The sequence below is a fragment of the Novosphingobium sp. EMRT-2 genome, assembly GCF_005145025.1.
GTDB lineage: Bacteria > Pseudomonadota > Alphaproteobacteria > Sphingomonadales > Sphingomonadaceae > Novosphingobium.
Map to the genome: position 1 here is coordinate 3,173,675 of NZ_CP039695.1, position 226,608 is coordinate 3,400,282.

At 66.5% G+C, this 226,608-nt stretch carries 207 protein-coding genes, 2 tRNA genes and 1 pseudogene (2 of these 210 only partly in view); 121 read left to right on the forward strand and 89 right to left on the reverse strand.

Going from position 1 to position 226,608, the window contains the following annotated elements:
• Positions 1-758: the 3' portion of an ABC transporter substrate-binding protein gene (locus FA702_RS15525; RefSeq protein ID WP_136956820.1), read on the forward strand. The gene continues 235 nt to the left of window position 1, outside the view; 758 of the gene's 993 nt are visible here — the last part of the coding sequence; its start codon lies off the left edge, out of view; it ends in the stop codon at positions 756-758.
• A 169-nt stretch (positions 759-927) separates the two neighbouring features.
• A complete protein-coding gene (gene leuC / locus FA702_RS15530) occupies positions 928-2,340 on the forward strand; it encodes a 3-isopropylmalate dehydratase large subunit (RefSeq protein WP_136956821.1) in 1,413 nt (470 codons plus the stop codon).
• Positions 2,341-2,356: 16 nt separating this feature from the next.
• Here the strand turns inward: leuC and leuD are convergent, their stop codons facing one another.
• Positions 2,357-2,941: a 3-isopropylmalate dehydratase small subunit gene (gene leuD / locus FA702_RS15535; RefSeq protein WP_136956822.1), complete on the reverse strand. Its 585-nt coding sequence runs from the start codon at positions 2,939-2,941 to the stop codon at positions 2,357-2,359.
• Between the two features lie 175 nt (positions 2,942-3,116).
• On the opposite strand from leuD, the gene FA702_RS15540 reads away from it, so the two are divergent.
• Positions 3,117-3,623, forward strand: coding sequence for a MarR family winged helix-turn-helix transcriptional regulator (locus FA702_RS15540; protein WP_124807862.1), 507 nt, complete (start codon positions 3,117-3,119; stop codon positions 3,621-3,623).
• Positions 3,624-3,635: 12 nt separating this feature from the next.
• Here the strand turns inward: FA702_RS15540 and FA702_RS15545 are convergent, their stop codons facing one another.
• Positions 3,636-4,070 (reverse strand): MarR family winged helix-turn-helix transcriptional regulator, encoded by a 435-nt coding sequence (locus FA702_RS15545; protein ID WP_136956823.1) that lies wholly within the window; start codon positions 4,068-4,070, stop codon positions 3,636-3,638.
• A gap of 178 nt (positions 4,071-4,248) precedes the next feature.
• On the opposite strand from FA702_RS15545, the gene FA702_RS15550 reads away from it, so the two are divergent.
• The 7 genes from FA702_RS15550 to FA702_RS15580 are packed head-to-tail and all read left to right on the forward strand — an operon-like array spanning position 4,249 to position 12,545.
• On the forward strand, positions 4,249-5,883 hold the full coding sequence (locus FA702_RS15550; RefSeq protein ID WP_136956824.1) for a long-chain-fatty-acid--CoA ligase: 1,635 nt from the start codon (positions 4,249-4,251) through the stop codon (positions 5,881-5,883).
• Positions 5,884-5,919: 36 nt separating this feature from the next.
• Complete coding sequence (locus FA702_RS15555) at positions 5,920-7,047, forward strand: alpha/beta hydrolase (RefSeq protein WP_136956825.1); 1,128 nt, start codon at positions 5,920-5,922, stop codon at positions 7,045-7,047.
• Positions 7,047-8,033, forward strand: coding sequence for a phosphotransferase family protein (locus FA702_RS15560; protein ID WP_136956826.1), 987 nt, complete (start codon positions 7,047-7,049; stop codon positions 8,031-8,033). The genes FA702_RS15555 and FA702_RS15560 overlap by 1 nt, the downstream gene beginning before the upstream one ends.
• Complete coding sequence (gene eno / locus FA702_RS15565; RefSeq protein WP_136956827.1) at positions 8,030-9,328, forward strand: phosphopyruvate hydratase; 1,299 nt, start codon at positions 8,030-8,032, stop codon at positions 9,326-9,328. Before FA702_RS15560 ends, eno begins: the two co-directional genes overlap by 4 nt.
• Positions 9,325-10,245, forward strand: coding sequence for an NAD(P)-dependent oxidoreductase (locus FA702_RS15570; protein ID WP_136956828.1), 921 nt, complete (start codon positions 9,325-9,327; stop codon positions 10,243-10,245). Before eno ends, FA702_RS15570 begins: the two co-directional genes overlap by 4 nt.
• A complete protein-coding gene (locus FA702_RS15575; RefSeq protein WP_136956829.1) occupies positions 10,245-10,946 on the forward strand; it encodes an alpha/beta fold hydrolase in 702 nt (233 codons plus the stop codon). Before FA702_RS15570 ends, FA702_RS15575 begins: the two co-directional genes overlap by 1 nt.
• 33 nt (positions 10,947-10,979) lie before the next feature.
• Positions 10,980-12,545, forward strand: a complete 1,566-nt coding sequence (locus FA702_RS15580; protein ID WP_136956830.1) for a long-chain-fatty-acid--CoA ligase — start codon at positions 10,980-10,982, stop codon at positions 12,543-12,545.
• Between the two features lie 135 nt (positions 12,546-12,680).
• Here the strand turns inward: FA702_RS15580 and FA702_RS15585 are convergent, their stop codons facing one another.
• Genes FA702_RS15585 through FA702_RS15615 form a run of 7 tightly spaced genes read right to left on the reverse strand, consistent with a single transcriptional unit; the run spans position 12,681 to position 18,132 of the window.
• Positions 12,681-13,277 carry a VOC family protein gene (locus FA702_RS15585; RefSeq protein WP_210417555.1) on the reverse strand — a complete coding sequence of 199 codons (597 nt, stop codon included), beginning with the start codon at positions 13,275-13,277 and terminating at the stop codon, positions 12,681-12,683.
• Positions 13,278-13,294: 17 nt separating this feature from the next.
• A complete protein-coding gene (locus FA702_RS15590; RefSeq protein WP_136956831.1) occupies positions 13,295-13,912 on the reverse strand; it encodes a glutathione S-transferase family protein in 618 nt (205 codons plus the stop codon).
• A 47-nt stretch (positions 13,913-13,959) separates the two neighbouring features.
• Positions 13,960-14,883: an SMP-30/gluconolactonase/LRE family protein gene (locus FA702_RS15595; protein ID WP_136956832.1), complete on the reverse strand. Its 924-nt coding sequence runs from the start codon at positions 14,881-14,883 to the stop codon at positions 13,960-13,962.
• Positions 14,880-15,527: a carboxymuconolactone decarboxylase family protein gene (locus FA702_RS15600; protein ID WP_136956833.1), complete on the reverse strand. Its 648-nt coding sequence runs from the start codon at positions 15,525-15,527 to the stop codon at positions 14,880-14,882. The genes FA702_RS15595 and FA702_RS15600 overlap by 4 nt, the downstream gene beginning before the upstream one ends.
• 13 nt (positions 15,528-15,540) lie before the next feature.
• On the reverse strand, positions 15,541-15,936 hold the full coding sequence (locus FA702_RS15605; RefSeq protein ID WP_136956834.1) for a nuclear transport factor 2 family protein: 396 nt from the start codon (positions 15,934-15,936) through the stop codon (positions 15,541-15,543).
• The gene (locus FA702_RS15610) at positions 15,929-16,834 is read right to left on the reverse strand and encodes an SDR family oxidoreductase (RefSeq protein WP_136956835.1); all 906 of its coding nucleotides are present in this window, start codon (positions 16,832-16,834) and stop codon (positions 15,929-15,931) included. The genes FA702_RS15605 and FA702_RS15610 overlap by 8 nt, the downstream gene beginning before the upstream one ends.
• Complete coding sequence (locus tag FA702_RS15615; protein ID WP_136956836.1) at positions 16,831-18,132, reverse strand: MFS transporter; 1,302 nt, start codon at positions 18,130-18,132, stop codon at positions 16,831-16,833. Before FA702_RS15615 ends, FA702_RS15610 begins: the two co-directional genes overlap by 4 nt.
• Positions 18,133-18,239: 107 nt before the next feature.
• Between FA702_RS15615 and FA702_RS15620 the strand changes: the two genes are divergently transcribed.
• Positions 18,240-19,007 (forward strand): SDR family NAD(P)-dependent oxidoreductase, encoded by a 768-nt coding sequence (locus FA702_RS15620; RefSeq protein WP_136956837.1) that lies wholly within the window; start codon positions 18,240-18,242, stop codon positions 19,005-19,007.
• 26 nt (positions 19,008-19,033) lie between these two features.
• Here FA702_RS15620 and FA702_RS15625 read toward each other — a convergent pair whose 3' ends face one another.
• Both FA702_RS15625 and FA702_RS15630 read right to left on the reverse strand, forming a co-directional pair.
• Complete coding sequence (locus FA702_RS15625) at positions 19,034-19,744, reverse strand: glutathione S-transferase N-terminal domain-containing protein (RefSeq protein ID WP_136956838.1); 711 nt, start codon at positions 19,742-19,744, stop codon at positions 19,034-19,036.
• 82 nt (positions 19,745-19,826) lie between these two features.
• Positions 19,827-22,058 carry a TonB-dependent receptor gene (locus FA702_RS15630; protein WP_136956839.1) on the reverse strand — a complete coding sequence of 744 codons (2,232 nt, stop codon included), beginning with the start codon at positions 22,056-22,058 and terminating at the stop codon, positions 19,827-19,829.
• A gap of 121 nt (positions 22,059-22,179) precedes the next feature.
• Here FA702_RS15630 and FA702_RS15635 point away from each other — a divergent pair, with 121 nt between their 5' ends.
• On the forward strand, positions 22,180-22,686 hold the full coding sequence (locus FA702_RS15635; protein WP_168196080.1) for a DUF3237 domain-containing protein: 507 nt from the start codon (positions 22,180-22,182) through the stop codon (positions 22,684-22,686).
• Between the two features lie 17 nt (positions 22,687-22,703).
• Here FA702_RS15635 and FA702_RS15640 read toward each other — a convergent pair whose 3' ends face one another.
• The 4 genes from FA702_RS15640 to FA702_RS15655 all read right to left on the reverse strand — a co-directional run bounded on the left by FA702_RS15640 (position 22,704) and on the right by FA702_RS15655 (position 27,603).
• On the reverse strand, positions 22,704-23,861 hold the full coding sequence (locus tag FA702_RS15640; protein ID WP_136956841.1) for a CaiB/BaiF CoA-transferase family protein: 1,158 nt from the start codon (positions 23,859-23,861) through the stop codon (positions 22,704-22,706).
• A gap of 288 nt (positions 23,862-24,149) precedes the next feature.
• Positions 24,150-25,067 (reverse strand): hydroxymethylglutaryl-CoA lyase, encoded by a 918-nt coding sequence (locus FA702_RS15645; RefSeq protein ID WP_136956842.1) that lies wholly within the window; start codon positions 25,065-25,067, stop codon positions 24,150-24,152.
• Positions 25,068-25,249: 182 nt separating this feature from the next.
• Entirely contained in the window at positions 25,250-27,079 is a 1,830-nt protein-coding gene (locus FA702_RS15650) for a hybrid sensor histidine kinase/response regulator (protein WP_136956843.1), read from the reverse strand.
• Complete coding sequence (locus FA702_RS15655) at positions 27,076-27,603, reverse strand: response regulator transcription factor (RefSeq protein ID WP_168196081.1); 528 nt, start codon at positions 27,601-27,603, stop codon at positions 27,076-27,078. Before FA702_RS15655 ends, FA702_RS15650 begins: the two co-directional genes overlap by 4 nt.
• 358 nt (positions 27,604-27,961) lie before the next feature.
• On the opposite strand from FA702_RS15655, the gene FA702_RS15660 reads away from it, so the two are divergent.
• Both FA702_RS15660 and FA702_RS15665 read left to right on the forward strand, forming a co-directional pair.
• On the forward strand, positions 27,962-29,701 hold the full coding sequence (locus FA702_RS15660; RefSeq protein WP_168196082.1) for a ShlB/FhaC/HecB family hemolysin secretion/activation protein: 1,740 nt from the start codon (positions 27,962-27,964) through the stop codon (positions 29,699-29,701).
• Positions 29,702-29,711: 10 nt separating this feature from the next.
• The gene (locus FA702_RS15665) at positions 29,712-42,116 is read left to right on the forward strand and encodes a hemagglutinin repeat-containing protein (RefSeq protein ID WP_168196083.1); all 12,405 of its coding nucleotides are present in this window, start codon (positions 29,712-29,714) and stop codon (positions 42,114-42,116) included.
• 60 nt (positions 42,117-42,176) lie between these two features.
• Here FA702_RS15665 and FA702_RS15670 read toward each other — a convergent pair whose 3' ends face one another.
• The 3 genes from FA702_RS15670 to FA702_RS15680 are packed head-to-tail and all read right to left on the reverse strand — an operon-like array spanning position 42,177 to position 46,635.
• Positions 42,177-43,484 carry an AAA-associated domain-containing protein gene (locus FA702_RS15670; RefSeq protein WP_136956847.1) on the reverse strand — a complete coding sequence of 436 codons (1,308 nt, stop codon included), beginning with the start codon at positions 43,482-43,484 and terminating at the stop codon, positions 42,177-42,179.
• A gap of 50 nt (positions 43,485-43,534) precedes the next feature.
• A complete protein-coding gene (locus tag FA702_RS15675) occupies positions 43,535-45,280 on the reverse strand; it encodes an ABC transporter permease subunit (RefSeq protein ID WP_136956848.1) in 1,746 nt (581 codons plus the stop codon).
• 23 nt (positions 45,281-45,303) lie between these two features.
• Positions 45,304-46,635 (reverse strand): carbohydrate porin, encoded by a 1,332-nt coding sequence (locus FA702_RS15680; RefSeq protein ID WP_136956849.1) that lies wholly within the window; start codon positions 46,633-46,635, stop codon positions 45,304-45,306.
• 387 nt (positions 46,636-47,022) lie between these two features.
• Here FA702_RS15680 and FA702_RS15685 point away from each other — a divergent pair, with 387 nt between their 5' ends.
• Entirely contained in the window at positions 47,023-47,301 is a 279-nt protein-coding gene (locus FA702_RS15685) for a metal/formaldehyde-sensitive transcriptional repressor (protein WP_136956850.1), read from the forward strand.
• Positions 47,302-47,400: 99 nt separating this feature from the next.
• Here the strand turns inward: FA702_RS15685 and FA702_RS15690 are convergent, their stop codons facing one another.
• The 6 genes from FA702_RS15690 to FA702_RS15715 all read right to left on the reverse strand — a co-directional run bounded on the left by FA702_RS15690 (position 47,401) and on the right by FA702_RS15715 (position 51,517).
• On the reverse strand, positions 47,401-47,919 hold the full coding sequence (locus FA702_RS15690; RefSeq protein ID WP_136956851.1) for a hypothetical protein: 519 nt from the start codon (positions 47,917-47,919) through the stop codon (positions 47,401-47,403).
• Positions 47,916-48,341 (reverse strand): cytochrome c, encoded by a 426-nt coding sequence (locus tag FA702_RS15695; RefSeq protein WP_255504601.1) that lies wholly within the window; start codon positions 48,339-48,341, stop codon positions 47,916-47,918. The genes FA702_RS15690 and FA702_RS15695 overlap by 4 nt, the downstream gene beginning before the upstream one ends.
• Positions 48,338-49,894, reverse strand: a complete 1,557-nt coding sequence (locus FA702_RS15700) for an FAD-binding oxidoreductase (protein WP_136956852.1) — start codon at positions 49,892-49,894, stop codon at positions 48,338-48,340. The genes FA702_RS15695 and FA702_RS15700 overlap by 4 nt, the downstream gene beginning before the upstream one ends.
• 165 nt (positions 49,895-50,059) lie before the next feature.
• Positions 50,060-50,569, reverse strand: coding sequence for a nuclear transport factor 2 family protein (locus FA702_RS15705; protein WP_255504602.1), 510 nt, complete (start codon positions 50,567-50,569; stop codon positions 50,060-50,062).
• A complete protein-coding gene (locus FA702_RS15710; protein WP_124810249.1) occupies positions 50,566-50,982 on the reverse strand; it encodes a nuclear transport factor 2 family protein in 417 nt (138 codons plus the stop codon). Before FA702_RS15710 ends, FA702_RS15705 begins: the two co-directional genes overlap by 4 nt.
• Positions 50,983-50,989: 7 nt before the next feature.
• Positions 50,990-51,517 (reverse strand): DUF3237 domain-containing protein, encoded by a 528-nt coding sequence (locus FA702_RS15715; protein WP_136956854.1) that lies wholly within the window; start codon positions 51,515-51,517, stop codon positions 50,990-50,992.
• Between the two features lie 403 nt (positions 51,518-51,920).
• Between FA702_RS15715 and FA702_RS15720 the strand changes: the two genes are divergently transcribed.
• Positions 51,921-52,409 (forward strand): MarR family winged helix-turn-helix transcriptional regulator, encoded by a 489-nt coding sequence (locus FA702_RS15720; protein WP_255504603.1) that lies wholly within the window; start codon positions 51,921-51,923, stop codon positions 52,407-52,409.
• A 107-nt stretch (positions 52,410-52,516) separates the two neighbouring features.
• Here the strand turns inward: FA702_RS15720 and FA702_RS15725 are convergent, their stop codons facing one another.
• Positions 52,517-52,945, reverse strand: coding sequence for a nuclear transport factor 2 family protein (locus FA702_RS15725; protein ID WP_124810252.1), 429 nt, complete (start codon positions 52,943-52,945; stop codon positions 52,517-52,519).
• A gap of 377 nt (positions 52,946-53,322) precedes the next feature.
• Here FA702_RS15725 and FA702_RS15730 point away from each other — a divergent pair, with 377 nt between their 5' ends.
• The 3 genes from FA702_RS15730 to FA702_RS15740 all read left to right on the forward strand — a co-directional run bounded on the left by FA702_RS15730 (position 53,323) and on the right by FA702_RS15740 (position 57,822).
• Positions 53,323-55,686 carry a TonB-dependent receptor gene (locus FA702_RS15730; protein ID WP_255504604.1) on the forward strand — a complete coding sequence of 788 codons (2,364 nt, stop codon included), beginning with the start codon at positions 53,323-53,325 and terminating at the stop codon, positions 55,684-55,686.
• Between the two features lie 72 nt (positions 55,687-55,758).
• On the forward strand, positions 55,759-56,325 hold the full coding sequence (locus FA702_RS15735; protein WP_136956856.1) for a nuclear transport factor 2 family protein: 567 nt from the start codon (positions 55,759-55,761) through the stop codon (positions 56,323-56,325).
• 81 nt (positions 56,326-56,406) lie between these two features.
• On the forward strand, positions 56,407-57,822 hold the full coding sequence (locus tag FA702_RS15740) for an aldehyde dehydrogenase family protein (protein ID WP_136956857.1): 1,416 nt from the start codon (positions 56,407-56,409) through the stop codon (positions 57,820-57,822).
• Between the two features lie 100 nt (positions 57,823-57,922).
• Here FA702_RS15740 and FA702_RS15745 read toward each other — a convergent pair whose 3' ends face one another.
• Complete coding sequence (locus tag FA702_RS15745) at positions 57,923-59,392, reverse strand: aldehyde dehydrogenase (protein WP_136956858.1); 1,470 nt, start codon at positions 59,390-59,392, stop codon at positions 57,923-57,925.
• A gap of 115 nt (positions 59,393-59,507) precedes the next feature.
• Here FA702_RS15745 and FA702_RS15750 point away from each other — a divergent pair, with 115 nt between their 5' ends.
• The 4 genes from FA702_RS15750 to FA702_RS15765 are packed head-to-tail and all read left to right on the forward strand — an operon-like array spanning position 59,508 to position 63,059.
• Entirely contained in the window at positions 59,508-60,146 is a 639-nt protein-coding gene (locus FA702_RS15750) for a nuclear transport factor 2 family protein (RefSeq protein ID WP_136956859.1), read from the forward strand.
• The gene (locus FA702_RS15755) at positions 60,140-61,021 is read left to right on the forward strand and encodes a hypothetical protein (protein WP_136956860.1); all 882 of its coding nucleotides are present in this window, start codon (positions 60,140-60,142) and stop codon (positions 61,019-61,021) included. Before FA702_RS15750 ends, FA702_RS15755 begins: the two co-directional genes overlap by 7 nt.
• Positions 61,018-61,812: an SDR family NAD(P)-dependent oxidoreductase gene (locus FA702_RS15760; RefSeq protein WP_168196084.1), complete on the forward strand. Its 795-nt coding sequence runs from the start codon at positions 61,018-61,020 to the stop codon at positions 61,810-61,812. The genes FA702_RS15755 and FA702_RS15760 overlap by 4 nt, the downstream gene beginning before the upstream one ends.
• Positions 61,809-63,059, forward strand: a complete 1,251-nt coding sequence (locus tag FA702_RS15765) for an MFS transporter (RefSeq protein WP_136956862.1) — start codon at positions 61,809-61,811, stop codon at positions 63,057-63,059. Before FA702_RS15760 ends, FA702_RS15765 begins: the two co-directional genes overlap by 4 nt.
• 111 nt (positions 63,060-63,170) lie before the next feature.
• Here FA702_RS15765 and FA702_RS15770 read toward each other — a convergent pair whose 3' ends face one another.
• Both FA702_RS15770 and FA702_RS15775 read right to left on the reverse strand, forming a co-directional pair.
• Positions 63,171-64,649: a carotenoid oxygenase family protein gene (locus FA702_RS15770; protein WP_136956863.1), complete on the reverse strand. Its 1,479-nt coding sequence runs from the start codon at positions 64,647-64,649 to the stop codon at positions 63,171-63,173.
• A gap of 33 nt (positions 64,650-64,682) precedes the next feature.
• On the reverse strand, positions 64,683-66,398 hold the full coding sequence (locus FA702_RS15775) for a GMC family oxidoreductase (protein WP_255504605.1): 1,716 nt from the start codon (positions 66,396-66,398) through the stop codon (positions 64,683-64,685).
• A 105-nt stretch (positions 66,399-66,503) separates the two neighbouring features.
• Between FA702_RS15775 and FA702_RS15780 the strand changes: the two genes are divergently transcribed.
• Entirely contained in the window at positions 66,504-66,998 is a 495-nt protein-coding gene (locus FA702_RS15780; protein ID WP_136956864.1) for a nuclear transport factor 2 family protein, read from the forward strand.
• 84 nt (positions 66,999-67,082) lie between these two features.
• Here the strand turns inward: FA702_RS15780 and FA702_RS15785 are convergent, their stop codons facing one another.
• The 3 genes from FA702_RS15785 to FA702_RS15795 form a co-directional block, all read right to left on the reverse strand.
• Positions 67,083-67,325, reverse strand: coding sequence for a hypothetical protein (locus tag FA702_RS15785; RefSeq protein ID WP_136956865.1), 243 nt, complete (start codon positions 67,323-67,325; stop codon positions 67,083-67,085).
• 31 nt (positions 67,326-67,356) lie between these two features.
• Positions 67,357-68,394 carry a DNA topoisomerase IB gene (locus tag FA702_RS15790; protein WP_255504606.1) on the reverse strand — a complete coding sequence of 346 codons (1,038 nt, stop codon included), beginning with the start codon at positions 68,392-68,394 and terminating at the stop codon, positions 67,357-67,359.
• A gap of 354 nt (positions 68,395-68,748) precedes the next feature.
• Complete coding sequence (locus tag FA702_RS15795; protein WP_168196085.1) at positions 68,749-69,120, reverse strand: response regulator; 372 nt, start codon at positions 69,118-69,120, stop codon at positions 68,749-68,751.
• Positions 69,121-69,474: 354 nt separating this feature from the next.
• Between FA702_RS15795 and FA702_RS15800 the strand changes: the two genes are divergently transcribed.
• Positions 69,475-70,638 (forward strand): pyridoxal phosphate-dependent aminotransferase, encoded by a 1,164-nt coding sequence (locus FA702_RS15800; protein ID WP_168196086.1) that lies wholly within the window; start codon positions 69,475-69,477, stop codon positions 70,636-70,638.
• On the opposite strand, the gene FA702_RS15805 is transcribed toward FA702_RS15800, so the two are convergent.
• The 4 genes from FA702_RS15805 to FA702_RS15820 form a co-directional block, all read right to left on the reverse strand.
• Positions 70,628-71,875 (reverse strand): MFS transporter, encoded by a 1,248-nt coding sequence (locus FA702_RS15805; protein ID WP_255504607.1) that lies wholly within the window; start codon positions 71,873-71,875, stop codon positions 70,628-70,630. The two genes, FA702_RS15800 and FA702_RS15805, sit on opposite strands and share 11 nt — an antisense overlap.
• Positions 71,872-73,149 (reverse strand): ergothioneine biosynthesis protein EgtB, encoded by a 1,278-nt coding sequence (egtB, locus tag FA702_RS15810; RefSeq protein WP_136956869.1) that lies wholly within the window; start codon positions 73,147-73,149, stop codon positions 71,872-71,874. The genes FA702_RS15805 and egtB overlap by 4 nt, the downstream gene beginning before the upstream one ends.
• A 43-nt stretch (positions 73,150-73,192) precedes the next feature.
• Positions 73,193-74,209 (reverse strand): L-histidine N(alpha)-methyltransferase, encoded by a 1,017-nt coding sequence (gene egtD / locus FA702_RS15815; RefSeq protein ID WP_210417556.1) that lies wholly within the window; start codon positions 74,207-74,209, stop codon positions 73,193-73,195.
• Positions 74,210-74,366: 157 nt separating this feature from the next.
• Positions 74,367-74,708 (reverse strand): hypothetical protein, encoded by a 342-nt coding sequence (locus FA702_RS15820; RefSeq protein WP_136956871.1) that lies wholly within the window; start codon positions 74,706-74,708, stop codon positions 74,367-74,369.
• A 351-nt stretch (positions 74,709-75,059) separates the two neighbouring features.
• Between FA702_RS15820 and FA702_RS15825 the strand changes: the two genes are divergently transcribed.
• The 3 genes from FA702_RS15825 to FA702_RS15835 are packed head-to-tail and all read left to right on the forward strand — an operon-like array spanning position 75,060 to position 79,284.
• Positions 75,060-75,761, forward strand: a complete 702-nt coding sequence (locus FA702_RS15825) for a response regulator transcription factor (RefSeq protein WP_255504608.1) — start codon at positions 75,060-75,062, stop codon at positions 75,759-75,761.
• Entirely contained in the window at positions 75,748-77,100 is a 1,353-nt protein-coding gene (locus FA702_RS15830; RefSeq protein WP_168196087.1) for a FecR domain-containing protein, read from the forward strand. The genes FA702_RS15825 and FA702_RS15830 overlap by 14 nt, the downstream gene beginning before the upstream one ends.
• Before the next feature lie 12 nt (positions 77,101-77,112).
• A complete protein-coding gene (locus FA702_RS15835; protein WP_136956873.1) occupies positions 77,113-79,284 on the forward strand; it encodes a CHASE2 domain-containing protein in 2,172 nt (723 codons plus the stop codon).
• 7 nt (positions 79,285-79,291) lie between these two features.
• Here the strand turns inward: FA702_RS15835 and FA702_RS15840 are convergent, their stop codons facing one another.
• Positions 79,292-79,849 carry a hypothetical protein gene (locus tag FA702_RS15840; RefSeq protein ID WP_136956874.1) on the reverse strand — a complete coding sequence of 186 codons (558 nt, stop codon included), beginning with the start codon at positions 79,847-79,849 and terminating at the stop codon, positions 79,292-79,294.
• Positions 79,850-80,165: 316 nt separating this feature from the next.
• Between FA702_RS15840 and FA702_RS15845 the strand changes: the two genes are divergently transcribed.
• From FA702_RS15845 to FA702_RS15855, 3 genes are all read left to right on the forward strand, one after another.
• Entirely contained in the window at positions 80,166-80,666 is a 501-nt protein-coding gene (locus tag FA702_RS15845) for a MarR family transcriptional regulator (RefSeq protein WP_136956875.1), read from the forward strand.
• A gap of 121 nt (positions 80,667-80,787) precedes the next feature.
• Complete coding sequence (locus FA702_RS15850) at positions 80,788-83,568, forward strand: EAL domain-containing protein (protein WP_136956876.1); 2,781 nt, start codon at positions 80,788-80,790, stop codon at positions 83,566-83,568.
• A 180-nt stretch (positions 83,569-83,748) separates the two neighbouring features.
• Positions 83,749-83,822, forward strand: a tRNA-Gly gene (locus tag FA702_RS15855).
• Positions 83,823-83,832: 10 nt separating this feature from the next.
• Here the strand turns inward: FA702_RS15855 and FA702_RS15860 are convergent.
• On the reverse strand, positions 83,833-84,201 hold the full coding sequence (locus tag FA702_RS15860; protein WP_136956877.1) for a hypothetical protein: 369 nt from the start codon (positions 84,199-84,201) through the stop codon (positions 83,833-83,835).
• Between the two features lie 224 nt (positions 84,202-84,425).
• Here FA702_RS15860 and FA702_RS15865 point away from each other — a divergent pair, with 224 nt between their 5' ends.
• Positions 84,426-84,890 carry a DUF983 domain-containing protein gene (locus tag FA702_RS15865; RefSeq protein ID WP_370385479.1) on the forward strand — a complete coding sequence of 155 codons (465 nt, stop codon included), beginning with the start codon at positions 84,426-84,428 and terminating at the stop codon, positions 84,888-84,890.
• Positions 84,891-84,970: 80 nt separating this feature from the next.
• Here the strand turns inward: FA702_RS15865 and FA702_RS15870 are convergent, their stop codons facing one another.
• The 4 genes from FA702_RS15870 to FA702_RS23270 all read right to left on the reverse strand — a co-directional run bounded on the left by FA702_RS15870 (position 84,971) and on the right by FA702_RS23270 (position 87,091).
• A complete protein-coding gene (locus FA702_RS15870) occupies positions 84,971-85,624 on the reverse strand; it encodes a Crp/Fnr family transcriptional regulator (RefSeq protein ID WP_136956878.1) in 654 nt (217 codons plus the stop codon).
• A 136-nt stretch (positions 85,625-85,760) separates the two neighbouring features.
• Entirely contained in the window at positions 85,761-86,456 is a 696-nt protein-coding gene (locus tag FA702_RS15875) for a Crp/Fnr family transcriptional regulator (protein WP_168196088.1), read from the reverse strand.
• A 199-nt stretch (positions 86,457-86,655) separates the two neighbouring features.
• A complete protein-coding gene (locus tag FA702_RS23265; protein ID WP_255504609.1) occupies positions 86,656-86,799 on the reverse strand; it encodes a hypothetical protein in 144 nt (47 codons plus the stop codon).
• 43 nt (positions 86,800-86,842) lie between these two features.
• A complete protein-coding gene (locus tag FA702_RS23270; RefSeq protein ID WP_255504610.1) occupies positions 86,843-87,091 on the reverse strand; it encodes a hypothetical protein in 249 nt (82 codons plus the stop codon).
• Between FA702_RS23270 and FA702_RS15885 the strand changes: the two genes are divergently transcribed.
• On the forward strand, positions 87,083-89,203 hold the full coding sequence (locus FA702_RS15885; protein WP_255504611.1) for a glycosyltransferase family 4 protein: 2,121 nt from the start codon (positions 87,083-87,085) through the stop codon (positions 89,201-89,203). The two genes, FA702_RS23270 and FA702_RS15885, sit on opposite strands and share 9 nt — an antisense overlap.
• Positions 89,157-90,473, forward strand: coding sequence for a glycoside hydrolase family 130 protein (locus FA702_RS15890; protein ID WP_136956882.1), 1,317 nt, complete (start codon positions 89,157-89,159; stop codon positions 90,471-90,473). The genes FA702_RS15885 and FA702_RS15890 overlap by 47 nt, the downstream gene beginning before the upstream one ends.
• A 42-nt stretch (positions 90,474-90,515) precedes the next feature.
• Here the strand turns inward: FA702_RS15890 and FA702_RS15895 are convergent, their stop codons facing one another.
• The gene (locus FA702_RS15895) at positions 90,516-90,785 is read right to left on the reverse strand and encodes a hypothetical protein (protein ID WP_255504612.1); all 270 of its coding nucleotides are present in this window, start codon (positions 90,783-90,785) and stop codon (positions 90,516-90,518) included.
• A gap of 228 nt (positions 90,786-91,013) precedes the next feature.
• On the opposite strand from FA702_RS15895, the gene FA702_RS15900 reads away from it, so the two are divergent.
• From FA702_RS15900 to FA702_RS15915, 4 genes and pseudogenes are all read left to right on the forward strand, one after another.
• Positions 91,014-91,592, forward strand: coding sequence for a PRC-barrel domain-containing protein (locus FA702_RS15900; RefSeq protein WP_168196089.1), 579 nt, complete (start codon positions 91,014-91,016; stop codon positions 91,590-91,592).
• Positions 91,589-91,999, forward strand: coding sequence for a low affinity iron permease family protein (locus tag FA702_RS15905; RefSeq protein WP_136956884.1), 411 nt, complete (start codon positions 91,589-91,591; stop codon positions 91,997-91,999). Before FA702_RS15900 ends, FA702_RS15905 begins: the two co-directional genes overlap by 4 nt.
• 280 nt (positions 92,000-92,279) lie before the next feature.
• The gene (locus tag FA702_RS15910) at positions 92,280-92,849 is read left to right on the forward strand and encodes a DUF4142 domain-containing protein (RefSeq protein WP_136956885.1); all 570 of its coding nucleotides are present in this window, start codon (positions 92,280-92,282) and stop codon (positions 92,847-92,849) included.
• 39 nt (positions 92,850-92,888) lie between these two features.
• Positions 92,889-93,068: pseudogene (locus FA702_RS15915) on the forward strand (plasmid stabilization protein); the annotation flags it as partial.
• A gap of 776 nt (positions 93,069-93,844) precedes the next feature.
• Here FA702_RS15915 and FA702_RS15920 read toward each other — a convergent pair.
• A complete protein-coding gene (locus FA702_RS15920) occupies positions 93,845-94,933 on the reverse strand; it encodes an IS5 family transposase (RefSeq protein WP_136957250.1) in 1,089 nt (362 codons plus the stop codon).
• Between the two features lie 242 nt (positions 94,934-95,175).
• Between FA702_RS15920 and FA702_RS15925 the strand changes: the two genes are divergently transcribed.
• A complete protein-coding gene (locus FA702_RS15925; RefSeq protein WP_136956887.1) occupies positions 95,176-95,544 on the forward strand; it encodes a PRC-barrel domain-containing protein in 369 nt (122 codons plus the stop codon).
• Positions 95,545-95,719: 175 nt separating this feature from the next.
• Here FA702_RS15925 and FA702_RS15930 read toward each other — a convergent pair.
• Positions 95,720-95,812: transfer RNA gene (locus FA702_RS15930), tRNA-Ser, on the reverse strand.
• Positions 95,813-96,063: 251 nt separating this feature from the next.
• Between FA702_RS15930 and FA702_RS15935 the strand changes: the two genes are divergently transcribed.
• The 6 genes from FA702_RS15935 (at position 96,064) to FA702_RS15960 (ending at position 102,999) form a co-directional block, all read left to right on the forward strand.
• Complete coding sequence (locus FA702_RS15935) at positions 96,064-96,876, forward strand: DUF1134 domain-containing protein (RefSeq protein WP_136956888.1); 813 nt, start codon at positions 96,064-96,066, stop codon at positions 96,874-96,876.
• A gap of 158 nt (positions 96,877-97,034) precedes the next feature.
• Complete coding sequence (locus tag FA702_RS15940; protein ID WP_136956889.1) at positions 97,035-98,207, forward strand: amino acid aminotransferase; 1,173 nt, start codon at positions 97,035-97,037, stop codon at positions 98,205-98,207.
• Positions 98,194-98,763 carry a GNAT family N-acetyltransferase gene (locus FA702_RS15945; protein WP_136956890.1) on the forward strand — a complete coding sequence of 190 codons (570 nt, stop codon included), beginning with the start codon at positions 98,194-98,196 and terminating at the stop codon, positions 98,761-98,763. The genes FA702_RS15940 and FA702_RS15945 overlap by 14 nt, the downstream gene beginning before the upstream one ends.
• Positions 98,764-98,796: 33 nt before the next feature.
• Positions 98,797-99,858: a glycoside hydrolase family 76 protein gene (locus FA702_RS15950; RefSeq protein WP_255504613.1), complete on the forward strand. Its 1,062-nt coding sequence runs from the start codon at positions 98,797-98,799 to the stop codon at positions 99,856-99,858.
• A 95-nt stretch (positions 99,859-99,953) separates the two neighbouring features.
• Positions 99,954-100,439 carry a MarR family winged helix-turn-helix transcriptional regulator gene (locus FA702_RS15955; protein ID WP_136956892.1) on the forward strand — a complete coding sequence of 162 codons (486 nt, stop codon included), beginning with the start codon at positions 99,954-99,956 and terminating at the stop codon, positions 100,437-100,439.
• A 160-nt stretch (positions 100,440-100,599) separates the two neighbouring features.
• Positions 100,600-102,999 carry a TonB-dependent receptor gene (locus tag FA702_RS15960; protein WP_136956893.1) on the forward strand — a complete coding sequence of 800 codons (2,400 nt, stop codon included), beginning with the start codon at positions 100,600-100,602 and terminating at the stop codon, positions 102,997-102,999.
• 46 nt (positions 103,000-103,045) lie between these two features.
• On the opposite strand, the gene FA702_RS15965 is transcribed toward FA702_RS15960, so the two are convergent.
• The 5 genes from FA702_RS15965 to FA702_RS15985 are packed head-to-tail and all read right to left on the reverse strand — an operon-like array spanning position 103,046 to position 109,058.
• Positions 103,046-103,567 carry a hypothetical protein gene (locus FA702_RS15965; protein WP_136956894.1) on the reverse strand — a complete coding sequence of 174 codons (522 nt, stop codon included), beginning with the start codon at positions 103,565-103,567 and terminating at the stop codon, positions 103,046-103,048.
• The gene (locus tag FA702_RS15970; RefSeq protein WP_136956895.1) at positions 103,560-106,376 is read right to left on the reverse strand and encodes a 2Fe-2S iron-sulfur cluster-binding protein; all 2,817 of its coding nucleotides are present in this window, start codon (positions 106,374-106,376) and stop codon (positions 103,560-103,562) included. Before FA702_RS15970 ends, FA702_RS15965 begins: the two co-directional genes overlap by 8 nt.
• Positions 106,373-106,654, reverse strand: a complete 282-nt coding sequence (locus FA702_RS15975) for a sarcosine oxidase subunit delta (protein ID WP_136956896.1) — start codon at positions 106,652-106,654, stop codon at positions 106,373-106,375. The genes FA702_RS15970 and FA702_RS15975 overlap by 4 nt, the downstream gene beginning before the upstream one ends.
• On the reverse strand, positions 106,654-107,913 hold the full coding sequence (locus FA702_RS15980) for a sarcosine oxidase subunit beta family protein (protein ID WP_136956897.1): 1,260 nt from the start codon (positions 107,911-107,913) through the stop codon (positions 106,654-106,656). Before FA702_RS15980 ends, FA702_RS15975 begins: the two co-directional genes overlap by 1 nt.
• Positions 107,910-109,058: an aromatic ring-hydroxylating dioxygenase subunit alpha gene (locus FA702_RS15985; protein WP_210417557.1), complete on the reverse strand. Its 1,149-nt coding sequence runs from the start codon at positions 109,056-109,058 to the stop codon at positions 107,910-107,912. The genes FA702_RS15980 and FA702_RS15985 overlap by 4 nt, the downstream gene beginning before the upstream one ends.
• 121 nt (positions 109,059-109,179) lie before the next feature.
• Between FA702_RS15985 and FA702_RS15990 the strand changes: the two genes are divergently transcribed.
• The 5 genes from FA702_RS15990 to FA702_RS16010 all read left to right on the forward strand — a co-directional run bounded on the left by FA702_RS15990 (position 109,180) and on the right by FA702_RS16010 (position 116,564).
• Positions 109,180-110,793: an NAD(P)/FAD-dependent oxidoreductase gene (locus FA702_RS15990; RefSeq protein WP_210417558.1), complete on the forward strand. Its 1,614-nt coding sequence runs from the start codon at positions 109,180-109,182 to the stop codon at positions 110,791-110,793.
• The gene (locus FA702_RS15995; protein WP_136956899.1) at positions 110,793-112,229 is read left to right on the forward strand and encodes an APC family permease; all 1,437 of its coding nucleotides are present in this window, start codon (positions 110,793-110,795) and stop codon (positions 112,227-112,229) included. Before FA702_RS15990 ends, FA702_RS15995 begins: the two co-directional genes overlap by 1 nt.
• A 46-nt stretch (positions 112,230-112,275) precedes the next feature.
• Entirely contained in the window at positions 112,276-112,911 is a 636-nt protein-coding gene (locus tag FA702_RS16000) for a TetR family transcriptional regulator C-terminal domain-containing protein (protein WP_168196090.1), read from the forward strand.
• A gap of 139 nt (positions 112,912-113,050) precedes the next feature.
• The gene (locus tag FA702_RS16005; RefSeq protein WP_136956901.1) at positions 113,051-114,661 is read left to right on the forward strand and encodes an NAD(P)/FAD-dependent oxidoreductase; all 1,611 of its coding nucleotides are present in this window, start codon (positions 113,051-113,053) and stop codon (positions 114,659-114,661) included.
• A gap of 13 nt (positions 114,662-114,674) precedes the next feature.
• On the forward strand, positions 114,675-116,564 hold the full coding sequence (locus FA702_RS16010) for a tetratricopeptide repeat-containing sulfotransferase family protein (protein WP_136956902.1): 1,890 nt from the start codon (positions 114,675-114,677) through the stop codon (positions 116,562-116,564).
• Positions 116,565-116,569: 5 nt separating this feature from the next.
• Here FA702_RS16010 and FA702_RS16015 read toward each other — a convergent pair whose 3' ends face one another.
• Positions 116,570-117,508 (reverse strand): alpha/beta fold hydrolase, encoded by a 939-nt coding sequence (locus tag FA702_RS16015; protein ID WP_136956903.1) that lies wholly within the window; start codon positions 117,506-117,508, stop codon positions 116,570-116,572.
• 184 nt (positions 117,509-117,692) lie between these two features.
• Here FA702_RS16015 and FA702_RS16020 point away from each other — a divergent pair, with 184 nt between their 5' ends.
• The 8 genes from FA702_RS16020 (at position 117,693) to fghA (ending at position 125,429) form a co-directional block, all read left to right on the forward strand.
• On the forward strand, positions 117,693-117,968 hold the full coding sequence (locus FA702_RS16020; protein ID WP_136956904.1) for a hypothetical protein: 276 nt from the start codon (positions 117,693-117,695) through the stop codon (positions 117,966-117,968).
• 146 nt (positions 117,969-118,114) lie between these two features.
• Entirely contained in the window at positions 118,115-118,828 is a 714-nt protein-coding gene (locus tag FA702_RS16025; RefSeq protein WP_136956905.1) for a response regulator transcription factor, read from the forward strand.
• A complete protein-coding gene (locus FA702_RS16030) occupies positions 118,825-120,159 on the forward strand; it encodes an ATP-binding protein (RefSeq protein WP_255504614.1) in 1,335 nt (444 codons plus the stop codon). Before FA702_RS16025 ends, FA702_RS16030 begins: the two co-directional genes overlap by 4 nt.
• A gap of 125 nt (positions 120,160-120,284) precedes the next feature.
• Positions 120,285-120,980, forward strand: a complete 696-nt coding sequence (locus FA702_RS16035; RefSeq protein ID WP_136956906.1) for a carbonic anhydrase — start codon at positions 120,285-120,287, stop codon at positions 120,978-120,980.
• Positions 120,977-122,512, forward strand: a complete 1,536-nt coding sequence (locus FA702_RS16040; RefSeq protein WP_168196091.1) for a SulP family inorganic anion transporter — start codon at positions 120,977-120,979, stop codon at positions 122,510-122,512. The genes FA702_RS16035 and FA702_RS16040 overlap by 4 nt, the downstream gene beginning before the upstream one ends.
• A gap of 147 nt (positions 122,513-122,659) precedes the next feature.
• Positions 122,660-124,111, forward strand: coding sequence for a D-alanyl-D-alanine carboxypeptidase/D-alanyl-D-alanine-endopeptidase (dacB, locus tag FA702_RS16045; protein ID WP_136956907.1), 1,452 nt, complete (start codon positions 122,660-122,662; stop codon positions 124,109-124,111).
• Positions 124,112-124,201: 90 nt separating this feature from the next.
• Positions 124,202-124,573 (forward strand): VOC family protein, encoded by a 372-nt coding sequence (locus tag FA702_RS16050; RefSeq protein WP_124808397.1) that lies wholly within the window; start codon positions 124,202-124,204, stop codon positions 124,571-124,573.
• 4 nt (positions 124,574-124,577) lie between these two features.
• Positions 124,578-125,429: an S-formylglutathione hydrolase gene (gene fghA, locus FA702_RS16055; RefSeq protein WP_136956908.1), complete on the forward strand. Its 852-nt coding sequence runs from the start codon at positions 124,578-124,580 to the stop codon at positions 125,427-125,429.
• A gap of 54 nt (positions 125,430-125,483) precedes the next feature.
• On the opposite strand, the gene FA702_RS16060 is transcribed toward fghA, so the two are convergent.
• From FA702_RS16060 to hisG, 4 genes are all read right to left on the reverse strand, one after another.
• Positions 125,484-125,735 (reverse strand): PsiF family protein, encoded by a 252-nt coding sequence (locus tag FA702_RS16060; RefSeq protein ID WP_136956909.1) that lies wholly within the window; start codon positions 125,733-125,735, stop codon positions 125,484-125,486.
• A gap of 116 nt (positions 125,736-125,851) precedes the next feature.
• Positions 125,852-126,313, reverse strand: a complete 462-nt coding sequence (gene nusB / locus FA702_RS16065) for a transcription antitermination factor NusB (protein ID WP_136956910.1) — start codon at positions 126,311-126,313, stop codon at positions 125,852-125,854.
• Entirely contained in the window at positions 126,310-127,599 is a 1,290-nt protein-coding gene (hisD, locus tag FA702_RS16070; RefSeq protein ID WP_136956911.1) for a histidinol dehydrogenase, read from the reverse strand. Before hisD ends, nusB begins: the two co-directional genes overlap by 4 nt.
• Positions 127,599-128,282, reverse strand: a complete 684-nt coding sequence (gene hisG / locus FA702_RS16075; RefSeq protein WP_136956912.1) for an ATP phosphoribosyltransferase — start codon at positions 128,280-128,282, stop codon at positions 127,599-127,601. Before hisG ends, hisD begins: the two co-directional genes overlap by 1 nt.
• 50 nt (positions 128,283-128,332) lie before the next feature.
• Here hisG and FA702_RS16080 point away from each other — a divergent pair, with 50 nt between their 5' ends.
• Positions 128,333-129,415 (forward strand): DUF2332 domain-containing protein, encoded by a 1,083-nt coding sequence (locus FA702_RS16080; RefSeq protein ID WP_136956913.1) that lies wholly within the window; start codon positions 128,333-128,335, stop codon positions 129,413-129,415.
• Between the two features lie 27 nt (positions 129,416-129,442).
• On the opposite strand, the gene FA702_RS16085 is transcribed toward FA702_RS16080, so the two are convergent.
• The 5 genes from FA702_RS16085 to FA702_RS16105 are packed head-to-tail and all read right to left on the reverse strand — an operon-like array spanning position 129,443 to position 133,194.
• On the reverse strand, positions 129,443-130,666 hold the full coding sequence (locus FA702_RS16085) for a low temperature requirement protein A (protein ID WP_136956914.1): 1,224 nt from the start codon (positions 130,664-130,666) through the stop codon (positions 129,443-129,445).
• On the reverse strand, positions 130,659-131,570 hold the full coding sequence (locus FA702_RS16090; protein ID WP_136956915.1) for an alpha/beta fold hydrolase: 912 nt from the start codon (positions 131,568-131,570) through the stop codon (positions 130,659-130,661). Before FA702_RS16090 ends, FA702_RS16085 begins: the two co-directional genes overlap by 8 nt.
• Before the next feature lie 5 nt (positions 131,571-131,575).
• Complete coding sequence (locus FA702_RS16095; protein ID WP_136956916.1) at positions 131,576-132,400, reverse strand: SDR family NAD(P)-dependent oxidoreductase; 825 nt, start codon at positions 132,398-132,400, stop codon at positions 131,576-131,578.
• Between the two features lie 54 nt (positions 132,401-132,454).
• Positions 132,455-132,925, reverse strand: coding sequence for an NUDIX hydrolase (locus FA702_RS16100; protein ID WP_136956917.1), 471 nt, complete (start codon positions 132,923-132,925; stop codon positions 132,455-132,457).
• Complete coding sequence (locus FA702_RS16105) at positions 132,922-133,194, reverse strand: BolA family transcriptional regulator (protein WP_136956918.1); 273 nt, start codon at positions 133,192-133,194, stop codon at positions 132,922-132,924. Before FA702_RS16105 ends, FA702_RS16100 begins: the two co-directional genes overlap by 4 nt.
• A gap of 40 nt (positions 133,195-133,234) precedes the next feature.
• Between FA702_RS16105 and FA702_RS16110 the strand changes: the two genes are divergently transcribed.
• Entirely contained in the window at positions 133,235-133,825 is a 591-nt protein-coding gene (locus tag FA702_RS16110) for a J domain-containing protein (protein WP_136956919.1), read from the forward strand.
• A 6-nt stretch (positions 133,826-133,831) separates the two neighbouring features.
• On the opposite strand, the gene FA702_RS16115 is transcribed toward FA702_RS16110, so the two are convergent.
• The 3 genes from FA702_RS16115 to FA702_RS16125 all read right to left on the reverse strand — a co-directional run bounded on the left by FA702_RS16115 (position 133,832) and on the right by FA702_RS16125 (position 137,144).
• Positions 133,832-134,851, reverse strand: a complete 1,020-nt coding sequence (locus FA702_RS16115) for a VacJ family lipoprotein (RefSeq protein WP_168196092.1) — start codon at positions 134,849-134,851, stop codon at positions 133,832-133,834.
• Between the two features lie 147 nt (positions 134,852-134,998).
• Entirely contained in the window at positions 134,999-135,445 is a 447-nt protein-coding gene (locus FA702_RS16120) for a hypothetical protein (protein ID WP_136956921.1), read from the reverse strand.
• Positions 135,446-135,527: 82 nt separating this feature from the next.
• Complete coding sequence (locus tag FA702_RS16125; RefSeq protein ID WP_255504615.1) at positions 135,528-137,144, reverse strand: phosphoenolpyruvate carboxykinase; 1,617 nt, start codon at positions 137,142-137,144, stop codon at positions 135,528-135,530.
• A 292-nt stretch (positions 137,145-137,436) separates the two neighbouring features.
• Here FA702_RS16125 and FA702_RS16130 point away from each other — a divergent pair, with 292 nt between their 5' ends.
• From FA702_RS16130 to FA702_RS16165, 8 genes are all read left to right on the forward strand, one after another.
• Positions 137,437-138,180: a response regulator transcription factor gene (locus FA702_RS16130; RefSeq protein ID WP_136956922.1), complete on the forward strand. Its 744-nt coding sequence runs from the start codon at positions 137,437-137,439 to the stop codon at positions 138,178-138,180.
• Complete coding sequence (locus FA702_RS16135; protein ID WP_255504616.1) at positions 138,173-139,771, forward strand: ATP-binding protein; 1,599 nt, start codon at positions 138,173-138,175, stop codon at positions 139,769-139,771. Before FA702_RS16130 ends, FA702_RS16135 begins: the two co-directional genes overlap by 8 nt.
• Positions 139,768-140,208 carry an HPr kinase/phosphorylase gene (locus FA702_RS16140; protein ID WP_210417559.1) on the forward strand — a complete coding sequence of 147 codons (441 nt, stop codon included), beginning with the start codon at positions 139,768-139,770 and terminating at the stop codon, positions 140,206-140,208. The genes FA702_RS16135 and FA702_RS16140 overlap by 4 nt, the downstream gene beginning before the upstream one ends.
• 73 nt (positions 140,209-140,281) lie before the next feature.
• The gene (gene rapZ, locus FA702_RS16145; RefSeq protein WP_124808414.1) at positions 140,282-141,214 is read left to right on the forward strand and encodes an RNase adapter RapZ; all 933 of its coding nucleotides are present in this window, start codon (positions 140,282-140,284) and stop codon (positions 141,212-141,214) included.
• Positions 141,215-141,337: 123 nt separating this feature from the next.
• Positions 141,338-141,742: a PTS sugar transporter subunit IIA gene (locus FA702_RS16150; RefSeq protein WP_136956924.1), complete on the forward strand. Its 405-nt coding sequence runs from the start codon at positions 141,338-141,340 to the stop codon at positions 141,740-141,742.
• Between the two features lie 3 nt (positions 141,743-141,745).
• Complete coding sequence (locus FA702_RS16155) at positions 141,746-142,042, forward strand: HPr family phosphocarrier protein (protein ID WP_136956925.1); 297 nt, start codon at positions 141,746-141,748, stop codon at positions 142,040-142,042.
• 7 nt (positions 142,043-142,049) lie between these two features.
• On the forward strand, positions 142,050-142,850 hold the full coding sequence (locus FA702_RS16160; protein WP_136956926.1) for an RNA methyltransferase: 801 nt from the start codon (positions 142,050-142,052) through the stop codon (positions 142,848-142,850).
• 56 nt (positions 142,851-142,906) lie between these two features.
• Positions 142,907-143,338 carry an META domain-containing protein gene (locus FA702_RS16165; protein ID WP_136956927.1) on the forward strand — a complete coding sequence of 144 codons (432 nt, stop codon included), beginning with the start codon at positions 142,907-142,909 and terminating at the stop codon, positions 143,336-143,338.
• Here the strand turns inward: FA702_RS16165 and FA702_RS16170 are convergent.
• The 4 genes from FA702_RS16170 to recR all read right to left on the reverse strand — a co-directional run bounded on the left by FA702_RS16170 (position 143,335) and on the right by recR (position 147,436).
• The gene (locus FA702_RS16170) at positions 143,335-144,111 is read right to left on the reverse strand and encodes a hypothetical protein (RefSeq protein ID WP_136956928.1); all 777 of its coding nucleotides are present in this window, start codon (positions 144,109-144,111) and stop codon (positions 143,335-143,337) included. The genes FA702_RS16165 and FA702_RS16170 overlap by 4 nt on opposite strands.
• Before the next feature lies 1 nt (position 144,112).
• Positions 144,113-145,660: a DNA recombination protein RmuC gene (gene rmuC / locus FA702_RS16175; RefSeq protein ID WP_136956929.1), complete on the reverse strand. Its 1,548-nt coding sequence runs from the start codon at positions 145,658-145,660 to the stop codon at positions 144,113-144,115.
• A 501-nt stretch (positions 145,661-146,161) separates the two neighbouring features.
• The gene (gene def, locus FA702_RS16180; RefSeq protein WP_136956930.1) at positions 146,162-146,731 is read right to left on the reverse strand and encodes a peptide deformylase; all 570 of its coding nucleotides are present in this window, start codon (positions 146,729-146,731) and stop codon (positions 146,162-146,164) included.
• A gap of 108 nt (positions 146,732-146,839) precedes the next feature.
• Complete coding sequence (gene recR, locus FA702_RS16185) at positions 146,840-147,436, reverse strand: recombination mediator RecR (RefSeq protein ID WP_136956931.1); 597 nt, start codon at positions 147,434-147,436, stop codon at positions 146,840-146,842.
• Positions 147,437-147,486: 50 nt separating this feature from the next.
• On the opposite strand from recR, the gene fmt reads away from it, so the two are divergent.
• Genes fmt through FA702_RS16200 form a run of 3 tightly spaced genes read left to right on the forward strand, consistent with a single transcriptional unit; the run spans position 147,487 to position 150,297 of the window.
• Positions 147,487-148,392, forward strand: a complete 906-nt coding sequence (gene fmt, locus FA702_RS16190; protein ID WP_136956932.1) for a methionyl-tRNA formyltransferase — start codon at positions 147,487-147,489, stop codon at positions 148,390-148,392.
• Between the two features lie 34 nt (positions 148,393-148,426).
• A complete protein-coding gene (gene truA, locus FA702_RS16195; RefSeq protein ID WP_136956933.1) occupies positions 148,427-149,179 on the forward strand; it encodes a tRNA pseudouridine(38-40) synthase TruA in 753 nt (250 codons plus the stop codon).
• 2 nt (positions 149,180-149,181) lie between these two features.
• Positions 149,182-150,297 (forward strand): zinc-binding dehydrogenase, encoded by a 1,116-nt coding sequence (locus FA702_RS16200; protein ID WP_136956934.1) that lies wholly within the window; start codon positions 149,182-149,184, stop codon positions 150,295-150,297.
• A 196-nt stretch (positions 150,298-150,493) separates the two neighbouring features.
• On the opposite strand, the gene cobS is transcribed toward FA702_RS16200, so the two are convergent.
• Complete coding sequence (gene cobS / locus FA702_RS16205) at positions 150,494-151,486, reverse strand: cobaltochelatase subunit CobS (RefSeq protein WP_136956935.1); 993 nt, start codon at positions 151,484-151,486, stop codon at positions 150,494-150,496.
• A gap of 138 nt (positions 151,487-151,624) precedes the next feature.
• Between cobS and FA702_RS16210 the strand changes: the two genes are divergently transcribed.
• The 9 genes from FA702_RS16210 to FA702_RS16250 all read left to right on the forward strand — a co-directional run bounded on the left by FA702_RS16210 (position 151,625) and on the right by FA702_RS16250 (position 158,268).
• Positions 151,625-152,272 carry a TetR/AcrR family transcriptional regulator gene (locus FA702_RS16210; RefSeq protein WP_136956936.1) on the forward strand — a complete coding sequence of 216 codons (648 nt, stop codon included), beginning with the start codon at positions 151,625-151,627 and terminating at the stop codon, positions 152,270-152,272.
• Positions 152,269-152,688, forward strand: a complete 420-nt coding sequence (locus FA702_RS16215) for a VOC family protein (RefSeq protein ID WP_136956937.1) — start codon at positions 152,269-152,271, stop codon at positions 152,686-152,688. The genes FA702_RS16210 and FA702_RS16215 overlap by 4 nt, the downstream gene beginning before the upstream one ends.
• Before the next feature lie 695 nt (positions 152,689-153,383).
• On the forward strand, positions 153,384-154,913 hold the full coding sequence (gene ltrA / locus FA702_RS16220; RefSeq protein ID WP_210417560.1) for a group II intron reverse transcriptase/maturase: 1,530 nt from the start codon (positions 153,384-153,386) through the stop codon (positions 154,911-154,913).
• A gap of 85 nt (positions 154,914-154,998) precedes the next feature.
• The gene (locus FA702_RS16225) at positions 154,999-155,346 is read left to right on the forward strand and encodes a DUF1428 domain-containing protein (RefSeq protein WP_136956938.1); all 348 of its coding nucleotides are present in this window, start codon (positions 154,999-155,001) and stop codon (positions 155,344-155,346) included.
• A 2-nt stretch (positions 155,347-155,348) separates the two neighbouring features.
• A complete protein-coding gene (locus FA702_RS16230) occupies positions 155,349-156,137 on the forward strand; it encodes a VOC family protein (protein WP_370385480.1) in 789 nt (262 codons plus the stop codon).
• A 2-nt stretch (positions 156,138-156,139) separates the two neighbouring features.
• Complete coding sequence (locus FA702_RS16235) at positions 156,140-156,616, forward strand: VOC family protein (protein WP_136956940.1); 477 nt, start codon at positions 156,140-156,142, stop codon at positions 156,614-156,616.
• Position 156,617: 1 nt separating this feature from the next.
• Positions 156,618-157,280: a glutathione S-transferase family protein gene (locus tag FA702_RS16240; protein WP_136956941.1), complete on the forward strand. Its 663-nt coding sequence runs from the start codon at positions 156,618-156,620 to the stop codon at positions 157,278-157,280.
• 11 nt (positions 157,281-157,291) lie between these two features.
• Positions 157,292-157,732 carry an SRPBCC family protein gene (locus FA702_RS16245; protein ID WP_124808434.1) on the forward strand — a complete coding sequence of 147 codons (441 nt, stop codon included), beginning with the start codon at positions 157,292-157,294 and terminating at the stop codon, positions 157,730-157,732.
• 53 nt (positions 157,733-157,785) lie between these two features.
• A complete protein-coding gene (locus tag FA702_RS16250; protein ID WP_124808435.1) occupies positions 157,786-158,268 on the forward strand; it encodes a GFA family protein in 483 nt (160 codons plus the stop codon).
• A gap of 37 nt (positions 158,269-158,305) precedes the next feature.
• Here FA702_RS16250 and FA702_RS16255 read toward each other — a convergent pair whose 3' ends face one another.
• Entirely contained in the window at positions 158,306-160,141 is a 1,836-nt protein-coding gene (locus FA702_RS16255; RefSeq protein ID WP_136956942.1) for a DUF885 family protein, read from the reverse strand.
• A 166-nt stretch (positions 160,142-160,307) separates the two neighbouring features.
• Between FA702_RS16255 and FA702_RS16260 the strand changes: the two genes are divergently transcribed.
• Both FA702_RS16260 and FA702_RS16265 read left to right on the forward strand, forming a co-directional pair.
• Positions 160,308-160,667 carry a hypothetical protein gene (locus FA702_RS16260; protein WP_136956943.1) on the forward strand — a complete coding sequence of 120 codons (360 nt, stop codon included), beginning with the start codon at positions 160,308-160,310 and terminating at the stop codon, positions 160,665-160,667.
• A 9-nt stretch (positions 160,668-160,676) separates the two neighbouring features.
• A complete protein-coding gene (locus tag FA702_RS16265) occupies positions 160,677-160,877 on the forward strand; it encodes a hypothetical protein (RefSeq protein WP_136956944.1) in 201 nt (66 codons plus the stop codon).
• 53 nt (positions 160,878-160,930) lie between these two features.
• On the opposite strand, the gene FA702_RS16270 is transcribed toward FA702_RS16265, so the two are convergent.
• A complete protein-coding gene (locus tag FA702_RS16270) occupies positions 160,931-161,587 on the reverse strand; it encodes an alpha/beta hydrolase (RefSeq protein ID WP_136956945.1) in 657 nt (218 codons plus the stop codon).
• A 138-nt stretch (positions 161,588-161,725) separates the two neighbouring features.
• Between FA702_RS16270 and FA702_RS16275 the strand changes: the two genes are divergently transcribed.
• The 5 genes from FA702_RS16275 to FA702_RS16295 all read left to right on the forward strand — a co-directional run bounded on the left by FA702_RS16275 (position 161,726) and on the right by FA702_RS16295 (position 167,453).
• Positions 161,726-162,793 (forward strand): cysteine desulfurase family protein, encoded by a 1,068-nt coding sequence (locus FA702_RS16275; RefSeq protein ID WP_136956946.1) that lies wholly within the window; start codon positions 161,726-161,728, stop codon positions 162,791-162,793.
• A complete protein-coding gene (locus FA702_RS16280; protein ID WP_136956947.1) occupies positions 162,790-163,896 on the forward strand; it encodes a cysteine desulfurase family protein in 1,107 nt (368 codons plus the stop codon). Before FA702_RS16275 ends, FA702_RS16280 begins: the two co-directional genes overlap by 4 nt.
• The gene (locus tag FA702_RS16285; protein ID WP_124808442.1) at positions 163,875-164,207 is read left to right on the forward strand and encodes a 2Fe-2S iron-sulfur cluster-binding protein; all 333 of its coding nucleotides are present in this window, start codon (positions 163,875-163,877) and stop codon (positions 164,205-164,207) included. Before FA702_RS16280 ends, FA702_RS16285 begins: the two co-directional genes overlap by 22 nt.
• Before the next feature lie 73 nt (positions 164,208-164,280).
• Positions 164,281-166,575, forward strand: coding sequence for a DNA topoisomerase IV subunit A (gene parC / locus FA702_RS16290; protein ID WP_136956948.1), 2,295 nt, complete (start codon positions 164,281-164,283; stop codon positions 166,573-166,575).
• 104 nt (positions 166,576-166,679) lie between these two features.
• A complete protein-coding gene (locus FA702_RS16295) occupies positions 166,680-167,453 on the forward strand; it encodes an SDR family NAD(P)-dependent oxidoreductase (RefSeq protein ID WP_136956949.1) in 774 nt (257 codons plus the stop codon).
• A 38-nt stretch (positions 167,454-167,491) separates the two neighbouring features.
• On the opposite strand, the gene FA702_RS16300 is transcribed toward FA702_RS16295, so the two are convergent.
• A complete protein-coding gene (locus tag FA702_RS16300; RefSeq protein WP_136956950.1) occupies positions 167,492-167,830 on the reverse strand; it encodes a hypothetical protein in 339 nt (112 codons plus the stop codon).
• Between the two features lie 66 nt (positions 167,831-167,896).
• Positions 167,897-169,972, reverse strand: a complete 2,076-nt coding sequence (locus tag FA702_RS16305; RefSeq protein WP_136956951.1) for a protein-disulfide reductase DsbD — start codon at positions 169,970-169,972, stop codon at positions 167,897-167,899.
• Between the two features lie 133 nt (positions 169,973-170,105).
• Here FA702_RS16305 and FA702_RS16310 point away from each other — a divergent pair, with 133 nt between their 5' ends.
• Both FA702_RS16310 and FA702_RS16315 read left to right on the forward strand, forming a co-directional pair.
• Positions 170,106-171,803, forward strand: a complete 1,698-nt coding sequence (locus tag FA702_RS16310; protein ID WP_136957477.1) for an alkaline phosphatase family protein — start codon at positions 170,106-170,108, stop codon at positions 171,801-171,803.
• Between the two features lie 41 nt (positions 171,804-171,844).
• A complete protein-coding gene (locus tag FA702_RS16315; RefSeq protein WP_136957478.1) occupies positions 171,845-173,062 on the forward strand; it encodes a UbiH/UbiF/VisC/COQ6 family ubiquinone biosynthesis hydroxylase in 1,218 nt (405 codons plus the stop codon).
• Positions 173,063-173,065: 3 nt separating this feature from the next.
• Here FA702_RS16315 and FA702_RS16320 read toward each other — a convergent pair whose 3' ends face one another.
• Genes FA702_RS16320 through hemC form a run of 3 tightly spaced genes read right to left on the reverse strand, consistent with a single transcriptional unit; the run spans position 173,066 to position 175,614 of the window.
• A complete protein-coding gene (locus tag FA702_RS16320; protein ID WP_136956952.1) occupies positions 173,066-173,998 on the reverse strand; it encodes a hypothetical protein in 933 nt (310 codons plus the stop codon).
• 31 nt (positions 173,999-174,029) lie between these two features.
• On the reverse strand, positions 174,030-174,713 hold the full coding sequence (locus FA702_RS16325) for a uroporphyrinogen-III synthase (protein ID WP_136956953.1): 684 nt from the start codon (positions 174,711-174,713) through the stop codon (positions 174,030-174,032).
• Positions 174,714-174,729: 16 nt separating this feature from the next.
• On the reverse strand, positions 174,730-175,614 hold the full coding sequence (gene hemC, locus FA702_RS16330) for a hydroxymethylbilane synthase (protein WP_255504824.1): 885 nt from the start codon (positions 175,612-175,614) through the stop codon (positions 174,730-174,732).
• A 129-nt stretch (positions 175,615-175,743) separates the two neighbouring features.
• Between hemC and tsaD the strand changes: the two genes are divergently transcribed.
• The 5 genes from tsaD (at position 175,744) to FA702_RS16355 (ending at position 181,759) form a co-directional block, all read left to right on the forward strand.
• Positions 175,744-176,808: a tRNA (adenosine(37)-N6)-threonylcarbamoyltransferase complex transferase subunit TsaD gene (gene tsaD, locus FA702_RS16335; RefSeq protein ID WP_136956955.1), complete on the forward strand. Its 1,065-nt coding sequence runs from the start codon at positions 175,744-175,746 to the stop codon at positions 176,806-176,808.
• On the forward strand, positions 176,805-177,824 hold the full coding sequence (locus tag FA702_RS16340; RefSeq protein WP_136956956.1) for an NAD(P)H-dependent glycerol-3-phosphate dehydrogenase: 1,020 nt from the start codon (positions 176,805-176,807) through the stop codon (positions 177,822-177,824). Before tsaD ends, FA702_RS16340 begins: the two co-directional genes overlap by 4 nt.
• Entirely contained in the window at positions 177,817-179,307 is a 1,491-nt protein-coding gene (locus FA702_RS16345; RefSeq protein WP_255504618.1) for a lipopolysaccharide biosynthesis protein, read from the forward strand. The genes FA702_RS16340 and FA702_RS16345 overlap by 8 nt, the downstream gene beginning before the upstream one ends.
• Positions 179,308-179,411: 104 nt before the next feature.
• Positions 179,412-181,106 (forward strand): VWA domain-containing protein, encoded by a 1,695-nt coding sequence (locus FA702_RS16350; protein WP_255504619.1) that lies wholly within the window; start codon positions 179,412-179,414, stop codon positions 181,104-181,106.
• 110 nt (positions 181,107-181,216) lie between these two features.
• Positions 181,217-181,759 carry a helix-hairpin-helix domain-containing protein gene (locus FA702_RS16355; protein WP_136956957.1) on the forward strand — a complete coding sequence of 181 codons (543 nt, stop codon included), beginning with the start codon at positions 181,217-181,219 and terminating at the stop codon, positions 181,757-181,759.
• Positions 181,760-181,766: 7 nt separating this feature from the next.
• On the opposite strand, the gene FA702_RS16360 is transcribed toward FA702_RS16355, so the two are convergent.
• The 4 genes from FA702_RS16360 to FA702_RS16375 are packed head-to-tail and all read right to left on the reverse strand — an operon-like array spanning position 181,767 to position 185,206.
• The gene (locus FA702_RS16360) at positions 181,767-182,387 is read right to left on the reverse strand and encodes a DUF2238 domain-containing protein (RefSeq protein WP_136956958.1); all 621 of its coding nucleotides are present in this window, start codon (positions 182,385-182,387) and stop codon (positions 181,767-181,769) included.
• A 4-nt stretch (positions 182,388-182,391) separates the two neighbouring features.
• On the reverse strand, positions 182,392-183,516 hold the full coding sequence (locus tag FA702_RS16365; RefSeq protein WP_136956959.1) for a glycosyltransferase family 2 protein: 1,125 nt from the start codon (positions 183,514-183,516) through the stop codon (positions 182,392-182,394).
• A gap of 12 nt (positions 183,517-183,528) precedes the next feature.
• Positions 183,529-184,587, reverse strand: coding sequence for a 3-isopropylmalate dehydrogenase (gene leuB, locus FA702_RS16370; RefSeq protein ID WP_136956960.1), 1,059 nt, complete (start codon positions 184,585-184,587; stop codon positions 183,529-183,531).
• A 13-nt stretch (positions 184,588-184,600) separates the two neighbouring features.
• On the reverse strand, positions 184,601-185,206 hold the full coding sequence (locus tag FA702_RS16375) for a DNA repair protein RecO (protein WP_136956961.1): 606 nt from the start codon (positions 185,204-185,206) through the stop codon (positions 184,601-184,603).
• 91 nt (positions 185,207-185,297) lie between these two features.
• On the opposite strand from FA702_RS16375, the gene apaG reads away from it, so the two are divergent.
• On the forward strand, positions 185,298-185,696 hold the full coding sequence (gene apaG, locus FA702_RS16380) for a Co2+/Mg2+ efflux protein ApaG (protein WP_124808459.1): 399 nt from the start codon (positions 185,298-185,300) through the stop codon (positions 185,694-185,696).
• Between the two features lie 19 nt (positions 185,697-185,715).
• Complete coding sequence (locus FA702_RS16385) at positions 185,716-186,522, forward strand: LysR family transcriptional regulator (protein ID WP_136956962.1); 807 nt, start codon at positions 185,716-185,718, stop codon at positions 186,520-186,522.
• 29 nt (positions 186,523-186,551) lie between these two features.
• Here the strand turns inward: FA702_RS16385 and FA702_RS16390 are convergent, their stop codons facing one another.
• The gene (locus tag FA702_RS16390) at positions 186,552-187,820 is read right to left on the reverse strand and encodes a multidrug effflux MFS transporter (RefSeq protein ID WP_136956963.1); all 1,269 of its coding nucleotides are present in this window, start codon (positions 187,818-187,820) and stop codon (positions 186,552-186,554) included.
• Positions 187,821-187,897: 77 nt separating this feature from the next.
• On the opposite strand from FA702_RS16390, the gene dinB reads away from it, so the two are divergent.
• Positions 187,898-189,040, forward strand: a complete 1,143-nt coding sequence (gene dinB / locus FA702_RS16395; RefSeq protein ID WP_136956964.1) for a DNA polymerase IV — start codon at positions 187,898-187,900, stop codon at positions 189,038-189,040.
• Between the two features lie 100 nt (positions 189,041-189,140).
• Here the strand turns inward: dinB and FA702_RS16400 are convergent, their stop codons facing one another.
• From FA702_RS16400 to FA702_RS16430, 8 genes are all read right to left on the reverse strand, one after another.
• A complete protein-coding gene (locus FA702_RS16400; RefSeq protein ID WP_255504620.1) occupies positions 189,141-190,088 on the reverse strand; it encodes a copper resistance protein B in 948 nt (315 codons plus the stop codon).
• Positions 190,089-190,090: 2 nt separating this feature from the next.
• Positions 190,091-191,821, reverse strand: a complete 1,731-nt coding sequence (locus tag FA702_RS16405) for a copper resistance system multicopper oxidase (RefSeq protein WP_136956965.1) — start codon at positions 191,819-191,821, stop codon at positions 190,091-190,093.
• A 73-nt stretch (positions 191,822-191,894) separates the two neighbouring features.
• Positions 191,895-193,067 (reverse strand): aminotransferase, encoded by a 1,173-nt coding sequence (locus FA702_RS16410; protein WP_136956966.1) that lies wholly within the window; start codon positions 193,065-193,067, stop codon positions 191,895-191,897.
• Between the two features lie 46 nt (positions 193,068-193,113).
• Positions 193,114-196,335 carry an error-prone DNA polymerase gene (locus tag FA702_RS16415; RefSeq protein ID WP_136956967.1) on the reverse strand — a complete coding sequence of 1,074 codons (3,222 nt, stop codon included), beginning with the start codon at positions 196,333-196,335 and terminating at the stop codon, positions 193,114-193,116.
• A complete protein-coding gene (locus FA702_RS16420) occupies positions 196,332-197,729 on the reverse strand; it encodes a DNA polymerase Y family protein (protein WP_370385517.1) in 1,398 nt (465 codons plus the stop codon). Before FA702_RS16420 ends, FA702_RS16415 begins: the two co-directional genes overlap by 4 nt.
• 49 nt (positions 197,730-197,778) lie before the next feature.
• Entirely contained in the window at positions 197,779-198,552 is a 774-nt protein-coding gene (locus FA702_RS23275; RefSeq protein ID WP_255504622.1) for an ImuA family protein, read from the reverse strand.
• A gap of 84 nt (positions 198,553-198,636) precedes the next feature.
• Entirely contained in the window at positions 198,637-199,878 is a 1,242-nt protein-coding gene (locus FA702_RS16425) for a DUF4010 domain-containing protein (RefSeq protein ID WP_136956969.1), read from the reverse strand.
• A gap of 7 nt (positions 199,879-199,885) precedes the next feature.
• Positions 199,886-200,578 (reverse strand): VIT family protein, encoded by a 693-nt coding sequence (locus FA702_RS16430; protein ID WP_210417655.1) that lies wholly within the window; start codon positions 200,576-200,578, stop codon positions 199,886-199,888.
• A 177-nt stretch (positions 200,579-200,755) separates the two neighbouring features.
• On the opposite strand from FA702_RS16430, the gene dgcN reads away from it, so the two are divergent.
• From dgcN to FA702_RS16490, 12 genes are all read left to right on the forward strand, one after another.
• Positions 200,756-201,766: an N-acetyltransferase DgcN gene (gene dgcN, locus FA702_RS16435; RefSeq protein WP_136956970.1), complete on the forward strand. Its 1,011-nt coding sequence runs from the start codon at positions 200,756-200,758 to the stop codon at positions 201,764-201,766.
• The gene (locus FA702_RS16440; protein ID WP_136956971.1) at positions 201,751-202,743 is read left to right on the forward strand and encodes an enolase C-terminal domain-like protein; all 993 of its coding nucleotides are present in this window, start codon (positions 201,751-201,753) and stop codon (positions 202,741-202,743) included. Before dgcN ends, FA702_RS16440 begins: the two co-directional genes overlap by 16 nt.
• 43 nt (positions 202,744-202,786) lie before the next feature.
• Positions 202,787-203,671, forward strand: a complete 885-nt coding sequence (locus tag FA702_RS16445; protein WP_136956972.1) for a LysR family transcriptional regulator — start codon at positions 202,787-202,789, stop codon at positions 203,669-203,671.
• 116 nt (positions 203,672-203,787) lie between these two features.
• The gene (locus FA702_RS16450) at positions 203,788-204,894 is read left to right on the forward strand and encodes an acyl-CoA dehydrogenase family protein (RefSeq protein WP_136956973.1); all 1,107 of its coding nucleotides are present in this window, start codon (positions 203,788-203,790) and stop codon (positions 204,892-204,894) included.
• Positions 204,891-206,096 carry an acyl-CoA dehydrogenase family protein gene (locus FA702_RS16455; RefSeq protein WP_136956974.1) on the forward strand — a complete coding sequence of 402 codons (1,206 nt, stop codon included), beginning with the start codon at positions 204,891-204,893 and terminating at the stop codon, positions 206,094-206,096. Before FA702_RS16450 ends, FA702_RS16455 begins: the two co-directional genes overlap by 4 nt.
• A 16-nt stretch (positions 206,097-206,112) precedes the next feature.
• On the forward strand, positions 206,113-207,270 hold the full coding sequence (locus FA702_RS16460; protein ID WP_136956975.1) for an acyl-CoA dehydrogenase family protein: 1,158 nt from the start codon (positions 206,113-206,115) through the stop codon (positions 207,268-207,270).
• Positions 207,271-207,299: 29 nt separating this feature from the next.
• A complete protein-coding gene (locus FA702_RS16465) occupies positions 207,300-208,280 on the forward strand; it encodes a nitronate monooxygenase family protein (protein WP_136956976.1) in 981 nt (326 codons plus the stop codon).
• 153 nt (positions 208,281-208,433) lie between these two features.
• On the forward strand, positions 208,434-209,627 hold the full coding sequence (locus FA702_RS16470; RefSeq protein WP_255504825.1) for a glycosyltransferase family 4 protein: 1,194 nt from the start codon (positions 208,434-208,436) through the stop codon (positions 209,625-209,627).
• 74 nt (positions 209,628-209,701) lie between these two features.
• Positions 209,702-210,628 carry a CmcJ/NvfI family oxidoreductase gene (locus FA702_RS16475; RefSeq protein ID WP_255504623.1) on the forward strand — a complete coding sequence of 309 codons (927 nt, stop codon included), beginning with the start codon at positions 209,702-209,704 and terminating at the stop codon, positions 210,626-210,628.
• Between the two features lie 108 nt (positions 210,629-210,736).
• On the forward strand, positions 210,737-211,018 hold the full coding sequence (locus tag FA702_RS16480; RefSeq protein ID WP_124808477.1) for a DUF2061 domain-containing protein: 282 nt from the start codon (positions 210,737-210,739) through the stop codon (positions 211,016-211,018).
• Between the two features lie 36 nt (positions 211,019-211,054).
• Positions 211,055-211,543, forward strand: coding sequence for a flavin reductase family protein (locus tag FA702_RS16485; RefSeq protein ID WP_136956978.1), 489 nt, complete (start codon positions 211,055-211,057; stop codon positions 211,541-211,543).
• A 362-nt stretch (positions 211,544-211,905) separates the two neighbouring features.
• A complete protein-coding gene (locus tag FA702_RS16490) occupies positions 211,906-212,601 on the forward strand; it encodes a Crp/Fnr family transcriptional regulator (protein WP_136956979.1) in 696 nt (231 codons plus the stop codon).
• Positions 212,602-212,761: 160 nt separating this feature from the next.
• On the opposite strand, the gene FA702_RS16495 is transcribed toward FA702_RS16490, so the two are convergent.
• Positions 212,762-213,445, reverse strand: coding sequence for an OmpW family protein (locus FA702_RS16495; protein WP_136956980.1), 684 nt, complete (start codon positions 213,443-213,445; stop codon positions 212,762-212,764).
• A gap of 236 nt (positions 213,446-213,681) precedes the next feature.
• Between FA702_RS16495 and ccoN the strand changes: the two genes are divergently transcribed.
• The 10 genes from ccoN (at position 213,682) to hemN (ending at position 223,079) form a co-directional block, all read left to right on the forward strand.
• Positions 213,682-215,343: a cytochrome-c oxidase, cbb3-type subunit I gene (gene ccoN / locus FA702_RS16500; RefSeq protein ID WP_124808481.1), complete on the forward strand. Its 1,662-nt coding sequence runs from the start codon at positions 213,682-213,684 to the stop codon at positions 215,341-215,343.
• A 25-nt stretch (positions 215,344-215,368) separates the two neighbouring features.
• Positions 215,369-216,121: a cytochrome-c oxidase, cbb3-type subunit II gene (ccoO, locus tag FA702_RS16505; protein WP_136956981.1), complete on the forward strand. Its 753-nt coding sequence runs from the start codon at positions 215,369-215,371 to the stop codon at positions 216,119-216,121.
• A complete protein-coding gene (locus FA702_RS16510; RefSeq protein ID WP_124808483.1) occupies positions 216,118-216,294 on the forward strand; it encodes a cbb3-type cytochrome c oxidase subunit 3 in 177 nt (58 codons plus the stop codon). The genes ccoO and FA702_RS16510 overlap by 4 nt, the downstream gene beginning before the upstream one ends.
• Positions 216,284-217,219, forward strand: a complete 936-nt coding sequence (gene ccoP / locus FA702_RS16515) for a cytochrome-c oxidase, cbb3-type subunit III (RefSeq protein ID WP_136956982.1) — start codon at positions 216,284-216,286, stop codon at positions 217,217-217,219. The genes FA702_RS16510 and ccoP overlap by 11 nt, the downstream gene beginning before the upstream one ends.
• A 5-nt stretch (positions 217,220-217,224) precedes the next feature.
• A complete protein-coding gene (gene ccoG / locus FA702_RS16520) occupies positions 217,225-218,697 on the forward strand; it encodes a cytochrome c oxidase accessory protein CcoG (protein WP_136956983.1) in 1,473 nt (490 codons plus the stop codon).
• Positions 218,694-219,176 carry a FixH family protein gene (locus FA702_RS16525; protein WP_370385481.1) on the forward strand — a complete coding sequence of 161 codons (483 nt, stop codon included), beginning with the start codon at positions 218,694-218,696 and terminating at the stop codon, positions 219,174-219,176. Before ccoG ends, FA702_RS16525 begins: the two co-directional genes overlap by 4 nt.
• An 89-nt stretch (positions 219,177-219,265) precedes the next feature.
• Complete coding sequence (locus FA702_RS16530; protein WP_255504826.1) at positions 219,266-221,320, forward strand: heavy metal translocating P-type ATPase; 2,055 nt, start codon at positions 219,266-219,268, stop codon at positions 221,318-221,320.
• Complete coding sequence (gene ccoS / locus FA702_RS16535; protein ID WP_124808487.1) at positions 221,317-221,466, forward strand: cbb3-type cytochrome oxidase assembly protein CcoS; 150 nt, start codon at positions 221,317-221,319, stop codon at positions 221,464-221,466. The genes FA702_RS16530 and ccoS overlap by 4 nt, the downstream gene beginning before the upstream one ends.
• 1 nt (position 221,467) lies before the next feature.
• Positions 221,468-221,740 (forward strand): hypothetical protein, encoded by a 273-nt coding sequence (locus tag FA702_RS16540; protein ID WP_136956985.1) that lies wholly within the window; start codon positions 221,468-221,470, stop codon positions 221,738-221,740.
• Positions 221,730-223,079 carry an oxygen-independent coproporphyrinogen III oxidase gene (gene hemN / locus FA702_RS16545; RefSeq protein WP_136956986.1) on the forward strand — a complete coding sequence of 450 codons (1,350 nt, stop codon included), beginning with the start codon at positions 221,730-221,732 and terminating at the stop codon, positions 223,077-223,079. Before FA702_RS16540 ends, hemN begins: the two co-directional genes overlap by 11 nt.
• Here hemN and FA702_RS16550 read toward each other — a convergent pair.
• Positions 223,063-224,310, reverse strand: a complete 1,248-nt coding sequence (locus tag FA702_RS16550; RefSeq protein WP_136956987.1) for a diguanylate cyclase — start codon at positions 224,308-224,310, stop codon at positions 223,063-223,065. The genes hemN and FA702_RS16550 overlap by 17 nt on opposite strands.
• Before the next feature lie 320 nt (positions 224,311-224,630).
• Here FA702_RS16550 and eda point away from each other — a divergent pair, with 320 nt between their 5' ends.
• Both eda and FA702_RS16560 read left to right on the forward strand, forming a co-directional pair.
• Positions 224,631-225,245 carry a bifunctional 4-hydroxy-2-oxoglutarate aldolase/2-dehydro-3-deoxy-phosphogluconate aldolase gene (eda, locus tag FA702_RS16555; protein ID WP_136956988.1) on the forward strand — a complete coding sequence of 205 codons (615 nt, stop codon included), beginning with the start codon at positions 224,631-224,633 and terminating at the stop codon, positions 225,243-225,245.
• Positions 225,246-225,288: 43 nt separating this feature from the next.
• A protein-coding gene (locus FA702_RS16560) for a phosphoenolpyruvate carboxylase (protein ID WP_136956989.1) crosses the window boundary here: on the forward strand, positions 225,289-226,608 show its 5' portion. Its footprint extends 1,464 nt past the window's final position; the window shows 1,320 of its 2,784 coding nt (coding positions 1-1,320); the start codon lies at positions 225,289-225,291; its stop codon lies beyond the right edge, outside the window.

Genomic DNA, 226,608 nt, shown 5'->3' on the forward strand with positions numbered 1-226,608 from the left:
CGTCGCGCCTGTTCCGGCACAGTTGCATCTTCGTCTCGACGAAAAGCGGGATCGAGCGCCCGGAAGATCTGGTCGGCAAGCGCATCGGCGTGCCGGAATACCAGATGACCGCGCCGGTCTGGATTCGCGGCATCCTGGCGGACGAGTACGGCGTCGATCCGGCCAGCGTGACCTACTACACCGGGGGCGAGGAGCAGCCGGGGCGCGACGAGAAGCTGAAGCTCGATCTGCCCGAGCGCTTTCAGTTGCAGCCGATCGGTCCCGATCAGACGCTGTCGCGGATGCTGGCGGATGGCGAGATCGACGCGCTGCACACCGCGCGCACGCCGAGCACGTTCTACAGCGAACACCACAAGGTCCGCCGCCTGTTTCCTGATTTCGTGCCGCTGGAGCAGGACTATTTTCGCCGAACCGGCATTTTCCCGATCATGCATGTCATCGCGATCCGGCGGGACGTGTACGAAAAGAACCGCTGGATCGCCCGGTCGTTGCAAACGGCGTTCGAGGCGGCACAGGCGAAAGTCTATGAGGAACTGCTGGTCACCGCCTCGCTCAAGACGATGCTGCCCTGGCAGATCGCGGCGGTCGAGGAAGCGGTGGCCCTGCTGGGGCGCGACTGGTGGCCTTATGGCTTCAATGCCAACCGTGCCGTGATCGACACGTTCCTGCGCTATCACTACGAACAAGGCCTTTCGCCGCGCCGGCTGCAGCCGGAGGAATTGTTTGCCGAGGAATGCTTCGAGGCCTTCCGGATTTGAAGGCTGGAGCCAGCGTCCGGCGTCCCGGCCGAAACGGACTTGTCCCGGTTCGCCGGCGCCCCTATAAAGTTAGTAATCAAAGTATTTTGACCGTTTCGATGCGGACGTTTCGGGGGAGCTTGCGTTTGCGTATTGGAAACAGGGGTGTGCGATCGACGGGTAGCACCCGATGACCGCCGCGCGCACGCTGTATGACAAGATCTGGGATGCGCATGCGATCGTAACGGATGATGGCGATACGCTGCTCTACGTCGATCTGCATCTTCTTCACGAAGTCACGTCGCCGCAGGCCTTTGCCGGATTGCGCCGGGAAGGGCGCGCGGTGCGCCGGCCGGAGCGCGCGCTCGCCCTGTCCGATCACAACGTGCCGACCGAAGGGCAAACCGCCGGAATTGCCGCCGTCACCGACAAGCAGGCGCGCGCGCAGCTTGCGGCGCTGGCGGAAAACGCGGCACGGCATGGCATCGAGCAGTTCCCGATGGGCGATCCGCGCAATGGCATCGTCCATGTGGTTGCCCCCGAACAGGGCCGCTCGCAGCCCGGCATGACAATCGTCTGCGGAGACAGCCATACCTCTACCCACGGCGCGTTCGGCGCGCTGGCGTTCGGCATCGGGACGTCCGAGGTCGAGCACGTGCTGGCGACCCAGACCGTGCGCCAGCGCCGTTCGCACAACATGCGGATCACCATCGATGGCCTGCTGGCCCCGGATGTCCAGGCAAAGGACATGGTGCTGTTCCTGCTTTCCAGGCTGGGCGTGGACGCGGCGACCGGCCATGTCATCGAATATGCCGGGCCGGCCGTGCGCGCGCTGTCGATGGAAGGGCGCATGACGCTGTGCAATCTCAGCATAGAGATGGGCGCCCGCGCCGGTCTTGTCGCGCCCGACGAGACGACGTTCGCCTATCTGCACGGGCGGCCGTCTGCCCCGACAGGTGCCACTTGGGACGCGGCGCTGGCGCGCTGGCGCGCCCTGGCGAGTGACGCGGAAGCGCGGTTCGATCGCGAGATACGATTCGATGCGGCAGAGATCAGGCCCATGGTCAGCTGGGGCACCAATCCCGCGCAGACCGTGGCGGTCGATGGGCACGTGCCCGATCCGGCGGGAATGGGCTCGCCGGCGGACGCGGCGGCGGCTGCCCGCGCGCTGGCCTATATGGACCTCGCGCCGGGCCAGCCGATCCGGAGTCTGCGCCTGGACCGCGTGTTCATCGGCAGCTGCACCAACAGCCGGATCGAGGACTTGCGTATGGTCGCCGCGATCGTGCGCGGCCGCAAGGTTGCTCCGCATGTGCGAGCGATGGTCGTTCCCGGCTCCGGGCTGGTCAAGCGGCAGGCCGAGGGCGAAGGGCTGGACGCGATCCTGCGCGAAGCCGGCTTCGACTGGCGCGAACCTGGCTGCTCGATGTGCGTGGGCATGAACGCGGACCGGTTGCAGGCCGGCGAGCGGTGCGGCGCCACCTCGAACCGCAATTTCGAGAACCGGCAGGGCAGGGGCGGCCGCACCCACCTGATGAGCCCGGCCACCGCCGCCGCCAGTGCCATTGCCGGCTGCATCACCGATCCCGCAAGCCTGTCGTAGCAGTGGGGGGGCGGGGTCAGGCGCCCGCTTCGAACTTGGTGATCGCGCGTTCGTGCCGCAGCGTGCGGGCAATGTCGTCCAGCCCTTCCAGCAAGGTGCGGCGGTCGTCCGGATCGACGTCGAAGGGGATTGTCTCGCCCGAAGCCAGCGTGATCCGCTGTTCGCCAAGATCGACGGTGACCGGCGCAAGTTGCGACAGCGCGATCTCTTCGCGCAGGCGTTCGCAGGTGCTTTCCGGCAGGCGGATCAGCAGCAGCCCGTTCTTGCGCGCGTTGCCGGCGAAGATATCGCCGAAGCTGGGAGCGATCACGCAGCGGATGCCGAAATCGGTAAGCGCCCAGACGGCATGTTCGCGTGAGGAGCCGCAGCCGAAGTTGCTGCCGCCGACGATGATGCGCGCCTTGCGCCCTTCGCCGCGGTTAAGGATGAAGTCCGGCCGCTCGGCACCGTCGGGGCTGTAGCGCAGCTCGCGGAACAGATGGGTGCCTAGCCCGGCCCGGTCGAGCGCCTTCATGTAGCGCGCCGGGATGATCATGTCGGTATCGAGGTTGGCGAGAGGCAGCGGGATGGCAACGGCGGTCAGCCGGTCGAACTTTTCCATGGAGCCTTCCAGATAATTAGTATGCTAATTATAAGGCGAGGCGCGCATTGTCCATGGATAATGCGGCAGTGAAGCATTGCGGCGGGATTCCTGCCCCCTTAAGGACAGGCGTTCGCCGGAGTGCGTGCAACCCTGCAGGCTTGGGCTTTCGGGTTTGGCGAAGAGGAAGACGGCATTGGCCAGGAAGAACCAGACCTATCGGTATCCCGCGGAACATTACACCGTGCCGGAAAACAGCATCGGCTATCTGGCGCGCATCGTGTTCCGTTCGTTTTCGCGCCTGCTCGAGCGCAAGACGTTGATGCACGATGTTTCGGCAGGTCAGTGGCGGTTCCTGCGCCAGCTGTGGCGTGAGGACGGCATCACCCAGCGCGAGTTGAGCGAGCGCGTGGGCATGCGTGAGCCGACTACGGTGGTGGCCTTGAAGGGGTTGGAGAAAGCCGGGTTCATCACCCGCAAGAAGACCGCAGACGATCGCCGCAAGACCTTCATCCACCTGACGCCGCACGCCAAGGAACTGGAACTGATCCTCGCGCCGATGAACGCGGAAGTGCATGACGTGGCGACGCGCGGGATGACCGACGAGGAAGTGGAAACGCTGCGCGCGCTGATGCGCCGGGTGATCGACAATCTGGCCGAGGAAACCTCCAAGCTTTCGGTCCTGACCGACGTCAAGGCCTGACTCGCGCTACGATCAGCCCCCGTTTGCGACGTTGCTTCCCCAATCGGCCTCGAGCGCGGCCAGCATGTTCTCGAACCGGTCCTGGCCCAGCGCGCCAGCGATCTGTTCGGACAGCGCGCCCATGGCCTGTTGCGCATCCTGCCGCATACGCTTGCCGGTTTCGGTGAGCGACACGACCATGTGGCGGCGATCGTCGGGATCGGGCTCCAGCGTGACGATGCCTAGATCGATCATCTGGCTCAGCGTGCGGTGAATCGCCTGGCGCGAAATGCCCAGGTTGCGGGCTATGTCGGAAGGGCGCACGATCCCGCTGACGATATTGGTCATGACCATCGATTGCGGGCGATTGACGTCTGGCCAGCCGCGTTCGTGAAGGCGCGCCTGAAGACCTTCGTCGAGCCAGCAGAAGCGCTGAAACAGGGCGATGATAAGCTGGTTCGTGAGCATGGAGAGTGCTGGAAATCCCGAAAATTCGCCGCTTTGGCAGCGGCCGCACGCTAGAAGAACGATCCTGCGCAGGCAAGGCAAGGTGCTGTTGCATTTGCAATGTACTTAGGATACTAACTTTCTTGCGAAACAGCCCCGCTAGCATGGCGGGAACGATCGAGGGAGAGGCGGAGCCGGCATGGACGGGTTGATGCAGAACGTACCGTTGACGGTCGATCGTATCATCGATCACGCAGCGGCTTGGCACGGCGCGCGCGAGGTGGTGTCGCGCGATGCCGCTGGGCACGTCAGCCGATCCACCTATGCCGCCATCCATGCCGATGCCCGCCGCGTGTCGAACGCGCTGGCGGCGGCCGGGATCGCGCCGGGTGATCGCATCGCGACGATGGGCTGGAATAGCAGCCGCCATCTTGCGGCGTGGTATGGCGCTGCGGGGATGGGGGTGGTCCTGCATACGCTCAATCCCCGGCTGTTCCTCGAACAGATCACCTATATCGTCAACCATGCGGGAGACCGGCTGCTGATCGCCGATCCGTCCACCGCCGATCTGGTGGCGCAACTGCTGCCGCAGGTGCCGTCGATCGAGCGGGTGATATTCTTCTGCGATCGCGCCACCCTGCCGCACACCGACTATCCGGCCATCGCCTTCGATGACTGGATCGCGGACAAGCCGGCTGAATTCGCGTGGGGCGGGTTCGACGAAAACGCGGCCTGCGGCCTGTGCTACACCTCGGGAACCACCGGGAACCCGAAGGGCGTGCTCTATTCGCACCGGTCGAACTACCTTCACGCCCTGATGACGCTGCAGCGCGACGCGCTGGCGCTGTCCGCGCGCGATACCGTGTTGCTGGTGGTGCCGATGTACCACGCCAATGCCTGGGGCGTGGTCTATTCCGCCCCGGCCGTGGGGGCGAAGCTGGTCCTGCCCGGGCAGCGGATGGACGGCGAATCCATCTATAACCTGATCGAGCAGGAGGGCGTGACCTATTCCGCCGCCGTGCCCACCGTGTGGCAGATGCTGCTGCAATACGTGCAGGAGAACGGCAAGCGCTTCTCCACGCTGCAACGCGTGACGATCGGCGGTTCGGCTTGCCCGGAATCGATCATCCGCACCTTCCGCGACGATTACGGTGTCGATGTGATCCAGGGCTGGGGCATGACCGAAACGTCACCGCTCGGCACGGTTTCGGTGCCCAATGCCTCGGTCGCGGCGAAGCCGGCGGACGAACAGATGGCCTACAAGCTCAAGCAGGGCCGGCTGTTGTGCGGGCTGGAGATGAAGCTGGTGGACGATGCCGGCGCCCGCCTGCCGCACGACGGGCGCACGCCGGGCCGGCTGATGGTGAAGGGGCCGACGATCGCGTCCGGGTACTTCGGGGGCGATGGTGGGGACGTGCTGGACGCGGAGGGCTTCTTCGACACCGGCGACGTCGCCACGATCGACGGCGAAGGCTACATGCACATCACCGACCGCGCCAAGGATGTGGTGAAATCCGGCGGCGAATGGATCAGCTCGATCGAGATCGAGAACATCGCCATGGGGCATCCGTCGGTCGCCAACGCGGCGGTGGTGGGCATCGCCCATCCCAAGTGGGACGAACGGCCCATCCTGCTGTGCCAGCTTCTGCCCGGTGCCCGGGCCGACGGCGATGATCTGCGCGCCTGGCTCGACGGGCGCATCGCGCGCTGGTGGATGCCGGACGATGTGCTGTTCGTGGACGAGATACCGCTCGGCCCCACTGGCAAGATCGACAAGAAGGCGATCCGCGCCGGCCTGACTGGCTATACCCTGCCGTTCGAGGTCACACGCTGAACGCGCTGCACAACAAGACAACCGGGAGAGAACACGATGGACCCCAACGGGATCGAGGGACTGGACGCTCACTTCATCGGCCTTACATCGCCGACCGCGCCGCGCATCCAGGCGGGCGGGCATCCCTGCCAGGGCATCTACTGGACCGAGGCGGGCAAGCGGCCGAAGGTGGCGATCATCGCCACGCACTACAACGTGGATTTCTCCGAGCACTACATCGCGCCCTATTTCGCACGGATGGGGTTCGGCTTTCTCGGCTGGAACACGCGGTATCGCGGGTTCGAGGATCAGTTCCTGCTGGAACACGCGGTGCTCGACATCGGCGTGGGGATGCGCTGGCTGAAGGAGGAAGCCGGGGTCGAGGCGATCGTCATCCTCGGCAATTCGGGTGGTGGCTCGCTGATGGGGGCCTATCAGGCCGAAGCCATCGCCCCGACGCTGACCGACCGGCTGCCCGCCGTGGGACAGGATGCGCTGGCGCAATTGGTGAAGGGCGATCTCTACATCTCGTTCAACGCGCATCAGGGGCGCCCCGAAGTGCTGACCGACTGGATGGATGCCTCGGTGATCGACGAGAACGATCCTGTCGCCACCGATCCGGAACTCGATCCGTTCAATCCCGATAATGGACCACCCTATTCCGAGGAGTTCGTCGCGAAGTACCGGGCGGGCCAGCGCGCGCGCAACCAGCGGATCACGGACTGGGCCAAGGCGGAACTGGCGCGGCTCAACGCCGCCGGCATTCCTGATCGCATCTTTCCGCTGTTCCGCTGCTGGGGCGATATCCGCTGTGTCGATCCCGCGCTCGATCCTTCCGAGCGCAAGCCCAACTGGTGTTACCGGGGCGATCCGGCCGTGGCCAACCGCACGCCCAGCATCGGCCGCGCGAACACGCTCAAGACATGGCTCAACATGTGGAGCTTGGAAACCTCGCCCTGCCAGGGCGCACCGCACCTTGCCAAGCACGATACCCCCGCGCTGGTGGTGCAGGGACTGGCCGATACCGGGGTGTTCCCCAGCGACGCCCGCAAGATCTTCGATTTCCTGGGAAGTCGGGACAAGACGATCGAACTCATCACCGGCGCCCACTATTTCGAGGATTCCATCGCCGAGCGGCAGAACGCGGCCGATCTCGTCGGCGCATGGATTCGCGAAAAGCTGTGATGGAACCGGCGGTTGCGAACATCGTCGACGGGTTGCGGGCCGCCGGGTTGATCGGAGGCGCGGAGACGCCGGTGTTCCAGCCGCTCACCGGTGGCGTCTCGTGTGATGTGTGGAAGGTCGATACGCGGGACGGGCCGATCGTGGTCAAACGGCCGCTGCCGCAATTGCGCGTGGCGGCCGAATGGCTTGCCCCGGTCGAACGCGGAACAAGCGAGGTGCGCTGGTTGAAGCGGGCGGCCTTGGTCGATCCCCGGATCGTTCCGGAGGTTCTGGCGGAAATGCCTGCCGATCACGCCTTCGCCATGCGGTTCCTGCCGGATTGCCCGGTGTGGAAGGACGAGCTTGTTGCCGGCCGCGTGGATGCCGGGTTTGCGGCGGCGGTGGGGCGAAGCATCGCCGCCGTCCATGCCGCGACCGCTGGCAGCGAGGCCGATCGCGCCATGTTCGCCACCGACGCCATGTTCCGGGCGCTCCGGATTGATCCCTTCCTGCTGCATGTCGCGGCGAAGGAGCCGGCACTGGCCGGGGCGCTGGAAGCCATGGCCGCCGATCTTGCGGCTTGCCAGGTGGCGCTGGTCCATGGCGACGTCAGTCCCAAGAACATCCTGGTCGGGCCGGATGGACCGGTGTTCCTCGACGCCGAATGTGCCGTGTTCGGTGATCCCGCGTTCGACCTGGCGTTCTGCGTCACGCACCTGTTGCTCAAGACCGTCTGGCGGGACGACGAGCGGATGCGGCAGGCGGCGGACGCACTGGTCGATGCCTATTGCGCCGGCGTGGTGTGGGAAGACCCCACCGGTCTTGCGGAACGCGCCGGGCGGCTGACGGCGGCGCTTTTGCTGGCGCGAGTCGAGGGCAAGTCGCCCGCCGCCTATCTCACGGACTCCAAACATATTGCCGCCGTGCGCGATCAGGCGAGGGCGCTGGTTGCCGTGCCCCGGCCCGTGGGCGCGCTGGTGACCGACTGGAAAAGGATTGCTTCATGACTTCGCGTATCGTCTCCGTTAGCGGCCGCCAGCTTTGGGATTCGCGCGGTCGCCCCACCGTAGAGGCGGAAGTCGTGCTCGCCTCGGGCGCGGTCGGCCGGGCGATTGCGCCCGCCGGGGCTTCGCGCGGGGCGCACGAGGCGATCGACCTGCGTGATGGCGGCAGCGCGTTCGGCGGCTTTGGCGTGGATCGCGCGGTCGCCGGGATCGGGAAGGAAATCGCGGGTGCGATCGCGGGCATGGACGCGCGCGACCAGGCGGCGTTGGACCGCGCTCTGTGCGAACTCGACGGCACCTCCGGCAAAGCGCGGCTCGGCGCCAATGCGATCGTCGCCGTCTCGATGGCGGTGCTCCACGCCGCCGCGGCCGATGCGCGTGCGCCGCTTTGGCGCTATCTGGCGGATGGCGGCAAGGTGCGCGTGCCTCTGCCCGAAATCCAGATCTTCGGCGGCGGCGCTCATGCCGGGCGGCGGACCGACGTGCAGGACTTCATGATCATGTGCCCCCGGGCCGGATCGTTCCGCCGGGCGCTGGAAATCACGGATGAGGTCTATCGCGCGGCAGGGCGGCTGATGGAGGCGAAAGGTCCGCTGACGGGCGTGGCGGACGAGGGCGGCTGGTGGCCGAACTTCGCCTCGAACGAGGACGCGCTGGACATCCTGACGAAGGCGATCGAGGCCAGCGGCCATCGCGCGGGCGAGGACGTGTTCATCTCGCTCGACATTGCCGCGAATGAACTGGGCGATGCTTCCGGCTATACTCTGGCGCTCGACGACCGGCGGCTTTCGGGTGAGGAAATGGGCGCGCGTATCGTCGAATGGGTCGGGCGCTATCCGATCCTTTCGGTGGAGGACCCGGCCGGACAGGACGATTGGGCGACGATGGCCGCCGTGACGGCCGCGATCGGAAGCAGGGTGCAAGTGATCGGCGACGACGTGCTGGTGACCAACGCCGATCGCGTCGCGCGCGCGGGCGAGTCGGGCGTGTGCAACGCGGCGCTGATCAAGGTGAACCAGGTGGGCACCGTGACGGAGGCGAAAGCGGCGCTGGACGCGGCACAGGCGCGGGGCTGGGGGGCGCTCGTCTCCGCGCGGTCGGGCGAGACCGAGGACGTGACGATCGCGCACCTTGCGACGGGGTGGAACGCCGGGCAGCTCAAGGTCGGCAGCTTCACCCGGTCCGAACGCATGGCCAAGTGGAACGAGATGCTGCGGATCGAGGAGGCGATGGGCGGCGACGCGGTCTTCGCTGGCGCGTCCGCCTTCGCCGCACCGATCGCGGCGGCGCTCGCATGATCGTCCTGCACGCCCGGCCCAGCCCCGGCTTCCGCGCGGCGGTGGATGCGGTGTTCGGCCCCGGCGTGGTTGTGCACGTCGACGAGGTCGAGGCGCTCGATGGCGTGGCGGACGATGTCACCGTGCTGCTGCACGTGCTGACGCCGGTGACGCCCGGGTTCATCGCCTCCGCGCCGAAGCTGCGGCTGATCCAAAAGCTTGGCGTGGGCGTGAACACCATCGCGCTCGATGCGGCGCGGGAGTGCGGCGTGGCGGTGTGCAACATGCCCGGCACCAACAGCCAGGCCGTGGCCGAAATGGCGCTGTCGCTGATGCTGGCGGTGCTGCGCCGGACCTGCTTCTTTGACGCGCGTACTCGTGCGGGGGAAGGGTGGACGGCCGATCCGGCGGAACTCGACAGCGTGGGCGAGATCGCCGGGCGCAGGGTGGGCCTGGCCGGTTTCGGCCATTCGGCGCAGCGGTTGGCACCGGTGCTGGCGGCGCTGGGGGCGGAGGTGGTTTATGCCGCGCGCACCCCGCGCGATGTGCCCTATGCCTTCTGGCCGCTGGAGCGGGTGATCGCCGAGTGCGACATCGTGTCGCTACATATGCCGCTCACCGAGGAGACGCGCGGTGCGATCGATCCGCTGGCGATGAAGGCGGGGGCGGTGCTGGTGAACACCGCGCGCGGCGAACTGGTGGACGAGGCGCGGCTGGTGGAGGCGCTGCGTTCGGGCCATCTGCGCGGCGCGGGGCTCGACGTGTTCGCGCAGGAGCCGGTCGCGCCCGACAGCCCGCTGCTGGCGCTGCCGAACGTGGTGCTGGCGCCGCACATTGCCTGGCTGACGCCGGAAACGCTCGTGCGCTGCCTGGAAGTCGCCCGGGAAAACTGCCGTCGGCTCGCCACCGGCGAGGCCCTGCTGCACAAGGTGGCGTGATGCCGGTTCCCGTCGTCCTCATTACCGGCCAGTTGCTGACCGAGGCGGTCTGGCAACCTCTGCTGGAAGCGTGGCCCGATCGAGCGGTGATCGTCGCCGACAACCGTAGCGACGATACGATCGAAGGCTTCGCGCAGCGCCTGCTTGATACCGCGCCGCTGCGTTTCGCGCTGGTCGCGCACGCGATGGGCGGCTTCGTCGCCTTCGAGGTCATGCGCCGCGCGCCGGAGCGGGTGGAGCGGTTGGCGCTGCTCGCTACGCTGGCTTCGGCCGATGGCCCCGCGCAGACCGCACGGCGGCAGGGCTACATCGACCTCGTGGAAAGCGGCCGCTTTGCCGACGTGGTCGAGGAACGCATCCCGATCCTCTTCCCTGAAGGCCGTCGCGACGATGCGCGGCTGCTGGGCATCGCCCGGCGGATGGCGGCCGAAACCGGCGCGGAAACGTTCCTGCGCCAGCAGCGCGCGATCATGGCGCGGATCGACAGCCGCCCGCGCCTGCACGAGATCGCGGTGCCGACGCTGCTCGTTTGGGGCGATGGCGATGGCATCGTCAGCCGGGCGCAACAGGACGAGATGCTGGCGGCGATCCCGGGAGCAAGGCTGGCGGTTGTATCTGGCGCGGGGCACCTCGCCACGATCGAGGCGCCGGAAGTGGTGGTGCCGCTGCTGACCGGCTTTCTTGACGGCAGGGCGGGTTGACGCAGACCGGATGCGACACATGGGGAGAGCGGAATGATCGATCTGGAAGCGATCCGGACGCTGGCGGATATTCCTGCGGCGCAGGCGCGCAAGCGTGGTAACGCCATCGCGGTGAAGTTCGGCGAGCGCGAGACGAGCTACGCCGCCCTCGATGCCCGATCCAACCGCGTCGCCAATGCCCTGATCGCGTCGGGCGTTCGACCGGGAGACCGGGTGGCGGTCCTGACCCGGAACCACGATTCATGGTATCCCCTGTTCTTCGGCGCGGCCAAGGCGCGGGCCTGCCTCGTGCCGGTCAACTGCCGTTTGGCGGCGGCGGAGATTGCCTTCATCCTGGAGGACGCCGCGCCCCGCATCCTGTTCGTGGGCGAGGATTTCCACGACACCGCGCGGGCAGCTATCGGCGATCTGGATTGTGCGCCCGCTCTGGTGGCGCTTTACGGCGAAGGCGCCGGTTTGGTCACGCTCGATGAGTGGCTGGGCAGAGCCGTGGAAAGCCCGCCTGGCGATGCACCGCAGCTCGACGACGATGTGCTCCAGCTATACACCAGCGGCACCACCGGACGGCCCAAGGGCGTTGTGCTGGGCAACCGGAACTATCGCAGCTTCCTGGAGATGGCGACGGAGGTCGATGGCTTCGCTTATGGCGAGGACGAGACGGTGATGATCGTCATGCCGCTGTTCCACGTCGCCGGCACCAACATCGGGTTTTCCGGGCTGGCGCAGGGCGCGCGGCTGGTGCTAGTGCGCGATTTCGACGCCGGCGGGATCATCGGCCTGATGCAGCAGGAACGGGTGGCCCATGCTTTCCTGGCCCCGGCGATGATCCTGATGATGCTGCAGCGGCCGGAGGTGGCGGCAGCGGACTATGCGGCGTTGCGCACCATTGCCTATGGCGCGTCTCCGATCGCCGAGGACGTGTTGCGCCGTGCGCGCGCCACGTTCGGATGCGGCTTCGTGCAGTTCTATGGCTCGACCGAATCGACCGGCGCCGGTTCCTGCCTCTCCCCGTCCGCGCACGATTTGCCGGGGAAGCTTACCTCGTGCGGGCGGCCATGGCCCGGCATCGAGATGGCCATTCTCGACGCGGAAGGCCGGGCGCTGGCGGACGGTGAGATCGGCGAGATCGCGATCCGGGGCGGTATCGTGATGCAGCGTTACTGGAAGCGCGAAAGCGCTTCGGCGGAAACGCTGGCGGGCGGCTGGCTGCATACGGGCGATGCCGGCTTCCGCGATGCCGATGGCTTCTATTTCGTGCACGACCGGATCAAGGACATGATCGTTTCGGGCGGGGAGAACGTCTATCCCGCCGAAGTGGAAAGCGCGATCATGGGTTGCCCCGGCGTGGCCGATGTGGCGGTGATCGGCGTGCCCGACGACAAGTGGGGCGAGGCGGTGAAAGCGCTGGTGGTTCCGGCGCCGGGTGCCGAGCCAGACCCCGCCGCGATCGTCGCCTGGGTGCGCGATCGCATCGCCGCCTACAAGGCGCCCAAGAGCATCGATTTCATCGCGGCGCTGCCGCGCAACCCTTCGGGCAAGGTGCTGCGGCGCGAGTTGCGCCAACCGTTCTGGGAAGGCCGCGCCCGCGCAGTCGGATAGGGAAGGGCGATCGACTTGAAAACTTGAGCGCGTGGCAAGCCCACCCCGCTGCGACTAACGCCACCTTCGGCGACGCAAGTCTCGCTCCCCTCCCGTGAGCGGGAGGGGTTGGGGGTGGGGGTGGGCTTCCTGTGCTCAGTTCACCGGCGCCGGCGTCCGCCCCACGATCATGCCTTCGCGCTTAGTGCCATCGGCTTGCACCGGATCGTGCGCCACGTCGCTTTCGTCCAGTTGCTTGGTCCAAGCCGCGAATTCGAGGCAGACGCCGTCGGGGTCGAAGAAATAGACCGAGCGGACGAAGACATCGTCGTGCATTTCGGCCGAAGCCTGCATCGGCGAATTGTCGTGGTTGAGGATCGGCGTCACTTCCACGCCCTTCGCGATCAGACGCTGGTAGTATTCGTCGAACTTTTCTGCGCGCACGTTGAACGCGATGTGGTTCATCGATCCGTGCGCGGAAACGAAGCTGCCGCGCGTGGGTAGAGCGGCCGGCGCGGAAACGCCGGGCGCGGCTTCGGGCGCATCGGGGAACCAGAAGAAGGCCAGGCTATCGCCATTGCCGATATCGAAGAAGAAGTGCTGGCCCCGGCCCATCGGCAGGTCGATGGTCTTGGTAAGCGGCATCCCCAGCACGTCGCGGTAGAATTCCACCGTTCGCGCCATGTCCTTGCACACCAGGGCAAGGTGGTTGACGCCCATGAAATCGAATTCCGAATTGGTCGAGACCATCATCCTTCTCCTTTGGTTTTCTAGCCGGCACTGGCGCTGGGGCGGGCCTTCACCCGGTCGTACCAGCGCTGGATATTGGCGTTGGCGGGATCGAGCGGCTGCCCCACCGACACGCCGAAATCGAGGAATGCGAACAGCAGGATATCGGCCAGCGTGAGCGTGTCGCCGGCGATGAAATCGCGGTCGGCTATCAGCGCGTCGAGCCACTTGAGGCCGTCCTGCGCAAGGGCCTTCAGGCCGGCGGCGGCTTCGGGCAGCACGCGCATGCGGGGTTCGAAGAACGCCAGGCCCTCGGCATAGCGGAAGCCGTTGGTCAGCGGTTCGCAAATCTTGAGGTCGACCCGGCGCGTCCACATGCGGGTATTCGCGCGCTCTTCCGCCGTGGCGCCGATCAGCACGGGATCGGGGAAGCGTTCTTCCAGATATTCGCAGATCGCGGTGATTTCGGCGATGGTCGCGCCGTTGTCGAGTTCCAGTGCGGGCGTCTGCCCTGCCGGATTGACGTCCGCGTTATAGGGTGCGCGCCTATTCTCGCCCCCACGCAGGTCCACCGTGACCGTGGGAATCGCGACGCCCTTTTCCGCCATGAACATCGTCACGACGCGGGGGTTGGGGCCAATGGAATTGTAGAACTTCATGGGCTTCCTCTCGTCCGAATATAAGCAATTAGCATTCTAAATGTCAACTATGTTGACGAATATACCAGCCTCAGTCCCGGTCGCGGCCAGCGGACGCGGATGAGCGTTCCACTGGTCGAGGCCGTGATGAAGGCGTCGCGCAAGTCGGCGCCTCCAAAGGCGATGTTGGTTATGCCCACATCCGGCAAAGGGAGGAACTCGGAACCGCCGTGCGTTCCAAATATGGTGATGCCGCCTTCGATCATCGTGCCCACGCAGATGCGGCCATCCTGCTCGATCGCCATGCTGTCGAGCAGGCGGAAAGCGGCAGGCGTTCCGACGAAGCGGCCCGGCGCCCATGGCGGCGGCGGCGCGAGCACACCGGGGGTGATGACGTCCATCGCCCATACGCGCGCCGTCATCGTTTCGCTGACGTAAAGCGTGCGGCCATCCGGAGACAGGCCGATCCCGTTCGGCCCCATCATCTCGGCGCGCTGGCGGGTGATCCGCGATCCATCGGCAAGCGCATGATAGATCGCGCCGTGTTCGCGGCCTGTAGCGCGCACATGCCCGTGGTCGGTAAACCAGAAACCGCCATGCCCATCGAAAACGATGTCGTTGGGTGCTTTCAGGGGTTCGCCATCGAAACAGTCGTAAAGCGTGGTGACTTGCCCGGTGGCAAGGTCAACTTTCTGGATCGAACCGCAGCTCTGCGCATGGGCGGCGTGGCCGGGGAACAGCAGCGGCCCGGCCTCCGTCCAGCCGAAACCGCCGTTGTTGCAGACATAGGCGGCGCCGTCCGGTCCGATGGCAAGGCCGTTGGGGCCACCACCCAAATCCGCGACCACGGCGACGCTGCCGTCCTGCGCGATCCTCGTCAGCGTGCCGCGCGCTATCTCGACCAGCAGCACCGAACCATCGGGCATGGCCACCGGGCCTTCCGGAAAGCGAAGGCCGGTGGCGACGGTTTCAGGTTCGCCGAATGCGCTCATCCCCCGTTCGGACGCGGCGCGCTGAGGAAGTCCGCCGCGCTGAAGCCTTCGGGCGCGGCCACTTCCACGATCGGGTCTTCGCGCGCGTCAAATTCCATGCGCAGCGCACGCGTGATCACCGCGTGCATGTCGTAGAGGCACGTAATGTAGGTGAACTCGAAGATCTGCTCGTCGTCCCAGAAGGTCTTGAGTTTGGCGAACACTTCCAGCGGCACGCGCCCGCCCGCCTGGCTGAGGCAATCGGCATAGGCGAGCACGGCGCGCTCCTGCTCGTCGTAGCAGTCCGCGACCGTCCAGAAGGCGATGGAGGCGATCTTCTCCTCGCTCACGCCCAGGCCGCGCAGCGATTTGCAATGTTGTGAGAACACGAACTGGCTGCCCTTCACCCATCCCGCGCGCGTCTGCCCCAGTTCGCGCAGCACCGGATCGATCCGGCGCGAAGGGTGGCGATAGACGGCAAAGCCATCCACCGCGTGCTTGAAGATGTCCGGCGCCAGGGCATAGACCGTCCACCAGTCGCCCGGCGTGCCGGTGGCGGTGCCGGGTTCCGCAACGGGATCGCGATCGCCGAACAGGCGGTTGTAATAGGCGATGACGGTTTCGTCGGTCACTTCGGACCGGGGAACCTGGCGCAGCACGGGCATCGGACTTCTCTCCTCAGGCGTTCGCGAATTTGCGGAAGGCGGCGACGTGGGCGGAATCGAAATATTCGTCCAGCCGGGTGATCTTGCCGTTTTCGACCTTGCACACGATGGCGCAGGGCAGGCGGACTTCGCCATCGTCATGCGTGCGGCGGCCCTTCAGGACATGCTGCTGGACGAAGCCGCCGGGAAAGGTCGTCAGCCGCCGTTCGGCATATTCGCGATCCTTGATCCGCGCGACCATGCCGGTCAGCGTCTGCGCGGTCTGGTCGCGCGTGACGATCAGTTCGTCGGTATTGTGCCAGATTTCGGCGTCCGGCGTGAAGCTGTCGCGCATGGTTTCAATGTCGCCCGCCTCGATCGCGTCGAAGAAGCGCTGCGCCATGGCGCGGATGTCGTCCTGTTCAACCATCGTTCTCTCCTGGGTTTCCGGCGCCGAACATGCGGCCGCCGTTCGCGGCGATCAGGCCGTCTATGTCGTCGCCCTTGTAAGCGGGATCGGCGGATTCGCCGAAGGCGGACAGCATGTCGCGCGTGACGAGTTCGGCCATCGTCTTCCATTCGGGATGCGTGAAGATCCAGAACTCGCCGGCCTCCACGGCGCGGGCTACCCGCTCCCCGATGCGGTCGGGCGCCATGCCGCCGGCCAGCACGCCTTGCATCGCCTGGCTGGTCGCTGCGGCCTTGCCCACCTCGTCCGCTGCCGGGCGCAGATCGCGCGTGGTCTCGACGATGCGCGTGGCCGCCATGCCGGGCATCAGCACCGAGATGTCGACGCAACTCGCGGCCAGTTCGTTGCGCAGCGCCATGGCGATGCCCAGCGTGGCATATTTGGAACTGATGTAGGCGACCGAGATCGGCGGTGGCACGATCGCCACCATCGACGCGGTGATGACGAGATGAGATGCCTCGCCCGAGGCCTTCATCTCGCCCAGGAACGTCCGGCACGCATAAAGATGCGCGTGCGCGTTGACGGCATAGTTCCAGCGCCAGACATCGGTATCGTATTGCTCGAACGGACCCGATCCGCCGCCCACGCCGGCATTGCTGAACAGGATACGCACCGGGCCGAAGGCACGCGCCTTGTGGCCGGCTTCGGCCCAGCTTGCCTCGTCGGTCACGTCGAGTTGCAGGCCCAGGGCGCGGGCGCCCTCCAGCGATAGCGCTTCGGCTGCGGCGGTCACGCGATCGGCGTCGATGTCGGCCAGCACCACCGAGGCGCCCTTTGCCGCCAGCGCGCGGGCGGTCGCGAGGCCCAGACCGCTTGCGCCACCGGTGATAAAGGCCGTCTTGCCAGTAATGCTGGTCATGCGCGGAAATCCCGTTCGAGGTGGCGGGTCATCGCCAGTTGGGCGAAGCCGGCGGCAAGCGCGAAGGGCAGCAGCGCCATGAGCGCCCAGCGCAAGCTGTCCGCGCCATGGAGCGTTTTCAGCTCGTCGCTGACGATGCCGACGAACAGCGGGCCAAGGCCGAGTCCGACGATGTTGAACATCAGCATCAGCACGGCGGCCGCCGTCGCGCGGGCGCGGGGCGGGGCAAGGTTTTGCACCAGCGCCAGCGCGGGCGCGACATAGGCGGTGCAGGCGGCCATGGGCAGCAGCAGCAGCGCCAGCGAAACCTGCCAGCTTCCCGCCAGCAATGCGGCGGCGAAGCTGGGCACGGTGACAAGACTCGCCAGTGCGGGGACCCAGCCATAGGCACGGGGCGAACGGCGTGCGGCCTGGCTGACAAGCCATCCGCCGCCGAGAATGCCGATGGCGAAGGTCACGCCGGCGGCCGGGGCGAACCATGTGGCCATGGCGGCAAGGGGCATGCCCTGCGTGCGCATCAGGAACGCGGGAATCCAGTTGAGCATGCCATAGCTGACGAAGGCCGCGAGACCGCTGCCGATCATCACCATCCGCAGCGATCGCCGGTGGACGAACAGCGCCAGCGTCTGGCGGACGGGCAGGGCGGTATCGGGCATGTCGCCCTCCGCTCCATCCATCCTGCCGCGTGCGGGTTCGGGGACGGTCCAGATCAGCAGCGGCGCCACCACGATGCCAACCAGGCCGATAAGCAGGAAGGCGTTGCGCCAGCCGATATGCGCCGCCGCCCAGGCGCCGAACGCCGCGCCCACGAACACGCCGAACGGCCCGTTGCAGGTGAACAGACCGATGGCGAGGGGCCGTCTGTCGGGCGGGTAGAGATCGGCGATGACGGACAGCGACGGCGCGGTTCCGCCAGCCTCGCCCGATCCCACGCCGAACCGCATCAGCGCCAGCTGCCAGAAGTTCCCGACCAGGCCGCAGGCCGCGGTGAACGCGCTCCATACCACGCAGGCGATGCCGATCAGTTTCACGCGCTGCCAGCGGTCCGCGATCATCGCCACGGGAACGCCCATCGCGGCATAGAACAGGGCAAAGGCAAGCCCGGTCAGCAGGCCGAATTGCGTGTCGGTGAAATGGAGATCTGCCCGGATCGGTTCGACCAGCACCGACAGCAGCTGCCGGTCGACGAAGTTCACCGTGCCGATCAGGAACAGCATGGCGAGCGCCGTGTTCCGGCGCAGGGCGGAAGGCTGCCCCAGCGGCGCGGCGCGCGCATCGAGGACGGCGGCTTTCGTCAATGGCTCTCCCCAACGTGCCGAGATTCTTCTCTTGCCAAAATGCTTAGATATGTAAGTTTATCTGTCAATACGCTTTACGGTAAGTGGAGCCACTTGGGAGAAAAGGCATGGAGATCAGGGGTAAGTCCGCCATTGTGACGGGTGCTGCCAGCGGCATCGGCCGGGCGACGGCGGTGCTGCTGGCGACGCACGACGTGGCGCGCATCGCGCTGGTCGATGTCAACACGGCCGGGCTGGAGGAAACCGCGCGGCAGGTGCGCGCGCTGGGTTCGCAGGCCGAAAGCCACCGGCTTGATCTGGCCGACATTGCCGCCATGGAGGCCTGGTTCCGGAACCATGGCGATGTCGATATCCTCCACAACAACGCCGGCGTGGTTTCGGGCGAGCCGCAGTTTCCGGACGTGGGCGTGGATCGGCTGCGCTGGATCATCGACGTAAACCTGACCTCGCTGGTCACGGCCACCCAGATCGTTGCGCAGACCATGCGCGGGCGCGGTGGCGGGGTCATCGTCAACACGGTGTCCACCGTCGCGCTGGGCACGGGCTTCCACGATGTGATGTATGCGACGACCAAGGCGGGCGTGCTGATGTTCACGACGGCTTGCGCCATGCTCAAGGATACGTGGAACGTGCGTGTGGCGGGCGTGCTGCCGGGGCTGACCGAGACGCCAATTCACGACACCACCGGGGCGCACGGGAAATCGGACTGGATGAAGGCGGTGCTAGCCAGCAACGAGAGCTGCCGGCCGGAAGATATTGCCGACGCGGTGGTCGATCTGATCGCCGACGATAGCCTGCCCGGCGGGGATTGGGTGGCCGTGCGCCGGATCGATGGCAGGATCGAACGCGAATGGGCGCACGCCCGGCCGGCCTGACCGGCTTGCCGGACCGGCCTGTCGCTTCAGCGCGTGGGCGCGTTCAGCATGTTGCGGCCGAACAGGTTGGACCACTGCTCCTCGTTCAGGACCGGTCGCGCGCTGGAAAGGTTGGCGGGGTTCTGCACGCTGGTTCCGGCGATAACGCCGGGCCGGGCGGCGATCCGGTCGAACCAGTCCTGCGCCGCCGGATAATCGCCCAGCGAAAGCCCGATCGCCTGGATCGCACGCGCCCAGGGCCAGGTGGCGATGTCGGCCACGGAATATTCGCCAGCGAGGTATTCGGCTTCGGCCAACCGCCCGTTAAGCACATGGAGCAGCCGGATCGTTTCGTTGCGATAGCGTTCGACCGGATAGGTCTGCCCTTCGGGCGCATAGCGGATGAAATGGTGCGCCTGCCCCTGCATCGGGCCGAAGCTGGCCATCTGCCACATCAGCCATTGCTGCGCCTGGCTGCGTCGGCGCGGGTCGGCGGGCAGCAGTTGGCCGCTCTTTTCGGCGAGGTAGAGCAGGATGGCGCCGGATTCGAACACGGGCAGCGGCGCGCCTCCGCCAATGGGATCATGATCGACGATAGCGGGCAACCGGCCGTTCGGGTTGATGCGGCGGAACTCGGGCGTCAGGTGATCGCCCTCCAGCACGTTCATGCGGAGCAGTTCATGCGGCAGGCCCGTTTCCGCCAGCATGATCGATACCTTGTGGCCGTTGGGCGTGGGGGTGAAATAGACCTCGATCATCGGAATGCCCTTTCGTCATTCGACAAGGGCCGCCGCGGTCCCAGGAGAAACGCGACGGCCCCGTGCCGGCTGTGCCGGATCGTCAGAACTTGATGCCGGCTTCGACCGCGATGTTCCGCGGCGGTTCGAGGTACAGGATTGCGCGCGGTACGGCGGTGATCGGCGCCGGCAGGTTGAACGCGCTGCCCGTGGTCAGCTGGTTGGTGAGGTTCTTGCCGACGAAGGCGATGTGCCAGCGGCTTTCCTGATCGGCCAGTTGCACGCGCAGGTCGAGCTTGGCGTAACCCTTTTGCACGCCGAAGATCGGGCTCTGGTTGTCGGAGTCGAAGTATTTGGAACGGCCCGCAACCACGCCGGTCACGTCGAGCCGGAGCGCATCGGACAGGTCGAAGCGGGCATGGGCGGTGACGCTGCCGGTGAACTTCGAGGAATAGGCCACCGGATAGCCCTTGAGGTTGTTGGTGGCGGGGGTGCAGGTCGTCGGCTGCGATGCCAGGCAGGCCGCGCCCGGATAGTCATCGTACTTGATGTCCTGATAGGCGGCCGACGCGTTGATATCGAAGTTGTCGACCGGGTAGAACGTGAACGATCCTTCCACGCCCTTCGATGTGGCGCTGGCGGCGTTGCCGGTCAGGTAGCTCGAAGTGGCCGGCTGATACACCGAGACCTGCAGGTTCTTGAACTGCGTGTGATAGAGCGAGACGTTCGCCACGACCTTGCCGTCCAGCATCGTCGATTTCACGCCGGCTTCGAAGTTTTCCGAACGTTCCGGCTTGAACTGGAAGGTGGCGTTGGTGGTGCCCAGCGTGTTCGAGACGAACCCGCCGGACTTCGAGCCCCGGCCCCAGGTGCCATAGACCATGACGTGCGGCGCGACATCGTACTGGACGGTGATCGACGGATCGACGTTGCCTTCGCTGCGCTTTCCGGCCGCGCTGGAGATCGGGCGGATGGCGAACGGACCATAGACGAGCCTGGCCGCGAAATCGGCGTCCTTGCTGACATGGGTATAGCGCAGGCTGCCGATCACGCGCAGCGCCTTGGTCACGTTCACCGTGCCCTGGCCGAAGATCGAGAACGAATCCGCCTTCTGGTTGAAGCGGCTATCGATCCGGCCGAAGTAGGGGCTGCCGAACAGGTTGGCGATGTTGAAGCCCTGCAACTGGTCCAGCCGGTACGTCGAGTGATCGTAATAGGCGCCGACGATGAAATCGAGGAAGCGCCCGGTGGGCGAAAGCAGGCGGACTTCCTGCGAGACCTGATCGAAGCGTTCGGGGAAGCTGTTGTACACCGAATTGTTGGTGAACGCGCCGCCGCTGTTCGGGATCGTCTGGTCGAAGCCGTTGACGATGTTGGCCTTGAACCAGCTGTAGCCGGTGACCGAGGTCAGGGTGTAATCGCCGAGCTTGAGGTTGCCGGTGCCCGAGATCATGACCGACTTGGTTTTGGTGCCTTCATCGCCCAGCGCCGAGCGATCGAGGTAGCGCGTGAGGCGTGGCGCCTGTGCGCTTGTCAGCGGGCTGGAAACGGTGATCCCCCCGATCACGTCGCGGTTGGCGTACTCGGCCTTCACCGTGTAGTCGAAATTGCTGCTCGGTTCCCACTTCAGCGTCAGGCGCGCGACCTGCTGCTTGATCTGCGGATCGTCGTGGTTCGTCGCCAGGTTGCGGATGTAGCCGTCCTGGTTGATGAACTTGTAGGCAAGGCGCGCGCTCAGCGTGCTGGTGATCGGCCCGGAAACATAGCCGGAAACGTCCGGCCCCTTGAAATCGAAGTTGTAGCTGGCGGTCAGGCTCGTTTCGAAGTGGTCGGTCGGTCCGGCGGAAACCACGCTCACCGCGCCGGCGGCGGTGTTCTTGCCGAACAGCGCGCCCTGCGGGCCACGCAGCACTTCGACGCGGGCCAGGTCGAAGAACGGGGCCTGCGCCTGCCGCGAACGGCCGGCATAGACGCCGTCGACATAGAGCGAGACGGACTGGTCGAACGCGAAGTTGGCCGGCGGCGAACCGAAGCCGCGAATGTAGATCACGTCGTTGCCGGCCGTGGACTGGACGAACACGTTCGGCGTGTAGTTCATCACCGACTTGATGTCGTTGGAGTTGAAGTCGGCGAGGCGCTGGCCGCTGACCACTTCCATGGAAATCGGCACGTCCTGCAGGTTCTGGGCGCGTTTCTGCGCCGTGACGATGATTTCCTTGCTGTCGGTCACGTCACCCGAGGTGGTTCCCTCCGCGTCCGCCATCGCGGGCGTGGCGGCAGCGAGCATCGCCATCATGGCGACCCCTGAAAACAGGAACTGTTTTTGAGCCTTCATGTTCACCCTCTCCCATTGAGTGTGTTCCGGTCCGTATGGTCTGGACCGTGAATCTGATTGACCCTTAGCATACTAATGTTTTTATCAGTGTCCACCATATTTGAAAGAGAGGATTCGCGGCGTGGGGCAGGAAACACAGACAGATGTTCGCGGGATTCTGGGCAGCAAACCGCTCTGCACGGCGGAGTTCGAGGTCGCTGGCGGGTTGATTGCCATCGGTGCATCGCCGTTCGGCGATCAACGCATGGGCTATGTCACCGGGGGCCGCTTCTTCGGCCCGCGAATCGCGGGGACGATCCTGCCGGGCGGTGGCAACTGGTCGCGCGGCGGGCGGCTGGGCGAAGACGCTTCCGTCGGCACGTTCGATGCGCGCGCGGTGTGGCGCACGGAACAAGGTGAGTTGATCTACCTGACCTACACCGGGCGCAGCGTCATTCCCGATCCGGTGCGCGCCGCCTTCGCCGATCCTGCCGCGCCCGATGTCGATCCGGCGGGCTACTACCTGCGCATCGCCATGGTGTTCGAAACGGCGAGCAAGCGCCTGGACTGGTTGAACGGCGTGCTCGCGGTCGGCATTGGAGAACGCACCGCCTTTGGCGTGCGGCACGTCATTCACGAAATCGGGTAGAGGGAGCCAACGCCGCGTCAGGCCTCGCGGCCAAGCCAGCGCCGCAGGACGTCGGCGGTATCCTGGCCGACGGTGAGCGGGGCGGGACGGCGAATGCTGCCGGGCGTGTCGGACAGCTTGGGGAATACGCCCTGCATGGTGACTTCGCCGAACTCGGCATCGTCCACTGTCACCAGCGCATCGCGCGCGGCGAAATGCGGGTCCGCCATCATGTCCTCGGCGTCGTAAACGCGACCGGCCGGGACGCCGGCCTCGATCATTCTGGTTTCCAGTTCGGCAATGGTCAGCGTTTTCGTCCATTCGCCGATCAGGGCATCGAGTTCTTCCTGCCGCGCGCCGCGCGCCCGGTGCGTGGCATAGCGCTCGTCGCTGGCCAGTTCCGGGCGACCCATGGCGTCGGCCAGCCGGGCGAACACACCATCCTGATTGGCGCCGATCAGATATTCCCCGTCGCTGCAGGAATAGACATTAGAAGGTGCGATCCCAGGCAGCGCCGATCCGGTGCGCTGCCGTTTGGTGCCGCTGACCGAGTAGTCGGACACCGTCGATTCCATCACTTGCAGCACGGCCTCGTACAGCGCGGAATCGACGATTTGCCCCTGGCCGGTCTTGTTGCGGTGGTGCAGCGCGGCCAGCGCGCCCAGGCAGCCATAGGTGGCGGCCAGCGTATCGCCGATCGACACGCCCATGCGCGCGGGTGCGCGATCCGGATAGCCGACGATCCCGCGCCAGCCGCCCATCGCCTCACCGATCCCGCCGAAGCCGGCGCGCGTCGAATAGGGGCCGGTCTGACCATAGCCCGAGACACGCACGACGATCAGGCCCGGATTCGCCGCGCGCAGATCCGCAGGGGCGAGGTTCCATTTTTCAAGCGTTCCCGGCCGGAAGTTCTCGATCAGGATGTCGGCGCGCGCAATCAGGTCGCGGGCCAGAGCCTGTCCCTCAGCCGATCGCAGGTCGACGCCCACGGAATACTTGTTGCGGGCGATCACGCGCCACCAGCTCGGCTTGTCCCCCTGGCCCCAATGGCGCATCTGGTCACCGGTTTCGGGCGGTTCCAGCTTGACGATTTCTGCGCCCATATCGCCCAGCAACTGCCCGCAGAACGGCCCGGCGATGAGCTGGCCCATTTCGACCACCCGGATTCCCTCCAATGCGCCACCGCCGATCACCATGCTTACTCAACCCTTCCGTCCGATCCGACTGGTACTGCAACCCGACCTGCGCCCGATATACTTAGAATACTATGTATATATCAACCTCCTTTTTGAAGGCGGTCCCGTCCGTCCCGTTCGGACAGGTGAAAGCGATTCCCCGCCATGATTGTTGCGGGGATGCGCTGTTCCTGGTGCAGGATGCATTGCTGGCGCGGTCGGGCGTCCAAATGGCGAACATATCGGGCCGAACAGCTGCTCGCGCAACGCGCCGCGACCACTGAAGGGCGGGGAAGCACGCTGGCTCCTTCAGCCTTCGGCACATATCCCGGGAAAGGCCGGCGCCTGCGCGACCATGCCAGGCAGCTTGCGCCCCATCACCGTGGTAAGCCACGCGTTGGCCTCGACCATCTTCGCCAAATCCATCCCGGTGCGGATGCCGGCGCGCTCGAGCATGTAAATGACATCCTCGCTGGCCACGTTGCCCGCCGCGCCCGGCGCGAATGGGCAGCCACCCAGGCCGCCCAGCGCGGCATCGACCACGCTGGCGCCTGCCTCGATCGCCGCCCATACGTTGGCAAGCCCGGTCCCGCGCGTGTTGTGAAAATGCACGCGGACCGGCAAGGGCGCGATCGCCGCCGCGACCCGGCGGACGAGCCGGGCGACATGGGCCGGATCCGCCACGCCAATCGTATCGGCCAGTGCCACCTCTGCGGGGAGGGCTTCGGCCAGTGTGGCGGCCATGGCGACAACGTGGTCCTCGGCGACCTCGCCTTCGAACGGACAACCGAAGGAGGCGGCGATCGTAACCTGCCCCTTAAGACCCGCCGCCTGCGCCATGGCGACGATCGCGCGGGCAGAGTCCAGCGTTTCCGCGCTGGTCTGCCCCTGGTTGGCGACGGCGAAACGATCCGACGCGACGCAAACCGCGCCGAGTTCGTGCAGCCGTCCGGTTGCGATCGCGCGCTCTGCCCCGCGCGCGTTGAGGACAAGGCCGATGTAGCTGGCGCCATCCACCTGGGGCAGACCGGCGCAGACCTCTTCGGCGTCGGCCATCTGTGGTACCCGCTTGGGATTGACGAAACTGGTCACTTCTATCCGGCGCGCTCCGGCATGCAGGCTGCGGCGGATCAGTTCGAGCTTGTTCGCCGTGGTGACGAGCGTCTTTTCGTTCTGCAGGCCGTCGCGCGGACCGACTTCGACAAAATCAATCGCTGCGGTTGTCACGCCTTTCTCCCAACTTGCCTCGGCAAGCCCGTCTTCCTGGCCTGCGCAATTGTCAAGGCGTCGGACTCCTCGTTGTCAAGCGCGCGGCGGCGAGGCCGCTTTCCGGCCCCCGCCGCGTTCGTTCAGCGGGGCGATGGGTGTTCCTCGCGCCGAATTCATCAGGAATTAGAGCGCATCCGGAGCTATCCGTCTTCGGCTGCCGCATGCTCTGCAAGAGGAACCGTCATTGAATTGCCGATCGCTTTGAGCAGCAAATCGGCGGGCACCGGCTTGTGCAGCACGGTCAAATCAGCGCGTGCCGCCTCGGCGAGACGCGTGGGGTGGGTGTCGCCGGTAATCAATAGAACCGGGAGTTCCTGGCCCGCTAGAGCGCGGAGCCGGCGCGCGGCCTCTATCCCGTTTTCGCCATTACGCAGCCGGAAATCGCAGATAGCAAGATCGGGCGCTTCTCGCCGCGCTGCCGCACAGGCTTCCGCAATGGTTTCACAGCCCACCGCATCGAAGCCGGCATCGGCAAGCAGGGCGCACAAGCCTTGGCGCACTGCCTCGTCATCCTCCAGAATCAACACGCGGTCACCCGAGCGCTTGAACGCAGGCACTACTGCCGGCTGGGGCTGCGTTTCGAGAGGGGGCGTCGCCACACTCGCCGGAAGCTCGAGTCCGAACACGCTTCCCTGACCAGGCTTCGAGCTGAGCGTAATCCGTGCACCGATCAGGTCTGCGAGCCGGCGCGCGATGGCAAGGCCCAATCCGAGACCTTTGCGACGATCACGCTCCGGGTTCGACAATTGCAGAAAGTCAGCAAAAATGGCCTCGTGGTGATCCTTGGGAATGCCGATGCCGGTGTCCCACACCTCAACGCGCACCACCGTGCCGCGCCGGCGGCAACCGACGAGCAGGCCTCCGGTGACCGTGTAGCGGATCGCGTTGGTCACGAAATTTTGCAGGATCAGTTTGACCAGGGTCGGGTCGGACCGGACCCACAGATCGCTGTCGCGCGTCCGGTAAAACAACTGCCGATCGTCCGCCGTGCTGCCCGTCTCCTCCTCGATTTGGCGCAGGATCGGGCCGATGGCAAAGGACTGCCATTGCGGGACAATCACGCCCGCTTCGGCGCGCGAGAAATCGAGCAAGGCGTCGAGCATCTCGGATGACGCGCGCAGGGCGGCAAGAGCCTGATTCATCGTGTCGCGTTGCACGTCGTCAAGCCTGCTGCGATCGAGCAAGGCGAGGAACAGGCCGAGCGCGTGAATCGGCTGGCGCAGGTCATGGCTGGCGGAAGCCAGGAAGGTCGATTTGGCCGCATTGGCTTCGTCCGCCTCGGCCTGCGCACGCCGGGCACGCTCCACCTCGCGCTCGAGGCTGCGGGCAAGTTCCGCGTTGCGGAAACTCAGTTCGATGGTGCGCTGGTAGGTTTGCCCCGCCACCGTGGTATTGGAATAAGTGCCAAGGCAATAGATGATCATCAGCAGCGGCATGTAGGTAAAGTAAGGATTGCTGCCCGCCGTCAGCCACAGAGCCACGAACGACACCAGTTCGACCACGATGAACGTGCAGATGTAGGCCAGGTGCACGCGCGGCAGCGGGCTGTACGAGGTGATGCCGCCGCTCAGCACTCCACCGATCGCCATGACCACGAATATGAACTGGTCGGGCTGCGCCTCGGCCGCGGCAATCCACAGCAGCGCACCCCATCCCGCGGCGTGGAGAGACTGGGTCACCATCAGCCGCCGCACCATTCGCTCGGGATGCGCGGTGATCGCCTCGTCACGAATGAACCAGCGAATCTCGATCTGCTCGCTTAGCTTGAGCAGCGTCTGCGCGACCAGCCAGATCGCGATCGGCGTTCCCAGCTGGCGCAGCACCCAGGCGACGAACAGCGATAGCGCCAAGGTGGACCATGACGAGCGGCCGAGCACGCCGTAGATCAGGCGCACCTGTTCGACGAGCACCGCACGTTGCGGGGAAGCCGTCAGGTCCCGGTCCGAAGCTGCAGCGGTGCCTGGCGTCACAACAAGCCCACCTCACGCGCGCGGAACACCGCGGCAGTGCGGTTGGTTACGCCAAGCGATTTCAGGATCAGTTGGACATGCCCGCGCACGGTGAATTCGGAAAGGCCCAGGGTCCGGCCGATCGCCTTGTTCGACTGGCCTTCGCTCAGCAGTTTCAGCACTTCGACCTGGCGCGGGCTGAAGTCCGGCGAGCCGGTGGGCTCGTGCTGGATCCCAGGCAGCTGCCGCCGCAGGACCGAGACAAGGCGTTCGGGCGATTCGGATTTGGCGACCAGTGCCTCGACGCCGCTGGCCATGGCGCGCGCCAGCACCGTCTGGTCCTGCTCAGAGGTGACGAACACGATGCGGCAGCCGGGCCACCGCAGTCGCAGCATAGGGACGGCTTCGATGCCGCTTATGCCTTGCAGATTGATATCAAGCAGTACGACGTCGGGAATCGCCCCATTCCATTCCAGCGCCGTCCCGAGAGCCGCGAACGAAGCGAACCGCGCGCCGGGAAAGCTTTGCCGGATGATCAGTTCCACGCCCGAACTGAACAAGCCGTGGTCATCAATCAACAGGAAGTTGGGACTGGACAACACTCGCCCCCGCTTGAACGGTAACCCCGATAGCCCCCTCGCCATCGATGCGACCTCATCATCGAAAATCCGTTTCGCGACAAGCCTTCGAATTTGGCTGCCGCGAGGCCGGACAATCAAAACGCATTGACCGGTTCTCCGCGTGGTCTGCGGTGAGTGTCGATGGCCCTGAGCGCTTCCCCTGCGAGCACTGTCCCGCGCCGGGAATCGCACCATACATTTTGACTAGTCTCCGCGCCCAGGCAGTCAAAATGTCGTGATTTCCTGCACTTCCCAAGGTGTGTATCCGAAACGGATGCGGGGGATGAAGATCGGGAATTGCGGGCCGTTGGGTTCGCTCGGGCTGGCTCTGGCGTTGCACGCGGGCCTTGGTGCGGAACCAGCGGCGGCCCAAGCGGCGCCGCCGTCGCCGCCTGTGGATGCGACAAGGCAGGGCGAGGTCCTTCAGCGCCAGCAGCAGGAACAGATCCAGCAGGATGTTACCCGCATCCTGACCAGCCCGCAGCCGCAGACCGTGATCGAGGTGCCGACCCACGAAAAGGCGGTCGCCAGCCAAGGCTCCTGCCGCGAGATCACGGCGATCGAATTCGAACATAGTCCGCTGCTGGACGAAGGCCGCCGCCGCGAACTCACCGCGCCCTATATCGGCCGCTGTCTCGGGCTTGGCGACGTCGAGAACCTGCTGTCCGACATCACCCGCTTCTACATCGAGAAGAGCCGGCCGACGACGCGGGTCTACATCAAGCCGCAAAGCCTGCAGCAGGGCGTGCTTGTGCTCGACGTGGTGGAGGGCAAGGTCGAGAAGGTCGTGCTGGACGACAAGGCCAAGGGCACGATCAATATGTCCGGCGCCTTCGGAAACGTGGCCAACAAGGCCTTCAACCTGCGCGTGTTCGAACAGGGGCTCGACCAGATCAACCGCCTCGCCTCGAACCATGCGACGCTCGACATCCTGCCGGGATCCCAGCCCGGCTACAGCGTGGTGCGCATATCCAACCGCGTGGGATCGCGACTCCACGTCAGCGGATCCTACGACAACACCGGACAGCCTTCCACCGGCCGCAACCAGGCTACCGGGACGGTCATCCTGGACAATGTGCTCGGGATCAACGACCTGATCAGCTATTCACGCCGGCAGACCGTGTTCCCGGGTGGACCGAACCGCGATTCCCGCTCGAACAGCGTGCTGTTCTCGGTGCCGCGCAACGCCCTGACGCTGAGCGGGGGCTACAACGATTCGGACTATACCTCGCAGACGGTGACCGGCGGGGGCACGGTGTTCGTGCTGACCGGGCACAACGCCACCGCCTTCGGCCGCGCCGACCTCCAGATATACCGTGACAGCCACAACAAGGTGGAACTGTCCGCGCAAATCACCAACAAGCGCAACCGCAACTACATAAACGGCATCTATCTGCCGGTCAGCTCGCGCGTGCTCACCGTGCTCGAATTCGATGCCAACTGGTCTATCCTGATGGGACGCGGCTCGCTGAAGCTCGGCCTGGGCGCGGTCAAAGGGCTGAAGGCGCTTGGCGCGCTGGATGACGCCGTTGCGCAGACCGGGCCGGGAGGCCCGCGTGCGCAGTTCACCAAGCTGACCGCGCATGCCTACTACTCGTCCGCGCTTTCCGCGGGCCGCACCACCCTGATCTTCTCGAGCGAGGTGGAAGCGCAATACGCGTTCGATCCGCTCTACAGCAGCGAGCAGATGGTGATCGGATCACCGTTCACGGTCCGCGGCTTTCTCGTCGGCAGTCTCGTGGCCGATCGCGGCGCCTTCCTGCAAAATGACCTGACGGCGCTGCTGCCCGTGCAGATCGGCCCGCTGCATGGGCAGATCCGTCCGCACCTGGGGCTCGATGGTGGCTTTGTTGGCTCGGCGTCGCCGGGCGGACCGAGTGGCACCATCGCCGGCGTCTCCGGCGGGGTCGGCGTCAGCGCCGGGCCGGTCAATCTCGATTTCACCGCGTCGCGCGCGATCGCTCGCGGCCCGCTTCCCGACGAAGGCACGCTGGCTTTCGTCAGGGCCTCACTCTCGTTCTAGGATGCGAACCATGCGCGCGTCGACGGCAACCCGCAGTCCCTCCCGCCGCCTGCTTTCGGCAAGCTCGGTCTCCACGCTGGCGCTGGCAGCCATGCTGGTCTCGGCCCCCGGCGGCCAGCTGCTGGCGCAAGTGGCGCCCAACAGCGCCGCCACCCAGGTCCGCAATGCCGATAACGGCGTGCCGGTGGTGCAGATCGCCAATCCCAATGCGGCGGGGATCTCGGTCAACACCTACGACGCGTTCAACGTTTCCACCCGGGGCGTCGTCCTCAACAACGCCACCGCCGCCGACGCCAATGCCGAAGGCCGGGTGACAACCCAGCTGGCCGGGCTGGTCGACATCAACCGCAACCTCACCGCGCCGGCCCGGGCGATCCTCAACGAGGTGACCTCGACCAACCCCACCGTGCTCGCCGGCTACCTGGAGGTGGCTGGGCAGAAGGCGGACGTGATCGTTGCCAATCCCAACGGGATTTCCTGTGGCGGGTGCGGCGTTATCAACACGGCCGCGTTCACGCTCACTACCGGACGTTCGCGGATCGACGGCACAGGACAATTGCTCGGCTTCGACGTGACCGGGGGGACGATTGCGTTAACCGGAGCAGGGCTCGATGCCCAGACCACAGATTATGCCGCGCTGCTGGGCCGCAAGATCGCGCTGGGCGGGCCGGCTTACGGGAAGGTGCTCGATGTCGTCGGCGGTGCCCACCGCTGGGACTACCAGGCACGAACCGCCTACGCGCTGGCCGGTGTTGGCGCGGCGCCCGACTACGCCATCGATTCGACCGCGGTCGGCGGAATCTACGCCAACCGAATCCGCCTGATCGCGACCGAGGCCGGGGTCGGCGTGCGGCTGCTGGGCGATGCGGCCGCAGTGGCAGACGATTTAACGATCACTGCCGCGGGCGATCTCGAATTGCGTGCCAGTATCTCCGCCGCGCGCGACCTTGCCATCGCTGCCGGTTCTGCTGGCGCCGGTGACCTGACGGCGAGCGATGCCAGCCTCACGTCAGGGCGCGACCTGGCGCTGGCCGCTGCGGGCAAGACAACCCTGACCGGTGGCGCGATCGTTGCGTCTGGCAACCTGTCGCTGACGTCTGCGGCGTTGGCCGATACGACGTCTGCCACCGCGCTGGCCAACGCCAACCAGCGCTATGCCGGCGGCGCAATGTCCTTCGACATCGCCGGTGCCGCGACGCTGGGCGGTACCAGCTTTGGTGCGGCCGGTTCGCTGACCGGACTCGTCGGCAGCCTGGCTACCACCGGCAGCGGGTTCGTCTATAGCAACGGCGGCGCCCTTGCGCTGACTGCGCGCTCGAGCAATCTCGATCTTGGCAGCTACGCGGTAACCAGCCCGGGTGCGCTGACGCTCGATGCCGCCGGTTTGGTCAGCAGCGCGGGCAATGGCACGGTGGTCAGCGACAACGGCGCGGTGACGGTTCGCGCCGGGGCTGGCCTCAACAATGCGGGCACGATTGCTGCCAATGCCGGAGGAATCGCGCTCCAGCTCGGCGGCACATCCGCCAACAGCGGCACAATCGTTGCGCAAGGCGATCTGACGTTGGCCGATCGCAGCGGCGGCGGCGGTGAGGCGTTCGCCAACGCTGCTGGCGGGCGCTTGCTCACCGCCGGTACGCTTTCGATGAAGGCGGCGGGACTGCGCAATGACGGGACCGTCCAGGCGGCCCGAACCATCGTGACCGCCGACACTCTGGCCAACACCGGACTGTTCATAGCCGCGACCGATCCCGCCGCTGATGCTGCGATCACCGTGGGTAGTCTGACCAACGCCGGCACGCTCCAGGCCTCTCGCGATCTGGCGCTGCACCTGGCGACCAGCTTCGCCAACAGCGGCACGGCCAGCGCCGTGCGCGGACTGACGATCGACGGTGGCGCCGTGGCAACCAATGCCGCGGGCGCGGCCATCTCGGGCGCAACGGTCAACGCGGTGCTGGCTAGCCTCGACAACGCGGGCACGGTCGTTGGCGGCAGTGCGTTGACGCTGGCGGCCACGGGTACGCTCACCAACCGCGCCACCATCGGCACCAACGGCGCGCTGCTTGTGACCGCGGGTTCGCTGAGCAACACTGCCACGGGTACGCTGCAATCGGGCATGGGCGGCAGCGTGTCCGCCACCGGCGCGCTGGTCAACGCAGGCGCGATCTATCTCGCCAACGCCAGCGGCAGCGGCACGGTCAGCGCAGGCACGCTCGACAACCAGGCCGGCGGGCAGATCGTCTCGCAGGCCGATCTCGCGCTGCGGATCGGCGGCGCCACGCTGATGAACGAGGGCAACCTGCTCGCGCAGGGCAGCCTGGCGATCACTGGGACCGGCTCCGCGCTGGCGGTGACCAATGCCGGAGGAGCGTTCATCCAGGCGGGGTCCGCTGCAGGCAAGTCCGTGACCATCGGCGGCAATGCGGTCAGCTTGACCACCGCGGCCAATTCGGTGCTGACCGGCAACGGCATCGCGCTCACCCTTGCGTCGCTCGACAATGCCGGCGCGCTCAACGCCAATGGCGCGCTGGCGTTCACCGCCACCGGCGCGGCCAGCAATTCGGGTGTGCTGATCGCGGGAACCACGCTGACCGGCACGGCGGCGAGCGTTGCGAACAGCGCCTCGGGCGGCATCCAGGGTGGCACCGGCGTGACTCTTTCGGCGAGCGGCACGCTGGCGAACGCGGGCACGATCCTGACCACGAGGGGCAACGGCGGCGCCATCACGCTCGGCGGCGCGCTCGACAATGCCGCCGGCGCGATTGTGCAGGCCGATGGCCTGCTTTCGCTCACCCCTGCAGGGGCTGGTTCTCGCAACGCTGGCACGCTGCTCGGCGTCGGGGGCGTGGCGCTTCACGGTGGCGCCAACGCGGTGACTTTCACCAACGCGGCAACAGGCGTGATCGCGGCACAGGCGGCCACGGGCGCGGCGCCGGTCACGTTGACGAGCGATGGTGCGCTCTCGCTGGTAAACATCGCCGGTGGCGTGCTCACCGCCGATCGCCTGGCGCTTGGGCTTGCGTCACTCGACAACGCGGGCGCGATCGGCGCGACAGCGGGATCGAACACGATCAACGTGGCGGGCACGCTCGTCAACAGCGGCAACCTCGTGCTCTCTGCCGACACCGCGGGCAGCGGCACGGTCACGGCCGCTTCGCTTACCAACAGCGGCAGCGTCGCCTCGAACGGGGCGCTCACTGTCAATTTCAGCACGGCGCTGGCCAACAGCGGCGCTTTGCAGGCGGTGGGCAACCTTTCGCTGATCGCGGGCAGCAATGCCACTACGTTGACCAATTCCGCTGCCGGACGCATTGCATCTGGCAGCGCGTTGTCCATCAGCGGCGCCAACACCGCTTTCTCCGACCAGTCAGGCCAAGTGACCGGGCAGACGGTGGCCGTCACGCTCGCCAGCCTGGCCAACACTGGCTCGGTCGTGGCGAACGGCAATCTCGGGCTGACCGTTTCGGGCGCGCTGGCGAATAGCGGAACGATCGGCGCCAATGCCACGCTGACACTGGCCGCGGGCAACCTGGACAATGCCTCGGCAGGGCAGATCCAGTCGGAAACCGGCGGCGCAATCACTGTCGCGGGTCTGTTGGACGATGCCGGTCGGATTTTCCTGGCCAACTCCAGCGGCAATGCCGCGCTCACCCTTGGGTCGCTCAAGGTGCAGCAGAGCGCGCGGCTGGTTTCGCTGGGCAAGCTGGCGCTGACCTTTACCGGCAGCGCACCCGCGCTCGACAACGCCGGCCTGATCTCGGCGCAAGACGACATCACGCTTTCCGGCGCGGGCCTCGCGCTTACCAATCGCCTCACCGGCACGATCCAGACGGCGCCCGCCAGCCCCACTACCACGGGGCGGATCACGCTGGATGGCAGCGGCACCGTGCTCATCAATCAGGGCCTCGTGCTCGGCAACGGGCTCGACTGGAGCTTCGCCTCGCTCGACAACCCGGGCACGATCCAGAGCCGCGGCGACCTGGCGCTGGCTTACAGCGGCGCGGGGCAGAACGCGGGCACGATCTACGCGCAAGGCGGGACCGCCGCGATCACCGCCGCTGGGTTCACCAACCTGGCCGGCAGCGTGTTCCAGGCCGACAAGGGCGCAACATTCACGCTCGCAGGGGATCTGAACAATGCCGGCACGCTGATCGGATCGACCGACGGTGCGGGCACGCTGCTGGTCAACGCGGCGAATTTGGCCAACAGCTCGACGATCCAGTCCGGCAAGGACGCCACCTTCAATCTTTCGGGTAGCGGCTTCGTCAACAGTGGCACGGTGATCGCTGCGGGCGACCTCGCGATTCACGGCACCGGCACGGCCCTGGCCGTGTCTGCGACCGGTAGCGGCGTGATCGCCGCACAGGCCGCCGCAGGAGCACCGTCGGCCCGCCTTACGATCGATGGGCCTGCCACCGTGCTGACGACCGATGCGGGGGCGGCAATCGCCGCCGATGCCGCCAGCCTGACACTCGGCTCGTTCTTCAACGCGGGCCGCTTCGTCACCGGTAGCGGCGCGACAGACCTGACGATCGCTGGCACGCTGACCAATACCGGAAAGGTCTTCACCGGCGGCACGCTGGGTTTGACGGCGGCTTCGCTCGACAACCGGCTCGGCGCGGTCTTCGCGCCCGACAACGGCACGATAACGCTCGGCACCGACCTGACCAACGCCGGCACGGTTTATGTCGCCGGCAACCTGGCGCTGCGCGCGATCAACGGCGACAACCGCGCGATCGCCTTCGACAACCGCTTCACTGCCGGGCCGGGCGGATCGACCGGGACAGACGGATTGTTCCAGGTGGTCGGGACGCTCGATGCAAAAGCGGGCGGATTGGCGCTCGGCATCGATGCGGGCTCGACGCTGCTGGCGGGGCGGCTCGACCTCGGCATCGCGTCGATCAGCAATGCGGGAACGATCCAGGGCGATGTGGGGTCGTCGATCGGGCTTTCGGGCGCGTTGCTCAACCAGGGCGCGATCTACTTCGTTCCAGCAACGAGCGGGATATTCCCTGCCGTTACCATCAGCGCGGACACGATCACCAACGGCGGCACCGGGGATATCGAGGCAGCGACGGGGCTAGCTCTCAACGGCGCCAACGGCATCAGCAATGCGCAGGGCGGCAAGATCGTCGCCAATGACGCGCTGACCCTCGCCACACCGGGCAACGGCGCGCAGGTGGTCAACGCGGGCCTGCTGTCCGCCGACACGATCCTCGCCAACCAGGTCCGCCAGTTCGTGTTCCAGCCCACTGGGCGCAGCACATCACGGCAGTTCACGATGCGGCCCAACGATTCCGGCCTGACCGGAACGCTGCTGCAGCTGGCGGACGGTGCGCAGATCTCGGCATCGGATTCGTTCCTGATCGGCGTTGACAGCCTTTCCATGCAGGGCGCGGGTTCGAGACTGGTGGGCGGCAGCGGGGTGTCAGGCCTCACCACCTTCGGCCCGCTGACCGTCAACGGGCTGATTTACGGCGACGGCGGCCTCAATCTGGAGGTGCGCAGCGACCAGCCTCTGGTTGTGTCCAGCACGGGGGCAATCGCGTCGGGTGGCGTGACCTCGATCATCGCGCGTCCGGCCTTTGTCAGCCAGGCTGGACAGGTCATCAACTCGGGTGAAATCTACGGCGCCACCGCGGTCAACATCACGGCTGGCGGCGCGATCATCAACAAGGGTTCCAGCGACGTCGCCTCTGCCTCGGCAGGCTTTGCCGGATCGATCGATTCGGGTGGCACGATCACGCTGACGACCAGCATCCCCACGTATGGTTTTGTCGGTACGATCGCCAACTACAGCCAGATCAACGCTTCCGGCGACATCACGATCAACACCACGAACTTTACAAACTCGACCCCGGGCGACTGGACCCGGACCTCGTCTTCCCAGACCACCTCCGATCCTTCGGTCTTGGTCAGCGTGGGGGCGAGAAGCTGCACCAACGCAACACCCTCGGTCTGCACCGACGAGCAAATCTTCCGGCGTCAGATGCACCGCTTCGATGTCGAGTCGTTCGCCAACGGGCTGTCGGGGCCGTCTTATTCGCCGCAGGTCGTTTCGGGCGGCTCGCTGTCGATCAACGGGTTCAACCGGGTGGAAAACGTCGGCGGGACGCTGTCCGCCGTCACCATCAACCTCAACGGTGCTAACGCCTCGTCCACTTTCCCCCCGGATTCGCTGGGCCTGGAGACGAAGGAGACCCGGTTCTACTTCCTCGATGTCGTCAGGCACACGATCACCTTCGCCAACCCGAGCAGCACCACCGTGCTGTCCGATGTTACCACCACGGCGACGAAGACGTGTTTCAGCGTTGCCGACGATCCCGCCTGCGGCCAGAATTTCGGTGAGATCAACACGCTCTTCTCCATCCGTGCGGCAGCCACCAATCCGGGCATTTTTGCAGTAACGCTCAACGGCAACAATTTCGGGCTGACCAACGTCCGTTCGGTCCGAACCGTCAATGCCAACACGATGACCGCAACGGCCACCGCCCCCGGAGCATCGTCGGGCACGGCCACCGGCACCGCCGCCCCGACCGCGGGCGGCGTGGGCACCACCGGCGCGACCGGCGCCACCGCCGCGACCGGAACAGGCGCGGGCAACGGCGCCGCGCTGGCGGCCGGCACCGCCACGATGATCGCCGGGGTGAGCGGGGCGATGACGGGCGCGACCGCGGTAACCGGCACCGGCCCGACCGCGATTGCCAATCCGGTCAGCGTCACCACGGTGGGCGGGAAACCCGCGGTTTCGTTCGGCGGCACCACGGTCACGCTGCCGACTAATCCCAATGGGCGCTTCGTGACGGTGCCGGGATCGTCGGGGCAGTTCCTGGTCGAATCGAACCCGCTGTTCACCACGCCGCTCGCCAGCCTCAGTTCGGACCTGCTTGCGCAGAAGCTCGGGATCGGGCCAGATGCGCTGGGCAAGCGGCTGGGCGATGCCGATTACGAAGCGTACCTGATCAGCCAGCAACTGCTCGGCGCCACCGGGCGCACGCTGCTGTCCAGCTATGCCAGCCTCGATGACCAGCTTTCCGCGCTTTATGACAACGCCGCGAAGTACGCGCAGGCCAACGGCCTTACCATCGGCCAGCCGCTGACCGAGGCGCAGGCCGCCGCGCTGCCCGGTGACATCATCTGGCTGGTGCGCACAACCGTGGGTGGCGAAAGCGTGCTGGCGCCGGTCGTCTATCTCTCGCCCGCAACCAAGGCTGCGCTGGTGACCGGCAGCGGCATCATCGCAGACAACGTCAACCTCCAGCTGACCTCGCTCACCAACGACGGCGGCAACATCACCGGCACGAAGACCAACGTCATCCGCGTCACGGGCAACATCATCAACACCAACGGCGCGCAGATCACCGGCGGCCAGGTCTATCTCAAGTCCGCCACCGGGACCGTTTCTAACCTGGCGAGCACGATCCAGGGCACGCAATCGGTGGCGATCGTGGCGGCTGGCGACGTGACCAACACCGGAGGAACGATCTCGGCGGACAGGGTCGCGCTGCGGTCCGACAACACGGCGGTCGATCTCAAGGGCGGCACTATCACCGCGGGCACGGCGCTTTCGGTCGATCAGTACCAGGGTATCAAGATCGACGGGACCAACAACCTTTACGGCAAGAACCTGGCGTTGACGACGCGCGGCGGCAGCATCGAGGTCGCCACCCAGACGCAGACCGTGCAGAACGGAACGACTGTGGCCACCCAGGTCGGTCCACGCGCCGCGATCGTGGCGAGCGAGAGCCTGACACTGAACGCGGCGAAGGACATCAACGTCAAAGGCGGCACGGTCAGCGCCGGGAAGGACCTGGTGCTCAACGCGGGCAATGCCATCGACATCGGCACTATTACCACCACCGAAGCAAGCGCATCGAAATCCAAGCAGGGCCGCACCACCACCACAAGCGCATCCACAAGCACCACCAACATCGGCTCCAACCTGAGCGCAGGCGGCAATCTGGTTCTCAAGAGCGGGGGATCGACGACGATCACCGGCAGCAACATCAACGCTGCGGGCGATGCCGCGATCGTGGCGGGCGGGGTGGTAACCATTGCCGCGGCCACCGACACGAGCAGTTCGAAGACGACCGAGAAATACAGTGGCGTCTTCCAGAAGCGGACCACCACCACAACCGTCGACACCGCGACGAACGTGGGATCGAACGTCACCACCGGCGGTTCGCTCTACGTCAAGTCGGGCGGCGACACGAACATCACCGGGGGCAGCCAGATCAAGGCCGGCGGCGATGTCGTTGTCGATACCTCGGGCAACAACCTCAACATCCTGGCGGGCAACGACAAGACCACGACCGTGGTCGATTCGAAGAAATCGGGCTTCGGCGTGGGCGGCGGGCTTTACGGCTCCGAGTCCGTCCGCACGACCGACAAGGAGACGCGCAACGTTTCGTCGGGGATCGCCGCCGGCGGCCAGCTCGCTCTGGTCAACAACAAGAACGTGACGATCCAGGGTTCGAACGTCAGCGCGGACAAGGGCGGGCTGATCCAGGCCACCAACGATGTCAACATCCTGGCCGGCGCCGACACGAGCGAGGTGACCAGCCACAAGGAAACCAGTTGCATCCTGTGCGTCACCAGCAGCAGCAGCGGCTCGACGTCAGCGGGCGCGAGCGCCTTCGCGAAGAAGACAGGCACTGGCGGCGAGGTTTCTGCCCAGGCCCAGGCATCGGCGGAGGGCAAGAATTCCTCCTCGCTCAACTTCTACAGCAAGACGGTGACCGACAGCCAGGCGAAGAAGTCCGACAGCGTCGCCTCCAACGTGACGTTCGGCGACAAGGGCGCAATCGTGGCGGGCAACACCCTGACCATCCAGGGCTCGAACGTGGCGACCACCGTCGGTGATCTCGTGCTCAAGGGCAAGGACGTGAATATCCTGTCCGGCGAGAACACCGAGACGAGCACGACGACGAGCAAGACCACATCGGTCGGCATCTTCGTCGATTCGCAAGGCAAGGCGAGCGCGGAGGCCAAGGCCGGCGCGATCGGCGCGGTCGCGGCCAAGGGCGGCAACGCCGCGTTGGCGGCGGGCGGTAATGCCAGCGCCAAGGCTTCGGCTGAAGGATCGAGCACGGTGACGATTGGCGCGCGCGTCACCAGCTCGAAGGACACCACCGACAAGCTGACCAACGTGGGCAGCCAGATCAGTTCGGGCGGCAACCTGGTGATCGTGGCGGACAACGATATCACCACGCGCGGCGCGAACCTTTCGGCGGCGGGCAAGCTGGTCGAATCCGCCACCAACATCAACAACCTGGCGGCGACCGATCACGACATCACCACGTCGAGCAGCAGCCAGACGACTGCCGGACTTTACCTCAAGGCCGGAGGCAAGGCCGAGGCCGAGGCGGGGGTCGAAGGTTCGGTGCAGCTTTCGCCAGACAAGATCGCCGCACAAGCCGGCGGCGCGGGCAGCCCGGCCAAGTTCGGGGCCACTGCCGGGGTCAAGGTCCAGGTCGATGCGAGCGCGGGGTTCCGCGTGGCGAACGAGGCCACCAATTCGGTCGAGGGCAGCACGCACGCGGTCACCACCACGCTGTCAGCCGGCACGGACGTCGTCCGCGTGGCGAAGAATGCGATTAACGATCAGGGCACGCAGATCGCGGCAGGCGGAGACATCCTGCAAAGCGCGACGACGCTGACCGATCGCGCCGCTGCGGACACGAAGTTCTCCTCTACCTCCAGCCGCAGCGATGTCTTCGAGATCGGGGTGACCGCCAATGCCGGCGTGTCGCAGGGGCTGACCACCGACGCGCAGCTTGGCGCGGGGGTGAAGCAGGGCTTTAGCCATAACCAGTCCGCAGAAAGCGAGAGCTCGAGCAAGGCCGTTACGTCCAGCTACAGCGCGGGTGGCCGCGTGGTTTCCGTCACCAGCGGCAAGACCTCGCTCGAAGGCACGCAGATCAAGGGCGATCAGGGCGTTGCGATCCAGGCTGGATCGTTCGATTACCAGGCCGCGCAGAACACCGAGAACAAGTCCGGCAAGGAGATCGGCGTCGACCAGAAACTGAGCGTCGACATCATCGGCAAGACCGTGGCCGGGGGCGTCGAGGCCGAATACGGCAAGAGTTCGAGCGCCAGCAGCGAAGCTGTGGTCGGCAAGATCGAATCCGGTTCGGGCAAGGTCAGCGTGAGCACTACGAATGGCGATCTGCGGCTCGTCGGCACCGAAATCAGCGGCGCGAAGGGCGTCGACGTCGGCGCCACTGGGGGCAACGTCTTGTTGGAGGCTGCGCGTTCCACCTCGACCAGCACGGCGGAAACCGCCAATGCCGGCGTGGACTTCACCGTAGGCAAGGAAAAGAAGGCAAGCAACGGCGGCACGCCGGGTGACGTCAATGGCAACAGCCTGGAAGTGAAGGGCGGTTACCAGGTGGACCGCACCAACACGGTGAAGAACGAGGTGGTCAAGCTATCCTCCAGCCAGGGCACCGTTAATGTCGTGGGCGACAGCGTCACGCTGCAGGGCACCCGGATCGACGCCGCTACCGGCGCCAACGTGGTTGCGACCAAGGGCACGGTAACCAACCAGGCGGTGGTCGATATCAACCAGAGCCAGGGCGGCGGGTTCAACGTGGCCATCGGCCTGGAACAGTCACCCAAGGACGCCAAGCCGGGGACCGGCGGCAAGGATCCGGCGGCATCCGCCAATGCGCCGTCCAACGCGAACACGGGCGGCATCTCCGGAAACCGTCCCCGTGCGAACGCCAACGCCGCACAGAATACAGTCCTGCCGACGCCATCAGGGGGCCGAGCGCGGGCCGATGCGAACGCCGCGCAGAATCCGGTGATTCCGTCGCCGAACCCGGGCCTGGGGCAGACCGATGGGGGCACTCCTCCCGCAAAGCCCAAGCTTGAAACCGAGGGCAGCGGTTCGGGCGGATTCAATGTCTATAACCAGACCGACAAAAAGACGATCGACACCCGCATCACCACCCAATCGGGTCCGGCGTTTGTCGGCAGCGGCGTTTCGCCGATCGCGCAGCAGGCGATCACTGGCCCCGCTGCCCCGCAAGTGGCAATCGGTCCCGGTATCGCTGCGGGCGTGGTGACCACACGAAACCAGGCCGACAGTCTCTCGCCCGAAGCTCCGCAGACGGGCGGCGCTAGCGCCGTGTCTACCGGCGGCACCGCGCTTCGACAAGGGGCGGGTGTTCCAGGCGCGCAAACGGCCGTGGGTCGGGCCACCGGGATTTCGGGCGTGCCCTCCAGCGCTATCACGGTTGCGCCGATAACGGCCAATCCGGGCGTGCGGGAGCAGGCGGTGTCTCCGGCAGCCGGACTAAGCAACGCGGCGACACCCGCCGCCATCGCGCCGGTCGGTGCGGCCATTCAAGCCGCAACCCCGCTTGCGGCCCCCGAGGCGCGCGCCGTTTCGCGCGCCGGCGGCCTGCCCGCGGTGAGTCAGGCGGTCGTTCCGGTTCCGGCCAGCCCCATCCAATCGGCCGCGCCCGTCGCGATCGTGGCAACGCCCAAGATCACCTACACTCCGCCCGTGCAGCCAGGCAGCAACCAGACCGGCGGTATGACCACCGTCACGCAGCCGCCGCGCGAGCAGCAAGGCGGCAGCACCATCACGCCCGAACCGCAGCGCGACAAGCCGGGCGGTGGCACGCCCATCACGCCCGTGCCGCAGCGCGACAGGCCGGGCGGTGGCACGCCCATCACGCCCGAGCCGCAGCGCGACAAGCCGGGCGGCGGCACGCCCATCACGCCCGAACCGCAGCGCGACAAGCCGGGCGGCGGCACGCCCATCACGCCCGAGCCGCAGCGCGACAAGCCTGGCGGCGGCACTATCCCCACCACGCCCGCGCCACAGCGCGAGAGGCAGGGCGGAGGCACCACCACGGCGCCCGAACCGCAGCGCGACAAGCAAGGCGGTGGCACCACCGTGACCGAAGTGCGGCAAGGCGATCGGACAGGAACGAACGATACTGAACGATCGACGGGGAGGTCGAGCGACACGACACCCTCCCGTCCCGTAAATCAGTTCGCGGAGCCTGCGTCACCGAGCGGGCATGACGCGAACGTCAAACCGACTCACGAAGATTCGGTCCCTGCACAAATGGACCCCAATCGCGAGGTTTTGCGCCCGCAGATCGCGCCCGCACCGAAGGGCCAGATGATAACAGCCATGACCGAAAACGGCGGGGATTTGCCCTGCTGGATCACGATCGACCCGAGAACGGGGGCGATCAAGGGTAGTCCATCGAACGGAACTGCCGCTGCGAACGTCCCCGTCATCGTCGTCGAATTGGTGCCCCAAGCCGATGGCACAACGCGGCGCGTCTCCATCGAGGTCAAACCCAATCAGTTCGGCGCCGGCGGCACCGAGTGCAACACGGTCCGCACCATTCCCACAGCGACGTCGGGGCAAGCGAAGCGAATGCAGGGACAATAGCCAATATGGCTCCGCATAGGGGCGAGCGTCACCAACCCGGTGGTGGTGGGGGCGTGCGCATCATTGCGGGTCATCAAGGCTGAACTGATCGTCGTCCTCGTGATAGGTGAAGATTTCTGCGTAACGCCCCCAGTTGGTCACGGTCTTGAGCGTCTCCCGGGCAAAATCCTCGCTCATGTGGTCTTCCAACTCGTCGCGGAAACGGCGCGCGGGAGCTTTGTGGCTGGCGCGCTCGTCAAGGATGCGGCGGATGTGCTGGGCCAGCGGGACATGGGCGAGCAGCGCTTCGCCAAACAGCGCCTTGCGATGGTCAACATCGGCGCCCGCGTAGCGACGGGCCACCGGCGTGAGCAGCAATTCGGCTCCCCGCAACTCGGCGAAGCGCAAGAGCTGGAGCGTTTCGGCCATCGGGAACAGGTCGTCGATCTCGAAATTGAGTGAATCCGCCAGTTCGGCCATGCTTGCACGGCCGTTGAAGGGCGTGCCATCCACTTCCTCGATCAAGCCGGCGAGGGTGTTGGTGGAAACACACGGCAGCACCATGGCGATGCCGGTGCCCGGGAACACGCCGTCGCGGGTGGGGTGGGATTGCGCTGGCCTTGCCGTCATGCGCGCGTAGATATCGTCCACTAGCGCACGGAAGGGCGGATCGAGCCGGTCGCGTGGGCGGGGGATGTCCACCTTTATCTCGGCGACCACGCGGCCGGGATTGGATGAAAAGACCAGAATGCGGTCGCACATCTGCACTGCTTCCTCGATATTGTGCGTGACGATCAGGATCGATTTGATCGGCATCCGCCCTTCGGACCACAAGTCGAGCAGATCGGTGCGCAAGGTTTCGGCGGTCAGGACATCGAGCGCCGAAAAGGGCTCGTCCATCAGCAACAACGAGGGATTGACCACCAGGGCACGCGCCAGCCCCACGCGCTGGCGCATCCCGCCCGACAGTTCCTTGGGATAGGCATTTTCGAAGCCATCAAGGCCGATGAGGTCGATCGCCGCCAGCGCGCGGCTTCGGCGCTCGTCGGCGGGAACCTTTTGCGCTTCCAGCCCCAGTTCCACATTCTGCTGAACCGTCAGCCACGGAAACAGCGCAAAGGTCTGGAACACCATCGCCACCGACGGATCGGGGCAATCGGCGGTGGCGATCCGCTCCACCCGGCCCTCGCGCGGATGGATCAACCCGGCGATAGAGCGCAGCAAGGTGGATTTGCCCGACCCCGAACGCCCGAGCAGGCCGACCACTTCGTCCTGGTAGAGCGTGAGATCGACGTCTTGCAGAACCAGATGCCCACCGGGCGGCGGGCCGTAATAGTGGTTCAACCCCTTGACCTCGATCAGCGGATGAACAGGAGCGATGGTCACCATGGGAGTTACTCCGGGTAAAGATGTCAGACTAAGGTGCCAGCGCGCTGCCGCTAGGACAGGCGCAGACGGCGTTCGCCAAATGCATAGAGCGGTCGCCAGACCATGCGGTTGAAGCTCAGCACGAAAAGGCTCATCACGCCGATGCCCAGCGCTACGCGCGGGTAATCGCCTGCGGTGGTGGCGTCCGCGATGTAGGCGCCGAGGCCATGGGCCGCCAGGCGATGGTTGCCCCACGTCACCACTTCGGCGACAATCGAGGCGTTCCACGATCCGCCCGAAGCGGTCAGCGCGCCGGTTATATAGTAGGGGAAGATGCCGGGGAGCGCGACCTGCCGCCACCATTGCCAGCCCTTCACCCCGAACATGCCCGCCGCCTCGCGCAGATCGTTGGGGATCGAACTGGCTCCCGCGATGACATTGAACAGGATGTACCATTGCGTCCCCAGGATCATCAGCGGGGATAGCCAGACATCGGGTGTCAGGTCGAAGCGCACGATGGCGATCACCGCAAAGGGAAACAGGACGTTGGCCGGAAAGGCTGCGAGAAACTGGGCGATGGGCTGCACGCGCTCGGCAAGGGGCGGGCGCAGGCCGATCATCACGCCCAGCGGCACCCACACCAGGCTGGCCAGCACGATCAACACGATCACCCGGAGCATGGTGACGATCGCATCGGCGAAGGCCGTGCCGATGTCGGCAAGGCTGAGCGAGGTCAGCACATAATGCGCGATCCAGCCCAGCGCGCCTGCCACCCCCATCCATACCAGCGCCCGCCACAGCCGTTCGGCCCACGGACCGGCCGGTCCGGCCACAGCATCAGCCCGGGGGCGACGGCGCGGTTCCATCGCCAGCAACAGGCGCCCGATAGCCGCGAAAGGCGCAAAGATTTTCGGCAGCACCCGTGTGCTGCGCAGCAGGTCGTAGGCCCAGCTTCGGGGCACGTCGGCGCTTGCGGTCTGTTCGAACCGGAAGCGATCGGCCCAGGCGACGATGGGGCGGAAAAAGAGCTGGTCATAGGCGATGATCACCAGAGCCATCATGCCCACCGCCCAGCCGACGCTATGGAAATCCTGCCGCTGGATCGCGAGCGCCAGATAGGAGCCGATCCCCGGCAGCGTGACGGTGGTGTTGCCGACGGTGATCGCTTCGGAAGCCACCACGAAGAACCAGCCACCGGACATCGACATCATCGCGTTCCACACCAGCGCCGGCGTGGCGAATGGCAGATCGAGCCGCAGAAACCGCCGCAGCGGCGAAAGGGTGAAACCTTCGCAGACCTCTTCCAGATCGTCAGGCAAGCTGCGCAGCGACTGGTAGAAGCTGAACGCCATGTTCCATGCCTGCGAGGTGAAGATGGCAAAGATGCTGGCCAGTTCCACCCCCAGCACATTGCCGGGAAACAGGTTCATGAAGAAGGTGACGGTGAAGGTCAGGAAGCCGAGGATTGGCACCGACTGCAATATGTCGAGTGCCGGCACGATGATCCGCCCGGCATGCTTGCTGCGCGCCGCCAGCGTCGCCACGACAAGGGTGAAGAGCGTGGACGCGAACAGCGCCGCAAACATCCGCAGGATGGTCCGCAACGCGTAATAGGGCAGATGCGCCGGGTTGAGCGTAACCGGTTCAAGGTGCAGGCTCGACAGCGGCTCCACCGCGCCTTCGGCGCCGCGAAACACCAGCAGGGCAATGCCCGACAGGATCACAAAGGCAATCGCGTCCTCGCGATTGGGGCGCGTCAGGCGCAGCATCCGCGAGAAGGATGGCAGGATGGGGATCGGGTTCTTGTCCGGGCTCATGACTCAGCCCTCCACATGGGTTGTCAAAAGCCGGCGTGAATCCGCAGGGCAAAGATATTGGCCGGACCGCGATCCCGGTTGTATCCGGGGTTGGCGATGTGCTGATAGTCGAAGGTCAGCGCGCCCCAGTCGACCGGGCGGAAGGCATAGTAGGCCTCGATGATCTGTTCATCGCCCGGATGGGGCAAAGCGCCATCACCCACCAGCACGCCAAGGCCACCAGCCGCCAGCCAGCGCTTGTGCGCATCGGAAATGCCGTTGACCACGCCCGCGATGGCCAGTGTGTCCTGCGGCCGCCCCCACGCCTTGCCTTTCAGCGCCCCGCCAAGGGCAAAACTGCGGTCGATATCAGTGAAGTCATACGTCTCGATCGCGCCATCGCTGGTTCCGGCGCGCAGAAACACGCCCAGAGCGTCGGTCACATCCTGCTCGGCATTGAGCGCGATGCCAAAGCGATCCTGCTTGCGCCGGACCGGAGCCAGTTCCGGGGGCTGACCCGTGCCGCGCGCCTGCGCCAGCGCATCGTCGAAACGCGCAAACTTTCCGCGATTGCGAAAGCCGGTCACTCGCAAGGCGCCATTATGCCCGGCGATGCGGAAGCGGCGCTCACCCTCGACTATCACCGCGTTCTGGCTGAAGTTGCTCTCGAGTTCGATGCCATTGGGCACTTTGGACAGGTTATAGAGCCCCACGCGCAGGGTCCACGGCCCCTGGTACCACTCTGCCGCAATGCCATACGTGTAGCCCCAGGCATTGGCGGCATAGTCAAAGCTGCCGGTGTCGACCAGCGACCAGTTGAGGAAATCGCCCCGCGGATCATGGGCGAACGTGTTGGTGTCGAAAATGTCGCCCACGCCCATCTTGCCCGCGGTGATGACGAGGCGATTGGCCGTCGTGACGGCGCGCAACTGGTTGATCCCGGCGTCGAGCTTCCGCGCGTCGCCGCCCAGCGCGATGGTCTGCCGCACGAAGGCGCGTTGCAGTTTGGAATAGGGGTTCGTCTTGCCGACCTTGTAGGCCTCGGCACTGGGGAAGCCGCCCGCGCCCAGCGTGTTTGACAGGCCAAAGCCCTGATCGATCTCGGGATTCACCCAGATCTCCGCGCCCTTCCATGGCCGAACACCCAGATACAGCGTCACGTCATTAGTCATCCTGGTCTGACGCGGCTCCAGGCTGTTAACCCCGGTATAGGGCGAGGCAAAGCTACCCACGGCCTGCACCACGCCGGTGTACTGGCCGTGGACGGCATAGGCCTGATCCGGTGACGTGGCTTCCTGCGCCAGGGCGGCCATTCCCGGCAGGCCGAGAGCAACAGCCGCGCCGCGCAAGGCCGCGCGAAAGGTGAAGGACCGCATGCATGTCTCCCTGGCAGGAGACCTAGCGAGGAAATGTGACAGGCCAGTCGCGGGCAGGCAGTGGCAGCCAATGCGCCGCGCGCGGCGGTGCCGGAAAGCAATCGAGATGGTCATTGTTCGGTCCTTGATCGGGAAACCGCTTCCCGCCGGGACCGAAGGCGTGTCAGCGCACGCTCAAGGGGTTCCGGCCGCGGCAGCAGCAGTCCGCAACGCAAGCGGCAAGCAGGCAATCAGCCTACTGTCGCCCTCGTCGGCGGCATGGTTGCAACTTCGTGGCATCGGATGATTCCTTCGAAATGCCAGACGCGCCGTATTGGATACGGAGCGACTCGACGTGGTTGCCTATATACCCTAGGGGGGTATGGTATCAAGAGTGGGGGGCGGGTCATGAGTCATGTTGCCGAGGAAAAGCAGAAGCTCCTCAATCGACTTAAACGGTTGCGCGGACAGATCGATGCGCTCGAGCGCGCGGTCGATGGCGATGTGGAATGCGCCCGCGTGCTCCAACAGGCTACCGCCTGCCGCGGCGCGCTGGAAGGCTTCATCGCCGAGGTGATCGAGGATCACATCCGCGAACACATGATCGAACCCGATCTGCCCGTCAGCGATCCCAAGGTGCAGGCCGCCGAGGAACTGGTGGCAATTATCAGGGCTTATTTGCGGTAAACTTTCATGGGCGAGCGTGCGTTAGGCGGCGTGGTCTAACCCGGTTCTATGCTCGCTCCACCTGCCAGCGACGGGAAAACCGCCAATACGGACGGGGCGTTATCCGAGGACCAGCGTGAAAGACCAACAGATCGTCGCGCGGTCCATCTCCTCGCGCTGGCCCGCGCCGCACAGTGGAGGGTGTCCTGTCGCTATTTCCGCAAAAGCGGTTGGCCATTGATCCGCCGCGACGCGGCTCATCGCCGCGGCCATCTTCCCTGGCTGACCGCACGCGCTTGCGACCGGCTGATAGCCTGGATGGCGCAGGGCCAACTGCGCACGATAGCCGTGTTCGCGCATGATCCCGTTCGCGAGCAAGTGATCCGCATGGCGCGAGACGCCCCATAGCGAGCCCGGTTTGCCGGCCAGAATCCTCCGGAGCAGTCTGACCCGGTCCTGCTCGAGCGCGATCGCTTCCAGGCCCAGTTCGCGCGCGCGCCTGGCAAACTGGCTGCCGGCGGCAAGCGTCGGGTCGTAAAGCGCGATCCTGGCGGCCGGCGCCGCGTGGACGCGGGTGGCGGCCAGAAGCGGGACCGAGGCCGCAGCCGCGATGAAGGTGCGCCGGCTAAGGTCGGTCATCGCGCACCCCGTGCCTTTGGAGCGGTAAGGTAGGCCGCGATCTGCTTGATATCCGCGTCGCTGACTTCGCCTCGGGGGATGGGGGGCATGTTGCCGATGCCCGTCCGCGCCGCCTGGATCACGTAGTCGACCGTCAGGTCGTTCCGCTCTTCCAGCAACGGGTGATCGGTGCGGCGCGCAAGTAGGCCGGTGCCCATCCCGCCCTTGCCATGGCACATCCCGCAGTATTGCACATAGAGTCGCTCACCGCCTTTCGCGTTTGGCCGGGCGGAAAGCGTCAGTGGAGAAGGCGGGGATGGCGGCGAGGGCGGGCCTGCCGCCGGAGCTGGCTTGCCCTGATCTGCCGGCTGTGCGGAGGCGGCGGAAAGCGCGGCCAGCACAATCATAATGCTGCCGCAAAGTCCGATCGCAAGGCTGTTCATGCGCGGTCCTTCGTCTTGCTGGAAACGGTGCCGATTCCACTTTTACCCGGTGCGATAATGCCGAAGGGGTCCAGAGCGGCCTTGACCTTGGCGTTCAGCTTGCCGAGCGCGCCGCCGTTGAAATCATAGGTCGATGCGACAAGGTCCATGTAGTCGAGGTGCGTGCGGTATTCCCCGTAACCATGCGCCTTCGCGTCCGCCACCAGCGTGCGGATGAAAGGATCGACGCGGCGCATCATGTCCGGATCGTCCTTGTCCAGCAGGATGGCGTTGACGTTGATCAGGTGGCGTTCGCCGAACGCGAAGCTGGCCTGATAATCCATGCCGAATTCCTGGTAGCGCTGGTAGGTCCTGCGGAATTGCTCCATCGCCGCGCTGCCCGATTGCGGCAGTACCGGCGAGAAGCCGATATGCCCGCCCAGGCCTCCGTGCCAGTTCGCGTTCTGCATGGGGAAGGTCAGCGGCGTCCCGGTCCAGCCGGTCATTTCCAGCGGTTCGCCACGTTTCCAACTCGTGCGCTTCATGCTGAGCGGCTTGAGCTTGTTCATCTCGCTTTCGAGGATGGCATAGGCTTCGCGGTTGATCGTCTCGCGTCCGTAGAGGCGCAGGCTGACGCCCCACCAGCCCATCTGGAATTTCTTGCGGATCGCGGCGATCACCGTGTCGGAGAGCGCGCCTTTCTGGTCCGTCCATTCCGCCCGCGTGGTCAGGATGGCGGCGGCCCGCAACCAGTTGCCGATCGTGGGTGATTGCTGCAGCACACCCTCCCGCCGGAGCGGCGCGATGGCATCGATCAGCGGCCCCAGATCTTCCGGCCGGTCGAATTCGAGGTCCATGCCCATGAGCGATTCGGGTTCCGGCATGAGCCACAGGCCGGCCTTGGTGACGATGCCCAGGTTGGACTGCACGAACATCTGATCCCACGCCGGACCGAAACCGAAGCGATAGAGCTGCCAGGTGGGCGAGCCGGTGAGCGCGCCCATGCCGGTGCGCACCAGCGTGCCGTCGGCAAGCACCACTTCCATCCCGCACAGCTTGGTCGTGTGTTCGCCATAGGGCGTGTAGCCGACCCCGCGATCCAGCGCGTTGCCGATGACTGAGCCCCAGCTGTTTCCGGGCGTCGAAAGCCAGTGCTTGAGCCCGCGCGCCTTCAGGAAATCATACAGATCGTAGAAGCCGACACCCGGCTCCAGCAGCACGGTGCCGTTCTCCTCGTCGTATTCGATCTTCTTCATGCGGGACAGGTCGAGGATCACCGAACCTTCCAGCACCGGTGCGGAGCCGCCGTAGCCGAGGTTCTTGCCCCGGCTGATCGGCCAGAGCGGAATCCTGTGCTCGGCCGCGACGCGGACGATCGCCTGGATCTGCTCCACAGTGTCCGGGGCGATCGCGCCTGCGGGGCGGTGCCGGCTGTCATCGACCGCGAACGCGTCGGAATAGGAATCCTGATCTTCGGCATCGAAGAACAGGTTTTGCGCGCCGACGATGGCGGCGAAGCTGCGGCGCGCGGCGGCCAGTCGTTCCGGGGGAATGCTGTAGGACGAAAGTGGCATGGTTTGATCCGGTCTTTGCTCCGCTTTCCGACGCATGGGCCGGGCGCCCATCCTTCATGGCGACGTGGTCGGGAAGAAGAGGGAAAGGTTCTGGCGGTTGTCTCTTTATGCTTTGCCTCGGGATAATGCTGCGCCAGGATTTGCGCAGCATCGCTAGCTTTGTCGCTACGTCGCGAGCCGGCGCTGATTGGGATCGAGCTTGAGCATCTCGGCGCTTTTCAATGCAGGATCCCAGTGCTCCACAATCTTGCCGTCCTCGATGCGGAAAAGATCGAACCAGCTGGTGTGGTAAGGAGCGTCGTCGGCATCCCGTTCCGGACGGACGAACGTGAACTGGACCATGTCGCGTTCGGCCACGATCGCGATCAGCGGCAGACGGATCGCCGGCTCGATCTCGCGCTCCGGCCGGGACGAACGGATGAAGGCCGCGAGCGCGTCGCGGCCGCTGACGACGTTGGGATTATGCTGGATATAGTCCGGCCCGATAAAATCGCTGACGCGGTCCGCGCGGCCAGCCTGCAGCACGATGCGGTACATGTCATAGCACAGCCGCTTGTTGCGCTCGATATCGGGATCGGTGCTGCGCAGCATCGCTTCGTGGTCCGCCGCGATGACCGGCGTGGTCAGCCCCGCGACCGGCTCTGCCGCCGCGATCAGTTCCGTCCTGCCGCTCAAGATGGCTGCTCCTCGTTCCAGGGGCGCGGCCATTTGCGGGTATCGTCCCAATGTTCGACGATAAGACCGTCCTCCAGACGGAACATGTCGAAGGCGTGGCCCAGATAGGTTTCGCCGGGGCGCGTCGGGTCGGGCTGCTCCTGCTCCCAGATGGCGACCACGTAGTCGCCCTGCGCCACCGTCCGCAGCAGTTCCTTGCGCGCCGGCGGCGTGAACCCTTCCGGCAGATTCCGGATGATCTTGACCAGATGCAGAATGTGCTCGCGGCCGGACGGCATGTTCACATTGTGCTGGATGTAGTCCGGGTGGATATATTTGAAGACGGCCTCGTCCTGGCCTTCATAGATCACGCCCTTCCACATCGCGATCACGATTTCGGCGTTGCGCTCTTCCAGCGTGCGTTGGTCGGTCATGCCAGCCTCACGTCAGCGCGTAGTAACGCAGGACGTTGCCCGAGACGAGGCGTTCGCCCACGCCCACGAACACGTGCTTGGTCAGCCAGTCGTGCTTGCCGACCGGAGTCTCGAAACTCGGCTGCCCGCGCAGGTAGTATTCCTCGTGTTCCACGGGTTGGCCGCCGCGGAAGGCCCAGTCCCTGATGCGTTCCATCGTGTCGGGCTTGCGGCCCCACAGAAAGCCCTTGTTGTTGAGGAGAATGAGCGTTCCGTCCTCTTCTTCGAGCATGTACCGCGCATCGAACACGGCGACATCGTCCGGCCGGAAATAGGCGTAGTCGCCTCCCGAACCCGGCACGGCCTTGCCGCGCAGCCGCGGTCCCTCGAACGTTCCGCTTTCCACGTAAACGGCCCCCCGGTTGCCACCCCAGGGCGTGTTGTTGATCATCTGCACGCGCGGAAAGGAAAGGCGCACTTCCATCACGAATTCCAGCCGGGGGTTGTCCAGCGCGGAGAAGGGCGGGGAGAAGGGCGGGGAGAAGGCGTCAGTCATGAACCTTTCCTCCGGTCGGAACGGCGGGGCCGGCAGTCGCGATGCCTGCGCGGAATGTCGGTTTTGCATTTCCGAGCCGGTATTTACCCGGGCAAGGTGACGGGAAAACCATGGGCAGCGCGCTCCTCTCTCCAATTGCTCGTGCAAAAGCAATCGTAACGATCGTTATATATACTTGCAAGCGTGCATGTGGCGGCCCCGGACCGATAGTGTCCGTCGGTCAGGGCCGGGAATGCGCGCGACCGATAGCGCTCCGCCCTCTGGCTGCGGTATTCCTTGCATTGCGCCGTCGCGGCATTCCCTTCCATCATGGGTCTTGACGAAGGCAGGCGCAGCGCCACAGTGAGGCGCTATGTCAAATACATCCGATCCGTCTGAGCCGTCACAGGCGTTACAATCCGACTTGAGCCCCGAAGCGGAAATGCTGCACAGCATACTCAAGCTCGCGAACCGCCTGATGGCCCCGTTTTCGACGTTCCTTGCCCACGAGCATCGGATCAGCCTGAACGAGTTCCGGGTGCTGATGCAGATCGGCTTCTACCGATCCGCCGCGAGCCACGAGCTTGTCGAACTGACGGGCGTCAATCCCATGAGCATCTCGCGGGCTGTCGCCACGCTCGAAAAGAACGGTCGCGTCGTCACGGTGACCGATCCGGCGAATCGGCGGCGCAAGCGGCTGACCCTGACGGCGGAAGGGGAGCGGCTGTTCCGAGCGATGCGCCCCGCGACGAACCTTGTCGCGGAGTTCTTGCTGTCCCGGTTGAAACCCCATGAGCGCGCGACGCTCGACCATATTCTTCACACGCTGATCGCCACGCTGGAGGCGAAGGACGAGCAGGGCCGGTCCCTGTTTCTGGAGCATACCCGTCCGGGCCATCAGCCCGAGGCGTAAACCCGATCAATGGCGATGGCTTGCCCCATCGCCATTGAGGGAAGGCGGGTTTCCGGTGACGCTGGGTGGGTGCGATAGGGCGTGCGTTCGGCTTGAACGTCCGCCGCTTAACCCATGCCGCGACCGCTGGCCGTGGTTGCGGGAACGGGCTGCGCCACGTCCCAGTGCTCGACGATGAGCCCGTCGGCGAATCGGAAAATGTTCATCAGCGCGTGCCCGGGATCTTCCGGCCCCTGACGGCCAATCAGATGGACGAAACCATAATCGCCATCCACCAGGATGCGGCGGACGTCCATGCTGACCGTCGGCCGTGCGAGCAGCCCTTCCAGGTGCGCGATCGCGGCTTCCCGGCCATCGGTGACGGCCGGGTTGTGCTGCATATAGTCAGGATGAACGTAACGTTCGAAGGCTTCGCGCACCTTCATTTCATCGTAGTAAAGCCGTACGAAATCCAGAAGGAGTGCGCGATTCCGCGCGGTGCGGGCGGCGTACTCCGGGCTTTGGGATTCAGTAATTCCGGCGGTTCTCGGCGGCATGGTGTGTTCTCTCCCTAGAGTTCCGGTGCGCGGCGTGATTAACGCGTGCCGTTCATGCGATCAGAAATCTGGCATGTGCTCGATTGACCAATCGTAACGATCGTTATATCAATCTCGAACTGGCTTCAAACCACTTTCAAAGTGGAGGGCAAGGAGAGGGTGTGATGAGAGCGACACAGGTTCCTATCGGGCGCTTTTCTGAACGGTGCCGTTCGTTTCGCGCAAAATGCAGGGCGGCCGATGGCCGCGTGTCGCGTGATTTCGCAGGCACCGGGGTCGCCTGACGGCCAGCGCGTTTCGGATTGACCGGGGCTTGCGGCCGCACCGCCGCCAGCCATCCGGGGCAACAATCATCATGAGATACATGGGGAGGTAACATGAAAATTGAACTTTTGCGTGCGTGTGCCAGTGTCATGGTCATCGCCGCTGCTATTTCTGTTTCAAGTCAGGCATTTGCCGCAGCGGACGAAGCTTCTTCGCCGCAGGCTGACGAAGCAGAAGCAACGTCCGGCGACATCGTCGTCACCGCCCAGCGGCGCACGGAGCGCCTGCGGGACGTGCCGATTTCCGTCTCCGTGGTGGGTGGCGAGCAGCTGGCGCGGGATAACCTGACCAACCTGTCCGCGGTCGCCGATCGTCTGGCCAACGTCCGGATCACGCCCGGGCCGTTCGACCAGCTCAACATTCGCGGTATCGGTTCGTCCAACAATACCGGCTTCGAACAATCGGTCGCAACCTTCGTCGACGGCGTTTACCGTTCGCGTCCGCGCGCCATTCGCGCCGCGCTGTTCGATGTCGAGCGGGTGGAAGTGCTCAAGGGGCCGCAGACGACCTTCTTCGGCAACAACGCGATCGCCGGCGCGCTCAACATCACGACCCGCAAGCCCGGAGACGAATTCGCCGCCAACGGATCGGCGCTGTACGGAAGCTATGGCGAATACAATGTCGAAGGCGGCGTGACGGTGCCGGTGGGCGACATGTTCAGCGTGCGTGCTGCCGGCCGCCTGTCCGGCATGGACGGTTATGTGAAGAACGCCTTCACGCGCAAAGACGCTCCGCACGAACGCAACCGTGTCGGCCGCATTTCGCTGGCCTTCACGCCTTCGTCCAACTTCCGGTCGGACTTGCGCTACGACACCGGCAAGACGACTTCGGACGATTTCCTGCCGTTCGAGCTGGAAAGCTGCCCGCCGCCCGCGCCGTTCCCCGTGGGCGGAAGCTGCGCGAACTACATCGCGGCGAACGGAACGGCCGTCGACGACAAGCTCAACTGGCGGAACTCCAGCCGTCCCGGCAAGCTTGACTACGCGTTCAACGAAGTGGGCTGGACCAACGCGTTGAGCATGGGTGACTACACGCTCACGTCGATCACCGGCTTCTTCAACCACAATACGGAATATCTGCAGCAGCTTATTCCGTCGCCCGTGCCCGGCATCGGTGGCGGCAGCCTGCTTCCGGTGTTCCAGCGCGAAACGTTCCGCCAGTGGTCGCAGGAAATCCGCCTTGCATCGCCGACGGGTGGCTTCTTCGAGTGGCAGCTCGGCGGCTACTATTCGAGCAGCAAGATGCGCAACAACGGCGTGACCGGCTTCTTCTTCGCGCCCTTCGGCGCTTCGGCTCCGCCATATACCGCGCAGACGCCGGTTGCCGGGCGCCTGACGGTGCATGAAGACGCGACCACCAAGTCGGTGTTCGGCGCCGCCACGATCCGGCCGATCGATCGGGTCAAGCTGAACCTCGGCCTGCGCTATTCCGTGGTGGAGAAGGACGGCTTCCGCTTCCTGCGCAACGGCACGGCAGACCCGAACTATCCGACCCCGGAAAACTTCGTGCCGGCGAGCCAGCAGGTCAGCGATACGCTGAACACGATCCTGGGTTCGAACAACCAGAACTTCGCCAACCCGCACCGCAAGGATGACAAGCTCATGCCGTCGGTGAGCTTGCAGTTCGAAGCGACGCCGGATGTCACCGCTTATGCAAGCTATACCAAGGGCTTCAAGGCCGGTGGCTATAGCGGCGGTTCGGCCGGTGGCGATTTCGGCCCGGAAACGGTCAACGCCTACGAAGTCGGTATCAAGGGCAATCTGTTCGATCGCCGCGTTACCTTCTCGCTGAGCGCGTTCCGGGGCGATTATTCCGGCTTGCAGGAATCGGTTTCGGAAACGCTGCCCAGCGGCACCGTGCGCGTCAGCGTCGCCAATGCCGCGTCCGCCCGCTCGCAGGGTGTCGAGCTTTCGGCCAGCTGGCGCATGACGAGCTGGCTGACCGCGAGCACCGATCTTGCCTATCTGGATGCGATCTACCGCAACTATAACGGTGCGCCGTGTTCGTCGATCCAGACGCTGCTGGGCGCCTCTTCGGGCTGTATTGGCCGGCGGCAGGACCTTTCGGGCAAGCGGCGCGGCTTTGCCCCGGAATGGACCGGCAATTTCCGCCTCGACGCGACGATCCCTGCGGGCGACATGAACGTGCGGGTATCGCCGCTGCTCTACTTCAGCTCGTGGTACTTCCAGTCGTCGACGGCTGACGATCTGATCCGGCAGAAGGGTTATGCGAAAGTCGACCTGCGCGTCAGCGTCGGACCGAAAGACGATCGCTGGGGCCTGGCGGTTATCGGCCAGAACCTGACCAACAAGGCCACGGCCGGCTTCCGGCAGACGGTCAGCGGTGCCAACGGATCGGTTTCGGCCCTGGCTGAACGTCCTCGCACGGTCGCGGTTCAGCTCACCGCGCGATACTGAGGGGGCATTGCTGAAAAGTGGCGGCGGGGCTTTGGCCCCGCCGCGCTGCGTCGCGCGCATGAGGTGCTGCCCATGAAGTTCTACCCGATCCTGGCGCTGCTCGCCTGTGCCGCAGCGCCGTCAAGCCAGGCGCAGTCCATCCAGGCAGAGGATGCGCAAGCCGCATTGCTGGCCAGCCCCGATCCTGTGCTCGCGTCCAACAAGAAGCTTGTTTACGACATGTATCGCGAAGTCCTGCTTGGCGGGCGCGCGGATCTGGTCGACCGCTATTTCACCGTGGAATACCTGCAGCATAACCCGAACGTTGCATCCGGGCGCGATGCGCTGGCGCGGTTTATCCGGGGGTCACGGCCGGAGCGCCCGGTCAGGCCGACGATCACCCTGCCACTGATCACCCTGATCGCCGAGCGCGATTACGTTTTGGTCGTCACCCAGCGCCCGATGCGCGACGATCAGGGTGAAGGGTACGTGACAAGCTGGTTCGATCTCTTCCGGATTGCGAACGGAAAAATCGCAGAACATTGGGACCCGGCGCTAAAATCCTCCGCCATGCTGAAATTTGATCCCAACAGCGTGCCTGACGCGCTATCAAGGATCGAATCCGAGAAGGCCGGAGCGAGGGAACCGGCACAGCCCTAACGCCGTCGGGACCATGAAGCCTGCATGGGCATCGACCTGCCCACGCTTTGGTTCCGTTGCGGCACCAACTGGAGAGCGAATATGAAGCACGAATTCAAACTGCTGATCGACGGCCAATCCAGGGACGGGGTAACGACCTTCGACGTCGTCAACCCCGCGACCGGCGAGGCTTTCGCGCAATGCCCGAAGGCCGATGCGGCCCAGCTTGAGGAAGCGGTCGCGGCTGCCAGGCGCGCTTTCCCGGCCTGGGCCGCCACGCCGGTTGAAGCGCGCGCCGCGCTGGTCGTGGCGCTGGCCGACGCGCTCGAGGCGAGGGCGGCCGAGTTCGCCAGCCTGCTGACGAGCGAGCAGGGCAAGCCGCTTGATCAGGCGATGTACGAGATCATGGGCAGCGTGTTCACGCTGCGCGCCTTCGCGGCCATGCGGGTCGAACCGAAAGTCCTGCGGGAAGAAGGCGGCAACAGTGTTGTCGAACACCGCACGCCGCTGGGCGTGGTGGGCGCGATCACGCCGTGGAATTTCCCGGTGATCCTGCTCATGAACAAGCTGGGGCCGGCGCTGGTGACGGGCAATTGCGTGGTGGCGAAGCCTGCGCCCACAACGCCGCTGACCACGCTTCTGTTCGGTGAACTGGCCAGGGACATCCTGCCGGCGGGCGTGTTCAACGTGTTGTGCGACCAGAACGAACTGGGGCCACTGCTGACGGGCCATCCCGATATTGCCAAGATCGCTTTCACCGGCTCCACCGCGACCGGGAAGAAGGTGATGGCGTCCGCTGCGGACAGCGTGAAGCGCGTGACGCTGGAGCTCGGCGGCAACGACGCCGCGATCGTGCTTGATGACGTCAATCCGCAGGCCGTGGCGCGCAAGGTCTATCAGGGCGCGATGACGAACGCCGGGCAGATCTGCGTCGCGATCAAGCGCGCCTATGTGCCGTCGTCCATGTACGACGAGTTCTGCGACGAACTGGCGAAGCTGGCCAACGAGGCCGTGGTCGATGACGGATCGAAGCAGGGCGCCACGATCGGTCCGGTCCAGAACAAGATGCAGTTCGAGAAGGTCGTATCGCTGCTGGACAGCGCCCGCGCCGAGGGCACCGTGCTTGCCGGCGGCGCGCCGCTGGATCGGCCGGGCTATTTCATCCCTCCCACGATCGTCCGCGATCTGCGCGACGATGCCCCGCTGGTGCGCGAGGAACAGTTCGGTCCGGTGCTGCCGGTGCTGCAATACGATGATATCGAAGACGTGATCGCCCGCGCCAACGACAGCGACTATGGCCTTGGCGGCACCGTATGGGGCAGGGACGTCGCCCGCGCGACCGAAGTGGCCAAGCGCATCGATACAGGCACCGTGTGGGTGAACCAGCACCTTGCGATCGATGCCAACATTCCGTTCCGTGGATCGAAGCAATCGGGCATCGGCGGGGAACTCGGCGAAGCCGGGCTGCTCGAATACACCCAGGCACACATCATCAACGCGGTGCCGCTGGAAGATTGAAGGTCCGGCCCGTCCTCTCCGTGATGCGGGGGCGGGCCATCCTTCCAGGAATGCAGGTGAGGGCGGGCGACTTCCGGTCGTCCGCCCTCACTGCGTTTGATCAGAGGCCCGTGGGCGCGGCATCCAGCAGGATGGACTTGGTTTCCAGATAGGGCTGGAGACCTTCCACGCCGCCTTCGCGTCCGATCCCCGATTGCTTGAAGCCGCCGAACGGCATCCCGAATTCCAGGCGCATGCCGTTCTGGCCGATGCCCCCGGTCCGCATCTGCCGCGCGATGCGATAGGCCGCATCGGCATCATGGGTAAGGACCGAGCCGTTCAGGCCGTAGCTGCTTTCGTTGGCGATGCGGATCGCATCTTCCTCGTCTTCCGCCGGGATCAAGGCGAGGACCGGGCCGAAAATCTCTTCCTGCGCGATGCGGCTGCGGTTGTCGACATTCGCGAACAGCGTCGGTTCGATGAAGTAGCCCTTGTTGAAGCTGGAGGGGCGGCCGCCCCCCGTCACGAGATCGGCGCTCTCGCGGCCCAGTGCGATGTATTCCTCCACCCGGTCGAGCTGGCGCTTCATGGCGAGCGGGCCAAGCTGCGTATCGGGCGCGTCGCTGTGCCCGATCTTGATGCCCTGCATCACGCGGGCGATGGCATCGGCCAGTTCGTCATGGCGCTTGCGGGGTACGATCGCACGGCTCAGCATGGCGCAGACCTGGCCCGACATCACGGTGATCGTGTTGCCAAGGATCGCGGCGGCAACCTCGATCGGAAAGTCGTCGCGCACGATGGCCGCGGACTTGCCGCCGAGTTCGAGCGTGCAGCGCGCGACGCGGCTGGCGCAAACCTGGCCGATGCGCTTGCCGGCGGCGGTGGAGCCGGTGAAGCTGACCTTGTCCACGTCCGGATTGTTGACGAGGTGGTCGGATGCATCGCGATCGCCGCAGACCAGATTGAGGACGCCTGCCGGCAGACCGGCGGCTTCCGCCGCTTCTGCCATGATATACGCTTCGAGCGGCGTTTCCGGCGACGGTTTCATAACGACCGTGCAACCCGCGACAAGGGCGTAGGCCACCTTGCTCGACATCGTGCTGAACGGTGCGTTCCACGGCGCGATGCACGCGGTGACGCCCACGGGCTCGCGCACGACGATCGCGGTGTCGACTTGCGAACTCGGCCGCCGTTCGACGAAGGGGAAGCTTTCGCCGAGCGAGGCGATGAAATCGAGCGTTGCCACGCCCCCGCCGTGCATGATCGGGGCGAAGCTGGCCAAGCCACCGACCTGTGCCGTCCACGCGGACGAGAGTTCGCCCACGCGCTCGCCCAGAATCGTGGCCCAGCGGCGGACAAACGCGCCGCGTTCGGCAGGAGTCAGGCCAGTCCACGCGCCGTTGTCGAACGCGCGCCGGGCGGCGGCGACGGCGGCGTCCATGTCTTCGCTGGAGGCTTCCGCCACGCGCGCGACAACCTCCTCGCTGTTGGGCGAGGTGATTTCGATCGTGCCGCCCCGGGCCGGACGAACCCATTGTCCGTCGATGAAAAGCTTGTCGGGGTGCGTTATCCGGATGCCGTCGGGGGTCATTTCGCATTCTCTCCTGCGTCTCGATAAAGTCATCGAGGTTCTTGCAATAATCATAACGAACGTTACGATGTGCTGCAACGAGATTGTCGCTCAAGCGACCAGCAGGAGAGTTCGGATGTCTGATGAAATCGCAGCGCTGCGCGAGTCGGTCGATGCCTTGAGGGAGGAGGTCGGCGCGCTGAAGCGTAAGGCGTCCATCGCGGAATCCCATCTGGCGATCTGCAATCTGCAGGCGGCCTACGGCTATTATGTCGACAAGGGGCTGTGGGACGAGGCCGCCGACATGTTCGCGCCCGACGGTACGCTCGAAATCGCGGGGCGCGGCGTTTACATCGGGCAGGACCGGGTGCGGCAGTATCTTCACGCCCTGCCGCGTTACGAACGCGGCGTCCTGTTCAACCACATGCAGCTGCAGCCCGTCATCCACATCGACTCCGACGGCCAGCGGGCGCACGGCCGGTGGCGCGCGTTCATTCTCATCGCCTGGCTGGGCGGAGAGGCGCGCTGGGGCGAAGCGGTCTATGAGAACAGCTATCGCCTGGTCGACGGCGTCTGGCGCATTCAGTCGTTGCACGCCTTCATCACGTTCTACTGCGAATTCGATCGCGGCCCCAACCACGGCGGCGTGCCCATGGTGCGCAACATCGATGGCCTTCAACCGGATCGCCCGGCGACGCACGATTACGAAGCGTTCCCGGAGGTTTTCGTCCCGCCCTTCCACTATGCCAATCCGGTGAGTGGCAAGGCATGGTGAGCGCGGTGCCTTTCGACCACGAGCGGGCGGCGCTCTATGCTGTCATGGACCAGTTCATGGAGGCGATCGTCGCGCGCGATCCGGGCCGGCTGCGCTGGGCCGACGACGTGCGCTCCACCGAAAACAACGTCGCCCTGATGATCGGCGACGGGCTGTGGGGCACGGCCACGGGGCGGGGGGACTACGACTTGCGGTTCGCCGACGTCCGTACCGGGCAGGTCGGCTTGTTCACGACCGTGATAGAAACGGTCGAGGAGTCGGCCGTCACCTTCCGGCTGGGGGTGGACCCGTCCGGCGCGATCCGCGAGGTGGAAGTGCTGGTCGTGCGCGACAGCGACGAAGCGCTGAAGTTTCCGAACCCCCGGTTCGAGCGCAAGCCCGTCATGGAAGCCTTTGTCCCGGAAGCGGAACGGATGAGCCGCGAGCGGTTGCTGACCATCGCCGATGGCTATTTCAACACGCTGGAACAGAACGACGGGCAGATTTTCACGCGCTTTCATCCCGATTGCAACCGCGTGGAAAACGGTGTGCAGACCACCAACAATCCCGATTTCATCCTGCCGATAGCCGGGCTGCCCTGCGAGGAGCAATTCAAGCTCGGCTGGTACCGCTATGATGATCGCCTGCGCGGGCGGCGCTATCCGCTGATCGATGAGGAGCGCGGGCTGGTGATGGCCTATGGCTTTATCGACCATTGCGGCCGGCTGGCGGAATACACGCTGACCAATGGGGAGCATGTCTCGTCGCTGATCCGGCGGCCGCACACGTTCTATCTCGCCGAACTGTTCAAGATCGAGGACGGCGCGCTGCGCCAGATCGAGGCGAACTTCATCACGGTTCCCTATCACATGCCATCGCCCTGGGATCGACCGTGAGCGCACGGCTGGCGAACACTGTCGCCTTCGTGACCGGGGGCGGACGCGGGCTGGGTGCCGGCATCGCCACCGCGCTGGCGGAGGCGGGCGCGGCGGTGGCCGTGGCGGCGCGCACCATGGCGCAGGTCGAGGAGACGGTCGCGTCCATCGGCGCTGCCGGGGGACGGGCCTTGGCGGTGCGCTGCGACGTCACCGATCGCGAGAGCGTGGCCGCGGCCTATGCCGAAGCGAAGGCCGCTTTCGGCGCACCAACCCTACTGGTCAACAATGCCGGCGTGCAGGGGCCGCTTGGCCCCGCCGGGTTGGTCGATACGCAGGCCTGGTGGGATACGCAGACCGTTCACGTGCTCGGCGCGCTGTTGTGCATCTCGGCCGCCTTGCCTGACATGATCGCGAACGGGGGCGGGCGGATACTGAACATCGCTTCGCAGGCCGGCACGTTCGTAGCGCCGTTCGCTTCGGCCTATGCCGTGGCGAAGGCGAGCCTGATCCGCCTGACCGAGCATATCGATGTCGAGCAGAAGGATGCTGGCGTCCGGGCGTTCGCGATCCAGCCGGGCACGATCATGACGGCGATGGCGGAAGAAACGCTGCGCTCCGAGCAGGCGCGCGCCTTCGCGAAGCCGCTGGTCTCGCTGCTGGAAGCGACGACCGAAGAGGAAAGCGCGGAAGGCATGGCGCGGCTGTGCCTGTTCGCCGTGGCATTGGCCGCCGGCGAACACGATGCGCTGGCGGGGCGCTACGTGGATATCGAAAGGGATATCCCCGGCAACGTTACGGGGAACGGATGATCGTGAAATCGGAAACACCTTCCGCCGGGGCGCGGGCATTCCTGCCGCTGCTGCTGTGCGCGCTCGTCATGTGCATCGATGGCTATGACCTCTATGCCCTGCCGCTGGTTGTGCCGCATTTGTCGGCCCAACTGGGCGTGCCGCCGCAGTCGTTCGGCGTAGCGCTGTCGGCGGTGTTGCTCGGGCTGGGGCTGGGCGCCGTGCTGATCGCGCCAATCGGCGATCGCGTGGGGCGCAGGCCTGTCATTCTTACCGCGTCCGCCCTGATGGCGTTCACATCGCTGGGTACGGCGGCCGGGGGGACGGTTACGGGATTCGCGCTCTGGCGTCTGGCGACGGGATTGTCGCTGGGGGCATGCCTTCCCAACGTCACGGCGCTCGTGGCCGAACTGGCGCCGCCGGGCAAAAGCGCGCGGACGCTGACCGTCGTTTCGATGGGCATTTCGGCCGGCGGCATCGTGGCGGGATTGCTTGCCCCGCCGCTCATCGCCGCCGGGGGATGGCAGGCGCTGTTCATGGCCGGCGGCGCGGCGACACTCGTCCTGCTGGGCGTGCTGGCCTGGCAACTGCCGGAATCGCCCACGTTCAGAAACCGTGCGCAGCAACCGCGTGAGAAGAAGAACTCCATCGCGTTCGTTCAGCTGCTGAGCCCACCGCTGCTCTTTTCGACGGTCCTGTTCGCCGGTCTTTATGCGGTGAATGCGCTGGTGCTGTATTACGTGACGAGCTGGGTGCCCACGATCCTGCCGCTTGCGGGATTCAGCATGGATACCGCATCGCGCTTCCTTTCCCTGATCCAGTTCGGCGGCCTGACGATCGGGTTGGGGCTTTCCCTGCTGCTCGATCGCGGCTGGGCGGTTCCGGCGATCGTCGGGACCTACTCGAGCGCGGTCGTGGCGCTGCTGCTGCTGGGCGTGGTCGCGCCCGGGCTGTGGAGCTGGGGCGTCCTGCTGCTTGTCGCGGGAGGTGGCATCTCGGCCGCGCACCTTGTCGTCATGGCGGTGGCGGTCGGCTTCTTTCCGCCGCACTTGCGCTCCTCCGCTATCGGCATCGCGGTTGCCGTCGCGCGGCTTGGCGCGATCGGCGGGCCGATGCTGGGAGGCCTTGTTATCGGAGCTGGTGCAAGCACGTCGCTGTTTTTCGTGCTGGCCGTGGCGCCGGCCTGCCTGTGCATCGTCGGGGCACTGCTGATCTCCCGCGCCCTGCGCATCGCGAAAGCGATGACCGAAGCGGACGCCTTCGCTTAGCGGAATCGCGCGCGCGCCCGGAAACAAGAAGCGCCCGGCGGGAACGTTCCGCCGGGCGCTTCTTGTTTCGTCCGGGCAAAGGGGAAACGCAACCGCGCTTCCCTCTTCGCTTCAGGCTGCCTGCGCGTGGGCCTGTGCCTCAGCGAGCCGCTCACTCGAAACCCAGGCGCCGTGGACCTGCGCGCGCAAGGGAACAGGAACCGTTACCCGAGCGACCGGTCCGGCTGCGATGTTGCCCCCGTCCACAATCCAAAGCTCGGATGTGAAGCGATTGGGTTCGACCTGGCGATCGACCACCGCAAGCAGCCAGCCTTCGTGATCGGCCTGTGACGAGGGGACGTGCACCGGCTCGCTGATGGCCATGCCGAACTCCAGCGGCATCATGTCCAGCCGGCCGTTGCCGGGCTCCACGCGAAGCATCGCGTTGAAGGCGGCGCCGACCGGGCCGCCGGGGAGCGGTGGTCCACCTTGCGGATTGATGGTGAGGTACCAGGCCGAGCGATAGGCGCGGCCCTGGTCGGCATCGCGCAGCCGGGGCATATCGCCCGGCGGGCCGATAAGGCGCGATTCGAAGCCTTCCCCCTCGCTGGCGAGATCGAAGGTCCAGCGGGTTAAGCCGCCACCCAGCTCGTTCTGTGCGCGGTGGACGCCTCCCGCCTCGCGCATGAAGGCGAAGGCGTTGGTGTCGGACAGACAGATGTCGAGGTGGACCTTGTCGCCATCGTCATAGGCATTCACGAAATGGAACGCGGAAACGCCCTTCGGTCCCTTGAACCAGCGCATTTCCTCGACCTTGCCATAGCGCGGCATGATGCCGACCCAGCTTTCCAGATCCTGCTGGTGCGCCCAGTGCGGGCCGCCGGCCTTCACGCGTTCGAGGTCCGTCGTGGTCGGAAAGATCGGGAAGACGGCGTATTTCTCGGTGATCGTGAAGTCATGGATCGTCGAGCAGTAGGGTTGCTGGAACCACTGCTCAGACACCAGGTTGCCGTCCTTGTCCGCGATGCAATAGGCCACGTCCGCCGTGCACAGGCCGCCGGCCTCGTAGCCGAAGAAGAACATCTCGCCCGTTTCGGCATCGACGCGGGGATGCGCCGTGAAGGTCTTGGATTTTAGCGCGCCATGGTAATCCCAGCGCCCGATCGTTGCGAGCGTTTCGGGATCGATTTCGTAGGCAAGGCCGTCCTCCTTGGTCATGAATAGCCGGCCGGCATGCCAGACGGGGGTGGTATTCGATACCGTGCCGTCGATTCCCTGGGCCTCCGCATCATCGGTAAACGGGTTGCGATATTTGCCGAACACGGCCCGCCCCGCTGCCTTTTCGGCCTTGTAGCGCGCGGTTTCGACGTAGCGGATCGCGAAATTGACCTTGCCGTCGCGGATGCCGAATTTCGAGACCATCCCGTCGCCCGAAAGAACGATCTCGTCCTCGAACTTCGGCGGATAGGCCGGATCGGGCACGGCGCGGAAAAACGCCCCGTCGATTTCCCGCGGGATATCGCCGACCACGTCCAGATCGTGCGCCGACCATTCCAGGCGGACGGGGGCGTTCAGGCCAGTGAAGTGAATGGTTTCGGGGAAATTCGCCATGGGCTTGATCCTCTCATGCAGGGGTATGCCGTTTCAGGTGTTGCGCCGCAGGGTCTTGAGGACGTGGTCGGCGCCCTTGTCGCCCACCATGATGGCAGTGGCGTTGGTGTTTCCGGCGGGCAGGGACGGAAATATCGACGCGTCCGCGACCCAAAGCCCGTTAACGCCGATCACTTGCAGGTCGGGGTCCACCACGGCCATCGGGTCCGTGGCGGCGCCGATCTTGGCGGTCCCCACCGGATGGAACATCGGGATGGCCGCGGCCCTGACATAGCTGCGCAACTCGTCCCGGCCGGTCAGAGCCGGGCCAGGCCGCAGCTCCTCGGTGATGAACGGCGCGATCGGGGTTTGCGCCAGGATGTTCCGTGCCATCGCGATACCTTCGACGATCTGGTCGACGTCGTCGTCGGTCGAAAGCTGCTGATGATGGATCACCGGCGGGGCCATGGGATCGGTGGACTTCAGCGTGATCCGGCCGCGATAGCTGGGGCGCATCAGCCCGACCAGGGTCGAGACCGAGGCGTTTTTTCGCAGCATCAGCCTGCCCTGGTCGTCGAAGTCGAACGCGAAGGCGGCGAAGGAAAGCTGAAGATTGGGGGCAGGCAGGTCCGGGCGGCTCTTCACGAACGCCTGGGCGTGGCCGATGGACGTGCTCAGCGCGCCCTGCCGCGATAGCGCGTATCGGAATACCGACAATGCGCCGCGAAGCCCCTGCGCATCATCGTTCAGGGTATGTGCGTTCACCGCATTGACGATATGCGTGCCCACATGATCCTGCAGGTTGCGCCCCACGCCTTCGCGATGGCAGACCACGGGCACGCCGACGTCGGCAAGATGGTCCGCCGGGCCGACGCCGGACAGCATCAGCAACCGTGGCGTGTTCATCGCGCCTGCACTCACGACGACGCCGTGCCGGGCGAGCAGGGTCTTCTCCGTCCCGTCCTGAAGATAGGCGATGCCAACGGCTCGCCCGTGCTCGATCAGGATGCGAAGCACCTGCGCGCCCAGCAATGTGCGCGGCGGGGTCGATCCCTTGAAGTCGTGGAGATAGCCGCGCGCCGACGAACAGCGCGTGCCGTCCCGTTGCGAGACTTGCACGTAGTCGACACCTTCGGCCTTTTCGCCGTTCAGGTCGCGCCGTTCGATGCCGGTCTGCTCTGCGGCGGCGATCCACGCATCGGTAATGGGATAGCGCGCGCGCCCTTCGGAGACGGAAATGGGGCCACCGGTCCCGCGCCAGGCATCCGCGCCGCGCTCGTTGTCCTCCATCCGCCGGAAGTAGGGCAGGACGGACTCGTAGTCCCAGCCGGCGGCGCCCAGCGCGCGCCAGTTATCGTAGTCCCACCGGTGGCCGCGGATGAACATCATCCCGTTCAATGCGCTGCCGCCGCCCAGCAGCTTGCCCGCCGGCCAGATGTCCGCGCGGCCGCCCAGGGATTCGTCGGGTTCGACCTGGTAGCACCAGTCGAAAGCCGGGTTCTGGACAATCGAGCTGGTCAGGGCCGGGATACGGGAGCGAAAATGTTGATCGGACACACCCGCTTCCACGAGCGTTACATTCAACCCGGCCGATGCAAGGCGGCCGGTCATTGCCGCGCCGGCCGATCCGCCGCCAATCACGATTATATCGGTTTCGCTCACGCGCTGCGTCTTTCTGTATCGGTTTGCTGGAATTTCTCGATTAGAGGCGTAGCGCGTAGCAACTTTTTCACGCCACATACGGCTGCTTTCGCCGACGATGCCGTGCATCCCGTGCGGCTTCGCACCTTGGAACTCCTTTGCGATTTCAGGCTACCTCTTGCATTTAAAAATAACGATCGTTACGGTTGTGTCAACAGAATGGAGAGGAATACGATGGCTCTTTCGGTTGAGGATCGCTTTGCGCTGGAGGATCTGCTGGCTGCCTATGCCTGGGCGCTCGATACCGGGGACGTGGAAGGCCTGGTTGCCTGCTTCACGCCCGACGCCCGCATGGTCGAAGAGGTTTTCGAGGAGCCCGACATCTGGGAAGGCCATGACGGCATTCGCGGAATCGCCGAGCACTACCGCAACGCCGAAGGCTTTCCCGGCCGCCAGCACCATGTGTCGCAAGTGCAGTACATGCCGCAGGAAGACGGCACGGTGAAAATGCGATCGTTCGCGTTCGTGACCGAGTGCGCCGGCGATACGCCGTTCGACCTGCGCTTTGCCGGCTATTACGAGGATCACGCGATGAAGGGCGAAGACGGCCGCTGGCGTTTGCACCGCCGCGTGGCCCGGTTGTGGGACGGCGAAATCCTCAAGAATTTCCCGGGCCGTGGGCAGTGGACGCCACGCAAGCGTCCCGCTTCGCTGATTATCAAGCGGTAAGGCGGAGTTTGGCGCCTCGCGCCTTTTCCGCGTTGCACGCACGGACGCGCCGATCACGCCGCATCGCCGTGATCGGGTATCGCCTTACTTTACGATCCCGATAACGGCATTGGCCACTGCGGAACGCGTGTACTGGCGCCGCTCGCCCTTGGCAGCGGTCCACCACCGGGTCACGAGTTCCACGTCCGGTCCTGCCACGCGCTCGTCCGCCGGGGCGGTGACGGAAATCCGGTCGCAACGCGGTTCGTGGACTGGATCGATTGCTGCCGAGCCGATGCCCAGCGTGGACCGGATGCCGGAGAGGGAGACGCTGCGCGATGGGGGCAAGGCCCACAGCGCCTGCCCCAAGTCTGGACCTTCAACGGCGAAGCAGGCGCAGGACGGACCGCTCCAGCGTGCTGAGCCCGGGCTTCCGCTGCGGCTCCCGTCCTGTCGGAACGTCGTGCTGCCGTGCGCCGCGCAACGGCGTGAGGCTCTGGTCCATCCAGGCATCGATTACCGCCGGGTGAATATAGCATTTCCGGCAAACAGCCGGCGTGTTCCCAAGCGCCGATGCCACCGCCGTCACGGCATCGCGGACGGCGCGAGTGGCCGCCGCCGTGCTTTCGCACGGTTCGGCCTGCGCCAGGATGCGGGCGGCCATCATAGTTCCCGCCCATGTGCGGAAATCCTTCGCGGTGGCATCGATGCCGGCGATTTCCCGCAGGTAGAGATTGACGTCCTCCGACGTTACCGCGCGGATTTGCCGTTCTCCATCCTCGTATTCGAACAGATGCTGCCCCGGCAGGTCCTGACACTGCCGGACGATGCGCGCGACGTTCCGGTCTTGCAGGCGCAGGTTCCACTGCCTGCCGCTCTTGCCCCGGAAGCGGAACCGCAGTTCCCCGCCGTCGATCCGGACATGACGCCGCCCCAGCGTGGTCAGCCCGAAACTGCGGTTGGCGCGGGCGTATTCGGCATTGCCGACCCGGATCATGGTCTTTTCAAGCAGGTAAACCACGGTGGCGAGAACCTTCTCGCGCGGGAGGCCGGCGAGGCGCATATGCGCATCGACAGCGCCGCGGATTCGGGGAAGCCGCCGCGCGAAGTCCAGCATGTGCGCGTACTTCGCCGCATCGCGCAATGCCCGGAAATCCTGGTGATAGATGTATTGCTTGCGACCGCGCGCATCCCGTCCGGTGGCCTGGATGTGACCGTTGCTCCGGGGACATATCCATACTTCGGTCCACGCCGGCGGTACGGCGAGCGCCCGGACCCGCCGGAGCGTTGCACCGTCCGCGATGGTACGGCCTTGCGGGTCGCGATAGCTCCAGCCCTTGCCCCGCCGACGGCGCGTGATGCCGGCCTCGCTGTCGGCACTGTAGACCAAGCCCGCTTCGTCAATGCTCCCGGCCACCACCGGTTCCGTGTTCTCCATACGGGAAAAGCGAAGAACGCACGATCCGGTTCCGCCCATGCCACGGAAAAGGAACACGCACACATGCGTTAGCAATGGCTGGCCGGATGGATCGCGGATCGTTCCTCCCTGAGGATGGCTTGCGCAAGCGGGCTATCCCCGGCGACGATATCCGTTGCCGTTGGAGACCACCAATGGCGGAAGAAGCCGAACGTGTCGGACAGCATCAGGAGCGGCGGCTGCGCGCTGCAGCCGGGAAGGGCAGGCGCGTCGCTTCCTGGCAGCGATCAGCATAGCGATGGAAGGATGGATCACCGTCCTTGATGCTGGCGAGCCGAAATGGGCGTTCGCCATCTAAGCCTCGATCAGGTTGCCAATCCCTTGCAGCAATGCCGCCATACGTATCGGCTTCTGGAAGTTCCCTATCCCGTCGAAACGATCGGGGATTGCCGCTGGGGCGTATCCGGTTGTGAAAAGGTAGGGGATGGAGTGCTCGTCGAGGTATTCGGCGACGGCATACGTCATTCCGCCTTCCAGCCCGATATCAACCAGGGCGCAGGCAATGTCCTGTTCCGAACCGGCAAGGTGCAGCGCGTCCTCCAGCACACCGACCGGGCCGACCACATCGGCCCCCGCTTCAAGCAGGCAGACCCGCAACTCCTCCGCGATCAAACATTCATCTTCGACGACCAGAATTTTCGGTCGATTCGATAAGAGCGTGGACATGCATTTATTCCACATCGCCGTGGAATAGAAATCCGGCGGATGCACAAGGCGACACCATGCAACGGGGATTGGCGGAGCGCGCCATCACGCGAAGCTCCCGGCAACCGGTATCGGCTTTGCGCCCTATTCCGTCAATCGCCGAAGTGCTGATCCATGTTGGTCCGCCGGAACCGGCCCACTGTTTCGACGGGGCACTCGCGACAGGTGCGCAGTCGGCGTGAAGCCAGGCGACCGGCAGGGTGGTGCGCCATGTTCGCAAGCGGCTTGCCGTTCGGTCGCCGCTTGCATACCAAGCCTTCGCGGCTCGCCATCATCGCATATGACCGGCCCTTGCGAAGCCGCGTTCAAGCTCGCGTGACCGACTTTCGCAGGAAGGATGACCAAGCCTTGCGCTATCTGGACTGGGTCTATCACGTTGCGGCCAAGGGCAGGCTGTCGCTGTATGACAGTTCCGTCAGCGCGCCCGATGCGCTGCTGGCGGAGGCTGCGCGCAAGACGTTCGGTGATGCCGGGCAGGCCTCCCTCGCACCGGTATTTGGTGGCGGCAGCATGGCGATGCGGCGGCACCTGGCGGATGCCTTTGGCATCAGCGATGATCGCGTGGTGGCGACCTCGGGCGTGTCGTCGGGACTGGCGCTGGTGTTCGCCGCGTTGGCGCGCAGGGTAGAGCACGTGCTGATCGAGCGGCCGGGTTACCAGCCGTTCGAGGACATCGCCCGGGCCGCCGGACTGCAGGCCGAAGGCTTCCGGCGCAGCGGCGCGCAAATGCGCCCGGATCTCGCCGATCTGGGCAAGCGCCTGCGCCCGGAAACGCGGATGATCGTGCTGTCGCACCTGCATAATCCCACCGGCCTGCCATTGCTCGATGATGACCTGGCGGCGCTGGTCGCGCTATGTGAGGCGGCCGGAATCTGGCTGGTGCTGGACGAGATCTACGGCGCTTTTGCCGATGATCGAAGCCTGGCCGCGCTGCGATCGCCGGCGGTCATCAGCCTTTCGGGCCTGTCCAAGATTTTCGGCCTGGGGGCGCTGCGCTGCGGTTGGATCGTGGCTTCCGCTGCCGTGGCGAAAAGGCTGCGCCATGCCAGCGTGCATCATGATACCGGTCTTTCGGCGGTCTCCCAAGCGATTGGCCTGGCGGTGTTGCAGGACTGGTGCCGGTTTCGGGCGCGCACGCAGGCCATCCTTGATGCCAACCGTCCGATCATGGTGGACTGGCTGATCCGGATGGCGGGGGAAGGCCTGGTATCAGGCGGTCTTTCGCCCTGGGGATGCCTTGCCTTTCCCGGCCTTGAGGGCATGGCGCGCACCGATGGGTTTGCCGCCTGGCTGCTGGCGACGCGCGGCGTGATCGTAGCGCCTGGGCACTATTGGGGAGCGCCCGCACACATTCGCTTGGGTTGCGGCATGGCGCAGGACACGCTGGTGCAGGGGTTGGCGGAACTGGAGCAGGCCTTGCGCGCCTATGCCACCATGGACGAACCGCAGCGGCGCGAGGTTGATGCCTTCAGCCCGTGACCTTGCGCCTGGGCAACAGTACCATCAGCGCAAGCCCTGAACCCAGGGCGACAACCGCGATCATGATCCCGGGCACTTCCGTAAGGCCGGTCGCCTGCTGTAGGCGATGCGCCAGATAGGGCGTCAGCCCGCCGAACAGGGCGGTGGCGCTGGTCGCGCCGAGCGCGAGGCCGCTCAGCCGCGCGCGCGCCGAAAATTGCTCCGCGGTGGCCACGGTGCCCACCGCGCTGACGCCGCCTGCGAGCGCTGCCAGCGTGGCGATGGCCCCGAGCGCGGCCGGGGCCGATCCACTGGCGATGAGCCGGAACAGCGCCATGGGCAGCAAGGCACAGCCCGCGCACAGGCCCAGCAGCACCCAGCGGCGCCCCGCCACGTCCGACAGCCAGCCGACCAGCGGGGTCACCGCGATCACCACCAGCGCGGCGAGGGTGGAATACTCCAGCGCCACCTCTTCGTTGTGCCAGCCGACCGAGGCCATGTAGGATGGGACATAGGTGATGCCGACGTAATAGGAGATCGAGCCCAGCGCGGAAATCGCGAAGCCCGTGGCGATCCCTTTGCGTTCGTGGCGCAGGGCATAGGCCAGCGGCGAAGGCTGGCCCGCCGCCGGCCGATGAAAGGCCGGCGTTTCCGCGATCATCCCTCGCGCCAGCCAGATCGCGCCCGCCAGCACCGCGCCGAACAGGAACGGCACCCGCCAGCCCCAGCCATCGAGGCTGGCCGCGTCCAGCGTGCTTGTCAGCACGGCGCACAGGCCCACCGCCAGCAAGCCACCGATCTCGCTGGCGGCGGCCGCCAGTGAGGTGATCAGACCGCGACGGTGGGCGGGCGCGGTTTCGTAAAGGTATGTTACGACCGAGGTATATTCGCCCCCCACGCTGAACCCCATCAGGCAGCGCATCGCGATCAGGCCCCAGCCCGCCCATGCGCCCGCCTGCCGGTAAGTCGGCAGCAGGGCGATGCACAGCATGGCCAGTGTCATCGCTGCCATCGAGAGCAGCAGCGCGGGCTTGCGCCCCTTGCGATCGCCCAGCACCCCCAGCAGGACCGCGCCGAACGGCCGCATCAGATAGGCGATGGCAAAGCCGGCCAAGGTGTCGCCCAGCGCTTCCTTGCCCGGCCCGAAGAACACCCGCGACAAGGTGGGCGCGAAATAGAGGCACAGGGTGAAATCATACCATTCCACCACGGTGGAGCCGCCCACCGCCAGCATGGCCAGCTTGCGTTTGGGTGTCATGCCCGATCCGTGGCCCCGGCCTTGGTCCCGTCTTTGGCAAGGCGCAGCCCCATGAATTGCCAGCGCTGGTGGGGGTAGAAGAAGTTGCGATAGGTAGCGCGGGCGTGGCCGCGCGGCGTGGCACAACTGCTGCCGCGCAGCACGAACTGGCTGCTCATGAACTTGCCGTTGTATTCGCCGATCGCGCCGTCGGCGATCCGAAAACCGGGATAGGGGCGATAGGCGCTGCCGGTCCATTCCCACACGTCGCCAAAGAAGGAGGCGCCACCCGCGCGGGGGCGAATGTCGCCGCCCTGATCCAGCTGGTTGCCGCCGCATGGATCGTGCGCCGCTGCGGCGCTTTCCCATTCCGCCTCGGTGGGCAATCGCGCGCCGGCCCAGGTGGCGAAGGCATCGGCTTCGTACAGGCTGATGTGGCAGACGGGGGCGGACGGGTCGACGGCGTGCCGCCCGCTCAGGCCAAAGCTGGAAAAGGCGCCATCGTCCTCGCGCCAGTAGAGCGGCGCGGTGACCGCCTGCGCCTGCACCCATGCCCATCCATCGGCCAGCCACAGGCGCGGATCGCGATAGCCGCCATCGCGGATGAACTCGATCCATTCGCCGTTGGTGACGCGCCTGTCCGCCAGCGTATGCGGCGCCAGCATGGTCTGGTGGCGGGGGCCTTCGCAATCAAACGCGAAGCCCTGGCCATCATGGCCGATCTCCACGATGCCGCCGTCTTTCGTGATCCAGCCGATGGGGGCGCGTGTGGGCAGAGGTGGGGCGCCCGGCGTTTCCGCGTGCGGCCAGATCGCGCATTCCAGCGGGTTCTGAGCGAAGGCGTGGAGAATGTCGGTCAGCAGCAGTTCCTGATGCTGTTGCTCGTGGTGGCAACCCAGTTCGACCAGCGCCAGCACATCGGGCGGCAGATCGCCGATTGCAGCAAGCAACGCCTCGTCCACCGCACGGCGATAGGCGAGTATCTCCGGCAACGAAGGGCGCGAGAGCATGCCGCGCGCCGCGCGCGCCATGCGCTGGCCTTCGGCCTCGTAATAGCTGTTGAACAGAAACGGCCACTCCGCACGATAGGGGCGATAGCCCGCCACATGATCGCGCAGGACGAAGGTTTCAAAGAACCAGGTGGTATGCGCCAGATGCCATTTGGCGGGCGATGCATCGGGCATGGACTGAATGGTGGCATCGGCATCCGACAGCGGCGCGGCCAGTTGTTCGGTCAGGGCGCGCACCGCGCGGTAGTGCCGCGCCAGAGCGCCCGGGTCCTGCGAAACATTCATGTCAACACCACATCCTGAACTTAAGCGGCGTGGGCATGGTGGCCTAACGCCCCTCCAGAAGATAGGTGCAGAACGTGCCCGCGTGACCCGCCAAAAACGGCGCGGGATCGCTTTCCTGCCATATCTGCCGGACCGTCCAGCCGGCGCGGGCGGCCAAGGCCCCGAGGAAGGCGGGCTGGTATTTGTAGCTGTTTTCGGTGTGGATCGTCTCGTGCGGCGCAAACTGTACGCGCGCGCCCGCGATTCGCACCTCTTGCTGGGCAAGGCTGACGAGGTGCATCTCGACGCGGCTTTCCTGCGCGTTCCACACCGCCCGATGCTCGAACATTTCCAGGTCGAAATCGGCGCCGCATTCGCGGTTGAGGCGGGTCAGCAGGTTCAGGTTGAAAGCCGCAGTAACGCCGCTCCTGTCATCATAGGCTGGACCTAGCACCGCCGGATCGTTGGTGGAATCCGCGCCCAGCAGCAGGCAGGCGCCAGCGCCCAGCAAGTGGCGGACATTGGCAAGGAAGGTTTCCGCTTCGTCTGGCGTGAAGTTTCCGATCGTCGATCCGGGAAAGAAGCCGACGAGCGGTTTTGCCCCGAACCGTTCGGGCAGGGCGATATCGGCGGTGAAGTCCGCCCGGATGGGCGCTACTTCCAGCGCGGGATACATGGCGCGGATGCGGGCGGCGGCCTGTGCAAGCGCGGCTTCGCTGATGTCGAGCGGCAGGTAGGCGGACAATTGCGGGCTTGCATCCAGGATGCGGCGCGTCTTGACGCTGGCGCCACTGCCGAATTCAACCAGCGCCGAGCCCGGCGGGATGGCGCGGGACAGGGTGGGCGCGATCTTGCGCAACTGGGCCTCTTCGGTGCGCGTGACGTAATATTCGTCCAGCAGGCAGATTTCCTCGAAGAGGTCGGATCCGCGCGCGTCGTAAAAGTGCTTGCTTGGCAATGCCTTTGGGGTGCGTGTCAGCCCGGACAAGGCGTCGCGGCAGAGTAGATCGAGACAGACTGAAGCACCAAGGGGCAACGCGTCGTTCGCCATGATGGCCGTGCACGGAATCAGGTCTGTCACGCGGTTCTCCTTGATCGTTCGCGGGTCGTCGTCGGCTGACGCCATTGTCGATAAAGTGGCATCAAGACGGGGCGTTGAAAATCGGCCTCAGGTATGGGGCATACGCGATTCCGCTGCTCCCCGCCGCCCATGGTCGCACGTTTCGAAATTTTATCCATCAAACGCCAAGCCGGCGGTCGCCGGTGACGCCGGTCCGTAAGTTCGGCGTTTCGTGCGCCCAGGTCTGGCCAACCGGCACGTAGTAGAACGATCCGCTGCGATGGAAGACTTGGGCGCCATCTTCAATGCTGACCATCTCCACCAAGCCGGCTGCAGCGCGCCGAACAAGGACTGGCCAAGCGCCCCTCATGCCATTTTCCTCGTTTTGCCGAGGGGACCACTCGGACTTCAGCCCGTCAACGGCACGGCGGCCTTGCCGTTCCTCGAACGCATCACAGGTTAACCTGGGCGGATGGGAGCGGCCTTCGCGTGGCGCGTGAAATAGTCCAATCTGGATCATCTTGCGGGAAATCCTCACCCGACTTTGGAGAAGATACCGGCACAGTGCACCCGCCCCTCTGGCAAGGTTCTGTTTTTCAGCGTACTTTTGCCATCCGCCTGGAGTCACGGCGGCAATCGCATGTGACTCCAGGCTTCAGGCGACCAGACAAGGCTCCCGTTGAGGGTTGGTCCAGAAGCAGATACGTAATGACACCGTGATCGTTGCGTATGCGCTTAGTCGGTTATCCAGACATCCGCGTTATACGCGTTCTGTAAACGTGATCGGTGTAAAAGGTTGTAACACCTGCTTCCCGGGAACGACGTGTTGCCCGATGGGGCGAGGCATGCGCGATGACGGTAAAGGACTTGCATGATGCATATCGCCATCGTCGATGATGACGAAACAGTGCAGGCTTTCGTTGCGGAGACCTTGCGGGGGGAAGGGCATTCGTGCTCGTGCTATCGCAGTGGTCTGGATCTGCTTGCCGCCGCGCAACGCGAAACTTTCGATCTGCTGATCGTTGACTGGAACATGCCGGGGATGAGCGGCATTCATCTGGTGGAACTGGCCAAGTCGCGGATCGCGGCGTGCCCGCCGGTCATCATGCTGACCAACCGCTCGGACAAAGACGATATCGCGCTGGCGCTCAACACCGGGGCGGACGATTTCATCATCAAGCCGGAAAGCCCGGTGGTGATTCTGGCCCGCGTGAATGCCCTGTTGCGGCGCACCGCCGTCGGCGGAACGGCGGGGCAGGGACCGTTGCAGTTTGGCGCCTATCTGTTCGATACGCACCGCAACGTCGTGAAGTTCGGTGGAAACGACATCGCGCTGACGGCGAAGGAATTTGCGCTCGCCATGCTCTTTTTCGCGAACCAGAACAGGCCACTTTCGCGCGCCTATATCATGGAAGCGGTGTGGAAGAGCGTGGCCGAACTTTCCACGCGCACGCTCGACATGCATGTTTCGCGCATTCGCACGAAGCTTTCGTTACGGCTGGAAAACGGCTTTTCGCTGCGAACGGTGTTCGGCTACGGCTACAGACTGGAGACCGACCATGCGCAAGACTAACCGGATCGCTCGCCCGTTTGCGGCTCTCGCCTTTGTCCTGCCCGCGATAGTGGGCCAGCAAGGCCACGCCGCATCCCCGCCAGTGGCGGCGGCGGCGCAGGATCAGATCGAATACACCGTGCGTGCGGGCGACAATCTCTATCGGATCGCGGCGCGCTACTTTGTCCGGCAGGCCGATTATCGCGAGGTTCAGCGTATCAACCGCGTGGCCGACCCCTTGCGGCTGCCGGTGGGATCGCGGCTGCGCGTGCCGGTGCGCCTGCTGAGGACAGAGCCGTTGCAGGCCCGCATCCTGGCGGCGCGTGGCACGGTGACAATGGAGAGCGGCGGTGCGGCGGTCCGCCCCGCACCCGGGATCGCGGTAATGCCCGGGGCGGTTCTGGAGACCGGGGTCGATGGTTTCATCGGGCTTGCCCTGTCCAATGGCTCGCAAGTGTCATTGCCCACCCGCACGCGCGTGCGGCTGGTCGCGATGCGGCGTATCCTGCTGACGGGAAGCGTCGATTTCGATGTCGCGGTGGAACGCGGCAAGATCGAGACGCAGGCCACCCCGCTGCAAGCGGATGGCAGCCGTTTCCGCCTGCGCACCCCGCGCGCGGTTTCCGCCATTCGCGGCACCGTCCTGCGTATCGCTTATGATGATGCCGGCGCATCGATAACCGAAGTGGTCGAAGGCAAGGTCGCGGTACAGGGCGATCCGTCGGCGGCCGAAACCATGCTGGCGCAGGGGTTCGGCGCGCAAGTCTCTCCCGGTGGCGCTGTCGCCGTGGAAGCGCTGTTGCCGGCACCCGATCTGGTCGATGCGGGGAAGGTGCTGGTCGATCCCGTGGTCGCCCTGCGAGCGCGGTCGCAGAGCGGGGCGAAGGGGTATCACGTCCAGGTCGCGGCCGATTCCAGTTTTGCCGATCTGGTTACCGAGGCCAGCGCCGATGGCGATACGGTGACGCTGCCGGCTCTGGCGGACGGGCGGTGGTTCGTGCGTCTGACCGCCTTTTCCGCCACCGGCATCGAGGGCTTGCCGCAGGTCTATTCCCTGCGCCGTTCGCTGACCGGGCTGAGTGCCAGCGCCGCGCAGGACGGGGACCGGATCACGATCAAGTGGCTGGGGCAGGGGGCAAGCGACGCGCGCCGGCTCTATCGCTTCCAGCTGGCGCGCGGTGACGCCAAGGCGGCGCCGATGATCGACGAGCCTGGCCTCCAGGATGCGCAGATGGGCGTGTCGGGGCTGGCCGACGGAGTCTATTTCTGGCGCGTGGGCGTGCAGCAATATGCCGATGGCGATGTCACGGAAAACTGGACGCCTTTCCAGAAGTTCACGGTCACGGGCGCGGGCCGATAGGCGCCGCGCGCGATGCTCTATCGCCGGCTGCTGATCGAATGGCTGGTCGTGGTGATCGCGGCCAGCTTGCTGGTCATAGGATCGGTGCGAGGGCGGTGGACCGCGCCGCTCGATAATATCCTGCTGGATTCGATGACGCTGATCCGTCCCGCCAACGCGGACGACCGGATCATGCTGGTCGAAATCGACGAGAGCAGCCTAGCGCGGATCGGCACTTGGCCGTGGCCCCGCTCCGTCCACGCGAGCGCGCTCGAAATGGCGGCGAAGGCGCGGCCTGCTGCGATCGGTTACGACGTCCTGTTCATCGAGCCCACGGCCGAGGACGCGCGTTTCGCCGAAGGATTGCGCGCGGCGGCGCCGGTCTATCTTCCCATGCTGCCAGGCTTGCCGGATGCCGATGGCCGCGCGGCGACCACGGCGGATCAGAAGCCGCCCCCGCCGATCAGCGCGGCGGCGGCGGGGCTGGGGTCGGTGGACGTCAACTTCGATGACGATGGCGTCGTGCGCCGCTTCGAACCCCGGCTTAACGGGGCGGTCCCGCATCTGACGGAACTGCTTGTCCGGCGCATCGATCCGCAAGCTTACCAGGCCCATCCGCCCGCGATGACGCAGATCATCCCGTTTCAGCGACCGGGCGCGTTCCGGCGCGTGTCGTTCGATGATCTGCAGGCAGGGCGAGTTCCGGATGCGTTGATCCGTGGCAAGGTTCTGCTGTTCGGCGGGATCGCGTCGGGCTTTGGCGATCGCTTCCTCGTGCCGTTTTCAGCCGGCACCCTGATGTCGGGCGTGGAATTGCAGGCCAACATGCTCAACGCCCTGCTGCACGGCGATTTCTACCATGCCGTCGGCACGCCGTGGGTCACCGCGTTCAGCCTCCTGCCGGTGCTGCTGCTGTTGCTGGCTTTCCTGCATTTCGGGCCGATGACCAACTTGCGCCTTTCGCTGGCGGGGTTGGGCGTGGTGTCGGCCGCTTCGGTGGGCTTGCTGCTGACAACCGGCTGGTGGGTTCCACCGGGCTCGGCTTTGCTGGGGCTGGTGGTGGTCTATTCGCTGTGGGGCTGGCGGCGGCTGGCGGCCGTGAGCGAGTTCCTGACCGCCGAAGTGGTCCAGCTCCAGAAGGAGCCCGACCTTGTCCCGGCGGTCGTGCCCGCATCCGGGCGCGGCGATCTCGTCAACGTGGAGACCAACCGCCTGCATGACGTGATCGCCCAGTTGCGGGCCTTGCGCGCCTTCATCGCGGAAATCCTGGCCCGGCTGCCCGATGCGGTCTGCGTGGTCGATCACGATGGCACGGTGGTGATGGGAAACATCGCGGCCGACCGCCTGTTCGGGCGCGCGGTGCGTGACCAGCCGTTGCTGCCTCTGCTGGCCGGGATCGGTCTGGGCGGGGCCGTGCGCGAAGGCGAGGTGACGTTGCCCGATGGGCGGACGCTGGTGCTATCCCGCGCGGTGATCGACGGGATCGGCACGATCATGCGCTTTGCCGACATTACCGAGTTGAAAGCGGCATCCCGCGCACGGGAAGAGGCGCTGCAGTTTCTCAGCCACGATATGCGCGCGCCGTTCTCCGCCGTGATCGCGCTGCTGCAGGATCGGACATCGGGCGATAGCGGCGCGGTAACGGCCGAAACGGCCCTGCGCATACGCCAGCACGCCGGGCGCGGGCTGCAACTGGCGGACGATTTCGTGCAGCTTGCCCGCCTTGAGAACGCCAGCGTCGTGGCGGAACCGGTCGATCTGGCGGGCGCGCTCGCGGAAGCCATCGACCTGGTCTGGCAGCGTGCGCGCCAGCGCAACGTGGCGATCCGCGAGCGTATCGACGATGACGATCTGTGGGTGATGGGGGACCCGGCCCTGGTCCAGCGCGCGCTGCTCAACCTGCTGGGCAATGCGGTGAAGTTCGCGCCCGAAGGTGGAACCGTCGAATGCCACATCGTGCGCGAGGGCGCGCTGGCCGCCTGCTCGATCACGGGACAGGGGCCGCCGATGCCGCCGGAGCGCGCGCGCGATCCGTTCATTCCCTTCGCGCCGGGCACCGATGCGGCGGGCGAGGCCAGCCGGGGGCTTGGGCTGGCGTTCGTGAGAATGGCGGCGGAACGGCAGAACGGCAGCGTCGGTTATCGCGAGATGCCGGATGGCATGAAGGAGTTCACCATCCGCCTGCCTCTCGCCACCGACGATTGAGCGGGCTTCAGTCGCGCGTCCAGGAAAGCTCCGATCCTTCGGGCACCGGATGGACCAGCATGTCCGCGGCGCGGGCGGCGAGCGAGGCCAGCACGGGTTTGCCCGTGCCGTGGCAATGATCTTCCTCGGCCCAGCCGCGCCCGATCAGCGTGCCCGTGGTGTGGTCCACGACGGTCAGGACAAGGCGATACCGAGTGTCGTGGCACGATTGCAGGAAGCGCTGCTTCTTGGCCCCTGAAAGCGGCGGGGCCGCGTTGTCGACCAGCACGGCCACGTTCGACGGGCGCTGGGTATAGGCAGCCGTCAATTCGTTCCGGCTGTCATCGGCGATGCCGATGCCGGTGGTGCGCAGCGCATCGACGATGACCGACCGGTCGCCGTTGTCGTCCGGCATGGCGGTCGGCTTCACGGTATAGGGCATGGCCGGCTTCTCCGGCGCGGCCATTCCACCGAAGCGGGTTCGCACAGGGCCGGCGCAGCCCGAGGCAAGGCAGGTCAAAACGACCAGTGTGGTCAGGCGACGCGGCAGGTGATGAAAGGCGTTGGCGCGCGGCGCTTCGGGCATGATGGAAATTCTCGTCTCGGCAAGTCGGGCGGTGCGATAGCTACCCATCGCCAATATCGATCGCCCGCGCAATCGGGAAGATTGCGGACTGCTCGGCAGCAGGTTGTGGGGATGCGCGGTCGGGGTGCCCTCGCGGTGGCTGGCAAATTTACATCATTTTACACCGAAATGCCGGAAGTTCTGGCACTTATCATCGCATGTGCGTGGTCTTTCACGCGCTTTCCGCAAGCCGCTCGTGGCCCGCCGCATCATGCCGGGGGCATGGCGCGAATTGCGCGAGGCGCGTCCGGAACCACGGGGTCAGGATGGGTTGGACATGAAGGCTTTCGAAATCGGAGGAATTGCCCTCGAACCTGCCAGGATGGGCATCCCGCTGCTGGCATGCGAAGGGGACATCATCGTTTCGCCCCCGCTGCCCGAACGCGCGGCTCGGGCGCACCTGGCTTTGGCGCGCGAGCTCTATTCGGCGCGCCGGCGGCGCGAGCGGTTCTTTCCCGCCGACCTGTTCGGCGAAGCGGCGTGGGATATCCTGCTGGATCTCTATATCGCCCGCCACGAAAAGCGTGAAGTCGCCACCACCAGCGCCTGCATTGGTGCCTATGTTCCGCCGACCACGGCGCTGCGCTGGCTGCGCCATCTGATGGAGCATGACTACGTGCACCGCGAAGACGACGGCAAGGATCGGCGCAGGACGTTCGTGCGCCTTTCGGCCAAGGGCAACGCGGCGATGGACGCCTTCCTGGCGAACATGCTGAAGACGATGGCGCGCAACTTGGGCGCGGTGCTGATGGCCGAAATGGAAGGGGATTGTCAGTAGGTCCCGCGCGCCGGACAGGTGAAGACTGGCCGATTGCCCCTTAGGTCATTAGCATTTATTGGCACGATCTTAACGTTTGATACCTCAAAGAAGCACGATCTCATCGGAAAGTGCTTCCCTGATGTTCGATATCCTTTTCTGCATTCGCGATCAGCATGATTTCACCCTCGTGCTGCTGGCGGCGGGCGTGTGCCTCCTGTCGACCGTGACAGCCGTCCTCCTGCTTCGCCAATCGAGCGTGGCAAAGGGAAGCAGCGCCCGGAACTGGGCAGTGATCGGCGGAGGGGTAACCGGGTTCGGCATCTGGTCCACGCACTTCATCGCGATGCTCGGCTACGATCCGGGCGTGGTGATGGGGTACAAGGCGGGGCTGACGATCGGTTCGCTCGCCATCGTCGTCGTCAGCATGGTAATCGCGTTCCTGCTCGCGATCAGGGCCAAAACGCGCACCGGCCGCCTTGGAGCCGGCGTGCTTGCGGGCTCCGGTTTCGCGACCATGCATTATGTCGGCATGGCGGCCGTTGAGATGCCCGCCACGATCCAATGGCGATCGTCCTACGTCGCGCTTTCGCTGCTGCTTGCGATCCTGCCCTTCTATGCCGGGCTGGAAAAGGCGGTGCAACGCAATGGGCGCGCGCACGGTTTCGCCGCGGCGCTGATGATGACGGGCGCGGTGGTTGGACTGCACTTTTCCGGGATGGCCGCAATCCGGCTGATCCCCGCCCGTCTGCATACCGAAGCGATGCTGCTTTCGCCCAGCACAATGGCCGTCCTGGTCGGCAGCGTGTCGGTGCTGCTGCTGGCGCTTTGCATCGGCAGCTGGGCGATCACGCGCCGGGCTAACGCCGCGATCGAGGTCAGCGAGCGGCAGTTCAGCATCCTGGTCAAGGGCATCTCCGACTGCGCGCTCTACATGCTCGATCTCGAAGGGCGCGTGGCCAGCTGGAACGCCGGTGCGCAGCGCCTGAAGGGCTATCAGGCGAGCGAGGTTCTCGGCCTTCCGCTCGGGCGATTTTATACGCCGGAAGACCGCGCCGCCGGTGCGCCGCAGCGGGCGCTGGCCCAGGCACTGGCCGACGGCAAGTTCACCGGCGAAGGCTGGCGCATGCGCCGCGATGGCTCGCGCTTCTGGGCGCATGTCACCATCGAGCGGATCGTCGATGTCGCGGGCGAACACATCGGTTTCGCCAAGATCACGCGCGATATGACGCGCTTCAAGGAAGACCAGGACCGGATCAGGGAGGCGCACCATCGTCTTGATGCCGCGCTGGAGCACATGCACCAGGGCCTGTGCCTGTTCGATGCCAGCCAGCGGCTGGTGCTGCGCAATCATCGGTTCGCCGACCTCTGGCAGCTGCCCGAAGATAGCTGCCCGCCGGGCTGGACGCTGATGGACGTGGCGCGGGCCGCGCTGGAGGCGCGGACGGGTGGCCGGGTTTCCGACGAGCGGCTGGAAAACATGAACCTTCTGCTTCAGCGCTCGCTTGCGTCGCCGGAACTGCCGCCCGTGATTGCCGAATTCGGCGAGGATTTCGTGGTCTCGATTTCCAGCAGGCCCATGCCGAACGGTGGATGGGTGATGACTTTCGAGGATATTACCGAACGCAGCCGTTCGGAGGCCCGCATCGCCCACATGGCCATGCACGATGATCTCACCGGCCTTCCCAACCGCGCCAGCTTCAACCACTGGCTTGATCGGGAACTGGAACTGGCGGAACTGCGCGACGATCAGGTCGCCCTGGCGATCATCGACCTCGATCGCTTCAAGGAAATCAACGATACGCAAGGGCATGTCGCCGGCGACATGCTCCTGCAGCGGATCGCGAACGCGATGTCGGCCGTGCTGGGGGACGGGGAGACGGTCGCGCGGATCGGGGGCGATGAATTCGCGGCCGCCAAGCACTTTTCCTCGCCCGCCGAACTGTCGGATTTCGTGGCCCGGCTGAGCCGTTGCTTCGATATTCCGTTCGGCGCGCAGGACGGCATTGCCGTGGGCGCCAGCCTTGGCATCGCGATATACCCCACCGATGCCACGGGCCGCGAGGCGCTGCTCAACAACGCCGATCTCGCGATGTACCGGGCCAAGGGCAACCTGGGCGAGCGCATCTGCTATTACGAACAGGGCATGGACGAAAGCGCGCGCCATCGCCGACAACTGGCGAACGACCTGCGACACGCTGTGGCGCGGGGAGAGCTTGCTGTCCTGTATCAGCCGCAACACTCGCTCAAGAACGGGGAAATCAGCGGCTATGAAGCGCTGTTGCGCTGGCACCATCCCCGCTTCGGCATTGTGTCGCCCGTGGAGTTCATCCCGATCGCCGAGGAAAACGGCGAGATCATGAAGCTGGGCGAATGGGTCTTGCGCATGGCCTGTGCGGAAGCGGTCTTCTGGCCGCAGAAGCACAAGATCGCCGTAAATCTCTCGCCCGTTCAATTGCTGCAGGCCGACTTGCCGGAAATCGTCACGCGCGTACTGGTGGAGACCGGCCTTTCGCCCCACCGGCTCGAACTGGAAATCACGGAGACCGCGCTGATCGCCGACAAGGTGAGGTCGCTGCACACGCTCCGCCGCATCAAGGCGCTTGGCGTCAGCGTTGCCATGGACGATTTCGGCACGGGCTATTCGTCGCTGGATACGCTGCATTCGTTCCCGTTCGACAAGATCAAGATCGACAAGTCGTTCCTGCTTGAATCCGAACACAACGAACAGGCCCGCGCGATCATCCGCGCCGTGCTGGCACTGGGCAAGAGCCTGCAGATCCCGGTGCTGGCGGAAGGCGTGGAAACGATCGGCCAGCTCGAACTGCTCGTCTCCGCAGGCTGCGAGGAAGCCCAGGGGTATTACTTCGGCAAGCCTGCCGTGGCTCCCAGCGCGCCCTTGAAAGATGCGAAGGCGGGATAGCCCCGGTCGGGCGCGGGAGCACGATCGCGGCGACAGGAGCGGGAAGGTCAAGGCCGGGCTTGCGCGGCACCGCACTTCCGCCTAAGGCCGGGTCGGTCGTTCCATGCTGGAATTCCTACTTGGAACGATGTTGGAATGGTTTCAGTGTAACCTGAAATTCTTTCAAAAATTAATGCCTTAGCGGGTGTAGCTCAATGGTAGAGCAGAAGCTTCCCAAGCTTACGACGAGGGTTCGATTCCCTTCACCCGCTCCAAGTATGCAAATCAGGCGGCGGCGCGGGTCGCGATGACGTCCTCGTAGCGCGCATCCGCCAGGTCGAGTTCCGGCCATGGCGGCGCCGTTTCGGTGGTCAGCACCAGCTGGCCCAGGCCGGACAGGCGGAAACTGCCGAGTTTCGGTTCCTGCACGGCCGCGCCGTCCTGCTCCATGGCGACGGCGTCGCAGTAGAACTTGCCATTGCGACGATAGAGCAACTGGGGTGCCACCTGTGTTGCGGTCCGATTGTAGGTCCAGCGCAGGCACAGGCCAAGGTGCAGCGCCTGCAGGATCATGTGCAGCGCCTCGGCTTCCCTTTCATCGGCGACGGGGAGATCCTGTGGTCGAAGCGGGGGCGTCTGGGTCGGTTTGGTCATGCCGGTCGCTCTTGCCGCTCTGCGCGCGATCCGCAACACCTTCTTTGGTGACGAATGTTTCCATTTCCGTCTGTAGCTGGCGGTTCGTGCTTCGGTATCCCGCCCCACCGCCCCAAATCCGGCACGCGGCGTTGCCATTGTCCGGCCCGGGACGTACAGCGTGAGCAGTTCCCCTGACTGCTGCTAAGGTTGCCTGGCTTGGGGACGAGAAAGAGAGCACTGACGTGACGGGTTCTTCGTTGGATCATCTTGCCCCGGACGGCGATCGTGCGCCGGGGATGGTCCGTCCGTCGCTGGCGCAGGCGATCAAGCGCGGATTTGTCGGGCGCTGCCCCCGCTGCGCGCGCGCGAAGCTGTTTCGGGCTTTCCTCAAGCCCGTGGACCGTTGCCCCGATTGCCAGCAGGACTGGTCATGCCAGCGCGCGGACGATTTTCCCGCCTATCTCGCGATCCTGTTGACGGGCCATCTCGTCGCGCCACTGATCATTGCGGTGGAGCTCGATTTCTCGCCTCCGGCCTGGGTGCAGATGACATTGTGGCCCGCGATCGTGGCGGCGATGGTGCTCGCGCTGATCCAGCCGGCCAAGGGCGCGGTGATCGCGGCGCAATGGCGGCTGGGCCTGCACGGTTTCGCGGCATCCGATATGCAGGCCGCGGATGCCGACGCTAACGGTGGCGCCAGAAGCTGAGGTGTTGCGTCATCTCCCATCGATCCGATCGGATGCAGTGAGGATAACGATGACAGCGGCGGCCGGCGCCAGCCGATCCTTCAAACAGCGAGGCGCTGCGAATTGGGCGTGATCGCCAGCCGGCGCAGCCCTTCGATATTGAGAAGAGTCAGCCGCTTGCCATGCAATTCGATAAGTTTTTCTGCCCGCAGCATTTGTAGCACGCGATTGACGTGAACGGCCGACAAGCCAACGATATCCGCCAGATCGTATTGCGTCAGGGGCATGACGCAGCGGTTTTCGATGACGTGGCAGGCGCGTTTCAGCCGTTCGAACAGTTCGCACAGCAGGCTGCACAGGCGCTCGGTCGCCGAGAGCCGGCCAAGATTGAATATCCACTGTTCGCGCCGGTTAAGAATGGTGAGCAGGGATTCCAGTATGCTGGTCATTCCATCCGCCTCTTGCGCTGGCCTGCGATGGATACCCGCCATGGACAGCGATCGAGCGCGCAGGCGCGTCAGCGCAACCACGGGCAGTGTCGGGGTTCCCTGGAAAAGCCATTGCGGTTCGCAGTATTCACCGGGAAGAAACAGCGTAATGATTTGCCGTCGTCCGTCGACCAGCAATCTGTATTGGCAAGCCCAACCTTCCTCGATCTTGAAGATATGGTCCGTTTTCTGTGCATGACGCGCGAGGTATTCGTGCCTGTGAAAGACACGCATGCCGTCGCGCGCGGATACCGCTTCTTCTATCATCAATACTATCCCGGATTTTTCTGATGGGTACAGTGCGCCACCGGGGGGCGGGAGGATTCACATAGGTTTATGAGCGCAACAAAGTCCGACCAAGCGTTCCGGGAAGCCGACGGATGCCCTGTGGTCTGCTTGCCAGTCAGCGCCCAAATTGCAGATACGTCGGGCGGAAGTGGCAATAGGCCTCCAGCGCGGCCGGGTCCGGCATGGTGATGCGCCCTCCCTGCCAATGGATGAGGTCGCGCGCGCGCAGATCCTGGATCACCCGATTCACGTGCACCGTGGAAAGCCCGGTGGCTTCGGCGAGGTGAATCTGTGTGAGCGGCGAGTCAAACCCGTCGGGCGTGGCGGCTCCTATTGCCCGCAGGCGGTGTGCAAGCTCGCAAAACAGATGGCCGATGCGCTGGCGTGCGCTGCGCGCTGCAACATTGCGTGTCCATTCGCGCTGAATGGCGAGCGTGGCAGTTCCTTCGACGCCAAGGGCCAGGCGGATTCGGGGTGACTGGGTCCGGACCAGTTCGACGGCATCGGACAGAACCAATGCGCAGTGCATCTTGTCGATAGCGCCAATGGAATGATCGATCGTTCCAGCCACCGGGAAAACCGGATTGCACAGATCGCCCGGCAGGAGAAAGGCCACAATCTGACGGCTTCCGTTTTCCAACAGTTTGTAGCGGCATCCCCAACCATCCAGCACGATCTTGAGGAAATGGATGTGATCGCCTTCGCGCACGAGATCGCCGCCGGCTTTCACCGTGCGGATTTCGGTGTCCACGAGATCATCCACCAGCGCCATGTCCGTCGAGGACAGGTCGACATATTGCAGGAGTTTCATGGCAAGTGGGCCTGACATGCTGGCTGGTCCCTTCAGCTGTTCCTTGAGCGTCGCGCCGATGCAACGCCGGTGGTCCCGGCTGGTTTCCGGTTGCGATCATGCGAGGCGTTACGGATCATCCGTTGACTGTCGTTCCTCCGTTCGGGGGAAGGACTTGCCCGGTCATGCAGCTGCAACCCTTGAAGGACAGGATCGACCGTCAATCGCAGCGGAACGGCGAAATTTCCCATTTGCTTACATATGTATTTGAAATGCCCATTGACTTGTAAAAACAAGAACGAGTGATCGTGCCGCCGGCGAGGTCAATAATTCCAAGTGCGCCGGAGCGTTGTTTTAGTGCCATGAGCCGTTTCATTTGCCGGAAACGCCAGAGGGGAAATCCGCTTTCATAAAGAGCTGCAATGAAAGGCGGATAGATGCTGAAATATGCCAAAATCGAAGAACTTCGGACTGCCGGCGATATTTCGGTGGAAAGCTTCTGCCAGGGCTATCCCGACAAGCACCGGTATCGCGTGGCTGCCATTGGAACATATCCGCCCCGCCGGTGTGGTATCGCGACCTTTACCAGCGATCTCGTGGATAGCCTGAAAGCGGCTCATCCCGGCATGTCCATCGACATATTCGCCATGGATCATCCACAGGCTCCGCAGCGTTATGGCAGCGAGGTCTGCATGGCGATCGGGGAGGGCACCCGCGAAGACTTCGAGGCGGCGGCGAACAGGATCAACGCCAGCGGCACGGATGCGGTGTGGATACAGCACGAATACGGCATCTTTGGCGGCGAGGATGGCAACTATATCTGCAATCTCGTCGATCGCGTCGCCGCGCCCGTGATCCTGACGCTGCATACCGTTCTGCGCGATCCCACCCCCGGCCAGCGCGCGGTGTTGCAGCACCTTATCGATCGTGCCCGCGCGGTCATCGTGATGTCGCGCGAAGCGCGTGACTTGCTCGCCAGCCTTTATGATGCCCGCAACGTCACCGTGATTCCGCATGGCGTTCCCGATCGTCCGTTCGGCCGCGAACTGGCGGCCAAGGCGTGTCTGGGGCTCGCTGACCGGCACGTTCTGATGACGTTCGGGTTGCTGGGGAGCGGTAAGGGGATCGAGCAGGTGATCGAGGCGATGCCCGCGATCCTGGCGCGGCATCCGAACACCGTGTACCGCATCGTCGGCGCCACCCACCCCGCGCTTGTGGCGCGGGAGGGGGAGGCCTATCGCCATGCCTTGCAGGCACTCGCGCAGCGGTTGGGAGTGGCCGATCATATTCAGTGGGATGACCGGTTTCTGGACACGGACGAGCTTCTCGACCAGCTGGAAGCCTGCGATATTTTCCTGACGCCCTATCCCAATCTGCAGCAATCGACGTCGGGAACGCTGAGTTATGCCGTGGCGCTCGGCAAGGCGGTTGTGAGCACCCCCTTTTCCCATGCGCGCGAGTTGCTCGCGGACGGTGTGGGCACGCTGGTCGAACCGGGCTCGGCGAACGCCATCGCGCAGGCCGTGATCGATCTGCTGGCCGATGCGACGGCGCTGGAAGCGATCAAGCGGCGGGCCTATGCCAAGGGGCGGGACGCGATCTGGCCCCGCGTGGCGGAAATGGCCCAGGCTGTTCTGCGCATTGCCGCGCCACTGGCCAAGCCACTTCAGGTCGCGCCAGGCAAAATGCCGGCCCTTTCCGGCGTGTTCGCCATGTCGGACAGCACCGGCATCTATCAGCATTCGCTCGGCATCGTGCCCGACCGCCGCCATGGCTATTGCCTGGACGACAACGCCCGCGCGCTGATGCTGATGAACGTGGCGCGCGATCTGCCCGCCGGCGAACGCCTGCGCTGGTCGATGACCTACGCCAGCTTCATCGCCCACGCCTGGAACGAGGAAGAGCGCTGCTTCCGCAATTTCATGGGTTTCGATCGCCGCTGGCTCGAAGAGCGCGGGTCGGCGGACTCGAACGGCCGGACGCTGTGGGCGCTGGGGCATACGGCGGAATGCGCGCCCGATGCGGATATCCGCGAATGGGCTGTCGAGACGTTCATGCGATCAAGGCGTTGCGTCTCTTCCGAAAGCCCTTTGCGGACCCTTTGCTTCGCGATGTTGGGAGAAGCCGCGCTGCTGCGCGCGGGCGTACCACCCCACCAGGTCGGCGATTTCCTGGCCAAGGGCGGCCCGGTGCTGATGGCGATGCTGGAACGCACGCGGCGTCCCGAATGGGTGTGGTTCGAGCCGGCCCTGGCCTATGACAATCCACGGATTTGCGAGGCGCTGATCGAGGCCGGTCTTGTCCACGACCGCGCGGATTGGGTGCAGGCGGCACTGGAAGCGCTCGACTGGCTCATGCGATCCCAGACGAGCAGCCGGGGCCATTTCCGCCCCGTCGGTTCGGAAACCTTCGGCAAGCCGGCAACGGTCTTGCCGTTCGACCAGCAGCCCCTGGAAGCATGGGCGGCCGTCGACGCGGCCCGGACGGCCTATTTCATCGGCGAGGACGTGAAGTGGATCCGGTCGGCGCGCACCGCTTTCGCGTGGTTCGAGGGCGCCAACGACCGCAACGTGGCATTGGGCGACGCGGCTTCGGGCCGGTGCCGCGATGGCGTGACTCCGCGCGGCGTGAACCGCAACTGCGGCGCGGAGTCGGTTCTCGCCTACCATCTGGCCAGCCGCGCGCTCTCTGATCTCATCGCCACAGTGGAAGGACGCAATCTTGCAGCCAGGACCAGTACCGAACCGGCTTCGTATCAGCGACACTAGACTTCATCCCGATCCTGCGCGCGTCGTTTTGCGGCCGTTCCATCTGGGATGGCAGGCCAGCAACGCGCCGCAGGACCGGGCCATCCGGCTGGTAGCCAACGTCCTGGCGCTTCCCGGCGACAGGGCGAAAGCCGAATACGAGCGGGTTCTGGCGGATTTCTCGGCGCGCCACTGGCACATCGAGAACGTCCTTGATGAACGGTACGCCCAGCTCGAAACGTCGCTGGCGCTGCCCGCCATTGCCGAAGGCTATCGCCAGCGGCTGATCGCGGCGTATTTCTGCCACGAATACACCTACGCCGCGGCTGCGCTGATGAATCCGTCGATCGTCCCGCATCCCGATCAATCGGGGTTGGAGGCTGGCGCCGTCCGTTTCGTGCTCAGCCTGCGGGCCGTGGGCGAGGGGCATATCAGCACGATCGCGTTTCGCGAGGGGATCGCGAGGCCCGATGGCTCGTTCGCCCTGTGGCCCCAGGGCGATATCGCGACGGCGATGCGGCAGATCACCGGAGAGGGCAATCCGCCCCCTCCCGACACCCCGGGCGCGCGCGCGTGGATCAGTCGCGATACGGACAGCACGCTGACAAATTCGGTTATCTTCCCGGTGACCGAGCAGCAACGCAACGGGCTGGAGGATTTGCGCCTGGTGCGGTTCGAGGATGAGGACGGGAAAGCCGAATGGATCGGCACCTACACCGCCTATTCCGGACAATCGATCCGGTCCGAATTGCTGAGGACCAGCGACTTCAAGACCTTCTCGCTGGAACCGGTGGAAGGGCGCGCGGGGCGCAACAAGGGCATGGCCCTGTTTCCGCGGCGGATCGACGGGCAATATATGATGATCGGCCGCCAGGACGGCAAGAATCTCTACCTGCTGCGTTCACCCCAACTGGACCAGTGGGACGATGACGGCGTGCTGCTGATGGAACCGCGCTTCGCGTGGGAATTTATCCAGATCGGCAACTGTGGGAGCCCGGTGCTAACCAAAACGGGTTGGTTGGTGCTGACTCACGGGGTCGGCCCGATGCGCAAATATGCACTGGGCGCTGTGCTGCTGGACCGCGCTGATCCATCGAAAGTGCTTGCGCGAACGCCCGAGCCGGTTCTGACCGCCGAAAATTCGGACCGGGCAGGCTATGTTCCCAATGTGGTCTATACGTGCGGCATGATGCCAGTGGGAGATCATCTTCTCATCCCTTATGGGATATCGGACAGCGTGGTTGGTTTCGCGACAATCACCATCGACGACATTCTGGCTACGATGGCCTGACCTTGCGGGTCAGGCCATCGCCCTCCTCAAACAGCGCCTTCCTCAATAGGCGGGCGGATCGCTGGCCGGAAAGCTTTCGTCCGCGGCCTGGTCCACCTTGTCCCAGTCATCCACGTCACTGCGCATGCTGTCTGGGCCGGCGTTGCGCACGTCGGCAAAGCGCGATGACGAAGTATCGCTGGTTTCGCCAGGCGCGAACGCCGCCGGTTCGGTCTGTTCCTGGCGCGCCGTGAACATGCGGTACACCGTGTAGCCGACTGCCAGTGTCGAAGCGATTTTCAGTACCGAGAACATCATCTTGAATGCGAGCATGACAAATCTCCCATGCTGGTTGATGTTTCAAACCAATTCGTGGCGACGGGTTCCCGATCGTAACGCATGCAAGTCTTTCCGGGGCGAGTCCGCTGTCTTTGGGATTAGCGCGGAACCGGCGGCAGCAGTGGCCGTTGCATCTGTCCGAACTTCATTTCGACACAGGATGCCGCCATGGTGGAGCTTGCTAGCTGGATAGCGCCCATCGCGACGATGGTTGCCGCGGTGATGACCGCCGCCAACCTGGGGCCGCGTATGACCGGTGCGGGCTTCGCCGTGTTTGCCGTCGGTGCCTGCGCGTGGTGCATCGTTGCCCTGCAGGGCGATCAGACGGGACTGTTGCTCACCAACGTATTTCTGCTCGTGGTCGATGTGGTTGGCGTGTGGCGATGGCTGGGGCGGGCGAGGTATGCGGATGCTGCACGACGAGCGGCAAGGGCCAGCGCGTCGCGCACCGATACGAGCCTGTTTTCCTTTCAGGATCTGCTGAGCGCTTCCGTTGTGGACAAGGGCGGGACGGCGCTTGGTCCGGTGATCGATGCCATGGGCAGCGTCGAGGATGGCAGCATTGCCTACCTGGTGGTTTCCGATGGCGGTGTCGCCGGCGTGGGGGAAGTGCTGCGCCGCTTCCCGGCCGACCGGCTCGCCTATGCGGACGGGAAGGTGATCGCTTCCATCCCGCGTCCTGCCTTCGAAGCGTTACCCGTCATCGAGGCCGATCGCTGGCCGTTGGATGCCCGTCGCACACGGTCCGGCATTCCCGAGATGGAAGGCGGTCCACGTCCAGCTGCGAAAGGGGAACGATGAGCAAGTTCTTCACCCTATGGTCGTCCGCCATCTCCGCCGCCATGGGGCGCCCCGTGGCCTTTGCCATAGCGCTGGGCACCATCATCGTATGGGGTGTTTCGGGGCCGGTGTTTGGCTGGTCCGACACATGGCAGCTCATCATCAACACGGGCACCACAATCGTGACGTTCCTGATGGTGTTCCTGATCCAGAACAGCCAGAATCGCGATGCAAGCGCCATGCAGGCCAAGCTGGACGAATTGCTGCGCGCGCTGGACAAGGCGCGCGAGGGATTCGTGGGCATCGAACACCTGACGGACGAGGAAATCACCGCCCTGCGCGATGCACTGGAACGCGAGTGCGGATTGCGCGATGGGAAACAGGCGACGACCGAAGATACCGTGGATCACCTGCTTCAGCGGACTTAGCGGCGGACGCCACGAATGGTCCCGACGTCCGTCGCGAAGGACCGGCAGCCGGTTCGCTTACCTGTGACAGGTTTGGGGACATAACGGGCCTTCGCATCCATTCCTTCCCCCGAGATGCCCGCCGCACGGAGCGTAAACACCAGGGGGCAATCCGACGGAATGGAACAGACATGACTGATCGCTGCGATACGTCCGGTCCGACCATTCCCCCTCTCTGCCTTGTCTGGGTTCGCCCACGTTGCGCTGGAACGCTCACCTTTTCCGGAAACAGGAGTTTTCCATGACCCGACTTATCCTTGCCCTTCTTCCCGCGCTTGCGCTGGCTGCATGCGACAAACCCGCCGTCATTACGACCGAACCCGCCGATGACATCGCTGTGACCACCACACCCGCCGAAAGCGGCGTCCCAGCCGCGGCGGCGGTGGTCGACACCGCCGATTATCTGGCAAGGGCTGTGGCGGCCGATCGGTTCGAGATCGACAGTTCGAAAGCGATTCTGGCGAAAACCGGCAATGCTGACGTCAAGGCGTTCGCAAACATGATGATCGCGGACCACCAGAAGTCCTCGGATGAACTGAAGGCGGCGGCCACGAAAGCCGGTCTGAGCGTGCTGCCGGTATCGCTCGATCCCGATCAGCAAGGGCAGATCGATGCGATCCGCAAGACCTCCGGCGCCGACGCGGCCCGGGTCTATCTGAACGCGCAGCGCACGGCGCATGCGATGGCTCTCAGTCTCCACACCGATTACGCCGCTAATGGCACGGTTCCGGACGTCAAGGCCACCGCCGGCCGCATCGCCGCCGTTGTGCAGCAGCATAGCGACAAGCTCAGCGCAATCAGCATCAAATAGGCATCGCGCCGGCACTTCCGGCGTCGGAGGAGATGGATCATGCCTCAGGGCGACAAATCGAGCTATACCGACAAGCAGAAGCGCCAGGCCCGCCATATCGAGGAGGCGTACGAAGAGCGCGGAACGGATCACGAGGAGGCCGAACGGCGCGCCTGGGCCACGGTGAACAAGCAGACCGGGGGTGGGCAGAAGACTCGTTCGAAACAAAGTAAGTCGGATTGAGCGGTCCACGATGACGGTGGACCGAGCATTCCAGGGCACCGTGCGCTTGGCCCTGCACGCGAGGGCTGCTCCAACTCCGCATCGTCAACGCGTGCTTCTCCGTTCAAGCCGGCGGGTTCACGAGGTCGAGCATCTCGTGAACCCGCCGGATGATCGCGTTGGTGGCGGAATGCCCTTCATGCCTGAGCTGGCGGAGGGGCCTCTGGCGGCTGGACGCCTGGGTCTATCCGGTCCGGTTGTTCGTTGGGTACTTCGCCCGGAACCTGCTCGGGGGGCGTTTCCGGGGGAGATTCCGGGATATCGGTGTCGGGTGGGGATTCCGGGACTGTCGCCATTCTGGCCTCCTGCGCTCGGCGTGCTTGTTGCAATTTCAAACCCGGCACTGCGCTAAGGTTCCTCCAATTCCTGCTTATGTTTGCATCGCGCGGCGAAACGAAACGGGAGCGCGCCGTGATGCGGAAAAGCAAAAAGGGGGAACTTAACTTTTATCCATACGTATCGATTTCACATCCTTCCAAAGGAAATGCGATATCGAGGAGAGTGTCATGCGAAAGCGCGGTGATGAGGTTCATATGAATACAGAAGAGGTTCGCAGCGGATCGACGCCAAACATAGTGCGTTGGGTGCTGGGGGTCAGTTGGACACCTCGAAGAACCGTCTGATTTTGGCGTAATTGCGATGTGATGGCACAGGAGCGGGTGGCGAGCTCCAGGCTTGGGTTGCTGATCTGCTTATTTTCTTGGCGGAGCCGGCTGCGTGGGCCGGTTTTTGGGTCACGCGGGCGCAGTACGCCCCTCAAGCCATGCGAGGCGCTGGAAGTTATAGGCAAGGTTGGCCATGCCGATCTTGATGCGGGCGCGGGCAATGCCGATGGTGCGCACGATCAGGCCCATGCGGTGCTTTTGCCCGGCAAAGACGTGTTCGACTGCCGAGCGGATGGCCGATCGCTTCGCATTGGCTCTGGCGACACGCTCGGGCATGGCACGGCGGTTCGGTTTGCGCTGGTGGATGTGGCTCTTGAACATGCCCCTCTCGAGAAAGGTTTCGTTTTTCTTCGACCGGTAGGCGGTATCAGCCCAGACGCCCGAACCGGTGTTGTTCGTGCTGATCAGGTCAGGCAACCGGGCGCCGTCATGGGCATTGGCGGCACTGGCATCCCAGGTCCGGATCAACCCGTGAGCCCGGTCGATGCCGATGTGGTTCTTGTAGCCGAACATCGGGATGGCGAGATCGACCGGCTTGAAGGCCTTGGGATCGGCACCCTCCTTCACCTTGGCCTTGGTGTACTTCACGCTCCAGCGGGCATCGCGATCCTTCTGACGGAGCCGGGCTGGCTTTGCCTTCCATGCCTCCGGGATCCGGCCGTCCTTGATCGCTGCCTTCTCCTCGTCGGTGTTCCGCTGCTTGGGGGCAGGCACAACGGTAGCATCGATGATCTGGCCGCCCATGGCGAGATAGCCCCGGTCGGTCAGTGCGGCATCGAAGCGGGCGAAGAGCTTGTCGATTGCCTTGGCTTGCACCAAGCGCTCGCGGAACAGCCACACCGTCGTTGCATCCGGCACCGTGCCATCGAGCCCAAGGCCCAGGAAGCGCTGGAACGACAAGCGATCCTTGATCTGGAATTCCGTCGCTTCGTCCGAAAGCGAATAGAGCGCCTGCAGCACCAGAATTTTGAACATCATCACCGGGTCAAACGGCGGCCGCCCGCCTTTGCCACGAACACTGCGGCGCAGAGCGGCGATCAATGGCCCCCGGAAAACCTCAAAGTCGACCACCCCGGACAGACGCTCCAACGGATCACCCGCTGCGCTCAAGGCCTCGTACCGGTTCGAAAGATCAAAGAAACCGGGCTGTCCCGCCATCATCGCCTCCGCTCATCCGCAAGGGCAGTGAATCAGGTCAGGCCGACAAGCGCCAGAGTTTTTCGAACCCTCCAGTTTTTTTCTGGCGATCGCCGCTCTTTCAGCGATATGGATTACCGGTGCAATTTCAGTATAGAAAGAGGAACTGCAGCTGGTCCGATGCAGGCAACGGCATGGCGATAGAAGGGGATAAATACCCCGTCCGAAGAGTTTAAATATTTGGCTCTTATGGAGAAATTGCCATGGAAAACCATATTGAACTCGACGAGACCAGCGACATCATTTCCTCGAACAAGGTCGAGGGAACTTCGGTTTACGATAGCGAGGGCAATAACCTCGGATCGATCTACAACTTCATGGTCAACAAGCGGTCCGGCCAGGTCGAATACGCCGCGTTGCGGTTCGGCGGCTTTCTGGGCATCGGAAGCGACTACTACCCGATCCCGTGGGACATGCTGACCTACGATACGGACAAGGGCGGCTATCAGGTCGATATATCGAAGGATTTGCTCGAGAACGCGCCCCGCTACGACGAAAACAGCGAGCCGGTGTTTGACCAGTCCTACGGCCGTGATCTCTATGGGTACTACGGCGTGCCGTACTCGTTCTGACCTGCTCCGGCGCGGCGTCTGCAAGATGCCGCGCCGGCTTGCGGCTGCATGCCTTACAGCAAGGACATCACGCTGGTTGGCGTGAACGTCGCCATGCGTGCGTGATAAGTCCGTGTAAGTGCCAACGGGTTCAGTCGGTGGAAATCCGGGACCGTCGTTGGTTTGCGGAATGGAATGGCGGAGACGGAGGGATTCGAACCCTCGGTACCGGATTTACCAGTACGACGGTTTAGCAAACCGTTGGTTTCAGCCACTCACCCACGTCTCCGGATCGCAGCGGCGAGGGCGGCCTATAGCGGCGGTTGAACAACGCGGCAAGGGGGGACCGGCCACCGCCTGCAATTCCTGATCCGGAAGGTGGAAAAGCGGCGACTGCCGTCTGTTTTCGTCGGTCTAACGTATTTCCGACTCGACTCATCGCCTGTTCATTGTCGCGGAGCGACGACTGGATTCTGTGCTTGAAGGTTGACCGTGGCGGCTGCGGCCGGGGCCGGGCATGAACAGGATCGGGATGGACGTATGAATATCTACCGTCGCATTGTGCAGGTCGCCGCCGGGCTGGCGCTTGTCGCGAGCCAGGGCGCGCTGGCGCAGGTGCAGACGATCGATCCCAATTCGGCGATCGACGGCGATTTGTCGCAGGGAACTGCCACGGCGCCCGCGAACTCGTCGAGCGCGTCATCGGGAACCTACGCCACGCCGGTCGGGCAGGAGGTGGGTACCACACCGGCCTTGCCGGCTCCATCGCAGAGCCAAGCGCTGCCCCCGTCGACGGTGGGTCAGTCCTTGCCCGCAACCACGACGGCGGCTCCCGTGCCGCCGCCGGCCAGCGCGCAGGCCGCGCCGGGGAACACCTATCACGAAGACGATCTCATCGGCGCGGCGGAAGGTGTGTTCGGCAAGGGCGCCAAGGGGCTGGCGCTGATGATCCGCGATATCCTGGGCAAGCAGGGCGAACCCAACGGGTACATTACCGGACGCGAGGCGGGCGGCGCGCTGGTGGTCGGCCTGCGGTACGGTTCGGGCACGCTGCACCACAAGGTCGAGGGCGAGCGGCCGGTCTATTGGACGGGGCCGTCGATCGGCTTCGATGCCGGCGCCAACGCTGGCAATACCTTCGTGCTCGTATATAACCTGTACGACAGCGAGGATCTCTATCACCGCTTCGGCGCGGGCGAGGGGCAGGCTTACCTCGTTGGCGGGTTCAACGTCAGCTATCTGCGCCGGGGCGATGTGGTGCTGATTCCGGTGCGCATGGGTGTCGGCCTGCGGCTGGGGGTGAACGCCGGTTACATGAAGTTCTCGCACAAGCAGAACTGGCTGCCGTTCTGACGCGGGTCCGGCGGGGCGCCTGACCGGAAACGGCCTGCGAGCCGCGCAGGCTCCCCTTTGGTCGACAAATCAGGCCAAAGGCCAAATCAGGGGTTGCCCCGAAGGCATAGCAGCGGCATGGAGCCGCCGCGTTTTCCGCAGCTTTCAGGACACATCCCATGCTCGAAAATCTTGCTCCCCAGCCCGCCGATGCGTTGCTTGCGCTGATCAAGCTGCACAATGCCGATCCGCGCGCCGACAAGATTGACCTGGGTGTGGGCGTCTATCGCACGTCCGATGGCGCGACCCCGGTTTTCGCCGCGATCAAGGCGGCGGAGAAGCGCCTGCTCGAAACGCAGGATTCCAAGGCCTATCTCGGCCCCGAAGGCGACATGGGCTTCGTCCATGCGCTGATCCCCTACGTGTTCGGTGCGGACTTTGATCGTTCGCGGGTGGAAGGCATGCAGGCCCCCGGTGGCACCGGCGCGGTGCGGCTGGCGGTGGAAGTGGCCAAACGCGCCGGCATCAAGCGGTTGTGGATGGGCACGCCTTCGTGGCCCAACCACGCGCAGATCGTGAACGCGATCGGTCTTGAACTGAAGACGTTCCCGCACATGACCGCCGATGGCGCGGCCGACCTCGACGCGCTCAAGGCGGCGCTGGCCCAGGCGGAGGCGGGCGACGCGGTGCTGCTGCACGGTTGCTGCCACAACCCCACCGGCGTCGACTATACCGATGCGCAGTGGGACGAGATCGCGCCGCTGCTCAAGGCGCAAGGCGTGCTGCCGATCCTCGACCTTGCCTACCAGGGCCTGGGCTCGGGCATGGAGGCCGATGCCTATGGCCTGCGCAAGGTGCTGGCGACCGTTCCAGAAGCGCTGGTGGCCTACAGCTGCGACAAGAACTTCGGCCTTTACCGCGATCGCGTCGGCGCGTTCTACGCGGTGACGTCGGATGCCGAGGCGCTGGCCAAGGCGATGTCGAACGGCGCGACGATCGCTCGGGCGAGCTGGTCGATGCCGCCGGATCATGGCGCGGCCGCCGTGCGGCTGGTGCTGGAGGATGCGGAGCTGACGAAGCTCTGGCTCGCCGAACTCGACGAGATGCGCGACCGAATGCGCTGGGTGCGCGATCGCCTTGCCGCCGCGCAGCAGGTCGGCACGGTCAACATGGCGCCGCTTGGCACACAGAATGGGCTGTTCTCGATGCTGCCGCTCAATGGCGAGCAGATCCTTGCCATCCGCGAGAAGCACGGTGTTTACATGGCCGGGTCCGGGCGCATCAACATTGCCGGGCTGACCAATGGCAATATCGAGAAGTTCATCGAAGCGCTCGGTGATGTCGCGGCCTGACCCGGCCGCTTCCGAACCTTTCGACCGGCAGGCGGTGCTGGCGGGGGAGCGCCTCCTCCTGCGCCCCTACCGGTCCGAGGACTACGCGGCGCTTTTCGCCGTCGCATCCGATCCGCTGATCTGGGAAGTGCACCCGGCGCATGACCGGTGGCAGGAGCCGGTGTTTCGCGCCTTCATGGCCGATGCGGTGGAGAAGGGCGGGGCGCTGGTCGCCATCGACCGCGCGAGCGGCGAGATCATCGGTTCGTCCCGCTTCCAGGGGCTGGATGCGGCGCGTTCGCAAGTCGAGATCGGCTGGACGTTTCTGGCGCGCAAGTGCTGGGGCGGGGCGTACAACCGCGAGATGAAGCGGCTGATGCTGGCGCAGGCCTTCACTGGCGTGGACCGCGTGGTGTTCCATATCGGCGCGGATAACATCCGCTCGCGCAAGGCGTGCGAGGCGATCGGCGGCCGCCTGACGGACGAGACCGACGTGGTCGAGCGCGGCGGCGCGATGGTGCTGCATGTGATCTACGAGATCACCCGCGATAGCTTCGCCACCGGTCCGCGGGCCTGAATGCCGGGCGGTTCCGTGCAAGGTAGGCGCCGAGTGCTGCCGCTCGCGATCCGCCTGGGCATCGTGGCCCTTGGCGCGGCCTGTGCCGCGCCGCTTCACGCGGAAGACGCACCGTGGTCGGCACGCGCCACAACGGTGGCGGCCTATCTGGATCGGCAATGGGGCCAACCCACGGGCTGGGGTGCGAGCGAACCGTGGCAGCGGTTCGTGATCGTGGACGCGCTGATCGATTACGAACGGCGAACGGGCGATCACGCGTGGCGCGGCCGGGTGGATGCCGCCGTGCGCAACAGGTCCGGCCTTGCGCTCAACGATGATGCGCTCTGGGCGGTGATCGCCAGCGTTCACGCGTGGAACGGCGATCACGATCCGGAGTTGCTCGACTATGCCAGCGAAACCTATCGCCGGCTCGTCACGACCTACTGGGACGATCACTGCCAGGGCGGGCTATGGTGGGATCCCGCGCGATCGTACAAGAACGCCATCACCAACGAACTGCTGCTCTATGCTTCCACGCAATTGTATGTGGCGACGGGGCAACAGGCGTATCGCGACTGGGCCTTGCGTGTCTGGTCGTGGATCAGCCAGTCATCGATGATCGGACGCGATGGGCTGGTCAACGATGGCCTGGACGCCTCCTGTCGCAACAACGGGCAACCCTATTTCACCTATAACCAGGGCGTGCTGATCGGCGGGCTGACCGATCTGGCGACGATCACCGGCGATCCGGCCTATCGCAATCTCGCGGTGCGGACGGCCCTTGCGGCGACGCGCCAGCTGTCCACGCCCGGCGGTATTCTGCGGGAGCCGGTTCCTTCGATCGGTTCGGACGGCTTCATGTTCAAGGGCGTGTTCGCCTATCACCTGGGTCGTCTGCTCGATGCCATGCCGGCCGGTCCGGACCGCGCGGAACTGCTGCGCTGGAGCCAGACCAATGCCGAAGCCGTATGGCAAGCCAGTGATGCCGGCACGCGCGCGATCGGAAGCGACTGGTCCGATCCCGCGTCGGCAGCCGGGGCGGCGTCGCAGGTATCCGGCCTCAACATCCTGCTGGCGGCGGGCGCATCGCCGATCCCGGCGGACCCCCGCCGTTGAGAACGCGTTGACAAGTCACCGCTTCGCAACACACTGACGCTTCGATCCGGCGGTCGGGCCAGCCGGTGTTCGCGGACCGATGCGGCGGAGATGGCATGAGCGAGGACAGTCAGGATGCCGGATTGACCGGATGGAAGATCGACCAGCTCGATTTTCCCACGTTCCGTATCAGTCTTCTGGCCAAGATCATGGATCGCGTCACGATCCGCACGCTCTCGCAGCAGACCGATCTGTCCTATGCCCAATGGCGCGTGCTCGCGCGGCTGGGTTTGATGCCGGGCGGCGGCACGGTGCGCGATATAGCGACGCTGGCCTGGGTCGATCGCGCGGAAGTCAGCCGCGCGGTAAGCGCGCTCGAAGAGCTGGGGCTGGTGGCGCGCAAGGATAATCCCCGCGATCGTCGTGCGCCGATCCTGACGCTGACAGAGCCGGGGGAGCGCGTTTACCGCGACGTTCTGGGCAAGCGCACCGCGTTCCACGAACGTCTGCTGGAAGGCCTTTCGGTGGAGGAATGGGCCATGTTGGACAGCCTGCTCGTTCGCATCGGGGACCGTCTGCTGGGCGAATTTGACAAGGCGTGAAGGATGGTTGGGGCGCTTTGCCTGACACGGTGGGTGGTCCGTGCGCACCGTCTTAGACAGTTGGAGAATAAGTGCTTGACGATTGTCTAATTGCATGAAAACCTCCCCATCAAATTCGATAAGCATAACGTGATTGCGACAGGGCAATGGGGAGCTGGCCATGCGGCGTAGCGACGGTCGTGTTTCGGGTTTGTGGTGGCGTGCGGGGGCCTTGCTGGGGTCCACGGCGCTGGCGGGCACCGGGGTCGCGCACGCGCAGCAGGCGGCCGACCCGAACCAGCCGGTCGATATCGTGGTCACGGCCACCAAGCGCAGCGAACGCCTGCAGGACGTGCCGCTCAGCATCCAGGCGCTCGGCAATACCGAGCTGGACCAGCGCCAGGTCCAGAGCTTCGACGATTACGCGAAGCTGCTGCCCAGCGTCAGCTTCCAGTCGTTCGGCCCCAGCCAGAGCCAGATCTACTTTCGCGGTGTGACCAGCGGCGGGGACGGGTTGCACGGTGGCTCCACTCCGGCGAGCGGTCTCTATCTCGACGAAGTGCCGCTCACCACGATCGCCAACAATGTCGATTTCCACGTCTATGACATCGAACGGGTGGAGGCGCTGTCCGGTCCGCAAGGCACGCTTTACGGCGCCAGTTCGCTTTCAGGCACGTTGCGCCTGATTACCAACAAGCCTGATCCGTCAAAGTTTTCAGCTGGTTACGATCTTGATCTCAACAAGTTCGGCAAGGGCGCGGTGGGCGGCACCGCCGAGGCATTCGTCAACATTCCGCTGGGTGAACGCGTCGCGATCCGCCTGGTCGGCTTCTACGAGCACGACGGCGGCTATATCGACAATACGCCGGCGACGCGGACTTATACGCTGAATGACGGCGATCCGACGACCAACGTCACCATCAACAACGCGAAGTTCGTCAAGAAGGACTTCAACGACGTCGACACCTGGGGTGGCCGGGCGACGCTGAAGCTGGATCTGGACGATGACTGGACGGTGATGCCGGGCATTACCTATCAGCATCAGGTCGCGCACGGAGCCTTCCTTTACGATCCCCGTGCCGGTGACCTGCAGGTTCACGATTTCACGCCCGATCTCAACAAGGATAGCTGGTATCAGGCCGCGCTGACCATCGAGGGCAAGCTTTCTGACTGGGACGTGACCTATGCCGGCGGCTATTTCGAACGCCATACCAGCAACCAGACGGACTACAGCTATTACACCGTCGCCTATGACGGCGGCTCGCATCAGGGCGGCTTCTATTACACCTATTTCCCGACCGGCGACGGCGGCTTCCTCGATCCCACGACCTATCAGGTGCTGGCCGACCGCTATACCAAGATGACGCACGAGCTGCGCATTTCCTCTCCCGGCAAGGAGCCGCTGCGCCTCACCGCCGGCCTGTTCTTCGAGCGGCAGACCGACGCTATCGAGGCCGATTATATCATTCCCGGCATCTCAAGCATTCCGCAGGACGGCTTCTTTTACCCCAAGCCGATTCCGGGGTTCGGGGATTCGACGTTCCGGACGCGCACCAACCGCGTGGACCGCGATTATGCCGCCTTCGCCGATGTCGCGTGGGACATCGTGCCCAACCTGACGCTCGACGTGGGCATCCGGGGTTTCATCACCAAGAACACGCAGATCGGCTTTTCGGGCTTTGCCTTCAATGCCGCAGATCCGAATTGCGTGCCGACGACCTCAACCGACCGGCCCTGTACCAACATCAACGGCAAGTTCGTCGATTCCGGAGAGACGCACAAGGCCACGCTTTCGTGGAAGTTCGCGCCGAACAAGATGGTCTATGCCACGTATTCCACGGGCTATCGCCCCGGTGGCCTCAACCGCAGGACCGGTATCCTGCCCTACAAGTCCGATACGCTCGACAACTTCGAGATCGGCTGGAAGACAAGCTGGTTCGATCGCAAGCTGACGATCGGCGGGGCGGTGTTCATCGAGAAGTGGAACAAGCTGCAGTTCGGCCTCAGCCCGGTCGGCCAGGCGGGCGTGACCAATATCTACAACGCCGGTGACGCGCGCGTTCACGGGATCGAGGGCAACTTCGACTGGCGGATGGGCGGATTCCAGCTTTCCGGTTCGGGGACCTATGTCGATGCCAAGCTGACCACGGACTTCTGCCAGTTCGACGCAGCGGGCAACAGCGTGTGCGTGCCGGGCGTTCAGCCAGCGGCGGCGCGGGGCACGCGCCTGCCGATCCAGCCCAGGTTCAAGGGATCGGCCACCGCGCGCTACAACTTCCGGCTGGGTTCCATAGACGCCTACGTCCAGGGTTCGGTGCTGCATCAGAGCAATTCGCGCACGTTCCTGACCGATGCCGAATATGCGGCGGTTGGTCCGACGCCGGCCTTCACCACGGCCGATTTCGCGGTGGGGGGCCAAGTGGGCGACATGACGTTCCAGATCTACATCCAGAACGCGTTCGACACGCGCGGGGAACTGAGTCGGAACACGGCATGCGCGCCGTCGTTCTGCGGAGCCTACTACCGCGTCTATCCGGTGAAGCCGCAACTGTTCGGGATCAAGTTCGGACACCACTTCTGACGGAGGGGGATGGCGGCCGCTCTCTCGATCCGTCGAGGGGCGGTCGCTAACTCGCCGGCATCTCCACCGCATCCCAGCGATCGAGCAGCCATTGCCTGACATAGGCGGCGTGCGAGCGGTCCACATAGAGGCGGACGGTTTCGTCCCGCCACACCGCCGTCACGCGCAGCGCGGCGAAGCGCATCACGCGCGAGCACAGACCGGGGCCGGGCCGGTCATGACCGAGCCGCGCCGCCACGCCCGGTCCGGAAAGCGTCAAGGCGACCAGTCCCGCGCCGGCGTCTCCCACCAGCGCGGATTTGCCCGTGACGACCCGTTCCAGTGCCGGCAGAAGCGAGCCCGGAGCTTCGATCAGGAAATCGTGCGGCCCCCGCCAGATCAGCAGGGAGGCGCCGTCACCCGCTTGCGTGGCAACCGGAGCAGTCGGCGCGGGGAGAGGGGCCTCCAGTACGGCGGCGATCGCCTGCGTCAGCGCGCCGTCGCGTTCCGGGGCGAACGTCAGCCGGGCAAGAGCCGGCGTACTGTCGACGCGGAAATGCACGGCCTCCGTGGCCACCGGTTCAGACATGCAGCCGGACTCCTTCGGGATCGAGGAAGCGTGGGGCCACCACGCGAGCCGGGAAAGTGCGTCCTTCCGACCAGATCTCCACCGTTTCGCCATACCGACCGCGTCCGTCGGCGAGCAGCCCCAGCGCGATCGCACGGTCCAGCGCGGGACTGAAGCAGCTGCTGGTGACGAAGCCCTGGCTCGGATGCGGTGAACCGCCGATGACATGGCCGCCCACCGGCAGCGGCACCTGTCGTTCCAGCGGTTCCAGCCCGACAAGCTGGCGGCGGCCGGCCATGCTGGCCGAAGGATGGAGCAACGAGCGCTTGCCGAGGTAATCGCCGTCGCGCTGGCCGGGCTTGCCCCAGCCGATGTCGGCCGGGATGGTCGCGCCGTCGGTGTCGGTGCCGACGTGGATGAAACCCTTTTCGATGCGCAGGATGTCGAGCGCTTCCAGCCCGAACGGCACCATGCCGAATGCCTGCCCGGCCTCCCACAAACGGTCGGCCAGCATTCCGGCCTGCGGAGCGGCGATCGCGATCTCGTAGCTGAGTTCGCCGGTAAAGCTGACTCTCTGGACCCGGACGCGGTGGGCGCCCAGCGTCGTTTCCGCGACGGACAGGTGCGGGAAATCGGCCGAGGCGGCGGGAAGCGTGCAGCCCGCCGCGCGCACCACGTCGCGCGCCTTCGGCCCCGCGACGGTCAGCACCGCCCATTCCTCGGTCACGTCGCGCGTCACCAGATCGAGCGGCCACTGGCACTGGTGCCAGTCCTCGATCCAGCCCCGCACGCGTGCGGCATGGGCGCTGCTGGCGTTGAGCAGGAAGTGATCCTCGGCCAGGCGGGCGACGACGCCATCATCGAGCAGCACGCCAAGCTCGTCGCAGAGCAGGTTGTAGCGCGCGCGCCCCACCGAGATCGTGCTGGGGCGGCCAAGCGAGATCAGGTCGAGGAAGCGGCCGGCTTCCGGGCCTTTCAGCTCGATCTTGCCGAACGAGGAACTGTCCATGATGCCCACGTTGCCGCGCACCGCCAGCGCCTCGCGCCGCGCCGCCGCTTCCATGCTCTCGCCGGCAAGCGGATAGTGCGACGGGCGCAGGTGGCCAAAGTCCTCGAACGCCGCGCCATGATCGACGTGCCAGTCGTGCGCCGGCAGATGCTGCCACGGGCGGAACAGCGCGCCGTTGGGGCGGTCTGCGGCCAGCGCGGCGATGGCGACCGGGGCGAAGGGCGGGCGGTACTTCGTGGTGCCCAGCGCGGCCGGATCGTCGCCCCGCAGTTGCGCCAGCGCGGCAACGCCGTTGGTGCCGCTCAGGCGCCCCTGATCCACGCCCATGCCCCATACGGTGTAGCGTTTGACGTGTTCGACCGAGCGGTAGTTCTCGCGCGTGGCCTGTTCGAGATCGGCCAGCGTCACATCGGTCTGCAGGTCCACGAACACGCGCTTGGGGCTGCCGCTTGGCGGCAACGGCGTCGCAGGCGGGCCGGAAAGGGGCAGGGTGGCGGCGGGTGTTTCCCTGCGCGCGGCGGCCAGCCCGGCGGCGCGCCCGCTGGCAACCGCTTCGTCAAAATCGCGCAGTCCGGCGGCAAGGCCGCAGACGTGGGTGGGTTGCGCCGCCTGGGCAGGCACGAAGCCGCCGAGCGCGGGATCGTGGCGCGTGCGGCCGCCCGACTGGCTGAACAGCTGCACCGCCGGTGACCATCCGCCCGAAACGGCGATCAGGTCGCAGGCAATCGGCTGCGGTCCGCCGGGCCCGTCGATCACCGCGCCACGCACGCGCGACCAACCCCGTGCGGCGCGCACGTGGCTGCGGGCATGGACGGGTATCCCGCGCGCGCGCGCCTGCTCTGCCAGCGGCGGCGCGGGACGCAGATCGACGATCGCCCGGACGGCAAGGCCAGCCTCCTGCGCGGCGAAAGCCGCCGCATAGGCGGTGTCCTCGGCGGTCGCGAACAGCGCGGCCTTGCCCGGCGCCACGCCGTAGCGACCGACGTAGGTCTGTACCGCGCCCGCCAGCATCACGCCTGGCAGATCGTTGTTGGCGAATAGCATCGGCCGCTCGAACGCGCCGGTCGCGATCACGACCTGCCCGGCGCGCAGCTTCCACAGCCGCTGGCGCAGACTGCCGGTGTCGATCTCCTCGACGGCGGTCACGAAGTTCGCGTCGTAGTAGCCGAGCGCCGTAGTGCGGGTGAGGGCCTCCACGCCCGGGGGCACCGGGTCAGACAGGCGCGTGTCGGCTTCCATCAGCAGGACCTTGGCGCCCGCCGCATGGGCCGCTTCGGCGGCCGCGAGGCCCGCCGGCCCGCCACCTATGACCAGCACGTCCACATGGCGCTCGCGGGCTTCGTAGCGGTCCGGATCGGGCAGCGCCGGGGCGGTGCCGAAGCCGGCCGCGCGGCGGATGAACGGTTCGAACCAGTGCCAGTTCGGCCAGATGAAGGTCTTGTAGTAAAAGCCGGCGCTCAGCAGCGCGGCCAGGCGGTCGTTGAGCCGGCCCAGGTCGAAGCGCGTGGAGGGCCAGCCGGTGGGGCTGGACGCTACCAGCCCTTCGCGCAGCGGGACCAGTGTGGCCGGCACGTTGGGCGTCAGCGCCGCGCCTTCGCCCAGCTGCACCAGCGCGTTGGTTTCGGCAAAGCCCGTGCCGATCACGCCGCGCGGGCGGTGGTACTTGAACCCGCGCCCGACGATGGATGCGCCGTTGGCGAGCAGCGCCGACGCCAGCGTATCGCCGGCAAACCCCTGCATCGTGCGCCCGTTGTAACGGAACGTCAGCGGCCGGCTGCGGTCGATCCCGTCGCCGCCTGCGGGAAGCCGGAACCCGCTCATGCCACGCCGTCCGGCCGGGGCGCTTCGGGGCGGTAGGTGGCGAGGATGCGATGGCTCACCGTGTCGCGCAGCGCGTGGAACCAGCGTCGGCAGCCGAAGCTGTGGACCCAGCGTTCCGCGAGCACGCCCTTGGGATTGGTGTGGAAGAACAGGTATGCGGCCCAGTCTTCAGGCGAGACCTGCTCGGGCGGTTCGGGCCGGTCGATATGGGCATCGCCGCCGTTGACGAACTCGTCCTCGTCGCGCGGGCCGCACCAGGGGCAGTCGATCCGCAGCATCAGTGGGCGATCCCGGCGGCGGCGGCTTCATCGACCAGCGCGAGATCGCGGAAGCGATCGAGCGAGAAGGCGCGGATCAGCGGGTGCGGCTCTCCCGTGGCGACGGTGTGGGCAAAGGTCTCGCCGCTCGCCGGAATGGCCTTGAACCCGCCGCCGCCCCAGCCGCTGTTGAGAAACAGGCCGGGCACCGGGCTTTTCCCCAGCACCGGAGAACTGTCGTACGCATAATCGACGATGCCGGCCCACTGGCGCAGCAGCCGCACGCGGCTGAACGACGGGATCAGCTCGATCAGCGAGGCCAGTGCCGCCTCCATTGTTGGCAGGTTGCCGCGCTGGGCATAGGAGGCGTAGGCGTCGGCGTTGCCCCCGATCACCAGCCCGCCCTTGTCCGACTGGCTGACATAGACCCCCAGCACGTTGGACGAGGCGATGGTGTGCAGGACCGGCTTCAGAGGCTCCGAGACGAAGGCCTGCAAGGCATAGCTGCGCAACGGCAGGCGGAAGCCCGCCATGTCGGCCAGCACGCTGGAATGCCCGGCGACGGCCACGCCCACGCGCCCCGCACCGATCGGGCCGCGCGTGGTTTCCACGCCGGTTACCGCGCCGCTGGCGGGATCGCGGCGGATGCCGGTGACCGCGCATTGCTGGATAATGTCGACGCCCAGCCGGTCGGCGGCGCGGGCATAGCCCCAGACCACCGCGTCATGCCGCACAGTGCCGGCGCGGCCCTGCCACATCCCGCCCAGAATGGGGTAGCGGGCATCCGGCCGGGTGTTGAGGATCGGGCAGCGCTGATAACACTCCTCGCGCGAAAGCATCCGCATATCCACGCCGTTCAGCGCCATCGCGTTGACCAGCCGGCGCTGGAAATCCAGTTCGTGCCGGCTGTGGGCGACCACCAGTTGCCCGCGCTGGCTGAACATGATGTTGAAGTTCAACTCGCGCGAAAGGCCCTCGTAAAGGCTGACCGAATGATCGAAGAAGGCCGTGCTTTCGGGGTAGTAGTAGTCCGAACGGACGATCGTGGTGTTGCGGCCGGTATTGCCGCCGCCGATCCAGCCGGCTTCCAGTACGGCCACGTTGGTGATGCCGTGCTGTTTGGCCAGGTAATAGGCGGTGGCCAGTCCGTGGCCGCCGCCGCCCACGATCACCACGTCATAAGCCGCGCGCGGTTCGGGCGAGCGCCAGGCTTCCGGCCAGTGCCGGTTGCCGGTCAGCGCGTGGCGCGCGATCGCGAGGGCCGAATAGCGGCCTTTCATCCCGGCCGGTGCCCGCCCTGGCGGTCGGCGACATAGCGGCGGATGTCGAGGCTGTAGTCCTCGATCGGCGAATAGTATCCGTGCGTGTGGACCCCGGCGGCAATGCCGGACTGCACGCGCTCACACACCGCCCAATCCTGCCGGTTGACCAGATCCCAGAAATCGACCGCGTCCGTGGGATCGAAATCGGCACGCGCCATCTCGGCGGGATGGAACAGGAAGCGGCATTCGACGACGGTCCGGTCGGCGGCGAGCGGCCAGAGCACGAAGGCGGCGGCGTGGTCCATCGACACGCTGAGCATCACGTTAGGATAGAGTAGTTCGCCCTTGTGCCGGACCTTTTCCTCTTCCGAAAGGCCGGGGAAGGGCGCGCGCGTGGTGGTGCCGCTGGCGGTGTAGGTCACCGCGCCGGACCGGTGCGGAATGCCCGCTTCCCAGTCCAGATCGATGCCGCCGCGTTCGCGGAACGCCGGCACCACGTCGCACAGCTCGGGGTGCACGGCAGGGCAATGATAGCACTCGTTGTAATTCTCGAGCACGATCTTCCAGTTCGCGGCCACCTCGTAGCGAATGGTGTGGCCGGTGCGCAGGTCCGCCAGCGGGTAGTTGGCCAGCCGGCGCGATGCGGTGGCGACGCCGGCCGCAAAATCGGGCGCGGTTTCGGGCTTGAGATTCACGAACACGAAGCCGCCCCAGATGGCGACGCCCACGGGATAGAGCGGGTAGTCCGCCTTGTTGAAGCCGGGCGCATCCTGCAGGTGGGGCGCGGCCAGCAGCCGGCCGTCCAGCCCGTAGGACCAGCCGTGGTACGGGCAGCGGATCATGTTGCGCGCGATCACGCCCGCGTCGAGCGTCACGCCCCAGCGCGCATCGTTACCGGCATCGCACAGCCGCGCGCCGCGATGCCGGCAGACGTTGTAATGCGCGTGAAGCGCGCCATCGCGGCCGCGCACTAGCAGGATATTCTCGCCCGCCACGTCGAGTACGAGGTGCGATCCGGCTTCGGGCAGGTCTTCCTCGCGCGCGGCGCAGAACCATTCGCGCGTGAAGATCGTCTCCTTGTCCAGGGCGAAGGCTTCGGGCGTGAGGTAGGCGGCGCTGTCGAGCGAGCGTTCCATCGTGGCGTCTCCATGCGGATGGCTCATGATCGTCGATTCCCCGATGTCGTTATTAGACACTTGCCTCATAAAATTCTTTCGGGCAAGCCATGTGTCGATGGCATCGCGGGAAGGGTGCCGACGCAACGCACCAAGGGGCGCAACGCACATGGCCACGCAGGACCGGACATACGATGCCATCGTGGTGGGCGGCGGCCATAACGGACTGACGGCGGCCGCCTATCTCGCGCGGGCCGGGCGGTCGGTGCTGGTGGTGGAACGGCGGCCGATCGTCGGCGGCGCCTGCGTCACCGAGGAGGTCATTCCGGGGCATCGCGTGTCGTTCACCTCCTACATCGCCTCGATGCTGATGCCCACGGTCATCCGCGATCTCGATCTGGGATCGCACGGCCTGCGCATGGTCGCCTGCGATCCGATCCTGACGGTGCCGCTGGGCGATGGGCAGATCATCCGCTGGTGGGCCGACCCCGAACGCACGGCGCGGGAAGTCGCCCGCTTTTCTGCCAGCGACGGCGCGACGTTTCTGGAAGTTGACCGCAAACTCAAGGCATTGGCCGCCTATCTTCAACCGTTTTTTCTCGAGCCGCCGCCGGATCTGGCGGCCAAGGGGCTCGACAAGCTGCGCGAAGGCTTGCGTCTGGTCCGGCGCTTCCGCAAGATCAACGGCGTCGAGATGGGGGAGATGGTCACCTTCCTCACCGGATCGCTCGGCGATTTCCTGGACCGCCATTTCGAGGCGGAGGAGACCAAGCGGATGATCCTTGCCAACAGCGTCTATGGCAAGCACGGCGGCCCTTACGAGCCGGGTTCGGCCGTGGGGATGCTGTTCCACCTGCTGTCGGGCGGCGATCACAGCGTGCAGGGCTTCAACGGGCACGTCATGGGCGGCATGGGCGCGATCACCAGCGCCATCGCGGCTGCGGCGCGCGGCTTCGGCGCGGAGATCCTCACCGATGCGCCGGTCGCCCGGATCGATGTCGAACAGGGCCGGGCCACCGGCGTGACGCTGGTGGACGGCCGCTCCTTCCGGGCCGATGTGGTGCTGTCGAACGCCGACCCCAAGCGCACCTTCCTGGGCCTGGTCGCGCCTGCGCACCTGCCGGCGGACTTCCGTGCCGACATTGCCGCGATCAAGATGGGCGGCCCGGCGGCCAAGCTCAACCTGGCGCTTTCGGGGGAGCCGACCGTGATCGGGCGAGCGCCCGATGCATTGCCGCTGGAACGTTCGCTGCTGTCGATCGCGCCGACGCTGGAAGGCGCGCAGCGCTGCGCTGACATCGCCCGCTTCGGCGACATTCCCGAACACCTGTGGATCGATTGCGTGATCCCCAGCTTGGTCGATGACAGCCTGTGCCCGCCGGGCCACCAGATGATGACCTGCTTCATCCAGTTCGTGCCCTACAAGCTGCGCGACGGGACGTGGGACGATCATCGCGAGGCCTTCGCGGATTCGATTATCCGGCAGATCACCCGGCACATGCCCGATCTGCCCGAAAAGATCATCGGCCGCACCGTGCTGACCCCGCTCGACCTCGAGCGGACCTATGGCCTCACCGAAGGCAACATCTTCCACGGTGATTTGCACCCCGGCGCGCTGTTCTCGATGCGGCCGGTGCCGCGCTGGTCGCAATACCGGACGCCGGTGGAAGGGCTTTACCTCTGCGGGGCCGGCGCGCATCCCGGCGGCGGGGTGACCGGGGCGCCGGGGCACAACGCGGCCATGCAGGTCCTGCGGGATCGCAAGCGGCGGCGCCCACGCTGATGGCGGGAGGCGCGCACAACCCGCCCAAGGTGATGGGTGTCGCGGACCTCGCGCTGTTCTATATAGTTACCGGCGTCAGCCTGCGCTGGATCGCCACGGCGGCGGCGATGGGGCCGAGTTCCATCGTGGTGTGGCTGGGCGCGCTGCTGGGCTTCTATTTCCCGCTGGTCATGGCGGTGGTGGAGCTTTCCTCGCGCTATCCGCAGGAAGGCGGGCTCTATGTCTGGACCCGGCAGGCGTTCGGTCCGTTCGCGGGCTTCATGGCGGGCTGGAGCTATTTCACCTCGAACCTGCCGTACTTCCCCAGCGTGTTCTATTTCGATGCCGGCAATGCGCTCTATATCGGCGGCGACAAGCTGCTGCACCTGCACAACAGCCCCCTGTTCTTCGTCGGCTTCTCGCTGATCGCGCTGGCCTTCATCACCTGGCTCAACATCGTGGGCCTGAAATTCGGCAAGTGGCTGCACAACATGGGGGCGATCGGCATGTGGCTGCCGGTGCTGATGGTGATCGGCCTTGCCGTGGTGGTGGGCTGGCGCTTCGGCCCGGTGACCTCGTTTCCCGCCGCCTCGCTGGTGCCCACGTTCGAGCTGCAGCACATGATCTTCTGGGCGGCGATCGCCTTCGCGCTGTCGGGCGCGGAAACCGCCTCGTTCATGAGCGGCGAGATCAAGGACCCGCGCCGCACGATCCCGCGCGCGCTGCCGATCGCCGGGCTGGTGATCGTCGGCTGCTACATCCTCGGCACCGTCGCGGTGCTGGTGCTGATGCCGGCGGGGCAGGTCAGCAGCCTGCAGGGGCTGGTGCAGGCTGGCGCCGCCGGGGCGGAGCGGCTGGGCGTGGGCTGGATTGTCGTGCCGCTGGCGCTGCTTATCACCATCGGCAATCTGGGCGCGGCCAGCGGTTTCCTCTCGGCCTGCGCGCGCATCCCGTTCGCGGTGGGCATCGACCGGATGCTGCCCCCCGTCTTTGCCCGCGTCCACCCGCGCTGGGGCACGCCTTACGTGGCGCTGTTGTTGCAGGGCGGGCTGGGGGCGGTGTTCTGCATTCTGGGGCAGGCGGGAACGGGCGTGAAGGGCGCTTACGACGTGCTGGTCAGCATGGGCATCATCGCCGCGTTCCTGCCGTTCATGGGCGTGTTCCTCTCGGTGATCCGGCTGCAGCGCGAACCGGCCGGTCCCGAGGTGACGCGCTTGCCGGGTGGCAAGGTGACCTCGATCGCGGTGGCCTCCATCGGCCTTGCCACCACGCTGGTCGCGCTGGTGCTGGCCGCCTTTCCCGCACCGGACGAGCCAGACAAGCTGCTGGCGGTCATCAAGATCGCGGGCATGACGGCGGTTCTGCTGGGCACGGGCGCGCTGATCTACGCCCTCGGCAAGCGCAGCGCCCGCCGCGCGGAAGGCTTCCCCGACGCGGCCGATGCGCCTATCTCCTGAAGCGATCGAGCCGGAGGTATATGGCCTCCGCCTTCCGGGGACCCGAATGACCGAAGCCGCCGCCATTTCCGAACGACCTCTCCGCAAGCCGCGCGCCAAACGCCAGCCGCCCACCGTGCGCCGCCAGGATCTGCTGGCGATTACCGTAAGCTGCCTCGCCCGGCTGGGGCCGCGCGGCGCGACCGGGCGTGAAATCTGCCGGCAGGCAGGCGTCTCGCACGGCCTGTTGCGGCATTACTTCCAGAAGCCCGACAATCTCCTGTTCGAGACTTATGAACTGCTGTGCGATCAGCTGATCACCCATCTGGAGGAAGAAGTGGGGGAGATCGGCCCGGATCCGTGGGCCGCGCTCTCGCGCTTTTTCAGCGCCGCGTTCTCGAAGGAATGGGCCAGCGCGGACGTGATTGGCGCATGGATGGCGTTCTGGCAGCTTGCCCGCGGGCGCGAGGATTTCGCTGTCGTCAGCGCCCGCTTCAACGCGCGCCAGCGCGCGCTGATGGAGCGAATCATCCGGCAATTGCCGGGGGCGGACCAGCCCGTGCCCATCGCCGATTCGATCGCGATCCTGTCCGCCGTGCTCGATGGCCTTTGGATCGAATTCTATCTGTCGGAGGAGCGCACCCCCAAGGACCGCTGCATCGCGCTGTGCGAGGTGACGGCCAAACGCCTTTTTTGCGCGTGAAAGATGCCTGCTTGCATTGTCCGAAACGCTGTTGTACGAATGTACAACAAGATGCGGGGCGCGTCGGAAAAGCTGGCCCGCCGCTGTTGGGGAACGCAGGCCCGGATGTGGTACGGGGCCTCGCTTATGGAGCCGCACTATGACCAAGCAGTATGACGCCGTAATCATCGGCGGCGGCCACAATGGCCTTGTTTGCGCGTACTATCTGGCCCGTGCGGGCAAATCGGTGCGGGTGCTGGAACGCCGTCCGATCGTGGGCGGCGCGGCCGTGACCGAGGAGTTCCACCCCGGCTTCCGCAATTCGGTGGCGAGCTACACCGTCAGCCTGCTCCAGCCCAAGGTCATCGCCGACATGCGCCTGGCCGAACGCGGCCTGCGTATCGTCGAGCGGCCGATTTCCAATTTCCTGCCCCAGTCCGATGGCGGCTACCTGAAGCTCGGCGGCGGGCTTGAGCGCACCCAGGCCGAATTCCGCCGCTTTTCCAAGCACGATGCGGACGCTCTGCCGGGCTACTACGAGGCGCTGGACACCGTGGCCGATGTGCTGCGCGATTTGGCGCTGAAATCGCCGCCCAATATGGGCGAGGGGCTGCACACCCTGATTTCGGCGGCAAGGCAGGGCCGCGGGTTGGCCAAGCTCAGCCTGTCGCAGCAGCGCGACGTGCTGGACCTGTTCACCAAGTCCGCGCGCACGTTCCTCGATTCCTGGTTCGAGAGCGAAGCGGTCAAAGCTGCGTTCGGCTTCGATGCCGTGGTCGGCAACTTTGCCAGCCCCGATACGCCCGGCTCCGCCTATGTCCTGCTGCACCACGTCTTTGGCGAGGTGAACGGCAAGAAGGGCGCCTGGGGCCACGCCATCGGCGGCATGGGCGCGATCACCCAGGCGATGCGCGCGGCGTGCGAGGAAGCCGGGGTGGAGATCACGCTGGAAGCGCCGGTGGCACGCGTGCTGGTCGACAATGGCCGCGCGGTGGGCGTGAAGCTGGAAGGCGGCGCGGAAGTGATGGGCGGGGCGGTGGTCTCCAACGTCGGCCCGCGCCTGCTTTATGACCACCTGATCGCGGCCGAGGATCTCGAGCCCGAGTTCCGCCGTCGCGTGAAGGGCTTCAAGGTCGGTTCGGGCACGTTCCGGATGAACGTGGCACTGTCGGAACTGCCGCGCTTCGCCTGCCTGCCGGAACCGGGCGAGCACCACCAGTCGGGCATCATCATCGCGCCGACGCTGGACTACATGGACCGCGCCTATATTGACGCCAAGCTGACCGGCATGGCGCGCGAACCGATCGTCGAAATGCTGATCCCCTCGACGGTGGACGACAGTCTCGCGCCTCCGGGACAGCATGTCGCCAGCCTGTTCTGCCAGCAGTTCGCCCCCGAACTGCCCGACGGCCGGAGCTGGGACGACGCGCGCGAGCAAGCGGCGGACCTTATCATCGATACGGTCGAACGCTGGGCGCCGGGCTTCAAGGCATCGGTCATCGCGCGGCAGATTCATTCGCCGCTCGATCTCGAACGCAAGTTCGGCCTGACGGGCGGGGACATCATGCACGGCAACATGTCGCTCGATCAGCTGTGGTCGGCCCGCCCGTTCCTGGGCAACGGCGCCTATCGCGGGCCGCTCAAGGGCCTGTACCTGTGCGGTGCCGGCACCCATCCCGGCGGCGGGGTGACCGGTGCGCCCGGCCACAACGCCGCGCGCGAGATTCTCGGCGAGAAGAGCCTGTGGCGGCGCCTGACCCGCGCGGCTTGAGGTCTTTGCCGGCGTGAGCGCGGCGGCGACGACGCCCTCGGTCGAGGAGGCCCTGGCCCACGCCCGGGAGCTTCTCGGCCGCGCGCCGTCGCTGGCCGAGCGTCAGGCTGCCGAAATCCTGCGGGTCGTGCCGGGGCACGCGGCGACTCTGGCCGTGCTGGGCGAGGCGCTGGCGGCGCAGGGGAAGGTTGGTCCCTCGATCGCGGCGCTGCGGCAAGCGTTGTCGAAAGACCCGCTGCGGCCCGATGTCTGGCGTCTGTTGGCGGTGCAACTCGCGCAGGCCGGGGATTTCGCGGGCGTGGGCATGGCGCAGGCAGCGGAGCTGCGCGCCTCGGTCCACCATCCCCGTCTCCAGCAAGCAGCGCAGGCGCTGGTCGCCAATGACATCCCCATCGCCGAACGCCTGCTCAAGGCGCACTTGCGCGAGGATGACGGCGATATAGCGGCGCTGCGGATGCTGGCCGAAGTGGCGGGCCGGATCGGCCGCTACGACGATGCGCGCACGCTTCTGGAACATGCGCTGGCGATCGCCCCCACGTTCGCGCCGGCGCGTTTCAACCTTGCTCTTGTCCACTATCGCCAGCAGCGTTTCGCGCAGGCGCTGGAACAGATCGAACGGTTGCTGGAAGCCGAGCCGGGGCACCCCGCCTACGGCAACCTGAAGGCCGCGGCGCTGACCATGATCGGCGAGACGGATGCGGCCGTCGATCTGTTCGCGGCGGTTCTGGCCGCGCGCCCGGACCAGCCGCGCATCTGGACCAGCTATGGCCACAGCCTGAAAACGGTGGGCCGGCAGGACGACAGCGTGGCCGCCTATCGCCGGGCGATCGCTCTGGAACCTAGGCTGGGCGAGGCGTGGTGGAGCCTCGCCAACCTCAAGACCGTGCGGTTCGGGGCCGACGACATCGCCGCGATGGAAGCCGCGCTCGCGCGTGACGACCTATCGGCCGAGGATCGTTTTCATCTGCATTTCGCGCTGGGCAAGGCGCAGGAAGATGCCCGCGCCTATGAAACGTCGTTCGCGCACTATGCCGAGGGCAACCGCCTGCGCCGCAGCGCGATCGAGCACGTGCCGGCGATGCGGCGTGTGGAGCGGATGCGCGCGATGCTGACGCCCGATGTGTTCGCCGCGCGGGCGGGGCAGGGCGATCCGGCGCGCGATCCGATATTCGTGCTGGGCATGCCACGCGCGGGATCGACGCTGATCGAGCAGATCCTGTCATCGCATTCCACTGTCGAAGGCACGCAGGAACTGCCGGACATCCGCGCCATTGCCGGCAATCATGCCGGCGCGGATCGCGACGACTATCCGGCCGGCCTGCTCGCGCTCGATCCCGCGCGTCTGGCGGCGATGGGGGCCGAATACCTCGAACGCACCCGTGTCCATCGCCGGACTGGGCGGCCATTGTTCATCGACAAGATGCCGAACAACTGGCTGCACGTGCCGCTGATCCATCTGATCCTGCCCAACGCCACGATCATCGATGCGCGCCGCCATCCGCTCGCCTGCTGCTTCTCCAACTTCAAGCAGCATTTTGCGCGCGGGCAGGCGTTCTCTTACGATCTCGCCGAAATGGGCCGCTACTACGCCGACTACGTCGCGCTAATGGACCATGTGGACGCCGTGCTGCCGGGCCGGGTTCACCGCGTTCACTACGAAGCGATGGTCGCCGATACCGAGGGCGAGGTGCGCCGCCTGCTCGATCACGTGGGGCTGCCGTTCGAGCCGGCATGCCTGCGCTTTCACGAAAACGCGCGCGCGGTGCGGACGGCCAGTTCCGAACAGGTGCGCCGGCCGATCTTCCGCGAGGGGCTGGACCAGCACCGCCATTACGAAGCCTGGCTCGGGCCGCTCAGGAACGCGCTGGGGCCTGTGCTGGAGCGCTATCCCTACCCGGTGTAAAGAGGTCAGGCCGCCGCGCGCTCGCGGATGAAGGCGGCGACGGCGTCTGGCGCGGTGACCGGGATCATGTGGCCGCCGGGGATCAGCCGCAACGTGGCGTCGGGCAGCGCCGCGGCCGTGCGTTCGCCGTGCAACGCGGGATCGAGAATCGCGTCCTGCTGCGCGAAAAGGATCCCCGTCGGCGTGCGCGTTTCGGGATAGCGCGCGGCGAGCGCTGCCATCTCGTCGCCGACGCCGCTCGCTTCGCTGGAGGTGCTCCACACCGCCGATGGACGCAGGCCCAGCGCGCCGCCGCCTGCCGTGACGAAATCGGCGGGCGGCGTTTCCGGCGCGAAGACGGCGGCCAGGGTCTGTTCGCCGCGAAGCTGGCCGATCGGCACCGCCAGCGTCCACGACACGATCCTGCGGGCGACGGGCGAGGGGATGACGAGGCCCTTGAATACGTCCGGCACCTCGCTGATGGGCTGGGTCAGCGGGCATACCAGCACGAGGCCGGAGATCAGGTCGGGAAACTCCTGCGCCAGTTGCAGGGCAAGCGCGCCGCCCAGCGAGTGCCCGACCACCAGCGGCTTTTCGAGGCCCAGCGTCCGGATAAAGCTGGCGACGATGCGCGCCTGCCTTTGCAGCGTCGGTAATCCGTCGCCGCTGTATTCGGAATAGCCGTAGCCCGGCCGGTCGATCGCGATGACGCGAAAATCGTCCTCCAGCCGCGATACCAGCGAATACGTGAAATTGTGCAGCTGTCCGCCAAGGCCGTGGATCAGCACGATCGGCCGCCCCGCTCCGCGCTCGACGTAGTGGATGCGCGCGCCTTCGACCTCGGCGATCTTTCCTGACCGTGGAATCATCCGCGCAACGCGCGCGCTGCTGATGGCGGTCCAGCCGACGAGCCCGCCGACAACGGCGGCGGCGGTAGCGAGCGATGCGGTGATGAGCGGTGCCATGAAAAGACAGCCTATCGGCGGCGCGTTCCGGCGCAAGCGAAATGGTGAAAGCCCCCGAAACAGGCCCAGCCGGTGCGATTTGGGCCGCCTTTGTGTCAGCAGCAATACTTCTTCACATTCGCGAGCGGATCAGGAAATGCCGCATGCGTTAGCCCGGAACCATCAGCATTTCGGGAGTTTTGAGATGATCGTTATGACCTTGGTTGCCATGGCCTCTGCCGTTGTTTCCTCGCCTTCGGCCCAGCCGGGTTGCGCGGCGCAGGGCGGCGGACGCGCGATAGTCTGCGGCGCGCCCGCTGCGGCGCCTTCCGCCAAGCGGGTGGCCGACGCGACGCCCGCCGTGACGCGGGTGTGCAATCCGCATCCCGGCAAGGACGTGGCCTGCGCCGCGCACCGCGCGCGCGATCTTGATGCCCGCCGTATGGCCGCGAATGTGCCGGCCGGTCACGCCGCGCACTGACCTTTGCGTCCTGTTCCCGCCCGTGCTGTGGCGCGGGGCGGGAACATGGCCGCGCCTCCGCTGATTTGACTGGCGCGCCGCAACGATTGCGGCGTGGACCCGCAGTCCCTATTGTCTCCGGCAATGAAGAGTGTTGATACCTTCCGATGACCGCCCCTTCGATCGTACTGGTTGAGGACGATGCGCCGCTGCGCACGTTGACCTCGCGCGCGTTGCGCGAACACGGCTACCATGTCCGCGCTGCCGCGACCGGTGCGGAAATGTGGGTGTTGCTGGAAAACGAGCCGGCCGACCTCGTGGTGCTGGACATCATGTTGCCGGGCACCAGCGGCATCGATTTGCTGCGCCGCCTGCGCAAGACCAGCGAAGTGCCGGTGATCTTCGTTAGCGCGCGTGGCAGCGAGGAGGATCGCGTGCTGGGGCTGGAACTGGGCGCGGACGATTACCTGGCCAAGCCCTTCGGTACGCGCGAACTGATCGCGCGGATCGGCGCGGTGCTGCGCCGCCATGGCGCTCCCACGGATGACGCGGCGGAGCCGAGGTCCAACGAGATCCGCTTCCTGGGCTGGACGCTTTCGGTCGCCCGGCGCGAACTGCGCTCGCCTTCGGGGGCGATCGTGGATCTCACCGGCGCGGAGTTCGATCTGCTTGCGGCTTTCCTCGGTCAGCCGCAGCGCGTGATCGGGCGGGAACGCCTGATCGAACTTTCGCGCACGCGCCTGGCCGATAGTTCCGACCGCAGCGTGGACGTGCTGGTCAGCCGCCTGCGCCGCAAGCTGTCCGCCGCCGGCGGGCAGGCGCCGATCGTGACCGTGCGCGGCATCGGCTATATGCTGAGCGCCGAGGTGGAGCGCGCTTGATCGGTTTTCGCCGCTTCCTGCAGAAGTTTGGAGGCGGCATGGGGTTGCCCGGCCGGCTGCTCGCTATTCTGCTGCTGGTGGCGACGATCGATTTCGTCGCCAATTCGATCGTGCTGGATCGCGCCAACGATTTCGCGCTGCGCGAGGACGATGCCGCGCGGATGGCAGAGCATCTGACCATCGCCTATCGCGTGATCGAACGCACCCAGCCCGCCAACCGCAGCGTTGTGGCGCGCGAATTGAGCACCGAGCGGTTCAGCATCCGCTGGTCCGCCCAGCCCGACGCCCTGCCCACCACGGTCAGCCTGACGCGCCTGCGCGCGCAGGTGCTGGCGTTCGAACCGGACCTGGGCAAGGTCGATCTGCGGATGCACCTGCTGCCCTTGCGCGGGCAAGGGGACATCGGCGGTTCGATGACGCTGTCCGACCGCTCCTACCTGACCTTTCGCACGTTCAGCCGGTCGGCGTGGACGCTCAACCTGGGGCGCGTGGGGCAGACGGTGTTGCCGACGGCCTTGCTGGCCTTGCTGGCCTGGTTCCTGTTCCGCACTACGCTGCGGCCACTCGCCACGCTGGTGCAGGCGACGCGCCGGGTGGGTTCGGCGCAGCCGCAGTCGTTGCCCGAAACCGGCCCGGCCGAAGTGCGCGAACTGATCCATGCCTTCAACGCCATGCAATTGCGCATCCACGAGCTGCTGGCGCGCGGATCGCAGACCCTGCTGGCGATCGGCCACGATCTGCGCACGCCGCTGGCGCGCCTGCAACTGCGGCTGGACAACGCCCAGATCGATCCGGCCGCCCATCAGGAGATGAGCCGCGATATCGACGAGATGCGCGATCTGCTCGCCTCGTTGCAGGCCTTTGTGGAATCGGGGGACGATCGCACCGCGCAGCAGCGCATCGATGTGGCAGCCATGGTGCAGACCTTGGTCGATGCCGCATCGGACCGGGGCGCGGATGCGACTTATGCCGGCCCTGACAGCCTGGACATGGTGGCGCGACCGGTGGCCGTGCGCCGTTCCGTTTCCAACCTGATCGAAAACGCGCTGCACTACGGCGGCAACGTGCGCGTCGCGGTGCGCGACCGGGGCGACCTTATCGAGATCGAAGTGGCCGATGATGGCCCCGGCATTCCGGACGATCAACTGGAAGAAGTGCTTCAGCCGTTCGTTCGGCTCGACAATGCCCGTTCGCGCGATACGCCGGGAATGGGGCTGGGCCTGCCCATCGTCCACCGCGCGATCCGGTCCGAAAACGGCCGGCTGCACTTGCGCAACGCCCCGCAAGGGGGCCTTCGTGCGACCATCCGCCTGCCACGCGTGCCCGAGTAAGCCGCCGTTGCTGCGGAGCAACAATTCCTTACAGTCCTGCGGAACAACGGAAAAACCACCTGCATAGCTTGGGGACAAGCCCGGAGTGCAAGAACCGGGCATCCTCTGTTTCGCAGGAGTTGACCATGAACGAGCTGATTGGCCGGGTCTTCAGTTTCGAAAAGACCGTGTTTCCCGACAAGGGGGAACTGTTCCACAAGCTGGCGCATCACGGCCAGTCGCCCAAGGCCCTGATGATTTCCTGCGCGGATTCGCGCATCGTGCCGGAGCATATTCTCCAGGCCGAGCCGGGTGAACTGTTCGTGTGCCGCAATGCCGGCAACATCGTGCCTCCGTTCGCGACTATGAACGGCGGCGTTTCCTCGACCGTCGAATATGCCGTGGCCGCGCTGGGCGTCAGCGACATCATCGTCTGCGGCCATTCGGACTGTGGCGCGATGAAGGCGCTGTCCGATCCCTCGATGCTCGACGGCATGCCCAACGTCGCCGCCTGGCTGCGCCACGGCGCGGCCGCGGAGCACATCGTCAGCACGGGTTCGCCGCACCTTCACGGAACGGAGCGGGTGCGGGCGCTGAGCCTTGAGAACGTGATCGCGCAGATCAACCACCTGCGCACCCACCCGTCTGTCGCCGCCGCGATCGCGCGGGGCGAAATGGCATTGCACGGCTGGTTCGTGGACATCCACGCCGGCCAGGTGCTGGGGCTGGACGGTGTGACCGGCCAGTTCGTGCCGATGCGCGAGGATCAGCCGCTTCCCGTCGCCCTGCCGGCCGCACGCCGCGTCAGCGTTGAAGGCCCCCTGGCGGAGGCCGCCGAATGAGCCAGTTGGCGCAAAGCCAGACGGAAGGGCGGGGGCCTTTCGCGCACATCGCGCGCGATTTCACCTCCTCGATCGTCGTGTTCCTGGTCGCGATGCCCTTGTGCATGGGCATCGCGATCGCGTCCGGCGTGCCGCCCGAAAAGGGGCTGGTGACCGGGATCATCGGCGGTATCGTCGTCGGCATGCTGGCGGGTTCGCCGCTGCAGGTCAGTGGCCCGGCGGCCGGCCTTGCCGTCATCGTGTTCGAGTTCGTGCGCGATTACGGCTTGTCCGCGCTGGGGCCGGTGCTGGTGATTGCGGGGCTGGTCCAGTTCCTGGCCGGCGTCGTGCGCATGGGCGGGCTGTTCCGCGCGATTTCGCCGGCGGTGGTCCATGGCATGCTGGCCGGGATCGGCGCGCTGATCGTGGTCGGGCAGTTCCACATCCTGTTCGACGCCAAGCCGCTGTCCAATGGCATGGAGAACCTGGCTGCCATTCCCGGCCGCGTCCTGGGCCTTGAACCCTGGAGCCTGCGCGCCACCGAATTCGCGCTGATGATCGGCCTGCTCACCATCGGCGTGATGATCGCCTGGGAAAAGCTGCGTCCGGCCTCGCTCAATCTGGTGCCGGCGGCGCTGCTGGGCGTGGTCACGGCCACGCTGGTCGCCTACTTCTTCCAGCTGGACGTGGCGCGCATCCAGGTGCCGGAATCGATCGCGGCGGCGTTCGCCTTGCCCGATACCGGTGTCTTCGGCGTGCTGGCCAACCCCGGCCTGATCGTAACCGCCGTGGCCATCGCCTTCATCGCCAGCGCGGAAACGCTGCTGTCCGCGGCGGCGGTCGACCGGATGCACGACGGCGTGCGCACCGATTACAACAAGGAACTGCGCGCGCAGGGCGTAGGCAACTTCCTGTGCGGCGTGTTCGGTGCGCTGCCGATGACCGGCGTGATCGTCCGTAGCTCCGCCAACGTGCAGGCCGGCGCGAAGACCCGCATGTCCACCATCTTGCATGGCATTTGGATCCTCGGCTTCGTGGCGCTGCTGCCCTGGCTGCTGCGCGAGGTGCCGATGGCGGCGCTGGGCGCGGTGCTGGTGGTGACGGGCTGGAAGCTGGTGAGCCTCGACCATGTGCGCCACCTGTTTCAGGCGCATGGCCTGCTGCCGGCCGCGATCTGGGTTGTTACGTTCGTGCTCGTGGTCGCGACCGACCTGCTGACCGGTGTTCTGGCGGGACTGGCCATGTCGCTGCTCGAACTGGTGCCCTATCGCCGCAACCTCAAGCTCAAGGTAGACGAGAGCCACGACGAGCATGAATCGCATGTCGCGCTGGAAGGCACGGCCACGTTCCTGAGCCTGACCAAGCTGACGGGTGCGCTGGAGCGCCTGCCGGCCAACCGTCCGGTCCGGCTCGACCTCGATGGCCTGAAGGGCATGGACCACACGACCGCCGAAACAATGAGCGAATGGCTTGCCCGTCGCCGCAAGACCGGCGCGCCGGTTCATGTCGAAGGTTCGGAGGACATCCGTCGCCTTATCGCTGCCGCCGCCTGAAATCCCCGTGGTGGCAGTTGCTTGCGGGGCGTGTTCCGGGAGAACGCGCCCCGTCTTTTTGTCTGTTCCAGCCGCGCGTGCCGCGCTGCATTCAAGGTCATCGACAAGTGGCAGGTCGCGCGGCATCATTGCCGGATGATCCCGCGCATGCCGTGTCTTGTCCTCGCGCTGGCCTGCGCCGCTATCCCGGTTCCCACCGCTTTCGCCGCGCCCCCGCCCGCGCAGGCTGCCAGCTTGCAAGATCAGGTGGAGCAGGTTCTCGCCACCGCGCCCGCCGGCACGCGCTTCGGCCTGCTGGTCACGACGGCGGACGGGCGCGAGATCGTGGCGATTAATCCGGACGCGCGTTTCATCCCCGCATCCAACACCAAGCTGTTCACCACGATCGCGGCCTATGCCCTGCTGCCGGGCATCGACGCGCCGGATGCGCAAGGTGGCGCGGCGGTGGCGCTGGAAGCGGGCGGCGACGTGGCGCTCTATGGACACGGCGATGCCCGCCTGTCTTCCGCGCCCGATTGTGCCGAGGATTGCCTCGCCACGCTGGCCGATGCGGTCTCCGCGCGGACGCGCAAGGTCCGCGACGTGATCGGCGACGATCGCTGGTTCCCGGACGAGCGCTGGAGCAGCGGCATGAGCTGGAACAACCAGGTGACCGAATCCGGCACCGGTATCTCCGCGCTCTCGCTGGACGACAACGCGCTGGAACTGGTGGTCCAGGGCGCGGCCGGCGGGCAGACGCCGCAGGCGACGCTGCCCTATTATCGCCTGCGCAACGAAGCCGTGACTCTGGAAGGAGGTACGCGGGCGCTGGCCTTCGACCGCGCGCCGAACGGAGACGAATTGCGGCTGGTTGGCACGATCCCGGCGGGCGTGTCCTGGCGCTATCGCGTCGGGATCGACGATCCCGCGCACTATGCCGCCAGCCGGTTGCGTGCCCTGCTGGAAGCGCGCGGCGTGAAAGTGACCGGCGTCGTCCGCGTGCGCCATCGTCCCGCCACGCCGCTTGACGATCCCCGCCAGCGAGGCACCCGGCCTGTGCCCGCGGCGCCGGAACCCGTGTTCCTGGCACGCCTTTCCCCGCCGGCGCTTGCCGCCGACGTGATGCGGATCAACAAGGACAGCCAGAACCTCCACGCCGAACTGTTGCTGCGGCGGATCGGCAGGCTATCGGGAAGCGGGTCGGTGGCCGATGGACTTGCCGCGCTGCGCGGGGTGCTGGCGCAGGCCGGGGTGCCGCGCGCCGGCTACGATTTTTTCGATGGCTCGGGCATGTCGACCTACAACCGCGCCAGCCCGCGCGCGACGGTGCTGTTGTTGCGCTGGGCCGCAGGCCAGCCCTGGGGCGCGGCGTGGCGCGCGACGCTGCCGGTGGGCGGCGTGGATGGCACCCTGAAGAACCGTTTCGCCGCGACGCCGCTGCAGGGCGCGATCTTCGCCAAGACCGGTTCGCTCAACGCCAGCAACGCGCTTTCAGGCTTTCTTCGGGCGGCGAGCGGGCAGGAACTGATCTTCTCGATCTATGCCAACGACGTGCCCGATGGCGTATCCGCCTTGCCCGCGCTGGACCGCGCCGTGCAACTGATCGCGGCCCAGAACTGACGCCTGAACTGACGGGCGCAAGAGAGCACTTGACCCTCGGGAGCCGACGCCCTCTAAGCGTTTCCGGCTATCGCGAAGGGAGAGATACGCATGTTCACGCACGTGATGTTGGGCAGCAATGACATTGCCCGCTCCAAGAAGTTCTACGACGCCACGTTCGCCGCGTTCGGCGGGCCGGAAGGCGTGACCGACCCCAAGGGCCGGCTCATCTACCAGCACAACGGGGGCATCTTCATCCTGACCCTTCCGATCGATGGGAAGCCTGCCTGCTTCGCCAACGGCGGGACCGTCGGTTTCGGGATGACGCCGGACCAGGCGAATGCATGGCATGCCGCTGGCGTGGCCAATGGCGGCACGGCGTGCGAAGACCCGCCGGGACCGCGCGAAGGCAGCCCGTACTATCTCGCCTATCTGCGCGATCCGGACGGCAACAAGCTGTGCGCGCTGCACGTTCTGGGCTGACCGGATGACGCTTGAGACGGTTTCGACGAGCAAGGCGCACGGCGGCACGCTGGGTGTCTATGCGCACGCTTCGACCGCGACGGGGACGGGAATGACCTTTTCGGTCTTCCTGCCCCCGCAGGCAGAAGCAGGGGCGGGCGCCAAGCTGCCGGTGTTGATCTACCTTTCGGGGCTGACCTGCACGCATGCGAACGTCACCGACAAGGGCGAATACCGCAAGGCCTGTGCCGAACGCGGCATCGTCTTCGTGGCACCCGATACCTCGCCGCGTGGCGAAGGCGTGGCGGACGATCCGGCGGGGGCCTACGATTTCGGGCTGGGCGCGGGCTTCTACGTCAACGCCACGCAGGCGCCCTTCGCGCAGCATTACCGGATGTGGGACTACATCGCTGAGGAACTGCCCGCGCTGCTGGCGGCCAACTTCCCCGTCGATCTCGATCGCATGGGCATTACCGGGCATTCGATGGGCGGCCATGGCGCGCTGACGCTGGGCCTCACCTATCCCGACCGTTTCAAGTCGCTGTCGGCCTTCGCGCCGATCGTCGCGCCGGGGCAGGTGCCGTGGGGCCACAAGGCGCTGGGCGGCTATCTGGGGGAAGACAGGGCCGCGTGGCGCGCGCACGACGCGACCGCGCTGGTCGAGGACGGCAAGCGTCCGGCTGGCGCCATTCTCGTCGATCAGGGCGGTGCGGACCAGTTCCTGGCCGAACAGCTTCGGCCCGACCTGTTCGAGGCGGCGTGCAAGGCGGCGGGCGTGGCGCTCACGCTGCGGATGCAGCCGGGCTACGACCACAGCTACAACTTCATTTCAACCTTCATGGAAGACCACGTTCGCTGGCACGCGGAACGGCTTTAGGTCGCGCTATCCGGCCCCCTTCCGCAAGAGGAAGGGGGTCGGCAATGCGGCCCGTCAGGCTTTCTTGCAGCTTTCCATGAAGCTCCGGCGCGGCGCTCCATGCAGGTTCTTGCTGTCGGCCTGCTTGGAGCAGTCCAGCGATTTCGCGGTGCGGACAACCGGCGCGCGCGAGGTGCGGGCGGCGTGCGTGGCCGCGTGGGTCGCGGCAGCGGCGGGCTTCGCGGCGGCCTGTGCCGGTGGCGTCTGCGCCATGGCGCTGGTGGCCATCAGTGCGGCGGCGGCGATGGCCGTGATCTTGTACAGCATGGAGTCTCTCCGATCGCGCCCTCGTGGTGAGGACATCGGAAAATTACGCCTCCGCCCTATGCCGGTCACGTTTCAAAGAGGACATGCGGCAGACAGGTAAAGGTCACCCCCGGCGGCTACTGGCGCACGTCCTTGGCCACCGCATCGAGCAGGCCGTTGACGAACTTCGCCTCGCGTTCCTCGAAGAAAGCATGGGCCACATCGACGTATTCGGTGATGACCGTGCCGACGTTCACATCGCGCCGGGCCAGCAGCTCGTAAGTGCCGGCGCGCAGCACCTGGTGCATCGTGCGATCCAGCCGCGTCAGGGACCAGCCCTGAGCCAGGCGCGCGGTGAGCAGGCCGTCGATCTCGTCGCGGCGGGCGTCCACGCCCTTCACGATATCGTCGAAAAAGCTCACGTCGGCAGCGAGATACTCGACGTCCTCGATCTCCGCGCCCAGGCGGTGCTGGTGGAATTCGTCCAGCAGCAGCCGCAGCTCGGGCTTTTCCATCTCGAGCTGATAGAGCGCCTGCACCGCCGCCAGGCGAGCGGCGGAACGAGCCTGGCCAGGCGCGCGGCCGTTGCGGACGGTCATATGCCGAGCCTCAGTTCGATCGAGCGGGCATGGGCGGTCAGCCCTTCGGCATTGGCAAGGTGAATGGCGGCATGGCCGACGGCATCGAGACCGGCGTCGCTCACCGCAATGAAGCTGGTGCGTTTCATGAAATCCAGGACAGAAAGGCCCGACGAGAAGCGCGCGCGGCGCCCGGTGGGCAGGACATGGTTGGGGCCGGCGACGTAATCGCCGATGGCCTCGGGCGTGTTGCGCCCCAGGAAGACGGAGCCGGCGTGGCGAATCCGCGCGAACAGTGCCTCGGGATCGTCGGTCGCGATCTCGACGTGTTCGGCGGCAAGGCGGTTGGCGAGGGCGGGGGCCTCGTCCAGCGAATCGACGACGATGATAACGCCGTGCGCATCCCAGCTTGCCTTGGCGACCTTGGCCTTGGGCAGCATGGCGATCTCCACCCCCACCATGTCGGCCACCATGTCGGCGAACTTCGCATCGTCGGTAATCAGGATCGATTGCGCGGCAGGATCGTGCTCGGCCTGGCTGAGCAGATCGGCGGCGATCCACTGCGGATCATTCTTCGCGTCAGCGATCACGAGGATTTCGGATGGGCCGGCCACCATGTCGATCCCGACCACGCCGTAGAGCTGACGCTTGGCTTCGGCCACCCAGGCGTTGCCGGGGCCGGTGATGACGTCCACGGGCCGGATGCGCCCGGTGCCATAAGCGAGCGCGGCGATGGCCTGCGCGCCGCCCACGCGCCAGACTTCGTCCACCCCGGCGAGGTGGGCGGCGGCGAGCACCAGCGGATTGATCTCGCCCTTGGGGGTCGGGGTCGCGATGACCAGGCGTTCCACGCCCGCGACCTTGGCGGGAATGGCGTTCATCAGCAGGGACGACGGATAGGCGGCACGGCCGCCGGGCACGTACAGCCCCGCGCCATCGACCGCCCGCCACTTCGCGCCAAGCCGGATGCCGGCATCATCGACGTAGTCGCGATCCTGCGGCAGTTGTGCCTCATGGTAGGTGCGGATGCGCTGGGCGGCGAGTTCCAGCGCAGCGCGCAGGTCGGGCGCCAGCGTATCGAACGCGTCGCGGCACGCTTCGGCCGTGATGCGCCAGTCGTCATCGCCGGGCAGGTGGTTGTCGAACCGCTCGGTATATTCGGCCAGTGCCGCGTCGCCGCGCAGGCGCACGTCCTCGATGATCGTCTGCACGTCGCGCGCGACGTTCTCGTCGCTTTCGCGCCGGTCCTTGACCAGCCGGGTGAAGGCCCTGCCGAAATCGGGATCGCTGGACTTGAGCCGGAGCATCAGGCCGCCTTCCTTTCCGCCACCAGCGCGCGGAACGCATCGATCAGGCCGCCAAGCCGGGCGCTATCGGTCTTAAGCGCGGCGCGGTTGACGATCAGCCGCGCCGAAACCGGCATGATCCGGCTGGTTTCGACAAGGCCGTTGTCCTTCAGCGTGCGGCCGGTGGACACTAGGTCCACGATCCGGCTGGCCAACCCCAGCGAGGGCGCCAGTTCCATCGCGCCGTTGAGCTTCACCACTTCGGCCTGCACGCCCAGCTTCTCGAAGTGCCGCCGCGTGAGGTTGGGATACTTGGTGGCGACGCGGGCATGGCTTTCGCGCGCCACGTCCGCCGCGCCGTCCACCGCGACCGGCTCGGCCACGGAAAGCCGGCAATGCCCGATGTCGAGATCGACCGGCGCGTAGAGATCGGCATAGTCGAACTCATCGATCACGTCCGACCCGACGATGCCGGCCTGCGCCGCACCGTGGGCCACGAACGTCGCCACGTCGAAGGCGCGGACGCGGATGATCTTCACGTCCGGCTGGTTCGTCGCGAAACTCAGCGCGCGGGAGTTCTTGTCATGGAACTCCGGCTCGGGCACCACCCCGGCTTGCGCGAGCAGGGGCAACGCTTCATCGAGGATGCGGCCCTTGGGCAGGGCGAAGACGAGCTGCGAGGCGGGCGGTGCGGCTGGAGTCATAACCGGCCGCCCATATGGCGAGCGGGCGCAAAGGGCAAGGAGAGCTGGCGATGACAGGAAAATATGAATTCGTCGATATGCAGGCGACGGGCATGGATGCTATCGCCACTGCCTTCGCCAACCAGGTCGCCTATTGCCTGAATGCTGGCGCGCCGGTTACCGCGCGGGTCTGCGCCGCCGTGGCGCAGTTGCTGGAGCGCGGGGAGCGCGGCCCGTTGCTCGACCGGATTCGCGGGTGGCAGGGCGCGCCGCTGGCCGATGCGCTGCCGTTGCGCGTGGCGGGGGCGCTGCACGGGCTGCACCTGTCCGGCCGCGTGCCGGCGCTGGCGGCGCTCTATGCCGGGGCGCAGGACATCGACGATGCCGCGATCATTGCGGGGGTGATCGCCGCGCATGACGCGGACCTTCAGCCCTGGCTCGACGGACCGCCGCAGACCAACGAGGCGGGGCGCTCCGCCAATTTCGTCGCGGCGATGCTGTGGCTGGCCGAACAGGGCCTGCCGCCGCGCTTCCAGTGCCTGGAAATCGGATCGAGCGGCGGGATCAATCTGATGCTGGCGCGCTACCACTATGCGCTGGGCGGCGTGGACGTGGGGCCGGAGTCGGGCGCGATGCGGATCGCCCCCGCATGGCAGGGCGCGCCACCGCCGGCGCGCGCCATCGAGATCGCGTCCACGCGCGGCTGCGACGTCGCCCCGGTCGATCTGGCGGACCCGGCGCAGGCGCTGCGGCTCAAGGCGTTCGTCTGGCCGGAAATGACCGAGCGTTTCCAGCGGCTGGAAGCGGCGATTGATGCAGCGCGCGCCGCTCCGCCCGATCTGGTGAAGATGAACGCCGCCGATTTCGTCGAGGCGGAACTGGCCAGGCCGCAAGCCGCGGGGACGACGCGCGTGCTGATGCATTCGATCGTCTGGCAATATGTGCCCGGCGACCAACAGGAGCGCGTTACCGCCGCCATGGAGGCGGCCGGCGCGCGCGCTTCGGCGGACAAGGCGCTGGCGTGGATAGCGCTCGAAGCCAACCGCGAGATTCATCTGCACGAACTCGTCGTGCGCTATTGGCCGGGCGACGGCGCACCGCGCATGCTGGCGCGGGCGCATCCGCACGGCACGTCGATCGACTGGCGCGGCTGAACGGCTGGCGAAAGCCGGCGCCGGGGTTTAGCCCTGCGCCAACCGGCTTTTCCAGCCGCCGTGGTACGAGCCCCATTCCCACACCGCCACCAGCGCGATGACGCATACGGTCGCGCTGACGAAAGCCAGTGCCGGGGGCTGCATCAGCCATGCCCACAGCCCCGCCACGCCGAGCAGAAGGCAGCCTGCCAGATGCGACGGTGGGAAGACCCGGAGCGGGCTGGAGAAGCGCTTGAACAGGGCGTTGCCAACCAGATAGACCAGCAGCCCGCCGCATTGCGTCAGCACCAGTCCCGGCTCTGTGCGCGCGGCTGGCTCTTCGAGCAGCAGCGCGTCGGCCACGGCGCTGACGACGATTCCGGCCACGATCGGCATGTGCAGGTAGGTATAGGCCGCGCGCGCGACCTTGCCCGCTTCGGCGTGGTGCTCGATGTGCTCCGCCCCGCGCTGCGCGCCGGTGTCGAAATAGATCCACCACATCAGCACGGACCCCACGAAGGCGAGTAGGAACGCCATCACGTGCGCGGGATCATGGGTAGCCTCGGCGAAGTTCGCGCCGGTCACGACGATGCCTTCGCCCAGCGCGATGATGACGATCAGCCCACCGCGTTCGGCCATGTGGCTGCCCGAGATGTTCCAGTCGCCCGGAGTCGACCGGCCTAGTCCCGGCGTGCGGAACCACATCACCGGTCCCAGATATTCGATCAGCAGAGCGGCGAACCACAGGGCGATCCGCGTGCCGTGGGGATCGGCCAGCGCTCCGGTGATCCACAGCGGCGCGGGCAGAGCGAACCAGAACGCGATGCGCACCATGTTGCGCGCGGCCCCACGGTCCTCGCCCCGCATGATAAGAACCGTTACCAGCGAACGACCGAGCTGGACGGCGACGTAGCTTGCCGCGAACAGCAGGCCGGTTTCGCCGAACGCATCGGGCAGGGCGACCGAGACCAGCAGGCTACCCAGCATCACCGCGATCAGCATCAACCGCACTGGCCCGCGTTCCGGATCGGTCCAGTTGGTGACCCAGGCGGTGTAGATCCACGCCCACCACACGGCCAGGAACAGGCAGGCCGCTTCCAGCAGCCCCATCCACGACAGATGGTGGAGCAAGGTGTGCGAAAGCTGCGTGATCGCGAAGACGTAAACGAGATCGAAGAACAGTTCGAGGTTGCTTACCGGGGCGTGCCCCCCGCCATGATTGCGCAGCAGCGGGCGCTTGCCGGAGGGGGTTGGCTCGTGCTGTTCAGCCATCGGACCTCTTGAATTCGGTGCGGGCGAAGAAGCTGTCGATTGCCGCGTTCACTTCCTCGGGCGCTTCCCATGGCACGAAGTGCCCGCAATCGGGAATCCTTTCGATCGTCAGATCGGGGATACCGGCCTCCAGCCCTTCCAGATTGGCGGGCGGCAGCGCCAGGTCGTCGAGCGCCCAGATCACCAGCGTGGGGATGTTGAGCGGCGGCAGCGGTGGTGGCGTGAAGCCGTCCGGCAGCGCATAGGGCGCGTCGAGTGGCGGCACGTCGATCGGGCTGCCGCGATACCAGTTGAGCATCGCGATGCTGGCGTCGGCATCCTGCCAGTCCCGCATCAGCGCATCGCGTTCTTCCGGCTCCATCACTGGCGATCGCTTCCAGTCGAGCGCCTTCATGAGCAATGCGGCCAGACCGTGTTCGCGCACCAGCGCATCGTTTGCCCGATCGCGAAAAGCGCGCATGTACTGGCTGGCCGCGCGCTGGACGGGATCGAGATAGAGCAGCTTCTGGAACACGCCAGGGTGCGGGGCGTTGGCGATCACCGCGCGCGTCACGCGCGTGCCCTGGCCCATCAGCGCCACGCCCCAGGCGATCGCGCCGCCCCAGTCGTGGCCGAGTACGGTGAACTTGTCGACGCCCAGCGCATCCGCGAGCAAGAAGATGTCGCCGATCAGCTTGTCCGGCGTGTAGTTTTCGACCCCTTCGGGCTTGGACGATCCGCGATAGCCGCGCTGGTCGGGCGCGATGCAACGATAGCGCGCGGAAAGATGCGCGATCTGGTGCCGCCAGGTACGGTGCGATTCGGGAAAGCCGTGCAGGAAGATCAGCACCGGGGCATCCCGTGGCCCCACGTCCACCACGTCGAGTGCAATTCCGTTGGCAAGCGTGATCCGCTGCTGTTCCATGTCCTTTACCCCTCCCGTTTCATCTTTTCCGCATAGCCGGCGGCCATCATCGCGGCGACCTGGTCGAACAGTGCATCGGGCGTGCGGCGCAGTTCGCCCATCTGTTGCTCGATGCCGCGCGCGATCACGATTTCGCGCTCGTCGCGCAGGATCGCCGCCAGCATGGCGGCAACGGCTTCCTCGGGCGCGATGCCGTTCTCGATCGCGTGGTCGCTGGCGCCGCGCAGGCTGCCATCGGCCGTCATCGCGTTGCGCGATACGTTGGTGCGGACCGAGCCCGGCGCAATGACATGAACCTTGAGCCCCAGGTGCGCGGTTTCGGCACGCAAGGCGTCGGCATAACCGATCAGCCCGAACTTGGCGGCGCAATAGGCCGTCCGCATCGGCACGCCGACCTTGCCGGCGACGCTCGACATCATGACGAAGCGACCTTCGCCCCGCTCCGCCATGCGCGGCAGCAGGGCCTGCGTCAGCGCGATGGGGGCCAGCAGGTCGATGCCCACGATATGTTCGTAGACCGAAAAGGCCGTGTCCACGGCGAGCGAACGCTGGCTGAGCCCGGCATTGTTGACCAGCATGTCCACGCCGCCGCTGCGCGCCTGCGCCCATTCCCACGCGGCCGCCACGGCCGCATCGCGCGCGGCCGCATCGCCGACATCGAACGGCAGAACCAGCGCATTTCCGCAATCGGTCGCCACTTCCTCAAGCGCGGCGGCATTGCGGCCGGAGAGGATCAGATGCGCCCCGTCCTTCGCCATCGCCCGCGCCATCGCTGCGCCGATGCCGGAGGAGGCGCCGGTGATCCACACGGTTTGTCCGTTGAACGTCATCCTCTCCGCTTCCTCTCGTTATCCAGATCCGCGATTCTGCCTGGCGCGGCTTTGTCAGGCCGATGGTTCCCCGCTGGCGCCGTCGCGGTCAAGCAGATCGAGCAGTTCGGGCGGGAATATCCGTTCGGGCCACGCGGCCAGTTCGGCCTTGAGGAACCAGCGGTGTTCGCACATCAGCCGGCGTTCCAGCTCGGTATGGCCGCTGGTATCGATCGCGGCGGCGGGCACGCAGATACGGAAATAGCGCTCGTCCGCCGTGACGGGCTCGCCGTCGAAGGTCACGAAATCGTTGCCGCGCGCGGCAATGATCGGGCCGGGATCGGCGACGATGCCGGTTTCCTCCAGCAGTTCGCGCCGTGCCGCGTCGGCCCAGTCCTCGCCGGGATCGCATTCGCCGCCCGGCGTCGCCCAGAACGGGCTGCGGCCTTCGGGCGTGAAGCGGAACAGCAGCAGCCGGTCATCGGTATCGAACAGCAGGATGCGCGCCGCCCTGCGGATGCGCCGCGCCGTGGCGCTTGCCGTCATTCGCCGGGCGCCCGCGCCTTGATGGCCAGCGCGTGGACGCGCTGACCCGGCAGGTCGCCGAGCGCGCGGTTAACCATGCGCTGCCGCTCCAGCCGGGAAACGCCGGCAAAGGCCGCGCTTTCGATCTCGACCGTGAAATGCGATTCGCCCGACCCGTCGTGTCCGGCATGGCCATGGTGGCTGGCACTGTCGTTGATCACCGCAATCCGTAGCGGAAGGAAGGCTTGTTTCAGCCTCTGTTCGATTTCCTGTGCGATCGGTCCTGTCATGTCTTCCGTTTTAGCGCGTCAGGCACCATGTGGAAGCCCAATGAGGCAAGACAAGTTCCATGGCCGCGTCCACAATGCGGGGCGCCTGTGCAATGCTCCCGGCTGCGACCAGCCGGGAGAATTCCGCGCGCCCGGCGTGCGCGCTTCGGGCTTCGACGGCCCCGGCGATTACCGCTGGTTCTGCCTCGATCATATCCGCGCGTTCAACGCTGGCTATGATTTCTTCGCCGGCATGACGCCTGACGAGATTCTGGCCGCGCAATCGCCGCTGGCGGGCTGGGATACGCATTCCCGCGCGTTTCGACCCGATGCGGGCATCGACGCGGCTCCGCGTTGGGCCGACTTCGCCGACCCGCTCGAGGCGATAGCCGCCCGGGCGAAGGCGCGCCGTCAGGATCATCGCAACGCGCAGGAAGCTGCGCAGCGCGGGATCGGCCCCGAAGAACGCGCGGCTTACGAGGTGCTGGGGCTGGCCTTCGATGCCGATCGCCGGGCGCTACGATCGCGCTATTCGGAACTGGTCCGGCGCTATCATCCCGATCGCAACGGTGGCGACCGCAGCCACGAAGGACGGCTGCAGCAGGTGGTGGAAGCCTACAACCGGCTCAAGGCGACGCGGGCCTTCGCCTGAACCGCTTTACGGCTGCGTGGGCGCGGTTGGCGGGGCGGGGGGAGCCTCCGTCGGCGCTGGCACCGTCGCGGCAGGGGCGGCCGGCGCGCTTGCTTCCGGTGCTGGCGCAGGCGCCGGGGCGGGCACTGCCGGGGGCTTGGGCGCGAACGAGGAAGGATCGGGAACCGGCGTGATCTTGCCGTGCAGCGCGTCGATCTCCGCCTGCCGCATCGCCAGATAATACGTCCGCGTCGCGGCGTAAGGGTCTTTGGCTTCGATGTTCAGCTTGCGCAGCGTATCGTCGAACTCCACGCGGTAGTCGAGCGAGCGCACCACGCTGGCGCCGATCGAATAGGCGGGGTGCTTGAACGGCCCGCGCACCAGCGTGGGCACGAAGGCGCGGTCCAGTAACAGGCCGATGCCATCGCGCAGCGTGGTTGGCCCCACGATTGGCAGGAACGCATAGGGGCCGGGACCGATGCCGTAATAGCCCATCGTGTTGGCGAAGCCGTTGTGGCGATAGGGAAGGCGGAATGGCTTGCGCTTGGCGACGTCGAACAGGCCGCCGATGCCGAGCGTGGAATTGATCACGAAACGGCCGAGCGTCTTGAGCGCGCTGTGCGGCTTCAACTGGAGCACGAAGTTCACGAACGCGACCGGTTCGTCGAGATTGTAGAGCACGTTGTGCAGGCCATCGCGCAACGGAGCCGGCAAGCCATCGCGATAGACGCTGGCGACGGGCGCGACGAAGGCTTTGTCCACGCCTTGCACCACTTCGTACGACTTCTCGTTGATGTTCTCGAACGGATCGGTGGGCGAGGGGCGGCGCTTTGCCTCCACCGTGATGCTGTTCGGATCGACCTTGGCGGGCGGCGGTGCGGAGGCTTGCGCGGCCGGTCCCTGCGCCGTGGTCGATACGACGACAGGCGCCGTGGCGTCGTCCCCCGGTACCTGCGGCGCGGCAGCCTCGACCGATGGGTTCGGGGTTTCGGATGCGAACGAGGCGTTGGCCAGCAGGAGCACGGTGGCGGAAACGGGAACGATCAAAATGCAGTCCTGTCGAGCGTTGGTAGGCGCAAGTATCATCAACGGCTGCCCCCGTCCCGATGATCGACCTGCAAAAGCTTATTCTGACACCAGTTTTATGCCAGCGCAACGAACCTGCGCTGCAAATTCCACCGAACTTGTGCCGACTTAGCCGACCTGTTGTAGATCGGGCTCCACGAAATGGCGGCGCGCCTCGATGGAAAACAGGCGGTCGCGCGAATAGAACCGCAGCGGCCAATCGCGCGCCGCGATCTCGCTTGCCAGCAAGCGGTGGACGGCTTCGGCCAGAGGCGTCTCTGGCGGCAGGGTGGCCGAAAACCGGCGAATGGCGGTGACGTAAAGCTGGGTCAGCGTTTCGTGATAGCCGGCGCTGTCGGTGTTCTCGCCGCCGACCGAGACGTTATACGCTCGGATTATCGCGGGAAGGTCGCGTTCGGGGGCGATATCAGGGCGTTCACGCAGCAGCCACAGGCAAGCCGCGAGGTGCGCCTCGTGCGTCCATTCCGCCTTGGCGAGCGAACGGTCCAGCAGACCCTGACCGACGCGGCGCACGGACGCGTCGGTGCTGAACGGGGTAAGTGCGTCGGTCGTCATCGTCCGGAAACTCTTATGGCCCGAGAGCCGGAACCTAATGGCTCCGGCCCGCAGGTCGGGTCACCGGAATTCCCGGCAGGGCTCAGGCCGCTTCGGTCGCGGAGACCGGGGCCGCCTGGCGGACGCTTTCATCGACGTGATCGGCGAACTGCGCGAAGTTGTCGATGAACTGGCGGACCAGAGTCTGTGCCGTGCGATCGTATTCCTCCGCATCGGCCCAGCTTGCGCGCGGATCGAGCAGCTTGCTGTCCACGCCCGGCACGGCAACCGGCACTTCGAAGCCGAAGTTCGGGTCCTTGCTGAACTTGGCGTCGTTCAGGCTGCCGTCGAGCGCGGCGTTGAGCAGCGCGCGCGTCGCCTTGATCGGCATGCGCTTGATGCCTTCCATCGTCGCCTTGCCGCCCGACCAGCCGGTGTTGACCAGCCAGCACTTCACGCCGCCCTTGGCAATGCGTTCCTTCAGCAGATTGCCATAGACCGAGGGATGGCGCGGCATGAACGGCGCGCCGAAGCAGGTGGAGAAGGTCGCTTCCGGTTCGGTCACGCCGATTTCGGTGCCGGCGACGCGCGCGGTGTAGCCCGACAGGAAGTGGTACATCGCCTGGTCCGGGGTTAGGCGCGCGATCGGCGGCAGTACGCCGTAGGCATCGGCCGTCAGGAAGATCAGGTTCGCCGGCACCGGCCCCAGGTTTTCCTCCGACGCGTTCGGAATGAAATCGATGGGATAGGAACCACGGCTGTTTTCCGCGAGCGAGTTGTCGTCGAGATCGAGCAGGCGCGTGTCCGGATCGATCACCACGTTTTCCAGCACGGTGCCGAAGCGCTTGGTTGTGGCGAAGATTTCCGGTTCGGCTTCGGCCGAAAGGCGGATCATCTTGGCGTAGCAGCCGCCTTCGAAATTGAACACGGCGGTATCGGACCAGCCATGTTCGTCATCGCCGATCAGGGTGCGGCTGGCGTCGGCCGAAAGCGTGGTCTTGCCGGTGCCGGAAAGGCCGAAGAACACCGCGGTCTTGCCGTCCTGCCCGATATTGGCCGAACAGTGCATCGGCATCACGCCCTTCACGGGCAGCAGGTAGTTGAGGATGCCGAACACCGACTTCTTCATTTCGCCGGCATAGGCGGTGCCGCCGATCAGGATCAGCTTTTCGGTGAAGTTGACCGCGATCACGGTTTCGCTGCGGCTGCCATGGCGCTCGGGATCGGCGCGGAAGCTGGGCAGGTCGATGATCGTGTATTCCGGCGCGAACGTCGCAAGCTCGCTTTCGCTCGGGCGGACCAGCAGCGTGCGGATGAACAGGTTATGCCAGGCCAGTTCGTTGATGACGCGCACGTTGACGCGGTGTTCCGGCTGCGAACCGCCGAACAGGTCGGCCACGTAGAGCCGGTCCTTTTCGGCCAGCGCCTTCAGGAAATCAGCCTTCAGCGCGGCAAAGTGTTCCGGCGTCATGGCGACGTTGGTCTTGCCCCACCAAACCGTGTTTTCGGTTTCGGAGTCCTTGACGATGAACTTGTCCTTGGCCGAACGTCCGGTGTGCTTGCCGGTGGCGACCACGAACGGGCCTTCGGCGGCGAGCAGGCCCTCGCCATTGCGGACGGCGTGCTCGACCAGCGGAGCCGTGCCCAGGTTGGCGAAGAGTTCGGCGGGTTCGGGGAAGCCCTGCTGCGAAAGGGGCACGTTCAGGCGGCTATCGGACACATTGGGTCTCCCATGCTGCGCCGCCTGCCGGACCGGGGTCATTTCCGGGCTGCGCGGGCGGCGCTTTGCGAATACGAATGCGTTGATTCCCGATTGCGCATAGTGCGTGGTCGGCATCGCGTCAAATCCCACGAAATGTGCAGTTTTTTGCACATTAGTTGCATTTTCTGCAACAATTAGTGCTGCGATGCACAATTTGAGCGGCGGGCAGGTTGCGTCTGTAACGACCCCGCGATGCGGCTATCGACAGGCGCGCCTTGCCGGAACTTCGACGGGCGATTATGCGAAGACGATGACCGGCAACGAAACCGCGATCCCGCATCGGGCTGCGACCGTGGCCCTGGTCGATGACGACCGCAACATCCTGACGACGGTGTCCATCGGGCTGCAGGCCGAGGGTTTCGTGACGCGGCTCTATTCGGATGGGGCGGCCGCTCTCAAGGCCCTGCTCGACAACCCCCCGGACCTTGCCGTGTTCGACATCAAGATGCCGCGCATGGACGGCCTGGAGCTGTTGCGGCGGCTGCGCGAGAAAAGCGATCTGCCGGTCATCTTCCTCACCAGCAAGATCGACGAGGCGGATGAGGCGCTGGGCCTCGCCATGGGCGCGGACGACTACATTGCCAAACCGTTCAGCCAGCGGCTGCTGATCGCCCGCATCCGCGCTATCTTGCGGCGCAGCGAAATCGTCCGCCGCGACGCAACCGAGACGGCGCCGACCGAGCCGCTTCCCGATCCGATCCGGCGCGGAAGGCTGGTGATGGACCCGGCCCGGCATCTGGTGGAATGGAACGGCGCGCCGGTTTCGCTCACGGTGACCGAGTTCCTGATACTGGAGGCTCTGGCCCTGCGGCCGGGCGTGGTAAAGACGCGCAACCAGTTGATGGACGCGGCCTATCACGATGACGTGTTCGTGGATGATCGCACGATCGACAGCCACATCAAGCGCCTGCGCCGCAAGTTCCGCGCTGCCGATTCCGCCTTCGCCGCGATCGAGACGCTTTATGGCGCGGGATACAGCTTTGCCGATGAATGACGGCCTTGCCGAACCGGCGCCCCAGCGCGCCGGGCGCCTTGGCCTTACGCGCATCGGATTGACGCGCACGCGCGGCCCGTCGCTGACGGTGCGCATCCTGGCCGTCAACGTGATCGCGCTGGCGCTGCTGGCGGGCAGCTTCTTCTACCTCGACAGTTATCGCACGCAGCTCCTCAAGGAACGTTTCAAGTTGGCGCGGGCCGAAGCGGAAATCATCGCCGATGCCGTCGAACCGGTCGCGCTGCCCGATCGCCGGATGCTGATCGCGCGAATCGGTTCGGAGCAGCGGCTGCGCTTGCGGCTCTATGGCGCGGACAATGCGCTGGTGGCCGACAGCTTTGCCCTGGCGGGGCCGTCGTTCGCGCTGATCGATCCGAAAACCGAGCCGTGGTACCAGAAAGCGGCCCGCCTTCTCGACCGGGGCGTGGACCTGGTCGTGGGGGCGCCCAAAGTGGACGACTACCGCGAACCGGCCAGCCCCGATGCCGGAAAATGGCCGGAAATCACCGCCGCCCGCCAACACCGGGCGACAGCGGTCTATCTGCGCTATGCGCCCGACCGGACGCCGGTGATCAGCGCGGCGACGCCCGTGGGATCGGACGGGGACATGCTGCTGACCACGCGCAACGCGCTGGATATCACGCAGGCGGTGCGAGACGCGCGACAGACGCTGGTCATCATCATCGGCTTGGCGCTGCTTCTGTCCATCCAGTTGTCGCTGTTTCTGGCGCGGACGATCGTGCAGCCCTTGCGCGCGCTGGTCCGCGCGGCGGTGCGCGTGCGGCTGGGGCGAGAGCGTGAGGTGGTGGTGCCGCGCCTGCCCGACCGGGGGGACGAGATCGGGCTGCTGGCGCGCGCCGTGTCCGACATGACGGCCGCGCTGCGCCAGAAGATCGACGCGGTCGAAAGCTTCGCCGCCGACGTGGCGCACGAATTGAAGAATCCGCTGGCGTCGCTGGGCAGTGCGATCGAGGCGATGGAAAGGATCGAGGACCCTGCCTTGCGCCGCCAACTGGCCGCGATCGCCGCGCACGACGTCCAGCGCATCGACCGCCTGATTACGGAAATCGCCGATGCGAGCCGGATCGACGCGGAACTGAGCCGGGCGACCTTCACCCGGCTCGATCTGGCCGATCTGGCGGCGCAGGTGGTGGGCGCGCGCGATGCCAGGCCGGATCGGGCGGCGGTGCGCATCCGCTTTGCGCGCGGCGAGGGTGGTGCGCTGGTACGGGGCGATGCCGCGCGGCTCGAACGCGTGCTGGAAAACCTGTTGGACAACGCGGTGTCGTTCTCGCCGCCCGAGGGTGTGGTCGATGTCGCGGTCGGGGGGGAAGGTGCGAACGTTTGGCTTTCCGTATCCGATCAGGGGCCGGGCATTCCAGAAAGCGAACGCGAAAAAGTGTTCGAGCGGTTCCATTCGGTGCGCCCGGCCGACGAGGCGTTCGGTTCGCACAGCGGGCTGGGCCTGGCCATTGCTCGCACGATCGCGGAAGCGCACGATGGCGCCCTGACGATCACCGACAGGCCCGACGGAGCGGCCGGGGCCTGTCTGTTGCTGGAACTGCCGCTGGACCGGGAGGATACGGCATGACCGACGCGCTGACGCTGATCGCGCATCAGGGCACCTGCGTGATGATCGGAACGCAGGGGCTGTTGATCGAAGGACCGCCAGGGGCAGGCAAATCCAGCCTGGCTCTGGCGCTGATCGACCGCGGGGCGACGCTGGTGGGCGACGACGGCGTGCTGATCGAGGCGCGGAACGGGCGTGTCATCGCCAGCCCGCATCCCCGGATCGCCGGCAAGCTCGAAATCCGCAACCTTGGTCTTGTCGAGATGCCGGCAGTGGGTGGCGTGCCGCTGGCGCTGGTGGTGCGGCTGGATGCCGCCGCGCCGCGGTTCGTCGCGGCGGCGGACAGCGCGGTGCTGGCGGGGTGCGCGCTGCCCATGATCCGGCTTTATCCCGATACGCCGGCGCTGGCGTTGCGTGCCGAAGTGGCGCTGAGGCAATTCGGCCTTCCGGATTTCTGAGAGGCCGGATTTCCAAAGGAACCGATTGCCGAGAGTTCTTTCCTTGGCGCGCGGGAAAGCGCAGAAGGCTGCCATGGCGCGCGAATCCGAGGATCAACCCCAACGCATCCTGCTGGTGACCGGCGTTCTTGGCGCGGGCAAGACCACGGCCTTGCGCACGCTGGAGGATATGGGCTGGGAAGCGGTGGACAATTTCCCCATCCGCCTGCTCGACCGGCTGCTGGAAACCGAACGCGGTTCGGCGGCGCTTGATTCCGGCACGCCGCTGGCGATCGGTTTCGACACCCGCACGCGCGGGTTCGATCCCGCCAAGACCATCGAACTGGTCAAGGGCCTGTCCGAACGCCCCGGCCTGTCGATCACCACGCTGTTCCTCGATTGCGCCGGCACCGAACTCGAACGCCGCTATAACGAGACGCGCCGCCGCCATCCGATGAGCGAGGGCAAGCCGGCCGCGACCGGCATCGCCGCCGAGCGCGAGTTGCTGGAGCCGTTGCGGCGCTGGGCGGATGTGGTCATTTCCACCACCAGCTTCACCACCAACGACCTGCAACGCACGATCCGCGAACGGTTCGGCGATCAGGGGCCGGCGCGGACCACGGTGACCATCACCAGCTTCGGCTTTTCGCGCGGGATGCCCCCGCTGGCCGACCTTATCTTCGACATGCGCTTCCTGGCCAATCCGCACTGGATCGACGATCTGCGCCCGATGACGGGGCAGGACGCGCCGGTGGGCGACTATATCCGCCAGGACCCGGCGTTCGACGAGGCGTTCGCCCGGATTCGCGATCTCCTGCTGCTGCTGCTTCCGCGCTTCGAGGAGCATGGAAAAGCCTACGTTAACATTGCTTTCGGGTGCACCGGTGGGCGCCATCGTTCGGTGTTCATGGCCGAACAGATCGCTTCCGCCTTGCGCGACGCCGGATTTTCTCCCACATTGCAGCACAGAAACTTGGCGTCACGGGCGGCTGACCTGCTCGAAGACGACCGGCGAGAGACTGGGTGAGGTCGCTCTGGAAGACGTGCAATGGAATTGCCAACGGTTTCGCGTATCGCGTGATCCTGCAAAGCCTGCGTTAAGCATGGGCGGGATAAGATGCTCGGCCGTCTTTCGGAGCCATCCTGTTTCATGATTGGTCTGATTCTCGTAACCCACGGCGCGCTCGCCGATGAATTCATCCATGCGATGGAGCATGTGGTCGGCCGGCAATCCGATGTCATCGCTGTATGCATCGGCCCCAACGACGACATGGAAAAGCGCCGCAAGGAAATCGCCGATGCGATTCGGCGAGTGGACAGCGGGGATGGCGTGATCATCCTCACCGACCTGTTCGGCGGCACGCCGTCCAACCTCGCCATCTCGCTGATGCAGGCGGGCAAGGTGGAAGTGATTGCCGGCATCAACCTTCCCATGCTGATCCGTCTTGCCAAGGCACGGGTGTGCATGGGGCTTCGGGAAGCGACGGTGGCCGCGCGGGAAGCGGGCCGCAACTACATAACGATCGCATCCGAATTTCTGGGACAGGACGCGTGAAGCATGGCTGAATCAAGCTACGTCGCCCGAGAGACCGTCACCATCGTCAACCAGCGCGGCCTTCATGCCCGCGCCAGCGCCAAGTTCGTGAACGCGGTGGCCAAGCTGCCCGCCGGGCTGGACGTGACGGTGGCGAAGGACGGAACCGAGGCGGCAGGCGGCTCGATCCTGGGCCTGATGATGTTGGGCGCGGCCAAGGGCGACACGGTCGACGTGATCGTCGCCGGCCCGGAAGGTGAGGCGGACAACGTTCTGATGAAGCTGTCCGGCCTGATCAAGGACGGTTTCGGCGAAGACTGAACGGCCGGTGCGCAAGACCATCACCGGGTTCTCCAACCCGACCGTCAAGTTCGTCCGCTCGTTGCGCGACAAGAAGCACCGCAAGCGCGAGCAGCGCTTTCTGGCCGAAGGGCTACGCCTGCTGACCGACGCGCGCGAGGGCGGCCGCGTGCCGGAAATCCTGTTGATGGCGCAGGGACGCGAGCCGCACCCCTTGCTTGATGTGCTGGAACAGACCGTCGCCGCAGCCGGGGGCGATGTTCTCGAACTGCCCGAAGACCTGCTCGCCAAGGTGACGGGCAAGGACAATCCGCAGGCCGTGGCCGGCGTCTTCGCCGAATGGGATACCGGCCTTGCCACGATCGACCGCCACGCCGCGCCGATCTGGCTGGTGGCGCAGGCCATGCGCGATCCCGGCAACCTTGGCACCATGCTGCGCACGGCCGACGCGGTAGGCGCGGGCGGCTTGATCCTGCTCGACGATTGCGCCGATCCCTTCTCGGTGGAAGCGGTGCGCGCCAGCATGGGGGCGATCTTCACCCAGCGGCTCGCCCAAGCGCGCTGGGACGATTTCATCGGCTGGCTGCGCGCGGGCGAGGGGCAGCTTGTTGCCGCGTCGCTGCGCGAGGCGGTGCCCTATCGCGGCGCGCCTTACGCCGCGCCGTGCTTCGTGATGGTCGGCAACGAATCGCGCGGGCTGCCCGAGGACTACGAAATGGCCTGCGACCTGCGCGTGACCATGCCGATGAAGGGGCGGGCCGACAGCCTGAACGCGGCGGTGGCCGGGGCAGTGCTGGCCTACGAGGTGCTGGCATCGTTCGAGGGGTGAAACGACGCCATTGGCATTAATCGTATGATCATCGCGCCGTTCTATAAGACGGTATCATGCGCAACGTTCCGATCCTTGCCGCCTTCGCGCTTTTGGCCAGCCTGCTGGCCGGAGGCTGCACGACGCCGGCGGCCGGTGGCGCGCCGGGCCTTGTCGGCACGCAATGGATCATCGCCAGCATTGACGGAAAGGCCCCCGCCGCGCCTGATCGCGCCCGGATGGGCTTCGCGGAAACGCGCCTTTCGGCCAGCGTCGGCTGCAACGGCATCGGCGGCGAATACCGGGTGGAGGGCGATCGGCTGGTCGCCGGGCCGCTCATCTCTACGCGGATGTTCTGCGAAGGGCTGGTGGGGCAGCAGGAGGAAGCGGTGAACGCGCTCCTGTCCGGTGCCCCGCGCTTCCGGCGCAACGGCGATCGCCTGTGGATCGAATCCGGCGGGCACACGCTGGAACTGCACGGCGCGCCCACGGCCAAATCCAAAGGCTAGTCGCCCGAAATAAGCGCGGTGATTTTCCAGCCGCCGTCGTGTGGTTCCGCGATCAGGCGATAGGAAATCACGCTGCGCAGCTTCGCCGTCTCGACATAGCCTTTCTGGCCGGACGCCATCAGCCTGACACGGGTGAAGCGCGCCTTGGGATCGAAGCTTTCGGACGCGATCGAGACCATGGCCCAGTCGAGCGTGGCGCGGGTTTCCCCGGTGGCCGAAGGCGTGGCGCGCAGGGGCACGTCCGGGCCGGTTGCCAGCATCGTGGTATAGGGATCGCCGTCGTCTGGCACGTTCCAGAAGTACCAGGGCATCGCCGCCAGCCCGCCCTCGATCGAACAGCCGAGCGGCAGGATGCGGTCCAGTTCCTGCCACAGCCCGGCCTTGGGATCGGCCAGCCGCTTCTTCAATTCGTCGGCGCCGCTGCCCCCGCCGTAATCGAGCCGGATGTTGGGATCGGCCAGCGCGGCCAGAGCGGTAGCGTCCCGGGCCGTGACGGCGGTTGCCAGCCGGCCCCGAAACGCTTTCCAGCCGGCGGCTTTGTCGCAATCCTCGCGCGGAGCAAAGCGCGCCTCGGTCGGGGTCGGGCTGGGCGTGGGGGAGGGGGAAGGCTCGAGCGTCGGTTCGGGTTCGGGCGTGGCGCTTGCCTCCGCCGGGTCCGACGCGGCTTCGGCCGGAGGCGTGGCGACAGGAGAATGCTGCTCGGGCGCGGCGCGGTCGCAGCCGGCCAGAGCGCCCAGCGCCGCGAATGCCAGCCATCGCCCCCGTAACCTCATCTTACCCCGCCGTCGCTGCGATGTCGTCCTCTGTATCAACCTGTTGCGGCGCGGGAAGTTCCGAAGGCTCTACCGCCATGCTTTCGGCATAACGCGGCGCGGATTCGACGAGCGAGACTTCCTCGATCTCGCGCTTGCCGATCGAGACGCCCTTGTCGCGCAGGCGGCGGCCGGCCGAGAGGACGTTGCGTTCGAAACTGCCGACGAACTTGTTGTAGTTTTCGACCGCGCTGTTCAGCCCCCCGCCCACGCGCTTGAGATGCTCGGCAGCGACGGCGAGCCGATCGTAAAGCTCGGTCCCGGCCTTGCCGATCTCCACCGCTTCGCGCGCGATCGTATCCTGCCGCCAGACCATCGCGACCGTGCGCGCGATGGCGACGAGGTTGGTCGGCGTGGCGAGCAGCACCTTGCGTTCGAAGGCGAAGTCCCACAGTCCCGGATCGTGTTCGAGCGCGGCGGCGACGAAATGTTCGCCCGGCACGAACATCACCACGTAATCGGGCGCATCGTCGAACTGGCTCTGGTACGATTTCGCGCCGAGCTGCTGGATGTGGTTGCGCATCGACGTGGCGTGCAGGGTGAGGAAATGTTCCCTGGCTTCATCCGTGTCGGCCGCGAACGCATCCTGATAGGCGTTGAGCGAGACCTTGGCGTCCACGATCAGGCTCTTCTGGCCGGGAATGCGCACGATGGCGTCCGGGCGGAGGCGGCCGTCCTCGGTGTCGATCGAATGTTCGGTGACGAAATCGGTGTGTTCGGCAAGCCCGCACTGTTCGAGCAGGTTGCGCAACTGCTGTTCGCCCCAGCGCCCCCGCGCCTTGGGCGCGTTGCGCAGCGAATTGCCCAGCCGCGCGGCTTCGGCGCGCACGGCCTCCTGCCCATCGCGCATCGACTGGATCAGGCCCGAAAGCTGCCCGAAGGAATCGACCCGCTTGGCTTCGAGCTCCTGCACCTGCTGCTCGTATTTCTGGAGCCGTTCGCCCACGGGGGCAAGCAGCGTGCGCAGGCGTTCGGCGCTGGTCTTCTCGCTCTGTTCGAAGCGATCGGCGGCGCGGCGCAGGAACGCCTCCTGCGCGCCTTCCAGCACCTTGGCGCCGGCCGCCTCGAATTCCTTGCGTAACGCCTCGCGCGCTTCGATCAGCAGGCGCTCGCGCTCGGCGAAGTTGGTGGCATCGGCCTTCATCCGTGCCACTTCGGCCCGCAGCGCCTCGCGCTCTTCCCGCGCAGTGGTGAGATCGGCGGCGAGCGCATCGGCATGGCGCGCGCGTTCCGCGGCCGAGGCCAGTTGCGAGGCGAGCGCGTTGCGTTCCTGGCGGATCGCGGCGAGTTCCCCGGTCACCTGATCGAGCAGCTTCACCCGCTCGCTCATCGCCGCGAGATCGACCGTCATCGCCTTGACCGTGGCCTCGTGCGCCTTGGCCGCGCTGTCCCGCTCGGCATGGCGCTGCTGCCAGTCGGCCACGGGCCGCCCGCCCAGAAACCAGCCGATCGTCAACCCCACGACGAGGGCGACGATCAGGAAAACGAGCAGGAGAAGGGGCGAGTCCATCAGTCAACATCCTCCACAATTGCCGACGGAGCAGAACTCCGCCGGCAACGTGTGCTGCAAGACCCTCAGAGGTGCCTCTGAAGGTCGACGAGTGCTTCTGCGTCAGATGCAAAACCCCTTGCGGAACAAGCCAAAATTGTTCCGCAAGGCGCGATGATCAACCAGTGTACACCGTCGTATAGGCAACACAGCGAATACATACGGTCCATATCGGGGACCTTTCGCTGTGATTTTTGCCAATTCCTGATGCAGATGAGAATAGTGAGGCAGGAGAACAAAGGTTTCTTGATCCGGGCGGCTAGGCATCTGGCTTCTTCTGTCCAGTTCCGGCGTTGCCGTTCTCGCGTTGGTTTGTGCCCATGCGTATAATCTCAGGCGCAGTCAGGAGCGTAAGGTTACGACGCTACCTAGAAGCGTTTAGACGAATCGATAGGCGCCTCCCTCTCTGGAACAGAGAGGGATCGTACCATCAGCATGAGATTGTGCAACTGATTTGGCTGCTTAAGCAGCCTTGCGCAGCTTTTCCAGCTTCTTGAGCGCCATCTGCCGCTTGAGGCGCGAGAGGTGGTCGATGAACAGCACGCCTTCGAGATGGTCCATCTCGTGCTGGAGGCAGGTGGCGAGCAGGCCTTCCATGTCCTCTTCATGTGCCGTGCCGTCCACGTCCTGCCAGCGGGCGCGGATGCGCGCGGGGCGTTCGACTTCGGCGTAGATCTCCGGCACTGAGAGACAGCCTTCGTTGTAGATGGTATGCTCTTCCGAAGGATCGAGAATCTCGGGATTGATGAAGACCCGCGGTTCGCGCTTCGTCGGCTGGTGCGTGTGGTGGTGGCCGCCGTGCGCGGTGCAGACTTCCGGCTCCGCGTCCTCGTCATCGGGCTGGAGATCGATCACCAGCACGCGCAGTGGCACGCCCACCTGGATCGCGGCGAGACCGATGCCGGGGGCATCGTACATCGTCTCGAACATATCGGCGACGAGCGTCTTCAACTCGTCGTCGAACGTCGTGACGGGTGCGGACACCTGCTTGAGGCGCGGATCGGGGACTTCGATGATTTCGCGGATAGCCATGAAGCGCAGATAAGCGCGTTGCGGCGGAGTCGCAAGGGACGCTGCGGTTAGGGGGCGAGGCTTGGGACGACGCGGCTTCGTCCGGCCGCAGTTCGTCGCGAATCCCCGCTATCCCACCGGCCGCCGGGCGCGCAGGGCCTGGGCGAGGGTGCCTTCGTCGAGGTAATCCAGTTCCCCGCCCACTGGCAGCCCGTGGGCGAGCTGGGTGACGCGGACGGGAAAGGCTTCCAGCCGCTCGGCGATGTAGTGCGCGGTGGTCTGGCCTTCGAGCGTGGCGTTCATCGCCAGCACCACTTCGTCGATGCCACCCGCCGCCACGCGATCGAGCAGGCTGGCGATGGCGAGGTCTTCGGGGCGCACGCCTTCCAGCGCGGACAGGCGCCCGCCGAGAACATGGTAGCGGCCGGTGAACAGGTGCGCGCGATCGAGCGCCCACAGGTCGGCCACTTCCTCCACCACGCAGATCGCGCGCGAATCGCGGCGGGGATCGGCGCAGATGCCGCAGGGGTTGCTGGTGTCGACATTGCCGCAGGTGTCGCATTCCACCAGCCGGTCGCGCACCGTGGCGAGCGCCTCGACAAGTTGGGTGAGCGCGGTTTCGCGGCGCTTGATCAGCCATAGCACGGCACGGCGCGCCGAGCGCGGGCCAAGTCCGGGAAGACGGGCGAGCGCGCCGGCCAGCGCCTCGATCTCTTGCGATGCCATGGCTGCACAGATAGGGCCGCCGCAGGCAAACGGAAGGCTTTTCGCACACCATGCGCATCATCTTCATGGGCACGCCCGATTTCGCGGTGCCGACGCTGCGCGCGCTGGTGGCGGCCGGGCACACGGTCGTCGCGGCGTACAGCCAGCCACCCCGGCCCGCCGGGCGCGGCAAGAAGCTCCAGCCATCGCCGGTGCATCTCGCGGCCGAGGCGCTGGGCATCGCCGTGCGAACACCGACCAGCCTCAAAGGCGCGGAGGAACAGGCGGCGTTGGCCGCGCTGGACGCCGATGTCGCGGTGGTGGCCGCCTATGGCCTGATCCTGCCGCAGGCGGTGCTCGATGCGCCGCGCCTCGGTTGCCTCAATGTGCACGGCTCGATCCTGCCGCGCTGGCGCGGCGCCGCGCCGGTGCAGCGCGCGATCCTGGCGGGGGATGAAGCGACGGGCGTGACGATTATGCAGATGGAACGCGGGCTGGATACCGGGCCGATGCTGGCGAAAGTGACGACGCCAGTGGACGCGAAGACGGCGGGCGCGCTGACGGCGGAACTGGCCGAAAGCGGCGCGGCGCTGATGGTGCGGGTGCTGGCGGACCTGCCGGGGCACCCGCCGGTGACCCAGCCGGAGGATGGCGTGACCTATGCCCACAAGATCGACAAGGCGGAAAGCCGGCTCGATTTTACGCGTGCGGCGGTGGAGGTGGAACGGCAGGTGCGCGCGTTCGCGCCGGCGCCGGGCGCGTTCTTCGCGCTGGAGGGCGAGCGCTATCGCGTGCTGGCGGCGGAAGTCGTCGCGGGAGAGGGCGCGCCGGGGAGCGTGCTGGATGACAGACTTACGATCGCGTGCGGTTCCGGCGCGTTGCGCCCGCTGACGGTCCAGCGCGCCGGGCGGCCGGCGATGGACACGGCGGCTTTGCTGCGCGGGCGGGCGGTGCTGGCCGGAACGGTGCTGGGCTGATGGCGGCTTGCTGCCGGTCGGGGAGTCATCCCGCATGACCCGTTTCGCGCTCACGCTCGAATGGAACGGCCAGCCCTACATGGGCTTCCAGAGGCAGGCGCACGGCCCATCGGTGCAGCAGGCGGTGGAGGAGGCGGCGTTCGCGGTCACCGGGCAGGCGGTGACGCTCCATGCCGCCGGGCGGACCGATACCGGCGTCCACGCGCTCGCGATGCGCGCGCATTTCGATCTGGCGCGCGATTTCGATCCGTTCCGCCTGTCCGAGGCGCTGAACGCGCGGCTGCGGCTGGCCGGGCACGCGGTGGCGGTGCTGGAGGCGCGGGTGGTTGACGCGGACTGGCATGCGCGCTTTTCCTGCCTGGGGCGGGCCTACGAATACCGCATCGCCAACCGCCGCGCGCCGTTGACGCTGGAGGCGGGGCTGGCCTGGCGCATCGCCCGACCGCTGGATGCCGGGGCGATGCACGCGGCGGCGCAGGAACTGGTCGGCCACCATGATTTCACGACGTTCCGGTCGGTCCATTGCCAGGCGGCGAGTCCGCTCAAGACGCTCGACCGGCTGGACGTGCGGCGCGAGGGCGATCACGTGATCGTCGAGGCGGCGGCGCGCAGCTTCCTGCACCATCAGGTGCGCTCGATGGTGGGATGCCTGGCGCTGGTGGGGCAGGGGATGTGGACCCGCGCCGACCTCGCCGCCGCGCTGGCGGCGAAAGACCGTTGCAAATTAGGACTTAACGCGCCTCCGGAAGGGCTCTACTTCGTGAAGGCGATCTATCCGGGAGAATGAAGATGTCCGATGTCAAAGGCCTGCAACTGCTGTCCACGCTGGGCGAGGACGGTTTGCTGACGGTGGAACTGGTCGAACAGACCGTATCGTCCCCCAAGGGGCGCGAAGTGCTGATTCGCATGGAAGCGGCGCCGATCAATCCGTCGGACCTGGGGCTGCTGTTCGGCCCGGCCGATGTCGAGAACGCGGAATATTCCGAAGGCCGGCTCGTCGCGCGGATGCCTGAAGGCGCGGTGCGCGCGATGAAGGCGCGGATCGGCGAGGCGATGCCGGTGGGCAATGAAGGTGCGGGCACGGTGATCGCCGCCGGCGATGCGCCCGAGGCGCAGGCGCTGCTGAACCGGCGCGTGACCTGCCTGCCCGGCGGCGCCTATGCGCAGTACCGGCTGGTCGATGCGGGCGCCTGCATCGTGCTGCCCGATCATGTTGCGGCCGAGCAGGGGGCGTCCGCGTTCGTCAACCCGCTGACCTCGCTGGGCTTTACCGAGACGATGAAGCTGGAGGGCTTCACCGGGCTGGTCCACACGGCGGCGGCTTCGAACCTGGGGCAGATGCTGGTGCGGATCTGCCAGGAGGACGGCATTCCGCTGGTCAACATCGTGCGCAGCGCGGCGCAGGAGAAGATCCTGCGCGATCTGGGCGCGCAATACGTGCTCGATTCCACCGCGCCCGATTTCCTGCCGAAGCTGATCGACGCCATTGCCGAAACCGGGGCGATGCTGGGCTTCGACGCGATCGGCGGCGGCACGCTGGCCGGGCAGATACTCACGGCTATGGAAGCGGCGGCAAGCCGGGGCGCGGCCTACAGCCGTTATGGTTCGTCCACGCCGAAGAAGGTCTATATCTATGGCGCACTCGATCTGGGGCCGACGGTGCTGAACCGCGCATTCGGGTTGACCTGGGATCTTGCCGGCTGGCTGCTGACCCCGTTCATGGCCAAGGCCGGCCCGGAAATCGTCGGCCGGATGCGCGCGCGGGTGATGGACAACATCACCACCACCTTCGCCAGCCATTACAAGGCGCGGGTGCCGCTCAGTGACATCCTCAGCCGCGAGGCGGTGCTGGAATACAACGCGCGGCGCACGGGCGAGAAGTACCTGATCCTGCCCAACGGCTGAATCGAGGCTGATTTCGGCACGCAACTGGAAAGAATGAGTGGCGTCACCCCGGCGAAAGCCGGGGTCTCAGGCGGTTGCAGGAAAATCCCGGCACGGTGCCGCCGAGCCGCACGAGACCCCGGCTTTCGCCGGTGTGACGGCGTGGGCAGGGGTGACGGGATAGTGGGCTGAGGCAAGGCTACGGCCTCGCCCAGCCTTACGCCTTGTGGGCGATGCTTTCGGGCAGGTCCTTGCCGAACACGCGCTGGTAGTATTCAGCCACCAGCACGCGCTCCGCCTCGTCGCACTTGTTGAGGAACGAGAGGCGGAAGGCGAAGCCCACGTCGCGGAAGATCTGGCTGTTGTGCGCCCAGGCGATGACGGTGCGCGGGCTCATCACCGTGGAGATGTCGCCGTTGACGAAGCCTTTGCGCGTCAGGTCGGCCACGCGGACCATGTCGGCGATGGTCTGCTTGTCCAGCCCTTCCACCTTGTTGGCCACGACCGCGATTTCGGTCTCGGCCGGCAGGTAGTTGAGCGCGACGACAAGGCTCCAGCGGTCCATCTGGCCCTGGTTGATGGCCTGCGTGCCGTGGTAGAGGCCGCTGGTATCGCCCAAGCCCACCGTGTTGGCGGTGGCGAACAGGCGGAACCACGGGTTCGGGCGAATCACCCGGTTCTGGTCGAGCAGCGTCAGCTTGCCTTCGGTTTCCAGCACGCGCTGGATCACGAACATCACGTCCGGGCGGCCGGCGTCGTATTCGTCGAACACCAGCGCGGTCGGCGTCTGCAGCGCCCAGGGCAGCAGGCCTTCACGGAATTCGGTGACCTGAAGGCCATCGCGCAGCACGATCGCGTCGCGCCCGATCAGGTCGATACGGCTGATGTGGGCATCCAGGTTGATGCGGATGCACGGCCACTTCAGCCGCGCCGCGATCTGTTCGATATGCGTCGACTTGCCGGTGCCGTGATAGCCCTGGACCATCACGCGGCGGTTGTAGGCAAAGCCCGCCAGGATCGCCAGCGTGGTGTCCGGATCGAAGACGTAGCCTTCGTCCAGATCGGGCACGCGTTCGTCCGCTTCGGAGAAGGCGGGTACCTTCATGTCGATATCGATGCCAAAAACTTCGCGCGCGTCGATCGTCGTGTCCGGCGCGGGAAGCACGGTGGTGGCTCGGCTGTCGGGCTGGATGTTCGGAATATCGGTCATCGCGACATCGCCTATACGCCCGCGCGCGCGGCTGCAACACGATTTCCGGCCCGGTCGCGCAAGTCGAGCGGTTTGGGAACGCGACGAAACGGTCGGTCCGGCGCTTGCACCATACCAACCGGTTGGTATGGTCGTGTCATGGTTCCGAATCGACCCTTCCGGCCCACGCCTACCAACGCGAAGGAGAAGCTGCTGGAAGCGGCGGTGCTGCTGGTGCGCGGGAACGGCTTCGCGGCCACGTCGGTGGACCAGCTTTGCGCGCAGGCGGGGGTGACCAAGGGGGCGTTCTTCCATCACTTCGCCTCGAAAGAGGCGCTGGGCGTGGCGGCGGCGGATTACTGGAGCGAGTGCACCGGCGCGTTCTTCGCCGAAGCGCCGTTCCACCATCATCCCGATCCGGTGGACCGAGTTCTGGGCTATATCGACCTGCGGCTGGCGCTGATCGGCGGGCCGGTGGAATCGTTCAGCTGCGTGGCGGGAACGATGGTGCAGGAAGCGTTCCGCTCCAGCGTGGCGATCCGCATCGCCTGCGAGGCCAGCATCATGGGCAACGCCAGGGCGCTGGAGGCGGACATCGCCGAGGCCATGGTCCAGCGCGGCGTGACGGGAACGACCGCCGAAAGCCTGTCGCGCCATGTGCAGGTAGTCATCCAGGGTGCGTTCGTCGTGGCCAAGACGCAGGAGGAAAGCGCCGCACCGGACATGGCGCGCGATGCGTTGCGGCACTTGCGGCGCTATTTCGAGTTCCTGTTCCGGGTCCCGCAAGAGAGGAGCGCAGACCAGTGACGCGCATGATATTCGTCAACCTGCCCGTGGCCGACCTCGGTCGCGCCCGCCGCTTCTACGAGGCGGTCGGTTTCACCAACGAACCCCGCTTCACCGACGAGACCGCCGCCGCGATGGTATGGAGCGATGCGATTTACGTGATGCTGCTGACGCACGAGAAGTGGGCATCGTTCACCGATCGCCCGATCCCCGCGGCCGGATCGAGCGAGGTGGCGCTCGCGCTGGCGCTCGACGGGCGCGATGCGGTGGATGCCTTTGTCGAAAAGGCCGGCGCGAACGGTGGTCTCGTCGATGTAAACCCGGTGCAGGACCATGGCTTCATGTACGGCCGCGACGTGACCGATCCCGACGGACACGTCTGGGGGCCGTTCTGGATGGACCCGATGGTGGCCAGCGGAGAAGCGCCGCCAATCTGAAACGACGCATGACAAAAGGCCTCACGCCGGGCCGAAATGGGAGAGAGACATGGCCTATAGTGCGCCTCGTCCCGGATGGTCCGGGGTGCATATGACTGGAATGCAAAGGAGAAAGGAGGAATTGAACGAATGCCTTGCCCTCTGCTGTGAGGGGGCATGAGCCCAAGCGGCGGTGACCTGCCGTCAACTGGCAGGGTGACGTAGCCCGCAGGTAAAGGGGATTGAGGCGAAGCCGTTACGCCGAGATGGTCCCCGAGGCTGTAGCGCTGGAAGGTTGAGGAACACGAACCGGTTAATCCGCATCCGAGGGCTGAAATGTCGCCTTCGCCTACACGGCTTAACAGGCGGAATGCTGATGATGGCGCCGGAGACGTATGTCGGCGGCATCCGAATGCGGGCGTATATGTAGGTCGCCCGCATGGAGCCATGGAGAGAATGCAGCCAGGCCATGGCATCGGCATCGACTTGCGGGACGCAAGGACAAGGACTGCGACCGGCAGCCTCCCCAGCGCGCGAAAGTCCAGCATATGAACGAGGGAAGGCATGATGGAATGCCAAGGGAGTTGGCCCCGATGTCCACCATGCTGGCGGAGTCCCCGTAGTAGTCCGCGACAGGGAAAGCCTGTCACATGGCGAAGGGGGACAGTTCAATCAGCTTGAAGTGCAAACTACCTGACCAAACGAGGTGAAGACCTTTGATAATCAGCGAAATGCAGCACAAGCTCGCGACGTGGGCCGAGAGCGACCAGAACCGCAAGTTCGATCGCCTTCTCCGGCTCATTGCCGATCGGGCGTGGCTTGCCGAGGCGGCTCGGATCGTGCTGGCGTCGAGTGGCGCCAATACGCCGGGCATCGACGGAATGGACAAGCAACGGATGCAGGCCGGATTGGCAGAACAGCTGGCCAGTCTGCGAACGGACTTGCTGACGGGGAGTTATCACCCGCAGCCGGTCAGGCGAATCTATATCCCGAAAGCCAATGGCAAGAAACGACCACTGGGTATCCCGACCCTGCAGGACCGCATCGTCCAGCGCGCGATGCTGATGGCCATGGAGCCGATCTGGGAAAGCGACTTCCATCGCCTCTCCTACGGCTTCAGGCCGGAACGCAGCGTGCATCACGCTGTCCGGACCGTGAAGATACAGTTGCAGGATAGTGGTGCCGGAACGCGGGGCCGCTGGATCATCGAAGGTGATCTGGCGAGCTACTTCGATACGGTCCACCACCGGCTTCTGCTTCGCTGCGTTCGGCGGCGAATCCGGGATGATCGGTTTGTTGATCTGCTCTGGCGATTCCTGAAGGCTGGCCACATCGACCGTGGCCTGTTCGTCGCCTCAAGCGAAGGTGTACCGCAAGGCGGCGTGCTATCGCCGCTCCTGTCCAACATCATGCTCCATGAGTTTGATGCGTGGCTGGAGGCGAAATACCTGAGCGACAAGGCGCGAAAGGATCGCTGGGCATGGAACTTCGGCATCCAGCAGGGGCGCCCCATCACGGTTCGCGAGAACCGGCAATGGAAACCTGCTGTCGCCTACTGCCGTTACGCCGATGACTTCGTTGTCATCGTCAAGGGCACCAAGGCACATGCCGAGGCCATCCGCGAGGAATGCCGGGCCTTTCTGGAAGACGACCTGAAGCTGACGTTGAATATGGACAAGAGCCATATCACTCACGTCGACGACGGGTTCGTGTTCCTCGGGCACCGGATTATCCGCAGGCGGGGATCGAGCGGACGCATGTCCGTGGTCTCGACGATACCCAAGGAGAAGGCCAAGACCTTTGCTCGCCGATTGGTCGAGGTACTCTCCGGCAATCATGAGGTTGCCGCGGTGGACATGATCGACGGCCTGAACCGCCAGCTGGCGGGGTGGGCTGCGTTCTACAGGTTCACCGACTTCACGGCGCGCACATTCCGGCGCATCGACACCGTCGTGTTCTGGAAAATGGCGCACTGGTTGGCGCAGAAGTACCGGTCCCGTATCAAGCCTTTGATGCGTAAATGGTACCGCATGCCGGAAACCGGCCAATCGAAAACGTGGCTGGTCTACGGTCGAAGCAATCAGGGCAATGCCGTCGGCAAGGCACTGCGACGACTGGTCACAAGCCAGAAGATGCAGTTCCGGTGGCGGAATCCGGAGCGAAATCCCTACATCTATCGGGACGAGCTTCGAAACACCGTCACCTCCCGCTATCATGATGTCGCCATGGCCTTGGGCCAAGGTTGAATAGAGAGCCGTATGCGCTGAAAGGTGCACGTACGGTTCGGGGAGGGGAAGCGCTTATGCGCTTCCTACTCCACTCGATGGTTTCGTGATCGCGGTGCCCACAGCTAATCGCGAACGCTTTATCGAACATGCCCGCAAGGCCGATGCGCTGTTCATCGAACAGGGTGCGACGCGCATCTGGGAATGCTGGGGCGATGACATCCCCGACGGCAAGCTTACCGATTTCCGCCGCGCCGTGCAGGCCAAGGAAGATGAAACCGTGGTCTTCAGCTGGATCGAATGGCCTGACAAGGCAACGCGGGACAGCGTGTTTGCGCGGATGGAAGACCTGATGCGCGACGAACGCTGGAATGCTGAACTCAATCCGGTGCCGTTCGATGGCAAGCGGATGATCTACGGCGGCTTCACGCCGGTGGTGCGGATGGGAGAATGACGATGGCTGGCGGATTTATCTGGTACGAACTGATGACCCCCGATGCCGATGCAGCCAGCGCGTTCTACCGCGCCGTGATCGGCTGGACCGTGGAAGGTGGCGGAGAGGCGGCCGGACCGGTCGATTACCGCCACATCGTCCGGTCTGACGGAGGCAGCGCCGGCGGAATGCTCGCCTTGTCGGCCGACATGATCGCGCACGGGGCCAAGCCGGCGTGGCTGCCCTATCTCCACGTGACCGATCTCGATGCCGCGCTGGCGGCGGTGACGGCGGAGGGTGGCAAGGTACTGATGCCGGTCTCGGAACTGCCGGTCGGCCGCATCGCGATGGTGGCGGACCCGCAGGGCGTGCCGGTGTACCTGATGACGCCCGTGCCCCCGCCGGGCCAGGAAAACGCGAAGAGCGACGTGTTCTCGCCAACGGCGGAACAGCGCGTGGGCTGGAACGAGCTGGCCAGCCCCGATCTGGAAGCGTCCAAGGCGTTTTATGCGCGCCATTTCGGCTTCGAGTTCAACGAGAAGATGCCGATGGGCGAGATGGGCGATTACTGCTTCATCGATCACGACGGCCAGCGCGTGGGCGCGATGCTGCCGCTGTTCGAGCCAGGGCGCGCCGCGCTGTGGCGGCTCTATTTCCGCGTTCCCTCCGTCACGGCCGCCAAGGCCGCGATCGAGAACGCCGGCGGCAAGGTGATGCACGGCCCGCATCAGGTTCCGGGCGACGACTGGATCGTGATCGCCACGGACCCGCAAGGGGCGGAGTTCGGCATCGTCGGCGCGCTGGGAGGCTGACCATGACCGGAGCAACGATCTGCCTGTGGTATGACAAGGAAGCGGAAGCCGCGGCGCGGTTCTATGCCGAAACCTTTCCCGACAGTCGCGTGACCGCCGTTCACCGCGCGCCGACCGACTATCCGGCGGGCAAGGCGGGCGATGTGCTGACCGTGGAGTTCACGGTGCTCGGCATTCCGTGCATGGGCCTGAACGGCGGGCCGAACGTAACGCACAGCTGGGCGTTTTCGTTCCAGGTGGCGACCGAGACGCAGGAAGAGACCGACCGCTACTGGAACGCCATCGTCGGCAACGGCGGGGCGGAAAGCGCGTGCGGCTGGTGCAGCGATCGCTGGGGCCTGTCGTGGCAGATCACGCCGCGCCAGTTGACGGAGGCGCTGGCCAATCCCGATGCGGGCGTGCGCGAGCGGGCGTTCCAGGCGATGATGACCATGGGCAAGATCGACATCGCGGCAATCGAAGCGGCGGTGCGAGGGTAGCATGGCGCTGGAACTCTACGGCCACGTGTTCTCCTCCTATACGTGGAAGGCGTTGATCGCGCTTTACGCCAACGGCACGCCGTTCACCTTCCGGGGCGTGGACGGGGAGCATCCCGAAAACGCCGAGCGGGTTCAGGCGGCCAGCCCGGCGGGCAAGTTTCCTCTGCTGGTCGATGACGGAGTGGAAATCTTCGAATCCACCGCGATCATCGAATGGCTGGCGCTGCGCCATCCCGGCCCCGCGCCGCTGCTGCCGACCGATCCGGCGGAAGCGGTGAGAACGCGGATGCTCGACCGCGTGTTCGACAACTACGTGATGAACGTGATGCAGGAGAGCGTGGCCGAAGTGCTGCGCGACGGCGCCCTTTCGCCCGCGACCCGCGCGCGGGTGGAGGCCCAGCTGGACCGCAGCTATCGCTGGATCGATGCCTGGCTGGAAACCTATGCGGCCAGTGACCCAGCCAGCGATGCGGTCTCGCTGATCGAATGCGCGGCCGCGCCTTCGCTGTTCTATGCCGACTGGGTCTATCCGATCCCGGATGACTGTCCGCGCCTGCAGGCCTGGCGCGCGCACCTTTTGGCGCTGCCGGCGGTGGCGCGCTGCGTGGAGGATGCGCGGCCCTTTCGCGCCTATTTCCCGCTGGGCGCGCCGGATCGCGATTGAGGAGAGAGAGGATGCACGAACTGTCGATTACCCGCCATATCGCCGCGCCGGTGGAGCGGGTGTGGGATGTGCTGGCCAACCGCCAGGAGGAATGGTGGTGTCCGAAGCCGTGGTACGCCAAGATCGTGGAGCAGGATCGCCGGCCGGGCGGGCGGTGCGCGATGGTGATGTACGGCCCCGACGGCGAGGAAATGCCGCAGGAAGGCGTGTTCCTGGCCTGGGATGAGGGGCGGCGCTTCGTTTCGACGGATGCGGTGACGGTGGATTTCCAGCCGGCCGGGCCGTTCATGATCGGCATCTGGGAAGTCGCGCCCGAGGGCGATGGCACGCGCTATACCGCTTCGGCGCGGCATTGGACCGAGGAAGCCATGCGCCAGCATGCGGAGATGGGCTTCGAGGCGGGCTGGAACGCTTGCACCGATCAGTTGCAGGCGTTGTGCGAAAGCGCGTGAGGCGTTGACGGCCGCCGGCGGGCTGCGCATCCTGTCCCGAGAGGGAGAGGATCATGACCGTCTTTGCTGAAGGCCGCTGTGCATGCGGCGATGTCCGTTACCGGCTGCTGGATGCGCCGATCGTCACGCATTGCTGCCATTGCCGCTGGTGCCAGCGCGAATCGGGCAGCGCCTTCGCTCTGAACACGGTGATCGAGACCGATCGCGTGGAAGTGGCGCAGGGCGCGCCCGAACACGTCATGACGCCATCGCAGAGCGGGCGTGGTCAGGAAATCGTGCGGTGTCCGGCGTGCAAGGTGGCGCTGTGGAGCCACTATGGCGGGGCGGGCGACAAGGCCGCCTTTGTGCGCGTCGGAACGCTGGACAATCCCGACCTGTGCCCGCCGGACGTGCACATCTTCACCGAAAGCAAGCAGCCGTGGGTGCTGTTGCCTGACGACGCGGAAGTGTTCGCGCAGTTTTATCGCGGGCCAGACGTGCCGCGCCTCTATGGCGAAGATGGCGCGGCCCGCTGGGGCGCGTTGCGCGGACGATAAGGCAAAGGCGGATCGTCCGCGTTCGAGTGTGGCGGCGCTATTTTCCGGCCGTGCGGATATATTCGTCGATGTTGAGCCCCAGCACGTCGAGCGGAACGTTGCCGCCGCCGACCACCGCATCGTCGAAATCGCGCAGGTCGAAGCGAGCGCCCAATGCCGCCTTCGCGCGGGCGCGCTGGCGCAGGATCTCGCTATGGCCGATCTTGTAGCCGCAGGCTTGCCCCGGCCAGCTGCAATAGCGATCCACCTCGCTCGTCACCTCGTCGATCCCCGATCCGTTGGTCTCCGCGAACCAGCGGATCGCCTGCTCGCGCGACCAGCGGCGGGAATGCAGCCCGGTATCGACCACCAGGCGGCAAGCGCGGAAGGCGATTGACTGGAGATAGCCGAGCTGGCCGACCGGATCGCCATCGTAGGCGCCCAGTTCGTCGCCCAGCGTTTCGGCATAGAGCGCCCAACCTTCGGTGTAGGCGTTGAATGCCAGAATCGCACGGATCACCGGCAGTTGCTGCGCGTATTCGCCCTGCCAGACGTGGCCGGGCAGGGCTTCGTGATGGACCAGCGTGGGCAGGCTGTACTTGCTGTGCAGGCGCGTGGTGTGGAGGTTGATCCACATGCGCCCGGGCACCGAGCCGTCGATCGATCCGGGGCCGCCATAGGCGCCCGGCGCGCCCGGTTCCTCGGCCAGCGGCAGGCGGCGGACTTCCACATTGCCGCGCGCCAGCTTGCGGAAGGCCAGCGGCAGCTTCCCGCGGATGAAGTCCAGCCGCTTCTGGATGAACGCGACGATCTGGGCGCGTCCTTCGTCGTTGTCGGGGAACTGGAAGCGCGGGTCGTTGCCCAGCGCGGTCATGCGTTCGCCAACGGTGCCCTTGGTGTACCCGAGCCCGCGCAGGATCGGGTCCATACGCGCCTGCAGCGCCTTCAGTTCCTCCTGTCCGAGCTGGTGGATTTCGTCGGGCGTCATGCGCGTGGTGGTGCTGGCGCGTAGCGCCCAGGCGTACCACGCTTCGCCGTCGGGGCGGGTGCTCATGCCCGCGTCGGAGGCCGCGCTGGCACGCTGGCGTCGCAGTTCGGCGATCTGGCGTTCGAGCGCCGGGACGACCTTGCCGGTGGCGATGGAGCGCGCGCGCCCGGCCCAGTCGGCCGCGATGCCTTTCGACTTCGTGCGCCGGTCGATCGAATCGACCAGTCCGCCACCCTGGCGCGCGTCGGCCAGCGAGGCTTCGAGCTGCGCCAGCGCCTTATCGAGCAGGAAATCGGGCGCGATCACTCTCTGCGCTGCCGTATCGCGCAGGCGATCCGTTTCGGCGTCGAGCGTTCCGGGATAGGCGGCGAGGCGCGCGAGATAGGCTTCGGCATCCGCCGCATCGGCGATGGGATGATCCGAATCGAGAAACTTCGGCACGTCGAGATAGGCGCCGACGTTCTGGATCACGACATAGGGCGTGTTGCGGTAATTGCCGACGGTGATGTCGCCATAGGGCAGGGCGAACCCATCGAGCGCGGTCTGGTAGGCGCTTTTGACCACGGCCAGACTGGTGCGCGTGGAATGGTCGAGGCCGGAGGCATCGGTGGCGGCGATCCGGGCCAGATCGGCGCGCAGCAGGGCGGCGATGGCACGTTGCGCGGCCGCCGACTTGTCCCCCAGCTTCGCACGCAGCGCGGCGTGCGCGCCCGTGTCGATGCCAAGGCTTGTGGCGGTTTCGGGGAAGAAATCCAGCAGCCGCCACGCGATGCCGTCCAGCAGGGCGTTGGCGTCCGCCGCCGAGGCGGGGGCTGCGCGGGCCGGGATCGCGAAGGCGGCGGCGGTGGCGCCTAGGCCGCCCAAGGCGGCGCGGCGGGTGATTCCGTTCGTTTCGTGCGTAACCATGCCGCAACCCTGTCCGCGCGGCGGTGGGAAGTCAAACGCGGCTTGCCGGCTCCGCCTTTTTGGCTTTGTCCAGCACAACTTACGCTGCGCCGGCGAATGTTGCACTGGAACTGGCGCGCCGTCCCGCTAGGCTGTGGTTCGGAGCCCAATCGCAGGAGTCTTCCTCATGAGCATTTTCGATTCGATTCTCGGCCAGATCAGCAGCAACGTGGATGTGAAGAACCTTGCCGCCAAGGTTGGCATCGATCCCGCGACGGCCGAAACCGCCATCGCCGCATTGGCCGCCGGCCACCAGGCCAAGGGTGACACGATCGAGACCGCCGCCGCCAATTCGGGCGTCGACGCTGGCGTGCTTCAGCAGATCGTGGGGCATATCGGGGGCGAAGGTTCGCTCGGCCAGTTCGCCTCGATGATCGGCAGCCATCCCGAAGCGCTGGACAAGATCACCGGCTTTCTTGACAAGGATCAGGACGGCAGCGTGATGGATGATATCGCGGGTATGGCGCAGGGCTTCCTCAAGAGCTAACGCCTATCGATGCTCGACGCCGTCCTGTCCATGTTGATGCTTGCCGCCATCGCACTGGCGGCGGGCGCGTTCGTCCTGTTCCGGCGCGGGGAGCGCAAGCGCCCCGTGCTGATGCTGGTGCTGGCGGCGGTGATGTTGGTGAACCTCGGCATCTGGACGCTGCCCGATGCCGGGGGCAACACGCTGGCGCAGAATACGCAGCCGCAATAGGGCTTTGCCCAGCGGACCGGCGGGCCGTGCCTAAGCAGGCCCACCGCTTTCGCTCACTTGATCGGGCAGTCCGGCGAAAGCCGCATGTCCAGATAATTGTCGACCGACTTCATCAGATCGTCGAGTTCGTTCTCGAAGAAGTGATTGGCGCGCGGAATCTCGTCATGGTGGATCGTGATGTGCTTCTGCGTGCGCAGCTTGTCGACCAGCTTCTGCACCGCGTTGGGCGTCACCACCGTATCGGCGTTGCCCTGCACGATGATGCCCGAGGCGGGGCAGGGGGCGAGGAAGCTGAAGTCATACATGTTGGCCGGCGGCGCGACCGAGATGAAGCCCCGGATTTCCGGACGGCGCATCAGCAACTGCATGCCGATCAGCGCGCCGAAGCTGTAGCCGGCGATCCACGTGGTCGAGGCTTCGGGGTGGATGGACTGCACCCAGTCGAGCGCGGCGGCCGCGTCCGACAGTTCGCCGATGCCGTTGTCGAAGCTGCCCTGGCTGCGCCCGACGCCGCGGAAGTTGAAGCGCAGCGTGGCGAAACCGCGCGCCACGAAGGTCTTGTACAGAGCCTGCGTGATGCGATCGTTCATCGTGCCGCCCGCTTGCGGGTGCGGATGCAGGATCATGGCCACGGGCGCGCGCGAACGGGTGGCGGGCTGGAAGCGGCCTTCAAGGCGGCCTTCGGGACCGGGGAAGATGACTGCGGGCATCGTGTGACCTGGTTATCCTGCTTGCAAAGCCGCGCTGGCGGAAAATGCCGGGGCTGGGATTTGGAACGAAGCGCTATATAGAAACGCCGCCCCCGAAAGCAATGTTTCCGGCGCGATCATAACGGGACACGTGATTCCTTGCCTGCCGAACCGCTCTATCTTGACCATGCCGCCACCACCCCGTTGCTGCCGCAGGCGCGCGCCGCGCTGGTGGAGGGCTTCGACGCGTGGGCCAATCCGTCCAGCCCGCACAAGCCGGGCCGCGCGGCGCGCGCCTTGCTGGAGGGCGCGCGGGCGCGGGTTGCGGCCGCGCTGGGGTGGGAGCGCGAGACGGTGTTCACCAGCGGGGCGAGCGAGGCGCTGGCCCTGGCGATCCGTCGTGCCAAAGTGGAGCGGGTTGTCACGTCGGCGGTGGAGCACGAGGCGGTGCTGCGTCTCGCCGGGACCGGTGCGGCTCGCCTGCCGGTCGATGCCAACGGGCTGGTGAACCTTGCCGCGCTGGAAGACGTGCTGGCCGATGGCCCGCGAACGCTCGTCTGCGTGCAGCAGGTCAACAGCGAGACGGGCGTGATCCAGCCGCTGGCGGAGATCGCCGCGCTGGTGCGTGCCGCGGGTGGCATCCTGCTGGCGGACGCGGCGCAGGGCGCGGGCAAGATCGCCTTGCCCGATGCCGACCTGATCGCGCTTTCGGCACACAAGTTCGGCGGGCCGATCGGCATCGGCGCGCTGCTGATCCGCGATTTCGCGCTGCTGGAGGCGCCCGGAGGGCAGGAGCGGGGTTATCGCGGGGGGACCGAGAACATGCCGGCCGCGCTGGCCATGGCGGCGGCGCTGGAAGCCGGCGATGGCTGGATGGCGGAAGCGGCCCGCCTGCGCGATCTGCTGGACGCCCAATTGCAGGCGGCGGGGGCGGAGGTCATCGCGTCTGCCGCGCCGCGCTGCCCGACGATCGGCGGCTATCGGATGCCCGGCGTTTCATCGGCCGCGCAACTGATCCGCTTCGACAGCATGGGGATCGCGGTGTCCGCCGGCAGCGCCTGTTCCTCGGGCAGCCTGCGGCCCAGCCATGTGCTGTCCGCGATGGGCCTCGATGCCAAAGCGGCCGGCGAAGTGCTGCGCGTGAGCATCGGGCGCGAGACCGACGAGGCCGCGATCGCGCGCTTCGTCGCGGCATGGCGCGACATCGCCGGGAGCGCGCGGGCGTGATCTATCTCGACTATCAGGCGACCACTCCGCTCGCGCCCGAGGCGCGAGAGGCGATGATGCCCTGGATGGCGGGGCCTGAAGCGATGGGCTTCGCCAATCCGCACAGCCCGCACCGCGCCGGGCGTGCCGCTGCGGCGGCCGTGGAGGTGGCGCGCGAGCAGGTGGCGGCCTTGCTGCCGGCGGGTGGACGCGTGATCTTCACCTCGGGCGCGACCGAGGCGCTCAACCTTGCCATTTTCGGCAGCGGCGCGCGGCGGCTGGCGGTTTCGGCGATCGAGCACGCGGCGGTGCTGGATACGGCGCGCGCCGCCGATCCCGGCGTGGCGCTGCTGCCGGTCGATCCGCAGGGGCTGGTCGATGCCGACGCGCCGTTGCCCGCCGGTACCGATCTGGTCGCGGTGATGCAGGTCAACAACGAGATCGGCACGATCCAGCCGGTCGCCGAACTGGCGCGGCGCGTTCGTGCGCAAGGCGCGCTGTTCCTGTGCGATGCGGTGCAGGGCGCGGGCAAGATTGCGCCGCCGCAGGACGCGGACCTGATCGCCATCTCCGCGCACAAGCTTTACGGCCCCAAGGGCATCGGCGCGTTGTGGGTGCGCGACGGGATCGACCTGAAGCCACTGATCCACGGCGGTGGGCAGGAAGGCGGGCTGCGGTCCGGCACGCTTTCGCCTGCGCTCTGTGCCGGCTTCGGCGCGGCGGCGGCGCTGTGCGCAAGGCTGGGGGAAAGCGATGCGGCGCATGTGGGCAACTTGTGGAAAAGGGCGCGCGCGGCGCTGACCGGCTGGACGCTGAACGGGAGCGAAACGATGCGCTGGCATGGCAACCTGAACCTGCGGCTGGCCGGGCTGGACGTGGCGCGGTTGCTGTCGGAATGCCGGAACGTGGCGTTTTCAGCCGGTTCGGCCTGCGCCAGCGGGTCCGGCAGGCCAAGCCATGTCTTGCGCGCGATCGGACTTTCGGACAGGGATACCAAAACCGCGATCCGGCTGGGCTTCGGTCGCTATACGAGGGAAGAGGATCTGGACGAGGGCGTCGCGGCGATTATCGCCGCGGCAAGGTCGCAGGGAGTTGCATTGCCATGGTCCGAGTCACCTTCGTAACGCCCGAAAACGAGCGCGTCGTGGTCGACGGCGCGGAAGGACAGCGCCTGCTGGAACTGGGCCAGAACGCCGGGATGCCGCTGGAAGGCACGTGCGAGGGGCAGATGGCCTGCTCCACCTGCCACGTCATCGTCGCGCCGGACTGGTTCGACCGGTTGCCCGCCGCCGTGGACGACGAGGAAGACATGCTCGATCTGGCCGCCGGCGTCAGCCGCACCAGCCGGCTATCTTGCCAGATACTGCTGACCGCCGATCTCGATGGGCTGGAAGTGCGCATCCCGGCCGAGGCGCGGGACATGCAGCGCGTCTGAAACCGCCCGGAAAGCGGGGGATTTCGGCATCCACGGAGTTCCCCTGTCCGCTTCGCGTTGCTAGGACGTTCACATGGCGACCGATACCACCGACACTGGCGAGCCCGATCCGTTCGACGCGATCGTCGATGCGCCTTTCGATTCCGCCCTTTCCGAGCGCTATCTCGTGTATGCCCTGTCGACGATCACGGCGCGGTCGCTGCCGGATCTGCGCGACGGGCTGAAGCCGGTCCACCGCCGCCTGCTGTGGGCCATGCGGCAATTGAAGCTCGATCCCACCGGCGCGTTCAAGAAATCGGCGCGCGTGGTGGGCGACGTGATCGGCAAGTACCACCCGCACGGCGATGCTTCGGTCTACGACGCCATGGTCCGTCTCGCCCAGGATTTCGCGCTGCGCTATCCGCTGGTCGAAGGGCAGGGCAATTTCGGCAATATCGATGGCGATAACGCCGCCGCCTATCGCTACACCGAAGCGCGATTGACGCGCACCGCGATCCGCCTGATGGCGGGGCTGGACGAAGGCACCGTCGATTTCGTGCCGACTTACAACGGCGAGGAGGAAGAGCCGGAAATCTTCCCCGGCCTGTTCCCCAACCTGCTCGCCAACGGCGCCAGCGGCATTGCCGTGGGCATGGCCACCAACATCCCCAGCCACAACGTGGCCGAGATCGTCGACGCCACGCTGCTGCTGATCGACAACCCGCATGTCGAACACGCGCAGTTGATGGAGGTGTTCCACGGGCCGGACTTCCCCACCGGCGGTGTGGTGGTGGACAGCGCGGCCGCTATTTCCGCCGCCTATGAAACCGGGCGGGGACCGATCCGTGTGCGCGGGCGCTTTTCCACCGGGCGCGGGGAGGACGGCGCGTGGGAGGAAACCGGCGTCGAGAAGCTGGGCAGCGGGCAATGGCAGCTGGTGGTCAGCGAAATTCCCTACATGGTGCAGAAGGGCAAGCTGATCGAGCAGATCGCTCAGTTGATCGCCGACAAGAAACTGCCGATCCTGGAAGACGTGCGCGATGAGAGCGACGAGCAGATCCGCCTCGTGCTCGTGCCCAAGAGCCGCAACGTCGATCCGGAGCTGCTCAAGGAATCGCTCTACCGGCTGACCGACCTCGAAACGCGCTTCGGTCTGAACCTCAACGTACTGGATTCACGGCGAACGCCGGGCGTGCTGGGGTTGAAGCTGATCCTCCAGGAATGGGTCATCAGCCAGATCGACATCCTGCTGCGCCGCACCACGCACCGGCTGGAAAAGATCGCGGCGCGGCTGGAACTGCTCGAAGGCTATATCATTGCCTACCTCAACCTCGACCGGATCATCGAGATCATCCGGACCGAGGATGAGCCCAAGCCGGTGATGATGGCGGAATTCGGCCTGACCGACCGCCAGGCCGAGGCGATTCTCAACATGCGGCTGCGCAGCTTGCGCAAGCTTGAGGAAATGGAACTGCGCAAGGAGCGCGACGAACTGCTGGCCGAGCAGGACGATCTCCAGAAGCTGCTCGACAGCCCGGCGCGCCAGCGCACGCGGTTGAAGCGCGATCTGGCCGCGCTGCGCAAGGAATATGCCGAGGACACCCCGCTTGGTCGCCGCCGCACGACCATCGCCGAAGCCGCGCCGGCGCGCGAATTCAGCATGGACGCGATGATCGAGAAGGAGCCGGTGACGGTGATCCTTTCGCAGCGCGGCTGGATCAGGGCGGCCAAGGGGCATCTCCCGCTCGATGGCGATTTCAAGTTCAAGGAAGGCGATGGCCCTGCCTTCGCGCTCCACGCGCAGACCACCGACAAGCTTTTGTTCGCGGTGGACAATGGCCGGTTCTATACGCTGGGCGCAGACAAGCTGCCGGGCGCGCGCGGCTTTGGCGAGCCGATCCGGACGATGGTCGATATCGATCCGGAGGCGCACATCGTCGCCGTGCTGCCCTATCGCGCCAAGGGGCAGCTCCTGCTGGCGGCGAACAGCGGGCGCGGCTTCGCGGCGGAGATGGACGAACTGCTGGCCGAAACGCGAAAGGGGCGCGGCGTCGTCACCACCAAGCCCGGCGTGAAGCTGACCGTGGTGCGCGAGATCGCGCCGGAGCACGATCACGTCGCCGTGGTGGGTGACAACCGCAAGCTGGTGGTCTTCGCGCTGAGCGAAGTGCCGATCCTGGCCAAGGGACAGGGCGTGGCGCTCCAGCGCTATCGTGATGGCGGCCTCTCCGATGCGATCACGTTGCGGCTGGAGGACGGCCTGTCGTGGTCCATGGGCGGGGACAGCGGGCGGACGCGGACCGAGCGCGACCTGATGCTGTGGAAGGTGGCGCGCGGCGCGGCGGGCCGGATGCCGCCGACGGGCTTCCCGCGCGACAACAAGTTCTGAAGCGGGCGGCTGATACCGCGCATTTCGGATTCGCGGCGGCTCCGCCGATGTGTTAACCGGCCGGTTAAATCATCGGCCGGATGATACATCGGAAGGAGAGGACGTTGGACAAGCCCCGCTATTCGCTCGCAGGCCGTATCGCGCTGGTCACCGGTGCGTCGTCCGGGCTGGGCGCGCATCTGGCGCGGCTCTATGCCGCCGCCGGCGCGGCGGTGGTGCTGGGCGCGCGGAGAGTGGAGCGCACGCAGGCGCTGGCCGATGCCATCAAAGAGGCGGGCGGCCGCGCGTTGTCGGTGGCGATGGACGTAACCGACGAAGGCTCCATCGTGGCCGCGTTCGATGCGGCCGAGGCCGCCTTCGGCGCGCCCGACGTGGTGCTGGCAAACGCCGGCCTGGCCGAAGCGGGTCGTTCGATCGATCTTGAACTTGATCGCGTAAACCGCGTGATCGAAACGAATTTCACCGGAGTTTACCTGACAGCGCGCGAAGGCGCCCGGCGCATGATCAACGCGGGATCGAAGCAGACCGAGCGCGGGCGTATCATCCTGACGGGATCGATCACTGCGGACATGACCGGGCAGGGCGATTCCGCCTATGCCGCGACCAAGGCCGCCGTCGCCCACCTCGGCCGCCAGTTCGCGCGCGAATGGGCACGGCTGGGCATCAACGTCAACGTGATCCAGCCGGGCTATATCCGCACCGAGATCGACGGCGACTGGTTCGACAGCGAAGGCGGCAAGGCGCAGATCGCCAGCTGGCCCCGCCGCCGGCTGGCCGATGCCACGGTGCTGGACGATATGGCACTGTTCTTCGCCTCGGACGCTTCCCGTCAGGTAACGGGCGCGCACATCTCGCTGGATGACGGGCAGTCGCTTTAGGGCGGCGTTGGGGCAGGCCTACTGCGGTCTGTTCCGCTTTAGCGGAGCCGCGCTCCCGCCAGAACGCGAACCGGATCGCCGTTTTCGCGGAAGGACAGAAACAGGAGGTAGGGCAACAGAAAACCGGCCCCGCCAAAGAACGCCACGACCGCAAGAAGCAGGCCTGTTGCCGAAAACCCGTTTCGCCACGCGGTCCAGAGAGCGGAGAGAACGAGAAAGCACAGGAAATCCAGGTTGAACTGGCCGGGCCAGGAAACCGTTGCGATGTCGCCGAAGAAAATGGGCAACAAGCCCATGCCATGGCGCGCAATCACGAATACCGTGTAGCCCGCGAGTGTGACCCAGAGGCCCAGCAGGAGAGTGCGGAACACCTTCATGCCTCCAGCTTGCCATTGGGTGCGGCCGTCCGCAATCCCGCCGTGGCGGTAATTGCCGATCCGGCGCTAGTTCCCCGCTGGCAGCCTCGCGAGCAGGTCGGGCGTCAGCACTTGCGGCAATTGCCGGGGTTCTCCGCCGCCCGCCGGATACCACAGGTACAGCGGCACGCCGGCGGCGCCCTGCGCGGTGAGGAAGCGGGTGATCGCGGGGTCGCGGCGGGTCCAGTCGCCCACCAGCACCACCACGCCGGCCTTGCGGAAGGCATCGCGCGTGGTTTCGCGCTCGATCGCCACGCTTTCGTTGACCTTGCACGATAGGCACCAGTCCGCGGTGAAATAGGCGAACACGGGCTTGCCCGCCTTGCGCGCCTGCGCGAGCGCGGCTTCGCTGAACGGCTGGGCGTCCAGGAGACCGGCTTCCCCGGTGCTCGCAGTCGCGCTGACGGTGCGGGGCAGCAGGACCACCGCCGCGCCGGTCAAAGCAAGCGCGGCCAGCGTGCCGGCAAGCGGACGGCGTCCGCCCCGCTGATCGCGCCGCACGAGGGTGAGCGCGCCGACCAGCGCCACGGCGAGAACGACGGCGAGCAGGCCGAAGGTGTCGCCGCCCAGCCGCCAGGCCAGCCAGAACAGCGCGAGCAGGGTGAGTCCCATCGGCACTGCCATGGCGCGGCGGAACCTCTCCATCCAGCCGCCGGGCTTCGGCAGCAGGCGGCGCAGCGCGGGGACGAAGCCGATGGCGAGGAACGGCAGGCCAAGGCCAAGGCCCAACGCGGCAAAGACCGAGAGCGCGGCCCACCACGGCAGCACCAGCGCCGCGCCGACCGCCGCCGCCATGAACGGCCCGGTGCAGGGCGTGGCGACGAACGCGGCGAGCAGGCCCGTGCCGAACGCGCCTTTCGCGCCGGAGGAGGCGGGGGCGCGCGCGCTTTCGAACGAAAGGCCGGGCATCTCGTAAAGCCCGGCGAAATTGGCGGTGATCGCCGTGGCGAGCAGGACCAGCAGCGCGACGACCCATGGTTCCTGCAGCTGGAACGCCCAGCCCACTTCCTCGCCCGCTGCGCGCAAGGCGAGCATCACGCCACCCAGCGCCATGCAGGCGAGCATGACGCCGGCGGTATAGGCCATGCCTTCGACGTGGGCCTGATGGCTGTTGCCGCGCGCCAGGGCCAGCGCCTTGAGGCTGAGAATCGGGAAGACGCACGGCATCACGTTGAGCACGAGGCCGCCCGCCAGCGCGCCGAGAATCGCGGTGAGCAGCGTTGCCAGCGAGAAGCCGGCGGCGGCCGCTCCGCCGACCGGCGTACCGCCGTCGGGCACCGGCCCCGCGCGCGCGACCAGCGCAATGCCGCCGGCATCCCCGCCCAGCGCCAGCACGCCCGAAAGCGTGGTCGGCTGTTCGGCGGATGGCCCCTTGGCGCGGCCGAGTTCCGCGATCAGCGTATCGCCCTGCCGGTAGAATTTCTGCGGCGCGGCGTAGTCGGCCAGCCCTTCGGAGGCGACGAAGAAATGCGGCTGGCCGATCCGCGCGCTGGCCGGGAACGGAATGGCGATGCGCAGCGCCTTGCCGGTGAAGGCAAAGGTGCCGGCGCGATCGAGCGGCGCGGGCAACGCGGCGCGCCAAGCGGCGAAGCGGGTGTCGGCCGTGCCTGCGGTCCCCACGGTCACCGTGCCTTGCAGGTCGGCCTCTTCGGGCACGCAGATCTGGTCGGTGCAGGCGAGCCAGCGCGCCTTGGCGGCGATGGGCAGCGTGGTGCCGGGCTTGGCTTCCTTTGGCAGCGTCAGCGGAACCAGCACGGCATAGTCATGCTCGTACACGTGGTTCATCAGGCCGGAAAGCAACAGCGTCTGCGGCACGGGGAATTCGGGCGCCTCGGCCTTCGCGCCGGCGGGCAGCGTCCAGTCGAGCGACAGGCCGAAGCCGGCATCGCCCGGATTGGACCAGTATCCATGCCAGCCCTTTTCGGGCTGCATCAGCAGCGCGAGCGTGACCGTCTCCCCCGAAGCGGCAGGCTTTTCCGCCAGCAGCGAGGCCTGGATGTGGTTGGCCAGCGCCGCAGAGGGCGCGCCCAGCAGGGCAAGACATACCGCCGTCACAAAAGCGGTTATGGTACGCAGGGTTAGCAACGAAGCCACGGGACGCATGGACCGACCGGACAAGAGGGAACGAGCATGTCTCAGCCCCCTTGCGCCGCAGCCGGCGTGGGGCCTAGACGGGGGTCTAGGGTCAGTGCCTGTCCAAGTCCAGTGCGCGCCCTTCTGGAGTTCCTGAGTGCCCATGATCCGCTGCAACAAGATCGCCCTGCTGCTCGCTGCCGCCGCGCTGCCGTTCTCGCCCGCCGCCATGGCCCGGCCGGCCAAGGCGCCCAAGCCTGCCCCGGCCCCGGTCGAAGCGCCGGCGCCCGCCCCGAAAGGCCCGCCGCGCCTGCTGGTGGCGATCGCGGTGGACCAGTTTTCGGCTGACCTGTTCGCGCAGAACCGGCAGACCTTCACCGGCGGGCTGGCGCGGCTCGAACGCGGCATGGTGTTCCCCGCCGGATACCAGTCGCACGCGGCGACCGAGACGTGCCCCGGCCATTCCACGATCCTGACCGGCAATCGCCCGGCGCACACCGGGATCATCGCCAACAACTGGATCGACCTGTCCGCCGCGCGCGACAACAAGGTGATCTATTGCGCCGAGGACGAGACCAGGACGGCGGCGAATCCCAAGGACTACGTCGCCTCGGTGGGGCATCTGATGGTGCCGACGCTGGGCGAGCGGATGAAGCAGGCCAACCCCGCCAGCCGCAACGTCGCGGTTTCGGGCAAGGACCGCGCCGCGCTGATGATGGGCGGCCATGTGATCGATCAGGTCTATTGGTGGAAGGGCAACGCCTTCACCACGCTGGAAGGACGCAAGCTTGGCCCGACGGCCGTGGCAGAGAACGCGGCGGTGGCCAAGGTGCTGGCCGCCGGCGCGCCGGCGTTCGATCTGCCGGCATGGTGCGTGGCGAAGGACCGCGCGATCACCGCCGGCACCGCCACGGTCGGCACCGGCCGCTTCCCGCTGGCGAAGGACGACGCCACCGGCTTTCGCGTCTCGCCGCGCCTCGATCGCGCAACGCTCGATCTGGCGACGAAGCTGGTCGACGAACAGAAGCTGGGGCAGGGCAGCGCGCCCGACATGCTGGCGGTGAGCCTTTCCGCCACCGACTACATTGGCCACGGCACGGGCACGCAGGGCGCGGAAATGTGCATCCAGGTCCACCAGCTCGATCTGGCGCTGGGTGATTTCTTCGCCGGGCTGGACAAGCGCGGGATCGACTATGCCGTGGTGCTGACCGCCGATCATGGTGGGTTCGACATGCCCGAGCGGCAGGATGAACAGGCCATGCCGCAAGTGACGCGCGTCGATGCCGCGCTCCAGCCCGATGCCATTGGCAAGGCAGTGGCGGAGAAGCTGGGGCTGGATCCCAGGGGGCTGATCCGCTCGGACGGGCCGGCGGGCGACATCTGGTTGCGCCGGGATCTGACGGCGGAGCAGAAGGCCCGCGTCACCGACGAGACCAAGGCGATGTTCGCCGCGCATCCGCAGGTGGCCGCCGTGTTCACCGCCGCCGAAATCGCGGCGACGCCGATGCCGTCCGGCTCGCCCGAAACCTGGACGCTGATCCAGCGCGCCCGCGCCTCGTACTATGCGCCGCGCTCCGGTGATCTGCTGGTGCTGCTGAAGCGCGGTGTGGTGCCGATCGCCAAGCCGGGACCGGGATATGTGGCGACGCACGGATCGCCGTGGGACTATGACCGGCGCGTGCCGATCCTGTTCTGGCGCAAGGGCATGACGCCGTTCGAGCAGCCGGGGCCGGTCGAGACGGTCGATATCGCGCCGACTCTCGCCGGTTTGATCGCGCTCAAGGCGCCCGAGGGGGCATTTGACGGAAGGTGCCTCGATCTCGATGCTGGACCGGGTGACACATGCGGAGCGAATCGTTGAGCGCAAGCGAATCTGAAATGGCCCCAATGACGGCCCCGGAGATGCCACCGGTGACGGCTGATGTCGTGATCCTGGGCGGAGGCCTTGTCGGCATGACGCTGGCGATCGGGCTGGCGCAGGCCGGCATCGCCAGCGTGGTGGTGGACAGCTCCGACCCGGCGGCGCAGACCGCCGACGGATTCGACGGCCGCGCCTCCGCCATCTCCACGGCAAGCTGGAACCTCTATACCAACCTCGGCATGGGTGAGGAACTCGCAGCCAAGGGCTGCCCCATCGACGCCATTGCGGTGACCGACGCAATGAAGCCGGGCCGGATCGATTTCCGCCCCGGCGCTGCCGATGGTTCGCTGGGCAGGATGTACGCCAACCGCGATCTGCGCATCGCGATGTATGCCGCCGCCGCGCGCGAGAAGGCGATCACGTTCCTGCCCAACGCCCATGTCGCCACCCGAGAACGCGACGAACATGGCGTGGCGGTGACGCTGACCGACGGGCGCGTGCTGAAGGGGCAGTTGCTGGTCGCCGCCGAGGGCCGCCGTTCGCCCACGCGCGACGAGGCGGGGTTCACGCCCGCGCGCTGGGACTATGGCCACCGCGCGATCATCACCGGGCTCTATCACGAAAAGCCGCATGAGAACGTGGCCTGGGAAGTGTTCTATCCGGCAGGGCCGTTCGCGCTGCTGCCGCTGCTGGACGAAGCGGACGGCACGCACCGTTCCGCGCTGGTCTGGACCGTGGCGGAAAAGGATGCGGCGGGCGTGCTGGCGCTGCCCGAAAGCGCATTCCTGTCCGAGGTCGAAAAGCGGATGCACGGCATCTTCGGCAAGATCCGACTGGCTTCGCCGCGATCGTCCTATCCGCTGAACTTCCACCACACCGCGCGGATCGTGGACCAGCGGCTGGCGCTGGTGGGCGATGCGGCGCACGGGATGCACCCGATCGCGGGGCAGGGGCTCAATGTCGGCCTGCGCGACGTGGCGGCGCTGGTGGAGGTGCTGGCGGACGGGATGCGGCTGGGGCTGGACGCGGGCGATGCGCAACTTCTGGCGCGCTACGAGCGCTGGCGCGCGGCGGATACGTTCATGGTGGCGGCGGCGACCGACGTGCTGACCCGCCTGTTCGGCATTCCGGGGCGCATCCCCAGCGCGATCCGCCGCTTTGGCATGGCGGGCGTGCAGCGCGCCGCGCCGCTCAAGCGCTGGTTCATGGACGAGGCGCGCGGCATGAGCGGGGCCTTGCCGGCGCTGCTGCGCGGCTGAGGCCTAGCCGGCGGTTCCGGTAGAGGCCGTCGCTGCCGGTTGCTGCGCGGACGGTGGCACGATCGGCCGCGATGGAACCATCGTGGCAGGCGGTGGCGGAGGCGGCGTCACCAGCGCGGCGGTTTCGAGCTGGTCGAGCGCGTGCTGGGTCATCACATAGTCCCGCGCATGGGCCAGCCATTCGGTTGCCGCATCGTGGCCCGGCATCCGCTCCACTTCGATGATCGCCATGTCCACGCGGTTGCCCGCCAGGAAACTGCGCACGCGGTCGACCCGCCGTTCGGGCGTGGGCGAGGGCATGTCGTCATGCCGGATCACGAACAGGTTGCCCATTTCGCGCTTAAACCACTGCCAGCCGCCCTCGTCGGGCGATCCGCCGGTGAGTTGCGGACGCAGGCGTTCGAAGTCTTCGGACAGCGATCCCAGCGTCACGGGCTTGCCCGCCGCCGAGATCACACGGTCCACCGCATTGGGCTGGCTATCACCGAAGCGGATGCGCAACTGTGTTTCCAGATAGCCGAGCGGCTGGCCGCGTTCGATGGCGCGGCGGGCCGCGAAGGCCGCCAGCAGTGCTTCCGCGTGCGTGGCCTGCCCCGATGCGGCCGTGGCCTGCTGGTTGAGTTCGGCAAGCCGCTGTTCAAGCGCGGCGAGCTTGGCGGTCGCGCCGGCCACGGCGGCATCGTTCGCGGCTTTTTCGCCAGCGCTGACAAGCGGCAGCGGCGCGTCAGGCGTTGCTGGCGTTGTGGGAGTCGGACCGAAATTCACACCGCTGGCGTTCAGCGTAAGCAGGCCGTTCTTCCACGCCAGCCAGCCGCCGGCCGCGGAAACGAGAACCAGCAGCAGCAGCCCGACCAGAACGGTTGTCCAGCCACGTCGTCCGCGGCGCGGAATGCTTCCCGGCTGCATGCCCGATTGCATGGTTGTCGTATCCTGCATCTTACTTTTTCATTTGTCCGTGGCCCCGATGTCACACGGTCTGGCACATTTGGAACGCCAGCGCCAGCAGCGCGTGATCGGTTCTTTCCGGCGCTATTCCGGTCTTGCGCCATCCTTCGCGCGCCATTTTCGCGATTCGCGGTGCAAGGCAGGCGATGGAGATGGCGTGGCGGTTCATGTTCGATTCGGTTGTTTCTTGCGCGAAATGCCGCGCCGCCTCTCCCGAATGCAGCGCAACGACCGCGCCTTCCCGCAGGATCGCCCGCAGGGCTGGCGGAAAGGCGAGCGCGCCGACGGCATAGACCACCCGTGTTTCCAGCGAGACCCCGGCCGGCGGCAGCAGCGGCACCCGCTCCTCCCCGGCAAGGCGCAGATACCGGCCGGCGGCAAGGCGCTCCACCATGGGTTGCAGCCCGCCCGTGCCCGCTTCCGCGACCTGAAAGCCCGCGGCGCGCGCGGCGTCGGCCGTGGTCGCGCCCACGGCATGGACGGGCAGGGCGCGCAGTTGCTCGAGCCTTGCTCCGCCGTGCCGGAAGACGTTGGCGCTGCCGGCGAGCAATCCCGTGAAACCAGCGGGCGAGGGTGCGTCCCACGGCAGAGGGGCGACCTCGAACAGGGGAAAGCCGTACGTGTCGATGCCCATGGCGCGGGCGCGGTCCACGGTTTCGCGGTTGCCCGGTTCGGGACGGATCACGATGAGAGGCAGGCTGGCCATGCCTTGTCCGCCCCCGTCAGTGCAGGGCTACGCCATGGAAGTGGACGCGGATGCCTTCCGGCGCCTCGGCCAGCAGGCGATCGGCAAGGCGGGCGGGGGCCGCGTCGTCGCCGGCGGAGAAGTGCTCCGTCGCTTCCACGCGCAGCGCGCCATCCGGGCTGAACAGCGCCGCGCGCAGCGTCAGCCCATCGCCATCGGCCTGCGTATGAAGTGCGATGGGGCTGTGGCAGTTGCCGCCCAGCGCCAGCAGCAGCGCGCGTTCGGCGCGGACGGCGGCGTGGGTCGGTGCGTGATTGATCGCGGCCAGCCAGCCGCGCACATCGGGTCGCGCGGTCAGGCATTCGATGCCGATCGCGCCTTGCGCCGGGGCCGGCAGCCAGCGCTCCGCCGGCAGCGGATGGCCCACGCCCGATTGGCCCAGCCGGACAAGGCCAGCGGCGGCCAGCAGCGTCACGTCCGCTTCGCCGGCCTGGAGCTTGGCGAGCCGCGTGGCGACGTTGCCGCGGAACGGCACGATCGAAAGGTCGGGCCGCGCGTGGAGCATCTGCGCCGCCCGGCGCGGCGCGCTGGTGCCCACGCGCGCGCCGGGCGGGATCGCCGCGACGCTTTCCGCGCCCACCAGCACGTCGCGCACGTCCGCGCGAGGCAGCACGGCGGCGATCGTGAGTTCGGCGGGGCGGATTGTTTCCACGTCCTTCATCGAATGGACCGCGAAATCGATCTCGCCCGAAGCCAGCCAGCCATCGAGTTCCTTGGTCCACAGCGCCTTGCCGCCGATCTCGGCGAGCGGGCGGTCCTGGATGCGATCCCCGCTGGCGATGACGGGCACGATTTCGACCGCTTCGGCGGGCCAGCCGTGCGCCGCGCACAGCCGGTCGCGCGCCTCGTGCGCCTGCGCCATGGCGAGCGGGGACTGGCGCGTGCCGAGCCGAAGCGGGGTTCCCGGAGCAGGTGCGGGGCCGTCATGGCGGAAGGTATGGGTCATGCGCCGCTTGCCGTACCTGCGTTTATCTCTAAGGGAAAGCTCCCCATGGCCCTGATCCTCGGTATCGAATCTTCCTGCGACGAAACCGCCGTCGCCATCATCGATGGCAGCGCCGGTTCGCTGGAGGCGCGCATCGTCGCGCAGCGCATCGCCTCGCAGGACGCCGAACACGCGCCCTATGGCGGCGTGGTGCCCGAAATCGCCGCGCGCGCCCATGCCGAAGTGATCGCGCCGATGGTGGGCGCGGTGCTGGCCGACGCGGGCCTGACGCTGGAGGACATGGACGCTATCGCCGCCACCGCCGGGCCGGGTCTGATCGGCGGCGTGATGGTGGGGCTGGTCACCGGCAAGGCGCTGGCCATGGCGGCGGACAAGCCGCTGATCGGCGTGAATCATCTGGAAGGGCACGCGCTGTCGCCGCGCCTGGCCGATCCCGATCTGGCCTATCCCTATCTGCTGCTGCTCGTTTCGGGCGGGCATTGCCAGATCCTGGAAGTGCGCGGGCTGGGCGATTATCGCCGGCTGGCCACGACGATCGACGACGCGCTGGGCGAAGCGTTCGACAAGACCGCCAAGATATTGGGCCTTGGCTATCCGGGCGGGCCGGCGGTGGAGCGCCTGGCGCGCGAGGGCGATCCGCGCGCTGTGCCGCTGCCCCGCCCGCTGGTGGGCAGCGGGGAGCCGCATTTTTCCTTCGCCGGCCTGAAGAGCGCGGTGATGCGCGCGAGGGATTCGGGCCTCCATGCCGATGCCGATATTGCCGCCTCGTTCCAGCAGGCCGCGATCGATTGCGTGATCGACCGGACCCGGTTGGCGCTGGAGTCGGTGCGGGATTCCGGGGCGGAGGGCATGAGCGCGCTGGTGGTGGCGGGGGGCGTGGCGGCCAACGCCGCGTTGCGCGGGGCGCTGGAAACGCTGGCCGCCGGTTTCGGCCTGCGGCTGGTGGCGCCGCCGGGCAAGCTGTGCACAGATAATGCGGCGATGATCGGCTGGGCTGGCGCGGAACGCTTCGCTTTGGGATGTACGGACCCGCTCGATCTGCCGGCGCGCCCGCGCTGGCCGCTCGATGCCAATGCCGCGCCGGTGCGCGGCGCGGGGGTGAAGGCATGAGCCAGGGAGTGGGGGCCGGGGGGAGCGCCGCGATCGGTGTCGTCGGCGCGGGGGCATGGGGCACCGCGCTGGCGCAGACGCTGGCGAGCGACGGGCGCGAGGTGCTGCTCTGGGCGCGCGAGGCCGAACTCGTGAACCAGATCAACGCGGAACGGCGTAATGCGCTGTTCCTGCCTTCGGCGACGCTGCATCCAACGATCCGCGCCATCGGCGATCTGGCGGAACTGGCGGCGCTTCCCATTCTGCTGGTGGTGACGCCGGCGCAGCATCTGGCGTCGGTGCTGGGCGCGATGGCGCGCAAGGGCGGCGATCTGGTGCTCTGCGCCAAGGGGATCGAGGCGGGCAGCGGACGGCTGATGGCCGACGTGGCGCGCGACGTGGCGCCCGATGCCGAGATCGCCGTGCTGTCCGGGCCGACTTTCGCGCACGAGGTGGCGGCGGGCCTGCCCACCGCGATCACGCTGGCCTGTGCGGGCGGCGAGGCGCAGTGGCAGCGGTTGTCCCCGGCCATCGCGCGGCCGACGTTCCGCCCCTATTATTCGGACGACGTGACCGGCGCCGAGATCGGCGGCGCGGTGAAGAACGTGCTGGCCATCGCCTGCGGCGTGGTCGACGGGCTGCAACTGGGCCAGAACGCCCGCGCCGCGCTGATCAGCCGGGGCTTTGCCGAGATGCAGCGCTTCGGCATGGCGATGGGCGCGCAGGCGGAAACCCTCTCGGGCCTTTCCGGCCTTGGCGATCTGGTGCTGACCTGTTCGTCCACCTCCAGCCGCAACTTCTCGCTGGGCAAGGCGCTGGGCGAAGGGGCGAGCGCGGCGGCGGCGCTGGCGGACCGCGCGACGGTGGCCGAAGGCGCGTTCACCGCGCCGGTGCTGGCCGACCTTGCCCGGAGCAAGGGCATTTCGATGCCGATCGTGGAAGCCGTGGCGGCGCTGCTCGCTGGCCGGATACCGGCGCGCGAGGTGGTCGCACACCTGCTGTCGCGCCCCCTGCGCGCGGAAAACCCGCTTGGCTGACGACAACGAACAGAAGGATATCGCCGCGCTGGCCAAGGGCGGGAGGACGAATTTCTTCGGCTTCCTGCTGCGTCTGGCCGCGCGCATCCCGTTCCTGTTCATCGCCGGGCGCCTCTATGGCGCGGACGAGCTGGGGCGCTTCGCCTCGGCCACGATCGCGGTGGAACTGGCCGCGCAACTGGCCACGCTGGGGCAGAAGCGCGGGCTGGCGCAGCAGCTGGCCAAGGACGATCGGCCGGCCGCGGCGGTGGTGGCCGACGCCCTGCTGCTTTCCGGCCTGGTGTCCGCGGTGCTGGCGGTGCTGCTCTATCTGTTCCCCGCGCCGATGTTCCCGAGCGGTGAGTTCACGCCGCTGCAACGGCTGCTGCCGTTGACGATCCTGCCGCTGGCGCTGGGCGACATCGCGCTGGCGGCGCTGGCCTATCGCTTCGACGTGGGCACCACGGTCCGTGCGCGGGCGGTGGTGGAGCCGTGGACGCTGTCGATCGCGGCGGGGGGGCTGTGGCTCGCAGGCACCTATTACTTCCCGCTGCGCGAAAGCGGGTTGATCCTGTCCTATGTCGCCTCGATCTTCGGGGCGACGCTGACGGCCTTCGTGCCGCTGCTGCGCAGCTACGGCCTGCCGCGCATATGGTCCCCGCGCCCTGGCGATCTGCTGCGGTTGGCGGGGCGCAACCTGCCGCTGGCCGGCGCGGACGCGGTGGAATGGGGCACCCGCAAGCTCGACATCTTCATTCTCGGCACGTTCGCGCCGCCGGCAGCGGTGGGCGTGTACTACGTCGCGCAACAGGTCGCCTCGCTGCCGCAGAAGCTCAAGACCAGCTTCGAGCCGATCCTCGGCCCGGTCATCACCCGCAACCTGCGCGAAGGCAATTATGCGGCGATCGCCCGGCAGGTGTGCCAGGCGGGGTTCTGGATCACCGCCGCGCAGGCTGGTATCGCACTGGCGCTGGGCATTCCGGGGACCGGCGTGATGGGGCTGGTGGGGCCGCACTTCGTGGCCGGCACCGGCGCGCTGACGCTGTTGCTGGCGGCCGAGGTGGTCGCGGCGACGGCGGTGGTGAGCGAGGCCGCGCTGATCTACGTCGCGCGGATGCGCAACCTGTGGATCAGCCTAGGCACCATCGGTCTGCAGGCCGCGCTGACGGTGGGGCTGATCCTGCTGGCGAAAAACATGGGCTTCGACACGCTGGTGCAGGCCGCCGCTGCCGCCGCGGCGCTGGCCCTGTCGCTCGCGCTCTCATCCGTGCTCAAGGCGCGGCTGCTGTCGCGCATCCTGGGCGAGAGCATCAACAACTGGCGCTGGGCGCTGGTGTGGGCGGCGGTGCCGGCGGTGCTGGTCGGCTGGCTGGTCAAGATGCTGCCGGAATGGGCGGAACTCGCCTTCGGCATTCCGGCGATCCTTGGCGTCTATTGCTTCGTCATCTGGAAGCGCGGTTTCGGGCCGGAAGACCGCGTGCTGTTCCGCAAGCAGGCGGCCTGAAGCAGCCGGTAACAGACCGGCAACCTCCCGCAACGTTCAGTCGCCATTCACGGCGCGGACGGTGTTCTTCTCCCCGAGGATCGGATGGAGAAGGGGACCGTAGCATGAGAGGATTCAAGGCCGCCGTGGCGCTTTCGACCGCCATGGCCATGCTCGCCGGGTGCGCCGCGAAGCAAGCCGCGCCGGAGAAGGCCGTGGGCGCCGCGCAGGGTGTGGACGAGACGGCGAACGACGTCGTGGTAACCGCGCAGCGCGCCGGTCCCGTAGCCAACCTCCAGACACCGCCAGCATCACCGCCGCCGCCTCCGCCGCCGATGTACGCGCCAGCGCCGGCCATTGCCCGCGCCGAAGCGGTACGGGGCAAGGCGTTCGTCCCGCCCGTGGTGGTGCCGTCCGATCCGGGCAACGAGCGCTATGACGGGAAGGACGTCAGCCCGGTCCACCTGACGCGGGCCGAGCCGGTCTCAACGTTCTCGATCGATGTCGACACGGGGGCCTATGCCAATGTCCGCCGCTTCCTGTCGCAAGGCCAGATGCCGCCTAAGGACGCGGTGCGGACCGAGGAACTGATCAACTACTTCCGCTACGATTATCCGCTGCCCGAAAAGCGCGAGGCGCCGTTCAGCGTGACGACCGACGTGACGGTAACGCCGTGGAATCCCGATACGCGCTTGTTGCGCGTGGGCCTGCGCGGCTACGACCTGCCGCGGGCGAGCCGGCCGCCGGCGAATCTGGTGTTCCTGGTCGACGTTTCGGGATCGATGAGCGATCCGGACAAGCTGCCGCTGGTCAAGAGCGCGCTGGCCGGGCTGGCCGACGAACTGGGCGAGAAGGATCGCGTCTCGATCGTGGTCTATGCCGGCGCGGCGGGCATGGTGCTGGAGCCGACCAACGACAAGGCGAAGATCCGTGCCGCGCTCGACCGGCTGAACGCGGGCGGTTCGACGGCGGGCGGCGCGGGGCTGCAGCTGGCCTATCAGGTGGCGCGCGGATCGTTCATAGACGGCGGCGTGAACCGCATCCTGCTGGCCACCGACGGCGATTTCAACGTGGGCGTGTCCGACACCAAGGCGCTGCTGCAGATGGTCGAGCGCGAGCGCGACAGCGGCATCACACTGACCACGCTGGGCTTCGGGCAGGGCAACTACAACGAAGCGATGATGGAGCAGGTCGCCGATCACGGGAACGGCAACTACGCCTATATCGACAGCGCGCTGGAGGCCCGCAAGGTGCTGGCCGAGCAGATGGCGTCCACGCTGTTCACCATCGCCAGCGACGTGAAGATCCAGGTCGAGTTCAATCCCGCTGTCGTCTCGCAATACCGCCTGATCGGCTACGAGAACCGCGCGCTGCGCGAGGAGGACTTTGACAACGACAAGGTCGACGCGGGCGAGATCGGCGCGAGCCATCAGGTCACCGCGATCTACGAGGTGGTGCCGACGGGCGGCAAGGGCTGGATCGCGCCGCGCAAGTACGAGGATGCGCCGGCGGTGGCCGCCACCACCAAGGCGGGCGAAATGGCCACGGTCAAGCTGCGCTACAAGCTGCCGCGCGAGACTGCCTCGCGCCTGATCGAGCGGCCGGTACCGACGCGGATGCTGGCGGGCGCCGCCGCTCCTTCGGGCGACATGGCCTTTGCTGTGGCGGTGGCCGCGTTCGGCCAGAAGCTGCGTGGCGATACCATGCTGGGTGCATGGTCGTGGCCGGATATCGTCCGGATGGCCGGGCCGCAGCGCGATTACTGGCGGCAGGAGTTCGCCAAGCTGGTCTCGGTCGCGGGATCGCTGCAGAAGGACTAGCGCCGCCCCTCCGTTGATCTGACTTGGCAACACGCCCGCGCCGTGGGAAAGGCGCGGGCGTGTAAGGCGTGGCCGGACTGGACCCGGCGCGCCGGGTTGGGGAGCGTTTCATGGTCGAATGGATCGAGGCGAACTGGATTATGGCGGGCGCGGCCGTGGTGCTGGCGCTGCTGGTCATCTGGTGGCTGTTCGGGCGGGCAAAGCCGGCTCTGGCCCGGCGCGAGTTCGACGATGTGCTGTCCGAAGGCGCGGCGCCCGCGCAGCGCAACACCGCGCTGATTGATGCGCCGCCCGCCGCCGCCATTCCCGCGATCACGCCCCCGCCGGGCGTGGAGCTGATGGCGGGCCTGGGCGAAGTGGTGGCCGCCGCGGCGACCAGCGAACTGACGCAGGCGGCTGCATCGGCCGAACGCGACGCGGATGACCTTTCGAAGATCAAGGGCGTCGGCCCCAAGCTGCGCGCCGCCCTGACCGAGCTGGGCGTCACGCGCTATGCCCAGATTGCCGCCTGGACCGACGAGGACATCAAGGCGATCGACGCGCGGCTCGGCACGTTTGCCGGCCGCGCCACGCGCGACAACTGGGTGGAACAGTGCAAGTTCCTCGCCAGCGGGGACACCGCCGGTTACGAGGCGAAGTTCGGCAAGCTGTAAGGCAGCGCTATTTGCGGCGCAGGGTAAGCCAGAGCGCGGTGCAGACCGCGCCGACGGCGGCGCAGGCCATGTCCTTCTGCGCGTCCCACATATCGCCCTGCTGGCCGTTATAGGCATCGGCGTCCGCGCCGGTCATGACCACGGTCAGCAGCCATTCGAAGATTTCGTAGAAGGCGCTGGCGCCCAGCACGAACTCGACCGCGAGATAGACCGACAGACCCCGTCGCACCCCGCCATGGCGTGCGAGCCATGCCGAGACCGGCGGCACCATCAGCGCGCCGAAGCTGAAATGGACCAGCCGGTCGTAGCTGTTGCGGCGCAGGCCGAACAGGTCGCCGGGCGCGGGAAGACCGAGCGCGCGTGCCCAGGCGTCATAGGGCACGTTGGAATAGATGTAGCGCCCGCCCAGCGTGTGCAGCGCCAGGAACAGGCAGATGCAGGCGACAGCGCCGGTCGGGATTGGCCAGCGGCGCAGAGCCAGCGCCAAGCCGCCGGCAATGGCCAGCGTCGGCAGGTTCTGCAGCGGCGCAAGGTGCGGGAAGGGCGTGTCGATCAGGCTGAACAGCGCGCCGGCCGCGGTAAGCAGCAGCAGCGCGGCCTGCGGCCGGGGCAGGCGCGCGCCGTTCACCGGATCAGTACTTGCCCCAGACGAACTTGGACGAAAGCGCGAAGTTCCATACCGAACCCAGCACGATGCCCACGATCACCGCGACGAAATCGTGGAAGCCCATGGCCTTCAGCGCCGCTGCCGAGCCGACGTTGGTGAGCAGGCCCAGCGAGCAGGTCATGGCGAACTTGGCCCAGCCGCGCATCAGCGGAACGAAGCCGCGCAGCCGCTTGTCCGAATAAGTCAGCTCGTTGTTGAGCACGAAGTTGAAGGTCATCGCGATGACCGCCGCGATCGTGTTGGCCACGTTGAAGGTCACGTTGCTGGACCAGTGGCCATAGACGAAGCGTTCGCCCAGCAGCAGGTGCAGCACCAGCCACAACGCGCTCATCTGCACGCCCACGCCCAGCGCGCCCACGGTGCCAAACAGGGCGAAGCGGGTGGGGATGAAGCGGCCCAGCCACTTGTCGTAAAGTCCGACGAGGAATTCGAACACGACCGTCTGGTCGAGCTTCGATTCCCCGTCAAGCCTGGCCGCGAAATGCAGCGGCAGTTCCTTGACGCGCAGCGGCGCATCGACCGTGGCGAGGATGTCGAGCAGGATCTTGAAGCCCACGCCGGAAAGGCGGTGGGCATCGGCGCGCAGCGTTTCGGCGCGCAGCATGAAGAAGCCGCTCATCGGGTCGGACAGCTGCACGCCGGTCACCTTGCGGGCGATCCGGTTGGCAAGGCCGGAGGCCTTGACGCGATCGGGGCGGCCCCAGGCATCGACGCTGGCGCCTTCGGCGAAGCGCGAGGCGTAGGCGAGGTCGTATTCCCCGCTTTTCACCGCTGCCAGCATTTCCGGCAGCAGGGCGGGATCGTGCTGGCCGTCGGCGTCCATCACTGCGACGATCGGCGCGGCGGTGGCGCACATGCCCTCGATCGCGGCGGACGCAAGGCCGCGCCGCCCGAAGCGTTCGATCACGCGGATGCGCGCATCCTGCTGCGCGATGGCGCGGGCTTCGTCGGAGGTGCCGTCGGGGCTGTTGTCGTCGACGAAGATGGCTTCCCACGCGATGCCGGCCAGCGCGGCATCGAGCCGGGCGACCATGGGGGCAAGGTTCTTGCGTTCCTTGAACGTGGGCAGGATGACAGCGAGTTCGATCATGGGGGCGGGCCTTTACAGCCTTGCCAGCACGGCGTCACCAATTTCCGTCGTGCCCGCGGTCCCGCCAAGATCGCGGCCGAACACGCCGTCTTCCAGCGCCCGCGCCACGGCGCGTTCGATGCGGTCGGCCTGCGTGGCCAGGCCAAGCGAGTGGCGCAGCAGCATCGCGGCGGACAGGATCGTCGCCATCGGGTTGGCCAGACCCTTGCCGGCGATGTCGGGCGCGGAGCCGTGGATCGGCTCGTAAAGCCCGAACGTGCCGTATTCGGTCTGGCGCTCGCCCAGCGAGGCGGAGGCGAGCATCCCGATCGAGCCGACGCACATGCTGGCCTGATCCGAAAGAATATCGCCAAACAGGTTGCCGGTGACCATCACGTCGAACTGGCCGGGGTTGCGCACCAGCTGCATCGCCGCGTTGTCCACGTACATGTGATCGAGCGTGACGTCGGGATATTCCTTCGCCACCTCGACGATCACGTCGCGCCACAGCTGCGAGGTTTCGAGCACGTTGGCCTTGTCCACCGAGCAGACACGGTGCGCGCGGGTGCGTGCGGCGCGGAACGCGACATGGGCGATGCGGCGCACCTCGCTTTCCGCATAGGACATCACGTCATAGCCTTCGCGTTCGCCGCTGGCGGTGGTGCGAAAGCCCTTTTCGCCGAAATAGACGTCGCCATTGAGTTCGCGCACGATCAGCAGGTCGATGGCGGAGGCGACTTCGGGGCGCAGCGCGGAATGGTCCTCAAGGCCCTTGAACACCTTGGCCGGACGCAGGTTGGCGAACAGCGTCAGCTCCTTGCGCAGCCCCAGGATCGCTTGTTCGGGGCGCAGGTGCCGTTCCAGCGCATCGCAATCGGGATCGCCCACCGCGCCGAACAGGATCGCATCGGACCGGCGCGCGATGTCCAGCGTTTCGGGGGGCAGCGGATGGCCATGGGCCTTGTAGGCCGCGCCGCCGACCGGGGCTTGCTCCATGGCAATATCGCCTGCGCCAAGCGCTTCGATCACCCGTACCGCCTCGTGCGTCACTTCGGGGCCGATGCCGTCGCCCGGCAGAACTGCGATCTTCATGTGCATCCCTCAATCAAGCGTCCATGCGTTTCAGCCGGTCTAGCAGAATCGCGCGCGCCGCCATAACATCGCGGTGGCGATCGGCAAGCAGGCGGTTCCCGATCGCCGTGCCATGCCGGTCCAGCCGGTCCAGCAGCGCCGGCCAGCCCTCGTCCGCTGGCGGGGCGGGGACGGCCCCATAGCCCACTTCCCGCAGCAGCAGCGCTTCGTACCCCGCCATCGCCCGCGCCCAGCCGCGCGCGGAGGGGGCGTGGCATATCGCATCGAGCGTCGCCCCGAGCGCGGCATGAAGCGCGGGATAGGGATAGCCTTCGGGCAATGTCGCGGCGGTCAGCGCACAGGCCCAGCCGATCGCCGCGCTGGGCAGCGGCTCGGTCAGCCACGGACCCCGGCTGGTGACGAGTTCGATCCGGGCGGAAGGAAGCTGGCTGTCGTTGCGTGCGCGCAGATCGGCGTCCAGCACGTTACCCGGGATCAGCAAGGGCCGCATTTCCCGTCCGCGCGCACCCGCGACATAGGCGGCGACAAGCCCGTGATCGGCGGTCAGCAGGCGCACCACGGCCCCGTGTTCGCCGTGGGCGCGGACGGCGCAGAGGATGGCGGGCGCGCGAATGTGCATGGCGTTTTCCTGTGGGCGCCAAATCGCATTCCGGCAAGCACGGCAATTCCTTGATTGGAACCGGAGCCGATGTACGATAGGCTCCCAAGGTATGAAGCAGCTCTTCCAGCATGCCGCAGTGACGGAGGGCGTGACCGTCCGGGTTGCGGTCAATTTCCTGCCCGAACAATCCCGCGTCGATGCGGGCAAATGGTTCTGGGTCTATCACATCCGCATCGAGAACGACTCGGCGCAGCGGTTCCAGCTTCTGTCGCGCCACTGGCGGATCACCGACGGGCGCGGCAACGTGAACTTCGTCGACGGCGAAGGCGTGGTTGGCGAACAGCCGTTGCTCGAACCGGGGCAGACGCACGATTACGTTTCCGGCTGTCCGCTGGGAACGCCGCAGGGCAGCATGGAAGGGCACTACACCATGCAGCGTCCGGACGGATCGCTGTTCGAAGTGGCGATCCCGTTCTTCCCGCTGGCCGCTCCGGCCACCGCGAACTGACGCAGGGAAGGAAACGAGGATGAAGCGGACGCACCTGCCGCTCAATGGCCTGCGCGTGCTCGATGCGGCGGCGCGGCACCTTTCGTTCACCCGTGCGGCCGATGAACTGGCGGTGACGCCGGCGGCCGTCGGGCAGCAGATCCGCGCGCTGGAAGACCTGCTGGGCGTGGTCCTGTTCCGCCGCACGTCCAAGGGCCTGGAACTCACCGACGAGGCGCTGGCCGGGCTGGACGCGATCCGCGAGGGCTTCCTGCGCTTTGAGGAAGGCGTGCAGGCGATGCAGGCCGGGCAATCGAGCCATGTCTATACCATCGCCTGCCCGCGCGACGTGTTCGCCGCCTGGCTTTCCCCGCGCCTTGCCACCTTCCGCGCCGGCAACGACCAGTTGCGCTTCGCGCTGGTGGGGGGTGATGCCGACATCGATTTCACCGAAGCCAATCTCGATCTCGCCGTGCGCTGGGCCGAAGGGCCGGGCGATCTGGAAGGGATCGCGCTGGGGGAGGCGGCGGTGATCGTCGTGACGGCCGTCGGCAGCGATGGCGGTGACGCGCCGTGGATCGGCTGGCCGGGCGATCCCGCGCCGGGCGGGGAGGGTGCGGAGGTGGCATTTTCCGTCGGCGATGCCGGCACCGCGATCAGCGCCGCCGCTGCCGGACTGGGCAAGGCGCGCGTGCCGGTGCTGCTGGCGCAGACGGCCGTTGCCGAAGGGCGCGTCGCCGCCGTGGGCGAAGCCGAGCCAAGCCGGCGCGGATACTGGCTGGTCGCACCGCTGCCGCAATGGCGCCAGAAGAAGGTCAAGGCGCTGATCGCCGCGCTGACGGACTGATCCGCGCGAGGCTCCAAGCCTGCTGTGCCTCAGTGATCGACGATGATGCGCGGCGTGCCCGGCGGCAGCAGACGGCGGAACAGCCGTCCCTTCTCGCTGAACAGCACCAGCATCAGCGCCAGGATGCCGGCGGCCAGGAACGAGATCGCGAGCGGGCGGGCGGTGCCGTCGAACGCCTGCCCGATTATCATGCCGATGAACGAGCCGAGCGCCATGCGCATGAACGCTTGGACCGAACTCGCCGCGCCCGCGATCTTGGCGAAGGGCTGGAGCGCGATCGAGCTGAAATTGGCGCCGACGAAGCCCATCAGGCACATGTTCATCGCGATCAGCGGCATGAACTGCCACAGCGTCTGGTGCGGACGCGTGGCGAAATACACCTGCAGGCAGCTTACGCCGATATAGACGAACAGCGCGGTGTGCGACACGCGCCGCGCGCCGAACCGTTCGACGATGCGCGAGTTGGAGAAACTGGCGCAGGCCATCGTCACCGCCGTCGCCCCGAACAGCAGCGGGAAGGCGCTACCCGCGCCGAAGTGTTCCGCGACAAGCTGCTGCGAGGAATTGATATAGCCCAGCAGCGCGCCGAACATCAGCGATCCGCCCAGGACATAGCCGATCGACGCCCGGTTCGAGGCGGCGGCGATCATGTTCACCGCGATTGCCGCTGGATTGATCGGCTGCCGGAATTCCGGCCGCAGCGTCTCGTCGAGCCGAAGGGCGACCCACAGCGCGACCAGTGCGGCCATCACCGCCAGCATGATGAAAATCCAGCGCCATCCTGCGAACAGCAGCACGAACTGCCCGACGCTGGGCGCCAGCATCGGCACGACCATGAACACCACGGAGATCGTCGACAGCATCCGCGCCATGCGATCGCCGCTGTGGCGATCGCGGATGATCGCGCCGGGCAGCACCGTCACGCCCGAACTGCCGACCGCCTGCAGCGCGCGCAGCACCAGCAGCGTATCGAAATCGCGGGCCATCGCGCAGGCCAGCGAAAACACGATGTACAGGCCCAGGCTGGTCAACACCACGGGGCGCCGTCCGAAGCGGTCCGCCAGCGTGCCGGGCAGCAGCGCACCCACGCCGGCGGCGAGCAGGAACACGCCGACCACCAGTTGCCGTCGGTTGGGATCGGTCACGTTCAGGTCGTGCGCGATCTGGCCCAGCGCCGGCAGCATGCCGTCGATCGCCAGCGCCTGCAGGGCCATCAGCATGGCCATCATCGCCACGAATTCGCGTCCCCTTGGCGTTCCCGTCGTTTCCTCTGGCTGGTGGTGGTTCTCGCTGGTCATTGAAATCGGGGTAGTCCGTTCGGGGGATTCACCCCAACCCTTTATGCCCTGGGGCGAAATAGGCTAGCCTGCAAATCATGGAACCAGCGCGAAACGATCCCGGCGAGGAAGAGTCCGGCGACGGGCTGCGCAAGATCATCCATGTCGACATGGATGCCTTCTATGCCAGCGTCGAACAGCGCGACGAGCCTTCCCTCAAGGGCAAGCCGGTGGCGGTCGGCGGTTCGTCGGAGCGTGGAGTGGTCGCGGCGGCAAGCTACGAGGCGCGGGTATTCGGCGTGCGCTCCGCCATGCCGTCGGTGCGCGCGGCGCGGCTGTGCCCGGGCCTGATCTTCCGCAAACCCCGCTTCGATGTCTATCGCGGCGTGTCGCAGCAGATTCGCGCGATCTTCCAGGACTACACGCCGCACGTCGAGCCGCTGTCGCTGGACGAGGCCTATCTCGACGTGACCGACGACATTCGCGGGATCGGTTCCGCCACGCGCATCGCCGAACTGATCCGCCAGCGCATCCGCGCGGAAACCGGGCTGACCGCGAGCGCGGGGGTATCGTACAACAAGTTCCTGGCCAAGCTGGCGAGCGACCAGAACAAGCCCGACGGCCTGTGCGTGATCCGGCCGGGCGAGGGCGCGGCCTTCGTCGCCGGACTGCCGGTGCGCCGTTTCCACGGCATCGGCCCGCGCGGCGCGGAGAAGATGGCGGGGCTGGGGATCGAAACGGGCGCGGACCTGCTGGCGAAGGACCTGGCGTTTCTGCGGAGCCACTTCGGCAGCCTGGCGGATTACCTCTATCGCGCCGCGCGCGGGATAGACCTGCGCCGGGTGCGCGCCGACAGGCCGCGCAAATCGGTGGGCGGCGAGCGGACGTTCGATCGTGACCTGTCTTCCGGGCCTGCCTTGCGGGAGGCGCTGGAGCGGATCATCGACATCGTGTGGGACCGTATCGAACGGGCGGGCGCGCAGGGCCGAACAGTCACGCTCAAGATGAAGTCCATCGATTTCACCAGTATGACGCGGGCGAAATCGTCGCCGCGCCCGGTGGCGGACAAGACCGTGTTCGCCTCCATGGCGCGCGACCTGCTGGAAGCCGTGCTGCCGCTGCCGCAACCGATCCGGCTGATGGGCCTCACGCTCTCCGCGCTGGAAGGCGATCACGACGATGATGATGACGAGGTGCCGTCGGGGGAGGCGGGGCGGCAGCAGGCCGAATTGCCGTTTTGAGGGGGTGTAGAACGGTCAACTGGATCGGGCTGTCGCCAAATCCCATATCCCGCTCGTCCTGTGCTTGCCGAAGGACACGCGCATTGCTGGCCCTCGCCGTCTAGAACCAGCTCCGGACGCCGATCGCCAGGCTGACCGTTGAGGCTCTTTCGCCGGCCAACGCGCCAAGGCGGGCGGTTTCGCCGAGTCGGCGTTCCCAGTGGACGCCGATGTAGGGCGCAAGCTGGCGGGTAATCTGGTAGCGCAGCCGCGCCCCGGCTTCGAGCCGGTCGAAGCCTGCGCCGGTGCGCAGTTCGGGCACGTCCCGGAACGCGGCGTCGAGTTCCAAGGCGGGCTGGAGGATGAGGCGGTTGGTCAGCCGCAGGTCGTAGCTGCCTTCGACGCGGGCGTGGACATCGCCCTTGTCCGAGACCAGCAACTGCGCCTCCACATCGAACCAGTAGGGGGCCAGGCCGTCTATCCCGAACGTGGCATACGTGCGCTGCGGGCCGGGCTGGAAATCGTGGCGCACGCCGGCTTCCAGGTTGAAATAGGGCGCGATGGCGTGGCGCCAGAGGGCGCGCAGTTCGATCCGCTCCGCCGTTTCGCCGAACGCGCCTTCGCCTTCGCTGGCGATCACCAGCTTGTCGAGATCGGCGCCGATCCAGGCCTCGCCCTGCCAGCCATAGCCGTCGCGGCCCCGGACGGCGCGGTATTCCAGCCGGTCGACGATCAGCGCGTTGCCGAAGAAGCGGCCTTCCCTTGCCAGATCGGCACGCGCGGCGGCCATGCGCGCGGGATCGAAGAAGCGGTCGGCCGGATGGTCGGTGGGGACGGGGGGAGGCGGTGCGTCGCCGGGCGTGTCGGCATCGTCTTCATCCGAGGCGGGCATGGCGTGCCCCGCGTGCGGATCGCTCTGCTCCATGCCCTGCATCGGGTGGCCCGAATGATCCATGGCGCCCATGTCGTGTCCCGCGTGAACATCCTGGGCGTGCGCATCCTGTGCGTGGGCGGGCGTGGCCTGCGTGAACGTGGCTGCGACGGCGAGCACGAGGGGCAATGCGCGCACGGTCACGCCTCCCCTTCGCGGCGCACGGTGACGACGCGCATCATCCCCGCGTGCATGTGCAGCAGCATGTGGCAATGAAACGCCCAGTCGCCTTCGGCATCGGCGGTCAGGTCGAACGCAACCTTGCCGCCCGGCAGGACGTTGACGGTATGCTTGCGCGGCCGGTGCCCCGGATCGCCGGTGACCAGTTCGAAGAAATGGCCGTGCAGGTGGATCGGGTGCGGCATCATCGTGTCGTTGATCAGGGTAACGCGCACCCGCTCGCCGAGCCGGAACGGGATGGGCTTCGCGCCGCCCGAGATCGTCTCGCCGTCGATCGACCACATGTAGCGTTCCATGTTGGCGGTGAGGTGGACCTCGATTTCTCGCGAGGGCGTGCGTTGATCGGGGTTGGCATCCCGCGCACGCAAGTCCGCATAGGTGAGGACGCGGTGGTCCACCTCCTCCAGGCCGGTGGGGCGGTCGGCCAGCCGGTCCACCGGCATCGGCGCGATCATGGCAACGCCCGGCCCCATCTTCACCGACGGCGCGTTGGCGCCATCGCGCATGGCCATCGAATGGTGCATTTCGCCCATGCCCTTCATATCCATGCCCATATCGCGCATGGTGAGGACCGGGCGGGAGCGGATCGGCGGGATCGGGGCCGCCATCCCCGGCTTGGTGGCCAGCGTGGCGCGGACCTGCCCGCTGCGGTCCAGCGCCTCGGCCACGATCGCGTGCGGGCCGGCGCCTGCGGGTGTGACGATCACGTCGTAGGTTTCGGCGATAGCGATCTGGATTTCATCGGTTTCCACCGGCTGCACGTCCAGTCCGTCGGCGGCGATCACCGTCATGGACAGACTGGGGATGCGCAGGTTGAAGTTGGTCATGGCCGATGCATTGATCACGCGCAGCCGCACCCGTTCGCCCGGTGCATAGAGCGCGGTCCAGTTCGCCGCGCTGTCGTGCCCGTTGACAAGGTAGCTGTAGGTGCTGCCGGTGACGTCGGAAATGTCGGTCGGGTCCATGCGCATTCCCGCCCAGGCGAACCGTTCCTTCGCGCTCTGGTCGCGCCCGGCGAGCAGGCCGGACAGCGTCTGCTTGCGCATGTTGAACGTGCCGCTCATCGCCTTCAGCTGCCGCATTATCTCGTGCGGGTGCAGCGGGCTCCAGTCGGCCAGCATGAGCACGTATTCGCGGTCGTATGAGGCGCTGGAAGGCGTGGCGGGGTCGATCACGATCGGGCCGTAGAGCCCGACGGCCTCCTGCATCCCCGAATGGCTGTGATACCAGTAGGTGCCGGCCTGCCGGACCGGGAATTCATAGGTGAACGTCTCGCCCGGATCGATGCCGGGGAAGCTGAGGCCGGGCACGCCGTCCATCTGGAACGGCACGAGCAGCCCGTGCCAGTGGATCGAGGACGGCTCCCGCAACCGGTTGGTCACGTCGATCCGCACTGTCTGCCCTTCGCGCAGGCGGATCAGCGGGCCGGGAATGGAGCCGTTGATGCTGACGGCGGCAGCCGAACGCTTCCCCACCGCAAATCGGCTTTCCCCGATGGTCAGTGCGATCCGCTCACCGCTGAGCGCATCGCCGATGCCGGCTACCGCATCGGGGCCGGTGACCATGCCGTGATGGCCGCCGTTCGCGCCACGCGCCCACGCGGGGAACAACGGGGCGAGCGTGGCGGACAGCGCCAGCGCGCCTTGTCCCATCAGCAGGCGGCGGCGGTTGAAAACAATCGGTTGAACCATGGATTGGCAGATAGGCGCTGCTGGCCGAGGTCGTCCAGCGGCGGAATGCGCGCCACGGAAACGGACGCGCGGTTTACAGGCTTTCGCGCCAGCGGGCGAGACGGGTGACGGCTTCTTCCAGCATCGCCGCCGGCTTGCAGTGGCACAGGCGCAGGATCGTGGTGGGGCCGCCGGGGCCTTCCCACAGCGCGGAGAGCGGGATCGAGGCGACGCCCGCCTCGCGCACTGCGCGCTCGCTGAAGGTGCGATCGTCGAGCGCGATGCCCGAGGCGGCAAGGTCGATACAGGCGAACCAGGTTGCCGCGTTGTCGAGCACTACGAAGCCTTCACGGCGCAGGCCGTCGATCAGCACGGCGCGCGAGGCGCCCCAGCTGGCCTGACGCCCGGCGGCGATGGCGGGATCGGCGAGCGCTTCGGCCAGCGCCCACTGGAGCATCGGCGGTGTGGTGAAGGTCAGGAACTGGTGCGCGCGGCCCAGCACGGCGGCCATGGCCGGCGCGGCGACCATCCAGCCGACTTTCCAGCCGGTGGCGCCGAAGATCTTGCCGGCCGATCCGATCTTGATCGTGCGCTCCGCCATGCCGGGCAGGGCCAGCAGCGAACGGTGCGCCTTTCCGTCGAATCGCACGTTCTCCCAGACCTCGTCGCAGATCGCGATGAGGTCATGGCTCACGCATAGCTCCGCCAGTATGGCGAGCTCCGCGTCGGACGCCACGGTGCCGGTGGGGTTGAGCGGGTCGTTGAGAACGAGCGCGCGGGTGCGGGGCGTGATCGCGGCGGCGATGGCCTCGTGCGGATAGCGCCAGTGCGGCGGGCGCAGCGGAACGAACACCGGTATGCCGCCGGCGCGGCGCACCAGCGGCGCATAGGCGTCGTAAGCCGGGGCGAACAGGATCACCTCGTCGCCGGGGGTGACCACGGCCAGGACCGAGGCGGCTACGGCTTCGGTCGCGCCGGAGGTGACGATCACGTTGTCACGGGCAAGGGACAGCCCTTGGGCACGAGCATAGAAGCCGGCCACCGCATCGCGCAGTTCGGCAAGGCCTGCCATCGGCGGATACTGGTGCGAGCGCTCGCGCGTGGCGCGGACGACGGCCTCGACCAGTTCGGGCGGCGGCGCATCGTCCGGAAAGCCCTGGCCCAGATTGATTGCGCCCCGTTCGCGGGCAAGGCCCGACATATGTTCGAAGATGGTGACGGGCATTCCGGTATAGACCGGGCTGAGGCGTTGCGCGGGCGTGGTCATCGCCGGTCCGTCTAGCTTGGAGGCGCGGCGGAAGAAAAGCGCCCTTTCAATGAAAATCGCGCGAACGCGGCAGGATGCGGACATCGCGCGGGTGCTGCCGCGAGGAACCGGGGGGATGGGGCATCACGGGCCGGACAGCCTCGTCGGCGCGGGAAGGCGGGCCAAGCGCGGTCTGCGTTTCGGACAGGTGGGCGAGCATTGCCGTCACGTCCGTCACCCGGCTGGCCATCAGATGCACGACGCCTTCCTTGCTGCGCTGGATTTCGCCCGCGATCACCATCAGCCGCGCGGCCATGACGGCGCGGCGCTGCTTCTCGAAATCGCGCGCCCACAGCAGCGCGTTGACGATCCCGGTCTCGTCCTCGATCGTGATGAACACCGCGTTGCCCTTGCCCGGCCGCTGGCGGACCAGCACCGCGCCCGCGCAGCGCACGCGCGTGCCGTCCTTCGCGGCGTTGACATCGGCGCAGGAAAGCACGCCCCGCCGGGCAAAGCGGGCGCGCAGGAACTGCATGGGATGCCCTTTCAGCGACAGGCGGTGCGTCTGGTAATCGGCCGCCACTTCTTCTGAAAGCGGCAGCGCGGGTAGGGCGGGATCGCGTTCGCGGCCCAGTTCGGGCGCGTCCATCGCGGCGAACAGCGGAAGCTGCACCGGCGGCATCCGGCGTACTTCCCATCCCGCTTGGCGCCGGCCATGGCCCAGCGAACCGAGCGCATCGGCGTCGGCCAGCAGATGCAGCGCGCGGGGCGGCAGATCGGCGCGGTGGGCCAGCGTCTCGATCGAAACGAACGGCGCATCGCCGCGCACGCGGGAAATCGCCTCGGCCCAGTCCTGCCGGAAGCCGTCGATCTGGCGCAGGCCCAGCCGCAGCGTGCGTGTGCCTTCCAGCGTATTGTCCCACGCGCTGGCACCCACGTCGATCGGGTGGACGGTAACGCCGTGTTCCCGCGCATCGCGCACGATCTGCGCGGGGGCATAGAAGCCCATCGGCTGGCTGTTGAGCAGCGCGCAGGCGAAGACCGCCGGATAGTGGCATTTCAGCCAGGCGGAGACATAGGCGAGCGAGGCGAAGGCCTGCGCGTGGCTTTCGGGAAAGCCATAGTCGCCGAAGCCCTTGATCTGTTCGAAGCAGCGTTCGGCGAAATCGCGTTCGTAGCCGCGCCGAACCATGCCTTCGACCAGCTTCTCCTCGTAGTTGTGGATCGTGCCGTTGCGGCGGAACGTGGCCATGGCACGGCGCAGGCCATCGGCTTCGGCCGGGGAGAACCCGGCGGCGACGATAGCGAGCTTCATCGCCTGTTCCTGAAACAGCGGCACGCCCAGCGTCTTGCCCAGCACTTCGCGCAACTCGCCCGGCGGGCCGGGGAAGACGACGGCCTCCTCGCCGTTGCGCCGCCGCAGGTAAGGGTGGACCATGCCGCCCTGGATCGGCCCCGGCCGCACGATGGCGACCTGGATGACAAGGTCATAGAGGGTGGCCGGCCTCATCCGGGGCAGCATGGCGATCTGCGCGCGGCTTTCGACCTGGAAAGTGCCGATGCTGTCTCCCTTCTGGAGCATGGCATAAGTCGCGCGGTCGTCCTGTGGCACGGTATCCAGCCGGTGATCGCCCAGATCCCACTGGCGCATCAGATCGAAGCTCTTGCGGATGCAGGTGAGCATCCCGAGCGCGAGGACATCGACCTTCATGATCTGCAGTTCGTCGATGTCGTCCTTGTCCCATTCGATGAAGGTGCGGTCGGGCATCGCCGCATTGTGGATCGGCACCAGTTCGTCGAGCCGGCCCTGCGTCAGCACGAAGCCGCCGACGTGCTGCGACAGGTGGCGCGGGAACTGGAGGATCTGGCCAACCAGATCGCGCAGGCGGGCGAGTTCGGGATTGGCGGCATCGAAGCCGGCTTCGCCCAGCCGGGCCTCGGGCAGTTCCTCACCACCCCAGCTTCCCCAGATCGTGCCCGAGAGCCGCGCGGTCACGTCCTCGGTCAGCCCCAGTGCCTTGCCGACTTCGCGGATCGCGCTGCGCTGGCGATAGTGGATCACCGTGGCGGCGATGCCGGCGCGGTCACGGCCGTAGCGTTCGTAGATATACTGGATCACTTCCTCGCGCCGCTCGTGCTCGAAATCGACGTCGATGTCGGGCGGCTCGTTGCGGTTCTCGGACAGGAAGCGCGAGAACAGCAGCTTTTCTTGCACCGGATCGATCGGCGTCACGCCCAGCAGGTAGCAGACCAGCGAATTGGCCGCGCTGCCGCGCCCCTGGCACAGGATCGGCGGGTCGAGGCTGCGGGCATGGCGCACCACGTCGTGCACGGTCAGGAAGTAATAGGCATAGGCGCGCTCGCGGATCAGGCGGAATTCCTCGTCCAGCGTGCGGCGGTAGGCGTCGGGCAGGCCATCGGGGAATTTCCGCATGGCCGCCTCGTGGACCAGATGTTCCAGCCAGGCCTGCGGTTCCCAGCCTTGGGGGACGGGTTCGTGCGGGTATTCGTAGCGCAGGTCGTTCAGCGTGAAGGCGATGCAAGCGAACAGGTCGCGCGTCGCCGCCAGCGCGTGCGGACAGGCCTGGAACAGGCGGGCCATCTCCATCGGTGGCTTGAGATGCCGTTCGCCATTGGCGGCCAGCAGGCGCCCGGCGGTCTGCAATGTCCGCCCTTCGCGGATGCAGGTCAGCACATCGTGCAGCGGCCGCGTGGCCGCCGTGGCGTAAAGCGCATCGTTGCTGGCGATCGGCGGAACGCCGGTTTCCGCGGCCAGCGCCATGCGCCGCGCCAGCAGCCGCGCGTCGCGCCCGCCGCGGGGCATGGTGACCGCCAGCCACAGATGCGGCGTCGCCTGGCGCAGCGTGCGCAGCAGCGCGGCATCGCCGTCCATCGCGATCAGCGCCATATCCTCGCAATGGTCCAGAAGGTCGGCCAGGGTCAGGTGGCACGATCCCTTTTCGGCGCGGCGGTTGCCGACCGTCAGCAGGCGGGTCAGCCGGCCCCAGCCGTGCCGTGTGGTGGGATAGGCGACCACGTCGGGCGTGCCATCGGCAAAGACCAGCCGCGCGCCGACGATCAGGTGGAAGCCGCCGCCCGGCCCGCCGACCTGCTTCCATGCGCGATGGGCGCGGACCACACCGGCCACGGTATTGCGATCGGCGATGCCGATGCCGGCCATGCCGAGCGCGTGCGCCTGCCCCACCATGGCTTCGGCCGACGAGGCGCCACGCAGGAAGCTGAAATTGCTGGCCGCGACCGGTTCGGCGAAAAAGGGCGGCGCGGTCATGCGAACAGCCCGTGCAGGAACCAGCGCGGGTCGCCTTTCTCGTCGAACAGGCCGTGGCGGAACATCCAGTAGCGCCGGCCTTCGCTATCCTCGATCCGGTAATAGTCGCGCGTGAGGCCGCCCAGCCGCCCGAGGTGCCCGTCCTGCCGCCGCCACCATTCGGGCGCGATCCGCTCCGGGCCTTCCGCCAGGCGCACCTCGTGGACCTTGCGCCGCCAGCGGAAGCGCTGCGGCGGTCCGTCCGGCACGCCGGCGATCACGGCGACCGGCTGGGGCGGATCGAACAGGGTGAGGGGGCGGAGCGCGACGTCGATCCCCGACAGGGAGGGCCATGTCGGAGTCGGGGCCGATGCCGTGCTTTCGATGGCGGGGCGCAGGCTTTGCGCGGCTTCGGGGATATGGGTGTCGGCGGGATGCAGGCGCGTGACCCGGTCCGCGCCGAGCCGCACGCTGAGCCGATCGATCAGGGCATCGAGGGTGTCGTCCGCCGCCGCGCGCCCGCCTTCCAGCGTATCCTGCCGGGGCGCGAGCGGCTCCACGCGGGGAACGTCGAGCAGGATCGCGTCGAAGCCGAAACCGGGATCGAGCGGATCGGCCAGGGTATCGATCCGCTCGCGCATCAGGCGCAGCACCGTGGCGGGATCGCGCACCGGGTTGCCGGTATCGATCGCAAGGTGCCGCCGCGCGCCGTCGCTGCGCTCCAGCGTGACCGTGAACCGGCGCCCGCCCGCGTGCCGCTGCTCCATCTGCCGCGCCGCCTGCCGCAGCAGGTCCTCGATCACCTCCAGCGCATCGTCGCTGCGGGTCAGCGGCTCGGCGAAGCGGGCCTCGGCCCGGACCGGGACAGGGGGCAGGCGCGGGGCGACAGGGCTGGCCGTTTCGCCCAGCAGCTGCCGCAGACGCATGACCGCGCTTTCGCCGAAGCGCGCCGCCAGCCCCGCCTGTGGCCGTCGGGCCAGATCGCCGATCGTGCGCAGCCCCGCGCGGCGCAGCGCGGTCAGGGCATCATCGGGCAGGTCGAGCGCGCTGACGGGCAGGGCGTGGATGTCGCCCTTGTTCTCGTCAACGCCATGCCGGGCCAGCGCCCGCGCGGCCATGGCGTTGCCGGCGAAAGCGTGGCGGGTGGTGGCCTGTGTCGCACTCAGGACGCGGCGCGCCAGCGCGTCCTCTCCGCCGAACAGGTGCGCGCAGCCGGTCACGTCGAGAATCAGCCCGTCGGGCGGATCGGGCGTGACGACCGGGGTGAAGCGCAGCATGGCGCGGGCCAGCCGCTCCAGCGCCTGCCGTTCGGCGGCGGGATCGCACGGCAGCGTGGCCAGCGTGGGGCAGCGCGCCCGTGCGTCCGCCAGCGTCATCCCGGCGGAAAGACCGGCCGCGCGGGCATGGCTGTCCACTTGCGCCAGGCGCAGGGCGTTGCCCGTGCGCATGACCAGCGCGAACGGCTCAGGCGGCGCGGGGAGGGACGAAGCCGCCGCTTCCCGCGCTCGCTCGCACGCCAGGTACGGGAACCACAGCGCCAGACAGCGCCGGTCCGTGATGGAGGGCGCGCTCCGCTTCCCGGAAGGTTCCATGATCCGCATTCCATTCCAGCCGCCAGCGCAGGCCCCCCATGCCGCCGCGCTGGCGCAACAGTTCCGCTTCGATGGCCGGCCAGCCCGGTGCGCCTGCCTCCAGCGCCGTGGAAGGCGCGCTGGTGATGGCCCAGCGGGTGCGCGCCGCGCTGGGGCGGGGCGGGGCATCGCCGCGTAGCACGATCACTCCCTTGCCATCCTGTTCCGCCGCCAGCGCCAGGCGCCGGCTGGTGGTGAGGTCGTAGCGCGCCAGCCGGCCCTGCGTTTGCAGCAGGACCGTGCCGACGCCGGGGCAGCGGGCCGCTTCCAGCCCGGCGCGCAGCAGGTCCAGCTCGCTGGCCGTACGCACGATTACCAACTGCTCTGGCGCAAGGCCCAGGGCCGCTAGCCCTTCCGCGCAAGGCAGGACGGGAAAGGTCGCGGGGCCGGGGCCGCCGATCAGGAAGATCGCCTGCCCGTGCCTTTCATGCTCGCCCTTTCCACGCACAGCCGCCGACAGGGCAAAGGCCATGGCCGCCGCCCAGTCTTCCGGCGCGGCGTGGATTTCATGCAGCCCACCCGCATCGAGCGGCGGCATCCGTGCGGAAACCCGTTCCCTTGCCCCGGGCCGCAGGGGCCGGCCGAGTGGAAAGACGTTGCCAGTCATACTCCGAATCACATAGTTGTTCTCTTTATGTTCCAACTTTGAGGGGGATTTGTCCATCGCCGATGATGGAGTGGGGACGAACGTCTAAAGCAGCGCCCAGCCGGCCAGCGCCGCAGCCGATGCCACCAGCGAAGCGGCGAGCGGCAAGGCGGCGCGCACGCCGCCGGCGCGCCAGCCGATTACCGCGGTCATGCCGGCCTTGACCGCGGTATTGGCCAGGATCGGGGCGGACAGGACAAGACCGGCGGTGCGTCCGTCCAGCGCGTCTGCGGGAAGGTTGGCGAGCGTCAGCACGGCCGCGTCCACGTCGGACACGCCGATCAGCCCCAGCACCACCGCGATGCCGCTGCTGCCGAAGCGGGACAGCGCCCAACGCGCCGCCAGCGACAGCACGGCGACCAGACCCGCCAGCAGCAGGGCAGGGGCAAAGCTGAGCGGATTGCCCAGCGTTACTTCCCCGGTTCGCGTTTCCTGTCCGCGCCAGGCGATCAGCGCCAGCAGCCCGGCAACGAGCGTGGCAGGCGCCATGGCTACCGCAAGCGAGGGCAGGGCACGCGGCACGAGTGCCAGCACCAGCAGTTGCACGCGCACGAACATGACGATGGAAGCCAGCGCGATTCCGGCGGTCAGGGCCCCGCGCGCTTCGGGTTCGGAACGCAAACGGCGCGCATATTCCGCCGTCACCGCCGTCGACGAGACGATGGCCCCGGTCAGCGCGACGAACAGGATGCCGCGATTGGTCCCGTAGCGCCGCGTCACGACATAACCCGCGAACGACAGGCCGGTCACGAAGACCACGACCAGCCAGATACGGCGCGGGTTCCACGCCTCGTAGGGGCCATAGGCAGCATCCGGAAGCAAGGGGAGCACGACCAGCGCGACCAGTACGAAGCGGGCGGCCGCCTCCACCTCCTCGGCGTTCAGGCCCCTGAGCAGCGCATGCATCGATTGCCGGCCACTTAGGATCGCGAACATCGCTGCCGCCGCGCCGAGCGCCACGGTCGGCGAAATACGCACCGCGACCAGCCCAACGCCGAATGTCAGCATCGCCGCGATCGTCGTCGTGGCGGACAGCCGGTTTTCGCGCATGGTGCGGACATAGCCGACGACAAGGACCGCCAGCGTGCCGAGGCCGATGACCGCAGCCAGGCCATCGCCCAGCAATCCCGCGATGCCGCCCAGCAGACCGATAAGCCCGAACGTGCGGAACCCCGCGACCCGGTTGCCTTCGCCTTCTGCGCGCTGGCTGAAGCCGCGTTCGATCCCCACCAGCAGCCCGGCGGCAACCGCGGCAAGCAGGCCGATGAGGGAAGACGGCGCCGCCATCAACGGGTCAGACGCTCGCGCCCACCAGTCGGCCGATCCCGGCGGTAATGGCCATGGCCAGCGCCCCCCAGAATACCACGCGCAAGACCGGCCGCGCCGGGCTGGCCCCGCCCGCCCGCGCACCGATCCAGCCGAGCAGGGCGAGGAACAGGATCGACCCCACCGCTTCGCCCGCCACGGTCACGCCTGCGGGCAGAATGGCGGCAAGGATAACCGGCAGCAGCGCTCCGGCGGTGAAGGTCGCCGCAGAGGTGAAGGCAGCCGTGACCGGGCGCGCGGTCGTCAGTTCGGTGATGTGCAGTTCGTCGCGGGCATGGGCGCCCAGGGCATCGCGCGCCATCATCTGCGCGGCGACGCTGCGCGCCAGATCGGGTTCCACCCCGCGTTCGACATAGAAGCCGGCCAACTCATCGAGTTCGGCTTCGGACTGGGTCGCCAGTTCCTGCCGTTCGCGATCCAGGTCGGCGCGTTCGGTGTCGGACTGGGAACTGACAGAGACATATTCGCCAGCGGCCATCGACATCGCCCCGGCGACCAGCCCGGCGATTCCCGAAACCAGCAGCGAGGAGCGTGAAGCGCCCGATGCCGCCACGCCGATGATCAGGCTGGCGGTGGAGACGATGCCGTCGTTGGCGCCCAGCACGGCCGCGCGCAGCCAGCCGATCCGGGCGACGAGATGGCTTTCGCGATGATGTGGCATCAGGGGACGGCGCAAGGCGGTTCCTTTCCTTTGGTTGCGACGGTCTTACACCGCCATGAAGGGGCGTGCCACGTCGCATCCGTCCTATAACCCCAGGTTATAGAGGGCGTCCCTCTTTGGGCTTGGCGATAGCGTCACAACCCGCGAAACCGATCGCGAACCGAACGAGGAAACAGCATGATCCCCGGCCCCTATCTGGTCTATCTTGGCGCGGTTACCGATCCGCTGGCGGCCAAGACGGCGCGTGGCATCGCGTTCTGGCGTCCCGGCCTGGCGATTGCCGAAATGGCCGAACCGGGCTGCCCGGTCACGGTGGGCCTGCCCCGGATGAGCCTTGCCGAAGCCGTGGCGGCCGGCGCGCGGACGGCGGTGCTGGGCTATGCCAATGCCGGCGGGGTGATGGACGCGGGAACGGTGGCCTTCTGCCTGGAAGCCCTGGGCGCGGGGCTGCATGTCGCCTCGGGCCTGCACGCCCGCCTTGCCGGCAATCCGGCGATACGGGCCGCGGCGGAAACCGCCGGGCTTTCGCTGTTCGACGTGCGCGAACCGCCCGCTTCGCTCCCGCTCGGCACCGGGCGCAGGCGCGCGGGGAATCGGCTGCTGACGGTGGGAACCGATTGCGCGGTCGGCAAGATGTATTCCACGCTGGCGATCGAGCGCGAATTGCGCCGCCGGGGCGTTGCGGCCGATTTCCGCGCCACGGGGCAGACCGGCATCCTGATCGCCGGGTCGGGCGTGCCGATCGATGCGGTGATCGCCGATTTCATCGCCGGGGCCGCCGAATGGCTTTCGCCCGACCGCCACGATGGCGGCTGGGATCTGATCGAGGGGCAAGGGTCGCTGTTCCATCCCTCCTATGCGGGCGTTTCGCTGGGCCTGCTGCACGGCGCGCAGGCGAGGGCGCTGGTGCTGTGCCACGAGGCGGGACGCGAGACGATCCGCCACGCCGGGGACTATCTGGTGCCGGTGCTGGCCGAATGCCTGGCGCGCAATCTGGAAGCGGCGCGCCTGACCAGCCCGGACGTGATCGCGGTGGGCGTCGCGGTCAACACGTCGGCGCTGCCAGCGCAGGAAGCACAGGCATACTGCCGGCGCGTGGAGGATAAACTGGGTCTTCCGTGCCAGGACCCGGTGGCGATGGGTGTGGAGCGGATCGTGGATCGGCTGCTGGCATGTTGCGCAGCGTAGATATTCGCGTCGAATGCTGGCCCTTGCGCGCGCCGTTCCGGATAGCGCGGGGCGCGCGCACGGACATCGCGGTGGCGGTCGTCACGATCGGCGAAGGGAGCGTGGCCGGGCGGGGCGTTGTCGGTCGGGGCGAGGGCACGCCGTCCGCCCGCTACGGCGAGACGCCGGAATCCGTGCGTATGCAGATCGAAGCCGCGATACCGGCGCTGCAGGCCGGTTGCGACCGCGCGGCGCTGCGCACGCTGATGCCGCCCGGCAGCGCGCGCAATGCGATCGATGCCGCGCTGTGGGATCTGGAAGCGCGCCAGGCCGCATGCATCGCGCCCGCGCTTCCGCCCCTGGTCAGCGCGCAAACCGTGTCAATCGACCGGCCCGGGGCAATGGCGCAAGCCGCGCGCAGGCTGGCGCGGGCGCAGCTGGTCAAGGTCAAGCTCGATGCCGCCGATCCGGAAGCCTGCCTGCGCGCGGTGCGGTGCAGCCTGCCGGACACGACGCTGATCGTCGATGCCAACGAAGCCTGGACGATGCCGCTGCTGGTGGCGATGCAGCCGGTGCTGGCGGAACTGGGCATTGCGTTGCTGGAACAGCCGTTGCCGGCCGGGCAGGATGGCGCGTTGGCAGACTTCACGGCGCAGGTGCCGATCTGTGCCGACGAATCTTGCCACGTCGCTGCCGATATCCCTCGGTTGCGCGGGCTTTACCGGTTCGTGAACATCAAGCTCGACAAGACTGGCGGACTGACCGAGGCGCTGGCGCTGTACGACGCGGCGCGGGCCGCAGGCTTGGGCGTGATGGTCGGCTGCATGCTGGCGACCTCGCTCGGCATCGCGCCGGCGCTGCGGATCGCCGCACGCGCCGATTTCGTCGATGTCGATGGCCCGTGGTGGCTGCTTGAGGACCGGTCGGGCGGGTTGCGCGTGCTGGACGATGGTGTTGTCGTACCACCGCAGCCGGGCTTCTGGGGCGGTATTGCCTGAGGATCGGGCTTGCCAGGCGCGGACGTGCCCATAAGGTCGCCGCATGATCAGCCTGCGGCATATCGAGGTGTTCCACGCCGTCTATCAGACCGGATCGCTCAGCGGCGCGGCGCGGTTGCTGGGCGTGTCGCAGCCATCGGTGGGCAAGGTGCTGCGCCACGCCGAAACGCGGCTGGGCTTCGCGCTGTTCCGCGTGGTCAAGGGGCGGCTGGTGCCGACCGACGAGGCGCACGAACTGTTCGCGGATGCCATCGCGGTGCGGCACAGCGTGGACATGCTGCGCGAATCCGCCCGCAACCTGCGCCGGATCGAGCAAGGCCGGCTGCGCGTGGCGATGATCCATTCGCTGGGGCTGGAGGTGGTTCCCGATGCGGTGGCCGCGTTCGCCGCGCGGCATCCTGGCGTTTCGATCGATTTGCGGACGCTGCACAGCGAGGAGCTGGTCGAGGCGCTGCAGGCCCGCACCAGCGATATCGTGATCGGCTACGACGCGCCGCGCCACCCCCGGCTGGCGCCCGTCATGCTCGGGACCGGCCAGATCGTGTTGTTGTTTCGCCGGCAGGATATTCCCGATCCTCCGGAGCGGATCGCGCTGGAGGACGTCCGCCACCTGCGCGTGATCGAACTGCTCAACGACGGCACCATCGGCAGGTTGCTGAGCCGTCGGCAGCCCACCGCGGATGACGGCGCCCCGGTGATCCAGACGAAGACCTATTTCGTGGCGGCGGCCCTGGTCGAACGCGGGCTGGGCGTGGCGATCATGGACGAATTCACCGCCCGGGCCTGCGCCAGCGAAGCCATGGATTATCGCCCGTTGAACGAAGCGATGCGCTTTGATGTGATCGCCGCGCATCTCGAAGACCGGCCGCTTTCCACCGATTCGCACCATTTCCTCGAATGTGTCCGGGGTGCCTTGGCCACGCGGTGAGGGCACCTTTGCCCTTGCCTGATGGCCGTTCCTGTGTAGTTTAACTGATCGATTAAAAGAGGGTGGCGGCGCGCGCTGGATCTTGGCCGAACGCCGCGGGGAAAGGGGGGCGTGAAATGTCTATCCTTCTGGACGAGGGACAGCAGGCGATTGCGACGGAATCCCGCCGCGTGCTGGAGGCGCGGTCGGACAAGGGGCGCTTGCTGGGCTTGCTGGAACAGGTGGGCGCTTGCGACGCGGTGTTCCGGGATACGGCGGTGGAGCAGGGCTGGACGGCGCTGGCGATCGCGGAAGAGCATGGCGGGCTTGGCCTTGGCCTGATCGAGCTGGGGCTGGTGGCGCAGGCGGCGGGCGGGGTGATCGCCGGCGCGCCGTTTCTGACGGTGGGCTATGGCGCGGCGCGGGTGCTGGCCGAGGCTGGATCGGCCGAGGTGCAGGCGGCATGGCTCCCCCGGCTGGCGAGCGGCGAAGCGACGGCGACCGTGGCCTTCGCGGAAGGCAACGCACCCCTGCCGCCACGCCCGACCACGACCTTCGCAGGCGGGCGGCTGACCGGCGTGAAGGAAGGCGTGGTGGCGGGGCTTGCCGCGGACATCGCGGTGGTCTGGGCCACGAGCGCGGGCGAGCCCGCGCTGGTGCTCGTCGAACTCTCAGCGGCGACGCGCAACCCGGTGGACGGCTTCGACAACAGCCGCCTCTATGCCGACCTGGCCTTTGCCGAGGCGCCGGCCACGTTGCTCGCGCAGGGCGATGCGGCGCGCGCGCTGGCGCTGGACGTGCTGGCGCGGATGGCGGTGGTGACGGCGCACGAGCAGACCGGCGGGGCCGAGGCGATGCTGACGATCGCGCGCGACTATGCCGTGACGCGCAAGGCCTTCGGCCAGCCGATCGGCGCGTTCCAGTCGGTCAAGCACCGCATCGCCGAGCTTTACGGGCTGGTCGAGATCGCGCGGGCCAACTGCATCCACGCGGCGGCGCTGGCCGATGCTCCTGGCGGGGCGGCCGGCTTCCTGCTCGCGGCGGCCGATGCGCGGATTTCCGCGACCGAGGCCTATGACACCGCCGCGCGCGATTGCGTGCAGATTCATGGCGGGATCGGCGTGACCTGGGAGCAGGGGCTGCACCTGCACATGCGCCGCGCGCGCAGCCTGGCGATCGAGCAAGGCAACCTGCTGTTCTGGGAAGACCTGCTGGTCGATCACCTGACGGGAGAAGTGGCATGAGCGATTACGAAGCCTTCCGCGCCCGCGCCCGCACGTGGCTGCAATCGGTGGCGGGCGAGTTCGGGCGCGAGGCCCGGCGCGGGCTGGACGTGGAGCAGGATCTGGCGCTGGGCCGGCGCTATCTGGCGGCACGGTTCGACGCGGGCTTTGCCGGGATCAACTGGCCCACGGGAATGGGCGGGCAGGGCCTGACCCACATCGAGAAGGTGATCTTCGATACCGAGGAGATGGGCTTCGGGATGCCCACCGCCTATTTCGGCATCTCGCTGGGGATGCCGGTGCCGATCCTGATGCGCTTCTGCGAGGACAAGGCCTTCGTCAAGGAACGGGTGCTCAAGGCGCTGCGCGGCGAGGAGATCTGGTGCCAGCTGTTCTCCGAGCCGGCGGGCGGATCGGATCTGGCTGGCCTGCGCACCCGCGCCGAAGTGGACGGCAACGGCTGGAAGCTGAACGGGCAGAAGGTATGGACCAGCTGGGCGCAATATTGCGACTATGGCGTGATCGTGGCGCGGACCGATCCCACGGTGCCCAAGCACAAGGGGCTGACCTATTACTGGGTGGACATGAAGGCGCCCGGGGTGGAGGTCCGTCCGATCAAGCTCGCGGGCGGGGACAGCCACGTCAACGAGGTGTTCTTCGACGATGTGCGGCTGGAGGACAGCCAGCGGATGAGCCCGGTGGGCGGCGGCTTTGCGGTGGCGATGGCGACGCTGATGATCGAGCGCTACGTGGCGACCGACAGCGGCGGCTTCGGCCCGCATCTCGACCTATTCGTAGACTTGGCGCGCGATGTGGAAGTCAACGGCCGCCCGGCGATCGAGGACGGCCGTGTCCGTTCGCAGATCGCGCGCAACCACGCGATGCGTGCGGGGCTGGAATCGATCACCACGCGCGCGATGCTGATGATGCAGGCGGGGATGGAACCGGGGCCGGAAGGCTCGCTGAACAAGCTGGTGGCGGTGCGCAGCCGGCAGAAACTGTCGGAACTGGCGATCGACCTGCAGGGCAACGCCGGCCTCGCGTTCGATCCGCATGCCTCGCAGAAGGAGAACTGGACGGCGAGCTGGCTCAACGCGCCCACCGGCCGCATCGCCGGCGGCGCGGACGAGATGCTGCTCAACACCATCGCCGAACGCATCCTGGGCCTGCCGCAGGACCATCGCCCGGACAAGGGCGTGCCGTTCAACCAGATCCCCGCATAAGGACGTTACCGCAGGTATGACGGAAAGCGAGGACATAGCGGAAATCCGCCGCGCGGTGCAGGCGCTGTGCGCGGATTTCCCGGGCGAATACTGGCGGGACAAGGACCGCGACCGGGCCTATCCGGCGGAGTTCGTGGACGCGCTGACGCGATCGGGCTTCCTCGCCGCGCTGATCCCGCCGGAATACGGCGGCTCGGGCCTAAAGCTCGATGCGGCGGCGGTGATCATGGAGGAAATTCAGGCATCGGGTTGCAACGGCGCTTCCGCGCACGCGCAGATGTACATCATGAACACGCTGCTGCGCTATGGCAGCGCGGAGCAAAAGCAGCGCTACCTGCCCGGCATCGCCAGCGGGGAATTGCGGTTGCAGGCGTTCGGCGTCTCGGAGCCGACCAGCGGCACGGACACGCTTTCGCTGCGCACGGTGGCGGTGCGGGATGGCGACCACTACGTGGTCAACGGCCAGAAAATCTGGACCAGCCGCGCCGAATATTCGGACCTCATGCTGCTGCTGGCGCGCACCACGCCGCGCGATGCGGTGGCGAAGCGGACCGAAGGGCTTTCGATTTTCCTTGTCGACATGCGCGAGGCGGTGGGCAAGGGCATGACGATCAAGCCGATCCGCACGATGATGAACCATTCGACGACGGAGGTGTTCTTTGACGACATGCGCATCCCGACCTCGGCGCTGATCGGCGAGGAGGGGCAAGGCTTCCGCTACATCCTTTCGGGGATGAACGCCGAGCGCATCCTGATCGCCTCGGAATGCGTGGGCGATGCTAAATGGTTCATCGCGCGGGCCAGCGACTATGCCCGGGAGCGCAAGGTTTTCGGCCGGTCGATCGGGCAGAACCAGGGCATCCAGTTTCCGATTGCGCGCGCCTATGCGCAGATGCGCGCGGCCGAGCTGATGGTCCACCACGCGGCGCAGGTCTATGACGGCGGCGGCAATCCGGGTGCGGAGGCGAACATGGCCAAGCTGCTGGCAAGCGAGGCCAGCTGGGCGGCCGCCGATATGTGCGTGCAGACCTTCGGCGGCTTCGGCTTTGCCGAAGAATACGACGTCGAACGCAAGTTCCGCGAGGCGCGGCTCTATACCGTGGCGCCGATCAGCACCAACCTGATCCTCAGCTACCTTGCCGAGCATGTGCTGGGGCTGCCGCGCAGCTACTGATCCTGACGAATACCGAAAGAGGAACGACCATGGCTTTCAAGACGCGCATTACCGAGATGCTGGGGATCGAGCATCCGATCGTGCAGGGTGGGATGATGAACGTGGGCTATGCCGAACTGGCGAGCGCGGTTTCGAACGCGGGCGGGCTTGGCATCATCACCGCGCTGACTCAGCCGACGCCCGACAAGCTGCGCGAGGAGATCGAGCGGACCCGGGCGATGACCGACAAGCCGTTCGGCGTGAACATGACGATCTTCCCGACGGTCAATTCGCCCGACTACAAGGCCTATGCGCAGGCGATCATCGATGGCGGCGTGAAGATCGTGGAAACGGCGGGCACGCAGGCGGTGCGCGAGATCTGGGAAATGCTCAAGCCGCACGGCGTGACCATCCTGCACAAGTGCACGGCGGTGCGCCACGCGCTTTCGGCGGAGAAGGCGGGGTGCGACATCATCTCGATCGACGGCTTCGAGTGCGCGGGCCATCCCGGCGAGGACGACATTCCCGGCCTGATCCTGATCCCGGCGGCGGCGGACAAGGTGAAGATTCCGCTGCTCGCCTCGGGCGGGTTCGGCGATGGGCGCGGGCTTGTCGCGGCGCTGAGCCTGGGCGCCGAAGGGATCAACATGGGCACTCGGTTCTGCGCGACCAAGGAAGCGCCGATTCATGACAACGTGAAGCAGGCCTATGTCGAGAATGACGAGCGCGGCAGCTTCCTGATCTTCCGCAATTTCAAGAATACCGCGCGCGTGGGACGCAGCGCCGTTTCGGAAGAGGTGGTACGACGCCTGTCGCAGCCCGATGCGGTGTTCGAGGACGTGCGCGAACTGGTTTCGGGCGTGGCCGGCAAGGAGCTTCTCCAGACCGGCGATTTGACCAAGGGCGTGTTCTGGGCCGGCATGGTCCAGGGCCTGATCCACGATGTGCCGACCTGCCAGGAACTGATTTCGCGCATTGTTGCAGATGCCGAAGACATCATCCGCCAGAAGCTCGATCGCTTCATCGCCTGAGGTGACGCCATGCCGCGCGCGCCGTCGGCACGCGTGGCGCTTCGGGCACTGACGCACGGCCCGAGGCCCGCTATAACCTCGCCTTGATGCCGCGCCGCAACCACGGGGCGGCCAGGGGGGAGCGGGCCTTTGTCGGAAATGCCGGTGCCGAAGATGAAGATCCTCTGGGCCAGCGTGTTCAGCCTGCTCGACACGTCAAGCGGCGCGGCGATCGCGATCCGCGAAATGCTGATGCAACTCGTCCGCCGGGGCCACGATGTCGATATTCTCGGGGCAACCGTTTTCGATCATCCGGCGGGTGTTTCGCGCATCGCCGATTCCTGGGATCAGGTCCGGGAGCGCACGGGCCAGTGGGTGAACGTGGACGATGGCGTGCTCAGGCACCGGCTCTATGTAACCGGAGAGATCGTCCGGCCGCTGCTCACGTCGCGCGAGGAAGGGGCCTGGCACGAGGCGTTGCTGGGCCGGTTGGAGGCGTTCGCGCCGGATATCGTGTTCTTCTATGGCGGCCAGACGCTGGAGATGCTGACCGCGATTGACGCGCAGCGGGCCGGAGCGGGCGTGGCCGCCTATATCGGCAATGGGCATTTCCACGGCAAGCGCTGGTGCCGGGATGTCGATCTGCTGCTGACCGCCAGCGAGACCAACGCCGCGTTCTATCGGGAGCGCGAAGGTTACGAAGTGTGCCCGGTCGGCGTGTTCATCGATCCTGCCACCGTGGTGGCGCCAGACCAGCGGCCGGACCGGATCCTGTTCGTCAACCCGACCCTGGAGAAAGGGGCGGCCGTTGTCTGCCGCATGGCCATGCTGCTGGAACGCCGCCGGCCGGACATCGTCTTCGAGGTGGTGGAGGCGCGCGGCAAGTGGCAGGACATCGTCCGGCTGGTGACGGCCACGTTCGGGGAACCCCGCGACAGCCTTTCGAACGTGGTGATAACCCGGAACACGGTGGACATGCGGCCCGTCTATGGCCGTGCGCGCTGCCTGCTGGTGCCGACGCTGTGCTGGGAAAGCGCGGGGCGGGTGATCGTGGAAGCCATGCTCAACGGCATTCCGCCGATCGTCAGCAACCGGGGCGGGCCGCCGGAAATGCTGGGCGAAGGCGGTTTGCGCATCGAGTTTCCGCCGGCCTGTTACGAGCCGCCCTATACCGAGCTTCCCGGCGACCGCTTCCTCGAACAGATCATCGAGAAGATCGTGGCGTTTGTCGACGATCCCGGCTTCCATGGCCACTTTTCGAACCACGCCCGCCGATTGGCCGCAACGACGCACGATATTCGCCACAATACCGATGCCCTGGAGCGGGAATTTGCCGCGCTCGTGGCCCGGCGCAAGGGCGGTGCCTGATAAATCCCTGGACGGAAAATACGGACACCTCTAGTTAGGGTTGCTAACAAAATAGGGGAAAGGGGTGCCCGGCGATGGGTAGCATGGTGGAGCCGATCGAAGCCGATGCGATCGAGGATGGCGCGCGCGCGGCGCCGGCGCTGATCCGCTATCTGGCGGAAGGCGACTATGTGACGCGCCGCTATGTGAGCCAGGGCGCCGAGATCAACACCGGCGACTATGTCGACCATGCGACGGTGGTGCGTGACGGGATGCCGATCCGCGATCACTTCACGCTCGATCGTCACGGCTTCATGATCGGCCGGCATCGCTCCGCCATCGCCGATTTTCAAAGCAAGGCGGCGGTGGACGCGGGCTATCTGCGCGAAGTGGAGGAACTGGTCGCGCGGATGTGCGGGGCGGACCGCGTGGCGGCGCAAGGATGGATGATCCGCACATCGGCCGATCTCAGCGCGCGGGCAAAAGAGAAGGTGGAGAACTATCGGCACGCCGGCGGCATCCAGCCCCCGGCGGGCGAGGCGCATGTCGACTACAACGAGATCACCGGCCGCCGGGCGGCAGCGCGCATCCACGCGCAGGCCTTTCCCGACGCGCCCGACTACGCCCGCTACATCTGCTTCTCGCTGTGGCGCACGTTCTCGCCGGGGCCGCAGGACTGGCCGCTGGCGGTATGCGACGGGCGCACGGTGCGCGACGAGGAAACCGCCTCTAACACGCTGTTCGTGGTCGATGAATTCCCGATCGGCGATGCGCTGACGGCGCCGGTGGAGGGCGAGGAGGACATGATCGCCGCCACGATCTTCCGCTACCGGCCGCGCCACCGCTGGTGGTATTTCTCGAACATGGCGGCCGATGACGTGCTGCTGTTCAAGTTCCAGGACAGCGACCATTCCGTGACCTGGCGCTGCCCGCACACCGCGTTCCACGATACCAGCCTGCCCGATGCGAAGACCCGCTCCAGCATCGAAGTGCGCTGCGTGGCCTATTTTGACCGGGCCTAGGCGGCGGGGATAAAGCCCGGCTATCCCGCTGCGAACGATTTCGCGCTATTCACCCCGCGGCGGCACGGCTAGGGGCCGGTGTCGCACACCCGCCACCCGGGAGATGGCATGATACTGTTCAGGGGCCACGAGACACACTCGCGCTCACTCATCAAAGGCATCAGCTGGCGCGCGCTCGGCAGCATCGATACCTTCCTGCTAAGCTGGTTCTTCACCAGCAACGCCAAGGCGGCCGGCGCCATCGCCAGCACCGAGATCATCACCAAGATCCTGCTCTACTATTTCCACGAACGCGCGTGGGCCTCGGTCAACTGGGGCGCCAAGCGCGAACCGGAGGCCGAGGAGGGCGATGTGCTGGCCGGTATCGTCAGCGGCGCCGACGCGACCTGACTTGACCTTGCGCGCCATTGCGGACAACGAGAGCCAATGATCGATCCCCGCCATTTCCGCGACGTTCTGGGCACCTATCCTACCGGTGTCTGCGTGATTACCGCCGTTGACGCGGAGGGTCATCGCAGCGGGCTGGTGGTCGGCTCGTTCACGTCGATTTCGCTCGATCCGCCGCTGGTGGGCTTCTTCCCCGACAAGCGCTCAGGGACCTGGCCGAAGATCGCCGCGATTGGGCGCTTCTGCGTGAACGTGCTGGGCGCGGATCAGCTTGACCTGTGCCGCCGCTTCGCTTCGAAGGCGGACGACAAGTTCGCGGAACTCGCGCACGGCCACACGCCGTCGGGCCAGCCGCTGCTGGACGACGCCATCGCGTGGATCGACTGTGCGGTGGAGCGAGTCGAGGATATCGGCGATCACTGGCTGGTTGTCGGCGCGGTGGAGGCGATGGAGCGCCGCGAACATGGCACGCCGCTGCTGTTCTTCCGCGGCCAGTATCATGATCTCGTCTGTCTTCAGGACAGCTGACCGGCGCGCGATGGAAGCGGGGGCCGGAAAAATTCCCCACGCCCGAAATTTTTTGCAGATGCGCTCCCGTTTTTGACTTGCGTCAAGGTGGGGAGGACCGACCCAGGGCATTCCTTGGGCGTCGAAAGGAAGCAGCAACGCCACCCGTTGGGGTTTCCTTCCGTGATTTCTCCCCAACTCGGGCGGTCGTGAGGCCGCCCTTCTTTTTTGTGGTCCGGACTGACCCGGTTCGCATATCCGAAAATAGAGCGACGGGTATTCGCCCAAGCGCGGTCTCCCTTAGCAATCAGGGGGTTGCGCAACCGTCAAATACGACGCAAGTGTGATTGTCGTGGTTGGGGGAAGATGATAGGCGGGCCGTCATGTCTTCGTGTGAAACCTGCGTCGTCCGCAATCGGGCCATCTGCTCGGGGCTGGACAATAAGGAAATCACCGCTCTTAATTCGATGGGGCGGCGGCGTTCCGTGTCGGCGGGGGAACCGCTGATCTGGGAGGATGACGATTCCCTTCTTGTCGCCAACGTCATCGATGGCGTCCTCAAGCTGGTCACCAGCACAGAGGACGGGCGCGAGCAGATTGTGGGCGTGGCCTATCCTTCCGACTTCATCGGCCGCCCGTTTGGCCAGACCAGCCGGGCCAGCGTCGTCGCGCTGACGGACGCGCGCGTCTGCGTATTCGCGCGCAACGATTTCGACCGCTTCGCGCGCGAGCATCCCGAACTGGAGCACAAGCTGCTGGAGCGCACGCTGTCCGAACTGGATCGCACGCGGTCCTGGATGATGCTGCTGGGGCGCAAGACCGCACCCGAAAAGATCGCGACATTCCTGCTGGAAATGTCGGAGCGGCTCGCCGAAACGGGCTGCCAGCCGAGCTTCGGTCCGGCCAAGCGGTTCAGCCTGCCGTTTTCGCGGCAGCAGGTGGCCGATGTGCTGGGGCTGACGATCGAGACGGTGAGCCGTCAGTTCACCAAGCTCAAGAACGATGGCGTGATCGAACTGCCATCGCGGCGCGAGGTGGAGATCGTCAATCGCGGAGCATTGCTCGCGCTCGCGGGATAATCGGTTCGCCGCACGGCGCGCTTTGCTCAGCGGCGTATTTCGGAAGTGACGAGCGGGCCGAACCGAGGCGATCCCAGAACCCCTGTTCGACCCGCTCGCCGCCCTTCCGGTCCGCCCCGCGCGTGGGTTGCGGGGCAGCGGCCGGACGGGAAGCCCTGGATCAGAAGCGGTAGCTCAGCCCCGCGCTGATCACCCACGGATCGAGCGAATGCTTGGTCCGCAACACTTCGGTGGACCCGGCATAGAAATGCGCGGTGGTGTCCATGAAATATTTCTTGGCATCGAGGCTGACGCCGAGCCCGTTCTTGTTGACCGGAATGTCCACGCCGGCCTGGAGCGCGACGCCCAGCTTGTTCGACATGTTCACCTTGGTCACGCCCAGGGGCACGATGCTCGCGCCCGGCTTCTCGTCGATGTAGAAGAACACCGACGGACCGACGCCGACATAGGGCTTGATGCCGCCGGGCAGCGGCAGGTGATACTTCGCCGTGAGCGTGGCCGGCAGGATCAGCACATGGCCGACGATATCGGTCGCGGCGGCCAGCGTGCCAGTGCCGCTGACGTGGTGCTGGGTGAAGCAGCAGATTGTTTCGACAGAGACGTTGGGCGAGAAGAAATACTCGACCGCGAGCGTCGGCACGACGTTGTCGTTGGCCTTGGTGTTGGCACCGTTGGTAAGACCGAGCGGGTCCAGCTCGACCTTGGTGATCTTGCCATCGGGCAGCACGCCCGTGCCAAGCAGCTTGACCTGAAGCTTGCCGTCCGGCGAGCCGGCCATGGCGGGGGTGGCGGCCAGCGGGGTGAGCATGGCGGCGCACAGCGCGGCCGCGAGTACCTTCTTCATACCTTGCAGTCCTGTGCCGCGGTTGCCTGCCCCTCGCAGGCCGAAATCCGAACCGCGGCGTGGGAGCCTGATGCACCGGTTGCGAATCAGCGACATTGACGGAGCGCAAAAATCGACGCGAACCGCACAAGACCAAGGTCTGATGCGCAAATCCGGGCAATTTGTCCTGCATCAATGTTGTAGCGCGCCATACGTTGCACGCGCCTTCTCACATCTTGCATGGAAGGGAAGGCTCCATGGTTTCGCTAGTAACGCGCAGCGGCATATGGTTCGCTGTGCTTCTCCTTGCCGTCGTGGCGAGCGCGCTCGCCAAGGACGGCGGCTTCGCCATTCACATGGCAATCTGTGCGCTTGCCGCGCTGATCGGCATGATCGTCACGCTGCGTCAGGCCGACGTGGATTCGATCGCGCGCGGCATCCTCAAGATGCCCGATCAGGGCCGGTACGATGACGACCCCATTCGCTGGGGCGTGATCGCGACGGTGTTCTGGGGCATGGCGGGGTTCCTCGCCGGGCTTTACATCGCGCTCGAACTGACCTGGCCGCAGCTCAACCTCGGCCTGGAATGGATCAACTTCGGTCGCCTGCGCCCGCTGCACACTTCCGCGGTCATCTTCGCTTTCGGAGGCAATGCGCTGATCGCCACGTCATACTACGTGGTCCAGCGCACTTGCCGGGCGAGGCTGGCCTTCCCCGGCCTCGCCCGTTTTGTCTTCTGGGGCTACCAGCTGTTCATCGTGCTGGCCGCCACCGGCTATCTGCTCGGCATCACCCAGGGGAAGGAATACGCCGAGCCGGAATGGTACGTCGACCTGTGGCTGACGATCGTGTGGGTGGCTTACCTCGCGGTCTTCGTCGGCACGATCGTCAAGCGGACCGAGCCGCACATCTATGTGGCCAACTGGTTCTACCTCTCGTTCATCCTGACCGTGGCGATGTTGCACATCGTCAACAACCTGAACCTGCCGGTCTCGATCTTCGGGTCGAAGAGCTATCCGGTGTTTGCGGGCGTGCAGGGCGCGCTGGTGCAGTGGTGGTACGGCCACAACGCGGTGGGCTTCTTCCTGACCGCCGGCTTCCTGGCGATGATGTACTACTTCGTGCCGAAGCAGGCCGAACGCCCGATCTACAGCTACCGCCTGTCGATCATCCACTTCTGGGCGCTGATCTTCCTGTATATCTGGGCGGGTCCGCACCATCTGCACTACACCGCGCTGCCCGATTGGGCGCAGACGCTGGGCATGGTCTTCTCGGTCATGCTGTGGATGCCCAGCTGGGGCGGCATGATCAACGGCCTGATGACGCTGAACGGCGCCTGGGACAAGATCCGCACCGACCCGATCATCCGCATGTTCGTGATGAGCCTGGCCTTCTACGGCATGAGCACGTTCGAAGGCCCGATGATGAGCGTCAAGGCGGTCAACAGCCTGTCGCACTACACCGACTGGACCATCGGCCACGTCCACTCCGGCGCGCTGGGCTGGAACGGCATGGTCACCTTCGGCACGCTCTATTACCTCACGCCGCGCCTGTGGAACCGTGAACGGCTCTACAGCCTGCGCATGGTCAACTGGCACTTCTGGCTCGCTACCACGGGTATCGTGTTCTACGCCGCCTCGATGTGGGTGGCCGGCATCACCCAGGGCCTGATGTGGCGCGAATACGGGCCAGACGGCTACCTGGTGAACTCCTTCGCCGAAACCGTTGCCGCGCTGCACCCGATGTACGCGCTGCGCGCCTTTGGTGGGCTGCTCTACCTCAGCGGCGCGACGATCATGGCGGTGAACATCACCCGCACGATCCTTGGCCACACTCTGCGCGACGAGAAGCCGATGACCGAGACGCCCTACGACGCCGCCAGGGACGTGCCGCTCGCCGGCGCCCCGGCGCACGCCTGACACGCCCGGAGAAGGAGACAAGACAATGGCACTCTCCATCATGGAGCGTCACAAGAAGCTGGAACGCAACATCACCCTGCTGGGCATCTGTGCCTTCGCGGCGGTGACGGTGGGCGGCATCGTGGAAATCGCGCCGCTGTTCTGGATCGACAACACGATCGAGAAGGTGGAGGGCATGCGGCCCTACACCCCGCTGGAACAGGCCGGGCGCGACATCTACGTCCGCGAAGGCTGCTACGTTTGCCACAGCCAGATGATCCGTCCGTTCCGCGACGAGGTCGAACGCTATGGCCACTACAGCCTTGCCGCAGAATCAATGTACGACCATCCGTTCCAGTGGGGCTCGAAGCGCACCGGACCGGATCTCGCCCGCTTGGGCGGCCGCTATTCCGACGAATGGCACGTCCAGCACCTGAAAGATCCGCGCGCGGTCGTGCCGGAATCGATCATGCCGACTTACGCGCACCTTGCCGAGCATGATCTCGACGCGGGCGATATGACGGCATCGCTGCAGACGCTGTACCAGGTCGGCGTCCCCTACACCAAGGACGACATCGCCAAGGCCAACGACGACCTGAAAGCGCAGGCCGATCCGCAGGCCGACGTGGCCGACTTCAAGAAGCGTTACCCCAAGGCGCAAGTGCGTGACTTCGACGGTGATCCCAAGCGTCTGACCGAAATGGATGCGCTGGTCGCGTATCTCCAGGTTCTGGGCACGCTGGTCGATGTCAACGCGCCGGCGGCGCAGGAGCAGCTCGCCAAGGAGAAGGGCCGATGAGCGCGCACTCCACCTACGACCTGCTGCGCCACCTGGCCGATAGCTGGGGGCTTCTGGTGATGACCTTCGTGTTCCTGGTTCTGTGCCTGTGGCCGTTCCTGCGGCCCGGCGCGCGCCAGCTCAGCGACGAAGCGGCCACCTCGATCTTCAAGGATGAGAACGATGGCGAATAAGCGCATCGACGACGCCACGGGCGTCGAAACCGTCGGCCACGAGTGGGACGGCATCGAGGAACTGAACAACCCGCTACCGCGCTGGTGGCTGTGGACGTTCTACGCCTGCATCGTCTTCGCGATCGGCTATTGCGTGGTCTATCCCGCGATCCCGATGGTGAAGTCGGCTACGGCGGGCACCTTCGGCTGGACCAGCCGGGGCGCGCTGGCGACCGAGATGAAGGCTGCCGACGCCAGCCGCGCCGGCATCCGTGCCGCGATCGCGGCCACGCCGGTGGAGCAGCTCGGGGCCGATCCCAAGCTGCTGCGCGCGGCGATCGAGGGCGGGCGCGCGGCGTTCAAGGTGAACTGCGTGCAGTGCCACGGCGCCGGCGCGGCGGGGGCCAAGGGCTACCCGAACCTCAACGACGATGACTGGCTGTGGGGCGGTGATATCGCCACCATCCACCAGACGCTGGAGCATGGCGTGCGCCAGCCCGGCGACGACGCCACCCGCATGAGCCAGATGCCGGCCTTCGGGCGTGACGGCATCCTGACGGCGGCGCAGGTGCAGGACGTGGTCAGCCATGTCCGCGTTATCAGCGGGCAGGAAAAGCCGAGCGCTTCGGCACAGCGCGGCGCCAAGATCTTCGCCGAGAACTGCGTGGTCTGCCACGGCGCGAATGGCGAGGGCAACCGCATGGTCGGCGCGCCGAAGCTGAGCGACGCGATCTGGCTCTATGGCGGCGATCGCGCCACGTTGACCGAAACCGTGACCAACGCCCGCTATGGCGTGATGCCCGCCTGGGGCGCGCGTCTGGACCCGGTCACCGTCAAGATGCTGGCGGCTTACGTCCACTCGCTGGGCGGCGGTGAAGCCGCGCCGGCACCGGCACCCCAAGCTGTCGCGGCACCTGCCGCCGCGGCGGCTCCTCAAGCAAAGTAACGGCCATGAACGCGCAAGATCCCACCCTCGGCGCTGATCATTCCAACGACCTCGGGCTTTACGCCAAGCGCAAGTCGGTCTTCCCCAGGAAGACCGACGGACCGTTCCGCCGCTTCAAGTGGGCGGTGATGGCATTCTGCCTAGCGGTGTACTGGGGCACGCCATGGATCCGCTGGAACCGTGGCCCCTACGCACCCGATCAGGCCGTGCTGGTGGATCTTGCGCACCGCCGGTTCTACATGTTCCAGATCGAAATCTGGCCGCACGAGTTCTACTTCGTCGCCGGATTGCTGATCATGGCGGGGATCGGCCTGTTCCTCGTCACCAGCGCGGTCGGCCGCGCGTGGTGCGGCTATGCCTGCCCGCAAACGGTGTGGACCGATCTGTTCCAGCATGTCGATCGCTTCATCGATGGCGACCGCAACGCGCAGATCCGCTTGCAGAACGCACCGTGGACCGCGTCCAAGATCGTCCGGCGGCTGTTCAAGTGGGGCATCTATCTGACCATCGCGTTCCTGACCGGCGGCGCGTGGATCTTCTATTTCGCCGATGCGCCGACGCTGCAGCGCGAATTCTGGACCGGCACCGCCGCGCCGGTCGCCTATGCCACCACCGGCGTGCTGACGTTCACGACCTTCTGGCTGGGCGGCTTCATGCGCGAGCAGGTCTGCGTCTATATGTGCCCCTGGCCGCGCATCCAGACGGCGATGCTCGATGAAAAGTCGCTGACCGTCACTTACAAGCACTGGCGCGGCGAACCGCGCGGATCGGTCAAGGCAGCGGCGAAAAGCCCGGTGCCGCTGGGCGACTGCATCGATTGCCTGCAATGCGTGGCGGTTTGCCCCACGGGCATCGATATCCGCGAAGGGCCGCAGATCGGCTGCATTACCTGCGCGCTGTGCATCGATGCCTGCGACCAGGCGATGAGCAAGGTCGGCCGCCCGCGCGGGCTGATCGACTACTGCACGCTGGAAGACGCCGAGCATGAGGAGAAGGGTGAAAAGCCCACGCCGATCCTGAAGACGATCTTCCGTCCGCGCACGCTGATCTATTTCGCGGTGTGGGCCGCGATCGGCGTGGCCATGCTGTTCATGCTGGGCCAGCGCAGCCGGCTCGACGTTTCCGTGGCGAAGGATCGCAATCCCGAATTCGTCATGCTGAGCGACGGTTCGGTGCGCAACGGCTTCACCGTCAAGCTGCGCAACATGGAAGACCGCCCGCGCGCGATGGAACTCGCGCTCGACGGGCTGCCGGGGGGCGCGATCTTCACCGACGAGATGGAAGCGGACGAGGCGAAGCGGACGCTCGCGCTGGACGTGCCGGCCGACACGACGCGGCGCCTGCGCGTCTATGCCGTGCAGCCCCGCGCGGCGGCGAAGCCGGCGGACTTCGCCTTCACCGTGAAGGCAACCGATACCGAGGGCGGGCATGATCGCGCCGCCACCACATTCACCACAGCGGAAGGAAACGGCCAGTGACCCAGCATAGCCGTAACAGCCAGCATGCGCCGCGCCCGTTCACCGGGCGGCACATGGCGATGATCATGATCGCGTTCTTCGGCGTCGTGATCGCCGTCAACGTGCTGATGGCGCGCTTCGCGGTATCGACGTTCGGCGGCGTTGTCGTCGAAAACTCCTACGTGGCCAGCCAGCACTTCAACCGCTGGCTGGACGAAGCCCGCGTCGAAGGGGCGCTGGGCTGGAAGGCGGTGCTTTCGCGCACGGCGGACGGCCGCGTGATCGCCGAACTGCGCGACAGCGCGGGCAAGCCGCTGGCGGGAGCGAACGTCACGGCCACGGCCGAGCATCCGCTGGGCCGCCGCCCCGAAACGGAACTGGCCTTCCGTGAGAGCGCGCCCGGCACATATGCCGCCGCGCTCGAACCGGGGCGCTGGCGGTTGCGGCTGGCGGTGACGGCGGAGAGCCACGAATGGCGCACTGTCGGGGAAGTCCAGTGAACGCCCCCGCGGGGCCGGCCGGAGCCGATCTGGCCCACCGCGATGCAACGGCGGAAGATCTGCTGCACACCGTGCTGTCCGTTCCGGGGATGCATTGCGCCGGCTGCATGGGCAAGGTCGAACGGGCCTTTGGCGCGGTGGACGGGGTCGTCGCGGCGCGCGCCAACCTGACCGCGCGCAGCGTCGACGTGTCGCACCGCGCGGGCGTGGAAGCGCCGGACCTTGTCGCCGCGCTGGCCACGGCGGGGTTCGAGGCGCAGCCGCGCACGGCGGAGCGCGAGACGCCCTCGGCGGTCAAGCCCTTGCTGGCGCCGCTGGCCGTGGCCGCCTTCGCCTGCATGAACGTGATGCTGCTGTCGGTCAGCGTATGGTCGGGGGCCGACGGCACCACGCGGGACCTGTTCCACTGGCTTTCGGCGGCGATCGGCGTGCCCGCGATCGTCTATGCCGGGCGGCCGTTCTTTTCCTCCGCCTTCGGCGCGCTGAAGCGCGGGCGGACCAACATGGACGTGCCGATCTCGATCGGCGTGACGCTGGCGACGGGGCTTTCGCTCTACGAGACCGTCACCCACGGGCAGGAAGCCTGGTTCGACGGCACGCTGATGCTGCTGCTGTTCCTGCTGGCGGGGCGTGTGCTGGACGCGATGATGCGCGATCGCGCGCGCGCGGGCGTCGATGCGCTGCTGCGGCAGGCGGCTACGGGCGCGATGGTGATCGAGGCCGATGGCGCGACGCGCTGGGTCGAGGCCGGCGCGCTGCTGCCGGGGATGCTTATGCGCGTGGCCTCGGGCGAGCGGCTGGCGGCGGACGGCGAGGTGCTGCGCGGGGAAAGCCGGTTCGATCAGTCGCTGCTGACCGGTGAAAGCGAACCGGTGGCGGCCGGGCCGGGAACGGCTGTCCACGCCGGCACGCTCAATGTGGACGCGCCGGTGGACGTGCGCGTTTCCGCGGTGGGGCAGGATACCGCGCTGGCCGAAATCGCGCGGCTGATGGAAGCGGCGGGGCAATCGCGCTCCAGCTACGTGCGGATCGCGGACCGCGCCTCGCGGCTCTATGCGCCGGCGGTGCATACGCTGGCGGCGCTGACGTTCGCGGGATGGATGATCGCCGGGGCGGGGCTTTACAAGGCACTGGTGATCGCCATCGCGGTGCTGATCATTACCTGCCCCTGTGCGCTTGGCCTGGCCGTGCCGGTGGCGCAGGTGGTGGCGGCGGGCGCGCTGATGAAGCGCGGCATTCTGGTCAAGGACGGCTCTGCGCTGGAGCGTCTCGCCGCAGTGGACCGCGCGTTGCTAGACAAGACGGGGACGCTGACGCTGGGCCGCCCGGTGCCCGACGAGGTGGCGCTGGGGGCGCTTTCCGTCGCCGAGGCGGAAGTGGCGCTGGCGCTGGCCAGCCACAGCCGCCACCCGCTGTCGCTGGGGCTGGTGCAGGCCCTTTCGGCGCGTGGCGTGCGGGCGGCGGAACTGGACGATGTGCGCGAGGAACCGGGGCGCGGCGTGACCGGCCTGTGGAACGGTACGCAGGTCACGCTGGGCCGGCCGCAGGTGGCGCAGGGCATGGCCGCCGCGCTGACGCTGGGCAGTGGCGTGATCCGCGTGATCCCCTTCGCCGACCGGCTGCGGCCAGACGCCGAAGCCGCGTTGCTGGGGCTGGCTTCGCTCAATGTGGAGGCCTCGATCCTGTCGGGCGATTCGCTGCCGGCGGTGGCTGCCGTGGCGCGGGCGACCGGGCTGACCGCGCAGGCGGCGGCGTCGCCGTCCGACAAGAAGGACGCTATCGCGCGGCTGCAGGAGGCGGGGCGCAATGTGCTGATGGTGGGTGACGGGCTCAACGACGGGCCGGCGCTGGCCGCGGCCAACGCCTCGATCGCGCCGGGTAGCGCCAGCGACGTCGGCCGGCAGGCGGCGGACCTAGTGTTCACCGGGGATTCGCTGCTGGCCCTGCCGCGCGCCGTCCGCGCCGCGCGGGCGACGATGCGGGTGGTGCGGCAGAACTTCGTGCTTGCCATCGGCTACAACGTGCTGGCAGTGCCGCTGGCGATGGCGGGCGTTGTGACGCCGCTGATCGCGGCGGTGGCGATGTCCACCAGTTCGCTGATCGTGGTGGGCAATTCGTTGCGACTGGCGGGAGCGGCCCGATGACGAGCATCGCCTTTCTGCTCCCGATCGCGCTGGGCATGGGGCTGTTCGGCCTGGCGGCGTTCTTCTGGGCGCTGCGCAAGGGGCAGTTCAACGATCTGGATGGCGCGGCCGCGCGCATCCTGATCGACGAGAACGAGGAAGGCTGACATGCGCCCCGCCTCGCTGTCGCTGGCCCTGCTGGCCCTGATCCAGCTTTCCGCGCCGCTTTCGGCGGGTACGGGCAGCGGCCCGTCTTTCATGATGGTGCCATTCTGTGGCGAAGCCGGCGGGGCCAGGCCCATCCGCCTGCCACGTCGGGACGATGGGTCCAGTGGAGGCTGCTGCAAAGTTTGCCATATCTCAATGCGCAAGCGCGGCGGCGGCGATAGCTGTTGTGGCCATGATGGCGAATCCGATCAGGAAGACGACAATGTCGGTTGAACACGCTGAGCGAACCAGCGTCTTCGCGGACTGGACCTATTACCCCGAACTGCTGGCCCGGCCGGTGCCGCGATACACCAGTTATCCGACGGCGGCCGAGTTCGTGGACGAGGATTTCGAGGCGCGCCAGCGCGCCGCGATCCGGGCGGTGCGCGGCACGGTCTCGCTCTATCTTCACATCCCCTATTGCCGGGAAATCTGCTGGTACTGCGGCTGCAACACCGGCGCCGCCAACCGCACGCAACGGCTGACGCATTACCTTGAGGCGCTGCATCACGAGATCGAGTTGCTCGCTTCCGAACTCGATCCCTCGGTACGGATCTCGCGGATCGCGTTCGGAGGGGGCAGTCCCAACGCGATCCAGCCGACCGATTTCGTGCGGCTGGTCGATACGCTGACGGTGAACTTCCGGATGGACCGGCCGGTGCTGTCGATCGAACTGGACCCGCGCAGCCTGTCTTCGCCATGGCTGATGGCGATCCGGGGCATTGGCGTGATCAAGGCCAGCCTAGGCGTGCAGACGCTGGACGCGCGCGTGCAATCCGCCATCGGACGCGTACAGCCCAAGGATTCGATCGAGCGCGCGGTCGAGGGGCTGCGCCGCGCGGGCGTGGATTCGATCAATTTCGACCTGATGTACGGGTTGCCGTTCCAGGACGATGCCGTGCTGGCGCAAACGCTGGACGAGACGATCGCGATGGGGGCGGACCGGGTGGCGCTGTTCGGCTACGCCCACGTGCCCCACATGATCCCGCGCCAGCAGCGCATCGATGCGAGCCGGCTGCCGGGGCAGGTAGATCGCTTCCGCATGGCGGCGGAAGGGTATCGCCAACTTGTGGATGCCGGGTATCAGGCCGTGGGTTTCGATCACTTCGCGTTGCCCGGCGACGATCTGGCGCGGGCTGCGCGGACGGGTACGCTGCATCGCAATTTCCAGGGGTTTACCGACGATTCCGCGCCGGTGCTGCTGGGGCTGGGGGCATCTTCGATCAGCGAGTTTCCCGACCTGTTCGTGCAGAACGAAAAGAACGCCGGCGCTTATCGTACGCTGGTGCACGATGGGCATCTTTCCGGACGGCGCGGGGTTGAGCGCACTGCGCAGGACCGGCGGCGCGGGGCAGTTATCACGGCCTTGCTCTGTCAACACGAAGCGCGGGTGCCGACGGACCTGATGGACGAGGCGCAAGCGCGGTTGCAACCCTTTGTCGAACGCGGGCTGGCGACGATAGCAGATGGTTACATCCGGCTGGAGCGGGGGTGCGAGCCCTATGCCCGGTCGATTGCGGCGGTGTTCGACGCCTATCGCGCCGGCCCGCATCAGTTCAGTTCGGCGGTGTAGCCCGTTTGCGCGGTGTGGGCGGCAGATGATCAAACAGCGTGGCGATGGCCGGCTCCCCGCTCGCGGCAAGGTTGATTGACAGCGGGATGGGCCGGGGGTCGTTGCCGGGAGGCAGGGCCACGACGCAATTGCGGCCCATGCGCTTCGCTTCATAGCAGGCATGATCGGCGCGGCGCATCACGTCGGCGAAAGTCTCGCCCGGCAGCGCGCAGGTGGCGCCGCCGCTGACGGTGAACGCCGGGCGGGCCTCGCCGGATTCGGCCGCGGCGGCCCGCCTGATCCTTTCGGCCAGTTCGCCGATGTCCTCGATCGAGGCCGACGGCAGCATGACCACGAATTCTTCGCCCCCGGTCCGTGCCAGCAGCGCGCCCCGTGGCGCCGTGCGGCGCATGATGTCGGCGAAGGCGACGATCACGTCGTCGCCCACATCGTGGCCGTGGGTGTCGTTGATCGCCTTGAAGTGATCGAGGTCCAGCACCACGACAGCACCACCTTCGACAAACTCGCGCTGGCAGCGGCGGTCGAGGCCGCGCCGGTTGAGCAGGTCCGAAAGCGGATCGGTTTCGGAGTCCGCCAGGGATTCCTGCACGATGGACTGGATCACGATCAGCATGATGACGAGCCCGGTGGCGATCAGCAGGATTCCGGACCCCGCCTGCGAAACGATGGCATAGGAACTGTCGGTATAGTCGCGCGCGCTGCGGCCGGAGCCGAGCATCGACGCAAGGAACGGCTTGGTCAGGAAGTGCAGTGTGATCAGCCCGAACAGCACCGCCAGCGTGCGATGCAGCACGCGCCCCCGAGCGATGCTCCACGCGGTCCACGCGCACAGCGCGATGGCGGCGGCATGGGGCGCCTGATAACACAGTTCGTAAATCACGTTGTTGCGCGGCCCGCCCCAGATCGCGGCGCGCATGATGATGGCGAAAGCGAACAGCAAGCCGATCATCCGCCAGTGCGGGCGCTGTCGGTCGAACAGCGAAAGCGCCGCTGACGAGGCCAGGAACGCGACCAGGAACGCGCCATAGCTGAGGATCATGAACGGGGTGGTGATGCTGCTGTAACGGATCGCGATTTCGGCGAGCGGGGTGAGCATGCCGACGAGATAGGAGAAGCCGAAACCCGCCACGGAGCGCTGCGACCGGTTGGTCACGGCCAGGGCGGCGTAGCTCAGCCCGAACAGTCCGGCGACTGCCGCGTTGACAATCAGTAAGGCGACCGCCCCGTTCATTCTGCTCCCTTCCGGTTCCCGACCTCCTAGCGGGTCACGGTTAACGACGCGTCTCCAGGCGGCGGAAAAGCTCGGATTCCGGATACTTTGGGAGCAAGTGGCGGTTCGGCTCCGATGATAGCGATGTCATAGGGGTAAAACGCGCTGCCAATGGCGATTCCGTGCGATCCAGCGGTGTTCGCGCCCGCACGCTTTTGCCGAAGTGGAGCGGTATTTGCCGGGCGCATCAAAGAATAGCTATGCGCGGACCCGTTAGCAGGTGCACAATCTTGGCGAGTCGCGTTAAGCCACGCTTCCCGGAAAGCGAGAGGAAGGACGCCATGAAGCCGATTGAAACCATCATGCGGACCGCTCCGGTCATTCCGGTGCTGGTGATCGACGACGTGGCCCATGCCCTGCCGGTGGCGCGGGCGCTGGTGGCCGGCGGCCTGCGCGTGCTGGAGGTGACGCTGCGGACCCCGGCCGCGCTGGAAGCGCTGACCGCGATGAAGGCGATCGAAGGCGCGATCGTGGGCGCGGGCACCGTCACCAATCCCGACGACCTCAAGGCCGCGGTCGACGCGGGGGCGGAGTTCATCGTTTCTCCCGGCTTGACCGACCGGCTGGGTAGCGCGGCGGTCGCCTCGGGCATTCCTTTCCTGCCGGGCATCGCCAGCGCCGGCGATATCATGCGTGGACTGGACCTCGGCCTGACGCACTTCAAGTTCTTCCCCGCCTCCACGTCAGGCGGATTGCCGGCGCTGAAGGCGCTGGCGGCGCCGTTCCACCAGTGCCGCTTCTGCCCGACCGGCGGGATCAGCGCGGCGTCGGCGGGCGAATGGCTGGCGTTCGATCCGGTGCTGTGCGTGGGCGGAAGCTGGGTCGTGAACAAGGGTGTCCCTGACGAGGCGGCCATTGAAGCCGCCGCGCGGGAGGCATTCGCACTTGGGCGTTAGGACGGCTGGGGCGGCTATGCGGCGTTCCAACGGGGGAAAGCGGATGAAGACAGTCGGCGAGTTGAGGACCAGGCTCCAGCAACTGCATGCACGGACGGCCGAAACGCCGCTGTTCAATCCGGTGTTCCAGCTCAGCCACGATCTTTCGCGCCAGCTGGAAGGCGGTGCGCTCAACCTGTCCGACATCGAGGGGCTGGTCGCCGAGCTGGAATGCGCCGCGCTGCAGAGCCGGGCGGCGCGCCTGCGGCGGCTGGTCGCCCCGACCGATGCGACCGATAACCTCGCTGCGATCGGACGATTGCTGAACGAGGAAGACGGCTTCAGCGCGTTCCGCGCGCGCTGGGAAAAGCCGCTGCTCCACGCGGTGTTCACCGCGCATCCCACGTTCCTGCTCAGCGCCGCGCAATCGGACGCGGTGGCCACCGCCGCCATTGCCGACGATCCCGAAGCCGCGACCGTCTGCGCATTGCCGGCAGCGGCCGAGAAGATCACGCTCGAATTCGAGCATGTCGAAGTGTGCAACGCGATCGAGCGCGCCGCCGCCGCGCGTGACCGCATCAACGCGGTGCTGCTGGCCCACGCGCGGCAGCGCTGGCCCGGTCGCTGGCTGGATTTCCGGCCGCTGCCGTTCCGCTTTGCCACCTGGGTCGGCTATGACATGGACGGCCGCACCGACATCGGCTGGACGACGTCGATCGCGTTCCGTCTGCGCGAAAAGGCGCGGCGGCTGGCGAGCTATGTGGCCGGGCTGCGCGCGATCGACGCCGGGCATCCGCTGGTGGCGACGCTCGATGCCGCCCAGGCGCACGCTTCGGAAATGGCGGAGCTGTTCTCCGCGCCGCTGACCGAACCCGATGCGCTCGCCGCCGTCGCCAACCGGATGACGGCGGACGATCCCGCCAAGCTGCTGTCGCTGGCGCCGATCATCGCGCAGCTTGAGGACGAGGCGAAGGCGGCCGAAGGCGATGCCGCGATCGCGCTGGCCACCTTGGCGGGCGCGATGCGCGCGGATGGTCTCGGCATGGGCTGGATTCACTTCCGCGTGAACTCGTCGCAATTGCACAATGCCCTGCGTCGGCGGATCGATCCGGACGGCACGCTCGATCTTTCGAGCAAGGGCGCGATCTCGCGCCTGCGCGAACTGCTGGCGGAGGCGACGCCGCTGCGCGTCAATTTCGCGGCGCTGGCGATCGAGACCTCCACCGCGATGCGCCAGTTCCTGGTGATGGCGAAGATCCTGCACCATATCGACGCCGACGCGCCGATCCGGATGCTGATCGCCGAATGCGAACAGCCGCAGACGGTGCTGGCCGCGCTCTATTTCGCCAAGCTGTTCGGGATCGACGGCAAGGTCGACGTTTCG

What these genes read in the sequence shown, in the direction of transcription:
- leuC (WP_136956821.1), top strand. Translation starts at nt 928, where the DNA reads ATGACCGCCGCGCGCACGCTGTATGACAAGATCTGGGATGCGCATGCG.
- leuD (WP_136956822.1), bottom strand. Translation starts at nt 2,941, where the DNA reads ATGGAAAAGTTCGACCGGCTGACCGCCGTTGCCATCCCGCTGCCTCTC.
- FA702_RS15545 (WP_136956823.1), bottom strand. Translation starts at nt 4,070, where the DNA reads ATGCTCACGAACCAGCTTATCATCGCCCTGTTTCAGCGCTTCTGCTGG.
- FA702_RS15550 (WP_136956824.1), top strand. Translation starts at nt 4,249, where the DNA reads ATGGACGGGTTGATGCAGAACGTACCGTTGACGGTCGATCGTATCATC.
- FA702_RS15555 (WP_136956825.1), top strand. Translation starts at nt 5,920, where the DNA reads ATGGACCCCAACGGGATCGAGGGACTGGACGCTCACTTCATCGGCCTT.
- FA702_RS15560 (WP_136956826.1), top strand. Translation starts at nt 7,047, where the DNA reads ATGGAACCGGCGGTTGCGAACATCGTCGACGGGTTGCGGGCCGCCGGG.
- eno (WP_136956827.1), top strand. Translation starts at nt 8,030, where the DNA reads ATGACTTCGCGTATCGTCTCCGTTAGCGGCCGCCAGCTTTGGGATTCG.
- FA702_RS15570 (WP_136956828.1), top strand. Translation starts at nt 9,325, where the DNA reads ATGATCGTCCTGCACGCCCGGCCCAGCCCCGGCTTCCGCGCGGCGGTG.
- FA702_RS15575 (WP_136956829.1), top strand. Translation starts at nt 10,245, where the DNA reads ATGCCGGTTCCCGTCGTCCTCATTACCGGCCAGTTGCTGACCGAGGCG.
- FA702_RS15580 (WP_136956830.1), top strand. Translation starts at nt 10,980, where the DNA reads ATGATCGATCTGGAAGCGATCCGGACGCTGGCGGATATTCCTGCGGCG.
- FA702_RS15585 (WP_210417555.1), bottom strand. Translation starts at nt 13,277, where the DNA reads ATGATGGTCTCGACCAATTCGGAATTCGATTTCATGGGCGTCAACCAC.
- FA702_RS15590 (WP_136956831.1), bottom strand. Translation starts at nt 13,912, where the DNA reads ATGAAGTTCTACAATTCCATTGGCCCCAACCCCCGCGTCGTGACGATG.
- FA702_RS15595 (WP_136956832.1), bottom strand. Translation starts at nt 14,883, where the DNA reads ATGAGCGCATTCGGCGAACCTGAAACCGTCGCCACCGGCCTTCGCTTT.
- FA702_RS15600 (WP_136956833.1), bottom strand. Translation starts at nt 15,527, where the DNA reads ATGCCCGTGCTGCGCCAGGTTCCCCGGTCCGAAGTGACCGACGAAACC.
- FA702_RS15605 (WP_136956834.1), bottom strand. Translation starts at nt 15,936, where the DNA reads ATGGTTGAACAGGACGACATCCGCGCCATGGCGCAGCGCTTCTTCGAC.
- FA702_RS15610 (WP_136956835.1), bottom strand. Translation starts at nt 16,834, where the DNA reads ATGACCAGCATTACTGGCAAGACGGCCTTTATCACCGGTGGCGCAAGC.
- FA702_RS15620 (WP_136956837.1), top strand. Translation starts at nt 18,240, where the DNA reads ATGGAGATCAGGGGTAAGTCCGCCATTGTGACGGGTGCTGCCAGCGGC.
- FA702_RS15625 (WP_136956838.1), bottom strand. Translation starts at nt 19,744, where the DNA reads ATGATCGAGGTCTATTTCACCCCCACGCCCAACGGCCACAAGGTATCG.
- FA702_RS15630 (WP_136956839.1), bottom strand. Translation starts at nt 22,058, where the DNA reads ATGAAGGCTCAAAAACAGTTCCTGTTTTCAGGGGTCGCCATGATGGCG.
- FA702_RS15640 (WP_136956841.1), bottom strand. Translation starts at nt 23,861, where the DNA reads ATGGTGATCGGCGGTGGCGCATTGGAGGGAATCCGGGTGGTCGAAATG.
- FA702_RS15660 (WP_168196082.1), top strand. Translation starts at nt 27,962, where the DNA reads ATGAAGATCGGGAATTGCGGGCCGTTGGGTTCGCTCGGGCTGGCTCTG.
- FA702_RS15665 (WP_168196083.1), top strand. Translation starts at nt 29,712, where the DNA reads ATGCGCGCGTCGACGGCAACCCGCAGTCCCTCCCGCCGCCTGCTTTCG.
- FA702_RS15670 (WP_136956847.1), bottom strand. Translation starts at nt 43,484, where the DNA reads ATGGTGACCATCGCTCCTGTTCATCCGCTGATCGAGGTCAAGGGGTTG.
- FA702_RS15675 (WP_136956848.1), bottom strand. Translation starts at nt 45,280, where the DNA reads ATGAGCCCGGACAAGAACCCGATCCCCATCCTGCCATCCTTCTCGCGG.
- FA702_RS15680 (WP_136956849.1), bottom strand. Translation starts at nt 46,635, where the DNA reads ATGCGGTCCTTCACCTTTCGCGCGGCCTTGCGCGGCGCGGCTGTTGCT.
- FA702_RS15685 (WP_136956850.1), top strand. Translation starts at nt 47,023, where the DNA reads ATGAGTCATGTTGCCGAGGAAAAGCAGAAGCTCCTCAATCGACTTAAA.
- FA702_RS15690 (WP_136956851.1), bottom strand. Translation starts at nt 47,919, where the DNA reads ATGACCGACCTTAGCCGGCGCACCTTCATCGCGGCTGCGGCCTCGGTC.
- FA702_RS15695 (WP_255504601.1), bottom strand. Translation starts at nt 48,341, where the DNA reads ATGAACAGCCTTGCGATCGGACTTTGCGGCAGCATTATGATTGTGCTG.
- FA702_RS15700 (WP_136956852.1), bottom strand. Translation starts at nt 49,894, where the DNA reads ATGCCACTTTCGTCCTACAGCATTCCCCCGGAACGACTGGCCGCCGCG.
- FA702_RS15710 (WP_124810249.1), bottom strand. Translation starts at nt 50,982, where the DNA reads ATGACCGACCAACGCACGCTGGAAGAGCGCAACGCCGAAATCGTGATC.
- FA702_RS15715 (WP_136956854.1), bottom strand. Translation starts at nt 51,517, where the DNA reads ATGACTGACGCCTTCTCCCCGCCCTTCTCCCCGCCCTTCTCCGCGCTG.
- FA702_RS15725 (WP_124810252.1), bottom strand. Translation starts at nt 52,945, where the DNA reads ATGCCGCCGAGAACCGCCGGAATTACTGAATCCCAAAGCCCGGAGTAC.
- FA702_RS15730 (WP_255504604.1), top strand. Translation starts at nt 53,323, where the DNA reads ATGAAAATTGAACTTTTGCGTGCGTGTGCCAGTGTCATGGTCATCGCC.
- FA702_RS15735 (WP_136956856.1), top strand. Translation starts at nt 55,759, where the DNA reads ATGAAGTTCTACCCGATCCTGGCGCTGCTCGCCTGTGCCGCAGCGCCG.
- FA702_RS15740 (WP_136956857.1), top strand. Translation starts at nt 56,407, where the DNA reads ATGAAGCACGAATTCAAACTGCTGATCGACGGCCAATCCAGGGACGGG.
- FA702_RS15745 (WP_136956858.1), bottom strand. Translation starts at nt 59,392, where the DNA reads ATGACCCCCGACGGCATCCGGATAACGCACCCCGACAAGCTTTTCATC.
- FA702_RS15750 (WP_136956859.1), top strand. Translation starts at nt 59,508, where the DNA reads ATGTCTGATGAAATCGCAGCGCTGCGCGAGTCGGTCGATGCCTTGAGG.
- FA702_RS15755 (WP_136956860.1), top strand. Translation starts at nt 60,140, where the DNA reads ATGGTGAGCGCGGTGCCTTTCGACCACGAGCGGGCGGCGCTCTATGCT.
- FA702_RS15765 (WP_136956862.1), top strand. Translation starts at nt 61,809, where the DNA reads ATGATCGTGAAATCGGAAACACCTTCCGCCGGGGCGCGGGCATTCCTG.
- FA702_RS15770 (WP_136956863.1), bottom strand. Translation starts at nt 64,649, where the DNA reads ATGGCGAATTTCCCCGAAACCATTCACTTCACTGGCCTGAACGCCCCC.
- FA702_RS15775 (WP_255504605.1), bottom strand. Translation starts at nt 66,398, where the DNA reads ATGCACGGCATCGTCGGCGAAAGCAGCCGTATGTGGCGTGAAAAAGTT.
- FA702_RS15780 (WP_136956864.1), top strand. Translation starts at nt 66,504, where the DNA reads ATGGCTCTTTCGGTTGAGGATCGCTTTGCGCTGGAGGATCTGCTGGCT.
- FA702_RS15795 (WP_168196085.1), bottom strand. Translation starts at nt 69,120, where the DNA reads ATGTCCACGCTCTTATCGAATCGACCGAAAATTCTGGTCGTCGAAGAT.
- FA702_RS15805 (WP_255504607.1), bottom strand. Translation starts at nt 71,875, where the DNA reads ATGACACCCAAACGCAAGCTGGCCATGCTGGCGGTGGGCGGCTCCACC.
- egtB (WP_136956869.1), bottom strand. Translation starts at nt 73,149, where the DNA reads ATGAATGTTTCGCAGGACCCGGGCGCTCTGGCGCGGCACTACCGCGCG.
- FA702_RS15820 (WP_136956871.1), bottom strand. Translation starts at nt 74,708, where the DNA reads ATGATCCAGATTGGACTATTTCACGCGCCACGCGAAGGCCGCTCCCAT.
- FA702_RS15825 (WP_255504608.1), top strand. Translation starts at nt 75,060, where the DNA reads ATGATGCATATCGCCATCGTCGATGATGACGAAACAGTGCAGGCTTTC.
- FA702_RS15830 (WP_168196087.1), top strand. Translation starts at nt 75,748, where the DNA reads ATGCGCAAGACTAACCGGATCGCTCGCCCGTTTGCGGCTCTCGCCTTT.
- FA702_RS15835 (WP_136956873.1), top strand. Translation starts at nt 77,113, where the DNA reads ATGCTCTATCGCCGGCTGCTGATCGAATGGCTGGTCGTGGTGATCGCG.
- FA702_RS15840 (WP_136956874.1), bottom strand. Translation starts at nt 79,849, where the DNA reads ATGCCCGAAGCGCCGCGCGCCAACGCCTTTCATCACCTGCCGCGTCGC.
- FA702_RS15845 (WP_136956875.1), top strand. Translation starts at nt 80,166, where the DNA reads ATGAAGGCTTTCGAAATCGGAGGAATTGCCCTCGAACCTGCCAGGATG.
- FA702_RS15850 (WP_136956876.1), top strand. Translation starts at nt 80,788, where the DNA reads ATGTTCGATATCCTTTTCTGCATTCGCGATCAGCATGATTTCACCCTC.
- FA702_RS15860 (WP_136956877.1), bottom strand. Translation starts at nt 84,201, where the DNA reads ATGACCAAACCGACCCAGACGCCCCCGCTTCGACCACAGGATCTCCCC.
- FA702_RS15870 (WP_136956878.1), bottom strand. Translation starts at nt 85,624, where the DNA reads ATGATAGAAGAAGCGGTATCCGCGCGCGACGGCATGCGTGTCTTTCAC.
- FA702_RS15875 (WP_168196088.1), bottom strand. Translation starts at nt 86,456, where the DNA reads ATGAAACTCCTGCAATATGTCGACCTGTCCTCGACGGACATGGCGCTG.
- FA702_RS23265 (WP_255504609.1), bottom strand. Translation starts at nt 86,799, where the DNA reads ATGGCACTAAAACAACGCTCCGGCGCACTTGGAATTATTGACCTCGCC.
- FA702_RS15885 (WP_255504611.1), top strand. Translation starts at nt 87,083, where the DNA reads ATGGATCATCCACAGGCTCCGCAGCGTTATGGCAGCGAGGTCTGCATG.
- FA702_RS23270 (WP_255504610.1), bottom strand. Translation starts at nt 87,091, where the DNA reads ATGATCCATGGCGAATATGTCGATGGACATGCCGGGATGAGCCGCTTT.
- FA702_RS15895 (WP_255504612.1), bottom strand. Translation starts at nt 90,785, where the DNA reads ATGCTCGCATTCAAGATGATGTTCTCGGTACTGAAAATCGCTTCGACA.
- FA702_RS15900 (WP_168196089.1), top strand. Translation starts at nt 91,014, where the DNA reads ATGACCGCCGCCAACCTGGGGCCGCGTATGACCGGTGCGGGCTTCGCC.
- FA702_RS15905 (WP_136956884.1), top strand. Translation starts at nt 91,589, where the DNA reads ATGAGCAAGTTCTTCACCCTATGGTCGTCCGCCATCTCCGCCGCCATG.
- FA702_RS15910 (WP_136956885.1), top strand. Translation starts at nt 92,280, where the DNA reads ATGACCCGACTTATCCTTGCCCTTCTTCCCGCGCTTGCGCTGGCTGCA.
- FA702_RS15920 (WP_136957250.1), bottom strand. Translation starts at nt 94,933, where the DNA reads ATGGCGGGACAGCCCGGTTTCTTTGATCTTTCGAACCGGTACGAGGCC.
- FA702_RS15925 (WP_136956887.1), top strand. Translation starts at nt 95,176, where the DNA reads ATGGAAAACCATATTGAACTCGACGAGACCAGCGACATCATTTCCTCG.
- FA702_RS15935 (WP_136956888.1), top strand. Translation starts at nt 96,064, where the DNA reads ATGAATATCTACCGTCGCATTGTGCAGGTCGCCGCCGGGCTGGCGCTT.
- FA702_RS15940 (WP_136956889.1), top strand. Translation starts at nt 97,035, where the DNA reads ATGCTCGAAAATCTTGCTCCCCAGCCCGCCGATGCGTTGCTTGCGCTG.
- FA702_RS15945 (WP_136956890.1), top strand. Translation starts at nt 98,194, where the DNA reads ATGTCGCGGCCTGACCCGGCCGCTTCCGAACCTTTCGACCGGCAGGCG.
- FA702_RS15955 (WP_136956892.1), top strand. Translation starts at nt 99,954, where the DNA reads ATGAGCGAGGACAGTCAGGATGCCGGATTGACCGGATGGAAGATCGAC.
- FA702_RS15960 (WP_136956893.1), top strand. Translation starts at nt 100,600, where the DNA reads ATGCGGCGTAGCGACGGTCGTGTTTCGGGTTTGTGGTGGCGTGCGGGG.
- FA702_RS15965 (WP_136956894.1), bottom strand. Translation starts at nt 103,567, where the DNA reads ATGTCTGAACCGGTGGCCACGGAGGCCGTGCATTTCCGCGTCGACAGT.
- FA702_RS15970 (WP_136956895.1), bottom strand. Translation starts at nt 106,376, where the DNA reads ATGAGCGGGTTCCGGCTTCCCGCAGGCGGCGACGGGATCGACCGCAGC.
- FA702_RS15975 (WP_136956896.1), bottom strand. Translation starts at nt 106,654, where the DNA reads ATGCTGCGGATCGACTGCCCCTGGTGCGGCCCGCGCGACGAGGACGAG.
- FA702_RS15980 (WP_136956897.1), bottom strand. Translation starts at nt 107,913, where the DNA reads ATGAAAGGCCGCTATTCGGCCCTCGCGATCGCGCGCCACGCGCTGACC.
- FA702_RS15985 (WP_210417557.1), bottom strand. Translation starts at nt 109,058, where the DNA reads ATGAGCCATCCGCATGGAGACGCCACGATGGAACGCTCGCTCGACAGC.
- FA702_RS15990 (WP_210417558.1), top strand. Translation starts at nt 109,180, where the DNA reads ATGGCCACGCAGGACCGGACATACGATGCCATCGTGGTGGGCGGCGGC.
- FA702_RS15995 (WP_136956899.1), top strand. Translation starts at nt 110,793, where the DNA reads ATGGCGGGAGGCGCGCACAACCCGCCCAAGGTGATGGGTGTCGCGGAC.
- FA702_RS16000 (WP_168196090.1), top strand. Translation starts at nt 112,276, where the DNA reads ATGACCGAAGCCGCCGCCATTTCCGAACGACCTCTCCGCAAGCCGCGC.
- FA702_RS16005 (WP_136956901.1), top strand. Translation starts at nt 113,051, where the DNA reads ATGACCAAGCAGTATGACGCCGTAATCATCGGCGGCGGCCACAATGGC.
- FA702_RS16015 (WP_136956903.1), bottom strand. Translation starts at nt 117,508, where the DNA reads ATGGCACCGCTCATCACCGCATCGCTCGCTACCGCCGCCGCCGTTGTC.
- FA702_RS16020 (WP_136956904.1), top strand. Translation starts at nt 117,693, where the DNA reads ATGATCGTTATGACCTTGGTTGCCATGGCCTCTGCCGTTGTTTCCTCG.
- FA702_RS16025 (WP_136956905.1), top strand. Translation starts at nt 118,115, where the DNA reads ATGACCGCCCCTTCGATCGTACTGGTTGAGGACGATGCGCCGCTGCGC.
- FA702_RS16035 (WP_136956906.1), top strand. Translation starts at nt 120,285, where the DNA reads ATGAACGAGCTGATTGGCCGGGTCTTCAGTTTCGAAAAGACCGTGTTT.
- FA702_RS16040 (WP_168196091.1), top strand. Translation starts at nt 120,977, where the DNA reads ATGAGCCAGTTGGCGCAAAGCCAGACGGAAGGGCGGGGGCCTTTCGCG.
- dacB (WP_136956907.1), top strand. Translation starts at nt 122,660, where the DNA reads ATGCCGTGTCTTGTCCTCGCGCTGGCCTGCGCCGCTATCCCGGTTCCC.
- FA702_RS16050 (WP_124808397.1), top strand. Translation starts at nt 124,202, where the DNA reads ATGTTCACGCACGTGATGTTGGGCAGCAATGACATTGCCCGCTCCAAG.
- fghA (WP_136956908.1), top strand. Translation starts at nt 124,578, where the DNA reads ATGACGCTTGAGACGGTTTCGACGAGCAAGGCGCACGGCGGCACGCTG.
- FA702_RS16060 (WP_136956909.1), bottom strand. Translation starts at nt 125,735, where the DNA reads ATGCTGTACAAGATCACGGCCATCGCCGCCGCCGCACTGATGGCCACC.
- nusB (WP_136956910.1), bottom strand. Translation starts at nt 126,313, where the DNA reads ATGACCGTCCGCAACGGCCGCGCGCCTGGCCAGGCTCGTTCCGCCGCT.
- hisD (WP_136956911.1), bottom strand. Translation starts at nt 127,599, where the DNA reads ATGCTCCGGCTCAAGTCCAGCGATCCCGATTTCGGCAGGGCCTTCACC.
- hisG (WP_136956912.1), bottom strand. Translation starts at nt 128,282, where the DNA reads ATGACTCCAGCCGCACCGCCCGCCTCGCAGCTCGTCTTCGCCCTGCCC.
- FA702_RS16080 (WP_136956913.1), top strand. Translation starts at nt 128,333, where the DNA reads ATGACAGGAAAATATGAATTCGTCGATATGCAGGCGACGGGCATGGAT.
- FA702_RS16085 (WP_136956914.1), bottom strand. Translation starts at nt 130,666, where the DNA reads ATGGCTGAACAGCACGAGCCAACCCCCTCCGGCAAGCGCCCGCTGCTG.
- FA702_RS16090 (WP_136956915.1), bottom strand. Translation starts at nt 131,570, where the DNA reads ATGGAACAGCAGCGGATCACGCTTGCCAACGGAATTGCACTCGACGTG.
- FA702_RS16095 (WP_136956916.1), bottom strand. Translation starts at nt 132,400, where the DNA reads ATGACGTTCAACGGACAAACCGTGTGGATCACCGGCGCCTCCTCCGGC.
- FA702_RS16100 (WP_136956917.1), bottom strand. Translation starts at nt 132,925, where the DNA reads ATGACGGCAAGCGCCACGGCGCGGCGCATCCGCAGGGCGGCGCGCATC.
- FA702_RS16105 (WP_136956918.1), bottom strand. Translation starts at nt 133,194, where the DNA reads ATGACAGGACCGATCGCACAGGAAATCGAACAGAGGCTGAAACAAGCC.
- FA702_RS16110 (WP_136956919.1), top strand. Translation starts at nt 133,235, where the DNA reads ATGAGGCAAGACAAGTTCCATGGCCGCGTCCACAATGCGGGGCGCCTG.
- FA702_RS16120 (WP_136956921.1), bottom strand. Translation starts at nt 135,445, where the DNA reads ATGACGACCGACGCACTTACCCCGTTCAGCACCGACGCGTCCGTGCGC.
- FA702_RS16130 (WP_136956922.1), top strand. Translation starts at nt 137,437, where the DNA reads ATGACCGGCAACGAAACCGCGATCCCGCATCGGGCTGCGACCGTGGCC.
- FA702_RS16135 (WP_255504616.1), top strand. Translation starts at nt 138,173, where the DNA reads ATGAATGACGGCCTTGCCGAACCGGCGCCCCAGCGCGCCGGGCGCCTT.
- FA702_RS16140 (WP_210417559.1), top strand. Translation starts at nt 139,768, where the DNA reads ATGACCGACGCGCTGACGCTGATCGCGCATCAGGGCACCTGCGTGATG.
- rapZ (WP_124808414.1), top strand. Translation starts at nt 140,282, where the DNA reads ATGGCGCGCGAATCCGAGGATCAACCCCAACGCATCCTGCTGGTGACC.
- FA702_RS16150 (WP_136956924.1), top strand. Translation starts at nt 141,338, where the DNA reads ATGATTGGTCTGATTCTCGTAACCCACGGCGCGCTCGCCGATGAATTC.
- FA702_RS16155 (WP_136956925.1), top strand. Translation starts at nt 141,746, where the DNA reads ATGGCTGAATCAAGCTACGTCGCCCGAGAGACCGTCACCATCGTCAAC.
- FA702_RS16165 (WP_136956927.1), top strand. Translation starts at nt 142,907, where the DNA reads ATGCGCAACGTTCCGATCCTTGCCGCCTTCGCGCTTTTGGCCAGCCTG.
- FA702_RS16170 (WP_136956928.1), bottom strand. Translation starts at nt 144,111, where the DNA reads ATGAGGTTACGGGGGCGATGGCTGGCATTCGCGGCGCTGGGCGCTCTG.
- rmuC (WP_136956929.1), bottom strand. Translation starts at nt 145,660, where the DNA reads ATGGACTCGCCCCTTCTCCTGCTCGTTTTCCTGATCGTCGCCCTCGTC.
- def (WP_136956930.1), bottom strand. Translation starts at nt 146,731, where the DNA reads ATGGCTATCCGCGAAATCATCGAAGTCCCCGATCCGCGCCTCAAGCAG.
- recR (WP_136956931.1), bottom strand. Translation starts at nt 147,436, where the DNA reads ATGGCATCGCAAGAGATCGAGGCGCTGGCCGGCGCGCTCGCCCGTCTT.
- fmt (WP_136956932.1), top strand. Translation starts at nt 147,487, where the DNA reads ATGCGCATCATCTTCATGGGCACGCCCGATTTCGCGGTGCCGACGCTG.
- truA (WP_136956933.1), top strand. Translation starts at nt 148,427, where the DNA reads ATGACCCGTTTCGCGCTCACGCTCGAATGGAACGGCCAGCCCTACATG.
- FA702_RS16200 (WP_136956934.1), top strand. Translation starts at nt 149,182, where the DNA reads ATGTCCGATGTCAAAGGCCTGCAACTGCTGTCCACGCTGGGCGAGGAC.
- cobS (WP_136956935.1), bottom strand. Translation starts at nt 151,486, where the DNA reads ATGACCGATATTCCGAACATCCAGCCCGACAGCCGAGCCACCACCGTG.
- FA702_RS16210 (WP_136956936.1), top strand. Translation starts at nt 151,625, where the DNA reads ATGGTTCCGAATCGACCCTTCCGGCCCACGCCTACCAACGCGAAGGAG.
- FA702_RS16230 (WP_370385480.1), top strand. Translation starts at nt 155,349, where the DNA reads ATGGCTGGCGGATTTATCTGGTACGAACTGATGACCCCCGATGCCGAT.
- FA702_RS16235 (WP_136956940.1), top strand. Translation starts at nt 156,140, where the DNA reads ATGACCGGAGCAACGATCTGCCTGTGGTATGACAAGGAAGCGGAAGCC.
- FA702_RS16240 (WP_136956941.1), top strand. Translation starts at nt 156,618, where the DNA reads ATGGCGCTGGAACTCTACGGCCACGTGTTCTCCTCCTATACGTGGAAG.
- FA702_RS16245 (WP_124808434.1), top strand. Translation starts at nt 157,292, where the DNA reads ATGCACGAACTGTCGATTACCCGCCATATCGCCGCGCCGGTGGAGCGG.
- FA702_RS16250 (WP_124808435.1), top strand. Translation starts at nt 157,786, where the DNA reads ATGACCGTCTTTGCTGAAGGCCGCTGTGCATGCGGCGATGTCCGTTAC.
- FA702_RS16255 (WP_136956942.1), bottom strand. Translation starts at nt 160,141, where the DNA reads ATGGTTACGCACGAAACGAACGGAATCACCCGCCGCGCCGCCTTGGGC.
- FA702_RS16260 (WP_136956943.1), top strand. Translation starts at nt 160,308, where the DNA reads ATGAGCATTTTCGATTCGATTCTCGGCCAGATCAGCAGCAACGTGGAT.
- FA702_RS16265 (WP_136956944.1), top strand. Translation starts at nt 160,677, where the DNA reads ATGCTCGACGCCGTCCTGTCCATGTTGATGCTTGCCGCCATCGCACTG.
- FA702_RS16270 (WP_136956945.1), bottom strand. Translation starts at nt 161,587, where the DNA reads ATGCCCGCAGTCATCTTCCCCGGTCCCGAAGGCCGCCTTGAAGGCCGC.
- FA702_RS16285 (WP_124808442.1), top strand. Translation starts at nt 163,875, where the DNA reads ATGGTCCGAGTCACCTTCGTAACGCCCGAAAACGAGCGCGTCGTGGTC.
- parC (WP_136956948.1), top strand. Translation starts at nt 164,281, where the DNA reads ATGGCGACCGATACCACCGACACTGGCGAGCCCGATCCGTTCGACGCG.
- FA702_RS16300 (WP_136956950.1), bottom strand. Translation starts at nt 167,830, where the DNA reads ATGAAGGTGTTCCGCACTCTCCTGCTGGGCCTCTGGGTCACACTCGCG.
- FA702_RS16305 (WP_136956951.1), bottom strand. Translation starts at nt 169,972, where the DNA reads ATGCGTCCCGTGGCTTCGTTGCTAACCCTGCGTACCATAACCGCTTTT.
- FA702_RS16310 (WP_136957477.1), top strand. Translation starts at nt 170,106, where the DNA reads ATGATCCGCTGCAACAAGATCGCCCTGCTGCTCGCTGCCGCCGCGCTG.
- FA702_RS16315 (WP_136957478.1), top strand. Translation starts at nt 171,845, where the DNA reads ATGCCACCGGTGACGGCTGATGTCGTGATCCTGGGCGGAGGCCTTGTC.
- FA702_RS16320 (WP_136956952.1), bottom strand. Translation starts at nt 173,998, where the DNA reads ATGCAGGATACGACAACCATGCAATCGGGCATGCAGCCGGGAAGCATT.
- FA702_RS16325 (WP_136956953.1), bottom strand. Translation starts at nt 174,713, where the DNA reads ATGGCCAGCCTGCCTCTCATCGTGATCCGTCCCGAACCGGGCAACCGC.
- hemC (WP_255504824.1), bottom strand. Translation starts at nt 175,614, where the DNA reads ATGGCGCAGGCGCACGAGGCGCGCGACCGGCTGTGCGCGGCGCACGGC.
- tsaD (WP_136956955.1), top strand. Translation starts at nt 175,744, where the DNA reads ATGGCCCTGATCCTCGGTATCGAATCTTCCTGCGACGAAACCGCCGTC.
- FA702_RS16340 (WP_136956956.1), top strand. Translation starts at nt 176,805, where the DNA reads ATGAGCCAGGGAGTGGGGGCCGGGGGGAGCGCCGCGATCGGTGTCGTC.
- FA702_RS16350 (WP_255504619.1), top strand. Translation starts at nt 179,412, where the DNA reads ATGAGAGGATTCAAGGCCGCCGTGGCGCTTTCGACCGCCATGGCCATG.
- FA702_RS16355 (WP_136956957.1), top strand. Translation starts at nt 181,217, where the DNA reads ATGGTCGAATGGATCGAGGCGAACTGGATTATGGCGGGCGCGGCCGTG.
- FA702_RS16365 (WP_136956959.1), bottom strand. Translation starts at nt 183,516, where the DNA reads ATGATCGAACTCGCTGTCATCCTGCCCACGTTCAAGGAACGCAAGAAC.
- leuB (WP_136956960.1), bottom strand. Translation starts at nt 184,587, where the DNA reads ATGAAGATCGCAGTTCTGCCGGGCGACGGCATCGGCCCCGAAGTGACG.
- FA702_RS16375 (WP_136956961.1), bottom strand. Translation starts at nt 185,206, where the DNA reads ATGCACATTCGCGCGCCCGCCATCCTCTGCGCCGTCCGCGCCCACGGC.
- apaG (WP_124808459.1), top strand. Translation starts at nt 185,298, where the DNA reads ATGAAGCAGCTCTTCCAGCATGCCGCAGTGACGGAGGGCGTGACCGTC.
- FA702_RS16385 (WP_136956962.1), top strand. Translation starts at nt 185,716, where the DNA reads ATGAAGCGGACGCACCTGCCGCTCAATGGCCTGCGCGTGCTCGATGCG.
- FA702_RS16390 (WP_136956963.1), bottom strand. Translation starts at nt 187,820, where the DNA reads ATGACCAGCGAGAACCACCACCAGCCAGAGGAAACGACGGGAACGCCA.
- dinB (WP_136956964.1), top strand. Translation starts at nt 187,898, where the DNA reads ATGGAACCAGCGCGAAACGATCCCGGCGAGGAAGAGTCCGGCGACGGG.
- FA702_RS16405 (WP_136956965.1), bottom strand. Translation starts at nt 191,821, where the DNA reads ATGGTTCAACCGATTGTTTTCAACCGCCGCCGCCTGCTGATGGGACAA.
- FA702_RS16410 (WP_136956966.1), bottom strand. Translation starts at nt 193,067, where the DNA reads ATGACCACGCCCGCGCAACGCCTCAGCCCGGTCTATACCGGAATGCCC.
- FA702_RS16415 (WP_136956967.1), bottom strand. Translation starts at nt 196,335, where the DNA reads ATGACCGCGCCGCCCTTTTTCGCCGAACCGGTCGCGGCCAGCAATTTC.
- FA702_RS23275 (WP_255504622.1), bottom strand. Translation starts at nt 198,552, where the DNA reads ATGACTGGCAACGTCTTTCCACTCGGCCGGCCCCTGCGGCCCGGGGCA.
- FA702_RS16425 (WP_136956969.1), bottom strand. Translation starts at nt 199,878, where the DNA reads ATGGCGGCGCCGTCTTCCCTCATCGGCCTGCTTGCCGCGGTTGCCGCC.
- FA702_RS16430 (WP_210417655.1), bottom strand. Translation starts at nt 200,578, where the DNA reads ATGCCACATCATCGCGAAAGCCATCTCGTCGCCCGGATCGGCTGGCTG.
- dgcN (WP_136956970.1), top strand. Translation starts at nt 200,756, where the DNA reads ATGATCCCCGGCCCCTATCTGGTCTATCTTGGCGCGGTTACCGATCCG.
- FA702_RS16440 (WP_136956971.1), top strand. Translation starts at nt 201,751, where the DNA reads ATGTTGCGCAGCGTAGATATTCGCGTCGAATGCTGGCCCTTGCGCGCG.
- FA702_RS16445 (WP_136956972.1), top strand. Translation starts at nt 202,787, where the DNA reads ATGATCAGCCTGCGGCATATCGAGGTGTTCCACGCCGTCTATCAGACC.
- FA702_RS16450 (WP_136956973.1), top strand. Translation starts at nt 203,788, where the DNA reads ATGTCTATCCTTCTGGACGAGGGACAGCAGGCGATTGCGACGGAATCC.
- FA702_RS16455 (WP_136956974.1), top strand. Translation starts at nt 204,891, where the DNA reads ATGAGCGATTACGAAGCCTTCCGCGCCCGCGCCCGCACGTGGCTGCAA.
- FA702_RS16460 (WP_136956975.1), top strand. Translation starts at nt 206,113, where the DNA reads ATGACGGAAAGCGAGGACATAGCGGAAATCCGCCGCGCGGTGCAGGCG.
- FA702_RS16465 (WP_136956976.1), top strand. Translation starts at nt 207,300, where the DNA reads ATGGCTTTCAAGACGCGCATTACCGAGATGCTGGGGATCGAGCATCCG.
- FA702_RS16470 (WP_255504825.1), top strand. Translation starts at nt 208,434, where the DNA reads ATGAAGATCCTCTGGGCCAGCGTGTTCAGCCTGCTCGACACGTCAAGC.
- FA702_RS16475 (WP_255504623.1), top strand. Translation starts at nt 209,702, where the DNA reads ATGGGTAGCATGGTGGAGCCGATCGAAGCCGATGCGATCGAGGATGGC.
- FA702_RS16480 (WP_124808477.1), top strand. Translation starts at nt 210,737, where the DNA reads ATGATACTGTTCAGGGGCCACGAGACACACTCGCGCTCACTCATCAAA.
- FA702_RS16485 (WP_136956978.1), top strand. Translation starts at nt 211,055, where the DNA reads ATGATCGATCCCCGCCATTTCCGCGACGTTCTGGGCACCTATCCTACC.
- FA702_RS16490 (WP_136956979.1), top strand. Translation starts at nt 211,906, where the DNA reads ATGTCTTCGTGTGAAACCTGCGTCGTCCGCAATCGGGCCATCTGCTCG.
- FA702_RS16495 (WP_136956980.1), bottom strand. Translation starts at nt 213,445, where the DNA reads ATGAAGAAGGTACTCGCGGCCGCGCTGTGCGCCGCCATGCTCACCCCG.
- ccoN (WP_124808481.1), top strand. Translation starts at nt 213,682, where the DNA reads ATGGTTTCGCTAGTAACGCGCAGCGGCATATGGTTCGCTGTGCTTCTC.
- ccoO (WP_136956981.1), top strand. Translation starts at nt 215,369, where the DNA reads ATGGCACTCTCCATCATGGAGCGTCACAAGAAGCTGGAACGCAACATC.
- FA702_RS16510 (WP_124808483.1), top strand. Translation starts at nt 216,118, where the DNA reads ATGAGCGCGCACTCCACCTACGACCTGCTGCGCCACCTGGCCGATAGC.
- ccoP (WP_136956982.1), top strand. Translation starts at nt 216,284, where the DNA reads ATGGCGAATAAGCGCATCGACGACGCCACGGGCGTCGAAACCGTCGGC.
- ccoG (WP_136956983.1), top strand. Translation starts at nt 217,225, where the DNA reads ATGAACGCGCAAGATCCCACCCTCGGCGCTGATCATTCCAACGACCTC.
- FA702_RS16530 (WP_255504826.1), top strand. Translation starts at nt 219,266, where the DNA reads ATGCATTGCGCCGGCTGCATGGGCAAGGTCGAACGGGCCTTTGGCGCG.
- ccoS (WP_124808487.1), top strand. Translation starts at nt 221,317, where the DNA reads ATGACGAGCATCGCCTTTCTGCTCCCGATCGCGCTGGGCATGGGGCTG.
- FA702_RS16540 (WP_136956985.1), top strand. Translation starts at nt 221,468, where the DNA reads ATGCGCCCCGCCTCGCTGTCGCTGGCCCTGCTGGCCCTGATCCAGCTT.
- hemN (WP_136956986.1), top strand. Translation starts at nt 221,730, where the DNA reads ATGTCGGTTGAACACGCTGAGCGAACCAGCGTCTTCGCGGACTGGACC.
- FA702_RS16550 (WP_136956987.1), bottom strand. Translation starts at nt 224,310, where the DNA reads ATGAACGGGGCGGTCGCCTTACTGATTGTCAACGCGGCAGTCGCCGGA.
- eda (WP_136956988.1), top strand. Translation starts at nt 224,631, where the DNA reads ATGAAGCCGATTGAAACCATCATGCGGACCGCTCCGGTCATTCCGGTG.